Source organism: Vallitalea okinawensis (genome assembly GCF_002964605.1).
GTDB classification, from domain to species: Bacteria; Bacillota; Clostridia; order Lachnospirales; family PQDH01; genus Vallitalea_A; species Vallitalea_A okinawensis.
Window position 1 is genome coordinate 1 of the sequence record NZ_PQDH01000006.1, and the last position, 230,686, is coordinate 230,686.

The 230,686-nt window shown below is 33.9% G+C and carries 204 protein-coding genes and 2 other annotated features (1 of these 206 cut by a window edge); of the genes, 46 read left to right on the top strand and 158 right to left on the bottom strand.

Annotation, left to right across the window (positions count from 1 at the left end; all coding sequences use genetic code 11):
* Positions 1-165 precede the first annotated feature (165 nt).
* The 8 genes from C1Y58_RS16010 to C1Y58_RS16045 form a co-directional block, all read right to left on the bottom strand.
* Positions 166-1,410, bottom strand: a complete 1,245-nt coding sequence (locus C1Y58_RS16010; RefSeq protein ID WP_105617100.1) for an efflux RND transporter periplasmic adaptor subunit — start codon at positions 1,408-1,410, stop codon at positions 166-168.
* Entirely contained in the window at positions 1,407-4,739 is a 3,333-nt protein-coding gene (locus C1Y58_RS16015) for an efflux RND transporter permease subunit (protein ID WP_105617101.1), read from the bottom strand. The genes C1Y58_RS16010 and C1Y58_RS16015 overlap by 4 nt, the downstream gene beginning before the upstream one ends.
* 304 nt (positions 4,740-5,043) lie before the next feature.
* Positions 5,044-6,009, bottom strand: a complete 966-nt coding sequence (locus C1Y58_RS16020; protein WP_105617102.1) for a permease prefix domain 1-containing protein — start codon at positions 6,007-6,009, stop codon at positions 5,044-5,046.
* Complete coding sequence (locus C1Y58_RS16025; protein ID WP_105617103.1) at positions 5,993-6,340, bottom strand: PadR family transcriptional regulator; 348 nt, start codon at positions 6,338-6,340, stop codon at positions 5,993-5,995. The genes C1Y58_RS16020 and C1Y58_RS16025 overlap by 17 nt, the downstream gene beginning before the upstream one ends.
* A 395-nt stretch (positions 6,341-6,735) precedes the next feature.
* Positions 6,736-8,172: a proline--tRNA ligase gene (proS, locus tag C1Y58_RS16030; protein WP_105617104.1), complete on the bottom strand. Its 1,437-nt coding sequence runs from the start codon at positions 8,170-8,172 to the stop codon at positions 6,736-6,738.
* Between the two features lie 86 nt (positions 8,173-8,258).
* Positions 8,259-8,472 (bottom strand) — a binding site (T-box leader).
* A gap of 60 nt (positions 8,473-8,532) precedes the next feature.
* On the bottom strand, positions 8,533-9,315 hold the full coding sequence (locus C1Y58_RS16035) for a metal ABC transporter permease (protein ID WP_242985412.1): 783 nt from the start codon (positions 9,313-9,315) through the stop codon (positions 8,533-8,535).
* Between the two features lie 41 nt (positions 9,316-9,356).
* Positions 9,357-9,992, bottom strand: a complete 636-nt coding sequence (locus C1Y58_RS16040; protein ID WP_105617106.1) for a metal ABC transporter ATP-binding protein — start codon at positions 9,990-9,992, stop codon at positions 9,357-9,359.
* Between the two features lie 47 nt (positions 9,993-10,039).
* Entirely contained in the window at positions 10,040-11,047 is a 1,008-nt protein-coding gene (locus tag C1Y58_RS16045) for a metal ABC transporter solute-binding protein, Zn/Mn family (RefSeq protein ID WP_105617107.1), read from the bottom strand.
* Positions 11,048-11,313: 266 nt separating this feature from the next.
* Here C1Y58_RS16045 and C1Y58_RS16050 point away from each other — a divergent pair, with 266 nt between their 5' ends.
* The 3 genes from C1Y58_RS16050 (at position 11,314) to C1Y58_RS16060 (ending at position 14,346) form a co-directional block, all read left to right on the top strand.
* Positions 11,314-11,748, top strand: a complete 435-nt coding sequence (locus C1Y58_RS16050; RefSeq protein WP_157950147.1) for a Fur family transcriptional regulator — start codon at positions 11,314-11,316, stop codon at positions 11,746-11,748.
* 162 nt (positions 11,749-11,910) lie between these two features.
* The gene (locus C1Y58_RS16055; protein ID WP_105617109.1) at positions 11,911-12,999 is read left to right on the top strand and encodes an HD-GYP domain-containing protein; all 1,089 of its coding nucleotides are present in this window, start codon (positions 11,911-11,913) and stop codon (positions 12,997-12,999) included.
* 171 nt (positions 13,000-13,170) lie between these two features.
* Positions 13,171-14,346 (top strand): glycoside hydrolase family 172 protein, encoded by a 1,176-nt coding sequence (locus tag C1Y58_RS16060; RefSeq protein WP_157950148.1) that lies wholly within the window; start codon positions 13,171-13,173, stop codon positions 14,344-14,346.
* A 58-nt stretch (positions 14,347-14,404) separates the two neighbouring features.
* Here C1Y58_RS16060 and hcp read toward each other — a convergent pair whose 3' ends face one another.
* From hcp to C1Y58_RS16085, 5 genes are all read right to left on the bottom strand, one after another.
* Complete coding sequence (gene hcp / locus C1Y58_RS16065; protein ID WP_242985413.1) at positions 14,405-16,060, bottom strand: hydroxylamine reductase; 1,656 nt, start codon at positions 16,058-16,060, stop codon at positions 14,405-14,407.
* A gap of 365 nt (positions 16,061-16,425) precedes the next feature.
* Complete coding sequence (locus C1Y58_RS16070) at positions 16,426-16,668, bottom strand: hypothetical protein (RefSeq protein WP_105617111.1); 243 nt, start codon at positions 16,666-16,668, stop codon at positions 16,426-16,428.
* A gap of 126 nt (positions 16,669-16,794) precedes the next feature.
* On the bottom strand, positions 16,795-17,802 hold the full coding sequence (locus C1Y58_RS16075; RefSeq protein ID WP_105617112.1) for an ATP-binding cassette domain-containing protein: 1,008 nt from the start codon (positions 17,800-17,802) through the stop codon (positions 16,795-16,797).
* The gene (locus tag C1Y58_RS16080; protein WP_105617113.1) at positions 17,786-18,496 is read right to left on the bottom strand and encodes a GTP-binding protein; all 711 of its coding nucleotides are present in this window, start codon (positions 18,494-18,496) and stop codon (positions 17,786-17,788) included. Before C1Y58_RS16080 ends, C1Y58_RS16075 begins: the two co-directional genes overlap by 17 nt.
* 26 nt (positions 18,497-18,522) lie before the next feature.
* Positions 18,523-19,701 (bottom strand): ABC transporter substrate-binding protein, encoded by a 1,179-nt coding sequence (locus C1Y58_RS16085; RefSeq protein ID WP_105617114.1) that lies wholly within the window; start codon positions 19,699-19,701, stop codon positions 18,523-18,525.
* Positions 19,702-19,923: 222 nt separating this feature from the next.
* Here C1Y58_RS16085 and C1Y58_RS16090 point away from each other — a divergent pair, with 222 nt between their 5' ends.
* The gene (locus C1Y58_RS16090) at positions 19,924-20,436 is read left to right on the top strand and encodes a hypothetical protein (protein WP_105617115.1); all 513 of its coding nucleotides are present in this window, start codon (positions 19,924-19,926) and stop codon (positions 20,434-20,436) included.
* A 438-nt stretch (positions 20,437-20,874) separates the two neighbouring features.
* Here C1Y58_RS16090 and C1Y58_RS26500 read toward each other — a convergent pair whose 3' ends face one another.
* Positions 20,875-21,015 (bottom strand): hypothetical protein, encoded by a 141-nt coding sequence (locus C1Y58_RS26500; protein WP_157950149.1) that lies wholly within the window; start codon positions 21,013-21,015, stop codon positions 20,875-20,877.
* Between the two features lie 107 nt (positions 21,016-21,122).
* Here C1Y58_RS26500 and C1Y58_RS16095 point away from each other — a divergent pair, with 107 nt between their 5' ends.
* Positions 21,123-22,031, top strand: a complete 909-nt coding sequence (locus C1Y58_RS16095) for a helix-turn-helix domain-containing protein (protein WP_105617116.1) — start codon at positions 21,123-21,125, stop codon at positions 22,029-22,031.
* Between the two features lie 33 nt (positions 22,032-22,064).
* Here C1Y58_RS16095 and C1Y58_RS16100 read toward each other — a convergent pair whose 3' ends face one another.
* The 3 genes from C1Y58_RS16100 to C1Y58_RS16110 all read right to left on the bottom strand — a co-directional run bounded on the left by C1Y58_RS16100 (position 22,065) and on the right by C1Y58_RS16110 (position 25,203).
* On the bottom strand, positions 22,065-22,922 hold the full coding sequence (locus tag C1Y58_RS16100) for an alpha/beta hydrolase (protein ID WP_105617117.1): 858 nt from the start codon (positions 22,920-22,922) through the stop codon (positions 22,065-22,067).
* A 119-nt stretch (positions 22,923-23,041) separates the two neighbouring features.
* Positions 23,042-24,856 (bottom strand): YcaO-like family protein, encoded by a 1,815-nt coding sequence (locus C1Y58_RS16105; RefSeq protein WP_105617118.1) that lies wholly within the window; start codon positions 24,854-24,856, stop codon positions 23,042-23,044.
* Positions 24,857-24,867: 11 nt separating this feature from the next.
* The gene (locus tag C1Y58_RS16110; RefSeq protein WP_157950150.1) at positions 24,868-25,203 is read right to left on the bottom strand and encodes a YlbF/YmcA family competence regulator; all 336 of its coding nucleotides are present in this window, start codon (positions 25,201-25,203) and stop codon (positions 24,868-24,870) included.
* 129 nt (positions 25,204-25,332) lie between these two features.
* Here C1Y58_RS16110 and C1Y58_RS16115 point away from each other — a divergent pair, with 129 nt between their 5' ends.
* Positions 25,333-26,019, top strand: a complete 687-nt coding sequence (locus tag C1Y58_RS16115) for an SOS response-associated peptidase (RefSeq protein ID WP_105617120.1) — start codon at positions 25,333-25,335, stop codon at positions 26,017-26,019.
* A 60-nt stretch (positions 26,020-26,079) separates the two neighbouring features.
* On the opposite strand, the gene C1Y58_RS16120 is transcribed toward C1Y58_RS16115, so the two are convergent.
* Entirely contained in the window at positions 26,080-27,873 is a 1,794-nt protein-coding gene (locus C1Y58_RS16120) for a methyl-accepting chemotaxis protein (RefSeq protein WP_105617121.1), read from the bottom strand.
* A gap of 250 nt (positions 27,874-28,123) precedes the next feature.
* Between C1Y58_RS16120 and C1Y58_RS16125 the strand changes: the two genes are divergently transcribed.
* Positions 28,124-28,987, top strand: coding sequence for a patatin-like phospholipase family protein (locus C1Y58_RS16125; RefSeq protein ID WP_105617122.1), 864 nt, complete (start codon positions 28,124-28,126; stop codon positions 28,985-28,987).
* 132 nt (positions 28,988-29,119) lie between these two features.
* Here the strand turns inward: C1Y58_RS16125 and C1Y58_RS16130 are convergent, their stop codons facing one another.
* The 10 genes from C1Y58_RS16130 to C1Y58_RS16175 form a co-directional block, all read right to left on the bottom strand.
* Complete coding sequence (locus C1Y58_RS16130; protein ID WP_105617123.1) at positions 29,120-30,445, bottom strand: pyrimidine-nucleoside phosphorylase; 1,326 nt, start codon at positions 30,443-30,445, stop codon at positions 29,120-29,122.
* A complete protein-coding gene (cdd, locus tag C1Y58_RS16135; RefSeq protein ID WP_105617124.1) occupies positions 30,442-30,852 on the bottom strand; it encodes a cytidine deaminase in 411 nt (136 codons plus the stop codon). The genes C1Y58_RS16130 and cdd overlap by 4 nt, the downstream gene beginning before the upstream one ends.
* Positions 30,853-30,901: 49 nt before the next feature.
* Positions 30,902-31,567, bottom strand: coding sequence for a deoxyribose-phosphate aldolase (deoC, locus tag C1Y58_RS16140; RefSeq protein WP_105617125.1), 666 nt, complete (start codon positions 31,565-31,567; stop codon positions 30,902-30,904).
* Positions 31,568-31,740: 173 nt separating this feature from the next.
* Positions 31,741-32,757 carry a LacI family DNA-binding transcriptional regulator gene (locus C1Y58_RS16145; protein ID WP_105617126.1) on the bottom strand — a complete coding sequence of 339 codons (1,017 nt, stop codon included), beginning with the start codon at positions 32,755-32,757 and terminating at the stop codon, positions 31,741-31,743.
* A gap of 172 nt (positions 32,758-32,929) precedes the next feature.
* Complete coding sequence (locus tag C1Y58_RS16150; RefSeq protein ID WP_105617127.1) at positions 32,930-33,721, bottom strand: MBL fold metallo-hydrolase; 792 nt, start codon at positions 33,719-33,721, stop codon at positions 32,930-32,932.
* Between the two features lie 250 nt (positions 33,722-33,971).
* Positions 33,972-37,553, bottom strand: coding sequence for a DUF4832 domain-containing protein (locus C1Y58_RS16155; protein ID WP_105617128.1), 3,582 nt, complete (start codon positions 37,551-37,553; stop codon positions 33,972-33,974).
* 171 nt (positions 37,554-37,724) lie between these two features.
* Entirely contained in the window at positions 37,725-39,362 is a 1,638-nt protein-coding gene (locus C1Y58_RS16160) for a DUF4091 domain-containing protein (RefSeq protein WP_105617129.1), read from the bottom strand.
* Positions 39,363-39,403: 41 nt separating this feature from the next.
* Positions 39,404-40,288, bottom strand: a complete 885-nt coding sequence (locus tag C1Y58_RS16165) for a carbohydrate ABC transporter permease (protein WP_105617130.1) — start codon at positions 40,286-40,288, stop codon at positions 39,404-39,406.
* Positions 40,273-41,175 carry a carbohydrate ABC transporter permease gene (locus C1Y58_RS16170; protein ID WP_157950151.1) on the bottom strand — a complete coding sequence of 301 codons (903 nt, stop codon included), beginning with the start codon at positions 41,173-41,175 and terminating at the stop codon, positions 40,273-40,275. The genes C1Y58_RS16165 and C1Y58_RS16170 overlap by 16 nt, the downstream gene beginning before the upstream one ends.
* A 75-nt stretch (positions 41,176-41,250) precedes the next feature.
* Positions 41,251-42,621, bottom strand: a complete 1,371-nt coding sequence (locus C1Y58_RS16175; RefSeq protein WP_105617132.1) for an ABC transporter substrate-binding protein — start codon at positions 42,619-42,621, stop codon at positions 41,251-41,253.
* A 205-nt stretch (positions 42,622-42,826) separates the two neighbouring features.
* On the opposite strand from C1Y58_RS16175, the gene C1Y58_RS16180 reads away from it, so the two are divergent.
* A complete protein-coding gene (locus C1Y58_RS16180) occupies positions 42,827-44,434 on the top strand; it encodes a response regulator (RefSeq protein ID WP_105617133.1) in 1,608 nt (535 codons plus the stop codon).
* A gap of 9 nt (positions 44,435-44,443) precedes the next feature.
* Positions 44,444-47,287, top strand: a complete 2,844-nt coding sequence (locus tag C1Y58_RS16185) for a cache domain-containing sensor histidine kinase (protein WP_105617134.1) — start codon at positions 44,444-44,446, stop codon at positions 47,285-47,287.
* Positions 47,288-47,337: 50 nt separating this feature from the next.
* Here C1Y58_RS16185 and C1Y58_RS16190 read toward each other — a convergent pair whose 3' ends face one another.
* From C1Y58_RS16190 to C1Y58_RS16200, 3 genes are read right to left on the bottom strand one after another with little or no spacing between them, the layout of a single operon-like run.
* A complete protein-coding gene (locus C1Y58_RS16190; RefSeq protein WP_105617135.1) occupies positions 47,338-48,363 on the bottom strand; it encodes a Gfo/Idh/MocA family protein in 1,026 nt (341 codons plus the stop codon).
* Positions 48,364-48,376: 13 nt separating this feature from the next.
* Complete coding sequence (locus C1Y58_RS16195) at positions 48,377-49,387, bottom strand: Gfo/Idh/MocA family protein (RefSeq protein ID WP_105617136.1); 1,011 nt, start codon at positions 49,385-49,387, stop codon at positions 48,377-48,379.
* A 31-nt stretch (positions 49,388-49,418) separates the two neighbouring features.
* Positions 49,419-50,237, bottom strand: coding sequence for a sugar phosphate isomerase/epimerase family protein (locus C1Y58_RS16200; RefSeq protein WP_105617137.1), 819 nt, complete (start codon positions 50,235-50,237; stop codon positions 49,419-49,421).
* Positions 50,238-50,461: 224 nt separating this feature from the next.
* Here C1Y58_RS16200 and C1Y58_RS16205 point away from each other — a divergent pair, with 224 nt between their 5' ends.
* The gene (locus tag C1Y58_RS16205; protein WP_170311619.1) at positions 50,462-51,199 is read left to right on the top strand and encodes an RsiV family protein; all 738 of its coding nucleotides are present in this window, start codon (positions 50,462-50,464) and stop codon (positions 51,197-51,199) included.
* A 50-nt stretch (positions 51,200-51,249) separates the two neighbouring features.
* A complete protein-coding gene (locus C1Y58_RS16210; protein ID WP_105617139.1) occupies positions 51,250-52,416 on the top strand; it encodes an iron-containing alcohol dehydrogenase in 1,167 nt (388 codons plus the stop codon).
* A gap of 60 nt (positions 52,417-52,476) precedes the next feature.
* Here C1Y58_RS16210 and C1Y58_RS16215 read toward each other — a convergent pair whose 3' ends face one another.
* The 13 genes from C1Y58_RS16215 to C1Y58_RS16275 form a co-directional block, all read right to left on the bottom strand.
* On the bottom strand, positions 52,477-53,571 hold the full coding sequence (locus C1Y58_RS16215; RefSeq protein ID WP_105617140.1) for a metallophosphoesterase: 1,095 nt from the start codon (positions 53,569-53,571) through the stop codon (positions 52,477-52,479).
* Positions 53,572-53,595: 24 nt separating this feature from the next.
* Positions 53,596-54,237 carry a pyroglutamyl-peptidase I gene (gene pcp / locus C1Y58_RS16220; protein ID WP_105617141.1) on the bottom strand — a complete coding sequence of 214 codons (642 nt, stop codon included), beginning with the start codon at positions 54,235-54,237 and terminating at the stop codon, positions 53,596-53,598.
* Between the two features lie 133 nt (positions 54,238-54,370).
* On the bottom strand, positions 54,371-54,853 hold the full coding sequence (locus C1Y58_RS16225; protein ID WP_157950152.1) for a MarR family winged helix-turn-helix transcriptional regulator: 483 nt from the start codon (positions 54,851-54,853) through the stop codon (positions 54,371-54,373).
* A 240-nt stretch (positions 54,854-55,093) separates the two neighbouring features.
* Positions 55,094-55,456, bottom strand: a complete 363-nt coding sequence (locus C1Y58_RS16230; protein ID WP_105617143.1) for an MmcQ/YjbR family DNA-binding protein — start codon at positions 55,454-55,456, stop codon at positions 55,094-55,096.
* A 14-nt stretch (positions 55,457-55,470) separates the two neighbouring features.
* On the bottom strand, positions 55,471-55,962 hold the full coding sequence (locus C1Y58_RS16235; protein WP_105617144.1) for a hypothetical protein: 492 nt from the start codon (positions 55,960-55,962) through the stop codon (positions 55,471-55,473).
* 61 nt (positions 55,963-56,023) lie between these two features.
* Positions 56,024-56,485, bottom strand: a complete 462-nt coding sequence (locus tag C1Y58_RS16240; protein ID WP_105617145.1) for a MarR family winged helix-turn-helix transcriptional regulator — start codon at positions 56,483-56,485, stop codon at positions 56,024-56,026.
* A 51-nt stretch (positions 56,486-56,536) separates the two neighbouring features.
* Positions 56,537-56,998 carry a glutathione peroxidase gene (locus C1Y58_RS16245; protein WP_105617146.1) on the bottom strand — a complete coding sequence of 154 codons (462 nt, stop codon included), beginning with the start codon at positions 56,996-56,998 and terminating at the stop codon, positions 56,537-56,539.
* A gap of 106 nt (positions 56,999-57,104) precedes the next feature.
* A complete protein-coding gene (locus tag C1Y58_RS16250) occupies positions 57,105-57,563 on the bottom strand; it encodes a DUF3052 domain-containing protein (RefSeq protein ID WP_105617147.1) in 459 nt (152 codons plus the stop codon).
* A 38-nt stretch (positions 57,564-57,601) separates the two neighbouring features.
* Entirely contained in the window at positions 57,602-58,501 is a 900-nt protein-coding gene (locus C1Y58_RS16255) for a helix-turn-helix transcriptional regulator (RefSeq protein WP_105617148.1), read from the bottom strand.
* Between the two features lie 24 nt (positions 58,502-58,525).
* Positions 58,526-59,149 (bottom strand): LysE family translocator, encoded by a 624-nt coding sequence (locus tag C1Y58_RS16260; RefSeq protein WP_105617149.1) that lies wholly within the window; start codon positions 59,147-59,149, stop codon positions 58,526-58,528.
* 53 nt (positions 59,150-59,202) lie between these two features.
* Entirely contained in the window at positions 59,203-60,048 is an 846-nt protein-coding gene (locus tag C1Y58_RS16265; protein WP_105617150.1) for a MerR family transcriptional regulator, read from the bottom strand.
* A gap of 102 nt (positions 60,049-60,150) precedes the next feature.
* Entirely contained in the window at positions 60,151-60,423 is a 273-nt protein-coding gene (locus tag C1Y58_RS16270; protein ID WP_105617151.1) for a hypothetical protein, read from the bottom strand.
* A 208-nt stretch (positions 60,424-60,631) separates the two neighbouring features.
* Positions 60,632-61,069 carry a hypothetical protein gene (locus C1Y58_RS16275; protein WP_105617152.1) on the bottom strand — a complete coding sequence of 146 codons (438 nt, stop codon included), beginning with the start codon at positions 61,067-61,069 and terminating at the stop codon, positions 60,632-60,634.
* A 216-nt stretch (positions 61,070-61,285) separates the two neighbouring features.
* Here C1Y58_RS16275 and C1Y58_RS16280 point away from each other — a divergent pair, with 216 nt between their 5' ends.
* Together C1Y58_RS16280 and C1Y58_RS16285 are read left to right on the top strand one after the other, a co-directional pair.
* Positions 61,286-61,759 carry a DUF3221 domain-containing protein gene (locus tag C1Y58_RS16280; protein WP_105617153.1) on the top strand — a complete coding sequence of 158 codons (474 nt, stop codon included), beginning with the start codon at positions 61,286-61,288 and terminating at the stop codon, positions 61,757-61,759.
* Positions 61,760-61,944: 185 nt separating this feature from the next.
* Positions 61,945-62,844: a CPBP family intramembrane glutamic endopeptidase gene (locus C1Y58_RS16285; protein WP_105617154.1), complete on the top strand. Its 900-nt coding sequence runs from the start codon at positions 61,945-61,947 to the stop codon at positions 62,842-62,844.
* 223 nt (positions 62,845-63,067) lie between these two features.
* Here the strand turns inward: C1Y58_RS16285 and C1Y58_RS16290 are convergent, their stop codons facing one another.
* The 4 genes from C1Y58_RS16290 to C1Y58_RS16305 form a co-directional block, all read right to left on the bottom strand.
* Positions 63,068-64,015, bottom strand: a complete 948-nt coding sequence (locus tag C1Y58_RS16290) for an alpha/beta hydrolase (protein ID WP_105617155.1) — start codon at positions 64,013-64,015, stop codon at positions 63,068-63,070.
* A gap of 146 nt (positions 64,016-64,161) precedes the next feature.
* A complete protein-coding gene (gene rsgA, locus C1Y58_RS16295; protein WP_105617156.1) occupies positions 64,162-65,217 on the bottom strand; it encodes a ribosome small subunit-dependent GTPase A in 1,056 nt (351 codons plus the stop codon).
* A gap of 493 nt (positions 65,218-65,710) precedes the next feature.
* Positions 65,711-67,393: a glycoside hydrolase family 13 protein gene (locus C1Y58_RS16300; RefSeq protein WP_105617157.1), complete on the bottom strand. Its 1,683-nt coding sequence runs from the start codon at positions 67,391-67,393 to the stop codon at positions 65,711-65,713.
* Positions 67,394-67,555: 162 nt separating this feature from the next.
* Positions 67,556-69,991: a glycoside hydrolase family 31 protein gene (locus tag C1Y58_RS16305; RefSeq protein WP_105617158.1), complete on the bottom strand. Its 2,436-nt coding sequence runs from the start codon at positions 69,989-69,991 to the stop codon at positions 67,556-67,558.
* Between the two features lie 201 nt (positions 69,992-70,192).
* Between C1Y58_RS16305 and C1Y58_RS16310 the strand changes: the two genes are divergently transcribed.
* Both C1Y58_RS16310 and C1Y58_RS16315 read left to right on the top strand, forming a co-directional pair.
* The gene (locus C1Y58_RS16310; RefSeq protein ID WP_105617159.1) at positions 70,193-71,041 is read left to right on the top strand and encodes an AraC family transcriptional regulator; all 849 of its coding nucleotides are present in this window, start codon (positions 70,193-70,195) and stop codon (positions 71,039-71,041) included.
* Between the two features lie 313 nt (positions 71,042-71,354).
* On the top strand, positions 71,355-71,621 hold the full coding sequence (locus C1Y58_RS16315; RefSeq protein WP_105617160.1) for a CD3324 family protein: 267 nt from the start codon (positions 71,355-71,357) through the stop codon (positions 71,619-71,621).
* A 202-nt stretch (positions 71,622-71,823) separates the two neighbouring features.
* Here the strand turns inward: C1Y58_RS16315 and C1Y58_RS16320 are convergent, their stop codons facing one another.
* The 4 genes from C1Y58_RS16320 to brnQ form a co-directional block, all read right to left on the bottom strand.
* Positions 71,824-72,387, bottom strand: coding sequence for an HD domain-containing protein (locus C1Y58_RS16320; protein ID WP_105617161.1), 564 nt, complete (start codon positions 72,385-72,387; stop codon positions 71,824-71,826).
* Between the two features lie 17 nt (positions 72,388-72,404).
* Positions 72,405-72,995 carry an HD domain-containing protein gene (locus C1Y58_RS16325; RefSeq protein ID WP_157950155.1) on the bottom strand — a complete coding sequence of 197 codons (591 nt, stop codon included), beginning with the start codon at positions 72,993-72,995 and terminating at the stop codon, positions 72,405-72,407.
* Positions 72,996-73,084: 89 nt separating this feature from the next.
* Positions 73,085-73,747, bottom strand: a complete 663-nt coding sequence (locus C1Y58_RS16330; RefSeq protein ID WP_105617389.1) for an SDR family NAD(P)-dependent oxidoreductase — start codon at positions 73,745-73,747, stop codon at positions 73,085-73,087.
* Between the two features lie 242 nt (positions 73,748-73,989).
* The gene (gene brnQ / locus C1Y58_RS16335) at positions 73,990-75,279 is read right to left on the bottom strand and encodes a branched-chain amino acid transport system II carrier protein (protein ID WP_105617163.1); all 1,290 of its coding nucleotides are present in this window, start codon (positions 75,277-75,279) and stop codon (positions 73,990-73,992) included.
* A gap of 282 nt (positions 75,280-75,561) precedes the next feature.
* On the opposite strand from brnQ, the gene C1Y58_RS16340 reads away from it, so the two are divergent.
* Together C1Y58_RS16340 and C1Y58_RS16345 are read left to right on the top strand one after the other, a co-directional pair.
* The gene (locus C1Y58_RS16340; RefSeq protein WP_105617164.1) at positions 75,562-76,116 is read left to right on the top strand and encodes a rubrerythrin family protein; all 555 of its coding nucleotides are present in this window, start codon (positions 75,562-75,564) and stop codon (positions 76,114-76,116) included.
* Between the two features lie 178 nt (positions 76,117-76,294).
* Positions 76,295-78,115, top strand: a complete 1,821-nt coding sequence (locus tag C1Y58_RS16345; RefSeq protein WP_105617165.1) for a glycerophosphodiester phosphodiesterase — start codon at positions 76,295-76,297, stop codon at positions 78,113-78,115.
* 47 nt (positions 78,116-78,162) lie between these two features.
* Here C1Y58_RS16345 and C1Y58_RS16350 read toward each other — a convergent pair whose 3' ends face one another.
* From C1Y58_RS16350 to hutH, 6 genes are all read right to left on the bottom strand, one after another.
* A complete protein-coding gene (locus C1Y58_RS16350; RefSeq protein ID WP_105617166.1) occupies positions 78,163-78,327 on the bottom strand; it encodes a XapX domain-containing protein in 165 nt (54 codons plus the stop codon).
* Between the two features lie 530 nt (positions 78,328-78,857).
* Complete coding sequence (locus C1Y58_RS16355) at positions 78,858-79,475, bottom strand: cyclodeaminase/cyclohydrolase family protein (protein WP_105617167.1); 618 nt, start codon at positions 79,473-79,475, stop codon at positions 78,858-78,860.
* Positions 79,476-79,491: 16 nt separating this feature from the next.
* Positions 79,492-80,742, bottom strand: a complete 1,251-nt coding sequence (gene hutI / locus C1Y58_RS16360; protein ID WP_105617168.1) for an imidazolonepropionase — start codon at positions 80,740-80,742, stop codon at positions 79,492-79,494.
* 7 nt (positions 80,743-80,749) lie between these two features.
* Complete coding sequence (gene ftcD / locus C1Y58_RS16365; protein WP_105617169.1) at positions 80,750-81,655, bottom strand: glutamate formimidoyltransferase; 906 nt, start codon at positions 81,653-81,655, stop codon at positions 80,750-80,752.
* Positions 81,656-81,688: 33 nt separating this feature from the next.
* Positions 81,689-83,716 (bottom strand): urocanate hydratase, encoded by a 2,028-nt coding sequence (locus C1Y58_RS16370; protein WP_105617170.1) that lies wholly within the window; start codon positions 83,714-83,716, stop codon positions 81,689-81,691.
* A 34-nt stretch (positions 83,717-83,750) separates the two neighbouring features.
* Positions 83,751-85,283 (bottom strand): histidine ammonia-lyase, encoded by a 1,533-nt coding sequence (hutH, locus tag C1Y58_RS16375; protein ID WP_408646598.1) that lies wholly within the window; start codon positions 85,281-85,283, stop codon positions 83,751-83,753.
* Between the two features lie 325 nt (positions 85,284-85,608).
* Here hutH and C1Y58_RS16380 point away from each other — a divergent pair, with 325 nt between their 5' ends.
* Positions 85,609-86,847, top strand: a complete 1,239-nt coding sequence (locus tag C1Y58_RS16380; protein WP_157950156.1) for a MerR family transcriptional regulator — start codon at positions 85,609-85,611, stop codon at positions 86,845-86,847.
* A 164-nt stretch (positions 86,848-87,011) separates the two neighbouring features.
* Here the strand turns inward: C1Y58_RS16380 and C1Y58_RS16385 are convergent, their stop codons facing one another.
* From C1Y58_RS16385 to C1Y58_RS16410, 6 genes are all read right to left on the bottom strand, one after another.
* Positions 87,012-88,331: an FAD-dependent oxidoreductase gene (locus C1Y58_RS16385; RefSeq protein ID WP_157950157.1), complete on the bottom strand. Its 1,320-nt coding sequence runs from the start codon at positions 88,329-88,331 to the stop codon at positions 87,012-87,014.
* A 23-nt stretch (positions 88,332-88,354) separates the two neighbouring features.
* On the bottom strand, positions 88,355-89,524 hold the full coding sequence (locus tag C1Y58_RS16390; protein ID WP_105617174.1) for a mandelate racemase/muconate lactonizing enzyme family protein: 1,170 nt from the start codon (positions 89,522-89,524) through the stop codon (positions 88,355-88,357).
* 68 nt (positions 89,525-89,592) lie between these two features.
* Complete coding sequence (locus tag C1Y58_RS16395; protein WP_105617175.1) at positions 89,593-91,095, bottom strand: BCCT family transporter; 1,503 nt, start codon at positions 91,093-91,095, stop codon at positions 89,593-89,595.
* Between the two features lie 42 nt (positions 91,096-91,137).
* Positions 91,138-92,262, bottom strand: coding sequence for a mandelate racemase/muconate lactonizing enzyme family protein (locus C1Y58_RS16400; RefSeq protein ID WP_105617176.1), 1,125 nt, complete (start codon positions 92,260-92,262; stop codon positions 91,138-91,140).
* A gap of 316 nt (positions 92,263-92,578) precedes the next feature.
* Entirely contained in the window at positions 92,579-93,268 is a 690-nt protein-coding gene (locus C1Y58_RS16405) for a GntR family transcriptional regulator (RefSeq protein WP_105617177.1), read from the bottom strand.
* A 162-nt stretch (positions 93,269-93,430) separates the two neighbouring features.
* Positions 93,431-93,982, bottom strand: a complete 552-nt coding sequence (locus tag C1Y58_RS16410) for a DUF1836 domain-containing protein (RefSeq protein ID WP_157950158.1) — start codon at positions 93,980-93,982, stop codon at positions 93,431-93,433.
* A 175-nt stretch (positions 93,983-94,157) separates the two neighbouring features.
* On the opposite strand from C1Y58_RS16410, the gene trhA reads away from it, so the two are divergent.
* Positions 94,158-94,802: a PAQR family membrane homeostasis protein TrhA gene (gene trhA, locus C1Y58_RS16415; protein WP_170311620.1), complete on the top strand. Its 645-nt coding sequence runs from the start codon at positions 94,158-94,160 to the stop codon at positions 94,800-94,802.
* Positions 94,803-94,833: 31 nt separating this feature from the next.
* Positions 94,834-95,706, top strand: a complete 873-nt coding sequence (locus C1Y58_RS16420; protein WP_105617179.1) for a DegV family protein — start codon at positions 94,834-94,836, stop codon at positions 95,704-95,706.
* A 55-nt stretch (positions 95,707-95,761) separates the two neighbouring features.
* On the opposite strand, the gene C1Y58_RS26740 is transcribed toward C1Y58_RS16420, so the two are convergent.
* From C1Y58_RS26740 to C1Y58_RS16445, 6 genes are all read right to left on the bottom strand, one after another.
* On the bottom strand, positions 95,762-95,920 hold the full coding sequence (locus tag C1Y58_RS26740; RefSeq protein WP_170311621.1) for a hypothetical protein: 159 nt from the start codon (positions 95,918-95,920) through the stop codon (positions 95,762-95,764).
* Positions 95,921-96,232: 312 nt separating this feature from the next.
* The gene (locus tag C1Y58_RS16425) at positions 96,233-96,553 is read right to left on the bottom strand and encodes an MGMT family protein (RefSeq protein WP_105617180.1); all 321 of its coding nucleotides are present in this window, start codon (positions 96,551-96,553) and stop codon (positions 96,233-96,235) included.
* Between the two features lie 9 nt (positions 96,554-96,562).
* Complete coding sequence (locus C1Y58_RS16430; protein ID WP_105617181.1) at positions 96,563-97,270, bottom strand: YaaA family protein; 708 nt, start codon at positions 97,268-97,270, stop codon at positions 96,563-96,565.
* A gap of 9 nt (positions 97,271-97,279) precedes the next feature.
* Positions 97,280-99,463, bottom strand: coding sequence for a DNA topoisomerase III (locus C1Y58_RS16435; RefSeq protein ID WP_105617182.1), 2,184 nt, complete (start codon positions 99,461-99,463; stop codon positions 97,280-97,282).
* A 281-nt stretch (positions 99,464-99,744) separates the two neighbouring features.
* Complete coding sequence (locus tag C1Y58_RS16440; protein ID WP_105617183.1) at positions 99,745-100,980, bottom strand: MFS transporter; 1,236 nt, start codon at positions 100,978-100,980, stop codon at positions 99,745-99,747.
* Between the two features lie 168 nt (positions 100,981-101,148).
* Positions 101,149-103,335: an alpha-galactosidase gene (locus C1Y58_RS16445; RefSeq protein ID WP_105617184.1), complete on the bottom strand. Its 2,187-nt coding sequence runs from the start codon at positions 103,333-103,335 to the stop codon at positions 101,149-101,151.
* A gap of 274 nt (positions 103,336-103,609) precedes the next feature.
* Between C1Y58_RS16445 and C1Y58_RS16450 the strand changes: the two genes are divergently transcribed.
* On the top strand, positions 103,610-105,169 hold the full coding sequence (locus C1Y58_RS16450; RefSeq protein ID WP_105617185.1) for an ABC-F family ATP-binding cassette domain-containing protein: 1,560 nt from the start codon (positions 103,610-103,612) through the stop codon (positions 105,167-105,169).
* 56 nt (positions 105,170-105,225) lie between these two features.
* Here C1Y58_RS16450 and C1Y58_RS16455 read toward each other — a convergent pair whose 3' ends face one another.
* From C1Y58_RS16455 to C1Y58_RS16465, 4 genes are all read right to left on the bottom strand, one after another.
* Positions 105,226-106,842 carry an ABC-F family ATP-binding cassette domain-containing protein gene (locus C1Y58_RS16455; RefSeq protein WP_105617186.1) on the bottom strand — a complete coding sequence of 539 codons (1,617 nt, stop codon included), beginning with the start codon at positions 106,840-106,842 and terminating at the stop codon, positions 105,226-105,228.
* A 296-nt stretch (positions 106,843-107,138) separates the two neighbouring features.
* A complete protein-coding gene (locus C1Y58_RS26780; RefSeq protein WP_207655768.1) occupies positions 107,139-107,624 on the bottom strand; it encodes an HD domain-containing protein in 486 nt (161 codons plus the stop codon).
* A 9-nt stretch (positions 107,625-107,633) separates the two neighbouring features.
* Positions 107,634-108,179 (bottom strand): putative ABC transporter permease, encoded by a 546-nt coding sequence (locus tag C1Y58_RS26785; protein WP_207655769.1) that lies wholly within the window; start codon positions 108,177-108,179, stop codon positions 107,634-107,636.
* Positions 108,180-108,244: 65 nt separating this feature from the next.
* Positions 108,245-108,817, bottom strand: a complete 573-nt coding sequence (locus tag C1Y58_RS16465) for a TetR/AcrR family transcriptional regulator (protein WP_105617187.1) — start codon at positions 108,815-108,817, stop codon at positions 108,245-108,247.
* A 183-nt stretch (positions 108,818-109,000) separates the two neighbouring features.
* Here C1Y58_RS16465 and C1Y58_RS16470 point away from each other — a divergent pair, with 183 nt between their 5' ends.
* Complete coding sequence (locus C1Y58_RS16470; protein ID WP_105617188.1) at positions 109,001-110,752, top strand: glycoside hydrolase family 2 protein; 1,752 nt, start codon at positions 109,001-109,003, stop codon at positions 110,750-110,752.
* A 162-nt stretch (positions 110,753-110,914) separates the two neighbouring features.
* Here the strand turns inward: C1Y58_RS16470 and serS are convergent, their stop codons facing one another.
* Complete coding sequence (gene serS / locus C1Y58_RS16475) at positions 110,915-112,201, bottom strand: serine--tRNA ligase (RefSeq protein ID WP_105617189.1); 1,287 nt, start codon at positions 112,199-112,201, stop codon at positions 110,915-110,917.
* A gap of 90 nt (positions 112,202-112,291) precedes the next feature.
* Positions 112,292-112,496 (bottom strand) — a binding site (T-box leader).
* A 466-nt stretch (positions 112,497-112,962) separates the two neighbouring features.
* Here serS and C1Y58_RS16480 point away from each other — a divergent pair.
* On the top strand, positions 112,963-114,189 hold the full coding sequence (locus C1Y58_RS16480) for an aminopeptidase (protein ID WP_105617190.1): 1,227 nt from the start codon (positions 112,963-112,965) through the stop codon (positions 114,187-114,189).
* A 419-nt stretch (positions 114,190-114,608) separates the two neighbouring features.
* Entirely contained in the window at positions 114,609-115,115 is a 507-nt protein-coding gene (locus C1Y58_RS16485; RefSeq protein WP_105617191.1) for a hypothetical protein, read from the top strand.
* Positions 115,116-115,163: 48 nt separating this feature from the next.
* Here the strand turns inward: C1Y58_RS16485 and C1Y58_RS16490 are convergent, their stop codons facing one another.
* The 11 genes from C1Y58_RS16490 to C1Y58_RS16540 all read right to left on the bottom strand — a co-directional run bounded on the left by C1Y58_RS16490 (position 115,164) and on the right by C1Y58_RS16540 (position 124,477).
* Positions 115,164-116,003 (bottom strand): DUF2785 domain-containing protein, encoded by an 840-nt coding sequence (locus C1Y58_RS16490; RefSeq protein WP_105617192.1) that lies wholly within the window; start codon positions 116,001-116,003, stop codon positions 115,164-115,166.
* Between the two features lie 137 nt (positions 116,004-116,140).
* Entirely contained in the window at positions 116,141-116,881 is a 741-nt protein-coding gene (locus tag C1Y58_RS16495; RefSeq protein WP_105617193.1) for a type II toxin-antitoxin system prevent-host-death family antitoxin, read from the bottom strand.
* Positions 116,882-117,110: 229 nt separating this feature from the next.
* Complete coding sequence (locus C1Y58_RS16500; RefSeq protein WP_242985417.1) at positions 117,111-117,467, bottom strand: YbaN family protein; 357 nt, start codon at positions 117,465-117,467, stop codon at positions 117,111-117,113.
* 89 nt (positions 117,468-117,556) lie between these two features.
* Positions 117,557-118,492 (bottom strand): helix-turn-helix transcriptional regulator, encoded by a 936-nt coding sequence (locus tag C1Y58_RS16505; RefSeq protein WP_242985418.1) that lies wholly within the window; start codon positions 118,490-118,492, stop codon positions 117,557-117,559.
* Positions 118,493-118,579: 87 nt separating this feature from the next.
* Complete coding sequence (locus tag C1Y58_RS16510; RefSeq protein WP_105617196.1) at positions 118,580-119,830, bottom strand: MFS transporter; 1,251 nt, start codon at positions 119,828-119,830, stop codon at positions 118,580-118,582.
* A 152-nt stretch (positions 119,831-119,982) separates the two neighbouring features.
* A complete protein-coding gene (locus C1Y58_RS16515; RefSeq protein ID WP_157950159.1) occupies positions 119,983-120,351 on the bottom strand; it encodes a VOC family protein in 369 nt (122 codons plus the stop codon).
* Between the two features lie 16 nt (positions 120,352-120,367).
* Positions 120,368-121,324, bottom strand: coding sequence for an aldo/keto reductase (locus C1Y58_RS16520; RefSeq protein WP_207655771.1), 957 nt, complete (start codon positions 121,322-121,324; stop codon positions 120,368-120,370).
* 87 nt (positions 121,325-121,411) lie between these two features.
* Positions 121,412-122,134: an amino acid ABC transporter ATP-binding protein gene (locus C1Y58_RS16525; RefSeq protein ID WP_105617199.1), complete on the bottom strand. Its 723-nt coding sequence runs from the start codon at positions 122,132-122,134 to the stop codon at positions 121,412-121,414.
* Positions 122,131-122,871 carry an amino acid ABC transporter permease gene (locus C1Y58_RS16530; protein WP_105617200.1) on the bottom strand — a complete coding sequence of 247 codons (741 nt, stop codon included), beginning with the start codon at positions 122,869-122,871 and terminating at the stop codon, positions 122,131-122,133. Before C1Y58_RS16530 ends, C1Y58_RS16525 begins: the two co-directional genes overlap by 4 nt.
* 138 nt (positions 122,872-123,009) lie before the next feature.
* Complete coding sequence (locus C1Y58_RS16535) at positions 123,010-123,816, bottom strand: transporter substrate-binding domain-containing protein (protein ID WP_105617201.1); 807 nt, start codon at positions 123,814-123,816, stop codon at positions 123,010-123,012.
* Between the two features lie 214 nt (positions 123,817-124,030).
* Positions 124,031-124,477: a MarR family winged helix-turn-helix transcriptional regulator gene (locus C1Y58_RS16540; RefSeq protein WP_242985414.1), complete on the bottom strand. Its 447-nt coding sequence runs from the start codon at positions 124,475-124,477 to the stop codon at positions 124,031-124,033.
* A gap of 132 nt (positions 124,478-124,609) precedes the next feature.
* On the opposite strand from C1Y58_RS16540, the gene C1Y58_RS16545 reads away from it, so the two are divergent.
* On the top strand, positions 124,610-125,059 hold the full coding sequence (locus C1Y58_RS16545; protein ID WP_105617202.1) for a hypothetical protein: 450 nt from the start codon (positions 124,610-124,612) through the stop codon (positions 125,057-125,059).
* A gap of 45 nt (positions 125,060-125,104) precedes the next feature.
* On the opposite strand, the gene C1Y58_RS16550 is transcribed toward C1Y58_RS16545, so the two are convergent.
* Entirely contained in the window at positions 125,105-126,574 is a 1,470-nt protein-coding gene (locus C1Y58_RS16550) for a sulfatase family protein (protein WP_105617203.1), read from the bottom strand.
* 125 nt (positions 126,575-126,699) lie between these two features.
* Between C1Y58_RS16550 and C1Y58_RS16555 the strand changes: the two genes are divergently transcribed.
* Positions 126,700-127,506: a helix-turn-helix transcriptional regulator gene (locus C1Y58_RS16555; protein WP_105617204.1), complete on the top strand. Its 807-nt coding sequence runs from the start codon at positions 126,700-126,702 to the stop codon at positions 127,504-127,506.
* 102 nt (positions 127,507-127,608) lie between these two features.
* Here C1Y58_RS16555 and C1Y58_RS16560 read toward each other — a convergent pair whose 3' ends face one another.
* The 3 genes from C1Y58_RS16560 to C1Y58_RS16570 form a co-directional block, all read right to left on the bottom strand.
* Complete coding sequence (locus C1Y58_RS16560) at positions 127,609-129,144, bottom strand: glycosyl hydrolase family 18 protein (protein WP_105617205.1); 1,536 nt, start codon at positions 129,142-129,144, stop codon at positions 127,609-127,611.
* A 138-nt stretch (positions 129,145-129,282) separates the two neighbouring features.
* Entirely contained in the window at positions 129,283-130,788 is a 1,506-nt protein-coding gene (locus C1Y58_RS16565) for a response regulator transcription factor (RefSeq protein ID WP_105617206.1), read from the bottom strand.
* On the bottom strand, positions 130,785-132,590 hold the full coding sequence (locus tag C1Y58_RS16570) for a sensor histidine kinase (RefSeq protein WP_105617207.1): 1,806 nt from the start codon (positions 132,588-132,590) through the stop codon (positions 130,785-130,787). Before C1Y58_RS16570 ends, C1Y58_RS16565 begins: the two co-directional genes overlap by 4 nt.
* Positions 132,591-132,779: 189 nt before the next feature.
* Between C1Y58_RS16570 and C1Y58_RS16575 the strand changes: the two genes are divergently transcribed.
* The 4 genes from C1Y58_RS16575 to C1Y58_RS16590 all read left to right on the top strand — a co-directional run bounded on the left by C1Y58_RS16575 (position 132,780) and on the right by C1Y58_RS16590 (position 137,766).
* Positions 132,780-134,450, top strand: coding sequence for a type 2 periplasmic-binding domain-containing protein (locus C1Y58_RS16575; protein ID WP_105617208.1), 1,671 nt, complete (start codon positions 132,780-132,782; stop codon positions 134,448-134,450).
* Positions 134,451-134,562: 112 nt separating this feature from the next.
* The gene (locus C1Y58_RS16580) at positions 134,563-135,519 is read left to right on the top strand and encodes an ABC transporter permease (protein WP_105617209.1); all 957 of its coding nucleotides are present in this window, start codon (positions 134,563-134,565) and stop codon (positions 135,517-135,519) included.
* An 18-nt stretch (positions 135,520-135,537) separates the two neighbouring features.
* Positions 135,538-136,434 carry a carbohydrate ABC transporter permease gene (locus C1Y58_RS16585; RefSeq protein WP_105617210.1) on the top strand — a complete coding sequence of 299 codons (897 nt, stop codon included), beginning with the start codon at positions 135,538-135,540 and terminating at the stop codon, positions 136,432-136,434.
* A gap of 12 nt (positions 136,435-136,446) precedes the next feature.
* Positions 136,447-137,766 (top strand): glucosidase family protein, encoded by a 1,320-nt coding sequence (locus tag C1Y58_RS16590; protein ID WP_105617211.1) that lies wholly within the window; start codon positions 136,447-136,449, stop codon positions 137,764-137,766.
* Between the two features lie 22 nt (positions 137,767-137,788).
* On the opposite strand, the gene C1Y58_RS16595 is transcribed toward C1Y58_RS16590, so the two are convergent.
* Positions 137,789-139,204 (bottom strand): phosphoglucomutase/phosphomannomutase family protein, encoded by a 1,416-nt coding sequence (locus C1Y58_RS16595; protein WP_105617212.1) that lies wholly within the window; start codon positions 139,202-139,204, stop codon positions 137,789-137,791.
* Positions 139,205-139,279: 75 nt separating this feature from the next.
* Between C1Y58_RS16595 and C1Y58_RS27075 the strand changes: the two genes are divergently transcribed.
* On the top strand, positions 139,280-139,408 hold the full coding sequence (locus C1Y58_RS27075) for a hypothetical protein (RefSeq protein ID WP_278286130.1): 129 nt from the start codon (positions 139,280-139,282) through the stop codon (positions 139,406-139,408).
* Here C1Y58_RS27075 and C1Y58_RS16600 read toward each other — a convergent pair.
* From C1Y58_RS16600 to C1Y58_RS16630, 7 genes are all read right to left on the bottom strand, one after another.
* The gene (locus C1Y58_RS16600) at positions 139,405-141,861 is read right to left on the bottom strand and encodes a phosphodiester glycosidase family protein (protein WP_157950160.1); all 2,457 of its coding nucleotides are present in this window, start codon (positions 141,859-141,861) and stop codon (positions 139,405-139,407) included. The two genes, C1Y58_RS27075 and C1Y58_RS16600, sit on opposite strands and share 4 nt — an antisense overlap.
* A 40-nt stretch (positions 141,862-141,901) precedes the next feature.
* A complete protein-coding gene (locus C1Y58_RS16605) occupies positions 141,902-143,047 on the bottom strand; it encodes an ROK family transcriptional regulator (protein ID WP_105617214.1) in 1,146 nt (381 codons plus the stop codon).
* A gap of 12 nt (positions 143,048-143,059) precedes the next feature.
* Positions 143,060-144,364: an ABC transporter substrate-binding protein gene (locus C1Y58_RS16610; protein WP_105617215.1), complete on the bottom strand. Its 1,305-nt coding sequence runs from the start codon at positions 144,362-144,364 to the stop codon at positions 143,060-143,062.
* A 28-nt stretch (positions 144,365-144,392) separates the two neighbouring features.
* Positions 144,393-145,217 (bottom strand): carbohydrate ABC transporter permease, encoded by an 825-nt coding sequence (locus C1Y58_RS16615; RefSeq protein WP_105617216.1) that lies wholly within the window; start codon positions 145,215-145,217, stop codon positions 144,393-144,395.
* A gap of 10 nt (positions 145,218-145,227) precedes the next feature.
* Positions 145,228-146,091, bottom strand: a complete 864-nt coding sequence (locus tag C1Y58_RS16620; protein WP_105617217.1) for a carbohydrate ABC transporter permease — start codon at positions 146,089-146,091, stop codon at positions 145,228-145,230.
* A gap of 213 nt (positions 146,092-146,304) precedes the next feature.
* Positions 146,305-147,120, bottom strand: coding sequence for a sugar-phosphatase (gene yidA / locus C1Y58_RS16625; RefSeq protein WP_105617218.1), 816 nt, complete (start codon positions 147,118-147,120; stop codon positions 146,305-146,307).
* Between the two features lie 125 nt (positions 147,121-147,245).
* Positions 147,246-148,205 carry a helix-turn-helix transcriptional regulator gene (locus C1Y58_RS16630; protein ID WP_105617219.1) on the bottom strand — a complete coding sequence of 320 codons (960 nt, stop codon included), beginning with the start codon at positions 148,203-148,205 and terminating at the stop codon, positions 147,246-147,248.
* A 210-nt stretch (positions 148,206-148,415) separates the two neighbouring features.
* Here C1Y58_RS16630 and C1Y58_RS26505 point away from each other — a divergent pair, with 210 nt between their 5' ends.
* The 7 genes from C1Y58_RS26505 to C1Y58_RS16660 all read left to right on the top strand — a co-directional run bounded on the left by C1Y58_RS26505 (position 148,416) and on the right by C1Y58_RS16660 (position 154,790).
* A complete protein-coding gene (locus tag C1Y58_RS26505) occupies positions 148,416-148,589 on the top strand; it encodes a hypothetical protein (protein ID WP_157950161.1) in 174 nt (57 codons plus the stop codon).
* 31 nt (positions 148,590-148,620) lie between these two features.
* Complete coding sequence (locus C1Y58_RS16635; protein ID WP_105617220.1) at positions 148,621-149,553, top strand: Gfo/Idh/MocA family protein; 933 nt, start codon at positions 148,621-148,623, stop codon at positions 149,551-149,553.
* A gap of 89 nt (positions 149,554-149,642) precedes the next feature.
* Positions 149,643-150,050, top strand: a complete 408-nt coding sequence (locus C1Y58_RS16640) for a VOC family protein (protein WP_105617221.1) — start codon at positions 149,643-149,645, stop codon at positions 150,048-150,050.
* A gap of 235 nt (positions 150,051-150,285) precedes the next feature.
* Entirely contained in the window at positions 150,286-150,957 is a 672-nt protein-coding gene (locus C1Y58_RS16645; protein ID WP_105617222.1) for a response regulator transcription factor, read from the top strand.
* A gap of 1 nt (position 150,958) precedes the next feature.
* Positions 150,959-151,972 carry a sensor histidine kinase gene (locus C1Y58_RS16650; RefSeq protein WP_105617223.1) on the top strand — a complete coding sequence of 338 codons (1,014 nt, stop codon included), beginning with the start codon at positions 150,959-150,961 and terminating at the stop codon, positions 151,970-151,972.
* A gap of 120 nt (positions 151,973-152,092) precedes the next feature.
* On the top strand, positions 152,093-152,860 hold the full coding sequence (locus tag C1Y58_RS16655; protein WP_105617224.1) for an ABC transporter ATP-binding protein: 768 nt from the start codon (positions 152,093-152,095) through the stop codon (positions 152,858-152,860).
* A complete protein-coding gene (locus C1Y58_RS16660) occupies positions 152,853-154,790 on the top strand; it encodes an FtsX-like permease family protein (RefSeq protein WP_105617225.1) in 1,938 nt (645 codons plus the stop codon). Before C1Y58_RS16655 ends, C1Y58_RS16660 begins: the two co-directional genes overlap by 8 nt.
* 95 nt (positions 154,791-154,885) lie before the next feature.
* On the opposite strand, the gene C1Y58_RS16665 is transcribed toward C1Y58_RS16660, so the two are convergent.
* From C1Y58_RS16665 to C1Y58_RS16800, 28 genes are all read right to left on the bottom strand, one after another.
* Positions 154,886-156,820, bottom strand: coding sequence for an FAD-dependent oxidoreductase (locus C1Y58_RS16665; protein WP_105617226.1), 1,935 nt, complete (start codon positions 156,818-156,820; stop codon positions 154,886-154,888).
* Positions 156,821-156,834: 14 nt separating this feature from the next.
* Complete coding sequence (locus tag C1Y58_RS16670) at positions 156,835-157,896, bottom strand: 4Fe-4S dicluster domain-containing protein (protein ID WP_105617227.1); 1,062 nt, start codon at positions 157,894-157,896, stop codon at positions 156,835-156,837.
* Positions 157,897-158,014: 118 nt separating this feature from the next.
* Complete coding sequence (locus tag C1Y58_RS16675) at positions 158,015-158,629, bottom strand: TetR/AcrR family transcriptional regulator (protein ID WP_105617228.1); 615 nt, start codon at positions 158,627-158,629, stop codon at positions 158,015-158,017.
* A 183-nt stretch (positions 158,630-158,812) separates the two neighbouring features.
* The gene (gene asrC / locus C1Y58_RS16680; protein WP_105617229.1) at positions 158,813-159,769 is read right to left on the bottom strand and encodes a sulfite reductase subunit C; all 957 of its coding nucleotides are present in this window, start codon (positions 159,767-159,769) and stop codon (positions 158,813-158,815) included.
* Positions 159,770-159,780: 11 nt separating this feature from the next.
* A complete protein-coding gene (gene asrB, locus C1Y58_RS16685; protein WP_105617230.1) occupies positions 159,781-160,572 on the bottom strand; it encodes an anaerobic sulfite reductase subunit AsrB in 792 nt (263 codons plus the stop codon).
* Positions 160,572-161,570 (bottom strand): anaerobic sulfite reductase subunit AsrA, encoded by a 999-nt coding sequence (gene asrA, locus C1Y58_RS16690; RefSeq protein ID WP_105617231.1) that lies wholly within the window; start codon positions 161,568-161,570, stop codon positions 160,572-160,574. Before asrA ends, asrB begins: the two co-directional genes overlap by 1 nt.
* A gap of 18 nt (positions 161,571-161,588) precedes the next feature.
* Positions 161,589-162,356 (bottom strand): formate/nitrite transporter family protein, encoded by a 768-nt coding sequence (locus tag C1Y58_RS16695; protein WP_105617232.1) that lies wholly within the window; start codon positions 162,354-162,356, stop codon positions 161,589-161,591.
* Between the two features lie 198 nt (positions 162,357-162,554).
* Complete coding sequence (locus tag C1Y58_RS16700; RefSeq protein WP_170311622.1) at positions 162,555-163,253, bottom strand: Crp/Fnr family transcriptional regulator; 699 nt, start codon at positions 163,251-163,253, stop codon at positions 162,555-162,557.
* Positions 163,254-163,436: 183 nt separating this feature from the next.
* Entirely contained in the window at positions 163,437-164,792 is a 1,356-nt protein-coding gene (melB, locus tag C1Y58_RS16705; protein ID WP_105617233.1) for a melibiose:sodium transporter MelB, read from the bottom strand.
* Between the two features lie 20 nt (positions 164,793-164,812).
* Positions 164,813-167,926 (bottom strand): beta-galactosidase, LacZ type, encoded by a 3,114-nt coding sequence (locus C1Y58_RS16710; protein WP_105617234.1) that lies wholly within the window; start codon positions 167,924-167,926, stop codon positions 164,813-164,815.
* 206 nt (positions 167,927-168,132) lie between these two features.
* Entirely contained in the window at positions 168,133-168,792 is a 660-nt protein-coding gene (locus tag C1Y58_RS16715; protein ID WP_157950162.1) for a TetR/AcrR family transcriptional regulator, read from the bottom strand.
* A 30-nt stretch (positions 168,793-168,822) separates the two neighbouring features.
* Positions 168,823-169,626 (bottom strand): pyrroline-5-carboxylate reductase, encoded by an 804-nt coding sequence (gene proC, locus C1Y58_RS16720; protein ID WP_105617236.1) that lies wholly within the window; start codon positions 169,624-169,626, stop codon positions 168,823-168,825.
* Positions 169,627-169,770: 144 nt separating this feature from the next.
* Positions 169,771-172,131 (bottom strand): trans-4-hydroxy-L-proline dehydratase, encoded by a 2,361-nt coding sequence (gene hypD, locus C1Y58_RS16725; protein ID WP_330404446.1) that lies wholly within the window; start codon positions 172,129-172,131, stop codon positions 169,771-169,773.
* Between the two features lie 9 nt (positions 172,132-172,140).
* Positions 172,141-173,043 carry a trans-4-hydroxy-L-proline dehydratase activase gene (locus C1Y58_RS16730; protein ID WP_105617238.1) on the bottom strand — a complete coding sequence of 301 codons (903 nt, stop codon included), beginning with the start codon at positions 173,041-173,043 and terminating at the stop codon, positions 172,141-172,143.
* Positions 173,044-173,069: 26 nt separating this feature from the next.
* The gene (locus tag C1Y58_RS16735) at positions 173,070-173,639 is read right to left on the bottom strand and encodes a helix-turn-helix domain-containing protein (RefSeq protein WP_105617239.1); all 570 of its coding nucleotides are present in this window, start codon (positions 173,637-173,639) and stop codon (positions 173,070-173,072) included.
* 363 nt (positions 173,640-174,002) lie between these two features.
* A complete protein-coding gene (locus tag C1Y58_RS16740) occupies positions 174,003-175,301 on the bottom strand; it encodes a DUF4179 domain-containing protein (protein ID WP_105617240.1) in 1,299 nt (432 codons plus the stop codon).
* Positions 175,294-175,818 carry an RNA polymerase sigma factor gene (locus C1Y58_RS16745; protein ID WP_330404439.1) on the bottom strand — a complete coding sequence of 175 codons (525 nt, stop codon included), beginning with the start codon at positions 175,816-175,818 and terminating at the stop codon, positions 175,294-175,296. The genes C1Y58_RS16740 and C1Y58_RS16745 overlap by 8 nt, the downstream gene beginning before the upstream one ends.
* Before the next feature lie 89 nt (positions 175,819-175,907).
* Positions 175,908-176,252 carry a DUF192 domain-containing protein gene (locus C1Y58_RS16750; protein ID WP_242985415.1) on the bottom strand — a complete coding sequence of 115 codons (345 nt, stop codon included), beginning with the start codon at positions 176,250-176,252 and terminating at the stop codon, positions 175,908-175,910.
* Between the two features lie 13 nt (positions 176,253-176,265).
* A complete protein-coding gene (locus tag C1Y58_RS16755; protein WP_105617242.1) occupies positions 176,266-177,177 on the bottom strand; it encodes a type II secretion system F family protein in 912 nt (303 codons plus the stop codon).
* An 18-nt stretch (positions 177,178-177,195) separates the two neighbouring features.
* The gene (locus tag C1Y58_RS16760) at positions 177,196-178,155 is read right to left on the bottom strand and encodes a type II secretion system F family protein (RefSeq protein ID WP_105617243.1); all 960 of its coding nucleotides are present in this window, start codon (positions 178,153-178,155) and stop codon (positions 177,196-177,198) included.
* 37 nt (positions 178,156-178,192) lie between these two features.
* The gene (locus tag C1Y58_RS16765; RefSeq protein WP_105617244.1) at positions 178,193-179,521 is read right to left on the bottom strand and encodes a TadA family conjugal transfer-associated ATPase; all 1,329 of its coding nucleotides are present in this window, start codon (positions 179,519-179,521) and stop codon (positions 178,193-178,195) included.
* Entirely contained in the window at positions 179,512-180,669 is a 1,158-nt protein-coding gene (locus C1Y58_RS16770; protein ID WP_105617245.1) for a CpaE/TadZ family protein, read from the bottom strand. Before C1Y58_RS16770 ends, C1Y58_RS16765 begins: the two co-directional genes overlap by 10 nt.
* 10 nt (positions 180,670-180,679) lie before the next feature.
* Positions 180,680-181,663 (bottom strand): Flp pilus assembly protein CpaB, encoded by a 984-nt coding sequence (gene cpaB, locus C1Y58_RS16775; RefSeq protein WP_105617246.1) that lies wholly within the window; start codon positions 181,661-181,663, stop codon positions 180,680-180,682.
* Between the two features lie 34 nt (positions 181,664-181,697).
* Entirely contained in the window at positions 181,698-182,597 is a 900-nt protein-coding gene (locus C1Y58_RS16780; RefSeq protein WP_105617247.1) for a pilus assembly protein TadG-related protein, read from the bottom strand.
* Between the two features lie 12 nt (positions 182,598-182,609).
* Positions 182,610-183,008 carry a TadE/TadG family type IV pilus assembly protein gene (locus tag C1Y58_RS16785; RefSeq protein WP_105617248.1) on the bottom strand — a complete coding sequence of 133 codons (399 nt, stop codon included), beginning with the start codon at positions 183,006-183,008 and terminating at the stop codon, positions 182,610-182,612.
* Positions 183,009-183,129: 121 nt separating this feature from the next.
* Entirely contained in the window at positions 183,130-183,315 is a 186-nt protein-coding gene (locus C1Y58_RS16790) for a Flp family type IVb pilin (RefSeq protein ID WP_105617249.1), read from the bottom strand.
* 134 nt (positions 183,316-183,449) lie between these two features.
* Positions 183,450-184,124, bottom strand: a complete 675-nt coding sequence (locus tag C1Y58_RS16795; RefSeq protein WP_105617250.1) for a response regulator — start codon at positions 184,122-184,124, stop codon at positions 183,450-183,452.
* Positions 184,105-185,289 carry a sensor histidine kinase gene (locus tag C1Y58_RS16800; protein ID WP_105617251.1) on the bottom strand — a complete coding sequence of 395 codons (1,185 nt, stop codon included), beginning with the start codon at positions 185,287-185,289 and terminating at the stop codon, positions 184,105-184,107. The genes C1Y58_RS16795 and C1Y58_RS16800 overlap by 20 nt, the downstream gene beginning before the upstream one ends.
* Before the next feature lie 386 nt (positions 185,290-185,675).
* Between C1Y58_RS16800 and C1Y58_RS16805 the strand changes: the two genes are divergently transcribed.
* Positions 185,676-185,840, top strand: coding sequence for a (2Fe-2S)-binding protein (locus tag C1Y58_RS16805; RefSeq protein ID WP_242985416.1), 165 nt, complete (start codon positions 185,676-185,678; stop codon positions 185,838-185,840).
* Between the two features lie 88 nt (positions 185,841-185,928).
* Here the strand turns inward: C1Y58_RS16805 and C1Y58_RS16810 are convergent, their stop codons facing one another.
* The 7 genes from C1Y58_RS16810 to C1Y58_RS16840 form a co-directional block, all read right to left on the bottom strand.
* Positions 185,929-187,692, bottom strand: coding sequence for a BlaR1 family beta-lactam sensor/signal transducer (locus C1Y58_RS16810; protein WP_105617253.1), 1,764 nt, complete (start codon positions 187,690-187,692; stop codon positions 185,929-185,931).
* 17 nt (positions 187,693-187,709) lie between these two features.
* Positions 187,710-188,084: a BlaI/MecI/CopY family transcriptional regulator gene (locus C1Y58_RS16815; RefSeq protein ID WP_105617254.1), complete on the bottom strand. Its 375-nt coding sequence runs from the start codon at positions 188,082-188,084 to the stop codon at positions 187,710-187,712.
* A gap of 77 nt (positions 188,085-188,161) precedes the next feature.
* Complete coding sequence (gene blaOXA, locus C1Y58_RS16820) at positions 188,162-189,745, bottom strand: class D beta-lactamase (protein ID WP_105617255.1); 1,584 nt, start codon at positions 189,743-189,745, stop codon at positions 188,162-188,164.
* Between the two features lie 210 nt (positions 189,746-189,955).
* Entirely contained in the window at positions 189,956-190,708 is a 753-nt protein-coding gene (locus C1Y58_RS16825; protein WP_105617256.1) for an exodeoxyribonuclease III, read from the bottom strand.
* A gap of 105 nt (positions 190,709-190,813) precedes the next feature.
* The gene (locus C1Y58_RS16830; protein ID WP_105617257.1) at positions 190,814-191,674 is read right to left on the bottom strand and encodes an acetoacetate decarboxylase family protein; all 861 of its coding nucleotides are present in this window, start codon (positions 191,672-191,674) and stop codon (positions 190,814-190,816) included.
* Positions 191,675-191,689: 15 nt separating this feature from the next.
* Positions 191,690-192,721, bottom strand: a complete 1,032-nt coding sequence (locus C1Y58_RS16835) for a ketopantoate reductase family protein (RefSeq protein WP_105617258.1) — start codon at positions 192,719-192,721, stop codon at positions 191,690-191,692.
* Between the two features lie 218 nt (positions 192,722-192,939).
* On the bottom strand, positions 192,940-193,494 hold the full coding sequence (locus tag C1Y58_RS16840) for a TetR/AcrR family transcriptional regulator (RefSeq protein ID WP_105617259.1): 555 nt from the start codon (positions 193,492-193,494) through the stop codon (positions 192,940-192,942).
* A 256-nt stretch (positions 193,495-193,750) separates the two neighbouring features.
* On the opposite strand from C1Y58_RS16840, the gene C1Y58_RS16845 reads away from it, so the two are divergent.
* The 3 genes from C1Y58_RS16845 to C1Y58_RS16855 are packed head-to-tail and all read left to right on the top strand — an operon-like array spanning position 193,751 to position 196,291.
* Positions 193,751-194,527: an ABC transporter permease gene (locus C1Y58_RS16845; RefSeq protein ID WP_170311623.1), complete on the top strand. Its 777-nt coding sequence runs from the start codon at positions 193,751-193,753 to the stop codon at positions 194,525-194,527.
* 3 nt (positions 194,528-194,530) lie between these two features.
* A complete protein-coding gene (locus C1Y58_RS16850) occupies positions 194,531-195,307 on the top strand; it encodes an ABC transporter permease (protein ID WP_105617261.1) in 777 nt (258 codons plus the stop codon).
* Positions 195,308-195,331: 24 nt separating this feature from the next.
* The gene (locus C1Y58_RS16855; RefSeq protein WP_207655772.1) at positions 195,332-196,291 is read left to right on the top strand and encodes an ABC transporter ATP-binding protein; all 960 of its coding nucleotides are present in this window, start codon (positions 195,332-195,334) and stop codon (positions 196,289-196,291) included.
* Positions 196,292-196,333: 42 nt separating this feature from the next.
* Here C1Y58_RS16855 and C1Y58_RS16860 read toward each other — a convergent pair whose 3' ends face one another.
* The 12 genes from C1Y58_RS16860 to C1Y58_RS16915 form a co-directional block, all read right to left on the bottom strand.
* Entirely contained in the window at positions 196,334-197,152 is an 819-nt protein-coding gene (locus C1Y58_RS16860; RefSeq protein ID WP_105617262.1) for a flagellin, read from the bottom strand.
* A 77-nt stretch (positions 197,153-197,229) separates the two neighbouring features.
* A complete protein-coding gene (locus C1Y58_RS16865; protein WP_105617263.1) occupies positions 197,230-197,541 on the bottom strand; it encodes a hypothetical protein in 312 nt (103 codons plus the stop codon).
* A 94-nt stretch (positions 197,542-197,635) separates the two neighbouring features.
* Positions 197,636-198,472 (bottom strand): hypothetical protein, encoded by an 837-nt coding sequence (locus C1Y58_RS16870; protein ID WP_105617264.1) that lies wholly within the window; start codon positions 198,470-198,472, stop codon positions 197,636-197,638.
* A gap of 122 nt (positions 198,473-198,594) precedes the next feature.
* Entirely contained in the window at positions 198,595-200,001 is a 1,407-nt protein-coding gene (locus C1Y58_RS16875; RefSeq protein ID WP_105617265.1) for a glycosyltransferase family 2 protein, read from the bottom strand.
* Between the two features lies 1 nt (position 200,002).
* Positions 200,003-201,133: a HEAT repeat domain-containing protein gene (locus tag C1Y58_RS16880; RefSeq protein ID WP_105617266.1), complete on the bottom strand. Its 1,131-nt coding sequence runs from the start codon at positions 201,131-201,133 to the stop codon at positions 200,003-200,005.
* Between the two features lie 19 nt (positions 201,134-201,152).
* Positions 201,153-203,261: a hypothetical protein gene (locus C1Y58_RS16885; protein WP_105617267.1), complete on the bottom strand. Its 2,109-nt coding sequence runs from the start codon at positions 203,259-203,261 to the stop codon at positions 201,153-201,155.
* A 12-nt stretch (positions 203,262-203,273) separates the two neighbouring features.
* Complete coding sequence (locus C1Y58_RS16890) at positions 203,274-204,707, bottom strand: CotH kinase family protein (protein WP_105617268.1); 1,434 nt, start codon at positions 204,705-204,707, stop codon at positions 203,274-203,276.
* Between the two features lie 7 nt (positions 204,708-204,714).
* Positions 204,715-205,383, bottom strand: coding sequence for a DUF4956 domain-containing protein (locus C1Y58_RS16895; RefSeq protein WP_105617269.1), 669 nt, complete (start codon positions 205,381-205,383; stop codon positions 204,715-204,717).
* A 34-nt stretch (positions 205,384-205,417) separates the two neighbouring features.
* Positions 205,418-206,110, bottom strand: a complete 693-nt coding sequence (locus C1Y58_RS16900) for a polyphosphate polymerase domain-containing protein (RefSeq protein WP_105617270.1) — start codon at positions 206,108-206,110, stop codon at positions 205,418-205,420.
* A 419-nt stretch (positions 206,111-206,529) separates the two neighbouring features.
* Complete coding sequence (locus C1Y58_RS16905) at positions 206,530-206,985, bottom strand: pyridoxamine 5'-phosphate oxidase family protein (protein WP_105617271.1); 456 nt, start codon at positions 206,983-206,985, stop codon at positions 206,530-206,532.
* A gap of 206 nt (positions 206,986-207,191) precedes the next feature.
* The gene (locus C1Y58_RS16910; RefSeq protein WP_207655774.1) at positions 207,192-209,138 is read right to left on the bottom strand and encodes an alkyl/aryl-sulfatase; all 1,947 of its coding nucleotides are present in this window, start codon (positions 209,136-209,138) and stop codon (positions 207,192-207,194) included.
* A 183-nt stretch (positions 209,139-209,321) separates the two neighbouring features.
* Complete coding sequence (locus C1Y58_RS16915; RefSeq protein WP_105617272.1) at positions 209,322-211,274, bottom strand: ABC transporter ATP-binding protein/permease; 1,953 nt, start codon at positions 211,272-211,274, stop codon at positions 209,322-209,324.
* Positions 211,275-211,453: 179 nt separating this feature from the next.
* Between C1Y58_RS16915 and C1Y58_RS16920 the strand changes: the two genes are divergently transcribed.
* Positions 211,454-212,422 carry a family 2A encapsulin nanocompartment shell protein gene (locus tag C1Y58_RS16920; RefSeq protein ID WP_105617273.1) on the top strand — a complete coding sequence of 323 codons (969 nt, stop codon included), beginning with the start codon at positions 211,454-211,456 and terminating at the stop codon, positions 212,420-212,422.
* Positions 212,409-214,028, top strand: a complete 1,620-nt coding sequence (locus C1Y58_RS16925; protein WP_105617274.1) for a SufS family cysteine desulfurase — start codon at positions 212,409-212,411, stop codon at positions 214,026-214,028. The genes C1Y58_RS16920 and C1Y58_RS16925 overlap by 14 nt, the downstream gene beginning before the upstream one ends.
* Before the next feature lie 69 nt (positions 214,029-214,097).
* Here C1Y58_RS16925 and C1Y58_RS16930 read toward each other — a convergent pair whose 3' ends face one another.
* The 8 genes from C1Y58_RS16930 to C1Y58_RS16960 all read right to left on the bottom strand — a co-directional run bounded on the left by C1Y58_RS16930 (position 214,098) and on the right by C1Y58_RS16960 (position 221,567).
* Positions 214,098-215,672, bottom strand: a complete 1,575-nt coding sequence (locus tag C1Y58_RS16930) for an extracellular solute-binding protein (RefSeq protein ID WP_105617275.1) — start codon at positions 215,670-215,672, stop codon at positions 214,098-214,100.
* 53 nt (positions 215,673-215,725) lie between these two features.
* Positions 215,726-216,625, bottom strand: a complete 900-nt coding sequence (locus C1Y58_RS16935; protein ID WP_105617276.1) for a carbohydrate ABC transporter permease — start codon at positions 216,623-216,625, stop codon at positions 215,726-215,728.
* 20 nt (positions 216,626-216,645) lie between these two features.
* Complete coding sequence (locus tag C1Y58_RS16940; RefSeq protein ID WP_105617277.1) at positions 216,646-217,596, bottom strand: ABC transporter permease; 951 nt, start codon at positions 217,594-217,596, stop codon at positions 216,646-216,648.
* A 253-nt stretch (positions 217,597-217,849) separates the two neighbouring features.
* Entirely contained in the window at positions 217,850-219,568 is a 1,719-nt protein-coding gene (locus C1Y58_RS16945; protein WP_105617278.1) for a sensor histidine kinase, read from the bottom strand.
* Positions 219,569-219,574: 6 nt separating this feature from the next.
* Positions 219,575-220,354, bottom strand: coding sequence for a response regulator transcription factor (locus C1Y58_RS16950; protein ID WP_105617279.1), 780 nt, complete (start codon positions 220,352-220,354; stop codon positions 219,575-219,577).
* Positions 220,355-220,456: 102 nt separating this feature from the next.
* The gene (locus tag C1Y58_RS16955) at positions 220,457-220,927 is read right to left on the bottom strand and encodes a YdeI/OmpD-associated family protein (protein WP_105617280.1); all 471 of its coding nucleotides are present in this window, start codon (positions 220,925-220,927) and stop codon (positions 220,457-220,459) included.
* Positions 220,928-221,008: 81 nt separating this feature from the next.
* Positions 221,009-221,182, bottom strand: coding sequence for a hypothetical protein (locus C1Y58_RS26510; protein ID WP_157950164.1), 174 nt, complete (start codon positions 221,180-221,182; stop codon positions 221,009-221,011).
* Positions 221,183-221,285: 103 nt separating this feature from the next.
* The gene (locus C1Y58_RS16960; protein WP_105617281.1) at positions 221,286-221,567 is read right to left on the bottom strand and encodes a hypothetical protein; all 282 of its coding nucleotides are present in this window, start codon (positions 221,565-221,567) and stop codon (positions 221,286-221,288) included.
* Between the two features lie 282 nt (positions 221,568-221,849).
* On the opposite strand from C1Y58_RS16960, the gene C1Y58_RS16965 reads away from it, so the two are divergent.
* Both C1Y58_RS16965 and C1Y58_RS16970 read left to right on the top strand, forming a co-directional pair.
* Entirely contained in the window at positions 221,850-222,629 is a 780-nt protein-coding gene (locus tag C1Y58_RS16965) for a hypothetical protein (RefSeq protein WP_105617282.1), read from the top strand.
* Between the two features lie 189 nt (positions 222,630-222,818).
* Entirely contained in the window at positions 222,819-224,882 is a 2,064-nt protein-coding gene (locus C1Y58_RS16970; RefSeq protein ID WP_105617283.1) for a histidine kinase N-terminal 7TM domain-containing protein, read from the top strand.
* A 144-nt stretch (positions 224,883-225,026) separates the two neighbouring features.
* On the opposite strand, the gene C1Y58_RS16975 is transcribed toward C1Y58_RS16970, so the two are convergent.
* The 5 genes from C1Y58_RS16975 to C1Y58_RS16995 form a co-directional block, all read right to left on the bottom strand.
* Complete coding sequence (locus C1Y58_RS16975; protein WP_105617284.1) at positions 225,027-225,866, bottom strand: DUF6544 family protein; 840 nt, start codon at positions 225,864-225,866, stop codon at positions 225,027-225,029.
* On the bottom strand, positions 225,853-226,323 hold the full coding sequence (locus C1Y58_RS16980; RefSeq protein ID WP_105617285.1) for a MarR family winged helix-turn-helix transcriptional regulator: 471 nt from the start codon (positions 226,321-226,323) through the stop codon (positions 225,853-225,855). Before C1Y58_RS16980 ends, C1Y58_RS16975 begins: the two co-directional genes overlap by 14 nt.
* A 73-nt stretch (positions 226,324-226,396) precedes the next feature.
* Positions 226,397-227,161, bottom strand: a complete 765-nt coding sequence (locus tag C1Y58_RS16985) for a dienelactone hydrolase family protein (protein ID WP_105617286.1) — start codon at positions 227,159-227,161, stop codon at positions 226,397-226,399.
* 27 nt (positions 227,162-227,188) lie between these two features.
* Entirely contained in the window at positions 227,189-228,235 is a 1,047-nt protein-coding gene (locus C1Y58_RS16990) for an ArsR/SmtB family transcription factor (RefSeq protein WP_105617287.1), read from the bottom strand.
* A gap of 221 nt (positions 228,236-228,456) precedes the next feature.
* Positions 228,457-230,686, bottom strand: the final stretch of a protein-coding gene (locus C1Y58_RS16995; protein WP_105617288.1) for a leucine-rich repeat protein. Its footprint extends 3,602 nt past the window's final position; 2,230 of the gene's 5,832 nt are visible here — the last part of the coding sequence; its start codon lies beyond the right edge, outside the window — the gene reads right to left on this strand; its stop codon occupies positions 228,457-228,459.

The window sequence follows — 230,686 nt, forward strand, 5'->3', positions numbered from 1 at the left end:
AAGTGTAGTATACGCATATTTAAGAAAAATATGGGTAATTTATAAATATGGAAGAAAAATCCAACTAACTATACATAACCAGATTGGATTTTTACACAATTAATGTTACACTCCCTTCTAGCGCATTATCATTCTGCTTATTATTTTTTAACTACTCTACTTTATTTACTCCCCTATAACGATTGGTTGACCATCAACAACATAGTCTTGGCCAATCACTATAACCTCGTCTCCGACCTCAAGATCACCACTAATCTCAACCCTATCATCATCTTTAATCCCAAGTTCTACATTTACCTTTTTAGCTTTTTGTTTTTCATGATCAATGATGTAAACATAACTGTTATTGTTTATATCTGTAAGGACTGTTGTTTTATCCACGACATACACATTTTCTTTTGTATTAATCTGTATATACCCTTCAACATACATCCCAGAAGATAAGGTCTTATCTTGATTGTCGATAGTGATTTCCACAGGATAAAATCCTGAGTTTGCTGTCATTGAAATACCTGTAACCTCTCCTTTAACAACCTCATCCATATACTCAAAAACTAATCGTACTTTCTGACCTTCCATGATAGTCGGTTTATACTTTTCCATGATTTTTACTTTTAAGATCATATTAGATGAATCAATGATTGTAACACCCAAATTACCGGTATTCATGACTCCTGTCTGAACTGTTATGTCTGTAACCAAACCACTGATTGGAGCAACTATTGCAATATCATCGCGTCGCTCTGCAAAATCTTTCTGCGCAAATTCATAGTTCTTTAATGCATCATCGTATGAAGCTTTAGCCAAATTATAATTAGATTCAGTTGTTTCATAACTTAAAATGGCCTGTTCATAATTTATTTGAGCTTGTTCATAATTTCTTAAGGTTGCATCCAGCTCAGCCTTTGATACAAACCTGCTTTCAAATAAACTTAATGTATTTTCATAATCTTCTTTTGCTGAATTTAGGCTTAACTCTCTAGATTCAAGATCACCTTTTCTTTGTTTAAGACTTAACTCCTGGTTTACTAAAGTATTCTTAGCATTTGTCACTGAACTTTCTTGCTGCAACATATCTCTGTCATTAGATAATTCTAAATCATTGGCTTCAAGTTGGTATAGTAAGTCGCCTTCAGAAACAACATCGCCAATAGAGACAGCAATTTCCTCCACAATTCCTGTACTAAAAGGTGTTACAAAATATGAATCGTTTGGCTCTAAATAACCAAATGTATACACTTCTTCATTAATGGATTCCTTTGTTAACTTTATTGCTTCGACAGGAATAGTTTCCATTGCCTGTTTCATATCAACTTCTATAATTTCATTGTTCAACTGTCCTTCGCCTACACAAGCTGTTATTATTGCCATCATTAAGGCTAATACCAATATCACTACTATTCTCTTCATATTAAGTCCTCGCTATCTTCATTATCATCATGCTCTATAAAAATACCTAATTTTGATTTAATCCACGTTACCATCGTATCCATAGCTGAATAGACAACTGGAATAACTAAAAGGGTTAAAAAAGTAGATGCAACTAGTCCAAAAATCAATGCAATACCTAGCTGCCCGTATGTTGCATTAAATACTGCCAATGGTAAAACCCCACCAATGGTTGTTATTGATGTTGCAAATACTGGAGTAAATCTGGTTTTTACACCTTCAAGAATCGCTTCGTTTTTCTCTATCCCTTGACCTCTTAGATAGTTCATATAATCTATCAAAACTATGGCATCATTTACAGCAATACCTACTAATGCTACAATTCCCATCATGGCATAAAATCCTAGATTGTTCCCTGTAATGAGCAAACCAAACATAACACCTGTTATTGCCAAAGGTACGCTAAATAGTATAGTCAATGGCTGATGAAGTGAATTAAACTGAATAGAAAGGATTATATAAACTAACATAATTGCGGCTGCCAAGCCAAGCATCATACTATTCATAGTATCTGTCATATCACCAAATCCACCACCTGTCACTTCTTCAACTCCACTAGGCAAGGTAATATGCTCTGTTTTATCATTGAAATCATTTACAACACTGTTTAGGTCATAGGCAGGGTCAACATCTGCAGATATAGTAACTACATTTTGACCATCTTGATGACTTATTGTCCTAATAGCATCAGCCACCTCAATAGCAGCCACGTCATAAAAGTAAAATATCTCTCCTTTTTGACTAGTGAAATAGAGTTTTTCAAAATCTTTTACTGAAGTTATCTGATCTTTGTCAACATAAACCGTCACATCAACCTCTTTATCGTTTTCTGTATAATTAATCGTTTTAATGCCATCAATCCGATTTCTTATTTCTTGTGAAAGTGTCGCAGCATTAAATCCGTAGCTTGCGGCTTTTATCTCATCAATGCTAATTATCAGTTCTTTAGCACCGCTAGTACTTGAAAAGTTCGGATTGACAACACCATCTGTACTTAACAGCTGTTCATAAAAGGCATATCCAACTTGTTCAATTTCATCAGGATCATCACCTTTAAATGATACACTAATATCTTCACTTGCCATACCAGCACTCAAATTAGCATCTACGATAATATCTCCACCTGCTACAGTTGATACATCTTCACGTATCAATGACATTAGCTCAATTCCACTCATCCCGCGATCTTCTTTTAAATCTATTTCTATCTCCGCTTCATTACTTGAACTAAGGGCTGAGTCCCTCATGCTTCCACCTTCTCCAGCACCCATACTGGAGTTAAAGGATTTAATATCATCATATTTAAACAGCTTTTCTTCTATTTTATATACAACTTCTCTTGTATCATCCAACAGAGATCCTTCTGGCGTGGTCACAGATATTGTAATAACATCTGGATCTTCCATTGGAAATAATTCAATGGATACTCTACTGGTCAAAAGAACAGATAAACTCCCAAAAAACAATAAAATACTTAATATAATAACACTTATTTTCCTTTTATTATTATTCATTATTTTTGCTAAAAATCTTTTATATCTTTGTGCTAATGACTTACTTTCTTCTTTCTTATTGTATGTAAACTTAAGCTTCTTAACTAACATTAGTCCACTGACCAACAGGGCAAAAGGAATAGACCATAGCCCAAAATCTCTGAAGGCTATTAAGGTCAATAGTGCCACAAAAATACTTGAACCATATATAGCCATCCATTTGAACTGTTTGGAAACATTCTCCTTATGACCACCTTTATATTTGGATAGGAATCTTGAACTAAGGGCTGGTGTTATTACAATAGAAACCAGGAAAGAGGCAATTATACTGATGACAATCGTCATCGGCAATGATCTAATCATTTCTCCAACAGTACCATTCATAAGCAATAATGGCAGAAAAGCCACAATAGTCGTCATTGATGCAGCCAATATTGCTGGAGCTACTTGATTAGTACCATGACTACTGGCACTTAACCGATCAGTACCTAGATCTCGTAATCTATCAATATTTTCAAGAATAACAATAGCGTTATCCACAAGCAAACCTAACGCAATTATAAAACCTGTTAATGTAAGTGTATTAAATGTCATATTGTTTAAGTCCAGAAGAATGACTGCTATGAATAAGGATAGTGGAATTACCGATGCTACGATCAACGCCTCATTTAAACCAATAAATAAAAATAAGACGACAATAACCACTAAAAACCCTGAAATAGCACTATCAAGTACTGTATTCAATTCATTAGAGACACTCAAACTTTCATCTTGAGTGATAATGACGTTAATATTTTCTGGCAAGAATTTATCACGTTCATTTACCACTAAATTAGTAATATCCTGGGCTGGCTTGACCATATCATAATTATCATCTCTAAACACTTGTAAATAAATAGCCGCTTCTGAATCTTTAACCTCATCTTCGTTATTGATGTAATAATATGAATACTCCGATGGTATCTTAAAACCATCACTAATTACTGCAACATCCTTTAGTAATATGTAACTGTTTTCATCTGCACGTACAACAATATTAGCTATGTCATCAAGGGACGAAACTGATTCATCGATTCGAAGATTGTAGTTTTCACCTTCAAGATCCATATTACTTAAAGGAAGGGATACATTACTACTATTAATACTGTTGGTTATAGCGCTAATAGTTAAATCATATCGAGCTAGCTCCGATTGCTTCACAAGAATTTGAATTTCTCTTGTATAGCCACCACTCAATTCTACATTATTAACACCTGTGACACTTTCAATTTGCTCTTGAATCACTTCACCATAATACTTTAACTCTGTCATACTTACATCGCCTGTTACAGTCAAACGCATGATTGGCATCTCAGAGCTCTTAAGTTCTAAAATCTTTGGAGGCATAGCTCCTTCTGGCAACGATACATCTGATACCTTATCCCTAACATCAGTCATAGCATCATCCATATCTGTGCCTTCATTAAAACTTAACATAATTGTGGAATTACCTGTTCTAGATGTAGATGATATAGTATCCAGATCATCTACATTTTCAAGCACGTTTTCTAAAGGATCTGTCACCAATGACTCAATATCCTTTGCTGAAACACCTTGATAACTAACGCTAATGTTAATCCTATTAGCACTTATTTCTGGCATTGATTCCCTCGGCATTCCTTGATATATCAAGTACCCCATAACAACTAATCCAATAATAATCAAATAGACTACTCTAAACCGCTTAATAAAAATGTCTGAAATTCTACCCAAAAAGTTCTTATCTTGGTTCAGTTCTGAAAGTTCATTATTCTTCACCCGATACTCTCCTTTACATTATCTCACTTTTATTGTATAAATCGATACGTCCATTCTATCCAAGAACTTCTAAAGCTAAATAAACTATTTCTAAAGTTTTTCTAAAATTTTCTAAAGTTTTTCTAAAATTTATTCAGATATACTTTTCTCCTAAAACTATATTTACGTAAATAAAAAACTCCCCTTTTGGGGAGTTAACCATATTGCATGTCTTCATATCAATATATTGCGACCATCTGGGATGCTGGGTATAGGTTTAAAGTATAAGTTAATCCCCCTTTATTTTAAAGGGGGATTATATGTTTTAATCTTTTTCATTTAATGCATTATATGCACCACTGAACATTGCAAATAACAGACCAGTAATGGGGAATACAATCCAATTGATATGCCATTGATGATAGACCATACCACTTATTAAAAAGATAGCAACTGCGAGAGGCCATATAACTGCAGCAACTGCATTAATCACTTTGTTATTCTCTTTGTTTACCCTTGCATATTCATCAATCTTCAATAATTTTTTGTAGCCTGTGTAAATAGATCCAAAGTAAATGAAGATGTAAACAGCTATTGAAACGATTAATAATAAAATAACTACTCCTAAAAGTATTGAATAATTATTAAAGGCTACAGCCATAAAGAGTGCAATTGGTGATAAAATACATAACACAACACCTAATATTGTGGATAAAGTATACGTTGGGTGAAAAGCTTCCATCTTATTTTCAATAGACTTTTTTAGATAAGTTGGTAATTCGAAGTCATCCTCAATATACTTAAATCTTTCCATAGTCGTACCAGAATAAATCATTAATCCAACACCTAATGCAACAAGTACTAATAATGGAACTAGACCTATTATAGCACCAGCATCTCCAGTTAACCCTGTTAATAATCCATCTTCACTTAATTGGATCATTAAGATTAATACCGCTGCTCCAATGATACATAAAAATACGCCTATTCCAATGACTTTACTCATCTTTTTATTTGCTTCAAGATACTTATTAACTTGATCATCAGTGAGCATTGGAAGCTGCTCCTTTTTCTCTTCTAGTTTAATACCAAACTCCTTAACTAGCTCATCGATATTACCGAATTCAGAAATAACGATACCAATGGCTTCATTTTCTGTTTTACCATTTCTTTTTAGCTCATTATATTTATCTTCCATATTAGCTAATAAATCTTCTTTCAAACTGTTCATTTGCTTTGTTTTTGGTAAAGTTGCAAACATATTTTCTAAATAATTAATGATTGTTTCCATTGATCAATTCCTCCCTCACAAATCGATTGATGACTTCCTTCGTCAACTCCCATTCAGTGCATTTTTCTCTATAATAGTCTATGCCTGCTTGGGTTATTCTATAATACTTACGTCGTTTCCCATGGGTTTCTTCCTTAAAAAATGATTCAATATAGCCATTTTTCATCAGACGATTAAAGGCTGAATATAGTGTTGTTTCTTTGATGATATACTTTTCGTCTGAAAGTTCTTTGATGTTCTTTGATATCTCATATCCGTAAGAAGCTTCGTTTAATAATAAATACAGAATAATCGTATCATTATATCCTCGTATGACATCGCTGCTTATCAATTAATTACTCCTTCCTATCATTATTTGCATTATATAAACTAATCATTTTAGTTACATTACTTCACTTATCGTACTACGTTTGTCGTACTTCATCTGTCGTAGTAACTAAAGTATACCATAATTACTACGACAGGTAAAGTATTTTTTTTATTTTTTTAAGTATTATTAAACCACCGTGCATATAATTCTCTACACGGTGGTTCTTTGTAATCAAAAGTATTTTATTCTCATCTGTGGGTTTTAGTGTTCCATTTCCATAAGATATTTCGTAAGTTAAATTAATATCACTTTAAAATGATCACTATAAATTAGTTTCTCACTTTATTTAATTGCAAATATAGATTTATTTCCAACTATATTTAACAAATACACACCTCTTAATACTTATGATTCTTTTAATAAGCCTTACCCCAAATAACCATGTTCTCTGCCTCTTTACCGCAGCATACACATTTATCACTGAGGCGTTCTTGAACAAATGGCATACATCGTGAAGTAGCTCCTGTTTTCTCTTTGATCATGTCTTCACAGGCTTGATCGCCGCACCACATCGCTTTGATGAATCCTGGTGTTTCGTTGATCGTCTTTTCGAATTCTTCCATGCTAGTAGCCATATAGGTGTGTTCATCTCTATGAACACGGGCTTTGTCAAGAAGTTCATGTTGTAATTGATCAAGAAGCTCAGCTACTTTAGTTTCTAATTCATCAAGAGAAACAAATATCTTCTCACGGTTATCTCTTCTCACAAGAACAGCTTGATTCTTTTCAATGTCTTTTGGACCGATTTCTAATCTTACAGGAATACCTTTCATTTCACATTCAGAGAACTTCCATCCTGGACTCTTATCACTATCATCTATGTCAACACGAGCAATTTTACTTAAACGTTCTTTAAGGGCATTTGCTTTGTCAAGAACACCTTCTTTATGTTGAGCTATAGGTATTATTCTTAATTGTGTTGGGGCTATAGCAGGTGGTAATACTAATCCACTATCATCACCATGTACCATTATAATAGCGCCAATAAGGCGTGTTGTAACACCCCATGATGTTTGATGTACATGACTTAACTTATTATCTTTATCTGTGTATTGAATACCGAAGGCTTTAGCAAATCCGTCACCAAAATTATGGGATGTTCCAGATTGTAATGCTTTACCATCATGCATCAAACTTTCAATGGTATAAGTTCTTTCTGCACCTGCAAATTTCTCTTTGTCTGTCTTTTGACCTTTAATCATTGGAATAGCTAGGATGTTTTCACAGAATTCAGCATACAGGTTAAGAATATTTATTGTTTCTTCCTGTGCTTCTTCTGCAGTAGCATGAGCTGTATGTCCTTCTTGCCATAGGAATTCTAATGTTCTAAGAAATGGACGTGTTGTCTTCTCCCATCGTACAACAGAACACCATTGGTTATAAAGCTTAGGTAAATCTCTATATGATTCAATTTCGTTGGCATAATGCTCACAGAATAATGTTTCAGATGTTGGACGTACACATAATCTTTCTGTTAACTTCTCAGATCCACCGTGAGTTACCCATGCCACCTCTGGTGCAAAACCTTCCACGTGGTCTTTCTCCTTTTGTAATAACCCTTCTGGAATGAACATAGGCATATAGACATTTTGGTGTCCTGTAGCTTTTAGACGTTGGTCTAGTTGTTGTTGAAGGAGTTCCCAAATTGCATAACCATAGGGCTTTAGTACCATACACCCTCTTACACTTGAATAATCAACTAATTCTGCTTTCTTAACGACATCTGTATACCATTTTGCAAAATCTTCATCCATTGAAGTGATTGCTTCTACTAACTTCTTGTTTTTTCCCATAATTTTTTTAGCTCCTCTCATTAATATTACTAGGTTTAAATGATCTCACTAGGTTAAAAAAGGTATCAAAAAAACCTCCATCCCCACAAAGGGACCGAGGTATCCGGCGTTACCACCCTAATTGATACGTATTTTTCCATACATATCCTCTTAAGCACCTTTTAACGCAAGGTTAAACGCTGTATTCATCACACAGAACTCTGAGATGGGTTCAATAAACTCTTTATAGAAACCTTACAGCCTTGGGTCTCTTCTCTGTGATAAAAAGTCTTATTTACTACTTCTCTTCAACGTTTCTATTCGTATTTAAAATTATCTTACAATAAGGCATACTAATTGTCAAGATATAGTTGATACTTTCTACTTGACAAAATAATGCAGTATATATAATAGGCTTCCTGTCAAAATAATCGTTGCTCCAGATGGAATTTCAATATAGTAGGATATGTATAATCCTGCTACACAAATAATAATACTAATTAATATAGATAAGAACATTAAATTCCTTAAGTTACGACTATACATCTTTGCGATAGAAGTAGGTATGGTTAATAATGCAATGATCAGCACAATTCCAACAACCTTTACCACTATAATAATTGCAATGGAAATCAATACATACAGGATATACTCAAATGTCTTAACATTAAAGCCCTTCACCTTCAAATATTCCTCATCAAATAAATAGGCTTGCCAATATACAAATAAAGAGGCAATAACGAAGATAATAATAACTGTTAAAAAGGCTGTTATATAGATATCACTGGTGGAGACTGCTAAGATATCTCCAAATAAATAGGAAGTCATATCCGGTGGATATCCCGGTGTCAGAGCTATAAATAAAATACCAAGTGCCATTCCCACGGACCAAAACATGGCAATAAGTGTATCAGCTTTTGTACCGATGACATCTTTTATCTTAACAACACCTAACGCTGATAGGATAGCAAACAGAAGACCACCCATTATAGGCTCTATACCTAATAGAAATCCTAAACCAATTCCCCCGAAAGATGCATGTGCTATACCACCACTCATCATCACTAGTTTTTTCTCAACGATAATCGTTCCGATTATACCACATATGATGCTGGTTAAGATGGCAGCAACAAATGCATTTTGTATAAAAGTATATTGAAACATCATCATTCCCCATTCATCTTAGAAAATTAAATCGTAATTTCCTATTTAATTCTTCTTATACATGTGTCTTTAACTTCATAGATTTTATCTGGATAAGTACGTACTCTTTTTTGATCATGGCTGACGATGAGAACGGTTATATCTTTTGCTATGTTTTTTAATAGAGCAAATATCTCATCTGTTGTTGAATCATCAATACTGGCTGTTGGTTCATCAAGTATCAGTAAATTTGGTTTAGTTACCAATGCTCTTCCGATCAATACTTTTTGCAACTGTCCACCTGATAAAGTATTCAGAGTTCTTTTTCTTAGTTCATAAATATGCAAGTCTTTCATGATACCCTTACAATATTTCTTGTCTTTGTGGGTATATGTATAGAAAAGCTTTAATTCTTTCCTAAGACATCCACTTAATATGACTTGCTCAACACTAATAGGAAAGTCCTTATCAAATTTTGTTAATTGAGGTACATACCCTACATTTAAATTGCCATTAGTGAAAACACTTCCATTAGTAGGTTTTGTTAATCCAGTAATCACCTTGATTAAAGTGGTTTTACCTGAACCATTATCCCCTGTAATAGCTATCATTTCTTTCTCATCTATGGTTAAATCCACATTATCTAGAACACAGTTTTCACCATAAGCTACGCTTACATCATTGACTTGAAGGATCACTTCTTTCAACTCCTATTTTCTTTCCTTTATTATACACCTTTTTTCTTTTAGTTACTATTCTTGGCTATGGTATCAGTAATATTCTTCATATTATTGATATAATCTTCTGATAGGATATCAATTTGCATGACGCTACCACCAATCTCTTTGGCAATGATTTCTGCTTGCTTACTACTAAACTCAGCCTGATAGAAAATCACTTTGATACCTTCTTGCTTAGCATAATCAATAATAGATTCCATTTCTTTAGCCGTTGCTTCTTTTCCTGATACTTCTATTGCAGTCATATTAAGACCATAATCATCTGCAAAATACCCTAGAGAAGGATGATACATGATAAAAGAGGCTCCTGATTTTACATTATTTTGAATATACGTATCTAGCTCTTGCAATTCTTTGATGTAATTATCTGCATTTTCCTTATAAACATCTGCACGACTTGGATCAATTTCACTTAATGAATCTGCTATGCTTTGAACCATTACTTGTACTCGTGCTGGAGATAACCAGATATGTGGATCGCTTCCTGTATGATCATGATCATTTTGGATATCTTCTCCATCAACGTGTTCATCATTGTCATCATGCTCATCTACATCATCGTTATGATCTTCATTCTCATCATGGGTATCTAACTCTTCATCATGTTCATCATGTTCATCATGTTCATCTTCAAAATTTCTAACTGGATAAATTTCTTCTACTTCTTCAAATAAATCTACAATCTTAATATCTTTGTTAAAATCTTTTATTTTAGGTTGGATAAAAGCAACTTCTGCTGGTACTTCAATTGTATAGTAAATAGCTGCTTCACTTAAGCCCTGCATCTGTTTTGCTGTCGGCTGATAATTTGCTGGACTACTTCCAGGAGGAATCATTGTTACTACATCCACATGACCTTCTGATATGGCTTCAACGAATGCTTTTTGTGGAGGTATGGATACTGCCACAGTCATCTGATCATTATATAGTTTTGTTTCTTGACCTTCAGTTGTACAACCTGCTAGCAAAAATATCATTATTAATAAGTTAATACTTATCTTCTTAATACGCATGGTTTCACCTCATTACTTTATGAAATTATCACTTTATTACCTATTGTTACCAAAATGATAGAACATTTAATCAGTAAGTTAATATAAGTTTTGCAACTGAGTTGCATTTTCATGTAATATTATATCAGAATCCTACATAGAGTTCAAGCAAAATTAGGCTGAATTAAAGGGAAATAATATAGAGGTATGTTGGATTTTCAGGTCATATTATGGTATAATTTATATATAAATAAGTAGACAAATTTAAAATTATATGGAGCATGCTAATGGAGTTAGAAAATATATTAAATGAAATGAACCATAAAGGATATAAAACCACTGAGAAAAGAAGAAATATTCTTCAGGTTTTAATTAATCATCAATCTAGTTTTTTAAGTGCAGATACTATTCTATGCCAAGCAAAGAAAATAAACACACATATCAATATGTCCACAGTTTATAGAAATCTTTTATTATTGGAAGAACTCCATTTGGTTCATAAGATTTTATCTGAAGATGGTATTGCTAACTATAAATTGGTACAGGTTCATACTCACCACCATCATATCATTTGTCGGTCTTGCGGCAAGACAGATATTATTGATTATTGTCCAATAAAAGAACTCAATACCTTAGTTGAGGAGAAGCATTTTAAACTGACTGAGCACAAATTAGAACTATATGGTTATTGTGAAAATTGTATAAAGAACAAAAATAATTGAGTAAAACACCATCCAATTAATTTCTATTTTTTACAGTTTACTTAAGATAGTGATATTTTTTTCTTAATTTAGCCAATATACTGCATTTTATGTATTGACACTAAATCGAATTCCATATAATATTATTATAGATAAACAATTTCCGCCTTTAGGAGGGGTTTTATGAATTCAGTTATTTCCTTCCCCGTTAACGCTTTGAAAGCTAATGAACATTTTTTAGCTCAAGATATTTACAACACATCTGGCGTTATGATCGCTCGAAAAGATTCCATGATTACCAAAAAAATCATTGTGAAACTCAATTTACATAACGTTGAAACTGTAATGGTTAAAAAGTTTAGTACTTCTGATATTCCTACAGTTGACCCAGTGGATTTTGAGATAGAATTTGATCCAAAGAACCAGTACGAAAATATTAGAGAGTTCGAAGAAAACTATAACGAAGTTGCTGATCAAATCAAGAATAACTTCAAAGAGATTGAAGAGGGAAAAGAAATTCAACCAGGAGAAATAAAGAAAATTGGAGAAGACATCATAAATCATTTATCACATTCATCCAATATTTTTAGTTATTTATCCTTTATGAAGTCTCAGGATTCAATTACTTTTAACCACTGTTTGAATGTAAGTATAATCAGTCAAATCTTTGGTAAGTTCTTGGATATGGACGATGAAGAGATCGAGTTACTAGCAACATGTGCACTTTTACATGATATTGGTAAGACAAAAATAGAGCCTGAACTTATCTATAAACCAGGACCTTTATCTAATGATGAAGTCAATACGTTGCAAAATCACGTGTTACATAGTTATAAAATGATTGAGAATCATGACTTACCTCAATCTGTTAAATTAGGTGTTTTAATGCATCATGAGCGTGTAGACGGAAGCGGTTACATTATGCATTACAAGGGAGATCAAATACATAAGTTTGCTAAGATTATATCCATCATAGATATTTATGAAGCAATGACTCAGGAGAGACCTTATCGCAAAAAAATAGTTCCTTTAGATGCTCTTCAGTACATTAAGTCTATTTCCGTATCTAAACTTGATTATTCTTTAGCCAATAAATTTATTACCATGACAGCTAATAGTTATAAGGATACAAAAGTTAAGTTAAATACTGGTCATATCGGTGAGATTGTTTTCATTAATCCTAAGGCTGTTAATAAGCCTCTTGTTAAGGTAGATGGAACTATCATTGATTTAACACAAGAAGTTGACGTAAAGATAACTGAAGCTTATTAAAATTAATAATAAAGCATATGACAATGACCTTTTGAAGTTCATTATCATATGCTTTTTTTGTTGGTCATACAGCAATATTGGTTAAATAAAGAACAATTCTTGCTAAATACAAGACTTTCATGATTGTTCTATAATGAGGATATAATAGACTTTGATGAAAGGATGTTAGACATGAATTTAATGGATCTAACTAAAATTAGGAATAGAAAAACGCTACGTTCATCTTCTTACGACCAAGAGGGAAGAAACAAAGATGCTTGGGTACTTAAACCTCATGAAACTGTGGTCTTAGCTGATATAAAAGGCCCCGGAATCATCAAGCATATTTGGATGACACAAGGTCGTGATTATCGTAACTGTCTAATCAAAATTACTTGGGACAATGCTGATCATCCAAGTGTTCTCTGTCCGCTAGGTGATTTTTTTGGATTAGGACATGGTATTGTTAACTCTTATCAGTCTTTACTCTTTACTGCATCAGCCAACCCGGATTGTGAAAATAAATTCGAAAAGGGATGTGCACTTAATTGCTATGTTCCCATGCCTTTCAAAGAACGTGCAGTTATTGAGCTCATTAACGAAAGTGATAAGAGCCATTATCAATATTTTTATATCGATTATGAAATTGTATCAGAAGAAGTAGTGAAAGATTCTGGTTATTTTCATGCAGAGTTTCGTCGTAACTGTCCATTTCCAGGATGGGGTCATGACCTATTGCTCAATTCAAAAAGTGCTAATATCCCCAATAAAGAGAGAGATGCATGGGATAACAACTATGTTATTCTTGAGACAGAGGGTAAAGGTCATTACATTGGTTGTAATATAAGTGTAACTCTTCTCAAAAGCCACTCTTGGTGGGGTGAAGGCGATGATATGATTTGGGTAGATGGATATAAATGGCCACCTGATCTGCATGGTACTGGTGCAGAAGATTATTTAAATCAGGCTTGGGGCATGCAACCAAACGCATTTATGCGTAATGGCTCTAGTATCTTTGTAGCAGATACTAAGCACTATCAAACCAGTTATGTCCATCATCTTGAAAACCCTGTTTACTTCCAAAAAGAGATCAAAGTGACCATTGAAAATGGACATGCCAATCGTTTAGCCAATGAGATCTCAAGTGTAGCTTATTGGTACGCAGAAAAGCCTAGTAAAGCTATAGATGTACCTAATGCTAAACAAAGAGAAGCTATCCCTGAGCTTGGTGGCAGTCTTGTTATTAAGGATAGTCAAGTGTATACCCCTCATCAACTTCGTGTAACAGAAGATATGAGAAATTCATTGAAGCTATGGCCTGAAGAAATAAAAGAATATCAAAAAGGATATGAAAACAATTTATTATAAACAAAAAGACCTAGCTTCGATTCAAAATCGAAATTAGGTCTTTATACTTTTCTTAATCTTAACCGATCATTTTAGCAATATCTTCATCAACACTTGTGATTCCGCCAATACCAAAGTTCTCAACTAATACGTTTGCAACGTTTGGTGATAAGAACGCTGGTAATGTTGGTCCTAAGTGAATATTTTTAACACCTAAGTGAAGTAAAGCTAATAATACGATAACAGCTTTTTGCTCATACCAAGCAATATTATAAGCGATTGGTAAATCATTAATATCTTCTAATTCAAACACTTCTTTAAGTTTTAAGGCGATTACTGCTAATGAGTAGGAGTCGTTACATTGACCTGCATCAAGTACACGAGGAATACCTCCGATATCACCTAAATCTAATTTATTATATCTATATTTTGCACAACCAGCAGTTAATATGATTGTATCCTTTGGTAACTTATCTGCAAATTCTGCATAGTAGTCTCTTGATTTCATACGACCGTCACAACCAGCCATAACAACGAATTTTCTAACTGCACCTGTTTTAACAGCTTCAACTACTTTATCAGCTAATGCAAATACTTGTGCATGAGCAAAACCACCTACGATTTTACCTGTTTCAATTTCAGTTGGCGCTGCACATTTTTTAGCATGCTCAATGATCGCTGAGAAGTCTTTAGTACCACCTTCAACACGATCAGCAATGTGTGTTACACCATCAAAACCAGCTTGACCAGTTGTGTACACGCGATCTTTATAAGAAGCTTTTGGTGGAACTAAGCAGTTTGTAGTAAATAATACTGGTCCGTTGAACTTCTCAAATTCTTCAGTTTGCTTCCACCACGCATTACCATAGTTACCTACAAAATGGTCATATTTTTTGAATGCTGGATAGTAGTGAGCTGGTAACATTTCAGAATGTGTATAAACATCAACACCAGTTCCTTCTGTTTGAGCTAATAATTCTTCAATATCTTTTAAGTCATGACCTGAAATTAAGATACCAGGTTTATCACCAACACCAATATTAACTTCTGAGATCTCTGGATTACCGTATGCTTCTGTATTAGCAGCATCTAATAATGCCATTACGTCTACACCGTATTTACCAGTTTCAAGTGTTAATGCAACTAAATCATCAGCACTTAATGTATCATCTAATGTACCTGCTAAAGCTTTTTCCATATGCTTAAATACATCTTCATTTATTTTACCTAAGTTATATGCATGCTCAGCATAAGCTGCCATACCTTTAACACCATAAATGATTAATTCTCTTAATGATCTTACATCTTCGTTTTCTGTAGCTAGAATGCTTACGCCAACGCTGTCAGCTTTTGCTTTAATCGCTGCATCACTTTCAGAATACCAAACTGCTGCATCTGGTAAGTTTGTAAGATCAACACCTTTTGCACTTAATGCTTCTTCAAGCTCTTTTCTAACTGCTAATGCTGTTTTAACTTTATCAATGATTTTAGCTTCATCAAAGTTGGCATTTGTAATAGTCATGAATAAACCTTCCATTACAACTTTATGGGCTTTATCTAAGTTGATTCCAGCTTCTGCACCTTTAACTGCTAATAAAGACACACCTTTTAAAGTATAGATTAATAAGTCTTGCACTCCTGCAACTTCTGGAGTCTTACCACATACACCTTTGATTGTACACCCAGTACCTTTTGCAGCCTCTTGACATTGAAAACAAAACATGTTATTTGACATATGATCTCTCCTCTCGCTCTCTGGCGCTACCTGCTTATTTCTTTTTAGATAGTTTTGAATAAATGACTTAACCTTTTTCATATCACACTCAGCCTCTACTTTGTTGTCATATTTATTAGAGCTATCTGCTCTTAATATTTATTTTCTTTCTTACTTGTTTCCCTTGATTACATATATAATTGTATAGTATTTAACAAAAAAAATCCGTAACCTAGGTTACGGAATGAGAAATAATGATTATTTGTATACTTCAAAAAAAACCGTAACCTAAGGTTACGGAATAATAAAATATATCTATATGAAAAAACCCTATCTCAGCGGTTTAAGGGGTACATTGGGATTTTAACTGAGATAGGATCTTTTTCTTAATAGTCTTTTCCGGCCGCCATTACATTGTCTGGGTCAAATGCGTGGCAAGGTGTTACACCATATACCATATCACATTTTGGGCATTTCCCTTCGAACTTTTCCATTTCAAAGTCATCACCACAATCAACACAAGTAATATTAAGTGGTACTGGCATGTACTGTGCTGAAAAGCCCATCATTCTAATCTTATCTACAACTTGTTTACCATTATCAAATGATCCTGAACATCCTTCATGCATCTTAAATTCCTCCAGATAATTTATTTTGTTACTGTTACTCATATACTTTATTAATTTTAAAATTACTATTGCTTATATAATCACTGATATATGTTATAAGGTTAATAACATCAAGCGAGTTTTAATTTAAATCAATGAATTACCATATCGTAAATCTTGTCTCAACCCACTGATATAACGATCCATCTCATCAAGCTTCGTTAAAATTTGCTTCTCTTCGTCTGTTGTCTCAATAACTTTATAAATACCACCATTCTGAATAACAATTCGTCGATCCCCCATTAAAGCCAGGGATGGATCATGTGTTGCCATAATAACAATCTTTTCTTCTCCAACTAACAATTCAAGTGCTTTTTTACGATCAATCCCTGCATTTTCAATCTCATCAATAAGAACGATTGGTGATGAACTTAAGATAGCTGTATCAGCAATCATAAGAGCACGTGATTGACCACCACTTAAACGGGTGATTGGTGTCTCTAAGTCAAACTTTTCCCCTGCAAGGTTATTAGCAGCTTCAATGATTTTCTGAATAATACTTTCTTTATTTTCAACCAAGCGGCTGTCTGCATGTAACTCTAGAAACTCACCAACACTTAAATCCATAACGAAATTCATGTTTTGTGATAGTTGGGCAACTAACTTATTACTTGAAGAAAAACGCCATTTCATATCAGGTTTCTCTCCATTGATAAAGATCTTTCTACTAGTAGGCGTATCACCTTGTGCTGTCCATTCGATATCCGCTAAGAGGCGACTCTTACCAGAACCTGTTGGTCCTACAATAGATATAATCTCACTTTTACGGATAGTTAATTCATCAAATCCTTCTGCATTCCCAGATTTATCTGTTCCTGCTATGATGGTTAAAGAATCTACGATGTCTTCTTCTTCAATTCCTAGCATATCAATCATCTGGTTAATATATGCAATAAGATCCTTCTCTAGTTTACTTGTATCAATTGCCCATTCCTCAATATCTTCTTCAGTAAAATGATTAAGATAATCTATAAATGTCTGATTTTTAAAGGTATCAATATCAAGTTTATTATCTTCAAAATAAATCTCCACGAATGGATAGTTATCAATTAATTCTTGAATGGTTAATTGCTTTAACTTATTTGTTGTTATCATTTTCATCACCTAATTTCATTTTTCTCACGTTACCAAGCTGATAATCATCACCAATACGTGTCTCTCCTAAACAATAGGAGCACATGGCAGAAGGCATTGAGAAACGAAGTTTTTTACCTTTTACTGTATCAATGTTATCTTCTTCCGTATAAAGCAATGTACTTAATTCATAAGCACCTTGACCTGTCAATCCATTGATGTGCATAACCACAGCATTCGAATTAACTGAATTAACTTTTGAGGCAAATACTTCTCGTTCTGCTTGAGATACAATATCACCTTTTGTAATGGTAACAATATCTGCTGATTTGAGCATCGGTCCAATCTTTTTAGGTGTATTAATACCACTTAAATTATCAATGACGCAGATTGCCTTAATATCTTTGATGTATGGTGAACATCTATTACAAAGACCTGCACTCTCTGTAATTAAGAGATCTAATTCTCTCTCTAACCCCCACTGAACTACTTCTTCGATATTACTTACGAAGTAATGGTCAGGGCACAGTGAGCCAGAAAGTCCTTTCTTAACAGGTATTCCTGCTTTTTCATAAAGTTCATCATCGTCTGTATATAAACAATCAAACTTAACAACACCCACTGATAAATTTCTTTCTTTCATTGCTTCTATAGTCTTTAAGATCACCGCTGTTTTACCAGATGACGGTGGTCCTGATATCGTTACTAGATTCATGTCAAGTCCTCCTTCACTAACACTTTCTATTGTCTACCCTCATCAAAGAGTTTTTCACAAGTTTTAATGATCTGGTTAATATCATTTTCTTTAATGAAATCCCAACCAATCCACATATACTTTTGATCTGGTGATAACATGTTATCAAAACCTGGACGAGTACTTGGAAACTTACCATTATAAGATAAGATTTCAGCTAATTCTTGTGATGCAAAGAAATCCACAAGAGGCTTAACTTCTTCTGATTTTGATGCTTTACTTAATAAGAATATTGGGCTAATGATAGCACCATCGGCTGGCCAAACAGCTTCCATTGGTCCACCATTCTTTGTCATCTTCGTAAAGAAATACGGCATAATGGTTACAGCAGGACGCTGTGGTTTACGATGTGATTTCACCATCTCGGCTGGATGCATATCCATCATCATACATTTACCAAGTTTTCTAACCCCTTCTTCTCCATATTTTTTATAGATATTAATTAATATAGCATTGAATAGATCAAAATCACCTACTGGTAAACTTACACTGTTCTCAAATTCAGGTTTTAATAAGTCTTCCCATGTTCTTGGTGCAGTACGTCCATTTAACTCATCAGTATTAACCAAGAATACAGCTGGAACGACAGCTATAATGGAGTAATGTCCATCAGGATCTTTTAAGCTCATTTCTTCATTATCAAAATCTTTATTAAAGCGATCGAATCCTGTAATATCCTTAAAAACACCTTTGTCTTTGAACTTACCTATAAGATTTTTGTCAAAGAACAAGTCAAATCCTGCTGAGATAAAGACATCTGCAATAGCATCATCATTATCTTTTCCGTCGATAGCATCTACAAGCCAATCCAATCCCATTGAAGCTGCTTGTAACTCATAATCAACTTTGTCATTCATATCATTCTCTTCAGCCCAAGCACTATACGCTTCAAGTAATGGAATCTTTACAGGACAAGGTAACACCCCTTGTAATCTTAATTTTTCTTGATTTTCTGTTCCTTCTTCTAAAGCACTTCTTAGCTTTTCTTCAAAAACTTCGGCAGTAACCTTTTTCATCGCTAAAGCCATTTTTAAAGTAATTTTTTTACTCATCGCCAAATTGGCCTCATCTAATTTAAAGCCGATCTCTTCGAAAATTCTCTTTGATTGTGGTATAGCATTTATTATATCGTAAACGGTTTGATCCATATGAAATAATTTCTTCATTTTTGGTCCCTCCAATAGTATTTACATTTATGATCTTGTCTTTATTATACGTAAATACAAAAAAAAATTCCGTAACCAATGTTACATTTATAATAGAATTTTTTGTTATACATACCATTAGATCCTTGAAATCAAAAAACACCTCTCTACTTGACACTCAGAACGTGTCCACCTTCATATAGTATTATTACCATGATATTTTGAAGGGAGTAATTAATTTTTATGGAAAAAGATTATGGTTATAAGAAGGGTATGTGTGGCTGTCATCAAGACAAACATGATAAGTATGATAAATATGATTATCCTATGATGCAGTCTATGGATATGATGGAAATGCCTATGTATTCTATGATGCCTATGTACGCTATGATGCCTTATCCAATGTATCCAATGATGGCTATGGAGGATATGGAGGGCATGATGGATATGGATTATGAGATGGATTATATGATGCCTATGGATTCCATGATGCCTATGGATTCCATGATGCCTATGGATTCTATGCAAGCTATGCAGTCTATGTATAGCATGCAACCTATGTACCCAATGATGCCTATGCAAGCTATGTACAGCATGATGCCTATGTATTCTATGATGCCTATGCAGTCTATGTATAGCATGCAACCTATGCATTCTATGCCTATGCAACACCAGATGCCTATGCAACCAAAAAAAGAAAGCTATTACGAAAAAGATAAAAAGAAAACCATGAAACCTAGAAGTAAAGTAGACTAAATTTATTTTTATAAAGCTGACTCAATTGAGCCAGCTTTTTGCATTAAGTACCTCTAAATTCTTTCGGAGAAGTTTCTCGGCTTGTACATATAAATATTGCAAAAAAATAAGTCCATCTCTTACTAAAGAAATGAACTCGAAGTAAATTTTTATTAGAAGTAGGGGGGGAGTGCTCCCCTAAAACTATCATGTTAATAAAAAGGTGTTAAATAAGTTGTAGCGGAACTTATTTAACACCTTAATTTCTAAGGACTTGACAATATTGGCTAAAATAAATGCTAAAGCATTTACAATGATGGGTATAACATTCCTTTTATATCGGGGTTAATATTAATTAGGAAAACTGCCTTTAACTTAATCGAATACTAAATTTCCTTTTAAGTAGCGAATTTAAATTTATATAGTCAAGCCCCCATAGGCTAAATAATTGTTAAAATATTACCATGCTCCGCCAGGACCATCTTCAACTGCCATAATAATTATTGGGTCATCATCTATGTTATCAATAGGTTTTATTGGATTCCACAATGTTGTAATCATCATTAATACCATTACTAATGCAACTAAATTTTTTCTCATTTTATATTCCCCCATAACAAATGTTCTTTTTAACTTGTACTTATTATAGCATCTATATGTTATAATGAAAATAGACTTATACTTCTCATTTATAAGGAGTGTGATGTATGGATAAAGAAAAATTTGGGAATATAGTTAAAGAATTAAGGCAGAAGAAGGGCTTAACTCAATCCCAACTTGCCGAAGGTATCTGCACAAGAGAATACATATATCGTGTAGAAAAAGGTCAATATGTCCCCTCATCATTGATCCTTGAATCCTTGTCCAATAAATTAAGTGAGGACTTGAGTCAATACTTATTACTATCAAATTATGAAAGCCCTTTAGATACTCAACGTGTAAAGAAAGAATTAGAAAATAATTTATCTCACAGAAATTTTAAAGCCCTAAAAAGAACTTTAAAAAAAGCCTCTTCAATAAATGATTTTGAGTTAGTTGATAATAAACAATTACTGTTATGGTATAAAGGTATAATAGCTTTTGAGGAAACTAATGATATTGAACAAAGTCTCTTGCTCTTTGAAGAAGCTCTTTCTCTTACAAAAGATTTTATTTCTGTGGACGAGCTTTTTGGAGTATATTGTTCATTGCAAGAAATGCGAATACTCAATAGTGTTCTCAATCTATATTTAAATAGTGACCGATTTCGTGAAGCTGTTCGACTAGGTAGCCGACTTATAAAGACATTTAAAAGTTGCTATACTGCTAGAAATGAATCCTTTTATGTACGTCTCAATTATAATCTTTCATATTCGCTATTATATATTAGAGAATATGAGGAAGCTCTCTATTTTGCTGATGAAGGTATAAGAGCTTGCAATGAATCAGTATCTCCTCCTCTACTAATGCTTGCTGATTTACAATATCAAAAAGGACGTGTTCTCTATAAAATGAAAGAGTCTGAGAGCGCTAATAAGTGTTTTAGATATGCTATGACAATATATGAAATGACAAATAATAAGAATTTCAAGAAATATAAGCAACTTCTTAAGGAATACTATAATTATAGTTACTAATTCTAATAAACCCAGCTAAGCGCTGGGTTTATTCTATATATCCTTTATAATCTGCTCAACAGCTTTTCTTGCTTCTGGGACGAAGGGCAGTAGCATAAAGTTATGCATCATGTCTTCCCATACACGATAGGTTACATCTACTCCCTCTTTGTCTGCTTTTACCCGGAATAAAAAACAGTCTGGATAAAGTATATCATCGGTCCCAACATGAAATACAATAGGAGGAAGTCCTTTATAATCACCATACATAGGTGAAATATAAGGATTCTTTCTATTCTCATCACCTGCGTAATTGGTTGCACATTCGTCTAAATAATCCAATGATAAGAAGTTGTCTTCTTTCTGCACATCTTCTATGTGAGGGTTTGTCATGGTGATATCTAACCAAGGGGATAATAAAATAATTTTAGATGGTAGAGGTTCTCCATCATCCTTTAATTTAAGGACTGTACCTAAAGCTAGTCCACCGCCTGCCGAGTCCCCCATAAAGTATATATTTGATGGATAATCTGTCTGAATAATATACTTATAAACCGCTATTACTTCTTCCATGGGTTTGGGAAATTGTTGATAAGGTGCGAGACTATAATCAACCATATAAATTTTCATCCCTTTTTCACGACAAATCCTGGAGCAAAAACGAAAATGATTTTGGTCCAAGGGTCCTACATACCCACCACCATGAGTATAGATTAAGGTACGTTCTAATTTATACTTCTCGGGATAAAAGACAAAACATCTGACACCTTCTATTAAATACATTTTTATTTCACAACCATGTTCATATCGTTGATATGAAAACTCATTGTATTCTTCTTTGAGTTTTTTCATATCCTCAGCATCGACGACTTTATTCATCACTTTTACCACTTTACTTAGTAGGCTTTCCATATAATCACCCTCTAACCATTCGATCTATATAAATCAATATTCTAAACAAATCATTATTATATAATACTATTATATTGATTATCAATGAAAAATACAAGTATAGGTGTAAACACAATTGTTTACACCCTTAATCCACTAAAAACTTCTTTTTGATTAATTTCATTCTCTCCATAGGTTTCTTTTAATTCAGAATAGACTTCTCTGGTATCCACATAACTACAATGTCGATTTACTGGGCACCCTTCACAATTAAAGCAATTAAAAATTTTTGGATGTTTATTCAAGATGTTTGATGGTTCAAAATCTAAGATAACATGATCAATGAGCACTATATCATAAAAATCTTTTAAAGTTTCATAGATATAGCCATCGGGACGATTATCTATTTTCATTTCAAGATATTGCATTAAGCATTGATAATAACTAGGCGTTTTATGTCTATTCCCTCCATCAAAACTACTAACATACGTTAATAATGCTCTATAAGCACCTGTATAGTCTTCAAGCTTAACATAGAGGGCAACTTCCAATAACGCAATACTATTAACATACCATGGTAATGATTGTTCATCTAGTTTCAGGTTTAATAACCCTTGAACCGGATTAAGTGGATGCATTTCCTCTTCTCTTAAGAGATTCAATAGCTGTCTTGTATCCAAATCACTTAAGGTATGCAAGTGACGAAGGTATTTTTTTATCTTAATATAGCGGGTATATTTTTTTAATGAGGTTACGTCTGTTAGTTCCTCAACTTCACTAAAATTAGGAATGATAACATGATAACTTGGAAATCCCAAAAAAGAAACGTCTCTTGCATAGACCTCATAACCTATATCCTTGATAAATCCTAAAACTTGAAGAAGTAGTCCATGACTATCCACTGCATCAAAATACGACCAAGGTTGCCATTTATAGTCTTCACTAGCTTCAAAAAACTCTTTAGGATATTCACCAACACCATTAACTAGTATACCTATCAAATTCTCGTGATCACCTTTGGTTGTTTTGTAATTAATGGCTGTTAATCCCTTCATTTTATGTAGGTCTTGACCTTGCAATAATTCTGTTAACGTTCTTTCAACAGCTATTTCAAATTTTGGAAAACTTCCAAATTTGACAAAATAGCTATGGGTCTTTTGATCGATAAAGATAACACCAATAACCGGATAACCCTTACCTAAAGAACAGTCTTTAACGATAACTTTATATGACCCTTTACTCTCTATCTCCTCAATCATATTAGCTAGTCTATCGTATTTATAAAGATAGCTTCTAGGTATTGTTGGAGCTGTAATCTTATTGGCTATTATGACTTTATTAACAAACCGCTCAAAGACTTCACATATTCCTTGAATTAGTGCCTCTTCCCTAGTATTTCCTGCACACATTCCATTTGACATATACATTTTGTTAAGCATTTTAATCGGTATATAAGATATGTTATTGGTCATAAGATTCATGAAAGGTATACCTATAAAATCTCCATCAATTTCTTCATAGGAAATTCCCTTCCATAACTCCGTGAGTGTATCTATTCTACCATTTAACAAATGTCTTTGAGCCTTAAACCATTCATCTGGATCATCAACTAAGTCTTTGACATCTATTTGCTTTTCATCTGGAGCATATTTAAAGCCACCAACTTCATTGGTTTTATTATCAAAATCCATTCCTAAACGAAAAGGGGCAAAATTCTGCAAGCGTTCCATCAGCTCGCCATAAGCACTTGCCAAAGCATATAGATAAGTAGTCCCTTTACCGTTACACTTCAAAGTTGTTTTTGGTATTGCCAATGTAACTGAATAAAAATCTTCAGCAGAATTATTCCAGAATTTCTCCATAGGAACTATTCCATGTTGATTAAGGATACCTCTAATCTTATGGATCGTATCTTTTGGTAATTCATCCTTATATTTATTTGTTTGCCAAACCATTGGTCTCCCTCCTATAAGGTCAAATCCTCCTCAAGACTTTCATATATTTTCTCAACGATGTTATAGATTTTTTCATTTAAACGTCCCATGGATTGCATGTATTGTCTTGTTTCATTATACTTATTCAATTTATCAAAATCCTCTTGTAGTACTTTCATCTTTTTATCCATATCTTCTTTACTTAATCGTTGACGGCTTAATTTTCTTTGATCATTTTGGTAGGTTTTTAGCTGATTAGCTAATCGAGGTTTCCTATTAATCAAAGTCTTAGCCCTTTGAACTTCTTTATACTCTCTTGTCTGTCGTACCATTTCAGCTAATTCATGGGCTTTTTTCTCAAAACTCAAACTATCATCTCCTAAGAATACCATGTTTTCAGTTTTCTCTAATATATATTCAATGATAGTTTGGCATATTCAAAGTTTACCTTTTCTAATAATGATGATTTGGGTACAATAGAAAGAGAGGTGATTTTTATGTGCGGTCGGTTTTTATTAACACTAGACTTTGATGATCTGTATCGTTTATTGGAATATCGATTTAATATCGATGAAGTTTTTGATGTTCATTATTCCCCAAGATACAACATCGCTCCAAGTCAACCTGTTCTTTCTGTCATACATGATGGGAATAATTATAGAGCAGGCTATTTACGATGGGGCTTTATCCCTCATTGGGCTAAGGACGAAAAAATAGGCTATAAAATGATTAATGCAAGAGCTGAGACCATTGATGAAAAAGCATCCTATAAGCACTCCTTTATTCATAAGCGGTGTCTTATTCTTTCAAATGGTTTTTATGAGTGGAAGAAGACTGATGAAGGAAAAGAACCTCGTTTAATACGATTCAAGAATAATGAAGTTTACTCCATGGCTGGTCTTTATAGTATTTATCGTAATCCACAAGGTGAGAAAATAAGTAGCTGTACCATCATTACTACAGAACCCAATGATATGATGCAACCCATTCATAATCGCATGCCTGTTTTATTAGGTAGGGAGCAAGAAAAAATATGGCTTGACCCAACAGTGAAAGATCCTGAACAATTAAAAGGTCTCTTAAAGCCATATCCCTCTGAAGAGATGTATAATTTTGCTGTTTCTTCTCTCGTCAATTCACCTAAAAATGATTCACCAAAATGTATAGAAGCAGTAAGTGCCTAATTGATACAAAGAAAAGCACATGATTTATGAGAGCATTCTCAATAATCATGTGCTTATGTTTTAGATCTTATATTTTCTTAAGTCAGCTTTAAAGCTTTCAGTTATCTCTTTAAACTCATCAACATTCTGAATAAGCTTCTTAATTTCATTTGTATAGCTTGTCACATTAGCACTTACTTCTTCTGAAGAAGCTGAATTCTCTTCAGCAATAGCTGCTAATGATTCAATGGTTTCATAGATACTCGCTAATGCTTCCGCTTCTTTCTCTAATTCACTTATTGTGTTAATAGTTGAAGCAGATACTTCTCTAATAGACATTGTAGCTTCATAATTTTTATCTCGAACGCCTTCCAATGTACTTGTTTCTTTTTGAAGTACCTCGTAACGCTCATCAATACTAACAACAAGGTTACGAATTTCAAGAGAAAACTCGTTTAATTTATTATTGATCTCTTCTACTGCTTTTTTCGTTTGATCAGATAAATGACGAACTTCTTCTGCTACTACAACGAATCCTCTACCATGCTCGCCTGCACGAGCTGCTTCTATAGAAGCATTTAATGCTAATAAATTGGTCTGCTCAGATATCTGTGAAACTAATGATACAATGTTGGTTATATCTTTTGCCTTTACTTCTAGCTCTGTACTCTCAACTTGAACTTTTTTGAAATCATTAAGTGTTTCAAGAATATTGGAACTAGCAGTTTCAATGCTTTGATGACTTACATTGATCTTATCTAGAGCCACTTCTAATTCTGCTTTATTACTATTCTCACTATCAACTAATGTATTTAATGCTTGAATATTTTCATTTAATACATAAACTGCACTCTCTGTATTCTCCGCTTGATTGACCGCTCCTTCAGCAACTTGTTCAACTACATCTGTTATATCATCAGAGGTACGGTCCATGTTGTGAGATATGACACTTAAGGATTCAGCAAAGGTATTCATTTCATCCGTAACACCTTTAAATCCTACGAAGTCAGCCATAATTGTTTCTTTATATGTATTAAGGGCTTGGTAAAGACCTTCTAACTCATCTTTCGTCTGTATAGAGCTGTCTTCAAAGTACTCTCTCGCTTGAAGCTTGCCAATAACCTCTTGGATACTTTTCATAGGTTTTAATAACATTTTACTCCCTACCCAAGTTATTACCCCAGTAATGGCTGTCATGATTAAACCATTGACTAGATTGGTGCTTAATAAAAGATTGGGTATTAAAGTAATGATGGTAACAAATACTGCTATTTTAGCTGCAAGGGATTTAAGAAAACCTAGCGAAAGGATTTTATTTATTAGATAGCGTTTTTGATAATAAATTCCTTCTTCAAATGTAAGTTTTAATTTAAGAACTTCACTTTCTTTTGACATAACGTCAATTTTAATCTTCTCATTATAGAACTCGCATGCTCCATCAAGGAGTCCCATGAAGTAATCGAACATTTTTCTCGAAGATTGATATGTAAATATAGCTTCCGTGTTGCTTATAGCTTTAATTGTAACAAGGGGCGGCTTGGCACCGGGGAATTTTTTAGTCATAACAATATGTACATCATACATAGACTTTAAAAAAGAATATAAATTCTCATGTTCAAAAAATGCTGGAAAATCATTGTGGAAGGACTGTATATTACTCTTACCAATCATTCTCCATAGTTCATTTATAGAAATATTTGCGCTCTTAGCAACATGAGCAATAACCTTTGCTATCTGGTCATCATCAACATTCTCATTTGGTGTAAATAGTCTACTACTATCCCAACCAACTTGTTGCATAGCTTGGTTGACAACCTCATCATTATAGAGTCGACGGCAAGTCTTTAACCAAGTAGATACTGCTGTACCTTTCAAATATTCCACCTCCAGTATATTTTATATTTATATATGTTTTACCACTAAATGACTTGTTATGTCACCTTTATCATCTAATTATAACTTATTTAGTTGCTATCTTCAACAAAAAGACAAATACTTGAAAATTATCTTACATATTTCACCAACATCCTAAGCGAGGCTTTATTGTCATTACCTGAGTGATGGTATATAATCAATATATAGATAGAGATTTTATATATGAACAAGAAATATTGGGGGGAATACGATGGATTTAAATCATCAAAAAGTCGGACTAGTCCTTGAAGGTGGAGGTACAAGGGGTATTTTTGCAGCTGGTGTACTGGACTACTTTTTAGAACGAGAAATTCATCTACCATATATCATTGGTGTTTCAATGGGAGCTTTCATCGGTCAATCCTACGTATCTAAGCAAAAAGGAAGAGCACGCGATATCTGTACAAAGTATGTTAATGACCCAAGGTATATGAGTATACGTAATTTTATCAAAGAAAAAAGTTTATTTGGTTTTGATTTTCTATTAAACGATATACAAAATCAACTCATTCCATTAGATTATGGGAGTTTCAGTGATTCTGATCAACAATTTCAAGTTGTTGCTTTAGATTGCTTATCAGGAGAACCTGTTTATTTAGATAAGTCTAATTGTCCAGATTTTAATATAGCATTGCGAGCTTCTTGTAGTCTCCCCATCGTCACACCAACTGTAAATTATAGGAATCATACACTGTTAGATGGTGGCATTATCGAATCTATTCCTTTTAAGAAAGCTCTTGATGATGGAATGGATAAGCTGGTTGTAATCGTTACTCGTGATAAAAATTTCAGAAAAAAACCTATTAAACATGGTTTTATTGCTAAAGGTATCTATAGAAAATACCCTTCATTGGTTCAGAAACTCTATAACTGGCACAGTAATTATAATAATATGGTTGAAAAACTTAATCAATTGGAATTAGAAGGTAAAGCATTTGTTATCCGACCTGAAGAACCTCCTAAGGTCAAAAGATTAGACATGAATAAGGAAAAGTTAGCTGAACTTTATCAATGGGGTTATAATATGGCTATCAAACAAGAAAAATCACTGTTAGAATTTTTGTCCAAGCAGTAACTTTATTAGACAAGTTTTCATATAATAATACTACATAGGCAGATTTAATATAAAAACGATGGATCACATAACTCCCAAATCATGGTTGATCCATCGTCCTTTTTATTGGTTTAGAATTTTCTTATACCAATACTAATATTTTTCTATTCCGTTCTTAGTTACAACACCTCTAATTAATGTAGGCTTGATAACTTCTCTATCCCTAAAACTATAAGCTCCTAATAATTTCTCTCTAGATGTTTCTACTTTTGATGTATCATTGGCATAGATTCTTGCAATGACATCACCTTTTTTAACTTGGTCGCCAACCTTTTTCTCTAGCATGATACCAACACCAAGGTCAATATCACTTTCTTTCGTTTCACGACCTGCGCCTAAGATTAATGCAGCTATACCTATATCATCAGCTTTAATACCTTCAACAAAACCATCAACAGGTGCTTTAACATCTTCAATAAATGATGCACCTGGAAGTAAGCTCACATCATCGATGAAGTCAGGATTTCCTCCTTGAGCTTTTACTAATTCTTTAAGCTTCCTAACACCACTTCCGTCTTCGATGATTCCTTGTAGGATTTTTCTAGCTTCCTCAGCAGTATCTGCTTTACCGCCAAGTACTAGCATGTGGGAACCAAGTGTTAAACAAAGATCTGTTAAATCGTCAGGACCATTACCTTTTAATGTTTCTATAGCCTCAATAACTTCTAATGCGTTACCTATAGCTAAGCCTAATGGTTGATCCATGTTTGTAATAACACCTATTGTTTGACGTCCAACATGTGTTCCGATATCTACCATTTCTTGAGCTAAAGCAAATGAATCATCTTCCTCTTTCATGAATGCACCGCTACCTGTCTTAACATCAAGAACAATAGCATCTGCTCCAGAAGCAATCTTCTTACTCATGATACTACTTGCAATTAAAGACATGTTATCCACTGTAGCTGTAACATCTCTTAATGCATATAGCTTCTTATCTGCTGGTGCTAAATTAGCCGTTTGACCACCAATAGCAATTCCGATACCGTTCACATTGTTGATAAATTCCTTGATGGATACTTCTACTGAGAAGCCATCAAAAGACTCTAGTTTATCAATCGTACCACCTGTATGGCCTAACCCTCTACCTGAGAATTTTGCGACAGGAACCCCTGCTGCCGCAACCATAGGTCCTAAAATTAATGTCGTTGTATCTCCAACTCCTCCAGTACTATGCTTATCAACTTTGATACCGTTAATTGATGATAAATCAACTACTTCACCACTGTCAACTATGGCAGTCGTTAAGTCAGCTGTTTCTCTTTTGTTCATCTTATTGAAATAAATAGCCATCATAAGTGCAGATACCTGATAATCAGGTATTTCACCCTTTGTATAACCATCTACAAAGAAGTTAATTTCCTCTGTAGTCAGTTCCCCACCATTTCTCTTTTTCATGATTAAATCGTACATTCTCATGCTTTCTCACCATCCATTATCAAGTCTTCTGGTCCAAAACTATGAGGTAGTAAGTCTTTTAAATTAAATTCTTTATACTCATCCTCTGATTTCACCACGTAAATAGTCATTTCTTTGCCAAATTCTCTTAACATTTGTCTACAAACACCACAAGGAAATGTCCATTCAGAATCTCCTACTACAGCGATTGCTTCAAACTCATGTACCCCTTCTGATACAGCCTTTACTATTGCAGTTCTTTCAGCACAAATTGTAGGTGTATAAGATGCACTTTCAACATTACATCCTGTATAAACTTGGCCGTCTTTTGTTAATAATGCAGCTCCTACTTTAAAGCCCGAATATGGCACATAGGCCATTTTCTGTGCTTCTAATGCAGCTTTAACCAGGTCTTTTATTTTTTCCATTTCTCACACACCCTTTTTCTAAATTTAGATCTGTCTAATCCTTCTCTTCTTAATAATCTGAATTAGATTTTTTACCTTCAACGATAGCGATAGATGCACTAGCACCAATTCTTGATGCTCCAGCTTCGATCATTTTTTCAGCATCTTCTTTTGAACGTACACCACCAGAAGCTTTAACACCCATGTCTTTGCCAACAGTTTTTCTCATTAAAGCAATATCTTCTGCTGTAGCGCCACCTGTAGAGAAACCGGTACTTGTTTTGACAAAGTCTGCACCTACTTCTTTACACATTTCACAAACTTTCACTTTTTCTTCATCAGTTAAAAGACAAGTTTCAAGAATCACTTTAACAACAGCCTTTCCAGCTGCTGCATCTACAACTGCTTTGATATCTTCTTTCACTTCATCGTGCATGCCTGACTTTAAGTAGCCCACGTTGATAACCATGTCGACTTCATCTGCACCATCTTCGATAGCTTGCTTAGTTTCAAAAGCTTTTGTTTCTTTAGTAGTAGCTCCTAAAGGGAAACCTACAACTACACAAGTTTTTACGTCGCTGCCTTCTAATTCACCGCTAACTAATTTAGTGTAACCAGTATTGACGCAAACTGAAGCAAATCCATACTCTTTTGCTTCTGAACAAAGTTTTTTTACCTGCTCTACAGAACTCTCAGGTTTTAAAATAGTGTGATCAATGTACTTCGCTAAATTCATAATATTCTTCCTTCCTTTACTTAGGAATAAGTAAATTTCCTATTCCCTAAATCTATATTATATTCTTTTGTTATTTTATGACTTAATTTATATTTTAAACATCAGTTTAGAATGTGAACGGTTCCACAATGAACAAAGAAAGTTCCTTTTCTTTATCAGAAAAGGATAAAAACTTATTTTTCAGATCCTTTAAGTATCAATTGCGGCATTAAGATATCATTTAAATTATTGTAGATACCATTTTTGCGACGTTCAATGACTTCATTAAGCATCTGCATACCTTTGATCCCCATTTCAAATGAAGGTCCGTACACGTAGCTTACATTCATACCAATGACATTTAACATATCAACGTTATCGAAACCAATTATAGCTAAATCATCTGGCGCCTTTTTGCCAAGTTCATTTAAAGCTTTTATACAACCAAGAATCATCATATTACTTGTGACAAAGACTGCTGTTGGAGGATTCTCCATACTGAGTATATGCTTAGTAATCTCATAGGATTCTTTCCACTGATAATGGGCATTGAATTCATAATCTTCATTATGTTGGATACCATACTTCTCCAATGCAGCTAAAAACCCAGAGTGGCGATCCCTTGCTGGTCTGGTTTCCATTACACCATTAATAATAGCGATTTTTCTATGGCCTGCCTTAATTAATGTCTCCGTAGCATTAAAACCACCATTAACTTGGTCAATAAATACACCACTAAAGTCATTATATTTAACAAAACCATCCAGTATGACAACTGGTACATCTGTACGGTCGATAGTCTTTAAATACTTCTGATTAGAAGTTCCTTCCGTATAACTTGGGGTAATTAATATACCTTGAATGCGTTGCTCTTTTAAGAGTTGTAGTGCTTTAAGTTCCTTATGTTCCTTATTATCTGTATTATAGAGTATGATATTGAGACCCGCTTTATCAGCCTCTTGGCTTATACCACTTACGATTTCACCAAAGAAAGGATTGTTGATTTCAGGAACAACAACACCGATGGTGTTCGTTTTACTGGTAGATAAACTTCTTGCAATAGCATTAGGAGAATAATTTAATTTATTAATGGCTTCTTCAACCTTTTGCCTTGTTTCCTCTTTTACATACCCTGAATCATTAAGCACTCTTGAAACGGTTGTTCTTGAAACACCTGCTTCCCTCGCAATGTCTCTAATTGTTATTGCCACGTCTCTCGCCCCATTTCAAAGCTTTATGTTACCGGTTCCATAGCTAAAGTATACAATAGTTTTGAAACCAATTCAAGTATTTTTAGATAGTATTTCATATATTTTTTGCAATTATACTCGTTTTGTTCGATAAATAATTGGTAATAGCGGTACTTTGTACCGCCACCATACTTTATAGATTAAACACTTTAGAAGGTTGATCACGGTAAGTCATCTCTAAAAAAGCCTCTTCTCCGACTGCAATACCGTTATCAAGTACAATTTCATGAACAGTCGTCAATGCTGTTTCTGGTGTATTATTCTCTTTACTTAAATGAGCAAGCAGATAAATACATCCCTCTTCATGAATGTCACAAATAAGTTTTCCACAACTATCATTGGATAAATGACCTATATCACTTAAAATACGTTTCTTTAGATGCCAAGGGTAGCCACCATTTTTAAGCATGTCCACATCGTGATTGGATTCAATCAGCATTAATAAAGATCCTTGGACTTTTTCTCTTATACGGGAACAAACTGATCCAGTATCCGTCAATAAACTGATTTTCTTACCAGCTTTTTCGAATACATATCCAACAGGTTCTTCAGCATCATGGTAAGTTGCAAAAGCCGTAACTTGTAAATCCTCTAACACAAAAGATTCTTCTGTATTTATGATTTTGATGTTTTCCTCAGCAATTTTTCCAAGTTTGTTTCTCATAGCACGCCACGTATTCTGATTAGCATAGACAGGAATGTTAAATCGCCTTGATAAAATGCCAACCCCTTGGGTATGATCACTATGTTCATGGGTAACCAGTATCCCATTAATACTACTTGGTTCAACATCTATAGATAACAGTGCATTCTGAATTCTTTTTCCACTTAGTCCTGCATCAACAAGTAAACGTATATGGTCTGTTTCTACAAATTGACAGTTACCACTACTTCCACTGGCTAATGAGCAAAAATTCAATGTCATGTTGTTCCTCCACAAGAAAAGTGACTAACATCTACTTTTCCCCACTAAAATACTGTAAAATTTTCACGACTCTATTATAGCACTATTTGATAGAACTTAAAAGTATCTTTTAAATAATTTCTTATGGCAATTATTTAAAATAAAATAGAACTAACAATAAAAGCACCACCAAATAATATTCAGCATTTTTCTCAGCTATTATTACAAGGTGATGCCATCTCATATGTTATGCTTTATCCATTTGTTGATGTTAGTCCATTATTAGATTATCGTTAATTATGTACCATCCACCATACCACGTTGTAGGATCTTCTGTGTTACTTTGTAAATCTATCCTATTCATTTTTGTAGCAAGATTGATACCAGGATAGTTATGGTTCTGTGTATCTACAATTGCTACAGCCAATTTGTATTGACCACTTACCAAGGAATCAGGTATCTGCAATTGACTGGTTAGTAGTTGGCTCCCATCTTCTTTGATCCATGATGGGTCAATGGCTTGATCCGTATATTGATATACCGCATTATTATTATCATCTAATAAAGCAAAAGCAATTTTATACTTATCTTTTAACTGGTTGTTTGCAGTGGGTAGAAATCCTAATGCTGTATTTTTCCACTCATGTATAATAGGAACTACTTCTCCCCTTGATATGACTTCAGGGTATTCAAAAGCCACAGGAACTATACGATAGCCATTTTCAAGAGCAAACTTCTCTAATAAATCTTGTCCATAAGAAGTCCATTCTTCCCAATCACTTGGCACGCGAACATCTAATGTATTAGCACGTAATGTTTGTGCTTGCTGAATACTGAGCTCAAAACAGCTTCTCACATCAGTTGCATAATCCCCTGTATACTCCAATAAGTAATCATTAGGGAAATGCTTGGCTATATATTCTTCACTAAAGTGCCAATAGCAATTTTCGGCATAACTTGGAATCTTATTGGGAAAAAAATCGTTTAAATACATGTTGGTGAAATCAGTGGTTATCCACCGTGATCCATAACCGTCCCGTCGGACCATGTGTTGATATTCGGGTACAATGATATCTTTATTAACAGTTTCTGCTCCTCCACCGAATGTAGCACCTAGCAAGATATTATGAAAATAACTTGTCCATATCTGAGCGTGCTTGATAATGGTATCATCTTTACTTAGTTCCTTTGTTCGGATATCGTGCATTTCTCCCCACATACCCAAACCTTGGGCATCTGCATATGCTACTAAGTTAGGATTATCAAAGTCTTGAGCTAGCTCTTTAATCAGTTGTTCATAATACTCTAGATAAGTCGCGTTATCATAGTAAGGTGTTCTACTTCCTTCATTGTTAATATAAAACTGAAATCCAGGTTCTTCAAACATCCAAGCTGGTACTGTAGACATGTTATCATGATACTCATCACTGACTAAAACTCTAAAAGCAATTTGCATTTCACGAGCTTTGGCTTCTTCAATGAATTTACTGATATTACTATCTGGATCACGCCAAGAATATTGACCTTTTGTTGGCTCAAGCCATGACCACCCCATACGCATATATAAAATATCAGCTTTTAATCCTTTTGCTATTTCCTCATCTAGCTTCTCAAAATAGGCTATTGGGTCATCTACATCCACACAATGTGTATGATTTTTTTCATCATGTATGGAGCATGCATATTCTACATAGGCTACCCAGCCCATAGCTGGATTTTTGATAACAGATTCTGTATCTTCTTCAGGTACTAAACGAAGATACCCATCAGGTGTTTTCATAGGAATGATTGCAGTTAGGGTATCTGTTAAAGCTATCATTCCTGTAGATTGTTGCGTCACTTTAAGTACTAGATCTACCTGCATCTCCGTACTAGGTGGCACTATATTGCCATGTAAATCAACAACACCTAGTTCACTGGATGATGCAATCTCTATAACAAAGTCATCCCCCAATCCTTCCATGTATTCAGGAAATTCAGGCATTATTAACATTGTAGCATTGCGCTCTTGTTTTGGCATTTGAGTAAGGGTAGCTGCCGCTGATTCACTAGTCATAGAACGTTGACCATTAATGAGAACTTCTTGAATAGCAGGTGTCCATGTGTCATTGACGGAGCCTATAATGAACTTCACTTTGTTAGTAGTGATTTCTTCAAAATGAAAACCATTAACTTCTCTTGTTTGATCATTGGTTTTCCAATCAAAGGTTTTCATGTCGGAGAGGTCTATCCATTGACTGCCATCCCAATACGCTAGACGACCACTTGCTATAGATTGACTCTGGGGAAAGTTCATTGTAAAATAAAAACTTTCTAATGTATACACATAAGGAGAAAAATCAAAAACTAGTTCATCACCACTATTAATTCCTCCAAGTGCTGTATTCAAATGCGTATCGTAAACTTGTTCGCCGCTTAATATCGTATCGTTTTTATAGACAGTTGCATATTCACTTAGGTCACTTACGAATCTTTGACCTACCACTTTTACTTCGGCAAGTTCTAATTGTCCTTGACCACTAAATCTTAATTTATACTTATGAGAAGCTGTGTCAACAGGCATTAAAATTTCTGCTTTTTGGTACCCTTCTTCCATCACCCATTGAAGCACATGGTTACTCAAAATTGTTTCATAGTATGCATCACTGTTTGCTAATTGATCCACACTGGCTGTAACAGTGCTTGGTACATCTCCAACAGCATATAATATGATCTTATCGTTCTTAAAGTTATTAAACTTATTTGTTTCTGTATTTTTTGTGTATAGTTCAATCATCCCATCATTAGCAATAGACGCTTTCCATGTGGTTGATGTTTCATTATCTACAATATTTCCAATTTCTCCACTTATGGTCACCATATCACTTGAAGCATTTATACCATCAACATAGTCTTCTGGATTATTCTCAACGGTAATTAGATGACCATCAATGAAAATTTCTTGAATAAGTGTTTCTCCCCAAGTACTCTTACATTCTTTTACTGTAAAACGTAATTGCGATGTCTCAATACTATCAAATGTAAATCCCCCTACAGCTCTTGCTTGAGAGTTTTTCTTTTCAAAGTCAAAGACCTTATCTGCTTCAATTGATTCCCAACTGGATCCATCCCAATACTCTAATGTGCCTGATGCAACAGATTGTTGCTCAGGAAAGTTTGAAACAAAAGCAAATTCTGATACACTCACCTTATATGGGGAAAAATCAAAAACTAGTTCATCCCCAGAGATAAATAAATCTTTTGTATCAATGTTATGGTCAAACAACAAGTTTGGATTTTGTGAAGAGCCGTTTTTTATATAGCCCACAACTTGATCAAGGGTATTGTTATAGGTTGTACCTTTTACTACAGTTTCTAAAATTTCAACAGTGTCACTGCCGGATAACTCTATCCAAAACTGTCGACATACAACAGCTGGAATATTAATCTCTGCTTTCTTCAGACCATTTTCTTCAACCCATGCTAGAATTTGATTATCAACAATCGTTTCTTCATAACCTCTATCATTGGCATTGATTTTGACTGTTATACCTGTTACATTGTTGGCACTTTCATTACTGGCATAGAGAACAATACTATCCATGTTAAGGAATAAGGGATTACCATTTTGATTATTGACAACAACATCGATTGGATTGGATGCAAGTAAATCCACAGTGAAAGCTGTTTCTGTATTTTGGTCAATGAGGGATGATACATGATTACTCTGCGTTGATTCATTGCTTGTTAATGTTAAGTCTCTTATCTCATTGGTTGTATCTACCGTATGTAATGATTGAATGATCTTTGCATCTGAAAGAGTACTTTGTAATATCATGATACAAACTATCATGATCATAAGTAATTTTTTCATTTTTCACTACCTCCTCCTCTTTTGTTTAAGTATCAAGCATGATACATCTTACTATAATTACCTTACCTCCCTTCTTTTTATTATTCATTAATGAAAGACAATAGATCACAATGTTATTCAACTATATCACTGTCACTAATGTCTTCAATAAAATCCTTTTAGGTAATGATACTAGACTCTCATTCCATTAGATTTCTCTAATTCCTTAAGAAGCTTTATTCTCATTTGCTCAAAATTATCTATATCTGCATGGTATTGACTAAAGCTAGTTATGGTGCTACCAATTATTTCATCATATGCTTCCTTATTTTTTTCTTTCAGTACTTTCAATAATTCGTAATCCTCAGCACCCCTTCGTTGTGCTTCGAAACGCATCCCCATTAGTATTTGATCATTATAGGGATAAACCATAAAAGCATCCCCGGATGGAAATATTCCATTAAATGCCTCATTGGGTGTATTGGAGTTTTCAAACACATTAAAGCCTCTTCTTGGTTGTTGATTAAGCCCCCAATGTAAATAGCCTTCTATAGTAAATTTAGATATCCCCCAAAAGAGTAATCTTGACTTGACTAAATCAATATCTAAAAATCTGTTTAGGTGATAACCTGTTGGAACACAGCATACATAGCACCAAACCTCATCACCTAATGATTGCATTTTATTAAAGGATTCTCTAAACTCTTCATAAGTACTAGTCAGTGGTACCCATATATCAATTGCTGATTTGAATTCTGTTGATTTCACAGCTTCTACTATTTTACATGATGGAATCGCCTTTTTTAGTAGATTAGCAACTTTAAAATAATCTTCTTTTCTCTTAGCCAATACATGATCATTTTCTACATGAACATCTGGTTCATCACATATATGAAAAATCGTATTCTTTACCCAGTTGTTTTTCTCCAAAAAGTGCTTCACCTCCTGAATGAAGTCTACCATTTGGTAGAAGCCTTCATCGGATGAAATACATAATCTTTTATCAAATGAACACTTAAGTTCTTCTGTAAAAAGAGTTGGAGTCTTTTCAAGAAAAGGTCCCAATTCCATTGTCTCAAAACCCTCTTGAAAAAATATCTCTATGATAGGTTTATAGTAGGTAAAATCGAAGGTACCTTTTTCATTGAATACTTTTCTTGGGTCGAGCATGATATAAAAGTGAGTTTGCCGTAATCGTCTCATGACCTTTGCATATGCTCTTAGCTGATCATAATAAGCTTTACTCTCCAATGGCAAATCTCCGTGATATGTAGATATATTATCTAAATTAAACCAATTTGTTATTTTTAAAGTCTCATGAGGTATTTGTACATCATAGACATTAACTTCTATATGGAGACACTCTTCTTTATGAGGTGGTGTTTTATCTTTAATAATTAGCTTAATTTCACTTACCCCTGGAGTTACGTGCTCTTTTGGTTGAATCGTTATACAGATTGGAGCTATATTTTTTTTAATATACATTATATCCTTAATAGGCTTTAAGGCTTCATAGACTCTGAAAGGTGCTTTTCGCGTGCAATATTCAGGTTTTTCATACTCTTTTTCCGTAATTACAAATTGGCCATCTTGAACTTCTTTTTCTATCTCATTATAGCCAACGTAAACGTCCAACATTTCAAAGATCTCTACTTCGAAATTCGAATGCTCGTCAACTGTCACATTAATGGACTCTGCATTTGACTTCAGTAAAAGCTTAACAGACTCACACCCATTCTTTGCAGTATGGATAGCTATTTTGTTATCCAATTCCTTCATAGGCATATCTGGATATAACCACTCTTCTTTATTGGATATATAGCCAAACATGGAATCACCTAACTTTCATAATAATAATTCTGTTTTGTACACTATCCTTTTATACCACTGCCACTAATACCTTCAATAAAGTATTTCTGAGTTATGATAAACAAGATGACTGTTGGGATAATAGCTAACGAGGCCCCTGCCATCTGTAGTGAATAGTTAGCCCCAGCTTCACCTTGGAAGTACTGTAAGCCAACTGTAAGTACTTGAGTTTTCATAGTGGTAATAAATATATATGGGTTAATATAATCATTCCACGTCCATATGAATGTAAATAATATCATAGTTACTAGACCTGGTTTAGCTAATGGCATAATTATTTTATAATATATCTTGAAATGAGAGCATCCATCAATTATAGCCGCCTCTGATAAATCATTAGGTATTTTCATAAAGAATTGTCTTAGTAAGAACAAGAAAAACACATCAAAAGCTGAAGGTATAATGATGACTGCCAAAGAGTCAATCAACCCAATTGAATTATAAATGAGATAACGGGGTATAATGGTCATATCACCAGTAATCATCATCGTTGATATCAGTATAAAAAATAAGAGTTCCTTGCCTCTAAACTTCAATCGCGCAAAACTATAGGCAGCTGTGGATACAATAAAGGTTCTTAACAAGATTGTTAAGGTTACTGTAATAATACTGTTTAAATACCATATAAAATAAGTTTTGTGATGTAATAAATATTGGAAATTACCCCAATAGAGTTCATCTGGTATGATCTTTAATGGCTCAGTAAATACTTCACCTGTGTGTTTAAATGCTGCTGAAACCATAAATATAAAGGGTATGATCATCATTAGACCTATAAAAAACATTAATACAGAAAACAGAATTTTCAATATCTTCTGTAAATAAGTACTATCACTATATGCAATGTTTATTTTATCTTTCTTCAAACTACTTAATAATGTACCCATTTTTTCTGCCCCTTCCACTGAACAATTGTTATAAAAAGTATGATAACAAATAATATCATTGCCTGAGCAGATGAATAGCTGAACTTGCTATATACAAAAGCTTCATCATACATATTTTTTGCTATTACTCGAGTTGCAATACCTGGTCCACCTTGTGTTAACGCACTGATAATTGCATAGTTTTGAAAAGAGCCGATAATACTGGTTATGATTAAAAAGAAAGTGGTAGGTGAAATCATAGGTAGTGTAACATTTAAGAACCTATTCCATGCACTCGCTCCATCGATAGATGCAGATTCATACAATTCTTTTGGCACTTCTTGTAAAGCAGCTAAGAACACAATGGTTTGAAAGGCTAAATTGAGCCAAACATTGATCAGAGCAACTGTTGGAAGCGCTGTCTTTACCCCTCCTAACCACATAGGTAAATTTTCAACTCCAGCTAGGCCTAGTAGTGTATTAACAGGTCCATCATAAGGATCAAGTATAATACTCCATATCATTGCAACAGCAATAACATTGGCTACATAAGGCAAATAAATCATCGTACGTGTTAATGTTCGAAGATAAAATTTTCGATTGAGCAATAAAGCCATTATTAAAGATGAACTTATGATTCCTGTTACATAAATAATAGTAAAATAAAAACTTTTAACATAGGCGCTTAAAGCAATTTTATCCTGAAATATCTTTATATAATTTTCTAAACCAACAAACTCTAAGTTATTCATAGCGCCTAAACTATTAAAATCAAGAAAGCTTATAACAACTCCATAAATCAGTGGTAATAGATTAAATATAAAAAATCCCATGATAAATGGCATGATAAAAAGCCAACCTAAGCGCTCTTCTTGTTTATCTAGCTTATTCATTTTTCTTGACGACATAAGCATATTGTCACCTTCCTGTATTCATTTAATGGGCTTCATATAGAAGCCCATATCATTACTCTACTAATTGGTTTAATTTGCACTTTCAATAGCTGCATCAACTCTAGTCTTAATGTTATTCACTGTATCTTCTATACTTTGTTCTCCAATAAGATATAATTCACCTTCCTGTAGAACTATTTCAGAATACTCTGCTGAGGCAGTCCCTATAAATTTCTCATCTACAAAACCTAATCCATTATTAATTAGTGCATTTGTAAGATCATTTCCTGTAATAGAATCACTTGATTGTGAAGCAATATTTTCAAAATGTGCATTCAACTCATCTTCTGTCAAATCAACCCTTGCTGGAACTGCACTCTTTCTAGTATACTCTGTTTCAGCAAGATATTTAACGAGTTCAAAAGCTTCTTCTGGATGCTTAGCGTTCTTATTAATTGCATAATAATTCATGTTTCCAAAATTATTCTTTCCATCTTCATTGGCAGGAATAGCTGCAATACCATAATCCCAATCCCTTGGATAATCCCCAGGATTATTAAGTAAGTCAATATACCAACTACCTATAAAGTGCATACCAAATTGACCATTCATAAATTGATCCCAAGAATACTTCTTTGTTTTGAATTCCACCCAACTCGGTTGAATCTTATGTACATTTCCAAGATCTCCAAAGAATTGCAGCGCTTCTGCAAAAGCTGGGTCATCATAGTTACTTGCTCCATCTTCTTTATAACCACTAACTTCTTTTTGTCTAGCTAGATAGTATAAATAGCAATCATAGTCTAGCATATATGAACCATAGATACCCTTGTCTGGATTAGTTAATTTTTTTGCTGTTTCTATATATTCATCCCAAGTCCAAGAACCATCAGGATACGGTACCCCTGCTTCATCAAAAATTTTCTTATTATAAAACACTGCCCATATTGACATTTGACCTGGTAGTGAGTAAACTACATCATCATATTTAGCTAGATTTTGCCCAAAAACAGTTTCCATATCATAGCTATTTTCTTTAGCTAAATCATTTAGGGGCATTAAGAAATCTGATTGAACGTACTTATCATGGATAATCGCATTTGATAACCCAATAACATCTGTTTGGTCACCAGACATCATTGAAATATCAATTTTTTTATATATTTCATAGCCATTAGCTGGTATCACTGTATGCTCTATTTTAATACCAGTTGCCTTTTCAAAATTAGCCATTAACTCCTTAGTTTCTTCTTTTTCTGCAGCATTAGAATCTATAAATAGTGTAACAACTCTATCTTCAGCCATCTCTTCCTTCTTACTACTTTCTACAGTTTGCTGAACATCTTTTTCATCTGAAGAAGGTTGCGTATTAATCTCCTGATTACTACCACATGCAACGCAAATGCCCATCAATAATATCATTACTAGAATAAATGAAATACTTTTTTTAGTCCCTCTCATTATGACTCCTCCTCTTTTCACTTTTTATTATATCAGATAACAACTTAATACTACCAAAAAGCCAAATCACAAAGTAGGGGATATTTTTTAGATTTATCCAGATATATTAGTTTATTTGTTCAATAAGGTACATTAAGTTGGTAATATGAATCCGCCCATGTTAAAATATATACTACATTAAATTCGTTAAATAGGAGTGTTTTATATGGAAAAAAATCTATATAAATTACTTATAGTAGATGATGAATTGTTTATCCGTGATGGCTTAATGTCTTATACATGGGAGTCTTTAGGTTTTAAAGCTTTATACTCAGCGAATAATGGACAGAAAGCTCTGGATATTATTCAGAATAACCCTGTAGATGTGATCATTGCCGATATTAAAATGCCCATAATGGATGGGCTTCAATTAAGTGCAGTTATTCAGCAAGACTACCCCGATACAAAAGTTATTATTTTATCAGGTTATAAAGACTTTGAATATGCCAAAAAAGCTATAAGTACCGGAGTATATGATTACTTACTGAAACCTGTTGATTTTAACAGGCTGGAGAATATTTTCTGTTCTTTAAGAGAAGTTCTCCATGAAGAACGAAACAAAAAAAGACTTTTAACTTCATACAAAGAAAATGTAGATAATAACTTAGCTTTATTGCTTAAAGATATAATTGAAAGAGAAATCACCGATATAGATGAAATTGAAGAAAGATTGGATTTATTAGAAATAACCATGGACTATACATATTACGCTTCCATGGTTATTCAATCAATACATCTGGACTCATCAATAAAAGAAGCTTTGCAACATTATCTGCAATCCAATAGTTTAGGATTTTGTTTTAATAACTCATTTAATGGAATCATTGTTACCTTAAATTTTGATTTACCTCAGAATGTTATTTCATCCTTTAAATTCGTTATGAGCATTGCTCATGATGTAAAAAGAATAATAACTCAGCATGTGCAATCCGATACATCCACTCTAGCAATGGGAGTAGGTAATGTCTATGAAAATATATTATCACTACATGATTCCTATGAACAGGCTAGAGAAGCCATTAAGGCAAAATTTTTTAATGAAAGTGAAGAATTTTTCTTTGCTTGGAATCAGAAGTCTATGAAAAAATCAATTATTAACTATCCCTATGAGATAGAAAACGCCCTCATAAAAGCTATACTCAATGGTGACAAAGCATCGAGTAGGAACTACTTCAACGACTTTTGGAAGGATATAAATAAATACTCCCAATATATCGATTCTGAATATATTAAAAATTCATGCCTGCAGTTTATTAGTATGCTGGAAAGAAAACTCAATAAACATGGCATGACACTTAAAGATATACTTTCTCTATCACCACCATTTACTGATTTTATTAATGAAATTCATATATCATCACAACTAAAAACAAAACTTGAGAAAATGATATTAAAAATCAACCAATACATTATTGAAATGAACCAATTAGAAAAAGTCACAGTAGATCCTTCTATCCAAAAAATAAAACAATATATCTATGACCATTATAGCGATTATATTACACTTAATGAGGTTGCAGAAAAAGTTTATTTAAATCCTAACTATTTAAGTGTCTTATTTAAAAAAGAAACAGGCAAAAATTTTATAGAATTCCTGAAAGATTATCGTATCCAGAAGGCTAAAGAGTTATTGCAACAATCCAATCTTAAAATTTATGAGATAGGTAAATCAGTAGGTTATCAAAATCCTAAATACTTTACTGATACTTTTAAGAAATATACCAAACTAACACCCAACGAATACCGAAAAAAATTCAGCTCAAATGAACTGTGAGGTAAGATTATGATGAAAGAAAAAAAATTATTCAGTTTTAGTATTCATAAAAAACTTTTTTTAATTTCTACTGTTCTTACTCTATCTGTCATAATATCTTTTCATTTTCTGTCACATAAAATAGTATCTAATTCACTTATTCAGGATCATGCATCCTATGAATTGAATTCATTTACTCAAGCAGGTGAATATATACAATCAGTATTCGAAATGACTGAAGGTTACTTACAGCAGGTTTATAAAAACAAAATAATTTATCAGTATACCACTGAAAAAGATGCATATTCTGATCTTCTAGATATCAGTAAACAAATATCTATACTGGATCATGAACTCAATAATATCTTTATTCAACAAAATTATATTGATAATATTATACTTATTAATAAAAACAACTTTAGTTATTCCTATAATTGGGGCACATCAGGTCAATACCTTGGAGAAAATTTAGATTTTGATAACTTTCTGAAGCATTCTGAGTTATTAACTTCTACTAATAGAGAAGGTACACCCATCCACTATAAAAGTAAGTTGCCCAATAATTTAACTGAAAATAAGATTTATAGCCTAATTGATGATAAGATTATCTATACAAGAAGCCTAAGAGATCACGAAGGTACTCGGGTTGGACTTGTTATTGTTATTTTTAATACACATTTTATGAATGATTTTTTTTCAGATTTGCCCGACTATCAGGCTGTTGCCCTCTATGATAATAGTAATGAATTGATCTGGTCAAAGACTAATAATAATATTACTCTAGATTTTGACCAATTCAAGAGAAATACCTATTACATTGACTCTACTCAAGATAATACCTATCTATATGTTTCTCAAAAGATATGGCCCTATAATTTTACTTTAGTGAGTCAGGCCCCTTTAGAGTCAGTTTTAACCAAACAGAACGAAGTCAACACCTATACTATCCTTTATGGCTTATTATTCATTTTGTTTGTTACTGTATTTTCATACTTATACTCAAAGCGTATCTCAGCACCTTTATATAAGTTAGCCTCTAATTTTTCACAGGATTTATCTTATACATTAGCACATTTTAATGATGGTGAAGAGGATTTACATGGTCCTAGGCTTATCCCTAAACAAAATACCATTAAATATAAACTCATTACCTATTTTATTTTGAGTGTTATCATACCCAATATCCTTTACACTTCTATCATCTTTTTTACATACTATGACTATTACAAAGATCAAACCATTTTACGAACTCAAGATACCATAGAACTAGTTAAGCAAAACATCGAACATAATTTCAATAAGTATGATAGTGTTACCAGTCAAATGTGCTATTCAGATGTGATCCAAGATTATTATGATACATCAGCATCTGATCATATAGCCATTGATCAAGTGTTTACTCAAACTCAGATGATTAAACAGGACATTTTAGCACTGAATCTCTATGACGTTAAAGGTAATAACATTTATTCAAGTAATTATTACAGTCCATATTCAATCGGAATTACCTCAGAAGACTTTAAATTATTAACTTCAAAAAGTACTGGTAAGTTAGAATTAATGAATACCACCAATAATTATTTCACAACACCTGTTCTAACATTCGCTCGTACCGTCCGCAGTAAGCAAAAACATAACTTTACTGATGTCATTGGATATGGTGTATTTTATATGGATCAGACATTATTAAACAATCTATATAGCCAGAATCTTGATAATAACTCGGAATATTTTTTCATGATGGATCAAGAAGTTAATATTTTTGACCACGCCAAAAAGGCACTTACTGCTGATTTATTGAGTTCAAATGATATTTTTGAGAATAACAACCTACAAGACCCTAGGGGATTTATTACTCTACAGGATGACAATGAAGATTATCTACTTATTTATGATACAACAGATATGTTTGAATTTAAAATTATGGGCGTAATCCCTTATCATACCATCAGCAGCAAATTAGAACCAGTAGTTAATTACATTGTCATCTATATGGTCACCTTCTTTATCATCATTATTATCATATCTTCATTAATTGCCTTTAATATTACAAAACGCCTTAAATTACTTCAAGGAGCTATGAAGGATGTTGCCAAGTATGGTGATTTTACCATTCAATTGAATATAACAGGGCAAGATGAAATTTCAATTTTATCTAACCAATTTAATCATATGATCAGTAGACTTAATGAATTGATTAAAGAGAATTATCAATCTAAGATAAGAGAACAGGAGTTATTGGTTTTAGAAAAAGAAGCTCAGCTTAATGCACTGCAACAACAGATCAACCCTCATTTCTTATATAATACTCTTGAATCTATCAAATGGATGGCTTATAAGAAAGGTAATATGGATATCTGTAATATGATTAATGCACTTGGTAATTTCTTTAGAGGAAGTATTGCGAAATCCAATAATCTCATTCTATTCTCTGAAGAAATTGAACATCTTGAGAACTATTTATACATTCAAAGATTAAGGTACAGGGAAAAACTTAGTATATCATGTCATATTGAAGAAGAAGTAAAGATATGTAAAACAATAAAATTGATTTTGCAGCCACTCGTAGAGAATGCTATTAACCACGGAATTGATTCAATGGAATCTGGTGGATTAATTACAATTAATGGGTCTATTCAAGGAAATGAAGTACATATATTCATTCAAGATAATGGTACAGGTATGTCCTCTGAACGATTAAAAGAAGTGAATGATGCCTTAAAGATTGGCAAACAAGATGGCTACACTAGCATTGGACTCAAAAACGTCTATAATCGTCTTAAGTATAATTTTAATGATAATGCTAATCTCATCATTGAAAGTTCGATGGGTCATGGTACAACTGTGAAGATTATTCTACCTGCTGTGAAATAAGTATATATGTATTTGAGCTGACTTATAGATGAAGTCAGCTCTTTTATTAATTATAGATATATCTTTTTATTCTTTTTGCCACTTTCATAGATAGCACATACAATCTTTTGAATGGTTAAAGCCTCATGTCCATCAATAGTAGGCTTTCTATTTTCTCTAATGGCTTCATAGAAATCTCTAATCTGTTTATTATGACTTTGCCCCCAATAATTCTTTACATCACCATAGTGAAAGTAATCCGATGGATTGTTATTAACTACTAGCTGTCTACCATCGTTGTATTCAATAACTGCCTGATCTGCTTTCATGTGAACTATACCTTTTTCACAATGTAATTCAATGGATACATCCGAATCGTAGGTATAGTAGTTAACCGTATGAAAAGCTAAGACCGTACCATCTTTGTATTTGATAACACCTTCGGCGGCATCCTCAACTTCAATATAATCATGAGCCCTATTACTGATATGTGCATCAATGTAATCTACCGTTTTGTTAATAAACCAATTTGCTAAATCCAAGGTGTGAATAGCCTGGTCAATGATGACACCACCGCCTTCTTTATCCCAGGTACCTTTCCAATCACTCTTCTTATAGTAATCATCTGAACGATCCCATGCAAGATATAAGCGCCCAGCCTTTACGCCACCAAGCTTTCCAGAATTAAGAGCATCTTTGATAGCTTGAGATGCTGCATTATAACGTGTTTGAAAAATAACCCCTAAAGCCTTATTGTTAATTTCTGCTCTATTTAACATCTCTTTTGCATCAGATAGCTGAATTGCCATTGGCTTCTCTGTTAAAACATGTATGCCACAATCTAAAGCTTCATTGGTTATGATAGGATGGAGGTAGTGGGGTGTACAAATGTGTACGGCATCCAAAGCTTCGTGTTTAAACATTTCTTTGTAATTGGTATACCACTTACACCCAAACTCTTCAACTTTTTTCATGACTCGATCTTTCTTAATATCACAGACCGCTACCAAAGTAGTATGTTCATTTTGCATTACAGGCAGAATGTGCATAGGCGAAATATTACCACATCCAATAATACCAACCTTATATTTTGTCATTTCTCTTCCTCCATTAGCATGATAGCATTTTACCTTTTTGCTCAAGTGATTGTTTTTCCAATTCAATGAGCTCAATGGTACTCATCGTACTTTCAGTTGTAGCTATCTCACTTACCTTATCATTCAATATACAGTTAACAAATTCTTTAATTTCATTATAATAACCATCGCCATCAGATAACTCAATTTCACTTACATCCTGCTCAGTCTTCACCATAACTATGCCATCAACGAGTTCTATAGTAGCCTTTTCGAATACAACAGAGTAACCCATTGTGAACCCTTGGCTATAGATCCAACTGGCATCTGCATGAATAACAGTATTATCATAAAGAAAGTGTGCTGATATATGATTGCATCCCGCACCTTCATACTTGTTAACTCCAACCGCTGAAAGTTGATCAGGTTTACCAAAGATATGTTGGATAATGTCAACATCGTGAACATGTAAGTCCATGGCTACACCACCACTACGTTTCTCATCCATCATCCAATCATCTGACGACCATAGGGGTGGTGTGCTTCGTCGATAGAAATGTGCAGCTAAAACATTACCATATTCTTTGGAAACAACTTTTTCCTTTAGAACTTGGTACATCGGCCAAAATCTTAAGCACTGAGCTATCATCAGCTTTTTTCCAGTCATTTTGCCTGTTTTTATCATCTCTTGACAATCAGACCGTGACAAAGCCATAGGCTTTTCACTTAAAACATGTAACCCCTTCTCCATGGCTTTGATGGCTACTTCTTTATGTAAATCTGATGGTAAACATATATCAACATAATCCAAATCTTTGTGATTTAAGAGTTCCTCAATATCTTGATATAATGTATAACTGCTTAAGTCTTTCTTATTAGCATCGGATTCAAGATTACCTCGAACTGTTTTCCCTTGGAGAACCTCTTCATTTTTATCGCAAATTGCTACTAGTTTAACAGAGTAGCCTTCCTTTTCTAATTTAAGATAGTTACTATAGTGACAACTCCCCATCATACCTAATCCAATTAAGCCAACTTTAATCATTGCTATCCCTCCATTAATCTCATTGAACTAACTAAATCAATGTTTCTAGTAATTGTTTAGCATGGATAATATCCTTGATCTGCTTATCACCTTCAATTTCTCTCTCAATTGTAAGGGCACCATCATACCCAACTTCTTTCAAAGCCTCGATAAAAGCTGGGAAATTTACCTCTCCTTCTCCTAATGGTTTTTCTTCACCTAATTCTCGGCTGTTTGTTGGGTAATCACCATCTTTAGCATGAACTCCTTTAATCAACGCGCCGAAAATTCTAACGGCATCAACTGCATTAGCTTTTCCGTATAAAAGTAGATTGGCTGGATCTAAATTAATTCCCAGATTACCTGTACCTATATCATCAATGACGCGTACTAAAGTGGTTGGTGTTTCTTGCCCCGTTTCAAATAAAAATTCCTGCCCATTGGACTTACAATAATCTGCTACAGTTCGTAAAGCAGATATAACCTCTGTATAGATAGGATCATTAGGGTTTTCTGGCATAAATCCAGCATGGGTAACAATCTGATTAACACCTAGCTTTTTAGCAAAATCTGAACCATCCATAAGATTCTGCATTCTGACAAAGCGATAGGCTGTTGGAACTAGCCCTAAGGTAACTGGTCCTTCGATGAAATTCCATACTTTTGGTCCTTGCCACCCACACCAGAAAGCTGTGATGGATACCCCTGTAGTTTTCATGGCTTCCTTAACTTCTTCTGCTATTTCGTCAGTAAACATTTCAGGATCCCAACAATCTAATTGGCAATTATCCATATTGAATTCTCTCACTTTTTCGAATTCTTTCTTTACATCATTATTTTTTCTAAGGTTCACTCGTACACCTATTTTCATTCTTCTGACCTCCTTGAACATCACATTATTTATCTGATAAGTTTATTATAAACATCCACTGCACCTAAAATCTCGGCTTTTATTGCTTAATATTAGCATAATATTGCTAAGTTCTTGGGCAATGAATAATGCAAAAGAAATCAATGAAATTCACTAGTAATATATACCTTAATTATATATAATGTAATTAGAAAGAAAAAACTATCTACTTTAGGAGGATTATGTTGAATAAAACGTTCATATCCATTTTGTTTTACATAATTATCATATTTATTGCAGGACTTGCACTGAACTATTCAGATATTCAAGGTAGCACGACACAAATAATCAGCTACATTGAATCATCGATTAATTATGAAACAGAAACAGTCATAGTTGATGCCAGTTTCCCCCAATTCACTGGTTTTGACAACCCTTCTTATGAAGAAGACCTCAATAGCTCTATCAAAGGGTATATTGAACATTTGATTAGAAATTATAAACTATCAGCTGAATCATCAAAAGAAGACTTTTCCACTAAAGGTTGGGATTATACGCCTTATTCTTTAACAACGACTTTTCAGGTGTATAACACAATAGACATTTTATCCTTAGGTTTGGATATCTTATATGTTGAAAGTGGCACTCCCAAACTAGGCAGCATTTTCTTTAATATCCATCTTGATGATACACCTGAAGACCTACAAATCAATCAACTTTTTAAGGCAGAATATGATTATGCATCTATCATTAATAAAGAAATAAAGAGAAAAATGGCTGAGCAAATGGAAGATGACCAGACTATCTATTATTTTGAAGAAGATAAGCATGGATTTATAGGAATAACTGATTATCAAAAGTATTATATTAAAGATAACAGCTTATATATTGTCTTTGATAAAAATACGATTGCTCCAGGAAGTATGGGTGAAATTCAGTTTGAAATTCCATTGTCATACTTTAAAAATCAACTAGCCTTTTAATTAAAAATTTGAAAACTATTATAATGATACTTTTGAAGGAGGTCAATCATTTGAGAAATTTTGATTATGTTAACCCAACCAAAGTTATTTTCGGTAAAGAAACGATTAACCGAATTGGCAGCGAGCTTAAGCATGATGGTATCAAAAAAGTACTTATGCTATATGGTAAAAGCTCTATTTTTAATAATGGTGTTTATGATACAGTAGTTACTTCTTTTAAGGACAACAATATTGAATATATTGAATTAGGTGGTGTAAAACCTAACCCTGTTCTCAGTTTAGTAGAGGAAGCTATTGAAAAATGCAGAACTCATAATATTGAAGCTATCATTCCTGTTGGTGGTGGTAGTGTGTATGATAGCGCGAAAGCTATTGCTGCTGGTGCCATCTATGATGGACCTGTCTGGGATTTCTTTGATGGAAAAGCCCGTGTAAAAAAAGCTTTACCTATCTATGGCGTTCTTACTTTATCCGCTACAGGTTCTGAAATGAATGGAAATAGCGTTGTAACGAAAAGAGATGAAGACAAAAAATGGGCTATTTCAGGAAAAGCTCTATATCCTGCCCTATCCATCATAGATCCAACTGTACAGTTTTCATTACCTAGATCTCAAACAATCAATGGTGCAGTGGATACCATCACTCATGTTATGGAATTGTACTGTGATAAAACTCCAGCAGTGGACATTATGAAAGAGTACTCTGAAGGTATTATTCGTACCACAATGAAGCATACAGAAGTATTAATCGATCAACCAGATAATTATGATTCAAGAGCAGAATTTGCATGGTGTGCTACTCTTGCCCTTAATGGCTCAAATGGCACTGGACGAAGTGGCGGTGACTGGTCTTCTCATGTTATTGAACATGCATTAAGTGCTCTATATGATATTGCACATGGCGCAGGATTATCTATTGTTTTCCCCGCTTGGGCAAAGTACGTCTATAAAGAAGACGTGGCTACATTTGCTCGTTTTGCTGAGAAAGTATTTGCTATAACAGATGGTAGTGAAGAAGAAAAAGCATTAGCTGGTATTGAAGCTCTTAAGGACTGGTACAAGAAAATTGGAAGTCCTGTTTCTCTCAAAGAAGCTAACATACCTTATGAAGCTATTGATGCTTTAGCAGATAATGCTGCTATGAATGGACCTTTTGGCGCTATGAAAGAACTTCATCGCCAAGATATCGTAGAGATTCTAAAATTAGCAGCTAAATAAATTCAGCTTTACAAATCTATTTATAAAAATACCGTCTCTTAATTGTAGAGGCGGTATTTATTATTCATTGATCTGAGATGCCATAACCCAACCAAAATTCTCTTCAAATTTCACAAGTGCAGCTTCTCCGTATGTCTGACATAAAGCAACCTCTGTACCCAAATCTAGATTATAGAAGTTATTAACATAGGTAGTAGCTAGATGGTATTTACCATCCTTTTCTTTAAGTAAACAGCTAAAGATGGTTAATTCTTTACCGCTGCTAATGTGTCTACAACGTGTCATGATATCGCCAACCTCTATAATCTCCACATCCCAATCTGTGTAGTTTAGTAATAATGTTTCTTCAACTGGAAACTTATATTCGTTAGTAATAACCTTCTTCTCAAAGTCATTGTACTGAATATAATCATAGGAAATCTTTCCTTGACGCTTTTCTATGATAAATGCATTGAGTTCACCTGCTGATTTTACTCCTAATCCACCATCAATTGATATAATATTTTTATCATCATTAAATACAGGTACATTAGTGTAACACGTATTTCTAAGATTAGAAACTGGCCAATGACCGACAATTATTTTCTTTTCTTGCACTGGACTCCGTTCTATGAAATGGTCGTATTTTAGAAACTTAATCTCGTCCTGAATTGGATGAAATCTTAAATCGTAACCTCCATGAACAAAAATAAAATCATCAAAATGTACTATGATAGGGAGATTCTTTAAGTATGTAAAAACATCTTCATGATGATATAGCATAAAGTCATGAAGTTCATTACCAGATACAAAATCATGAACTGACTTTTGGTGACGTTTTAGTAATGATGTAATAATGGTCTCATACCTATCTAATTTCAGCCACCTAAGAAAATCGTCAGTTATTTCTGTGTTTAGTAGATGATTGGTTATAAAAGCCTCGTGATTTCCCTTAAGAATTATAGTATTAGGACACTTTTCTAATTCTCTTATGTAAGTATAGGTCTTATAACTATCTGGCCCTCTGTTAATAAAATCTCCTAATATAATAAGGTAGTCCTCATCACTTAGTTTTAACTTTTGGACCATAGCTTTAAGGTGTTTATGATGGCCATGTACATCACTCATAACAACAACTTTATAGTTATCCCTTTTATGAATTATTCTCTCATTCATGATCCCTTCCTCCTACTTCTTTTCCTAATGTGTTTCACCAACTGGCAATATAATATCTTCTTTATTGTCTATGGTTATCTTTACTGCTATCTCTAATCCTTTAACAATCATATCAAGGGACATGAAAGGCGTATTGCGTTTCATTAAGGTTTGTTCTGGTAGGAAAGGTACATGAATAAACCCTCCTCGTATATGGGTATATTTCTTCTGTATCATGTACATAAGACCATATAAGACATGGTTACATACATAGGTTCCTGCGGTATAAGATAAAGATGCAGGTATATTATTCTCAGTCAGTTCTTTCAAAATAGCCTTATTAGGTAAGTTAGAAAAATAGGCGTTTTCACCATCTTCCTTTATAGGCTCTCCCATTGGTTGTTGCCCTGCATTGTCAGGTATACGAGCTTCATTTAAATTTATACCTACTCTCTCAAGAGATAAGCCAAAACGCCCACCTGCCTGACCAACACAAATAACAATATCAGGTTGTTCTTTTTCTATGGCTTCCTCCAACACTTCTAAGGATTGATTAAATACTGTTGGTAATTCCTGCTTAACCACTTGGCAACTACCAATTTCATCTTTCATTACATTAACAGCTTCAAAGGCTGGATTAATAGCTTCTCCACCAAATGGCTCAAATCCTGTAACTAAAGCTTTCATGAAGTATCCTCCTCTCCTGAGTCTCTATGTTAACTATTCTTATCTCCTCTGTCTATCAACAAAAAATCTCTAATTTAAGTATAATAAATTATACTTAAATTAGAGATTTTTATCAACTTTAAAATTTAAAACTTTAATCTCTCTCATCCATCTTTGTTGGACATCCTTTATTACAGTGGTTACTTAAGATAGAATCTAAGATCGTTAAAGACTCCAATAGATGTTCTTTTTGAATGTTTTCTAACTCATCAAAGTACTTACCAACTTCCTGCTCAACACGATGATGGAATTGAGCATGAGCGATATAAGCATCCTCACCTTCGTCTGTTAGTTTTAAAAGCACTTCTTTTTTATTATTGGCATCTTTATACTTCTCAACAAGCCCTTTTCTTACTAACTTATTAATAATTTTAGATATAGCGCCTTTCGTTACACCCATCACATTGGCAAGTTCCGTTATGTTGAGCCCCTCTTTTTCTTCAATAGCTTTAATTGTATGAATTTCAGATGCATATAGGGTTATTCCTGTCCCATAATCTCTCGGCTGTTGATTAAGCATAGACATTCTCGTAGTAATCTTTGATAATTTATTTATTATATCAATACTCTTAACCAAACTCATCCCCCCTATTATCTATCCTTTTATTCTATTTTAATGGTTAATTTAAAGAGTTTCAAGAAAAACGTCGTAAAAAGGGTGAGACTCTTCTTTTCGAGGAGAATTGATGTGTGCTTTAAAATTGTAATTTGAATTACTCTATGTGATAGATTTAGAAAAAGAAAAACAATAAAGAAGAGATCACCCATTAATAACATGCGGGTAATCTCTCTATTTTATACATAGTAAACAACTCTTTTATTCTGCCTCATTTAATTGCTTTTGTGCTTTTTTTGTTAATGATTGAAATACAAGATTATAAGATATATCAATTAATTCTTTAATAAAATTATCGTCTAAATCACCATCTAAATAGACTGTATTCCAATGATCCTTAGCCATATGATAACCTGGTTGCACCTCTTTAAATAAAGACCGAATCTCTCCCATCTTTTCTTTAGGGTATTTCAGATTAATACTTTGCCTATCCTCTTCATGTATATTCATTAATCCAAACATCTTCCCGCCCACCTTAAACACTGGTACAGGCTCTCTAAAAGGTGTCTCAACTGTAGCACCTCTTTTAGCAAGGAAATATGTTCTTACATCTTCTTTTGTCATGATATTATTCCTCCCTAATCCATTTTATGAATATAGTTATAGAGAGTCTCGTTATTTTCTAAACACTGGGGTCCCATAATGCTCCCCTTCAAGCCGTTTAACTTCATCATACTAAAAGCTAGAGGTCCATCTTGATTTTTATCATATTGCTCTAGTCTCTTCAATAACATAAAGTTCTTCTTTGGGGATTTTCCTTCAGTCTTTATATACTTATTAGCTTGGTCCATTACTCTTTCTAGTGGCACATTGATTTCTTCCGCCTGACACTTAAACATAATTTGCTTAAAGGGTTGACCAAGATACATATATACCGTGTCTCCAACTTCAACCTTACTCGTCATAGGCCATGCTATCAAATCTTCTGTTGTAAAAGCCTCTACTACATCGTAGTACTTTACATTTGCAGGATATAGCCAATGCTTCATATCACATTTCTCCTTTGTATTAATAATCTTGGTAATAAAACGATTAACATCTATCTCCATTATACCATACTTATCTTTCACTTAAACAACTCTTGATAATGAAATAGATAATAATTAAACAACTAAATGGTTACTCATCCACTTAGCTGTTTAAACTATTGATATCTTTTATTAACTTTTTTAGATCCTCTCTTAAATGACCTAACTCCTCTGCTGTACAGCTTAGATTAAGTCCTTCCATCAGTTGTTTAGGAATATCCATTTCTTTTGTCTTTTCTTTCAGTTCTCTTCCTTGCTCTGTTAGTGTAACCATAAGAATACGTTCATCCTCTTTACTTCTGGATCGATGAAGAACTCCCAATTTCTCTAAGCGCTTTAATAGTGGTGTCAAGGTTCCTGAATCTAAGTAAAGCAACTTACCTAATTCTTTTACTGAAATTACCCCATGTTCCCAAAGCAATAACATCACTAAATATTGGGGATAGGTTAAATCTAGCTTGTTTAGAAGTGGTCTATAGGCTTTGGTAACTAGTCGTGAAGCTGCGTAAACTTGAAAGCAAAACTGGTTCTCTAATAGTAACATATCATCCCTTTTTGAGCTCATTCTCTATATCATCCCTTTTTTTGACTGAATTCTCTAATTTCTCTCTTACTATTATACCAACTTTTTAATGCTCTTTTCAAGTCGTTGTGGTGGAGTAATTGGTAAATAACGCTTAATCAAGTTACCATCTCGGTTAAATAAGAACTTTGTAAAATTCCAAGGTATTTCTTTTCCTGTCTCTTTTTCTAAATATTTAAATAGCTCATGGGCATTTTCACCTTTTACATCCACTTTCTCAAACATAGGGAACTCAACACCAAAATTTAATCTACAGAAAGATTGCACATCTTCATTTGAACCAGGCTCTTGATTTTTAAATTGATTACATGGAAAGCCTAGTATAACAAAATCCTGATCTTTATACTTCTCATAAAGCTTTTGTAATCCATCATATTGCTTAGTGAACCCACATTTACTAGCTGTATTCACAACTAATATTACTTTTCCTTTATATTTACTTAGTTGAACTTCATCACCACTTATGTCTTTAGCCTTCATATCATAGATATTCATGAAAAACACCCCTTTAAATTTTATTCAATTTAATTTTACACAATTTAATTTCTTACTATCATTATAGCGAATAAGAAGATCTTTGTCAATACAAAGACCTTCAGGCTTATTTATCAGATTTTATTTTCATCTTTCCTTCTTTAGTAGCTGCCTTTGAACGTGTCATCGTTTTAATATGATCTACATGCCTAAAGCGCATTGCAGACCAATCAGCATCTATAGCTACCATTCTAACCGCTTCAAAACCCTGATCACCTAAAATATTAGCTAGTTCATCTCTGTTACAATCACAACCTTTGTATTTTTTAGATGATTTTTTGGGATAACAAAGCCAGAATAAGCCATCTTCTCTTAAGCAAGTTACAGCATTGATACTGTCTCGTTTGAGCTGTTCTGTTGTTTTACCAAATATCTGTATAAAACCATAGGTTTCATTTTCTAGTCCTTGATGAACAGCAGCTTCAAAAGCAAGTAATGTGTCCTTATATTCTTCAGGAGAATTTAGAATAAGAACAGGTTCACTTTGATCCTTTAATTGTAACTTCTTTATAACAGCATTAGACATGTTCTATCAGCCTCTTTTCTAAATGTACTCTAATACTTTTAATCATATTTAGATAATATTTGTTTGGCTCGTTTTTGTATTTCTTGACGGACATGGTCAGGTTCTAATACTTCAACCTGATCGCCAAAACTCAGTAATGTGCTATAGATCCATTCATCCAATGGGTAAGTCACTGTGATATCAATCAAATCATCTTTTATCTTCATATCATCCAGTTCAAAATAGTCATCTAAACGATTCAAGGCTGATTTTTCGAACCTTAACTTGAGTTCTACAATCGGTCTGCTATCATAGTGAAAGGTATAGGGCTTATACACTCTATCTGAATCGCAGATTTCATCTTGAACCTCAAGATGGCGAATCCGAGATATCTTAAATAACCGAAAGTCATCTCTCAGCTTACAAAACCCGTATAAATACCATGTATTAATCTTTAACAACATGGAACCTGGTTCTACTGTTCTGATTGATGTTTCACCATTAGCATTGATATACTCAAATCTTAAAACTCTTTTAGAAGAAAGGGCATTACGGATATCCTCTAATCTTTGTTTTTGTTCTTTAGATATACCCCAAGGACTAAAATCCATCTCTACATGCCAATTCCCTTCATTCTCCTGTAAAGTCATGATCTTTTCCATAATCATTTTTAAGTTAGGGTCATCATAGGCTTTTGTAACACCTTTTAAAGAAGCTAAAAGAACTTGTATTTCATCATAGGTAAAAAAGCTTTTATCAACTTTATAAGTATCAATGATTCCATATCCACCTTGTTGACCACGCTGAGCAACAATAGGTATTCCCGCCATGCAAATGGCATCAATATCTCTTTGAATGGTTCGAATGGACACTTCAAAACGCTCTGAAAGTTCTTGGGCTGTGATCCTTTCTTTATTGAGTAATAACATCACTATAGCTAATAAACGATCTAATTTCATTATCAAAACCTACTTCTATCAAATTTAATCTAACAAAGCAATTTTCAATCCAATAATAGCAAAAATTAATGCCTTTGCCTTATTCATAATCCATGCGAACTTTTTGCTCTTACTTAATTTTTCTCCAAAATAACCTGCTAATACTGCTACTAAACTAAAAACACAAATGGCTTGAATCATAAATATTAGTCCAAGTAGTAGCATCTGCATCGTGGTATTCCCTGCTTCAGCTGTAACAAATTGGGGTAACAGCGCCAGAAAGAAAAGGGCTACTTTTGGATTAAGGATATTCATAAAGATACCTCTCTTATATAAGGCTATACTGCTTAATTTCACTGTAGCAGAATCCACTTCTAGAGAGTGTTCACCTTCTCTTAAGGCTTTATAGGCTAAATATAACAAGTAAATAGCTCCAGCATATTTAATGATATTGAATGCTAAGGCTGACGTTCTAAGAATTGCGGATATACCTAACGCTGCAGCTGTAGTATGAAGAATCAGTCCTGTACATAAACCTAAGGCTGTAGCTATTCCTGCTTTGCGTCCATTAGACATTGATTGTGTCAGTACAAAAATCAAATCTGGACCAGGTGTTATAGTTAATAATACAGCAGCGAATAAAAATCCAATGATATTACTGATTTCCATTAAATCTCTCCTTTCAATAATACTCTATTATAAAACCTCCAGTAACAGGAGAGTCAACTGTTTCTATTGATTATCTTTCTTACCGGTAATTGAATTTCTGTTAAATGCTCCCCCGAGTCTACAGAAATATATTGATCGATGATGACACGTTCCATGGCATCTCCAATTACTTCATACCCCTGCTCCTTGATATAAGTCAGTAACATTTCGTAATACCTGGGTGAATCCATATGGTCCATACCCCGGTAGTAAATCAAAGCATATTCGCCTTCTGGGAAGCTATTGATGATTTTCGTATTAACATCTTCATCTGGAATGATAAAAACAGAATTATAAGCATGACATTTTCCATCCAAAACATCTTCTAATGCTACAGTAACACCTACTTTACCAATGATAGCCACTGTAGACGACATATATTCATTTTCAATATTTCTAATAGCTAACTCTAATTGATGTATACCTTGAATATTCTTTTTAAGGCGAATAACCTGACGTTCTGGATACATGCGAATAAAGGGTTCGTCAACTCTTTCAAATTTCTTATAAAAAGTCAATTCTTCAAGTCTTTCATTAAATCTATTCATGATCATCTCTAATTCAGTCATTTTTCTACTAGTCAGTTCTTGCTGTTCTTCTAATAACTTCATGAATCTGTCTATACTTGAGTCTTCTAAGTGCTCCTTGATATCTTTTAGCGGAACCCCTAAGCTTTTTAGATAATTAATCGTATTTAATCGCTCAAATTGTTCAATGGTATAATATCGATAACGGGACTGTTCATTGACCATCGATGGCTTAAATAACCCAATCTCATCATAATAGCGTAATGTCTTTATGGACATCTTATGCAATTTTGACATTTCACCTATACTAAATACATTTGCACCAATAGACATTTTAATCACCCATTATCACTTTGCTTTTATTTAAGATTATAACATAAAAAGAACTTATAAGAGTATGGTATTGAATCAATAATCATAATGCAAGCATGTTCGTTAAGATTGATGATCAATCACAGAATCAATTGCAAAAGGTCGACTGTATCTTTCTTCAAAGGCATTATTACCTTTTAATAACTTATTCCAAGAGACATCCATTACCCCAATCTTTTTAATTAATTTCATAATTTTTAGTTTCACCCCTGCTATTTTATAAGGTTGTTTCATTTCTTTTATAATTTTCTCATCATATGTATGCGTCTTTTTATATATTTTTCCAAGTACCTCTAATTTATTGAATAGTTTTTTGGTAATAAAATTTGGCATCATATAAATATCAGCTGCACTCTCAAAATAAAATCTAAGTATCCTCCACTTAAGTACTGCGATATGTAATATTTGTTATTTTCTTTACTATCCTTTACTTAATTATACCATATATTGTGAACTACTTTTATGAAGCCTTTACAACTTGCAAGATGGAACAACTCACCTAAGTTGTTCCATCTTGCAAACAAATTTTAATATGCTTTTATATTTAGACACACACTTGTTTGTGGGAATCCACTACTTTCATTATCATACCACCATCAGGATTAAATACCTCAAGTACTAAATCAGAAACGGTTGTAACAAGACTAGCTTCAGGAGTAATAACTTCAATTCTAAATTCATGACAATCGGTAGCTATAATACTAATCTCAGCAGGAAACACTCCTTCTGTATCAAATTTAAGAGTAGATATTTTGTACTTAACTCCTTTAACAAGAGAAGTGATTCTTAGTTCATTAAAACTAATTTCATCATTTTTCTCAATATCAGCTAAATCTATTTCTGGTAAAAAAATTATCAGTTCGTTAAGACAAATTCTTTTAATTTTTGCAGGCTCTGCAATAGTATCAACTCTTTTAAAAACTATAACTTGAGAATTTTCTTCATCATTTGATTGATTGTGAAAGGTTAAGGATATTGACATTAGCAAATCACCTCCTTATCATCACTAGACTTATTCTAAACTATTGATATTACTTGTCTCATTACATTATATGGTTAGATTAATTTTGTGCTACTTTTAAACTTCAGATTTTACTTTATGAATCTTTTAAGACTAAATCGCTTAAAATATTAGTGGAACAGAATCACCCTCTTATTCGTCTAATAATTAATTGAATATACTCTTGGAGATGATTATATGAAAAAATATATGACTATACTATTCGTTTTAGCATTGTCACTTTTAATGATCGGTTGTGATACAACAGTTGAAGAACCACAAAATACTGATGATCCACAGGCTATTGAAGATATGCAAAATACCAACGATCAATCTAACGCTAAAGTATCTTCTGAAGAACCTGCAGGAGATTTAGCATTACAAGCAACCAATGAAGTCATGGCAGAAGGCGAGATCAAAGAAATTTATACTGCTGATACAGATATTACTGGGTTTTTCATAGCTGATGGAAAGACTGAAGGTATTGTGAACAAATACAACACTGCATATGTCAATATTACTGAAGAAACAAAAATCTTTAACCAAGAATCAAATGAAATTACCGTTGAAGAATTAGAAGTGGGTATGTATGTTGAGATTGTATTTTATGGTTCAATTGCTGAAAGCTATCCACCTCAAGGTAGTGCCGGTATTATTAATATTATTAAGTAAACTTATTTATATAGCGCATATGTGATAGATTTATACTATCATCTATGTGCTATTTTAATGTCCCTTTAAGAATTTCATTAAGATGTAAACTAAGAAGATGAAGAAAGTGGTATAATGATAATAATTGCATTATTATTATATTTCATTTCCTACATGGTGATAATCCAAAAAAGGAGGTATTGTCTATGTTCTATCGTGGAAAGCTTTTTGAAGAAGCAAAAAAAGCAAGGTATGTAACCAATATTTTTCTTGCCTATCTATTAGTTTTTGTTTTTATGTTTGGTAGTCAAATTCTCACTATACCTTTCTTCATAATTATTACTATACTACCAACTCAAGTTACTTCTTCGGGTATATTAGAGTTGTTTATAATGCTTATTATATCGTTCTCAATTGTGCTATTTCTTTTATTTCTCTGGGTCAAGTTAGTAGAACGTCGTCCTTTTCGGTCTATTGGCTTTAAAACTAGGAACTGGTTTCTTAAATTTTTACAGGGCTTTGGTTTAGGCTTTTTGCTCATTACTTTAGTAGTACTTTGCTTATTTCTCTTTGGTATGGTTACTATTGATACAACTATATCAGCTCCTTCATTTGACTGGTCAAGCCTAACAATTATACTACTTCTAATACCTGCTTGGTCTTTACAAAGTAGCACAGAAGAGGCTGTAGCTAGAGGTTGGCTTATGCATATTCTAGGAGCTCGTTATAAGCCTGTATTTGGTTTATTAGCATCCGCCTTAGCTTTTGGAGTACTCCACCTTTTTAATGCCCACATTAACTTTCTAGCTATTTTAAATATCATTATAGTAGGTCTATTTTTAGGTCTATTGGTTATAAAACAAGAGCATATTTGGACGGTATGTGGTATTCATGCTGCTTGGAATTGGGCTCAGGGTAACATCTATGGTTTTCAAGTCAGCGGGAATGAAGTCACCAATAGCCTCTTACATTTTAAGAGTACAGGTCCAGAATGGATTACTGGTGGCGCTTTTGGTCCTGAAGCTGGAATTGTAACCACTATTCTTTTTGTTGTAGCATCATATCTTATTTATAGGCAACTTCATACCTTCCGAGCTAGCTTATAACTTGTAAACCGCTCTTTAAAAGGCGCATAATAAATGGGGGAAGTCCATTGGGGTGGACAGCCTAAGCATATGACTGAAAAACATAATTCACTCTTTACTATATAACGAAAAAAAGGACATCTCTTTTTTATAAGATTTGTCCTTTTTTAAATTGGGCTATTTCTATTATCCGTCAGCCCCACCTTTAATAAAGATAATTATTTCAGTTTAGTGATAAACTTATTTATTCCGAGACGCTATTATTTTCTAATAATATATTAAATTGCATATCTAATAAATCTTCTAAATTATTCGGAAACCAATGTCCTAGATTATCAATAATAGTAAATTTGTGTTCAACATCGGCTTTTTCAAGCTTTTCGACAAAAATCTTCTGTTTTTCGAGAACTTCATCCTTTTCTCCAGTGATGATCGTGACATGCTTAAGTCTAGAAGATAACAGATCGACTTCACAATCGGCATGCTCATCACCTAAATCAGGGCATAGGGTTACTACTCCCTTTATAGGTAAATTAGTTTTGAAGCAAAGATCAATTGAGACTTGACCTCCCTGTGAAAATCCTCCTGTAAAAATATTCTCTGGTAAAAACCCTAGAGTTTCTTTCACAATATCTAAAACTCTGTTGATATCCTCTAAGGCCTTTTCAAAGTTATCCCAACAATATCCACTGTATGAACCTACCTGGCTAGATTGAATAAATAGATGGTGAAACTTATCTTTTATAATTTTTGAATTCCATCTTTCTTTGAAGAAAAACATATCTTCTCCCCAGCCATGTAAAGATATTAGAAGAGGCGTATCCTTCGTATAAGACTTTGGAGAATCTAAAGAATATTCTACTTGGGCAGAGTTTTGCTTTTTAAGCTTTAATACTTCAATTGTCGTTAGTAAATTCTTAAAGCGTTTTTCATATGATGGTTTATTAAACAAAGAATCATTAGGGAAAATCGGATAAAAATAACCTTTCTTTGTACCATCTTCCAATGTATTATATGCATTCTCTAAATCCCCAACGGAAGCATAACAAAGAGAAGTCCCCCAGGTTATATCATAGTTGTCTTCTGGGAAAACATTCATGTATTCCTTAAACAACTCTATAATTTCATTAAATTTATCTTGATGCCATAGATCTGTAATATGATCATCAAATTCTTTATATGTCTTAAACATATATGCATCACTCCAGTACTTTAAATTTTACAACCACTCAACTGTAGAAAAATATCTTTTTTAAGATTTCGTATCCGTTTGATGTTAGATTCTTAGCTTTAAAATAATTTTATTAATCATGATAAAGGCTCCACTTGTTATATGTCTTAGTATTTAACTTTTTTATGACTTTTGAAATGGCGGCCTCTTTCTTTACTTTCACGTCTTAAAGCTGCTTTGTTTAATTTTTTCTCCATGTAAGCTGCTTCTTTCTTAAGTTTGACATAATTATTATAACGCTCCGAACTCAACTCTCCATTCGCAATAGCTGCTTTAATAGCACAACCCGGTTCGCTATTATGACTACAATCACTAAATCTACATAGATTACCAATCTCAACTATATCTTTAAATGTATCATCTAATTGCTTATCGTTATTTAGTAGGCCTACGGACTTCATACCAGGTGTATCAACAATAATACCTCCCTGATCAAGGAGCATTAACTTACGATATGTTGTTGTATGTTTCCCTCGATCATCTGCCATGATATCGGTAGTCTCTTGCTCCTCATTACCAAGGATCTTATTGATCAATGTAGATTTCCCAACCCCTGATGAACCTAGTAATGCAATAGTCTTACCGTATTCCATCCTGTTCATAACCAGATCTAATCCTATATCTTCCACTGAGCTAACTACAATCATATCAATACCAAATATTGTTTGGTTGATTTCTTCTAATGCTTCATCTATATCTTCACATAAATCCGCTTTTGTTAATATGATTACAGGCGTTGCTCCACTATCCCAGGCTAAGGTGGTATAGCGATCCAACCTTTTTAAGTTAAAATCTTTGTTCAATGCCATGCATATCCATAATTCATCCATGTTGGTTACAACAACTTGTTCCTCAAATTGGCTTCCTGCAATTTTTCTTGAGAACTTACTTTTTCGTGGTAATATCTCTGTGATAAGAGCCTTATCCCCTGAATGATGTTCAAGAAGAACATAATCCCCTACTGATGGATAATCTCCATTCCCATCTGTTTCGTATTGCAATTTACCAGCTACCTTACCGATAATATATCCGATTTCTGTAATCACTTTATATAAATTTTTGTGCTCTTCAACAACTCTACCAATCTTTTGGTGGTCTGCTCTCTCTTCATATTGATCATAAATTTCCTGAGTTAGGCCCCAATCTTTTAAATTAATATTCATTCTAATTCCTCCATCCAATTATAGTAGAAAAGAGTAATTTATTTACTTTTCTACATTAACAAGAAAAGTAACTATCGTCACTTTTCAAGTATGTGGAAGAAAGTATGGTTCTTTGCTTGATCATTTCATGTAATGAAATGTATCAAAAGTAATGGGGTTCGATACCTCATTGCTTTTATAAGCAAAACGCAGTACTTTCTTACACTAAAAAAATCCTTAGTTCAGATAAACATACCTGCTCCAAGGATCTTAGTCACTTCTATGGATAACATTTTAAAATTAGAATGAGATATCCTCAGGAGCAAGCAGTACGATGTTTATTAAATTCTCGTTCACAACACTTAATACAGTTAACATCATATTACAACACTCCTTTCAATCAAGAACACCTATTATTTCTACAAATTTTTTTGTTTGCAATAACGCAAACCTTTATTACAAGTACTTTTCTATTATATGCTTTCATCTACATTTAGGATAGGTATAAAACAGTTTAAACTATTCTATACACTCTTACCTCATAAGGGCGTAATTCTATTTCATTTCTATCATTATCTTTACAACTGTAGTTACTAATTATTAATTCTAAATCAGATTTAGCAAGTCCTGATGGTAAATTGAATACTGGTTTCTTATCGTAGAAATTAATGATAACAAGTACTTCCTTATCTTCTAAGCTTCTCATATAAACATAGAGCTCCTCATCATCATGATTAATCTCTTTAAAATCACCATATACAAGTACAGGATTATCATTTCTAACTTGTATCATCTCTTTATAATAATTCAATATAGAATTAGGATCTTTCATTTGGGCTTCTACATTAATTTCTTTGTAGTTCTTGTTTACTTTAATCCAAGGCTCATCACTGGAAAAGCCAGCATACTGACTATCATTCCATTGCATCGGTGTTCTTGAATTATCTCTCGAAGTCAAATGAAGGCCTTTTAAATAGTCTTCTGCAGATACTAACCCTGATTCAACAAAGTCTTTATATTTAGTAAAAACTGCTACATCACGATAATCTTCTAATCCATATTCGTAGGCATTGGTCATACCAATTTCATCTCCGTTATAGATAAAAGGTGTTCCTCTACCAGTCAATTGAAGAGTCGCCAGCATTTTAGCAGATTCTTTAAGATACTTTTTATCATCACCTAAGCGAGATACCGTACGAGTTGTATCATGATTGGAATAAAATATGGGGCACCAACCATCTTCCTCTTCTCTACTCTGCCATCCAGTGAATTTATCTTTAATTTCATCTATTAAGCGAATAGGTCTTCTTTCCCAATCCTTCTTTCCTTTACCTACACTATGCATATCAAAATGGAAGGTCATATCTAATTCGCCACGATCAATCCCTGTATAAATAAATGCATTATCATAACTCACTCCCCCTGTCTCACCAATTAAAACAAGGTCCTCTCGCTTACTTAATGCATAATTTCGAATATCCTTTAAGTAACCATGGACTTCAGGTAGGTTCTGTACATACTTAATAAAGTTACCATAGACTTGTCCTTCATGGACTTTACCATCTGGAAAGCTATGATCTTTTTCAAGATGATTGATGGCATCCATTCTAAATCCATCTACCCCTTTATCTATCCAGTAGCCCATCATGTCTTTCATTTCATTTTGCAAGCGTTCATTTCTCCAATTAAAGTCCGGTTGTTTCTTAGAGAACAGGTGCAGATAATATTCTCCAGTAGCTTCATCCAATTGCCATGCACTACCACCAAAGAAAGATCCCCAGTTGTTTGGTTCTCTACCGTCTTTACCTGGATGCCAAATGTAATAATCTCTATAAGGGTTATCTTTGCCTTTTCTGCTTTCAATAAACCAAGGATGTTCGTCAGAACTATGATTAATAACTAAATCAAGAACAAGACGTTGACCATTTTCATGAATAGCTTTGAGTAATTGGTCAAAATCCTCTAAGGTACCAAATTCATCCATGATATCTCTAAAATCACTGATATCATAGCCATTATCATCATTAGGCGACTTATTGATAGGATTGAGATAAATGATATCAATCCCTAACTCCTTTAAATAATCTAGCTTCTCAATGATACCTTGTAAATCACCGATACCATCACCATTTGCATCCTTGAAACTTCTTACATATATCTGATAGGCTATGCCTTCTTTCCACCATGCTCTTGTCATCTTAAATGCCTCCTTCGTCGATTTATGCAACCGATTGCCTTAATGTTATAATTATAGCATATATTCTTTCTTAAGAGAACCTAAAAAAATAATATATGCACTTCCTATAACTAGCAAAGCACATGATAAGTCCTATACTTATCATGCGCCTTTGATTTTCAACTATTGCATCATATAAATTGGCTTATCATTAATACATTCCATAAGTGCTAATAAACTCTTAGTAGTAATTTTCTTAGTTGAATATCTAGAACCCAGGCTTTCTGTTGATTCCATAAGTTCATAACGACTACACCAGAGTTTTTCCTTGATCTGTGTGTCAAGATTACAGTTAATAATAAGTTTTTCTAATTGCTTCATTGGTTGACGCTCTTTTATAGCTAATTCGTCTTCACCTCGAACCTTGATTTCAAAGGTATCCTCTGACCTTACTTGAAGGGCTTCAGTATAAAGAACTCCCTCTTCATAATTCCACTTCACATCAATCTCTTGGCCATTGATTGTGAAAAGAACATTTGTTGGTTCATTAATACCTTTTAGTTGAAGACGGTAACTGCGGTTCTCTGGAATTAGATTTCCATTGCCTTTCACTGGACATACTTTGATTGTTGTTTGTTTACCTTCATAGACTTGAGTAAATTCAGTTAATGCATGATCTTCGTTATAGCGTTGTGATTGTCCATCATCTTCAAAAAGTGTATAGCTGCCATCAGCACCTGGAAATGCTACTAATTCTAATTCATCAGGATTATCAATACCACCCCATGTTACCTCTTTACCTAATGGTACAATAGCTCCTGCTTTTGCGAATACTGGCATATCACTAAGCTCTCCGTATAAAGCATAATGCTCGTCACCTTTAAAGTATTCTCCATCAAAAAAGCCGTACCAATCACCTTCTGGAAGCCATAAAGTCTGGCGAGATAATTTTATATCTTCATCGGCAGGTTCAATATATGGAGAAACGATAAGCTGCTCTCCAAAGTAATATTCGTTACCATGTTGATAAGCTTCTTCAACATATGGGTGTTCGTAATAAAGTGGTAAGAAGCCTGGTATGCCTGTCTTATAGTTATCCCAAGAGATGGTATAGATATATGGAATTAAACGGTGACGTAATCGCATGTAATCACCAGCAACCTTAAGTACCTCTTCTGAATACCCCCAAGGATGACGATCAGCAAACCTTTGCTTTGTGCTGTGTAAACGCATGATTGGACTGAAGACGCCATACTGTACCCATCTTGTATACAACTCTCCATCTTGAATACCATTATGATGTCCACCAATATCATGACTCCACCAGCCATAACCAACATTGGCAGCTGTAGCTGTTAAGTAAGGTTGAAAAGCTAAACTTGCCCAAGATGATGTTGTATCACCAGAGAATCCAATAGGGTAACGATGGTTACCTAATCCTCCCCAACGTGAGAATATGAATGGTCGTTTATCATCTTCTTTAGCCGCATCCATAAAGTGAAGGTGGTTGAGCAAGAACAGTGGATCAAGATGGGACCCTTTTGCCTTCTTTCCTTGTTGCCAATCCATCCACCAGAAATCTACACCATCATTTTCATGTGGCTGATGCATGATATCAAAGTAACCTTCTGCAAATTTCTTATCTGTTATATTGAAGTGAATAGCATCACCTTTTTCAGGATCCATTCCCATGAAATCGGCCATCTCTTCATACATCTCTTCATGAGGTAATAAGCCATCTGCTGGATGTAGATTAAGAGCTGTTCTTAATCCTCTGTTATGAAGTTCTTCCATGAACCCTTGTGGGTCTGGGAATAATTTTTTCTCCCATGTATAACCCGTCCAACCGGCACTCCATCCACCAGATCCTCCACCACTTACATCCGTAATATGCCAATCCATATCTACGATACATACCGATAACGGAATATCTTCATTTTGGAATCGACTCATTAAACCTAATAATTCATCTTGGCTATACTCCCAATAACGACTCCACCAGTTACCTAGTGTCCATCTTGGTAACATAGGTACATCACCAGCAATACGGGTAAAATCTCTTAAACAAGCTTTGTAGTCTCTTCCATAACCAAAGAAATAGATATCTTCATAGCTTCCTGCTGGGTAATAAACTTCCTCAAACCAATTATCATCAGTTAATATAAAACTCTCAGTGTCATCAATTACTGCATAACCATCTTTAGACATTAAACCTTCTTCTAAAGGGGCTGAACCATCTACTTGGTCTAATGTACGTAGAGTCCCTTTTAAGTTAGATGCAGATAAACCATAAAACCAGGTATTATCAGTTTCTTTCACATATATTTTGAAGGTATCTCTAGTAAAACCTAAAATATTAGGGTTGTAGGTTAACTCTATATGTTCAGTCTTTATGACCATTCTATCTGTATCTTTAATAACTTCAAAAGAAGGTACAGGTAACTCCCTATTTAATATTGTCTTTGTTGCTACATCTCTGAAGCAATCATCTTTACTATACTCAATTCGAATCAATCGTGATGTTAATACCGTAAAACGAACTTGAGGTCCTAATACAATAGCTCCCTCATTAGCTTTAGGCACTGTACTCAATTCTAGTCTCTCAGCAAATGATTTCATATTTCTCTCCTCTCAGTAATCATAATCCAGATATTATTCAAGATAAAAACTATACTTTGATTGTAACAAGCCATCTTTTAATATTCTTCAACGATTTTTATCAAAATATAAACGATTTTTACATAAGGTTCTAAAGTAAGCCTTGAACAAATCATAGTTTCAACGCTATACTAGTAGTATCCCTATAAAAGGAGGTTGGTTATGGTTCAAAGAATATCTTTTCAAGATAAATTCTATATTGAATATGACGATTTTTTGCTGCAACCTTGGCTTGATCAAAGTTCAGGACACACCCATCATCATCTTGAGATTTCCTTTATCAAAAAAGGAGAGGGCATCTATTATATTGATGGTCAGGAATTTCCAGCTAAAGAAGGGGATATTTATATTTTTAATAATTTAGAACAACATGGTATTAAAGTGACAAGCCATTCCCCTATGATTAACGCAGTTATTCATTTTGAGCCATGGCTGATTTGGAATACACCCAATGACTTTTTTAATGAAAAATACCTTAAAATATTTTTTCAGCGACCAAGTCACTTCACAAACCGTCTAGAAGGTAACTGTGAAGTATCCAGTAGAATTAAAGAGTTATTTGATGAGATACAGAATGAATTTGAAAATCAACAACAAGACTATGACCTCATGATTAAGGTAAAACTCTTAAATATTTTGGTGATTCTAAGTCGACATTATCAATGTAAAGATGATCCTCAGAGCTCAGGTCATAAAAAAGATTTACAGTCTATTAATAAAGTCATGCACTATATGGATATCCATTATAAGGATCAGATAAAATTAAAGGATTTAGCAGAACTTGTTTATATGAATCCTTCTTACTTCTCAAGATTTTTCAAAAAATTTAATGGATTATCACCAATGGATTATCTTGCACATGTTCGTATAAAAAAAGCTATTGATTTATTAAGTAATACAGATCATGCTATCATTGATATTGCTGGTATGTGTGGTTTCAATAGTACAGCAAATTTTAATAAGACTTTTAAGCGGATAGAGGGAAAACCTCCATCTAGTTTTAGAAAATAAATTCTTCATGATTAACTCCCTTATATTCACTAATTTAGTTTTTTTCTGTTACAACCATGTTAAGTTTATGAATTTATATTGATTTTTTTATAGTTATGGAATAAAATAGTACTATAAGTACAAAAGTGACTCGCATCTCTTTTATACTTAAACAGGAAAGTAAGGCACTTTTAATCAAGTGTAGACTTTTCTAATTCTATAAAATAATATGAACTCGTTGGAGTTAAATATACAAAGAAAGGTGGGAAATCAATGATTAGCTTTGTAAAGAAGTTAAAAATGATTAGTAATTTAAAACAGGAGGTAATGCTTAGTGGCTTACAAGAATGCTGCCGAAGTGTTACCAGCTCACCTTTTGAATCAAATTCAGAATTACATTGATGGGGGATTAATTTACATCCCTAAGTGTAGTCAAAAGGTGGCATGGGGACACCTAAGCGGAGCAAGAAAAAATATTGATCAAAGAAATTATGAAATTATCGAATTATACGAAAACGGATATAACATTGATGAATTATCAGAAAGATATTATTTGAGTCCGGATACGATTAAAAAGATCGTTTATACTAAAAATAATTAAAACTGTTCTCTTCCTATACCATAAGGATGATTTAGGCTATACTATAATCAACCGGTTAATCTTCACAGGAAGGGAGATGATAACGTTGAAAATTAAAGGGTGGTTTATTCACTAAAAGAAAGGGTGACTTCAGTCACCCTTTTTAATTACTCATACTTTATGCCACACAATCACAGGATTATTTCCTAACATCGTTTTGTTACTATACAAGACTTTCGCCATGAGTATTTAGTTCTTCTTCCCATTGATAAAGAGCATCTGATATAAGGTTTATATGATCCGTTAAATCAACCCCCAATTGCTCAGCTCCTAATTTCACAAGTTCTCTATCCACACCTCTAGCAAACGCTTTATCTTTAAGTTTCTTCTTAATGGATTTAGTTTTGATACCTTCAAAACTTTTATCAGGCCGAACAAGAACGTATGCTACGATAAAGCTGGCTAATTCATCAACGGCAAATAATGCTTTCGCTAACTGAGTTTCTCTTAAGGCATCAGGCTTACCATGCCCTTCTACTGCATCAACTAATTCCATAGGATAATCTGCCTCTTTCAAAATACGTACACCTATCATAGGGTGTTCATCAGGATGCTTTTCATAATCTAGATCATGCAAAAGTCCTGTTAATCCCCATAGTTCCACATCTTCGTCGTATTTTTTTGCATATCCTCTCATAGCAGCTTCAACAGCATAGGCATGTTTAATAAGACTTTCAGAGCTGGTATGTTCTTTAAGTAACCCTAACGCCTCTTCTCTTGTGTACATGACAATCTCTCCTTTATCTAATTTACTAATAATCCTTTAATATATTCTAACTCAAAGGTTAATTTATTATAGAATTTAGGCTGAAACTCCTTAGCTAAAGGTACATAATAGACTTCCGTTTCTTCAATATATCGTTGGACCTTATTTGGATTTGTATTCAGTATATATTTTAAGCTTCTAACATTGTGTAAACGATCTGCTAGTTTTACTTCAATGATGAATCGACTATCTTCATGGTCTCTCATACGCTGTATATAATCATCCGTAGATTGTCCCTCATCTTTTGTGAGTATAGACACATAATCTGATACCATCTCACAAAACATTTCTCTTAAATCTTCACATGTTAAATCAGAATCTTCTAGTACATCATGGAGAGTGGCTATGATCCATTTACCCAGATTATAGTCTTGTAATTCATTTTGAAGAATGTCAATAACCCCATCTATATGTGTAATATAGGGACTGCCTTCATCTCGTGTTTGTCCACTGTGAACAGTACAAGCAAGATGATACGCTTTTTTAAAAAGATTATAACAGCATTCTTCATCATTTTCTTCCCAATGTTCGCAATCAAAGTCAAATTCTAATTTCTTATCAAATGCCATTTTTATCATCCCTTAAATATATAATAAGATTGTTCTCCTTCTACTATTACTATATTATACCATATAATAAAGACGTGCTAAAGAAAAGCCTAACAATCAATAAAAATTTCTTGAGTATCATCAGATGCTTCAACGATTTTTTTGGCTACAGTTAATGGATTCTTTAGAAGACCTTTATCTTTTATATGGTCTGAATGATTCCAGAAAGGTGTTGCCATCCCTCCCATATAAACAGCAGTTATGATAAGATCTTGATCTTCATATTCTTTTTGCAAGCTTTCTGTAAATCCCCTTATTGCAAACTTGCTTGCAACATAGACTGCTTCATTCACTTTACCTCTTAAACCTGCTGTAGATATAATGTTTAACACCCGCTGATCAATTATATCAATAAAAGCTTGTGTCATTGCAATCGTACCCATTATATTAACATCAATCATTTGACGTAGTTCTTCCGAAGTTAGTTTTTCAAATGGTCCAAAAAATCCAATACCAGCATTATTCACCAAAATATCAATGGTTCCAAATTCCTTTTCAACTCTTGTCCGCAAATCTGAAACACTCTTTTGATTGGAAATATCACATGAGATGGCTACTCCAGTACCACCCTTTGCTACTATGTCTTTAACTACATCCAGTAAAGCTTCTAATCTTCTTCCTATGAGTATTAACTGATGACCTTGAATAGCGTAGCTTAAAGCCAATGCTTTCCCTAATCCTGTACCTGCTCCAGTTATAAGTATTTTCTTCATGATCACACTCGCCTTTCCTAACTCAAATGACTTTTTAAAGTTCTACATATTTTTTAGTACCGACTATCCTTATAATCTCAGTATACTACAACTAGCCTATATCTACTATAGTACAAAAATGGTGAAATCAGTATAAAAGTGGCTAACGCCACGTTAAAACTGAAATAGAAAAGTACGGTACCTTGCGAGAAAACTTGAACTTTCCTATTCCATAAAAAAGCGACCCCTTAGGATCGCTGACTTTAATAGTTATTCTTCTTAGGTCCTACTCGTGTTATGAATAACATAATGATAAATACCATTATCGTAGGAAATATCCATGCAAAACCCACTGAACTTAAAGGTAACATTTTCATAAACTCAAAGATGGACTGGGTACTATCAATTTCTGATAAAGTTGTAAGTATGCTGCATGTAAATGCTGTATAAACACTGGCTTTTACAACTATGCTGCCTATTTTATCAGCAATAAACGAGGTAAAAACTATCACCATAATGGTTGGATAGAGAATACCTAATATTGGAGCTGCTATAGTAACAATTTTATCCACACCCATAGCCGCAAAGAATATACTAACACCAGTCATTGCAACAACAATAGCATTGTAGTGAAATATACCTTTAAATAACTCTGTAAAAAATTCGGCAATTGTAGTCATTAACGCTATGGAGGTTGTTAAACATGCTAAACTAACAGCTAGCCCTAAAGCTAAAATACCTACTTTTCCTAGGGTAGCTTGAGCAATTTCAATTACCAAAGCAGTTCTGCTAATATCACTACTGATTAATCCAGAAGTTTGAGAACCCAAAACTGTTAAACCACCATATATAAATGCTAAGCCTGTTATGGAGACCATTCCAGCCTTTAGTGTAATTTTCATAATATCTCTTTTTTCTGTATATCCTTTATTTCTTATGGATTCCATGAGGATTGCTGCTATAATAACAGATCCTAGAGCATCCATTGTCTGATACCCTTCTAATAAAGCATGAGTGAATACACTATCAATGCTCGGTTGGCTGGGAACTCCAATAGGGTTGATTAATCCTGCTATAATAATCGTACTGAGTAGAATAAGTAACGATGGGGTTAAATATTTGCCAATAATATCCACAACTTTTGAAGGTTTTAATACAAATAGTATATTAATAATGAAATAGATGACAACAGATAACATGATATCTATTTCACCAAACATAGGCGCTACACCTAATTCATAAGTTGTCGCTGCAGTTCGTGGAATAGTCAGTACTGGACCTAAAATCAACATAACACTAATCGTTATAAATAACGAGAATTTTGATCCAGCATACTTTGACATTTCTCTAAAACTCCCGTTATAACGAGCACAAGCTAGTATGCCAACTAAAGGAAGTCCGACTCCTGTCAGTATAAATCCCAACATAGCCATCATATATTCTAAGCCTGCTAAGTTCCCCAAATATGGTGGGAAGATTAGATTCCCAGCACCAAAAAACATTGCAAACATAGCAAAACCAATAACTAAAAATTCAAATCTCTTTTGCTTCATTTTTTCTCACCCTGTCCCATTTCTTAAACGTATACTTTGCTGTACAACGATGGATATTCCACACTTTTGCACACATATAAAGTCTGCACTTGATAGTATACATGTTAGATGATTATTTGACAATCAAAAAACAAAAAATACGACAAATTCCTTTAAAACCTTTACTTATTTCTATTCTTCCACAAATTTTCAGAAATATTTTAGTGCATTCCTTATATTTAATGGATAAGAGGATATAATATAGAAGATATATCCAGTATATTTTTTAAAGGAGGAACTTATATGCCTGTAAAGAATGCCATGACTGCTGATTTTTTACGATCTGCCTATGGTGGAGAGAGTGCCGCTCATATGCGTTATTTGATCTGGGCTAATGAAGCCGATAAGGAAAATCTACCTAATATTGGTAAACTCTTTAGAGCCATTGCTTTTGCTGAGTATGCCCATGCAGATAATCATTTCAAGGTACTTGGTGAAGAAAAAGGGGATGCTACAGTTACTGCGGGAGCTGTATTTGGTATTGGTAAAACCACTGAAAATCTTCAAGGTGCAATTGATGGAGAACTGCATGAAGTGCATCAAATGTATCCCGTTTATCTAGAAACAGCTAAATTTCAAGATGAAAAAGATGCAGGTAGGGCTTTTCACTTTGCATTAGAAGCTGAAAAAATCCATGCCGATCTCTTTTCACAAGCACGAAAAAGTGCAGAACAAAGTAAAGATTATGCTATCAATGCTGTTTACGTTTGCCCAATCTGTGGTCATACGGTGACAGATGAAGCACCAGATCAATGTCCAATCTGTGGTGCTAAAAAAGAAATGTATAAAGAGTTTTAGACTCGTCTAGCACATGATAAGTATGAACCAATCATGTGCTTCTTTCTATATATCTTAGAAAAACTACTAATCAATTGATTGAAAATTATCTAAAAGCATTTGATTTACTTAATAAAGCTTTATTTAATAATAAGTTACATATATACTAGTATGAGAAGAGAATTTGAGGAGGATCTTAATGATTCAAAAACATTCTATCATTCAAGAGTATCGTATGTTATTAAAAGAGTTTTTTATTGGTTTAAAACCCTTTTTAATTTATCAGTTGTTTACGGCGGCTTTAATCTATATACTTATATTGCCCAGCTTCCAGTTATTATTAACATCTGTAATGAAAAGCAGTCCTTATCAGGTATTAACTAATGGCGTTATTACTAAATACCTGCTATCTCCCCAAGGATTCTTAACTATTCTACTTGCTATGGTTCTTTCCATTATTGTATTATTGATTGAAATTGGTGGGCTTATTGTTATTAGTAATCAGATCTATACCAGACATGCACCGCCTACTTTTAAGTCTATAATGGTATATTGTTTGAGTAATATAAAAAAATTGATAAGTATCGGTGGATTGTTTATTATTTTATACTTTTTTGTCATGATGCCTTTTATCAATATAGCATTTCGTACCAGCTTGGTTTCTAACTTTTCTTTACCTAGTTTTATATTAGATTATGTTAACCAGGTACCGGTATTGGATTTATTATTGACTTTCATTAGTATAGTCCTTATATTTCTTTCAATCCACTGGATTTTTGCTTTACATATCACTATTATTAAAGATATTTCAGCTAGAAGTGCCATTAGAGAAAGCTATCGCCTGGTAAAGCATCATTACTTTAACTTTTTCAAATATAGTTTGGGTATTCTTTTGGTCAACATTATAGTCATCTTTATATCCAGTATAGTATCTTTGTTACCGATCTTCCTAATAGAAGAATGGGTTAATTTATCCACATTATCGGGGACCATTATTGTATCTATACTAATGACCATTTACTTACTGATATTATTTATTATAAGCACATTTGTTTTCCCCATAAATGTACATTTAATAACTAGGCTGTACTATCAATTGAGTGGTGAACCAAAGCATCATCTTCGCCTTGGTTCCTCCCAAGCCAGGTGGTTAACTTCTATGAAGAAGCGTACTTTTAATTGGCTCCTATTTTTGACTTTCTTTATCGCGACACTTATCACAATCGTGATGGTAGAGGATATAAAGAATACCAAATATGATGTTGATATAACTGCACATCGGGGTGCATCGGTACAAGCTCCAGAGAATACTTTAGCCGCTCTTCAATCTGCAATAGACCAAGGAGCTGATTATGCTGAAATAGACGTTCAATTAACAAAAGATGGTCATGCCATATTGCTTCATGATAAGAAATTAAGCCGCACTACAGGTGTGGATCAGAAACCATCAGATCTGACTTTAAAAGAAATTAAAACTTTGGATGCAGGTAGTTGGTTCAGTTCTGAATATCATGGTGAACCTATCCCTACTTTAGAAGAAGCCATTCTATTCAGTAAAGATCGACTAAAATTGAATATTGAATTAAAGGGAGGCTATAATGACGAGCAACTTGTCAATGAAGTCATTCGGTTAATAAAAGAGTATCACTTCAACTATCAGGCAGTAGTTACCTCACTTGACTATAATCTGATTGAAGCTATTGAAGACTCTGCACCTTATATAACTACAGGTTATGTTATGTATATGGCCTTTGGAGATTTAAGCACATTGAATACTGATTTTTATAGTATGGAAGCCAGTACAATAACTGAGCAATTCGTTTATAATGCTCATATTCTAGGCAGGGATGTACATGCGTGGACGGTGAATGATATCGATCTAGTAACAGAACTGGTGGATGATGGTGTTGATAATATCATAACAGATGATATTAGGCTCATTAAGAATCATATTACGTATTTGAATAGTGAGATGAGTTTTGAAAGAATTCTAGAAAACCTTCTTGAAATTATTGAATAGATACTAAAAGAGGCTACCTTCATGATAGCCTCTTTCATTTCTACTTATTATACCATTTGCATGATAAACTCTGCTAACTTGGCACCGGCGAAAATACCAAAAATACCAGCGATTCCTGCTACAGTAGGTGGTGCAGGTAATGGTAATTTAAACAATGTAAATATACCCCCTGCAATGACACCAGTAATTAATGCTAATAATACTAGTTTCATTAATTTCCCTCCTCTTCTTCAAGTCTTCACGCTGTCAAACCATGAAGTCTTATGTTACAAACCAAATTTAAAACTGTAAACCTATGCATCTATACCTGAAAGTGACTATGCCTCACTCTCAAGTGGAACGAGCAAGTTACATGCCTGACATAACATGTATCCACCCATTCCATTAAGTAAAGTCTTTTACCATGTCATCACCTCTGGCGAAAGGTCATGAAATGTTAAAGCACCTTACGATTAAACAAATAAACATAAAAAATCCCTAGGATAAATTTATCCTAGGGACGATTATATATCGTGTTATCACCCATTAAATGATTTCTGTTAAAAATCACATAATAAACTCTTATTTAATTCATACTTATATTATCAAAATTCCAATGTCATGTCAATAGAAACATATTGGTTAACTCTAGTGTTTTTTATAAAAGACGTCTATCCGCTGGCGTAATAGATCCCCTTATGTGCTTGACTCTTCATCTTAACTTTTTATATTAACTCTTTACTATTTCAAGTCATTTAGGCTTTTATAAAACAACACTCTTCAAAATCTCTTTTTCCTGGCTCTTAGCCTTTGCTTCCAACTTCTCAACTTCTTTCGTCACTTGGGCAACATAAGCTTCGTCTTTAATAGAACCTAAGTTTATCTTAACATTGTATAAAGCTGATAATACCGCTGTTCTTGCTAACATAGCTGCAACAGCACCGTCAGTAACAGCATTCTTATTACCTTTTTTTACTACAAATTCTGCTAAATCCATCACTTCATAAGCCTTTTTAGCAACTTCTAAGGGTACATTAGCTGCTTCTTTTGTTGCTTCTTGAATAGCTTCCCTACGTACTGCCTTTTCTTCATCTGTTTCTTTAGCCATTTTAAAAGCCTTCATTACTTCATCAAAAGCCTTAGCATCACGATCAATATCCTCTAGAAGTGTTTCACGGAATTTCTTTGCTAATTTGGCCGCTACCTTCATCTCTTCTTCTACTTCAACATACTTCTTTTTACCTATTGTTAAATTAGCTACCATCTCTACTAAGGCTGCAGCTGTAGCTCCACTCTCTGCTGCAATACTTCCCCCACCTGGTACTGGATTATTGGAAGCTGTTTCATCAAGAAATTCTTTTACTGTCTTGTCTGCTAACATGGGACATTCTCCTCCTCTATTTTGTGTAAACAACTTTTCCTTCTTTAATGACTGTTTCCACCGTACTTACCCCTATATGATAAGGAATGAATTTATAGGATGGGAATTCATGAATAACAATATCCCCTTTTTTCCCTACATCTAAACTACCAATTTCATCTGCTCTATCAATAGCTGCTGCACTGTTAATGGTTAAGGCCGTAATAGTTTCTTCTGGCGTCATACCCATGTAGATGGTTGCTAATGCTATGACCAAAGGTATTGATTCAGTGTGACAGCTACCTGGGTTATAATCCGTTGCTAAAGCAACAGCACATCCTTCGTCGATCATATACCTTGCTCTCGCATATACTTCTTTTAAGCTAAAAGCTGTGCAAGGTAACATGGTAGCTACCACGTTCTCTTCTGCCATTCTTTTAATACCTTCATCAGAAGCTTGCAGTAAATGATCTGCTGAGATAGCTCCTAATTCAGCTGCTAATTCAGCTCCACCTAAAGGAATGATTTCATCTGCATGAATTTTCAACTTCAAACCCTTTTCTTTAGCGGCTGAAAGCATCTTTCTGGATTCCTCTATGGAGAAAACACCTTTTTCACAGAAAATATCACAGAATTCCGCTAAATCATCCTCTATCACCTTAGGCAAAACTTCATCAATCATATAATCAATGAATTCACCTGAACGCCCTTTATATTCAGGAGGGATAGCGTGAGCTCCTAAGAAAGTGGTGGCGATATCAAGAGGGTGTTGCTTTTTCAATGCTTGCATTACTTCTAATTGTTTCAGCTCCGTATCAAGATCTAATCCATAGCCGCTTTTTCCCTCAACTGTGGTGACACCAAAACCCATCATGGAATCCATTCGTTTAAGTCCTACCTGAATCAGCTCATCTTTACTAGCCTCATTTGTCCCACGAACACTGTTGATGATACCTCCTCCACGCTTCATGATATCCATGTAGCTATCACCTCTTAAACGCCACGAATACTCTTCCTCACGATAACCACCAAAGACAAAATGGGTATGAGGATCAACAAAACCCGGTAACACGGCCTTTCCTTTAGCATCAATAACATGATAATCCTCTTCATTGAATAGTTTTAAGAGATCATCAGTAGGTCCAAGGGCTTTAATGATGCCATCTTCAACAACTATGGCTCCATCCTGAATGATCTTTAGTTCATTCATTTCTAGACCTTTTTTAGCTTGAAAGCCACTGCAAGTAACTAATTCACTTGCATTTTTTATAATTAACTTGTTTTCCATACTATCACTACTCCATTAAATTTGTTTCGATGACTTTATCCATGGAGAAACCATAAAGACCTAAGTAGTATGCTGCTGAATCAATAAGCGCTTCCATTGGCACCAATCCAACGACTTCACTACCTAATACATTGACACCATAACGTTTAGCTTCCATTTTCACTGTCTCAAATACACGATACATGGATGTTCTCGTATAATCTGTGATATTCATGGTTACTTGAGTGATACCTCTTTCTTCAATCTTAACTCCACCTGCTTTAATGAAGCGGAAACCGCCACCTGAATGACGAATACATTTCGCAATCTTGTTAGCAATTTCAACATTATCTGTATCTAAATCAATATTGTAAGCTACCAATGGCATTCTCGCTCCTACAGCTGTTACACCAGCAGTTGGGTGAATTTTAGCTTCACCAAAATCTGGTGCCCACTCAGGGTCTTGTAGTTTTTCAGCCATACCTTCAAATTGACCTTTTCTAATCTTCGCAAGGTTTTCACGAATAGGTTTACAAGCCGCTTTTTCATAAAGAAAAACAGGAATATTATAACGTTTAGAAATCTCTTCACCAACTTCATTAGCTAGTTCTACACATTCTTCTGTCGTCATATTTTTTATAGGTATAAATGGTACCACATCTGTAGCACCCATTCTTGAATGTTGGCCTTCGTGTACATTTAAGTCAATAAGTTCTGTTGCTACACCAATAGCTTCGATAACTGCATTCTTAACCGCTTCAGGTTCACCCATAACCGTTACAACTACACGATTATAATCTTTATCAGCTTCATAGTTCAGTAACTTAACGCCTTCTTTACCTCTTAGAGGTGTAACAATCTTCTCAATCTTATCTAAATCTCTACCTTCACTAAAATTAGGTACACACTCTACAATCTTTCTTACCTCTGCCATTTGTAACTCCTCCTTGATTATCTATAGGTTTATTTAAAATTTTTCTTCTACCAGTTTCCTAACTAAATCATCTTTTGGAATATAAGGTAACGTGATGTGATCTTGCCCTTTCATTAATTCATTATACTCAACACAAGTAGACACGGCATTTTCATTACGCGCCCATGCTCTTCTTGCTACACCAGCCATAACATCCCATGGCATTGAGTTCTTAAGAATTTCATCCACACGTTTACTTCCATCGAGAACCATACCAAAACCACCATTGATGGCTTTACCAATACCAACTCCACCACCATTATGAAGGGCTACTAAACTCATACCTCTAGCGGCATTACCAGCGAAAATATGAGTAGCTGTATCAGCCATGATGTTACTTCCATCTTTAATATTGGATGTTTCTCTAAAGGGTGAATCCGTACCACCAGTATCATGATGATCACGACCTAGCATAATAGGTCCAACCTCACCACGTCTAACCATTTCATTAAATTTCAGCGCTATACGTAAGCGACCTAAAGCATCTTGATATAAAATTCTTGCTTGTGTACCAACAACTAATTTATTTTTATCTGCATCCTTGATCCAAATATAATTGTCTCTATCTTGATAACGACGATCTGGATCGATACAGGACATAGCTGCTTTATCTGTCTTAAGTAGGTCATCGTGCTTACCACTTAAACAAACCCATCTAAATGGTCCATAACCAAAGTCAAAAAGTTGAGGTCCTAAGATATCTTCTACATAAGAAGGCCAAATGAAACCATCTTTATCATTACGTCCATTTTTGGAGATTTCTTTTATTCCTGAATCATAGATAGCCTTCATAAAAGAATTACCATAATCAAAGAAATAAGTGCCTTTCTTTGAAAGGGACATGATCACATTATAATGGGCTTTTAAAGTTTGATTGACTAACTCTTTAAACTTCTTCTTATCATTAGCTAATAATTCTGTACGCTCTTCAAAGGTTATTCCTTGTGGACAGTAACCACCATTGTAAACTTCGTGACAAGAAGTTTGGTCTGATAGTAAATCAATGTGAATATCTTTTTCATCTGCATATTCAAGTAAATCTACAATATTACCATGGAAAGCGATAGCACATGGTTTTTCCTTTTCCATGTATTCAGTGGCTACGCGAAAAGCTTCTTCTGCAGTTTTAGCTACCTCACTTACCCAACCTTGTTCATAGCGAGTTTGGATTCTTGAGTAGTCAACTTCCGCAATAATCCCTACACCATTTGCTATTTCAACAGCTTTACCTTGAGCACCACTCATGCCACCAAGACCTGATGTAACAAAGAGTCTGCCTCTTAAATCACTATCTTCTGGTATGCCTAATTTTAAGCGGCCTGCGTTCAGAATGGTACTGTATGTACCATGTACAATCCCCTGAGGTCCAATGTACATCCAACCACCTGCAGTCATTTGACCATAGTTAGCTACACCTAACGCAGCTGCTCGATTAAAGTTTTCATAGTCATCGAACATACCTACCATTAATCCATTTGTAATCATTACACGAGGTGACCCAGGACTTGAATGAAATAATCCAAGTGGATGTCCTGATGCAATCACTAATGTTTGATCTGTAGTTAACTGTTCAAGGTATTTTTTAATTAAACAATATTGCATCCAGTTTTGACATACACGACCTGTTTCTCCATAAGTAACGAGTTCATAAGGATATAATGCAATATCAAAATCCAAGTTATTGTCAATCATGACTTGAAAAGCTTTCCCTTCAATACAGTACCCTTTATAGGCATCGATTGGTTGACCTTTTAGTTGACCTTTTGGACGAAAACGGTAGCCATATATACGTCCTTTAGTTAGTAATTCTTCTAAAAATTCAGGAGCTAATTCTTCATGGTATTCTTCTGGAATATATCTCAAAGCATTCTTAAGTGCTAATTCTGTCTCGTCCTTCGTTAATGTAAACTCTCGCTTTGGAGCACGACGGCATCCTTCTTTAAACTCTGGGTATGCAGGTAAACCCTCCGGAAACTCAAGTTTAATGGACATACCTCCACCAATCTCTAGATTATTTAACATATCAACACTCCCTTAAATTAAATGAGGTTATTTATTATACTAATTCACCAATCTTCTCTTCTACTGCTTTGACGATTGTATTCTGATCAACAAGCTCTGCGCATTTATTGATATCCACATACATGATTCTGTCTTCTTCTAGTTTAGCAACTTCTTGTCGTACTAATTCATAGGCAACCTTAGTTCCTTCTCCTAAATTAGTTGGATCACTAAATTCAAGAGCTTGAGCTGATGCCATTAACTCGATAGCTATTACCCTTGAAGTATTATAAAGTATATCTTTAGCTTTTCTTGCAGCAATAGTACCCATACTTACATGATCCTCTTGATTCGCAGAGGAGGGTATAGAATCAACACTGGCTGGATGAGCGAGTACTTTATTTTCGGATACTAAAGATGCTGCTGAGTATTGAGCAATCATAAAGCCGGAGTTTAGTCCACCTTTTTCTGTTAAGAAAGCTGGCAAACCACTGAGTGCCGGATTAACAAGTCGTTCGATGCGTCTTTCACAAGAGTTAGCTAACTCAGCAATGGCTATGCCTAGGAAATCAAATGCTAGCGCCATTGGCTGACCGTGGAAGTTACCACCAGAGATGACCTGATCATCATCACTAAAAATAAGGGGATTATCTGTTACTGCATTGATTTCAATACTTACTTTATCACGTACATAGTTAATGGCATCTTTACTGGCACCATGTATCTGTGGTAAACATCTTAATGTATAAGCATCTTGAACACGTATATCACCTTGATGTGTTGTTAAGTGGCTACCTTCCAAGATTTGAAGAAGGTTCTTGGCACAATTGATTTGCCCAACATGACCTCTAGCTTCATGAACCTTATGATCTAATGCGTCAGTAATACCATTGAGAGCTTCAAATGAAAGAGCTGATGAAATATCAGCAAGTTTAGCTAGGTTAATGGCATCATAGGTTGTTAATGCACCTACTGCCGTTAATACTTGAGTACCATTAATAAGGGCTAGACCTTCTTTAGCCATTAATTCAATGGTCTGAATACCAGCTTTCTCCATAGCCTCTTTACCAGACATAAGCTGTCCTTCATAATAAGCTTCACCTTCTCCAAACATAACAAGTACCATATGTGATAGAGGAGCTAAGTCACCACTAGCACCTAATGATCCTTTTTCAGGAATAGCTGGATGCACACCTTTGTTTAACATACTAATCAAGGTTTTTAATGTCTCTAAGCGAATACCTGAATTACCCTTAGCTAAGGTATTTGCTCGTAATAACATGACAGCTCTAACAACCTCTTCCCCAAAATGTTGCCCCACTCCACATGCATGACTCTTGATTAAGCTCACCTGTAATTGTTTTACTTCATCTTTGGAGATGACCACGTTAGCGAACTTACCAAAACCTGTAGTAATACCATATACAACTCGTTCTTCTTCAACTATTTTGTCTACATATTCTCTTGCTTTGTTAACCTTTTGAATGGCTTCATCCGTTAAATCTACTTGAATACCATTACGAGCAACCTTGATGACATCTTCTAAGGTTAAGCTGTTCCCATCCATATAAATTGTTTTCAAGTTCATACACCTCGTATTTAAAATTTTAGTTTTTTTAGTTACTTTATCTTGTTAAATTGTCACAACATTAATTATTCTCTTATTATACACAATAGAGTGTAATTAATATCAATGGGTAATTTATCATGTTGGTTATAAAAACCTTAAGTGCACTTCAGGTTTTAGATGTACTTTTGCACAGTATCTGATATAATAATGATAGAAACCTCATATACTTTTGGTACTTATACAACAAATACAGTAAATTTCTATAATTGATTCGATAGATATTAATACATAAAATCCAGTAACATAGGATTAAAGATTTTTGTTAAATGTGGAGGTGGATTATTTGAAAATAGGGCAACTATCAAAAACATACACCATTTCGGTGGATAACATCCGTTACTATATTAATTTAGGATTATTAGTACCCGAAAAAAAGAATACACAATATATCTTCAATGATAAAGATGAAGAGGATCTCCAGGTTATACTTCATCTAAAAAAGCTTCGTTTTACACTTAAAGAGATCCATCAGATTCTGTCTATCAGAAGAGTATCTAACTTAGTAGATCCAAAAGATATACATGATCTTATCCACCTATATGAGGACAAAAAGGAACAAATACTAACTGAAAAAAGTGTTTTAGAACGAATTATTAACGATATTGATGAAGATATCCATTCTCTATCTATGATTCATACCAGTAAAGAAGCTAACAAAACCGGTGTACCACTTCAGAGTTTATCCTACCTCTGTTGTCCTACTTGCATGGTCCCATTAAAGTTTAAGAATGTAGAGATGAACCATCAATATATTTTTGAAGGTGATCTCTTTTGTGATTGTGGCTACAGTGCAACCATTCAAGATGGTATCGTATTAACACAAAATAAGAACACGAGCCTTTACGATCAGCCTGACTTGGAAAGAGAGTTTTACCTGGATATCCCCCCTTCATTGGTCAGCCTATTTCAAAAATCCTACAACTGGATGATGGATAAATTTGATATGACCACTATGAAAAATAAAGTTATTTTAGAGACACATATCAATGCCTATTTCTTTATGCATAAGCACATCATGGACATGGATAAAGATGCTTTATATATTGTTATAGATAAATTCCCCGAGATGATATCCATGTATAAGAAGCGGATTGAGTACTTAAACTTGGACTTAAACATTCTCTACATCGCTGATAACAGTGTACAGTACCCAATTAAAGAGCATAGCATTGACTTATTCATCGATTATTTCAGTACGAATGAACATTGCTTTTATAATAATACTTATTTAGTGCCATCCATCAGACGCTATTTTCATAACCATACTGAAGTCATTGGTACTTACTTTTATTTTGACCCTTTTTCTAAATCCATAACCAACCTTTGCGATAAGTACCCTGAAGCATACGTGAATAACTTTAATAAAGAGTATTTTAAGGGTTCAACTGAAGATGCTGGGTTTCATATTCAGGATTATAATGAAATTGGGTTTATTACGAAATCTGGTGATAACCGTGCTTTTAGTTTTCATGAGGACGGGGAGAGGATGCATATGTTCTCTTATCATAGTGTGAAGAAATAGCAAAATATAGGATTAAGCATACAAAGGACTCTACCCAAATGTACAGGGAATTATACAGAGGATTTTATATATGGGTAGTTTTTACTTGGATCATCTTCTTTTCAGGTAGTTAAATGGCGAAATTAATGGTGTAGATTTGCATCTACACCATTCTTGGGTAGCAATTATAATCGGCTACCCTTTTCAATCATGAACTTACGTACTTTTTGAACATTAACTTCTCTTGGAGTAATTTTATTCTTAACACAAAGATGTGCTGCGTATCCTGCTGCAAAACCTTCCTCGAAACACTGTGCTACAACTCTTGCAGATGCCAATGCTTCATGCTCAGCAGATATACAACGTCCAACGACTAAGAGATTATCAACCTTTTTAGGAAGCATCACTTCGAAAGGTATTTCATAATAATCATCATCTAAATTCACTACTTTTACACCAGCGCTACCACCATGAACTTCAATTGGCCACGCACTTCTTGCAATAGCTGTATCAAACTTCTTAGCGTTAACCACATCATCATTTAATAATGTATAATCACATTCAATGGATCTACCCTGCCTGATACCAATTTGTGCTGCTGTATCAATGACATAAGCATCTTCAAACCCTTCTACATAATCCTTAACAAATCTTTCATACTCTCTTATTTGTACTCTACCATTGAACTCAGCATAAGTAAGATCCTCAGTTACAGTTGGGTATAGAACTCTACCGTCTCCAGCAATTATGGCTGTACAATTCATAATTGCTTGATTGCCTAGTGGTGCTGGAAATATAAAAGGATGTTTTCTAGGTAAGTTATACTTTCCTGTCTTATCAGCTTCCTCCACCAGTTCCCAAACTTTTTCTAAGGATAAATTTCTTGCCTTTGCCCAATTCACATTAGCCAAACGAAATACCATGGTCATGGCTTGAACCACACCTTCTTTTCCGTAAACGAAAGGCGCTCCCGCTCTAGCAGCCAAGTCACCATCACCAGAAGCATCGATAAAATAGTCTGCCAATATGGCTGATCTACCGTCTTTGTTTTCAATAATGACACCTTTTATTTTGTTATTTTCCATAATGGGACTAACAAATAAGGTATGGAATAATACCTTAGCTCCTGAGTTCTTTATTAATTGATCAGCAACTTCTTTCCACATTAACGGATCATGGGGTGATAATGCTGTATGACCAAAAGGAACTTTATCTAGAATGCCACCTTTCTCTCTCAATAAATCGGCAAACTTACCTGCAAATCCATATACAATTTGCTCAAGCTCATTATTTTCAGAAGAAGAATATAATCCCCCTATAGTTCCTGAATAACCCGCCACATTTGAACCGCCAAAAAAACCATTTTTTTCAATAATAATTGTGTCTATACCCAATTCTGAAGCAGTTGTGGCTGCTGCTACGCCGGCTGGTCCGCCTCCAACAATGACAAGATCAACTTGTTTTATAACTGGAACATCTTTTAAGTATTCTTTAATATAATCCATCATTGCCCTCCCTAAACTATCTATTATTTTCTTCCAATTTCATCGAAATCTCTATCCGTTAATTCATAAAAGAACTCTCTATTAATATCTATACCATAACCGGGATCATTATTTATTTCTATTGATCCATCAATAATAGGTGGTTCATTGGTGACTAACTTCATTAGCTTTCCGCTCCAAAAATCAGAATGTAAATACTCAACATACTTAGAATTTCTATTAGAAATAGCAAAATGTCTACACGCTGCCCCTGTAATACCAGTTTTCCAATTATGGGGCATCAGTTGAACATTGTAAAGATCACAAAGCTCTCCTATTCTTATCAATTCTGTTATACCTCCACAACGATTATAATCAGATTGAACAACGGATATACCAGCGTCTTTTATCCATTGTAAAGCTTCAAATCTTGTGGTTGACATTTCTGCACCACAAAGTCTTGTTTGAATAGACCTTGCAAGTTTTTTATGACCTTCTAAATCATCATGTTGCAAACATGCTTCAGCAAAATAAAGATCAATATCTTCTAGTTGTCTTAAAGTCCATCTTGCATCTTGCCAATCTGTCCATCTATAAAGAAAATCAACCATCATATCTGTTTCAAAACCGATTATATCTCTTAACTTCCTAAGGTAATCTACAACCTCTTTATCTGAAACCTTTTTATTGGGCATAACGCATACTTTAAGAGCCTTACATCTTCTCTCTTTTGCTTTCTCTAAAATTGGGACATATGCTTTTATAATTTCGTCTAAAGGGGCATCAGCCTCTACAGAAGGATATAAAGTAAAATAGGGGGTTACTTTAACTTTTTGAGCACCACCCATTAGCTTATAGGCAGGTAACCCTAATTGTTTTCCAGCTAAATCATATAAGGCCATATCAATACCGGATATAGCAAATAGACCTAATCCCCTCATCCCTATCCATCTAGAAGAATCGTACATTTCGTCCCAAATTGCTCTAAATTCTATTGGATCTTTCCCAATAACTAGATTACTAATATTTTTTAGCCATTTATGCTCATCTTCTATTTCAGAAAAGGCTTTCATACATTCTGGGGGGCCATCCGCTTCGCCAAGGCCATAACGCCCTTCACTGTCTGTTACTTTGACAATAACCGTGCATTCACTCCAGTTTGTAGCCGCAACCTTAACCGGGATAAAGTCAACACTTACTATTTCTCTACTCATACTTCACCTCTATTAAAGTTCATGGATTGCGTACGCAATCCATGACTACTTAATTTTAACTCACTATACTAAACTCTTTTGTCTTCCTTCGCCATTTTAATAAAGGAGATTGCTGTGATGATAACAATGACAGACACTGGTAACGCAGCAACAATAGAAGCTGTCTGGAGTACACTTAATGGACTACCCATTAACATAAATCCAATTGGAACTAATGCTAAGCTGAATGCCCATAAAAGTCGTAACCATCTTTGTGGGTCTTCATTTTGCTTCAATTCATATTGTGATACAGCCGCTAATACATAGGATGCTGAATCAAAAGTTGTAGCCATAAAAACGATAGAGATTACTGCAATTATAAGAATAACAAATGTACTTCCAGGTAAATTCTCAAAGATTTGAATAACCGTTTCAGGTCCACCTAACTCAGCAAGAGAAGCTACAACATCCATCTCACCTTTTAACTGTAGGTCTAACCCATAGTTACCTAATACGGAGAAGAACATAACACAACCAGCTGTTCCGAATCCGATAGCTCCCAGTAACATATTTTTGATGGTTCTGCCTTTAGAAATCTTAGCTATAAACATACCCATAAAAGGCGCATATGCACCCCACCAAGCCCAATAGAAAACTGTCCACCATTGTGGGAACATGGATTCACCAGCAGGGTCTAGCCACGTCATCATTTGAGGGAATTGTTGCATAACTCTACCAACAGCAGTTGATCCCATATTTAACATGAAAACTGTATTTCCAGCAACAAATACAAAAATAACTAAAACAAACGTCAACCAAACATTGATGTCGCTAAGCACTTTGATACCTTTCTTAAGTCCTAAGAATGCACTTGTTGCAAATATACCAGTAATAATTGCAATAATCAAAAGTTCAAATGGTAGCGTTACTTCTATACCTAATACTCTTGCTAGTCCTGACGTGGCGAGAGGTGCTCCTATTCCTAGGCTTGTTGCAGTTGCTCCTAATAAACCAAACATAAAAGCTATATCAATTATCTTTCCTAATATACCATCTACACTATTGCCAAGTACCGCTCTACAAGCTTCACTAATTTTCAATACAGGTGTCTTTCTAACATAATAAAGATAACCTACAGCACATGCTGCAACTGAGTAAATTGCCCATGCAGCTGGTCCCCAGTGGAAAATACCATAAGCTGCTGCTGTTTCAGCTGCTTGCCAAGAGCCCACTTCCGCACCTAGTGGTGGTGTTTGATAATAGTAAACCCATTCAATGGCTCCCCAATAGATAACACCAGCACCAATACCAGCGCAAAACAACATAGCTGCCCAACTAAAAGTCTTAAACTCTGGTTTATCATCTTGATCGCCAAGTTTTATTTTTCCGTATTTAGAAAATGCAATAAATCCAACAAAAATAAAAGCAAAAATCCCATACCAAGAATATAAGAAACCTAACTTGGTTATTAGAAATGTTTGAATAATACTAATAGCTTTTTCACTGCCCTCTGGATTGATAATAATTGGTAAACTAACTAATAAAAGAACTAAATAAGCTGGTATAAAAACTTTTTTATCAACTTTATTCATGAATACCCCTCCGTAATTTAAACTTGAGATAATGAAATTATCTTACCTATACTCATATTTCATAAGTGTAATTTTCTCAACTGCTTCCCAGTCCATTCTTACCCCTAATCCTGGACCCTCTGGTGCGTGAACATATCCTTCTTTATCCGTTCGAATAACATCGATTGAACCAATTTCAAATCTTTCGTAGGGATAAGCTTGTTCAAAATAAGTGCAGTTGTTACAAGATAACATAACATGCAAATTAGCTGCTTGTGTTAAAGTCATACCCCAAGATTGTACTTCAACACGCATATTATTGGCTTGCCCTAATGCGATGATTTTTCTCATAGGCGTAATGCCACCGACAACAGTTGCATCTGCACGAATGTCACTCCAACATTTCATATTAATACATTGTTGTATTTGAGGTAAAGAAATAATGGAATTTCCACCGCATGAAATAGGTATTTCTGTCTTAGCCACTAAATCTCTATACCCTTCAAAATCTGTGTCTGGTAATGGCGCTTCAAACCAAACCCAATCATATTCTTCAAGTAACCTAGCCATTTTATAAGATTCTTCTCTATTATATTGACGATCAGTATCCAACATAAAACGTATACCGCTATCTTTAAAGTGTTCTTGCACAGCTTTAACAAGTTCCACATCTTTTTCGTAGGAGCAATAACAATGTAACTTTATTGCTTTGAATCCATGCTCGATACAGTCTTCAATATAATCGTAATACTCATTTAAATCGTAAAATGTTGGCGTACTAGCATAGGATAATATTTTTTCTCGATATGCACCTAAGAATTGATAAAGAGGCATTTTTGCATATTTAGCTGCTAAGTCCCATAGAGCAATATCTATAATGGATACTGCTAATGAAGGCAACCAGTTAGGACGACTCATCATCCAATCCCAAATTCTTTCTCGATCTAAAGCAGACTGGCCTATCAACTCAGGTAAAATAGGTCTAACTGCTTCTGCAATTGTCTTATCAAAGTCATTTTCTGTATAAGCAATTGTAGCTCCTAAACCTTCATAGCCATCTTTTGTCGTTATTCTGCATATAATATTTGTGGTGTAGATTTCCCCCATATAATCTGCCCATCTTAGTCTTTCAGCATCATAGTCACCTGTCACATAAATCTGAATCTTCTCGATTTCTAAAGGTTTCATGACAACCTCCTCCTCATTGATTGATAACATATTGGTTGGAGATATATCACTGATATATCAGTAATATATTAATATTATATAATAAAATTTTAAGGTTTACAAGTTTTTTGTCAAAATTTTATGAAACGTGGTTGTAAATATGCACCCTTATGGAATATTATATAAAATCTATGACTATTCAATTCACTTTTTGTATAATTAAAATATAAAACAAAATAAAAGAAAAGTGACAAGTGACATGCCACACACAGTACTTTCATATACTAAAAAAACACATGAACAATTTCATGTGTTTTGCAATCTATTAAAATTACTTTTATGGTTTAAAAATAAAATTTCTCGCTTTCTCCATATATAATTTTTCAACACAATCTAACAAGTAATCTGAGCATTCTGCAGCTTTATCTTCATTTCCATTTGCTACTGCTTTCATCAAATCAATATGGGCATAATTGATTTTGTTAACCATTTCTGGTTGTACTTTATATTGTGTATAATATAATCTTCTAGCTGATGCGTGTAAAGGCGCTAAAGCACTTGTGGCATAAGAATTCTTTGAGGCTTTTGCAATTAATGTATTGAATTGATCATCAACATCTACCGCTTTTTCACTATCCTTTCGTATCGTTGCTTCTTCATAATCTTTAGCTAATGTACGTAACTTCGCCCTTTGCTCCTCTGTAGCATACCTTGAAGCTCTTCTAGCAATAAGATTCTCTAATAGACGTCTTACTTCCATTTGCAAAAGCATATCTTCTATGCGTATTTCATTAATAATAATTCCTCTTCTAGGCATAATCGTTACAAGATGAGCTGTTTCTAACTTTTTAATAGCTTCTCTGACAGGCATACGACCTATTCCTGCTAATTCACTTAATTCTTTTTCTGACCAAACACTACCAGGTTCTATATCCAATTTCACAATTTGATTTTCTAATATTTTATATGCGCGGTCTGCCAGTGTTTCACTGCCACCAGCACCAGACTGCTTATCTTTTCTAACCATATTTATCACTTCCGACTTTATATATTTATTTGCCGGCTCCCAATGATTATCTGCTCAAAACTTAGCAAGTTTTATGTTAAGTTAACTCTTTGAAGATGACAGATAAGGATAGCATGCATTTATAAGAATATATTACTATAAAATAGTTGGAAAATCTATTCTTTATTTTTTATCATTTTTCTTTTTATCCTTATCATTCTCAACAACATAAGCTAATAACATCTCTGCTAAACGCTTCTTAATATTAGCTTCAACAACTAAATCCAAAATATAGCCTAAGATTTCTTTATCTGTTGGCTCATTATCATTTATTCTTTCAACTTCTTTTTTTAGATAAGTAAATTCCTTTTCTTCAATCTTATTAAATTCATCATAAACCGATTCAATATCCTTTGGTATGCCATTTGTCTTATAAAAATCTAAGAACGCTTTCAAATCATTAATTGACAGGATATTTTTCATTTGAAAAATAAGGTTTAAAAGCATCATTTGCTCTTTATCATATTTTTTCTTTTCAGGAGAATTGAGTACTCCGGCCTTTACATAGTTATTAACCATTGTCTTCGTTAATAGCTTGTCTTCATCATGTATCTTCAGTACACTGAAGTAATCATCAAAAAAACCCAAAAGCTGATCCATATATAAAGGTATAGTTGGTATGTCTTCCTTCGGTATCCCTTTATAATTCAAGAACTCTTCTATTTTATTTTTCATGAATAACTTTCTCCTCATCATCTAATAGGTATAATTATTATGATTATACCACATAATATAATTTAAATAAATAGCACATAGTTTTTAAAACTATGTTATTTACAAATACTATAAGTAATGATATACTATACGCATAATGTAGTTTTATATACTATATAATTTAGAGGTGAATATTATGACACGTATTAAAGAACCAATTAACGCTTTGAGCCATTTATTAGGAGTATGCTTATCATGCTTAGGTCTTATACTAATGATCTTTCAATCCTATATTAATAATAGTTTGCTGCAATTTATCGGATCTCTTATATTTGGGTTGAGCTTAATTGCTTTATATACAGCCTCTACAGTTTATCACTGGATCAAGGGAACTGATCACGTTGAACGTTTTTTACGGAAACTTGACCATACTATGATTTATGTCTTAATTGCTGGAACCTATACACCTATTTGTTTAATTACTTTAAATGGACCAATTGGTTGGGGTTTATTAGCTCTTGTATGGGGTTTAGCTCTATTAGGGATTGTCACTAAACTTCTTTGGTTGAATGCCCCAAGATGGCTATACACAGGTTTTTATGTCGCTCTTGGTTGGGTTGCAGTGTTCTTCTTAATGCCTCTTTATGATGCCTTGCCTTCAGAAGGATTTTTCTGGCTCTTAGCAGGTGGTATACTCTATACCGTTGGTGCACTGATCTATGCTACAAAACCAAAATGGATTACGTTAGGTTCCTTTGGCTTCCACGAAATTTTTCATGTATTTATTATTCTTGGTAGCTTGAGTCACTTTGTATTAGTCAGCAGTTATGTTCTTACTTAGATTTAATATTACTTAAGAGAGAGGTGCTTTGATGTCTATAAAAATTATTACGGATAGTACTTGTTATATCCCAGAGCATTTAGTTGAGAAATATAACATTGATATAATTTCGCTAAATCTTTTTTGGGATGATAAGACGATTAAAGAGACCGAAATGGATAATAATGCTTTTTATAATCTATTAGCTACAAAGGATGTCTTCCCAAAGTCATCCCAGCCAGCTATCCAAGATGTGATTGATACTTTTGAAAAAAATATTATTGAAGGTGATGAAATTATTGGTATATTTCTATCTTCAAAGATGAGTGGCACTTATCAATCTACTCATATGGTAAAGGAGCAGCTATTAGTGAAATATCCAGAAGCTAAAATCCACTTGATTGATTCATTATCCAATTCTATGGAATTAGGGTATGTTGCATTAAAAGCTGCAGAATTAGCTTCACTTGGTCAATCCGCTAACGATATTATAAACGCTTCTAAAGACATAATTATGAAAAGTAAATTTATTTTTATGCCAGGTACTCTGGAATACTTACGAAGAGGTGGTCGGATTGGTAGAGCTAATGCTTTAGTCGGTTCTTTACTAAGAATTACACCTCTTTTAACAGTTGAAGATGGCGTAACTTCTGTTTTATCGAAAGTGCGAACCAAGAAAAAAGCTATAGACACCATGACTACATATGTAGAGGAGCAAATTAACACCTTTGGTTTAGGTGACATCATCGTCCATCATATTCAGAATGAATGTGAGGCTAAAACTTTAGCTAAACGTTTAGAAAAGATAGTAGGTCAACCTGTTGATATATGCTCTATTGGACCAGTTATCGGCGCCCATGTAGGTCCCGGCGCCATTGGTATCGTTTATTACACAAAGGAATTACCCGCTACACAACGCAACTAAGTACAAAAAAATAAGCACATGGCTATCATGTGCTTATTGCAATGTGTTCTAAGACTTAATTCTTCTTATCACATATTTTACAAACTTTGATTTCTTTTCCCTCGGAATCAGTAGAGGTCCATAGAAGCTTTACGCCTGTCCTGTTACAGATTGGACAAGTACCTCTCCAACCTTTTTCTAATTTCATTCGTCTTCCTCTAAAGTTTTTTGCCATAAAAACCACTCCCTCATATGCTTGTCTAACATATATATATGCGCCTATTTACCTAATAGAACTGAAATTATTGTAAGACTCACATCCGGGCTTCACCGTAGCTGATACATTGATAAAACAACTTTATTCAATTTCAACATACAGAAAGCATGTAAGGTGTTCTATGGAGCCGCGATCCACGGATGACGAGTTCGGCTGTCTAAGACATGGACGTCTTTCCAGCCGACGCAATAGAATTCCTTGCATGCTTGACTATGTGAAGCTTATTAAAGCAATGATACTCTATGTTTTCATGGGATTTTTTATATATCTTTAGAATAAATCATCAATAACAAAGGGATCATATTGATATTTCTTTAAATCAACTTTATCCTTCTCTACTCGGACCCCTTCTAACTCAAGAAGTTTTTTCTGTTCCTCAAACCCATCTCCCTTAAGAGATATCTTACCTTGACTATTGATTACACGATGCCAAGGTAAATGATGTTTCTTACTCATTGAATGCAATGCACGGGATACTTGACGTGCCCCTCTAGGGTTACCCGCCACCGCAGCGATTTGCCCATAGGTCATAACCATCCCTGCCGGAATATCTTTTATAACCTCAATGATCTTTTTTGTATAAGGTGTCATCTAACTCCCCTACCTCGTGAATATAAATTCTTGATCAGTAGATAATTCTTTATTAAACTTATAACCTTCACCTTGAAAACCCTTTATATCTTCTAGCTCCTTAATATTCTCACTGATCATGTAATGAAGTATTTTGCCCCTGGCTATTTTTGCGTAAGTGCCTATCAATTTATATTGACCATCTCTTAACTCTTTAAAATTAATCGTCACCATGGGTTGCTTAATCAACCTGCTGAATTCGTTAGAAGCCAAGTTGATAATTACTTCTTCGTCCTTAAGTACTTTATCTAGTTCATTCTTCCAAAACTCATATAAAGTCTCGTTCAATATCCGATGCCCCATATCTAATCGATAAGGTTCTATCCAATCAAAAGGTTTTAATATACCGTATAACGCTGATAAGATGAACAAGTGATCCTTTAGATAATCATATGCCATCCCTCTATAGCTATCTACCTGAAGTTGCTGAAAAACTGCCCCTGTGTAGACTTCTATAGCTGCACCTTTCTTTTCATCATTACTATGATAAGCCTCATAAACTTGGTCTAATAATTTGCTTTTAATTTTTAGTATGTGACCTAATTCCTCTTTTGTATAACCACATAAGATATTTCTTAGTTCATCTGATTGTTTTTTTAAAAGAGGTGTTGTTAAAACCTTATTAACTTTTGATTCATCAAAGCTTTGTGTCTTACTTGGTGAAATTATTATTTTCATGCCAGTTACCTATAGCTTTAAATTGGAGAATGCATCACCAAAAGCAGAATTAAATGGTTCATCATCTTTTTTCTTTTGATTCTTAAGGTATTTATTCACATCTCGTTTATTACCTGAATCATTTTGCTTATTTTTACGTTCTTTGAAATTTTTCATCTTTTCTCGATAACCACATACACACACAAAGATTTGACCTTCCCCTTCACCCTTTAGTTCTAACTTCTTATGACAATTAGGGCAGCGAGCATTTGTTAGCTTAGAAATAGGCTTACGGTAGCCGCATTCTCTATCTTGACATACTAGCATCTTTCCTTTTTTCCCATTGACCTCTAACATAAATTTACCACAATCTGGACATCGATTCATGGTGACATTATCATGCTTGAAAGTTTCTGTGCTGTTCTTAACTTCTTTGATAACAACTTTGGTATACCCCTTCATCTCATCGATGAAATTCTTCTTCTGAAGTTGCCCCTTTGAAATAGCAATAAGCTTTTGCTCCCACTTGGCTGTTAAGGCAGGTGATCTAAGTTCTTCCGGGACTAACTCTAATAACTGTTTACCCTTAGACGTTATATAAATGGACTTACCTTTTTTCTCTAATAGGAAGTTATTAAAGAGTTTTTCAATGATATCTGCCCTTGTTGCTACAGTACCGATACCACCAGTTTCACCAATCACTTTAACTAGATCTTTCTTTTCTCCACTCATGTATTTAGCAGGATTCTCCATCGCTGCTAAAAGAGTACCTTCATTGAGTGGTGATGGTGGCTTTGTTTCACCTGAAGTTAACTTCACTTGATTTATAGCCAACTTCTCTCCTACTTTAAACTCAGGAAGTGATTGCTCATCATCTTCTTCATTCTCTTCATCTAGCTCTATATCGTAAACTTTTTTCCAACCTTGATTCGTAATTTTCTTCCCTTTAACTACAAATATTTCCTTACCCATTTCCATGGTTACAGTCATCTGGTCAAACTCACATGGTGGGTATAATACAGCAATGAAACGCTTTACAACTAGATCATAGATTTTACGTTCCTTATCAGATAATTTACTTAACATAACAGATTCTTCTGTGGGAACAATGGCATGGTGATCTGATACTTTTTTGTTATCAACAAAAGACTTATTCCCTCTTATTGTAGTCTTCAAAAGCGGCGCTGCTGCTGTTCTATATGGTCCAACACAGCATGCTCTAACACGGTCCTTCAAACTATCAACCATATCATCTGTTAAATACCTAGAATCTGTTCGAGGATAAGTAAGGACTTTATGGCTCTCATATAAACGTTGCATAATGGATAGGGTTTCCTTTGCTGAAAAACTGAATAAACGGTTAGCATCCCTTTGTAGATCTGTTAAATCATAAAGTCTTGGTGCAAAACTCTTTTTAGTCGCTTTCTTAACATCAACAACCTTGGCATCTTTACTATTGCTAAGAGATTTATATAACCCATCTATACGCTCTTTATTGAAGGAGCGACTACTTTTATTTTTTTGATCTTGCCATGCAAATCCTACCCCTTTAGTATATGCTTTTAATCCATAATAACTTTTAGGTTGAAAATTCTTAATCTCTTCTTCTCTTGAAGCTACCATAGCTAAGGTTGGGGTTTGAACACGTCCACAAGATAGTTGGGCATTATATTTACATGTTAATGCTCTCGTAGCATTGATTCCTACAAACCAGTCTGCTTCAGCTCTTGCCACAGCAGAATGATAAAGATTATTATATTGACGTCCATCTTTTAAACTATTGAAACCATCTTTTATCGCTTTATCGGTCACCGAAGATATCCATAAACGCTTGATTGGTTTTTTACAACCTGATTTATCAAGAATCCATCTTGCTACTAATTCACCTTCTCGCCCTGCATCCGTTGCGATGATAACTTCATTCACATCTTTTCTAAATAGTTGACTCTTAACGCTCTCATATTGTTTACGAGTCTTCTTTATAACGATTAACTTTAAACGATCAGGTAGCATTGGTAAATCTTCCATACGCCAAGAGGCATATTGCTTGTTATAAGCCTCTGGATCCGCTAAAGTCACTAGATGACCTAAAGCCCATGTTACAATATATTGATTACCCTCGATGAAGCCGTTACCTTTCTTAGTACATTTTAGTACTCTGGCTATTTCACGACCAACAGAAGGTTTTTCTGCTAATACTAGTTTCTTTACCATTGGACACAATCCTTTCATTAATTAAGCCTATTCTTCAATAAGCTCTCAAATCTCTTCTATCTACATTAAACAAGAGTCACTCCTTCACATTTGCGAAGCAACTTGTTTCGTTAGGAAAGGTCTTGAGGAATGAATATGCCTTTACTTCATTCTTTCGTTCAAAGAACTTTCCTAGAGAAGAATATATATACCTATTATAATAGAAAACATCTCTTCTTACCAGCGAAAGAGTGTTGATGTTACCATCCAGTAAGTGGTTCTAGAATCATAAACTTCGAATACTATTTAATTTTTTTTATTGGCTTAGGAGAGAGAATTGATAATAAGGCTGCTAATACCGGTGCCAATACCATAACAAGAATCACAGTAGAATAACTTCCAAAATAATCATATCCTATACCTATAATAAGTGGTCCCAATGATGATCCAATGACCAATGCTGTCATGGTCAGACCACTGATTGAACTCAAGTGCTTCTTTCCATAATACTCTGGCCATACCAAACGTCTGCATACATTTTGGAACCCTGTTATGATTCCAAAAATAAAGGCAAATACTATTGCTATTGCTTGGTTATCTACAAATAGCAGTAAAAGTGTACCTAATGCTTGAAAGACAAAAGTTATGAAATAAACGTAGTGTACTTTAACTCTATCCAATACATAACCAGCAATAAAAGTAGCAGGAAATGAAAATAACCCAATAGCACTTAAAGTCATAGCTGCTATTGCAGATGATAACCCCTTCTGCTCCATAATAGAATACATGTGAAAGTAAAGTCCTGTATTAACAAAAGCAGGTACAGACTGACTATACACCATAAACCAAAAAGCCTTCGTTCTTAATGCTTCACCAAGTGTCCAACTGATTTCTTCCTGCTCTTTCTTATCCACGCCTTCTTCTTTATGTATACTATTAGGTTCATTATAAAGAAATAGAGCCACAATAGGAACAAAAAATACAAGTAGAAGTCCTCCCCAGAACATCCATATAATTCGCCAACTGAAATAATAGAGTGCCCATGTATTAATCGGTGGAATGACGACAGAACCAATAACTCCACCTAATGTTACTAAACTCAGTGCCATTGCACGTCTTTTTGTGAACCAGTTAGGTATCAAAGTAGATGGCAATAACACCATGGATCCTTGTCCTAATAAACGAAGTAAGAAGAATACGGCAATCAGCAAAATGGCTGAAGGTACATTACCGCAAAGTATACAGGTGATACCTAGCAGACTGGCTATAATCATCGTCATCCTGCGATGTCCATAGCGATCGATAAAACGCCCAACAAAGATTAGGAGTATTCCTGCAATAAATGTTGCCGTAGAGTAATAACTTGAAATTTCAGTACGACTAATATCAAATTCCTTAATAAAAGAATCTATAAAACCTGATATAAAGTAGGTTTGCCCAGGACCAGAAAAAAATACTGTCATGACTGACAGTGCAACTATGATCCAACAGTAATTTGTATTCCTTTCATACATGCTTCTAATTTTATTTGTTAGCATAATGTCTCCTTAATGTCTTTTTACGTCTTAAATATCCTCAACTATTATAACAGAAAGCATCATGCTATACCACCTGTATAATACTTAATTCAAAGTACTAAAATAAGAAATTACCCTGAGCTATTACTAACGCAGGGCAACTTCTTATTTCTTTATTAAACCTTTTTACTATTCAGCTTTAAAGTGAATAATCTTGCTTCCAAAATCCTTTAAGTTAGGGATACGTACTCCCAAGTTCATTAATTGATCACCGTAGTATTTGGAGCCTGTTTCATAATCCATATATACCATATCATCTGCCAAACCTGCTAGCTTAATGTCTTTTGATGCAGAATTAGCCTGACTGAGTTTTTGATAGTAATAGACAAGGCACTCTTTCTTATCCTGTGAAACAATCATCCAAGCGGCATCCTCCCCCTCAAATGGACTAACTAAACGGTAGAAATCACCGTATTGAATGAGGCTGCGTTGTTTTTTATACCATTCAACTTGTTCTTTTACTTCTGCTTTTTCTATATCTGTCATCTTAGTGGCATCTAATTCATAACCAAAGTTTGCAGACATTGCCACATCTGCTCTAGTTTTCAATGGCGTTGTACGCTCCACTTGATGATTCGGACATTCGGAGACATGTGCTCCCATTGTGCTCTGAGGATAAACCATACTTGTACCGTATTGAATATATAGTCTTTCAATAGCATCTGTATTATCACTTGTCCAGAACTGTGGCATGTAGTAGAGAATACCTGGGTCCATACGCCCTCCTCCTGATGCACAACCCTCAAAAAGAATATGTGGGAACTTCTTAGTTAAAGTATCCATAACTCTGTATAATCCTAATATATAACGATGCGGAACCTCTCTCTGACGATCTGGCGGCAACAAGGCTGACCCTATTTCAGTCATAAAACGGTTCATATCCCACTTCACATAACCTATATTCCCTGAAGAGAAAACATCTGTAAGGATGTTAATGAGGTAGTCACAAACATCTTCTCTTGATAAATCTAGTATTAACTGATGACGTCCCTCTGTACGGCTACGGCCTTCTAAATGAATACACCAATCTGGATGTTCTCTGTACAGCTCACTATCTGGATTCACCATTTCAGGCTCCACCCATAAGCCAAATTGCATACCTAGTTCATTAATAGCATCTGCAACTCCTTGAATACCTCCAGGCAGCTTATTTCTATTGACAAACCAATCACCTAATGCTCGATGATCATCGTTACGGTTACCAAACCAACCATCATCTAAAACGAACAATTCAATGCCAAGCTTAGATGCTTCTGTAGCGATATCCACTAGTTTATTATGATCAAAATCAAAATAAGTAGCTTCCCAGTTATTGATAAGGATTGGTCTTTCTGCATCTCTAAACTGTCCTCTACATAAACGTTCACGATAGATCTTATGGAAACACTTCGACATACCATTTAGACCTTCAGAAGAATAAACCATTACAGCTTCTGGAGTAGTAAAAGCTTCTCCTGCTTCTAATAACCAGCTAAAGTCAAAAGGATTAATCCCCATGGTTACGCGCATAGAACCAAACTGCTCAACTTCTGTACCCGCTATAAAATTACCGCTGTACACTAGGTTAAAGCCGTATACATCACCTTTAAATTCATCAGTAGTTGGACGCATAACAGCAATAAAAGGGTTATACACATGTCCACTTCCACCCAGTTTACTATCAATCATGTGAATATTACGGTTGACTTTTTCACGTACAACATGGCGCTCACGACCCCAAGATCCATTTAAATATAGCATTTCGTAGTCATTATCTGAAAAATCTACTTGTGTACTTAAAGCTCTTAACACCTTTACTTCATCATCACCCTCATTATGCAACACTGCCCAGCGAGTAATGACATCATAATCTTCATAGACTGCATAATACAAACTTACCTTGAAAGATTTCAATTCGTCCTTTAATATGATCTCTAATGTCTCAACTTTATCCCCAGTTTCCACATAGGTGCTGGGCATATCTTTAATTTCAGGTTTCCCCTGATGTATCTTATAGCCCTCAACCCTTACATCACATATGGTACTACCATCTTTATGTTGAACTTGAAAAGCTGGATAACGATAATCTGATGTACCGTATGCACTGTATTCCTGAGCTAAGCTTGCCAATGTGTATGTCTTATCTTCTAGATCCGGACGTGGTACTGATCCATTGCCAGCATATTGAAAAGCTAGATTATCTCCCTCAGGTGAGTGTATTTTCTTTCCCCAATAAACATGACTTAAATAACTTTTTTTATATATCTGCATAATATAACTTGTATTTTTCGTTTGTAAGTGAAATAATTTATTATTTTCATTAATAATAATCGCCATTAGTCTACCTCCTGCATGAGCTTATAATTTTTCTATATATAAAACATAAACTAATTCATCACCAAAAACCATGTCCAAATGTTATATAAACATGTCCTGATGTTAGGTATACTCAACACAACAAGCTAATAAAACCCATTGAAAAGATGATAGTTCTCCTTTATAATCTAATAGGTGAAAGTTTTAATAAATGACGAAGAGATTAATATAAGAACTAAATAATGAAAAGTCTATATACATTCAATTAATATATTGATAAGAAAGGACATTTTAGATGAGTATATTAACTGTAAAAAATTTAAGTCATGACTTTGGGGGTAGAACCATCTTTACGGATATCTCCTTTCGACTTCTAAAAGGTGAGCACGTTGGTTTGATCGGTGCCAATGGAGAAGGGAAATCCACGTTTATGAAGATTATTACCGATAAGCTTCAGCCAGATGAAGGAACCATTGAGTGGGCTAAGAACGTACGTGTTGGTTACTTGGATCAGCATACAGCTTTAGAGCAAGGTCAATCCATTCGGGACGTATTGAAAAGTGCTTTTGCTTATCTTTTTGAACTCGAGACACGTATGAATAAAATCTGCGAAGACATGACGACAGCGGATCCTGATGCGATGGAAGTCATGCTTGATGAATTAGGAACTATCCAAGATTTATTAACAAATAATGATTTCTACATTATTGATTCTAAAGTAGAAGAAATCGGACGAGCACTAGGCTTATCTGATATTGGTTTAGACCATGATGTTCATGACCTAAGTGGTGGTCAAAGAACGAAGGTATTGCTTGGAAAATTATTATTAGAGAAACCTGATATTCTACTACTTGATGAGCCTACTAACTATCTTGATGAACAGCATATTGAATGGTTAAAGCGGTATTTACAAGAATATGAGAATGCATTTGTTCTTATATCCCATGATATCCCGTTCTTAAATAGTGTTATTAACTTGATCTATCATGTAGAAAATTATGAATTAAACCGTTATGTTGGCGATTATGACAACTTCTTAAAAGTTAGAGAAGCGAAACAAAAGCAAGTAGAAGCTGCCTATAAGAAACAACAACAGGAAATTGCTCAATTAGAAGATTTTGTAGCCCGTAATAAAGCAAGAGTATCCACCCGTAATATGGCTATGTCTCGACAAAAGAAATTGGATAAGATGGACCGCATCGAGTTATCTAGAGAAAAACCTAAGCCAACCTTTAGTTTCAAACCAGCCAGAGCTTCCGGCCGTTATCTCTTTGAAGCAAAAGATTTGGTTATTGGTTACGATTCTCCTCTGACCAAGGCACTTAATATTAGTATGGAGCGTGGACAAAAGATTGCTTTAACCGGTGCTAATGGTTTAGGTAAGACTACACTTTTGCGTAGCATATTAGGTGAAATTAAATCTCTATCCGGTTCAGTAACCTTAGGTGATTATTTGCATATAGGATACTTTGAACAAGAAATGAAAGAAGATAATACTAACACATGTATTGATGAAGTGTGGGAAGAATTCCCTTCCTATACCCAGTATGAAGTTCGTTCTGCCTTAGCAAAATGTGGTTTAACAACAGATCATATTGAAAGTAAGGTCATGGTACTCAGTGGTGGTGAACAAGCTAAAGTCCGTTTATGTAAATTAATTAATAATGAGACTAACTTCTTGGTTCTTGATGAGCCTACTAACCACCTTGATGCAGATGCTAAAGAAGAACTAAAAAGAGCGTTACAAGCCTATAAAGGTAGCATCTTACTCATTTGCCATGAACCAGAATTCTATCGTGACGTGGTTACAGATGTATGGAACTGTGAATCTTGGACAACTAAAAGCGTGTTTTAATGCATATAAATAGAATCGCCATTGGATGAGTATCCTCTGGCGATTTTCTATTAACATTATTGATACATCTTATCTACTGTCGCTTGAATATCTTCACTTTCAAGATATTCATCAAATGTACAACGACGGTCATAAATTCCTACCGGTGTAAGTTCGATAACTCGATCTGCAATTGTTTGAATGAACTTATGATCATGAGATGTGAAGAGCATCGTACCTTTAAACGCAATTAGTCCATTATTAACTGCTTGAATAGACTCTAAGTCAAGATGGTTAGTCGGCTCATCTAATAATAGAACATTAGCTTCTGAAAGCATCATTTTAGAGAACATACAACGTACTTTTTCTCCTCCAGATAGTACAGTTGATTTTTTTAATGGTTCTTCTCCTGAGAAAAGCATTTTGCCTAGGAAACCACGGATAAATGTCTCTGATTTTTCTTTCGGTGAATACTGTCTCAACCAGTCAACTAAAGTTAGCTCTTTCTTGAAATACTCTGCGTTATCTTTTGGTAAATATGCTCTTGATGTGGTAACACCCCATTTAAATGTACCTTCATCTGGCTCCATCTCACCCATCAGAATTTTAAATAGACAGGTTCTCGCTAATTCATTTCGAGCCATAAATGTTATTTTATCCCCTTTTGTAACAGTGAAAGATACATTATTCAGTACTTTTACACCATTTATAGTCTTAGATAAGCCTTCCACTGTCAGGATATCTTTTCCTGCTTCTCTTTCAGGAGTAAAACCAACAAAGGGGTAACGACGACTTGATGGATGGATATCTTCTATACTGATTTTGTCTAATAGTTTTTTACGAGAAGTAGCTTGTTTTGCTTTAGAAGCATTAGAACTAAATCGCGCAATAAAGTTTTGTAGTTCTTTGATTTTTTCTTCTTTTTTCTTGTTTTGATCCTTCATAAGTTGAAGAGCTAATTGACTGGATTCATACCAGAAATCATAGTTACCAATGTATAATTTAGCTTTACCAAAATCAATATCTAACATATGTGTACAAACTTTATTCAAGAAATGACGGTCATGGGATACAACAATCACTGTATTTTCGTAATCCATTAAGAATTCCTCAAGCCAATTAATTGCTCTAAAATCCAAGTGGTTCGTAGGCTCATCTAATAAAAGTATGTCTGGGTTACCAAATAATGCTTGAGCAAGTAATACTTTGACTTTCTCACTACCTTTAAGTTCACTCATTGGAGTATAGTGCAGTTCTTTCTTAATGCCTAAACCCATAAGTAATTTTTCAGCGTTGACTTCTGCATCCCATCCATCTAGTTCTGCGAACTCTGCTTCTAACTCAGATGCGCGATGACCATCTTCTTCTGAAAAATCTTCTTTCATGTAGATAGCATCTTTTTCTTTCATAATGTCATAAAGTCTTTTATGGCCCATAATAACTGTATCTAAAACCATGTATTCATCAAATTCGAAGTGGTCCTGTTTTAGAACAGCTAAACGCTCTCCAGGAGTAATACTTATGTCCCCCTCATTAGGCTCAATGTCACCAGATAATATCTTTAAAAATGTTGACTTACCAGCTCCATTAGCTCCAATTACACCATAGCAATTACCTGGTGTAAATTTCACATTAACATCCTCAAACAGCTTTTTATCGCCAAATCTAAGGCTAACACCGTTAACAGTAATCAATTGTCAAACTCCTCTCAAATCACATTATATATCATTATATTTTTTAACCTCTAAGGCAATGTATAACCACATAGGCAAAGTGACTTACACCACTTACCTAGGAAAAAATACCATAAGTAGCAGGTTACAACGTCAGATTTCGCTCAAAGAATGCTCACGTACATTATTAGTACGCTCCGCTACTTTGCCTCATCTTCCTTTCGGCATACGACTTCTGACAATTTTTCATTATGCTTTGTGTAACAAAATTACTTGCTTGTTTCCTACATAAAAAAATTGCACCTCACTGTGCAATTTTATTCTTTATCAATTATACATGTTTTTTCTTGGAATTGGAATGGTTTTTTTAAACATCTTACATATTCTACTGTTGCACAATATTTATCTACCATACAGATAATCATGGATTCTTTATATTTGGGAGGTAAAATGGTTAATGGAAACATGTGCTTAAGAATAATATCTTTCTCCAATATACTTATCTCAAAGTATTTTTCAGCATTTTGAAATGCTATTTGAGGATGATAAAAACCATGTAAACCAAGTTCACATTTTTCTGTCTTCCATTCATACAGGAAGAAATCATGCAATAATCCACCTCTAGCTGCAGCACGATAATCAAGATTTAGTGATTTACATAGCATGTAACTTAAAAAGGAAACACGTAAGCTATGTTCAAGACAACTTAAATCTTTATGGTGCTTATACTTTTTCATCATTCGTACTTTAGGATGTTGGCATAAATCTTCTATGCAACTCCAGTATAGGGTATCTATTATCATACTTAATCCTCACTTGATAATCATGAATTTCTTAATGTTATTCTTTCTTAAACTGTTTATTAAGTCAATGGTAAAACAGAGAGTAGCCATAACTACAAAAGATTCTTTATACAGGCTAGATGCCTCAAGGATTGCTTGACTCGTTAATGGATGTATGATCTGGATAAATCCCAATGCAAGAATTCCCCATATCAAAGAGAATCTAAGACAAATATGCCCCTTCACATTGAATTTTTCCTGACTATAATCCCACCATCTTTTATTGAATACTCTTTGCATGATATCACCTGTTATGAGCTCTAATAAACTCGTCACTAAGACAGCTATGACAAGTTGAATCAGTATACTTAAAGGTCCATAACCTAAATATTGACTCGAAGATACATGTATTAAACTGATCAATAAACCACCAGCACCATAAATGGGACATAAAGGACCTGTTAAAAAACCACTATTAACTAGCTCTTTCTCTTGCCATGTTTTATAGGCACTTTCTAATAACCATCCTAAGAAAGAATAAGTAAAGAAAAAAATCATGATATTAATTAAAATCATCAAATCGATCACCTCTTTAGGCTAATTCGGACGTCTGTCCGATTTGGGTTAAAAAAATACTCCCGCTATTGAAGTATTAATTCTGTTGCTTCTAACATCTTAATCATATCTGATTCTTTATCGTCTGTAAGAATAACTTGAATGCTCATACCTATCATCGAACTTAATATAAGCCGTGCTACAGTCTTAGCATCATACTCCGCATCTTCTTCCTGACTATCCAAAACTTGTTCCTCAATCATTGTACTTAATTGATTGAACAACTCTGATAAAAGTTGACTAAAGGTATCTGACCAAAGAGCTAACCCAGTTAGGTCATAAAGCAACCTTAATAGATGAGGACTTTCAATAATCATGCTTTTAAAATGTTCTATAAGGGCATTCAATGATTCTTTTGGTGTATTCCCCTTTTTTAGATGTGTTTCAAACTCCACCAGATATTTATTAGTCATTTTACGGGTAATAGCACTGAATAAATCCTTCTTACTCCCAAAATAGTAATGTAATTGACTTAAAGCTACCCCGGCCTCTTTAGCTATCTGACGCATGGATATATTTGCATATCCTTTATTGGAAATGCAATTATAGGCTGCATCTAGAATCCTATCAGCTTGATTTAGTCTTATTGTACCTTCCATGCTCCACCTCCTAAAGATCAATTCGGACAGTTGACCTAATTTCATTATACACATATTAAAGTTCAATTGTCAACGCCCAAGAATACATCTTAATAAAAAATAAATAAGTTTCCTCTTGTATAATGAACTTTTAAGTTGTATAATAAACTTATAAGTTAAAATGTTAATTAGGAGGTTTTATTTATGATTACAAACATTCCACGTCATGAGCATCCTAATCCTCAATTCATGAGACAAAACTGGATGAATTTAAATGGTGAATGGCAATTTGAAATGGATTTTAACCAATCAGGTGAAGAGAAGAAACTCTATAAAAAAGATTTAAAAGACAAAATTACAGTACCTTTTTGTCCAGAAAGTGATCTATCAAGTATTGGTTATAAAGATTTTATCCCTGCTGTATGGTATAAAAAGGTGGTACATCTTTCAGGACAGTGGACAAAGAATAGAGTACTTTTGCATTTTGGCGCTGTAGATTACGAAACAAAGGTATGGGTAAATGATCACTATATTGGTACCCATCGTGGAGGATATAGTTCATTCCATTTTGATATATCAGATGCATTAACGACTGGTGATAATACAATTGTTGTTTATGCTAAAGATGATTTACGTCAGTACAACCAGCCAGGTGGAAAACAATCTCAGAAGTACTATTCTCACGGTTGTATGTATACACGAACGACAGGGATCTGGCAAACTGTTTGGTTAGAATCAGTACCTCACACTTTTATTAGTAGTACCAAATACTATACTAATATAGAAGAAGGAGTCATCACTCTTACCGGTACAGTTATTGGAGATGTCTCTAACAAACGTCTTAAATGCCAGGCATCATATAAAGGTAAACCAATGGATTCAGCTATTGTGTCACTTGATGCTCAGACTTTTAATACTCAGTTAAAATTATCAGAAATTCATCTATGGGAAGTAGGTAAAGGTCGTCTTTATGATTTAGAGCTTATCTTGGTAGAGAATGACAAGAATATTGACGTGGTTAACAGCTACTTTGGTCTACGCAGCCTTAAATTAGCAGGCCAAAAGTTTCTGATTAATAATCAATCTATCTTTCAAAGGCTCATACTTGATCAAGGTTTTTATCCTGATGGTATTTATACTGCTCCAACTGACGAAGCTTTAAAAGCTGACATTCAATATTCCTTAGATATGGGCTTTAATGGTGCAAGACTTCATGAGAAAGTCTTTGAGAAACGTTTCCTCTATCATGCTGACCAGATGGGTTATTTAGTCTGGGGAGAATATCCTAACTGGGGATTAGAATTAAGTGAAGATGCACTGAATATTGCACTACCTGAATGGTTAGAAGTTGTCGAGAGAGATTTCAATCATCCATCCATTATCGGTTGGTGCCCTCTTAATGAGACAAGTAAAGAACAGACAAATAGTGTTGTAGAGAGCATATATAGCATTACAAAAATGATGGATACAACTCGTCCAGTTATTGATACCAGCGGTTATGTCCATGTAGCTACTGATATCTATGATGTGCACAACTATGAGCAAGATCCTACTATTTTTAAAGCTACTTATGATGTTCTCAAAAAAGGTGAGGTTCCAAACGACTTCAACCGCGATCCTTATTTACCATACGACTGCAAAATCCCTTACTTCGTAAGTGAGTATGGAGGCATCAAGTGGCATGTCGATTCAAAGGATAAGTACACTTATTTGATTGAAGATGGTACCGAGTGGGGATATGGTAATGCACCAAAAACAGAGGAGGAGTTCATCGATCGCTATAAAGGATTAACAGATGCCTTACTTGATAATCCTCATATGTTTGCTTTCTGCTATACACAGCTTTGTGATGTAGAACAAGAAGTGAATGGTCTTTATACCTATGACCGTCGACCAAAGTTTGATCCTGAAACTATCAAAACCATAAATTCTAGAAAAGCTGCTATTGAAGATTAATTGCTGCTAAAGTTAAAAAATATTTATTAAGGGCTATCGTATAATTATGAAATAACGAATTATATGATAGCCCCTTGCTTATTCTGAAATTAAAATAGGTTGAGATAAGTCCCTTTTTTCTAGAAGTCCAACCTATTATTTTGTGCTTCGTTTTGTTGTTAACTATTTTACTGGTTCAATAACGCTTTTGTTCCCCATATATGGTTGTAAAGCAACAGGTATATTTACGGAACCATCTGCATTTAAATTATTTTCTAGGAAAGCAATAAGCATTCTAGGAGGTGCAACTACTGTATTGTTTAACGTATGTGCAAATCCTTTACCACTTTCTCCTACATAACGAATCTTTAAACGACGTGCTTGTGCATCACCTAAGTTTGAACAGCTTCCTACTTCAAAATATTTTTTCTGTCTTGGCGACCAAGCTTCGATATCAACAGATTTTACTTTTAAATCTGCAAGATCTCCAGAGCAACATTCTAAAGTCCGCACTGGAATATCCATTGATTCAAATAAATCTACAGTGTGTTGCCATAACTTATCATACCACGTCATACTCTCTTCTGGCATACATACAACAACCATCTCTTGCTTTTCAAATTGGTGAATTCGATAAACCCCTCTTTCTTCTAAACCGTGAGCTCCTTTTTCTTTTCTAAAACATGGAGAATAGCTTGTTAAAGCATGAGGTAATGAATCTTCTTGCACAATCGTATCAATATATTTACCAATCATAGAGTGTTCACTAGTACCAATCAAATAGAGGTCTTCTCCTTCTATTTTGTACATCATAGCTTCCATTTCTGCAAAACTCATAACACCTTTTACCACATCACTACGAATCATATAAGGTGGAATACAATAAGTAAAACCACGATCAATCATAAAATCTCTTGCATAAGAGATTACGGCTGAATGCAATCTAGCAATCTCTCCCATTAAATAGTAAAAACCATTTCCTGAAACTTTTGCTGCACTTTCCAAATCTACACCATTAAATCTTTTCATAATGTCTGTATGGTATGGTACCTCAAACTCTGGGACAACAGGCTCTCCATAACGCTGCACTTCAACATTTTCACTATCATCTTTACCAATCGGTACACTTTGATCAATGATGTTAGGAATTACCATCATAATTTCATTAACTTGCTCTGCTATTTCATTTTCAAGTTTTTCTAACTCTGTTAAACGTCCTGCGTTCTCAGCTACTAATTTTTTTACGTCTTCTGCTTCTTCTTTTTTCTTTTGTGCCATTAATGAACCAATCTGCTTAGAAAGGGTCTTTCTGTTGGCTCTTAAATTGTCCGCTTCTTGCTGAGTCTCTCTCCTCTTCTTATCGAGTTCGATTACTTGATCTACTAATTCTAACTTATCATCCTGAAACTTGTTTTTGATATTTTGTTTAACAATATCAGGATTCTCTCTTACAAATCTTATATCTAGCATATTTTTCACTCCTTTTAAAATAACAAGAAAAGTCACTATCGTAATAACCCATTACTTTCTTACATAAAAAAAATTCCTCCCCCCCTACATAAAAGGGACGAAAGAACTCCGCGTTGCCACCCAAATTGTCGAATCACACTGTAATCGACCACTTTGTAATACGATAAAGGGTATTAACCTTTCAACTCATCGTTGACAGCTCCAAAAGTGGAAAAATTTATCCTTTCACCGATTCACACCAACCACCGGCTCTCTGAAGAAATTCATAAATCGTAGCTTTTATCATCACTGTTTTTTGATATACTTTTCATGTATTATATCTCTTTTTGAATATTTTTTCAAGTAGTTTTCAAAAAGAACTACTTTCTTTGGTATATATGTCATGTCTTGAGGAGGTATTTTAAGCTTATTTTCAGTTTATAATAGTTTACGTAATCAGGTATATTATATTCATTTTTTCTTTATATGTACTAAGCAAACAAGAAACACTTTCCATTCTATCAACCACTTTATATATTTTTTTAACTTAATTCAAATTATATCATTAATACTTTGCTTTTAATACGTTTTGCTAGATATTCTTCCCATGATATTGTATAATAATGGATATCATGATGTTTTACTGAGTCACTAAAAGGATAAACATCTTAGGGTAATGGATTTCAGAATGAAGGTAAGTATATTATCTTTCATTATAAAATCAGTTTGTTATTTAAGTTTCATATATATGATTTAAATTTTAAATAAGCGAGGAGAAGAATATGTTAAAAAAAAACTTAGAAAAGTACGCAGATTTAGCCGTTAAAATCGGGGCTAACGTAAAAAAGGATCAAACTGTGGTCATTAATGCAGCTGTTACAACTTATGACTTAACAAGAATTATTGCAAAAAAATGTTATGAAGCAGGAGCTAAAGAGGTCGTTGTTCGTTACCGTGATGAGGAAATACAACATCAGTTGCTTTTACATTCCCCAACAGAAGTATTAGAACACATACCTGAGTGGTTAATCAATAGTATATTGGACTATGTTAAGGAAGGTGCAGCCATTATTAATGTGGCATCTGAAGATCCTGGCTTACTCGCTGATGTAGACCCAGAACGTTTTAAGCTTCATAATTTAGCATTACGTAAGTCAAGTAAAGAATATATGGAATATATCATGAAAGGCATAACCTGCTGGACAGTTGTCACATATCCTAATGAAGCATGGGCTAAAAAAGTTTTTCCTGATCTTTCAGTTGATGAAGCTATCGAAAAACTTTGGGATAATATCTTTTCTGCTACTCGTACATCAGAGGAAAACCCTATTGAAGCTTGGAATAATCATATGGGTAACTTAGAAAGACGTATCGATTTTCTTAATGAAAAAGCCTTTGATAAACTTATCTATAAAGCACCAGGTACAGACTTGGAAGTTAAGTTACCAGAAGGTCACCTATGGATTGGTGGTGGTCAAAAGTCTGAAGATGGTCATCAGTTCTTACCTAATATACCTACTGAGGAAGTCTTTACTACTCCACATAAATATGGTGTTAATGGCACACTTCGTAGTACGATGCCATTAAGCTATAACGGGAACCTTATTGAAGGATTCAGCTTCACTTTTAAAGATGGTAAAGTTGTAGACTTTCATGCTGAAAAAGGTTATGATGTTTTAAAGGATATGATCAATACAGATGAAGGTGCTTCTTACTTAGGCGAAGTTGCATTGGTACCACATGACTCACCAATTAGTAATACAGGTCTAATTTTCTACAATACTTTATATGATGAAAATGCTTCTTGCCACTTTGCTGTAGGATCTGCTTACTTACTGAGTGTTAAGGGTGGTCCCGATATGAGCGAAGAAGAGAAAGATACTAATGGTATCAATCATAGTCTAACACATGTAGACTTTATGGTTGGTAGTCCAGATCTTGATATTATCGGTATAACAACTTCTGGTGAAGAAGTTCAGATCTTTAAAGATGGTAACTGGGCATTTTAAACATAATCCATAGGCTGAGCCACCCCATATAATGGGGTGGTTTTATTGTCTCAATATTATTTTGTAACTATTAAATTAATAGCATCCCTTTCTTGTGATATAACCAAGTTTTTATTGATTACTTGTTGCATTCATTGAACATAAGAGCCTACTTGTTTATTCAATAAGATAAGCCTATTGGGTTATTGAACTTATCCTTAATACATCATATTTCTTTTATATAGATATTGTTCGAAAATACTACATTATTCTCAGTTTTATATTTGAAAATAATTGAAAAAGTACATTTTATTGAAGCACTTTAAATCAAATGTTGTAGATGTTAATCACCACAATAAGATTGCTTGAATATAATGTTATAGAAAGATTAAATTATTTAACCAAGAAAGCTACTTCTTGAAGAAAGAGAGGAATTTATTGTGGATGTTAGCGGATTTACTTACAAACTTAGAACACAATTCAGCTTTATTGCCGATGATAGTACTCTTAGTTGTATCATTAATAGCATCGCTGGTCAGGGTATCAGTATTACAGGTTATTTACAAACAAAACTTCTAAAAGATAGATATCATAATAATCACAACATTGTCCGACTTGTAGTTGGTAGTCCTGAGGCAGAAGATATTAGTGATTTACTTGGCGTAAGAGATGTACTTGAGTCTTTCAATATTAACTTTAAAGAAAAATCTGTTATTCAAGTATTTCAAATTATATCTGGCATTCCAGGGATCATTGCTACTTTATATGGGGCATTATGGTGTAAAGTAATCGTTGATGCATTCTATATTGGGGAAGATAATCGATTCTTTATCGATGTATCCGATGTTTGCAAAGCTTTTGAAATATTAAATGAAACGCCTATCAAGCAATGTCCTGAGAAATGTTCAAATTGTCAAGAACAATCCATGAAACGTGATTTTGATTGACATATGAAAACCCCCATCATTTGATGGGGGTTAATTTATTCAACTCAGTTATCTATTATAGGGATTTATGGTCAATATAATTTCTTCTAATCTTTTTATCAAGACCTCTGATTCCTTAGCATAGACCAATCTAAAATAAAGACTTCTTAAGAAATTCTTTCTATTGGTACGTATATTATAGCGCTCTAGAAAATTCTCTGGTAGCTTCATGGTTTCAAAACTATTGATCCAGTCCTGCAATTCATTTTCTTCAATCGTATTTCTATTAATAATATTCATAACGATTGTGGTGAAGCGTTCGTCTTCATCTTGACAATATGCGATATCATTGTTACAGACTAAATTTTGTACCAATGATAATGTTTGTCTTTGCATTTCTACATTTACTGCAGAGCATTCTACCAATTCAGCAAATGTTAACGCCCAATGACCAATAGCATCTGCCCAGCCCTTTACCTCAACATATTCTCGTTTATCCTTTTCATTTTCTACGTATTTAACTAGCTGCTTAAAGACTTCTTTAACTTGAGGCTCACTAAGTAATTTTTCATCGTTTTCATTGTGAAATTCTATGATACCTGCAATAATTAGCACCGTAAAGGCTCGATTAAAGACGCCATCACCTTCAGCGTTGCCTAAATCGTAGAAAAGGTGCTTTTCACTCAAACATAGATTAAGCAGTTCTTTTAATTGTAAATGACTTAAATCACCACTATCGATAATCGTCCATAAACACTCTAATATAAGATGATCTCTTAATTCAGGATCTGTAGAACCGATATGCAGCATCATCTCAATTGTCAACTCATAAGGGTCATCCCCGCTTAATAAAGCCCATTCGTTCTCTTTCATCTGTTGTAACTTTTCTTTTAATTGCTTTTCGTTCATTGCTCTTCCCCCTTGTCAAACTTAATACACATATTTCCATTATACTAAAAGAACTCTGACATATACTTGTCAGAGTTCTTCTATAGAATCTGTTAATATTTAGTTAGGGTTACTGCTATATCTTACTAAATAAAACCTTAGAATATACTGCTAAAAATTTCTTTAACGTTAACACATAAGCCCTCAAATTCAAAAGATTTAGCTATTTGTTCTTTGTTGTAGATCTCTAAGTTTTCTATCTCAAAGTTATTGAATATATAAACAATAATCTTTTCTTGCTTAGGATCCACAATCCAATATTCTTTAACCCCTGATGTCATGTAGGTACTTAACTTATCTACCATGTCTTTACTTCTTGTACTTTGTGATAAAATTTCTAAGACAAGTGTAGGAGTACCTATATAGCGGTCTTTTTCATTAACATTGCCTTCCAAATCACAAGCCACAAGTAAATCTGGCTGCATAACATCGGGATCCTTTATGTCTTTCTTTCTAAAATGCACATCAAAAGGTGCAATGAACGGTCTACATTTCTTCCCCTTAAATCTTTCTAAAAATATGACATACAGTCTCCCAAGAATATCTTGATGGGATACATTAGGTGAGTCAAGCAAATAAATCTCTCCGTTAATAAATTCCATTCGAGTCGAACTTTTTTCATTAATAATCATAAACTCTTCATAAGATACTTTTTTTCCGCCATACCGATAATCTAAAGCACTCTCTCTTACAGTAAAATAACGTTCAACATCCGTAACATAAGGTGTCAGCCTGGCAACCTTTTTACCATTCTTCGTAATGACAACATCTTCATCATTCATCACAGCATTCAGGTATTTACCAAAATTATTTTTAACCTCCGTAGCTGTAGTTAGCATAGAGATCCACCTCCTATTCTCTATTATAAACTTCTGCCCTATAATAGTCAATATTCTTAACTAAACACAGTATGGATTTTAGCTAATTTATATAAATAATTAGCTATTATTTGTTGCATAGAGTACAATAACTACTTAAGTTGAACTCGTAACTGTCTTAATCCCTTCTACATTAATCAGTTACTTTTTAAAAAGGCCCATTATTCAAACCAGTACATCGTTTTTTATATCAAGCACTATCTATTGTCTTCAATGTTAATAGATGAAAGGTAACTACACTACCAATTATGATCAATAGAACTTTAAGTATAAGAGGCTCTACCGTACCTATCGAAATCCCTAATGATAGCCATAGAACTGTTATAGCTACTATCTTTGTCTTTTTCTTTATAGCTCTATATTGGGTGTAATTCACAATATATTCACCCAATATTTTATGATGAATGAGCCAATGATGCATTTTTTTTGAGCTTCTTGCCAAACAATAGGCAGCAAGCAATAAAAATGGTGTTGTAGGTAAGAGAGGTAAAAAGACACCCAATATACCTAAGATCAAAGCAACAAGTCCAACAATGAAGAAAACCATTCTTTTCACACTTACCATTCCTCCATCTATATTAAAATAAAGCACTAAGCTAGGTCCATTATAGACCTAGCTAATAAAAAAAATTAACATCAAGTTTTAGAATAATTTTCATATGCTCTCATACACATATCCTTCAATTCTTCTTTAAGACTTTTAGGTTGTAGAATTTTTACACGACCACTTTCAAAAAAGGCCAGCTCAAGTATATCTTCTTTATATGGTGTATTAAACTTTATGCACATTCTTGAATCATTGCTTAAAATCTCTGTATCCATAAACATCTCATCACTTTGCATTGTTTGAAATAAACCTTTATCAATTTCAAGCTCAATACCACAGATTTGCCTTTCATCATAACGATGCTCAATGAATTCTTTATATAAACACTCATCATGCAAGATATCAGTCTTTTCAATATGATGTATACGGTCTAATCGGAAACATCTTTTTGCTTGACGCAAATGGCAATAAGCTTGTAAGTACCAACCTCCACCATCAAATTCTAAAGTATAAGGTGTAATTCTTCTGCTGATCACTTCTTCTCTTTTAGGTATATAATATGACACATTTATATCATTATTTCCCAGGAAACTTTGAATAATGGTATACATGATCGTATTTTCATAGCTATTTGGTGTCAGTCGATTAATATGAAAAATAATTCGGTCTAAGAGCTTTAAATATTCTTCCTTGTCATCATCTAAAATATTAAGTAACTTATACTTAAGGGATTCATAGTCCTGTTTCATATTCGGTACTTTTATGATTTCTCCCATTTTTAAGCAGATAAGTAGATACAATAATTCATTATTATTGAATGTAACACTTGGCAAAAAATAATTGTCATTAATCTGATAGCCTCCACCATTACCTTCTAAAGCAATTATAGGTACATTCAGTTGACTTAGTGCATCGATATCTCGATAAATAGTTCGATGGCTTACCTCAAATAAATCTGCTAAATCTCTAGCTGTAAGCTTATCATGTTCTTTTAAGGCATAGATAATACCTATTAGTCGCTCCATTTTTTTCACAACGTATCCTCCATTAATTCTAACCTAATATACTAGTAAACGATGGGCAATTACTTAATCATAGAGTGTACTAGATTATTAAGCTGTACCTTGGTTTACTAACTTTTCTGTGTAGCGATATCGGATGAAGAAAGTTAATCCACCTATAGCTCTCAATCCTACTACAACCAACAATGCGATAAATACGTTACTTTGATTTAAAATAAAATATCCTACAAATGGTGAGATAAACAAGCTGATGTTAATAAAAGTATTATATAATCCTACATAAAGAATCCTGTCTTCATTAGGTGTCACTTCTAAAAGTAGATTAAGTAATACTGTTACCGTCCCACTTGTGAAGATACCCGAAACTGTGGATAGAACAAGCATAACAGGTAAGTTAGGTGATATTGCCACACATAAAGCATTTAAGGACATGCCAAGAGTGGCCATAAATGCTACTCGGTTATTCCCATAACGTGCAATCCATTTATTCCATAGGCGATAGGTAAAAAGACTTACTATAGAACTTGCACTAAAGAAAAATGCCAGCCAAAGCTCGTCAGCACCTAGTTCTTGAACTTGTTTTATACTGAATAATGGCCATCCCATTTGCCACCCAAAATGAAAGATCAATGAGCAAAGAACAAAAATCCAATAGGCCTTATTTTCTTTTATTTTAAAAATCTTTTTATATGCTTTTATAGATATAGCTTTCTTTTCTTCTTGGCGTTCCATGGTTTTCAACTTCATAAAATTATAAACTTCATATACTCCAACCAAAAATGCAAGCACAAAAAATGCTTGATAAGTCCATAATTCCTGTTCTTGGTTCTTTGGTAAATATGTAAGAATTACTCCTGTTAGAAAAACAACAATAATCTGAATAAACATGGCGTAACTTCGGCTTATTGTTATGGCATGTGTTCTTTTTTGTGGTGTAAAAGCATCAGCTATAAAACTCTGATTACCTGCTACAGATAGTGATTCTGGGAAATGACGAATACCAACGAGTGCTGCAAAGAGTAGAGGTCGTATGTATGTAGGTACAAAAGGAACTACAGCAAAAAACAAAAGAGCTATTCGACTTACTAATGTAAAAATAGCTGTTGCTCTCTGCTTATTACTGGAACCATTCAGAATTAAACTCCCTGGTATAATAGTGAAGATTGCTACTAATCCCGGTAAAGAGTTTAGTAAGGATATATGAAATTCTCCACCACCTAAGGCTTTCAGATAGGTTACCATAAAGGGCTTAAATAGGTTCATCATAATAGTAAAAGCTACTATGTTATAGATGTAATAATGAAGATTTTCATCTTGGTACTTCAATGTTTTGGTATCCATTTTCAGTCCCCCCTCAAATAATCACATTTGTTTATTCTTAACAGTCTAACCCAAACCATTCATCCCGTCAATGGTAAAAACAATATAGAAAAAAAATTATTTTTTCACTGAAAAAGGAGAAGTTACTTTTAACAAGCTCTCCTCCTCAACAACTACAGATTTATACCTTCCATTAATTCAATTTCAATACCATTGGTGTCTTTTATAAAGACAAATTTTTCCCCTGAAGGTAATTCTATAGGTCCCATTTCAATAGAAATGTTCTGTTGCTCTAATACTTCCAATGTCTTTTCCAAGTCATCTATGCTAAATAGTAATGATACGTTGGACTCTTGATGAACAGGTCTTTGTACATCTTCAACGATTTCAATAATACCGCCCTCTTTATCTTTCAAAAACAGTATAGTCACACCCTGTCGAGGTGAGAATCGCTTGACTAAACTTAGTCCTATAAACCCCTCATAAAACTTTAAAGTTTTTTCTAAATTGTGAGTATGAATTGTCGGACATGTAAATACCATGAATACCATCTCCTTTTTAAGGTAAGTTTTTTCCTCTTGAAGTAATGAATAACTCATACCATTCATCTCGGCTTAACTGTACATTGATAGCATCTTTACAAGCCCTAATTCTATCTGGATTCTTACTACCTATAATAGGACTGATATTTCCAGGATGCCTCATAAGCCAAGCTAAAACAATAGCTTCAGGGGTTATTCCTTTATCTGATGCAATTTGATTAACTAATTCTTTGGTTTTAAATACAGGTTCAGGTGTTCCTTCTTCTAATATTCGTCCTGTATAAATACCTTGAGCTAGAGCTCCCCAAGCTTGTATTTCAATATTATTACCCATTGCATATTCAATTGTACCAATCGGGAAATCTGTCATTGGATAATCGCTATGATTAAAGGTTACTGTTGCATCTATCCAATCTAATTTAGAAAGACTCATTTCCAATTGATTAGCCACTAAAGGTCGCTCAATATACATCTCAATGAGTTTCATCTGATGATAACTCATATTGGATACACCTATTTGACGGACCATTTCACTACTGAACAGGTTATCAATAGCTTTTTTTAGTTCTTTACCGTCCATTAAAGGATCTGGTCGATGTAGAATCAAACAATCAAGATAGGTTGTCTGTAGACGATTGAGACTTCCGGTAACCTCATCCATGATATGTTCATAAGAAAAATTATATTGACCTTTTCTTTGCTCCGTAGCTAGTTGTATACCTACCTTTGATTGTATATAAAGTTCTTCTCTTTTATTTTGATGTCGTTTTAAATAGTGACCAAAAACTTCTTCTGATTTACCTAGTTGATAGATATTAGCATGATCAAAACGGTAAATCCCAATTAGAAGAGCGGCTTCAATGGCTTCCTCTGCATCTTTAATGTGCTTCTCTTCAATAGGATTACGATTCCAACCTCCACCTAAACCCATCGCACCATAAATTAATCTATTCGTTTTACTTATTTTACTCATCTTCATGCCTCCTTGCTTAACTTATTATACCATGAAGAAAACTAAAAAACATACTAAAAACTCCCACGTAATGGGAGTTATCAATTCTTATTGCCAACTGAATACTTTAGATAAAAAACCTTTTAGCTCTTTAGTCTTTGGATTATTGATGATGGATACGTCTCCATGCTCAACTATCTTACCATCTTGTAGAAATAAAATATAATCTGCTACTTCTTTAGCAAATCCTATTTCATGGGTTACAATCATAAAATCTTTCTTTTCCTCTTTCAACTTTAGAATAGTCTCCAATACTTCGTATGTTAGAATAGGATCCAATGCACTCGTAGGCTCATCAAAAAGAAGCATATCCGGGTTAATAGCTAGTGAGCGAACGATAGATACTCTCTGAGACTGTCCTCCACTTAACTGATGAGGCTTTTTTCGTAGATGTTCTGCTAAGCCAAATTTGTTTAATAAACCCATGGCCCTTTCACGTGCTTCTTGATTACTCACTCCATGAACTTTTTCCAGTACTATCGTAATGTTGTCTAACACGGATAGATGTAAAAATAGATTATGGGTCTGAAACACAAATCCAGTCTTCTTATGCAACTTCTCGACTTCCTTCTTCACATTTATATCGTTTACTAGGATATCACCAGATGTTATAGGCTCAATTCCAGCAATCATTCTAAGAAGGGTGGACTTCCCTCCACCACTTGGTCCGATGATTCCCAAAACATGCACGTTTTCTAAGTTGAGACTCACCTGATCCACTACCGCTTTATTATCAAATTTTTTCGTTACATTTGTTAATGAGAGTTTCATTCAACCACCTTCAATCTTTTTTCAAGATATTTTATTAATGCTGATAGTGGTACTGTTATAATTAAATAACCCATAGCTAGTACAATATAACCTTCTATATAAGCAAATGTATTAGCATTAACACCCATCATGGTATTAAAGAATTCATCTACTGCCATATAAGATAGTAAGGCTGTACTCTTTATAAGTAAAGCTAATTGCCCTGTCAAAGGTGGCAATATATTACGAAATACTTGGGGTAAGATAATATAACGGTAAGTCTGATATTTTGTAAACCCAAACACTTTTGCAGCCTGCCATTGCCCTTTTGGTATACTTTCTATACCACCACGATAAATCTCAGAGATATAGGATGAGTTATAGCAGGTCAATATAATAATAGCCGCTATAATCTTATTATCAATTCCAAAAGCACTTGCTACAAAATAGTACAGGATAACAACTAATACTAGTAAAGGGGAACCGAACATCACTTCAGTAAATACCCTAGCTATATAGCGAAAAGTATAAAAGGAAGATTGCTTCATAAAGTAAAGTATGAGACCGAAAATAAGACTGAAAAACAATGCTGCTATACTTAAAAAAACTGTTAATATGAAACCTTCAATAATTACAGAACCATAGGCATTCATACTTGACCAGTCATAATTATGTGGAATCATATAATCTACAAAAAGAATAAATCCTACTAAAAAAAGAATGGTTAAAAAGATTCCCAGCAATTTACGAGCATTCATTTCGTCACCTCCTAGAATGAAGTAATCGTAATTTTTTGTCACATTTAAGTTGAACTACTTCAGCCTTGATTATTGTGGCATATCATAGAAAAGGGATCTGTAAGATGAAAAACATCTTATAGATCTCCTTCGTTATACTTAAAAGAAAAAGTCAATACCGTACTGCTCAAACTCTTTCTGCTTCTCTATTAAATGATCTTCTCTGATTTGATCATAAGTACCATCGGTTTTTGCTTCTTTTAAGAAGGCGTCAATCTCAGCTTTCAAACCTTCTTCACCTTTTCTCATGGCTACGCCCCAACCCTTGGTATTAGGTAATGGCTCTAAAATTGCCTTTGTCTGATCAGGGTAGTTTTCATGATGACGAATAATTGATAAAGGATCATAAATAAAAACATCAGCTGTTCCTTGTGCCACCTCTAATACTGCTGTTGCTTCTTCTTCTACGTTTTTAATCTGAGCTTTACTGGCATTAGACTGTGCCCATAATGCTCCTATGGTTCCTGTTTTAGAAGCTATGATTACCTCTTCATTATTAAGGTCTTCATATGATTCGATTGGCGAATCAATATTCACAAGCATCATAAGTTGGCTTGTTGTATAAGGGTCAGAGAAATCTACTTTCTTCTCACGTTCTTCTGTTATAGTCATGGATGAAATGATAATGTCAATTTCTCCTGTATCAAGTGCTGGAATTAAACTTGGATAGGGCGTGTCCACAATTTCAACTTCTTTTCCCAAATACTCACCAAGAGCTTTAGCCAAATCCACACTGGCTCCTACTGGCTCACCTTTTTCATCCTTGTATTCAAAAGGTGGGTACTTGAGCTCCATACCAACCTTGATAACTTCTTTATCTAAAACACTTTTTTCTTCTCGTTGACAACCAACTAAGAAAATACTCAATACTAAAATCAGGACCAAAAATACGCTTATTTTCTTCATAATAACTCCTTTCAACTGCTTTTTTTATAAATAAAAGTCTATTCATTAGTCTATTCATTTACTTTTTTGTTCTTATAAGTCATTATAATATAAATAATAATATTTATCAACTAATAATTATTTATAAATAGTTCACTAAAACTATCTTTGTAATATTGATATTCGTTTCTACTTATATACTTTGACATCCAAGTATTTTGTTGTAAAATATTAGTTAAAGGTTTTTAAAAATCTTATTAAGTATATTTAAGAATAGCTCCCTTTCCTCCTCACTTATTCCAACGTACTCTTTTTCAAAGATTTTCTCTCCAATTTCTCTAAATTGAGGTTCAATATCCCTCCCTTTTTGTGTTAGATAAACTAGATTTGATCGGCTGTCTTTTGGGTTTTTCTTTGTAGCCACAAACCCTAGTTTTGTCAACTTATTAATGAGTGTCGTAACAGTTGACCGATCTCGATGAATTTTGTCAGCAATCTCTGTCATCGTTAATTCTCCATACTGATATAACGTAGCTAAGATATCTCCGTGTGAAGGAACTATACCAGTCAAGCCTAATTGCTCTAATTCACTGGTTATAAAATTATTAGCCCGTTCTCTAATTCTTCCTATTAAATAAATGCTATTGTCTGTTTTCATAACCACATTATACTTGGATATCAAAGTATTGTCAACCTGTAAGATAATTTCAATTTATTAGTAATCATTTTAATGGAACTTATCAATTTCCTCAGACGTCTAATGTACATAGATTGATATCAACTAATAAATGACTCAATATATGGAGGTATAACTATGAAAAAATTATGGACTACATTAATATTCGTATTATTACTTGCAATTGTTTTGGCTGGTTGTATAAATACAGAGGCTACAGATGATATAGATACAGATCAAGTTAATCAAGAAACATTTGAAGAAAACAATGACACAGAGGTAAGTGCTGATTGCGAATATTATGACCCAGATGTTCATGGTAAATTTGTAGGCGGTGCCATCATAGAAGTTGACCGCAACAATGGTACTGTGCTTATAGAAGACTTTGAGAGTACTCTATATACTGTTCAATTAGCTGAAACAACTAATTTTGTATTCACTTCATTGGATGAGCTAGCTGAAGGTCAGTCCGTAACTGTTCGTGCAGAAAACTTTGATGAAGGAATAACTACTATTCAAGCTTTAGAATTACAACTTGAACAAGAAATCGACCCAGATGATATAACTGAAATAAGCGCACTACAATAATAGTAAAGGCATGGTTCTTTTAGGAATCATGCCTTTCACTCATTATTAATCCACACTATCTACCCAAATCATTTGCTCCCAACGCTGGGTACCTGTATTGTGTAGAACAGTACCTTTCGTGCTACGACCTTCCACGATGTATTTCTTCAAAAGAATTTTCAATTCTTCAACAACATCTGGGTGTTGGTCATAAATATTGAATTGCTCTCTTATATCTTCTTCTAAATTATATAACTGAACAGGTGGATAAGCTTCTGGTGTTGTTCCAGGTCTTGGCACACTCCACCCACCAGAATCAGGACACATTTCTAACTTCCACTTTCCTTTTCGGATGGAAAAGGAACCATTAATAGAATGATGTACTAATGCCTCTCTTACAGGTAGTAGCTCTTCTTCCTCACTCCAAATAGGCAAATTACTGACACTATCTTCAGCCACATGATCTTCTAAGGAATCACGAAAGATATCTGCAATAGTCGCAAAGAAGTCCGTTAAACAAACAGGTTCTTGAGACTGTATACCATGTCTGATAACTTGTGGCCACTTAATGATGAGAGGTACGCGGTGACCACCTTCAAAAATATCTGCTTTAGTTCCTCGATAAATATAACTTGGATTATGACCGTATTGAGCTAATTCATTATAATTTGCCATAGGTGAACAACCGTTATCGCTTGTATAGATCACAATGGTATTTTCATCAAGCCCACATTCTCTTAATTTTTTATTTACTCTACCTACGACATCATCACACATTAAGACAAAATCACCGTATTCATTTGTACCTGAACGTCCTTGAAACTCTCTTGTAGGTAAAATAGGTGTATGAGGTGCATTAAGAGGAAAGTAAATAAAGAATGGCTCATCTTTGTATTCATCTATCTTACTTAGAACTCTCTCAGTGAAATTGGGTAATACTTCTTCATGTATGAAATCCTCACCTGTAAGCCCTGTTCTAAAAAATTTCTTATTGAGTTCCTGTGGTATTTTTACATCATTTACCTCAACCCGATTAGGTATTGCTGTTACTTGTTTATTTTCTATATAGACATAGGGTGGCATATCCAAAGAGCCAGCAATCCCATAAAAATAATCAAAGCCATGGTCGATTGGTGTATCTTTGAGTGGCTTAGTATAATCAATACTTTCCTTTTCATTAGCATCTTTCAATGTCCACTCTAAACCTAAATGCCATTTACCAATACAAGCTGTCTTATATCCTTTCTCCTGTAGGTAAGTAGCAACGGTTTGGCGCTTTGTTTCAATAAGTGGTTTATCATAGCCAAAGAGAACACCTTGTTTTAAAGTACTCCTCCAATTGTATCGTCCTGTCAATATACTGTACCTTGATGGTGTACATACTGCAGATGATGCATGTGCATCCGTAAAGGATATTCCTTCTTCACACATCTGATCTAAATGGGGTGTTTTAAAAGCAGCTCGTTCATTGAGATAAGAGACATCGCCATACCCCATATCGTCAGCTAAAATATAGATGATATTTGGTTTGTTCATATGTAACCCTCCACATTAAAAACTTTACATATCTATTTCATAACTATATAATATAGCTATATATAAACCTAATCAATAAATTAAAATGTATAAAAACTAAATTATTCTGCATAGGAGTTAATGCTATGGATAACTTGACACCTCATTTATTATCTGCATTTTATACTCAGCACAAAAGAACTTATAATCGAAATCATGCTTTTCCTAAAAGAAGAACTACCTCCTATGAGCTGGTCTATTTTCTTGATGACAGCTGTTGTAAAATGCTTTTGGATAATAAGGAGTATCAGATTCTAGGGGATACAGTTGTCTTTAGAAGACCTGATCAAGAGAATCAATCTTTTATGTCCTATGAAAGTATTTTGCTATGTTTTTCTTTTGATGAATTGAATGATGGTACAATTGTTGATCATCCTCTTCTACATAACATTCCAACACTTAACCAGAACTTAAATCAAGCTAGTTATAGGAAGATATTTGAAGATATATACAAAGAGTTCTTACTTAATCGTCAGTACGCTAGCTATTACCTCTCATCAAAATTGATGGAAATCTTATATGGTTTATTCCTTGAGCAAAATACTAACATGACAAATCATCTAATGGAAATCACTAACCAAAATTTATTGGACTTACTTAATTACGTACATGCCAACATTGAAAAGAGTTTCACTGTACAAACTATGAGTCATGAGTTATCCATGAGTGAACGTTATGTCTATAAACTTTTTAAAGAATCTCTTCATGTGACGCCAACACAATACATAAATGAATGTAAATTAAATTATGCAAAAAAATTATTAGCTACTTCTAATATACCCGTACACCAAATAGGTAAGATGAGTGGTTATGATAACTCAACCTATTTCATTACATTATTTAAGAGGAAATATGGAACAACTCCTCTTCAATACAGACGTCAGCAGAAATAATCATACTATTTTAATTCAACTGCATAATGAAAATAACGCATAATTCCCCAAAGTGAATTATGCGTTTGATATGGATTAAATTCAATTAATAATATAAATGCTCTAATTAATAGTATCAATTATTGCTTTATATAGGCTGGTATTATCGGATGTATCTTGAGTAATTTCCCAAATCATAATACCACCTGCATCTTCAAGAGCTAACTCCGCCTTCTCTTGAATAGTAGGTATACCATTATAGTAATAGCCATTTGAGTAATCACTATAGACAGCACTTGGGTCTTTCTCTATGATTTCATCGTATCGTTCTGCCTGATCCTTCACATTACGACCATAGAAAGGAACACCTAAGACGATTTTATCTTGGGGTACATTACGTTGATTTTTCCAATAATTTAGAGCTGTAACCGCAAATTCGTATGATGAATGATGATTTGATTGATCACCGTATTGACCATCATAAACCATGATATTTAACCAATCAACAAGGGCTATAGCCTCATCTTTTATACCCCCAGCAGCCCAAGATACATAACCACTAGGTGTTGCACCTGCAATAACAGCCGCAGTTAACCCTTTGTCTTCTTGATCTAATACTGCCTTTAGTTCTTCTAGTAAAAGGACAAAGTTTTCTGGCTCATCATTCTTATCAGGATATTCCCAGTCCATATCTATACCATCAAGATTATATTGATCAACTAGGTCCATCAAACAATTAATGAATATGCTTCGTTTTTGTGGATCACTTGCAATATTTGCAAATGTGGTATCATATCCCCAACCACCAATAGCAAGATATACTTCCACACCTTGACTATGAGCCTCTTCAACGAGTTGTTGTAACTTTTGGGGTTGCTCTACTTTTACACTACCATCTTCGTTAGGGACTGCAAAGGCATAATTAATATGTGTCATCCCATCATAATTGACTTGTGCAGGTGATTCACTAGCCCAAAATGGGTAGTAAGCCACTACTTTAAAATCTTCATCAGCTTCTGGTAGCTCACCTTCAAAAATCTCATCGAATACCCTGGTCAATAGAGCTATAACTTCAGCTCGGGTAATAGGCTTTTGGGGTTGAATTGTATTATCATAATATCCTACTATGTAGCCTTTCTCAACAGCTAGTGCCACTGCTTCCATGCTCCAAGTTGATATCATATTATAGTCATTAAAAGCTTCTATGTTCTTTGTATCTTCAACTACCCCGCCTGTAATTTTAGCAACAATTACTGCGACTTCTTCCCGAGTTATTGGATTCTGAGGTTTTAAAGTTTGATCGCTATAACCTTGAATGTAACCTTCAGTTACACCCTTCGCCATTTCTTCATAATACCAGCTCGTTGTAGAAACATCCGAATAATCAATATCAGTATAGGTTTCTGGTTTAAGAACACGATTTATAATCGTTACAAACTCTGCTCTTGTTATATAATCATTAGGTTGAAAACTTCCATCACTGTATCCACTGATAAAACCATATTTTGTCCAAATACTTATTTCATCTTCAGCCCAGTGTCCTTCAGTATCCACAAAACTTAATCCCTTACTGAACGCTGGGTTTATAGTAAATGACACCAGTAGAATAAATCCCATGATTATGGTAATTATTCTACGCATCTTACCCTTAAATCTCATCTAACATTCCTCGCATCTCTTTAGGTATTTGCTTCCTAAAGTTAATGCCCCATAATAATGATAGTTGAAATTATATTCTGTATCAATGTTACATTACACCAACAACACCAAAAACTACTATACCTCTAAGATCAATGACTACGGCCTATTGTTCATATGTTTTTTTCGATACACAGAAGGGGTAATCCCCTCTGTTTTTCTAAATATCTTGTAAAAATATTTATCATCAGTAAACCCAACCATTTCAGCGATTTTATAGATTTTGTAATTGGATTCGATAAGTAATCTTTTTGATACAGTAATTCTATACTTTTGTAAATAATCAATAAAACTAATACCCATTTCCTTTTTAAACAAATGACTAAAGTAAGTAGCATTAATCTCTAGATACTGACCAATGTTATCAATAGTAATACTTTGGTTATAATGATCTTCAATGTACATTAACGCCCTTTGTATGTGATTATTATAATCACTATCCGGCTCATCAGAAATTTTTAACTGTTTCTGTAAGTATTGTTTTATGGCAAACTTAAGATTTGTAAGAGATGATGCTTCTAAATACATTCTATCAATGACTACTGGCTTATTAGTACATTTTTCAATTAAACACTTCAAAAAGTCCTTTATAACTTCAGGGGTTACATTAGGGTCATCAACTAGTCTACGAAATAAATCATCAAATTCATTACTAAATCGAATGAAATTTTTTTCTTTATAGGTCTGAACTGCACTGTTATACCAAAGACTATTACTTGCGTTAGAGTTCATCTCATGTTTGGTTTCATCAAATAAGATGATAGATTGCTTTGGCTTCAATAACTTGTAATCCAATGCTATTAAACATTGTTTCATTAATTTAGAAAGGTATAGAGCAGATTGAAGACTACTTAACCCCATGGTAATCGGTCTTTCTTGGCTATTGTTTAAGTGTTTAACAACATATTGCATATCATTTACATAATTTATTGTGGAAAAATCTTGAGGTAGTTTATGTAAATAGATCGTCTGAAAATCTTGTGTTTCAAAGGTTGTCAGCAGCTCATACTTTTTACCTAACGCTTGATGCAAATCTTGTCTATGTACAGAAGGGAAAATAGCTCCTGCTATAAACTGCTTTCCTTGCCACTGAATAGAGGTAGTCTTTAATTTTTGTTCTATTTTTTGTGAGGTTAAATTCTTAGCTGATAAAAGTTCTTTAAAAATCATTCGATTATATTCCTGTAACTTGGAATCTTTACTTTCTTTTTCTTGGTGAGCCAGGTTCTCTTTTTTTATGCTTGCTAGTAATGAAGTGAGTAAATTCTTTAAATCCTCTTTGTCAACTGGCTTTTCTAGATAATCTGTTACTTGATATCGAATGGCTCTTTGAGCATAAGAAAAATCACTATAAGCACTTAAGATGATAATTTTTACTGTAGGATTGACAGCTCTGATCTTTTCTATAAAATCCAAACCATCCATCCCAGGCATTCTAATATCCGTCATAATGACATTAGGCTTGTTGGTATGATAGATGTCTAATCCTTGAAAACCATCTGATGCTTCAAAGATATGTGATATATCCAAATTCATTTTATTAATGATTTTGATAAGTCCTTTTCTAATGTGGTTATCATCTTCTACGATTAATAATTGATTCATCGCTTACCTCCCCCTATAACTGTGTCATCTACAACCGGCATATTGACGATAACGGTTATAGTTTCATTGGCACTACTCATAATTTTCACACCATAAGTTTCACCGTAATAGAGCTTTAAACGTTTATTAACATTAACCATTCCAATGTGGCTAATGGATTCTCTTTGATTGGAGTCTATCATCTCAAGTTGATTACAAATCTCTTCTAGTTTTGATTCTTCAATAGGTTTACCATCATTTTTCATGAAGATGGATAATTCATCCTTTCCTTTCTCCCCAGTTATAAAAATATTTAATGGTAGTCCATTAAATCCATGTATAACTGCATTTTCAATAATAGGCTGTAATGTAAAGGTTAAAATATGTAAATCCATCAAATCTATAGGAATATGACAATGTAATTGAATGAGATTATTATGGGTTATATTCTGAACTTTAATATAATGGTTTAAGAAGGATAATTCTTGTTTAATTGTAATGGTATTGGTACCTTTTTTTAAGTTCTGCTTAATGAGTTTAGCTAAAGATATTAGCCCATCTGAAACTTCTTCATCATCATTGATTTCTGCTAACATCCTCAAGCTTTCCAATGTATTATAAATAAAATGAGGACGAATTTGAGCTTGCAATGCTTTTAATTCAGATTGTTTCTTTGAGATTTCATATTTATAAACTTTATTTATTAGTTCATTTATACGAAAAGCCATCCTGTTAAAATCCATAGCCAAGTGATCTAACTCATCTTTACCATTCACTTGAATATGGACATCAAAATCTTCTTCTTCTATTTTTTTCATACTATTTCGGATGACTTTTATTTTTTTGGTTAGAATGCTACTTAGTGTAAATGCCAAAAGTATAAGTAAAGCATAGGTTGTGAACACCATGATAATATATGTGGACATAGGTTGTTTGAGTAATCTGTGTATTTCCCTCTCTGGAAAGACATCGATAAAATAAGTATCTAATTTTGCAATTTTCTTATAATAGGCATAATAGGAGGTATTATTACTGGAATAAGCTAAATAATCCTGGTCACCTTGAAGAATTTCATTGACATCAAATACTTCCACTAATTGAGTAACTATATTATCCTTTTTATTATCTGAAAATATATGGCCCGTGGTATCCATAACGACCAACTGATCTTTATTGTTTGTAGAAGAATAGGTATATAAAGTTGAAGCAAATAGCTCTCTTGTGTTTATTTCTAATTCTAAATAAGCAGTATTGGCTGGATCAAAGGGATTAACAATATACCATAGTGATAAAACTTCCCTTTTCTTATGGTTTATATCAAGATAATCTCTTGCAATGTGACTTGGTTCCCAATAGGGATTCCCCAATGAAACTTGCTCTAAAACGTTGTTTAACCAGGATTGATCTTCGTAATTACTTATATGATGAAACATTGCTACCTCATTAATATTTTCATTATACGTAAATATATTGATATCCTGAATATAAATATTAGTATTTTGAATCCATGTAACCAAAGGTAAAATCTTATTATTATAATTTTGTACGAAATTACTTGGTGAGGTATTTGGTCCTTCTCTTAAGAAAGTAGTTAGTTGAGTGTTAACAGATAAATAATGAGCAATATTTTCAATATCATTTAATTTTAAATTAATTGTTAAGACTTCTTGATTAAGTTTCTCCATTACTGAATCCGTTTCTTGTTTTTTTAGTATGGACCAGAAGTCTTTATAAATGAATATACCAAATAATAATACTGGTAATGTAATCAATAGCATATAGGTTAATACTAATTTACTTTTATAGCTTATACTTCTTTTCATCGAATCACCTTCAAGTCGTATTTTCGAAAAAATGTTGCTATAATTATAACGCACAAATAACCTTTTTAAAAGCTATAATTTTTTAACATCTCAAATATATTACACTAAATCTAAAAGTATTCAACTGACTTATTGCACAAAAAAAGCTATAATTAGCACATGAATTTGATCAATATGAGGAGGAGAGTTATGAAACGTTTTATAAGTCTTACATTAGTTACAGTACTTATTGTAGCATTACTAGCAGGATGTGGATCAAATGACGACAAAACTACTGTCAATGATCCCAAGCCTATTGAAACTGTAGGAGAAAATGAATATGGATGGGAGATGCCCAGTGAAACAATCGAATTTACTTATTTTGCAGGACAAGGAAATCCTGATGATGTTGAAAAAGAATCTAAATTAATCAGTGAATTCTTACTACAAAATTTTAATGTAAAAATTAATAAGATGGTTTATGATACAGATCGTAAAGAAAGATTAAATTTGATGCTTGCATCTAACGATTACCCTGATGTCATAACAGGATTGGACTTAACAGATGTTAACCTCTTAGTAGAACTCGATAAAACCGTAGAGCTTACATCTCTCATCGAAGAATATGGTCCAAACATAACAGAGAGATATGGGGATACAATTGAAAGATATAAAACCGAAAATGGTGAACTCAATTATTTAATGAAAGGTTGGGGATTCTTACCGATTCCTGATAACAGTGCCACAATTCGTTACGATATATGGCAAAACATGGGTGCTCCTGAGATTATAACAACTGATGATTACTACAAAATATTAAAGCAAATGGTTGAGGAAAATCCTGTGAATGCAGATGGTAAAAATGCCTATGCACTTTCCTATTATGGTGGTGAATCAGCAAATATTCTCGAAGACTGGATACAGATTACATTAGGTATGTGGGGTCTTAAAGACGGTTATAAAGAAGACGAAAATTATCAATTAACCCACTGGGCTAATACTGAAGAAGGCTTAGAAATGACCATATGGATGAATCAATTCTTTAGAGATGGTTTATTAGATCCCGATAGTGTTGTAAATACTTTTGACGATTGGAAATCAAAGGTATCCACTGAAAGAGCTTACGGACATATAGGACGCTGGTGGGATACATGGAATGCTGGCCACGAAGTCTGGCAGAAAACTGATGAGAATTGGCAAGATGATAAACGTTTTGTCCATGTAAATGTAAAGAATGAAGATGCAGAACAAGTATATTTATCACCTAAAAATACTAACGGATGGTCTGCAACAGTTATTACAGATAAATGTGAAAATCCTGAAGAAGTTATGAAATGGCTAGATTTTGAGATATCTGATATGGGTACAAGAATTAATGGTTGGGGTGTACCAAACTTGGATACTTCATCATGGGATACAGACGGTAGTTCTTACACCTTCAGAGAAGAAGCAAAACAAGGTGTTATAAATGGAACATACGATTATGAAATTGGATCATTATTAGGTCAATACGAATACTGGTTAGTTATGGGGCAGAAGCCACTTGCCGATGGAACAAATGTATGGTTTGACCAAAACTTTAATAATGAAAGCAAATGGAAAAAAGTCATGAATGATAATTTGGTAGACACAATCTACGACTTCTCAGCTTATAGAAATATAAGTTACGAACCTGATAATCCTCTAACAGTTGTTAAACAGCAGGTACAAGATGTTATCCTTACAGGATGGACCTATGCTATTACAGCTGAAACAGAAGAGCAATGTATTCAAAGATTCGAGGAATTACAAGAAAAAGCTAACGAAGCTGGATTACAAGATTTAGAAGCTTATATTACTGAGCAATACAATAACAACTTGGATGCATGGAAAATGAAATAAATCAAGTTAATATCATATTTAATGAGAAAGAGAAGGAAAGTCAGTATCTTTCCTTCTCTTTTAAATAGTGAGACATTGCTCTCTATAAAATTATAGCTAGGAGGGGATATCGATGTCTAAATTATCCCAGGCAACATCAAGTAAAAAGAAGGAATCTATGTTGAATACTATAAAGCGAACCTTCATAAGAGAGAAACAACTATGGTTCATATGCATTCCCTTAATTATATGGGTATTTATTTTTGCCTATATACCGATGTATGGTGTCCTAATGGCCTTTGTTAAATTTGTTCCAGGTAGAAGTATAATGGAATCTGATTGGATTGGATTGCAATATTTTATTCAATTCTTTAGCTCCCCTGATTTCTTAATGGTAATGCGTAATACTTTAGCCATCAGTGGATTGAATATTTTATTTGGTTTTCCCGCGCCTATTATATTAGCTTTATTATTCAACGAATTGAGACTTAGTAAGTTTAAAAAAACTGTTCAGACCATATCTTATTTACCTCACTTTATTTCCTGGGTTGTAACTGCCAGTTTAATTTTCACTTTGTTAGGTAGTGATGGTTTAATCAATGAATTATTAATAGGATTAGGATGGGTAGAAAATCCCATTGGTTTCTTAAGTGAAGGCGATTATTTTTGGGGACTAATTACAAGTGCTAATATCTGGAAAGGCATTGGCTGGTCTTCTATTATCTACCTTTCAGCAATGGCAGGTATCGATAATGAATTATACCAAGCAGGTGCAGTCGATGGGCTTGATCGATTTGGTATGATGAGGCACATTACTCTTCCCTCTATAAAAACGACTATCGTGTTATTATGGATCCTTGGGATTGGCGGTATATTAAATGCTGGTTTTGAACAGCAATTACTATTAGGTAATGCTCAAACAAGAGAATACTGGGAAGTCATTGATACTTACGCCTATAAATACGGTATACAGTTAGGTAAGTATTCTTATGCAACAGCAATAGGGCTTATGAAGTCCACTATAGGTGTTACTTTGGTATTTTCAACTAATAAGTTAGCTAAGAAATATATGGACGTTTCCATATTGTAATGAAGAGGAGGATTAATTATGAAGGAAAGATATTATAAAAAAAATATATCAAATAAGGTTTTTGATCTCTTCAACATCCTTTTCATGGTGATATTTTCATTTATTATGCTTTATCCTTTTTGGAACCAATTAGTACTTTCATTAAATGATGGCTTAGATGCTATGAAAGGAGGTATTTATTTTTGGCCCAGATTATTTTCAACTGATGCTTATAAAATGTTATTTGAAGATGGTAATCTTATTAAAGGTGCTTTGGTATCTGTCTTACGTGTAGTCTTTGGTACAGGAACATGTTTAATTGCTACAGGTTTATTATCCTATGTTTTGACTGTTAAAAGTTTTTCTGGAAAAAAAATAATAAGAATAATATTTATATTTACGATGTATTTTAGTGGTGGCCTTATACCATTTTATTTACTTATTGTTAAGTTAGGGATGACAGATACCTTTTCCGTTTATTGGCTTCCTGGTTTAGTCAATGTTTATTATATGTTAATCATCTCATCCTATATGCAAAACTTACCTGAGTCTATATCAGAATCCGCTAGAATTGATGGATGTAGTGAGCTTCGTATTTTCTTCCAGATTATCTTTCCAATATCCAAGCCTGTTTTTGCAGCTATAGCTGTTTATCTAGCTGTGGGACATTGGAATGCATGGTTTGATGCATTAATTTACAACCCAAGTGGTAATTGGGATACTTTACAAGTCTATCTAAGAAGGTTACTACTTGAAGCAGAAGCAGTTAATCAAGTTCAAAATGCACAATTAGCTCAAAATGAATATCGTAATTTATCCCCAGAAACTTTGCGAGCAGCTGCAACTATGGTTGTTACACTGCCTATCGTCATGGTATATCCATTTTTTCAAAAGTATTTTGTAAGTGGTATTACATTAGGTTCTGTTAAAGGCTAGGAGGTAAAAAATATGAAGATTCAATCAAAACTTTGCTTACATTCCTCAGATCAAAACTTAGTAGAAGGGTTTCACTGGGCGAAAGAACAAGCTTTGAGTTATGTATCCTTATCTGATCCAGTTGGTCCTTGGTATGAAGCAGCCTTACCAGGTCGACATGCATTTTGTATGAGAGATGTGGCACATCAGACTAATGGTGCTCATGTCCTTGGTTTGGATGAGTGTAACTTTAATATGTTATATCAATTTGCTAGTTACATTAGTGAATCTAGGGATTGGTGTACTTATTGGGAGTTAACCAAAGATGGTGAACCTGCATCCGTTGATTACAAGGATGATGATAATTTCTGGTATAATCTACCTGCAAACTTTGATTTCATAGATTGTTGTTTAAGACAATATCACTGGACTGGAAATAATGAATACATAGAAAATAAAGTACTCAACTATTTCTATGATCGAACTGTTACAGATTATATCGATACATGGGATATCAATAAAGATGGTATTCTGGAACACCTTCCTGAGTATGGTAGAAGAGGATTAGCCTCCTACAGTGAAGGAAACTTCAATATTGTTACAGCCAGTGACTTAATAGCAGCTCAATATGCAGGTTATAAAGCTTATAGCGATATGCAAAAAATAAAAGAAAATCACTCTTTATCCATTGATTATTATGAGAAAGCTCTTGGGTTAAGAGAACATTTTAATAACCAATGGTGGGATGAAGAGAATAATAAATTTTATGGTGCATTACTGCATGACGGTAGCTACTATGATATTAGTAATGCGTTACTCCTCTATTTTGATGGTGTTAACAAAGACAAACAAGAGCATCTATTACAACGTTTATATAATAATCAAGCCATCAATGTTGAAGAGATGTCCTATTATCCAGAAACCCTATATAAGTTTGGTAAGAAGAAAGAGGCCTATAACATACTATGTAACCTCATAAACCCAAACCTAAAAAGAAGAGAGTATCCTGAAGTATCATTCAGCGTCATTGGTACCATCACAACTGGTTTAATGGGCATACAACCTGATGCGACCAAGAGAACTATTACAACAAAATCTGGCTTAACTGAAGATACAGCCTGGTGTCAACTTCAAAATGTTCCTGTTTTTGAAGGATCTATAGACCTTCGACATGATGCAACACATCTCTCTACACTCACCAACAATGGGATTGAAAACTTAACCTGGAGAGCTTACTTTGAAGCTGCAAACGAAGTCCTCATTAACGGGAAAAAGGCATCGTTAAAAGACTCTTTTATAGATTTACAAGTAGAGAAGGGTCAAAAAGTGAGAATAGAGGCTTTTAGGAACTAAAAGGAGTGCTGATGATAAGTCATCAGCACTCTTTAATAAATTGTTCTACTTGTTTGCAAACTTTTTCTGCTTCCTCTATAGTATCCATTTCAGCAAATACACGGAGTAGCGGTTCTGTTCCTGAGAATCGAATGACTACCCAGCCTCCATTTTTGAAATATACTTTAATACCATCGACAGTACTTATTTTATCGATATCATAGCCGAATTCAGGGATCGTCTTATCATGATATAAGATTTCAATTAGTTTCTGACGATCTTCAGCGTTAAAGCTATATCCATACTCCACCATATGATATTCTCCGTATTTATTATAGATGCTATTTAACATCTCTGCGATGGATAGTCCAGTGACAGCCACCATCTCTACCAGGACTGAGGCAGCAAATACACCGTCTTTACCTTTAATGTGACCTGCTATTGTTAAGCCACCACTACTTTCTCCACCAAGTATGGCATCCTTTTCTTCCATCTTTGAGCTGATATGCTTAAAACCTACAGGTACTTCGTAACATTCCTCACCATAATCCTCAGCAATAGCATCCAGTAGGTGAGTTGTAGCGATATTTCTAACAACAGGACCTTTTTGGTGTTTATAATTCAATAAATAATAATAAATTAAGACTAATATTTCATTAGGATGAATGAAGTTACCTTCATTATCTATAACACCTAGTCGGTCTGCATCACCATCTGTACCTAATCCTAAGTCATATCCCTTCTCTACCACTTTCTGTTTGAGAGTATTGAGGGTCTCTGCACTAGGTGAAGGTAATCTTCCACCAAACAAAGTATCATGGCGATCATGTATTAAATCTACTTCACATCTTGAAGAGAGTAAGATGGTTTGAAGTGATGTTTTTGATACACCATACATAGGATCTAATAAAATACGTAGCTGTTTATTTCTAATCGCATCTGTATCGATTTTTTCCATGATTGCATCAATATAATCATTAAATGGATTGATAATCTCAATAACTTCTTCTTTAACGCCATTTTCAAAGGTCTTAGCATCAGTTGACTCAGAAAAGATTTCACTGATGATGTCCTCTAACTCAGATGTCACTTCTTCTGAAGCATCTTTCCCACCTGATGTAAATACTTTAATCCCATTGTATTCAGCAGGGTTATGGCTGGCAGTTATCGCAATGCCATAATGGCAACCTAACTGCTTAACTGTATACATGATCATAGGTGTAGGTGCTATCTTATCAATGAAATATACCTTTACACCATAATGGGCTAAAACTTCAGCCATCCATTTAGCAGCTTCCACTGATAGAAATCGTCGATCAAAACCAATGACTACACCTTGCTCTTTACAATTTTCCTTGGCCATTTTAACACTAAGCCCATGCGCCACTTTAATAATATTACTCTTAATAAAATCTTCACCAATGATTGTCCGCCATCCACCAGTACCAAATTTAATCATGTTTATGCCCCTTTCTTCTCTTCAATAAACTCATTAATCTTAAACTCACGTTACCAAAAGCATAGGAGGAGTTCTATGAAGCAGCGAGCCAAGGAGGGCGAGCCTGGCTGTCTAAGACATGGACGTCTTTCCAGCCAGCGTAATAGTACTCCTCCTATGCTTGACCCTAAATGTTGTGTTTTATTGAAGTTCCTTATGCTTTAAACTTGTATCACTAGCATTGAATTAAGTTGTCTTGCCATTCCTGTACACGTATTATTGGATGCCGCTGGATAACTTAATTCCATCAATTCCTTATCCAATACCATTCCAAGTAATGCCGATGCACCACCATCTAAATTCATCATGAACTTAATACTGCCAATTTCTTTCATAGCTATTTTGGCCATTTCATCATAGTTGACACCAAGAGAAGTTTTAGTTCTCCCTGAGTAAACTAAAATAAATAGTCGATCATCCATGGTTAATCCAATTCCTGTTCTCGGATGTCTTTCCATCTTATGAATTGAAGATTCCTGTGTTTGCTTGGATAAAGGATTCATCCATCCTTCAGCTTCAAGGTATTTATGTGCTCGGCTTTGATCTTCAAAAATGTTAATATTATCTTTAATGATGGTCAATCCACCACCAAAAGCCCAATCTATTGCATTCCATTCCTCCCTGCTAATTGAAATAGGAGGATCTAGATCTAACTGATAAGATAAATGATGACATGTATAGTAGTCATCTTCTAGAGATCTCAATGACAAGGTCTTCAAAAATGTATCTGCAATTTTTCCACTGAGAGATAGTACAACACCTATTGAAGGTAGTGAAACATCTCCTTCTCGTATGGCAATTATCTCTTCATTCACAATAACAATGTTTAAACGGTCTTTCCCAACATCCAAGCTATAATGTAAATGGTCTTCATTACTATAATCATTAGCAAGCTGTGGGGTATAGATGATCACTTCTCTATCATCAAAAACGTTAATATCTTCTTCTTTCCAGTCAATTACTAATTCATCTATTTTTATTTTACCTGCACCTAACTGATAATTTGTAAAACTGAAGGTACCATCTTCCCTCATGTAGATACAAGGTTTATTATAAAGAGGAAATGTTTTTACTCTTCTTCCTTCTTTAATAAAATTTTTAAACCCTAAATGTCCTGTCTCAAAATCTATGTGTTCATGAGGGCGATTCTTCCTAACTCTGTTATAAAGCGCTGATAATTTAGGTGTAAGAAAGAATAAAAAATTAGAGATAAAGTGTAATCCCTTATCTTCAATCTCATCTTCTATAACCATCCTTGGAGATAGGGCTTTTTCCCCATCTGAAAGTATAATCTTTGATTGCTTAGCTTTATTTAGTACAATACCATCTACCAATACATTTTTTTGAAAGGTATCAGGTTCTGGTTGAAATGCAATTGGACTTAAATCAAATAAGTCATAATATTTTGAAATGTATTTCAATTCTGGATTTTTGCTTCTGATAAAATCTCTTATGCATTGTTGTTTATTAATATAATAAGTGTTAAAATCCTCGAATGGGGCTGTTGGCTTCATCAATCGATACATTGCTTTCTGATCTTGATTCGACTGATTGGTGTATATATTAATAAAATAGCCCGGATATTTCTCATATAAATCCGCTATACTTAATTGATAAATGCCTGCACCAAAAGATTTACACAAAGCACTAAGATGGAAATAGGTCAACTTACTTTTTTCCACAATGGGAACAAAGTCATAGATATTAAAATTTGCTGGTACATAAATAATCACCTTAGAATCATCTGTATGGATGTTCGTTACGCATTTGCCATAAAAACTACTAATATTTGCCTCAATAATCGAATTTACATTTAAATCTTTTATTGCTAATAATGTATATTCTCCAAAACCATGAACAAAGACATCATCCTCTTCAATGGCTTTGTATAATTCTCTATTGAAAGATATTTCGTTGAAATGAATTCCATAGTACTTTGAATGATCTATCAATAATTCCATCTGTTTATTGGCTATAGCTTCAGCAACATCTTTATAAGTACCGTGTTCTAAAATACACTGTAAGTCCTGCCTAGTTGCAAGGTCGTAATGATTAAGTTCTTTAAACAGGAGATAGACTTTCTTCTTCATCATTAAGTATTTTCTGATGACATCTAGAACTGAGGGAAGATCTTCATAGCTTTCTGGTATCACCACAATGCTCTGCTTACTATTAAGCATGGTCCTGTATATATCACTTTGATCTATAGTAAAATCTTTTATATCCATTGATTTTTCTTGAATAGCTATCAGTTTTTCTTTAATTTTTCGAATTCGTAATTGCTTCAATGCTTCTATTGATTCCATACTTAAATGGTTTAATCTTAAATAATGGATATATGTATAGACTGTTTCATTATAATCATTTACAAAAGACATCATGTCATCTATCTTCTTATCCAGCTCTACCATATAAACATTATAAGTCTCTTTTGTAATAATACCTTGCTCTAATAAACGTTCCATATAATGATCTCGTATGATACGATTTTGTGTGGTCACATCAATGGTTACATCTCGGTATTCAAACTGATAAAATAAATTATAGCCCCTAAACTTACTTCTTTGATAACTACCAAACTCATAGGATTCATTAGCTACGTATTTATTTGTCCACATAGTCATTATCCTTTTCTATTTGTATTCATGTTAACTTCATCTAATCTATTTGAAATAATAAATCCTCTTCGTTTTCAAAATAATGATCTATTAATAATTTTGCACTTAAAATAGCTAAATTGACATTCTCATGTATATTTAAATCTTTATAAGCAACCCAATCGGTTAAATTCTCTCTAATTTTTTTACTTAATTTTTCAAAAACTATATCTCTAAAATCATTAATAAATTTTCCGGTTAAAACTATTCTATCTAAATCTAACAAGATAACAACATTAGCAAGTGGAGGTGCTACAATGTCGCTTACCTCTTCAATCATACGTGTTACTTCAGTATTCCCTTTTTTTACTTCTTCCTTAATTCTTTCATAATTCATATCTAATCGCTCTTCTAATGCACCTATAGATGCAAGTGTTGTCAGACAACCGTACTTACCACATTTACATTTTCTCACTTCCGGAGCATAGTTAACAGTTATGTGTCCGAACTCTCCTGCAACACTATTGGTACTTCTCATAACATGCCCATCAATAACGATAGAGGAGCCTATACCTTGATCCAACTTAACTACGATAAAATTAGTATCTTCTCTAAGATTGAAGTTTTCTGAATGAGCAATGGTGTTCACATCGTTTCTTATAAGAATTGGAATACCTAAGTATTCCAATTCTTTTTTTAAGTTTATATTAAACCAATTGAGGGGCTTCACTTCAATAATAATGCCCTTCTTCTCGTTAACTACCCCTGTTACACTTATAGCCACAGCTTGTATACGATTAATCCCACTAAAATCTGCTTTTACCTCATCAATGAGTTGCTTGATTACATTAAGGGCATCATCATCTTCAGCTAACTGTTTTTGACATGCTTTAATAAGATCTCCTAGTAAGTTAGTGAGAACTACCTTGATCTCAGTTACTGTGACTTCAACTCCTATAACATAAAAGTCAGTATAGTTAATTCTTAACGACATGGGATTTCTGCCCTGACCCATTTGCCGAACACTTTCTTCTTTGATAATACCTTTATCTAATAGTTCCTTGACAATATTGGTCACCGTTTGAGAAGATAGATTTATTTTTTCAGCTATCTTTTTACGATAAATACCATTGTCTTCATGTATAACTTTTAGAATGCTCTTTATGTTTTTTAGTTTCATCATATCAGGGCTAGTTAACTTATTCATAAAATCACCTTTTTACTTTAGTATATCATTAGTACTTTCAATAATATGATCAATACCCTCTTCTGGAGTCATTTGATCATAAGCAATAGCTTCAATTGTTGTTGAAATGAGATCAGAGATTTGTGGGTATTCTTCAATTGGTGGTCTTGCAACACCATGAGTAAGGGCTTCAGCAGCCACTATCATATGTGGATTTTCTTCACCAAATTGAACATATTTTTCACTTTCTCTTGCTGAGTTAGCAACTGGTAAATAGCCAGAACGAATAGCCCATTCAGCATGATTTTCACCTGTTGTCATCCACTTAACAAAATCGAATGCTGCATCAACTGTAGCTTCTTCACCATTATTAAATAAGAAGTAATGGTTTGAACCAAGACCTGTTGCAAGTTGTTCTTTTCCTGGAAGCATAGCTACTCCTACATTCATTTCATATTTATTGATATAAGCATTAGCTGCACCTTGAGTTCCGATAATGATAGCTACTTGTTCTTCTATAAATGGATCTTGTCCTACAGTGATTGGAGCATAACCATCTTTGATGAACTGGCTATAGTATGCTAGTGCTTCTAAACCATTTTCACGATCAAATCCTACCGCAGTATTGTTATCATTTAATATATCTCCACCATTTTGCCATAAGAAACATTCCCAAGTCCAAGTAGTTCTTTCTCCAACTTCAATAGGTAACCAAATAGCTTGGTGTGTATCTGTTGTTAATTGAGGTGCAATAGCGTATAATTCTTCCCAAGTAGTCGGTACTTCTGTAATACCCGCTTCTTCAAACATATCTTTGTTGTAAATAAAGTATAATGTTCCAGCTTCAATAGGTACTGAATAGATTGTATCATTAAATTTACCTGCATTCAATAATCCTTCTGGAATATCAGCAATATATGCATCGTCCATTAAGCCTTCTACATTCACTAATTTACCAGTACTTTCTAATACCCCAGTCCAAGTAGGGTAACCCCATAAGATATCAGGTTGCTCATCAGCCATAATAGCTGCTTGTACTTTTTGTAGCATTTCTTCCCCTGAAGCCACAAATTTAGCAGTTACATTAACTTCATCATTTTCTGCATTATATTTAGCAACCAGTTCATCTAAAACTTCTGCTTTATCAGTTGAATAGCCATGCCAGAATTCAACTGCTACTGGCTCTGCTTCTTCTTTCTTTACATCATCTTTTTTCTCTTCTGTTTTTGTTGTCTCATTTTTAGTCTCTTCTGTTTTTGGTTCCTCAGTTGTTGAACAACCTACTAAAAGGCTAAAAGCTAAAATAAGTACTAAAATAGTCGTTAAACCTTTTTTCATAATTTTCCTCTCCTTAAATAAATAATATTTATTCTTTACCGCCTGAAAAAGCAATACTTTCGATTACTTTTTTCTGGAACAGTAAAAATACAATAATGACAGGTAGCATGGTTAACGTTGTACCAGCCATTAAAGCTCCCCAATCTGTCTCAATGACATTTTGTTCTTTAAAGTAGGCTAAACCTAACTGTAAAGTATACAACTCTTCTTTATTTACTATTAACAAAGGCCAAAAATACTGATTCCATCCGTAGATAAAAATGAGGATGATGGATGTTGAAATGATAGGCTTTGATATAGGCATAACGATTTTCCCAATGATCTGAAAGACATTACACCCATCAATAGCAGCAGCTTCCTCTATCTCCAGTGGTATCTTTAAGAAAAACTGACGTAGCAAGAATACAATCAATGCACTCCAACTGAATGGAATAATGAGACCTTGTAAAGTATTTAATAATCCTAATTCTTTCAACATGAGTACCATGGGTATCATAATCGTTTGAGCTGGTAACATTAACCCTGATAATAGTAGTAGAAATAACAAATTCTTACCTTTAAACTCCATTCTTGCAAATGCATATGCTGCAAGGATAGATGTTACTAGCTGACCAACTATAATACATAAAGTAACAATAACACTGTTTATAAAGAAATCCACAAAAGGAAAACTTGTAACGGCATTCACATAGTTCTCGAAATAAAACTCACTTGGTATCCAACGAATTGGCACCTCAAAAATCTCATTTGGTGGCTTTAAAGAAGTTGAAATCATCCATAGGAAAGGTAAAATCATGATGACTGCACCTAAGTAGATGATGCTATGTTTTAATAAAGCTGATACTTTCTTCATAATTTCCCTCCTATCTTTCTTCTATAAATTTCTTTTGGATGACAGTTATTAAAGCTGTCATAATGAACAATACAAATGCAATAGCAGAAGCATATCCAATTTGGAATTGTTCAAAGCCCACTTTATAAAGATAAGTTACTAACATTTCCGTTGATCCCACTGGACCTCCTCCAGTTGTAACATTGACGATATCAAAAACTTGAAATAAGGAATAAATTGTTGCTGAAACCATGACAAAGAACATGGTTGGCTTAAGCATTGGTACTGTGATCTTAGTGAAACTTTGCAACTTGGTAGCTCCATCGATTTTTGCCGCTTCATAGAGTGACTCTGGTATGGATAATAAGCCTGCAATAAAGATGACCATGTTATAGCCGATGCTTTTCCAGACACCAATAATAACCAGCGATCCCATGGCTAAATTCGGATCTGCTAACCACTTCTGACTTTCCAATCCAAATACACCTATAATGGCATTGAGTAAACCGCTTGAATTAGGTAGAAAGACCCAACTCCATACCACACCAACTGCAACTAAAGATACAATATGTGGTAAGAAATAAATTCCTTTAATAGTTTGATAACCTTTTATTCCATCTTGAACCACGACACTTAGAACAAGAGAAATAAAGACAGCTAAAATGACAGTTGATCCGGCATAAACAACAGTATTCTTAAGTGCATTTATAAAATCTTGACTCTGGAATAGCATCATGTAATTCTGTAATCCAACAAACTCCATTGTTGGTGAAAATCCATTCCACTCATAGAAGGTTAATTTAAATGAGTATAGTAATGGTATTAAGAAAAATAAAGCAAATAGTATGTATGTTGGCAATATGAGTAAATAACCAATATACTTATTCTTTTTCATGGTAACCCTCCATAATTTTATTTAATCAAGTCATTTGATTAATTAGATTATAACCTCTCAATTAGACAATGTCAACAATTAATCCAATGATTTGATTAATTATTTACATGAAATTAATGTAAGTTAAATTTCTTAACATTAAAATAACCCAAATAAAGTCATTTTAGTTTGACTTTATTTGGGCTATTTTATGCACGCTATAGGTTGTAAACACTAAGCTACTTCTTCATTTAACATGAATTTTTTAATAACATGAGCTACACCATCATGGTCATTTGATCGTGTTACATAGCTGGCTACTTCTTTCACTTCCTCAAAAGCATTTTCCATAGCTACACCTAAACCAGCATATTCGATCATTGCTATATCGTTACCAGCATCACCAATGCAGATGATCTCTTCTGATTTAAAGCCAAGTTCCTTCGCAACTGCTTTAACACCAGCCCCCTTGTTAACAGACTTATGTAAAAACTCAAGGAAATATGGTGCACTTCTTAATATGGTATACTTGTCTGTAATGGCCTTAGGAAGCTTTGAAATAATTTCATCCAATAATTCTGGTTCATCGATAAACATCACTTTAACAATAGTTGTTGCATCATCAATTTCGTCTACTGGCATAATATCAATAGGTATACCATTTATATCTGCTTCCACATGGGTATACTTATTATCTACAGGCGTTGTTACTTTGCTATTGGTTAAAGCATGAATATGAACACCTAAATCCTGACTGACTTCGTACAATTCTTTATAATCTTCTACGGATAATGTTGTCTTTGAGATAATATGACCACTTTTCGTCGTTTGAACTAAAGAACCGTTAAATGCAATGACGTAATCTTCATCAGAAATTAAATCCAGATGTTTAAGATGTCTCTTCACTCCCAGTAGTGGTCGACCCGTTGCAATAACCACTTTCTTACCTTGCTTTTTAGCTTCTTGTATCATATCAAAGTTTGCTTTAGAAATTTCTTTATCTTTATTTAATAAGGTACCATCCATGTCAACAGCTATTAATTTATACATGTCTTATCCTCCTGCTTCTTTTTGTCATCATTTCACGTTTTTCTACCCTTAAGGTATCATATCACGTAAGATTATTCAAGAAAGCAGGTAATTCAGATATTTTGTAAAATTAGCTGAATTATTATTCAATTGTGATAGATGGTATACAGTTTACTTACTTCCTCACTAGCATAGTTTCGCAATTCTACAGGTTGAAGGATTTCTATATGACCAATATGATCAATGACAAATAGACATGCTTCTTCAAATTTGTACATATTAACCGTTGCTACAATACCTCCATGTTCCTGATAAGATTCAAGAACATCTAATTGATCTAAAATATATTTTTTAGATTCACTGACTTTAATTGTCGCAACATAATTCTCTACTTGAATACAACCTTCTTTAAATTTTGTTACACTTCCTTGCCAATATTCAGCTAATGAAAAATCTTCTGGTATAATAAAGTCTTCATCTAAAACGTCTACTCTTGTCATGCGTTCACATTTAAAAGTTCTTATGTCATCACTTTTCTCACAATATGCAATAAGATACCATTCCATTCTTTTAACAACTAAACCGTATGGGTGAATGATTCTACTGGATATCTCGCCACTAAATTTTTGATAGTACACGTACAGTTTACTAGACTGCCAAAGAGCCTTTCTTATAGAATCTAAATAGACAACTTGTTTATATTCACCCCACCATGGCGTCTCATCAAAATAGAATCGTTCTCTAGCCTTCCTAATATCTTCGTTATATTCAGAAGGGAGACTGTCTTCTAACTTTAGGAGAGCATTTTTGAGTTTAATACTGGAATCACTCTGTTTATCAGGCTGTATCCCAATGCCACTTAAAAAAAGATTAACAACCTCTTCATTGTGCAGACGATTCATATCCACGGAATAACCTTCCATAAGATAGATACCACCATTGGGACCTGTTGTAGTCGCGATTGGTAATCCAGCTTCGCATAGAGTATCAATGTCTCTATAGACAGTTCGTACTGATGTCTCAAGAGCATCGGCCAGTTCCTTTGCTTTTATTTTTCTTCTCGATTCCAATAACAATATGGTGGCAATTAATCGATGTAGCCGCATAACACTCTCCCCATTCTTTTTATTAAAATATCATTATCCTATCCCTAAAATAATTCCTATTGTTTTACTCCAATATAGTTTAAGTACTGACTCTATTACATAAGTTAATTTTATTATATTATTGTTGACATAATAGTGTCAACAATACATCTATATACTTAAATAAGTATCATATATCTGTTGCAAAAATTCAGTAGGTGGGTGATAAGAATGAGAAACATACTTAAAAAAGTTAACAAGATTAATGAGGGGACAATGAGAAAAGATGCGAAGAAAGACACAATAATAGTATTTTGCGGTTCACAAATAGTAGAGCCCTGGGACGATAGATCTGATTTATGGATGTCCTTATCCATGTCTTCTCAACGATGGGGCTTCTATTAATCAATATAGTACGAGGAAGGGAGTAATAAATATGAAAGTCGGTATATTAGGAACAGGATTTGGTGCTCATCATGCTGCCATCTATACCCAAACCCTAGGGATTGATACCATTAAAATCTTTGGGAGGAGCAAAAGCAAGCTAGAAAAAATTCAAGCCAACCTTCACATTGAAGTGACAGACACTGTAGAAGATATTCTTGACGATCCATCCATCAGCTTAGTGGATATTTGTTTACCAAGCCACTTACATAAAGAATATATTATTGCATCCTTACAGAAGGGAAAAGATGTCTTTTGTGAAACACCTTTATGCTATACTCAGGAAGATCTTATAGCCATAAAAGAAGCAAGTAGACAATATCCAAACAAAGTATTTGTTAATCAATTTATTAAGTTTTGTCCAGAGTTTCAATTAATCAAAGAAGCAGTTGAGGATAACATATACGGGCAATTAAAAGCTATTCATCTTAAGCGGTCCACAGCACCTTTATGGGGTGATTTAGGTTATGACCGTATCGTTACTAATCTGATGATACATGAAATTGATTTCATCACTTGGCTGCTGGGTAATACAAAACGAATCTCTGCATTTGGAAGCTCCAGCAGACAGGATCAAGCCTATGTTAGTGCTCACCTCACATATGATAATACCTTAGTAGAAATAACAGCCTCCTCCATGATGCCATTAAGCTATCCTTTCACTGTAAGTTATGACGCAATCTTCGAAAATGCCTCTTTAAACTTCTGTGAACAATGCTTTGAAAAGGGTAGTAAGGTAACATTAACAGAGTATACCCACGATGGGTCAAAAGAAATACAGCTCCATATCGTTGACTCTGCTAAAGAATCAATCGACCATGTCCTGGCTTGTCTCAATAATGATGTACAATCCATTATTACTGTTGATGATGCTATTCGTTCTCTAGAAGTAGCTGGCCAGATTAAAGATCATATAATGAAATAGGTATTAACCACCTCTTGCATCCCCTAGTTCTACAAGGTATACTTTAATTATAGGTTATTCGAGTTAATTTGTAGAGAAGAGGTGATCCTATGGGTTTTAAAGGTATACATCATTTTTGTATTCAGACGTCAACTTATAAAGAAACCCTTCATTTTTATACCGAGATTTTGGATTTTGAATTGGTTAAAGAGGATATTTATGTACCCAAACGTGCTTATAAAGCTTGGTTGAAATCTGGTGATCTTTTAATAGAAGTATTGACACCCAAGTGCTCTAAACCCTTTAAAGATTATGATAAATTAAATCATGGTATCACACATTTTAGTTTATTGGTTGACGATGCTCATGAAGAATTAAAAAATTTAAAATCAAAAGGCTTTAGAAATTTTAAACCGAAACACGGAGAGATTATATATAAGATTAAAGGTGGCTATCAGTTTAAGTTATTAGCACCTGAAGGAACCGAAATAGAAGTACGTGATTCTGAAGAAATTTAAGAAATCGCTTTCCTTAAAAGCTCTATACCAATAGTAACGATGTAAAACCTACACATCTTGCTAAAGGATAGGGCTTTTCTATATGAAAAAATGGAAATGATGATAAAAAAATATAAAAATATGTTATACTAAGATAGATTTATACCTTACTTGTATGAAGAAGAACTTTGTCTATGACATGAGCTAATAGGCTGAAATAATTAATAGAAGGTATAATAGATTAAAGGAGTTTGTTATGTACAAAATTTTAATTGTAGAAGATGATGAAGTAATCGCGAAAACATTAAAGGATAGCTTAAGCCAATGGGGATATGGGGCGGAGATGGTCAACGATTTTAAAGAAGTTAAAACACAATTTATAAACTATGGACCAGATTTGGTTTTATTAGATATATCACTACCATTTTTTAATGGTTATCATTGGTGTACTGAGATTAGAAAACTCTCTAAGGTTCCTATTATCTTTATCTCATCCATGTCTGACAATATGAATGTCGTCATGGCAATTAATATGGGCGGAGATGACTTTATAGCAAAACCCTTTGACCTAAACATTGTTATCGCCAAAGTACAAGCATTGATTCGCCGCACCTATTCATTTGGTGGTCAGATGAATATTATTGAACACAAAGACGTTATCTTAAACTTAAGTGATGCATCCTTAGAATATAACGATGAGAGAATTGAGCTTACCAAAAATGAATACAAAATCCTACAAGTCTTATTAGAAAATGTAGGGAAGGTTATAACTAGGGATGTGATCATGACAAAGTTATGGGAGAGCGACAGCTTTATTGATGATAATACACTCACTGTTAATGTAGCTAGACTACGTAAGAAATTAGCTACTTATAGCTTAGAAGACTTTATTAAGACAAAGAAGGGTATCGGGTATATGGTGGAATAATATGAAAAAGGAATCTATATTAAGCGTATTTGGGTTATATCTTAAGAGCAAAGCTCCTGGGCTGTTACGCATTTTTCTATTCATAATGACCTTTATTGTTATACTATTTTTGTATAGACAAGAGATGGAAGCTATTTTATATGCCACTTTTTTGGCTGGGTGTGTTATAGGCATACTAGAGTTACTGAGTTTTGGAAAGTTTTATAAAAAACATGGGCAACTCAGTCAGCTAAACGATCATATAACCATGAGCATAGATGACTTGCCAAAAGCTAAAGATTTATTAGAAGAGGATTATCAGCGACTCATCAACACTTGTCGTAAGTATCAAAAAGAAATCATATCAGAGGGTGATTATAGACAAAGTGAAATGCTGGATTATTACACCATGTGGGCTCATCAGATTAAAACGCCTATTGCTGCCATGGGTTTACTTTTGCAGACTTCTGATAATAAGAATCAAAAGGAATTACAAGAACAACTTTTTAGAATTGAACAATATGTTGAGATGGTTTTAGGTTATCTTCGAATTGATAGTACAACTTCAGATCTATATTTTAAGTACTATTCCTTGGATAGCATCATTAAACAGTGTGTAAGAAAGAAAGCTCAGCTTTTCATAAGAAAAAACATCCGATTAGAACTTGAAGAAATCAATTCTAAGGTTCTAACTGATGAAAAGTGGTTAGTATTTGTTATTGACCAAATATTGTCCAACTCTTTAAAATATACAGAAGAAGGACAAGTAGCGATCTATATGGGTAAACAAGAGCAAATGACATTAGTTATTGAAGACACTGGAATAGGGATAGCTGAAGAGGACTTACCTCGAATATTCGAAAAAGGGTATACTGGCTATAATGGCAGGATGGACAAGAAAGCTTCGGGCATCGGTCTATACTTATGTAAAAAAATATTGAAAAGACTATCCCATACTATTGAAGTTCAATCAGTAGTCGGAAAGGGAACCACAGTAAAAATTGATCTATCCACTCTAGAAACAATAATAGAATAAGATAATCTTACATCATTGTAAGTTTATGAAAAGAAATGTAAGCCAATATTATGGTAGGACATTTCTTTTTTATTTATAATAAGGGTAGTGAAGAGATAACAACAGATAAGGAGAATGAATATGTCTTTATTAGAAATAAATAATTTGAAAAAAGTCTATACAACAAGATTTGGTGGTAATCAAGTACAAGCCTTAAGTAATGTAAGCTTTTCAGTAGAGAAAAGCGAGTATGTAGCTATCATGGGCGAATCAGGATCAGGAAAGACAACATTACTTAACATTTTAGCTTCTTTAGACCAACCTACTAGTGGAGAAGTCCTTCTAAATAAGAGAAACTTTAATACCATCAAAGAAAGAGAAATATCAGCATTTAGAAGAGAAAACCTAGGTTTTGTTTTTCAGGATTTTAATTTACTTGATACCTTCTCTCTTGAAGATAATATCTTATTACCTCTAGTTCTGTCTGGCAATAAGTACAATGAAATGAAATCTAAATTAACTCCTATTGCTAAGAAATTGGGCATACATGATTTATTAGCTAAATATCCATATGAAGTATCTGGTGGTGAAAAACAGAGGGCTGCCGTAGCAAGAGCTCTCATTACAGAACCACATATTATTTTAGCTGATGAACCAACAGGTGCCCTGGATTCAAAGTCAACAGATCATTTACTTCAACTTTTTTCTGATATCAACCAAGAAGGGCAAACAATACTTATGGTCACCCATAGCACCAAGGCTGCAAGTCATGCCGGTAGAGTGCTTTTCATTAAAGATGGTAAGGTATATCATCAACTCTATAAAGGTTCAATGACCAACGAAGAAATGTTTGAAAAAATCTCCCATACACTGACAATAATGACAACGGGAGGTGGCTTAGATGAGTAGGATCTTTTATCCTAAACTGGCTATTACCAATATAAAAAAGAATGGGAAAACCTATTTCCCTTATATCATTACATGTATCTGTACCATTGCAATGTACTATATGATGCATGCCTTATCCCTTAATAAAGGGCTTTATGAGATGAAAGGAGGCGATTCTCTTAAAACCATCCTCTCTCTTGGAGTGATTGTTATCGCTATATTTTCAGGGATTTTTCTCTTTTATACCAATAGCTTTCTCATTAAGAGAAGAAAAAAAGAACTAGGTCTTTATAATGTGCTAGGTCTTGGAAAATCACATATCGCTCGAGTATTATTTTACGAATGCTTGTTTACATCCATGTTAAGTCTTACTGCTGGATTGGCATGTGGTATTATCTTAAATAAAGTGATGTTCTTATTATTACTTAAGATCTTAAGCTTTGATGTTCCCTTAGGCTTCACCTTATCAGCACCTTCAATCACCTCAACTTTAATCCTATTTTGTATCATTTTTGGATCAACATTAATAACTAATTTACTACAGATTAAATTATCAAATCCTATTGAGCTTTTGAAAGGTGGGCAAGTTGGTGAAAAAGAGCCAAAAACCAAGTTAGTCATGACATTTATTGGCCTTTTATGCCTACTAAGCGGCTATGGAATTGCACTTAGTGCACCAGATCCCCTTACAGCCATTGTTAGATTCTTTATTGCTGTATTGCTGGTTATGGCAGGTACATATGCCTTATTTACTGCTGGAAGTATAGCCTTACTTAAATTATTAAAAAAGAATAAGAACTTTTACTATAAGACAAAGCACTTTATTTCAATCTCCAGTATGATGTATCGAATGAAAAGAAATGCTGTTGGTCTTGCTAATATCTGCATATTAAGTACGGCCGTTATTATAACCTTATCCGGAACTATTTCTCTTTTTGCAGGGATGGAAGATATCATGAAAACCCGTTTTGCTAGAGATATCAATATATCAAAAGCAGAAGTATCAGTTGGAGATATAAAAAAAATCGATGAAACTCTTAATGAATTCTTAGATAACTATAAAACAAGTAATTATTTTAGTTACAGACGTTATGATTTTTTAAGCGATGTTGAAGATAATCAGTTTAGTGTTGAGAGCTTTGAGAATTTTGATCCTGCTTTTAGTTATGTTGAAGCAGTACCGATAGAAGACTATAATAGAGCTGAGGGCAAGAATATACAACTTGAAGATGATGAGGTCATCCTTTTCTTTGTATCAGGAACATATGGAAAAGACAGTATTGTAATTGATGGGACCACCTATAAAGTCAAAGAGATAAATGAGCTAGAATTTAGTAATAAATCTGATGGTCTTTGGTTAGATTCTTATTATATATTCATGAACGAACCTCATCAATTTACCCAAAGTACAAATCCATTTTATCAAGTTTCCTTTGATATTGAGGCTACTGATGATGAAATTATTCAAATTAATAATGACATAAAAGTAGACTTATCAGCCACAGATATTGAGGCTCGTGTAGAAAGCCGAGCGGGTAATAAAGAAAGTTTCTTAGCAATATACGGTGGTTTATTCTTTCTAGGTATATTTCTTGGAAGTTTATTCTTAATGGCTACAGTACTAATAATCTACTACAAGCAAATATCAGAAGGCTATGATGATAAAGAAAGATTTGAGATCATGCAAAAAGTAGGTATTGATCAAGTAGAAGTAAAGAAAACAATCCGAACACAGGTGCTTATGGTTTTCTTTTTACCACTTCTTTTTGCAACCTTGCACATCGTTGTGGCATTCCCAATTATCACTAAACTGTTAGCAATACTTAACCTCTTTAATGTACCATTATTTTTAATGATGACTGTTGCCACAGTGTTGGTTTTTGCAATGATCTACGGATTCGTCTTTCTATTAACTGCAAAGACCTATTATAAAATTGTAGATGCTAAATAGACTTATGGCTATGAAGGGAGTCTTGGGATATCTTAATTACATTTTAAGTTATCCCTTTCTTGATATTAAAACAAATCTAATACACTCTTATTCTACTATCGCCTTGAATTCCTATCGCAACGTAAACATCTTTCAGCTTCACAGTAAGCTTCATGAGCCGTGAAAGAACTACTTACTTCATCAAATCCACGACTTCTTTTTTTAACGGCAAGTTCATGTTCTTCTTTTTTACCAACATCCCATAGTCCATGATAAAGCTGCTTCTCAGGAATAATAATCTGCTCACCTTCAAACAATCCTGAGCCATCTAGATCTGAATCAATTGCTATAGCTGCTTTTCTACCTTCAGCAATGGCTTTGATAGCAATTCCAGGTTTCCACATATCCCCTACTGCATACACACGATCTGCACTGGTTTTAAATGTAGTCTTATCTACCTTAATAAAGCCTCTAGCATTAGTATGAATATCTTCATCAAGATAATTAATTTCAGGTTTTTGACCAATAGCTAAAATAATGTGGTCAACATTCACATAAATACAATCTTCTTCTCTATATCGAGGAGAGAAGTTGTATTCATCATCAAATACCCTTATGCATCTTTTTAATGTAATACCTTTTAGTTCATTCCCATGTATATTAAATGCTTTATAGCCAAAACCATTTATGAATTCTATTTTTTCTTCCTCTGCTGCTACTTTTTCTTCTTCACTGGCTGGCATCATTTCATAAGACTCCAAACAGGCTAGATATGCTTTATTAGCACCTAGTCTAACTGCTGTTCTTGCAGTATCAATTGCTACATCTCCACCACCAATAATGAGTACCCTTTCTCCTATTCTAGTTCTTCCATGAACCTTAACATCCTTCAATAAATCAATAGCTGTCTCAATGCTTTTTATATTTGGACCAAATCGGTTAGCAATATGACACCCTGTTGCTAAAAGGACTGCATCGAAGTCCCTTCGAATTTCTTTTAATAGAATATCTTTTCCAACTTTTGTATTCACTAAGATTTTACATCCCATATCCTTAAGAATCTTTACTTCCTTATCTATTGTAGTCTGAGGTAATCGATATGTTGGAATTCCACTTGAAAGCATACCTCCTATCGTATTGGCTGCCTCAAAAATTGTAACTTCATAACCAGACTTTGTTAAGTAGTAAGCTGCTGATAAACCTGATGGCCCAGCTCCTACAATACCTACTTTTTTCCCATTTGACTCCATTTTATTTTCTTGATAAACTTCTACCTTTAATGCCATTTCAGAGGCATATCTTTTTAAAGCTCTCACACCAACTGTTTTTTCTAACTCTCCTCTTTTACAATTTGCTTCACAAGGTCTTGAGCAAATTTTACCACAGACAAAGGAAAAGGGATTTTTTTTCCTCATTAAACGATAGGCATCGATTTCATTTCCATCTTTAATTAATGCAACATATCCTGGAATATAAACTCTGGCAGGACATGCGTTGATACACTTGGCATCAATAAGTTTTCTACAAAAGCCTGTAGCACAATATTGATTTTCAATGTGTTCATAAAATTCTTCCTTAAAATTATCGATTAGAAAAGTAAGCAGTTTCTTTAGCTGTCCTTCAATAAATGTTTTACTCTCTCGCTTACATAGGTTAGTAATTACTTTTAAATCCGCTAAATTGGCTTTTCCATCCACAATCTTATTAATTCTATTCCATAGCTCTTTAATAACATCATCCAATTGATTAAGTTCTCTTTTAACATGCTGTATACTAAAAAGAGCAAAATCAACTACACAGGTCCGTTGACCCATAACCATGATGACATTATCCAACTGTTGATCATCAAAATCTTTTATATTACTGTTAAGTTCAGAGCTTGTAATGCATACGCCTAATGGTCCTCCTATCTGAACGAGTTTAATCTTAGATGAATGATCTAGCCCCTCCCCATATTTCATTATGATTGACTTAATTGTTATGTCTTCAGATATATGAAAGAAGCCACCCTGTTTGATATCACCCATCAACAGTATTTCTCTATTTGTCATAGGTTCTTCCTCCCTTATTGTTTAATTACTTTTTGCTGATTTACATCATATTGATAATATGGTTGAAGTGATTTAATACATGCATCATACCCTTGATTATTAAAAGGACATACCTTTAGGCATACACCACAACCATCATATTTAACAAATTGAGGCCAGCATTTCTTGTCATTGACTCGTCGTTTCATAGCGCCCCGCCAGTAGGAAGCCTCTTTTGGAATCGCTTGCCCAAGACAAGATTTTTGACATAATCGACACCTGCTACAAAACTCCTCTATGTGTAGATTCCTAGGTTGATCAGGTTCAATATCTGCATCCATACAGATCATCGTCCATCTTACCCTTGAACCAAATTCCTTTGTAATAACCAGACCATTTGTACCATAGTTTCCAAGTCCAGCATTGACAGCATGTGGTGGGTACTTGATAGCTCCGTCTGCAGGTACACGTGCAAAGCATTTATATCCTTTAGTTCTGATAAAGTTAGCTACTTTGAAAACTTCTTGCCCTGATTTTTCATAGATCTCAAAATCGAATAACTTTTTACTGTTTTTACCCGGATAAGGAATCTCCATAGTTAAGTCTTTATCCATTTCCATCCCCAGTACAATTACAGTATCATAAGGGATTAAGTCATCATTTGCCTCTGAGATATAGCGTCTATCTATTTTAGTAAAGCCACATATATAACCTCTAGACTTAGCAAATTCTCTTATTTGCTCTTTTAAGAGAACTAAATTCTTCTCTTTATCTTTAGCGATTCTTGGATATGAAGTTTTCAATTGAATACGCATCTTTGCTATACTCAAAACGACTAGAGGCAGGTAGTTGAATGGAGATCCTGTAACATTTATCATTTTATAAATCTCTAGCTTTACAAGTCCTCTCCTATTTTTTTTCATAATATCCGGTACTTGATCAAGGGGTTTGATTTCAGAATAATGATCAAGCTGTTCAATATCTATATCAATATAGGGATTGTTATCCGTTATTTCTTTCCCATTATTCGGTGGTCGACATTTTACTGATAGATTTTTATTATCCCACTTATATCGTGGCTTCTCTTTATCTTCCATTTTAGCTCATCCTCTCATTTCTACACTTCTTATTTCATAGTTATAGAGATCAATCGTTCTCTTTTAAATCAAAAAAATATAAATACAAAGTAGTTATATTTTTTTATTCGGCTTTAAACTAATTTGTTGCTGATTTTAAGCGATTAATAAAGTCGCCAGAAGTAAATTGCAAAAATTCTTTCAAAGCTTTTATTAATTCTTCATGATCATCATATCGATTTAAAATTATTCTAATACCATCAATTAATCCTGAAGCAATAACTTCAAAAATAAATAAATCTCTGGGCAAGACTTCTCCTTTATTAACAAAATATTGCCATTCATTTTTCATTCTATTACTCAAACCCTCTATTAACATAGCATTGAAATTATCATATTTTGATCCTTGACTCCCATTAAACAAAATAAGTATTTCATCCTTATAATTCGCATGCATATCAGCTATAACCGTTAATCTCTTAGAAATAATACTTAAACCCATGTAATCGTCTAATTCTTCTATTGTATCTGGTGTTGTTAGAATTTTTAAAAGTTGTAAATATACTTTATCAACTATATCGGAGAAAAGTAGATCCTTGTTCTTATAATATCGATAGAGATTTCCAATTGGAACATTAGCACTCTTACTGATATTCCTAATAGTTGTATTCTTGTACCCATTTATCTTGAATTCTTCTAATGCAGCAATATAAATACGTTCTTTAACTTCTTCTTTTTTTACTTGTATTGTCATTCACCTCTTTCAAAAGATAACTATCGTTCTCTTATTAAAAATTTTAACATTTTATTTTGTATAAGTCAATAGCTCTTTATAAATCAGTACAAAAGTGACTAATGCCACATTTAAACTGGAGATAGTAAAAGGCTTATTTCCTGTAATTTTGGAAATAAGCCTTTTATTAATAAATGTAAATTCTTAATAATGTATACCGCTCCAATAGATATTATTAGCTACCTTTGCCATTGGGGATAGTTCTACATCTTTGAGTGCCCATTTTTTGTATTCTATAAAACCTGTACGATCAACAATGTAACCGATATGCTCTTTAGGTAAACTTCTATCGATATATTCATTGATATAGTCATAAGTATTTTGTATAATTTTAATGATACTGTCTTCATCTACCCATAAAATAAAGTCTTCAGCTAATCTTGGATTCTTCTTACCTGTTCTTCCCATGATCGCTAGACGATAGAATTTATTTTCACTACGTGTCCATGCATTAGTTGGACAATTAACAACACATTCTCCACAACCAATGCACTTATCATGATCTCTTATAACTTTGTAGTTTTCCATTTTTAATGCACCTGTTGAAAGCTTTTCACATTTTTTCACACAGCGTCCACAACTGATGCATCGTTCTTTTTCATATTCAGGTAATGTCATACCGATGATACCAAAGTCATGCATCCTAGCTTTGATACAATCATTTGGACAGCCTGTTAAGGCGATCTTCACATGAAAGTCATTTGGGAAAATTGCCTTCTCTATTCTTTTGGCAAAGCTACTGGTTTCATATTGGGCTTTTGGACAAACACGGTTTCCAATACAGGCACTGATATTACGTGTACCAGCTGCTGGATAGCCTGTATTAGGACTAACTTGGTTAATCTCAAGACCTTCAATAACGGGTTGGATCAAAGCATTGACTTCATCAACTTTATCGATATCAATCCCAGTAATTTCGAAACCTTGTCTTGTTGTAAGGTGAACATCTCCATCCCCATATTGACTAGCAATTTGATTGAGGATTTCAAAGTACTCAGCCTTGAGGCGTCCACCTGGTACTCTGACTCTTAAAGCTGTTTTATATCTTTCTTTCGTTATACGATATGCATTCTTGGTGACTTTTTTAGTATTGATATCCACAGTAAACCCTCCTAATCATATAAGTGTTTTGCTTTGCTGAAATTAAAGACTGGCCCCTCGATACAAATATAAGTATCATCCATACGACAATGACCACATTTACCGATACCGCAGTGCATTTTTCTTTCATAAGACACCCATATATTCTCCTCGCGAATACCACGTTTCAAAAAAGCTTCCACTGTAAATTTCATCATCATAGGAGGTCCTACAATAACAACAGCAACGTTATCTTTATCATCTACTTCAATATCCTCTACATATTGCGTTACAAGTCCAACATTCCCTTGATAGTCCCCTTCAGCTTGGTCCACTGTTAAGATAACTTTTAAGTCTTTTTCCCAAACCTTAAGTTCTTCTTTGAACAATATATCCTCTGGTGACTTAAAACCAACAAGAAGGTTGAAGTCCTTATACTCTACTTGATTATCGTTAATGATGTCAATGATGCCTTTAACCGGAGCTAAACCACTACCACCTGCTGCTACAATGACTTCTTTACCTTTATAGTCATTCATGTCAAAACCATTACCGTAAGGTCCTCTAATAAAGAAACCATCACCTACTTTAAAATTATGAAGTTCATTGGTCACTTTACCTACTCGGCGAATAGTAAAGTCAATGAAATCTTTACCTATTCCAGAAACTGAAATAGGGCACTCACCATATTTAGGTATGGAAACCTCAAAGAAATGACCTGGTTTAACATCACCTTTATAAGCCATTCTAAAAGTATATTCGATATCTGTATGTTGAATGATTTCTAGAATTTCTGATTTTATTGGTAAGTATCCATTCTTCATTACTTTTCCGCCTCCCCAAGATCATTTAATTTATTGATACATGTGGAGAAGGAGATGTATTGAGGGCATGCATCATCACATCTACCACAGCCAACACACATGTGATAACCAAATCGTTTATTAAAATCATATACTTTATGAAGTGTCTTATAACGCATTCTATCACCGTGTTTCTTTCTAAAGCTGTGACCACCTGCCATATCTGTATAGCCGTCTACATGGCATGAAGCCCAGACACGTCGTCTTTCACCGTTGTTTTCATTATCTTTATAGAAAATATCTTGCATAGCAAAGCAAGTACATGTAGGACAAACAAAATTACATTTTCCACATGCAATACAGCGCTTATCATACTCTCGCCACATATCTGATTTGGCCACGTCCCCTGATAGATTATCAGGCACAGTTACCTTTGTATCATTGGACGTTACATAATCTACTTGGAATTCTTTCTCTTCACCAACAAAATAAACATTTAAGTCCTCATCTTTTATATCTAAGAGAACTTCTTCAGCCGTTAACTTTAATCCTATGCTATAATCCTCTGTTTGATTTGTTCCCATACTTACACAAAAACAATTTCTAAAACTTTCCTCACATCCTATTAAAACAAACTTTACTCTATCTCTAGCATGTTTATAATAGGGGTCTAGCTCACCATTTTTAAGGTACATTTGATCAATACGCTTGACCGCATGGATATCGCAAGCTCTTAAAAAGACAAGCAATTTCTTTTCATCACTAGACGGCTCTTTATACTCATCCTCTGTGAAATAAAAAAGTACTTGAGTTATTGGAAGTAACGTTTCTTTAGGAGAAAAGTGAGATTTACGCTCAAACTCAATTTCCTCTATAGTTGTGATCTCTTTGTAGCGTATAGAATCAGTATCAGAAAAAGTGCCTTTAAAAGCCATGGATACAGGGGCATAGATTCTATACTCTTCTTGCAGTTGTTTAAGACTTCCATTAAAACTCTCTCTACTTAACCCTATTTTCATGTCGTCTCACCCTTCGTCTTATTTTTCTTTGCCTAATAGATAATAACTTCCACCTACTAGTAGTGCTCCACCAATAAAGTTACCGATTGTAACAGGGATTAAATTGTTCAACATCCCCATAACAGAAACTGTTTCTGGATGAGGCATAAATAAAGCGATTGAAAAAATTGTCATATTAGCAATACTGTGCTCAAAACCAGCTGTAATGAAAGCAAATAGACACCACCAAATCATAATCAGTTTCCCAGATTCACTTTGCATTCTTACAGCGCATAAAACAGCTAAACAAACTAAGATATTACATAAGATACCTTTTGCTAGAAGTGGCATAAATGCACCACCCATTTTTGCACTTGCCACATTGATAATGAACTCACCTGTTGCACCATTTGTCAACCCAGCCATGACAAAGAACCCTGCTACAAGTGCTGACCCCAAAAAGTTACCAATATAACTGTAAAACCACACACGTCCAGCATCTTTCCAAGTAATACGTTTATCTAACGCACCTGCTGTCATAATTAAATTGTTACCAGTAAATAGCTCTGAACCCGCCATAATCACTAAACTCAATGCAATACCAAAAGATGCACCCATCACAATCTTTGTTGCTGGTGATCCAGCTCCTGATAAAAGACTACCAATAGTCATAATGAGTAAGATACCTATCCCTACATAGAAACCTGCTAGTCCTGATGCTAATGTATACCTACCTTTAGCATTTTTAGAAAACTTTGATTTTGCCTCTGCTGCATTCCCTAATTTAGTAAGTGTTTCTCCAAACATAGTTGTCATCCTCCCTAATTCCCCGGTTCATCTACCCCCATTGAGTCATTACTGTTAAAAAATAGACAAATCTAACCGGACATTTGATAACTTCATTTTACAAAAATACATAAAAAAAATATGTGACTTTCATCACATATTTTCATATATTTTAATGATTATGTTGGTTAACATACCACTAACATCCTCTTGCACTCATTAATGTCTATAATAATCTAAGAGCTCTTCTACCTTGACTAACAACATTTTATCGTCCCACTTAATGATGCCAGTATCTATTAGAATTTTCATTGCTCTTGATATGGTTTCACGGGAACTACCTAACATATAAGAAAGATAGGTTACTGTTATTTTTAAATCAATCATGGTCCAATCATTTTGCTCAATACCATAATCTCTTGATAACTTCCATAGCTTAGCAGCCAAACGTTTATCCATTTTAATAGGTACTGTATTCTTAAGTTGGCGATAGAGTCTTCTTTGTTTCTTTCCGATGGAATTCATAATGTTTAAGGTGAGAGTAAAGTCCTTTTCCATAATGGCTAAAAAGTCATCCTTTCTAAATTCCAAAATGACTGCATCTTCGAAAATTTCGCACACCACTGAAACAGGCAAATCATCAAATACAACTTCATTAATTAACTCCCCATCTCCTAGAATGAAAAAGATACGCTTTTGTCCCCATCCAGAATACCTTGACATGGTAACTTTCCCTGACAGTATGGCATAGAATCGATTAATCTGATCTTTCTCTAAGAATAAAACTTCTCCCTTTTTGAAGAAAGTAGCCTTAGCAATAGACAGTATTGTTGCAATACTATCATCTTTTATGTTCCTAAATGCCTTAATGCTTTGGATTTCATCTTCAGTTATTTGAAGCTTTCTTTTATCAGACAATTGATTCCCTCCTCTCAGACTTAAACCCTAGTATTAAGATTTATATGCTTTATGATTAGTATACTATTTTAGTATGAATACGTAAATATATTTATAGTCTATTCAATTTCAATAGGATACATCACCTATTATCACCATCTCGTTCAGCTATATGATATAAACCCTTTCTACACTTTATTTTTTTTACACCGCCTCTTTTTCGCCTCTTTCTTTTATTTCCATTACAATTCTTGCATACATCTTTTCATCCAATTTAAAAAACTGAAGATATACGAAGAGACTGATGAGCATTCCTAGAATAGGAACAACGAACATTATAAACCTGAGTCCAACCAGTGTTTCCAGTGTCTGTGGTTGATCTGGTACAAACTTAATCAACGATAGCCCTACTCCAACAATAAACCCACTTATTGCAGATGATAACTTTACAACAAAGGTCTGCATGGAAAAGATTATACTTTCACTTCTGTAATCAAATTTCCATTCACCATACTCTACAGTATCAGCCAACATAACTGTGGTTAATATCGTTGCAAATCCAAATCCTAAAAATATTAAAAATCCTGAACTGAATAATATCGTCATAGAATTAATGCCCATGTTACTTGTAATCAGTAATATCAGATAACCCAAGATGGTAGAGGCTATACCTGTTAGGAATACTTGTTTACGTGTGAATTTATTCGTTAGGAATGGAAATATACCCATAGCTATTACTTGCCCTACACCTGCAATACCAGCAAATATAGAGAATAACATTTCATTGCCTATATCATATTTAAAGAAATATATTCCTAAAGTAGTAGTGATATAGGTAGACACATTGTAAATAACGATAGTAATGATAACCACAAGCAGCTGATCATTTCTTACTAATATCTCAAACATTTTCTTAAAAGTTATTTTGTTATTTGATTGAACGCAACTGACGTCTTTTACATTAGCAACAGTTATGGATATAGTTATGATAAAGACCACTGCTATTATTACAGCAAGTCTAAAAAAACCAACTCTATCACTTCCTTGACCCAGCCATTTAAAAAATGGGATTCCAAGAACTGCAACTGCTGTGAAACCAATACTAGCGAATATCTTTGGGATAGCAGCTATTTGCTCCCGTTCTTTTTGGTCCTGTGTTAAAGCAGGTATCATGGACCAATAGGGTATATCCATAATGGTATAGGTAACGCCCCATAAAATATAAAAGATAGATACATACACGAACAAGGATGTTCCCTCAAGTGATGGACCATAGAATAGACCTACTAATACTACAGCATTCATTAAAGTTCCAATAAAAATCCATGGTCTGAACTTACCAAATCTACTTTTTGTATTATCAACAATCTTCCCCATCATTGGGTCATTAACAGCATCAAAAATCCTTGCTCCTAAAAATAAGGTACCTAATAATAATGGATTGATACCCAATATATCATTGAGATAAAACATGATATAAGTTGCTACTATACTATAAACTAGGTCCTTCCCAAAAGCACCGATACCATAAGATATTTTTTCACGTACAGACAGTTTCATTGTAGTTCCCCCTCCATTATCTACTCACTTATTTCTTCTTGAATAGTAAAACTATAAGAGTACTTCTCTCCCCTTGGTAATTTATATTCTTCTAATAACTTCAACATGGCTGGAATGCTTCCCCCAACCCCTCTTTGCTTATGATCAATGTTGACTGTAATGTAATCCCGCTCCTTTAATTCATGAATATGCGAAGCTTCTTCTAGATCTTCCATGGTATATGGCCATGCACTTGCGTTCAAAAAGTTACATCCATGATGAGAAAACCTTAACCCGCAGTTTGAAGCATTGGTAAAACTAATCCATCTCACATCTGTTCGATTACCATTCTCCTGGGGCTTTAAATAGTCATGGGTCAGTTCCCTTACCTTTCCTGAATACTTCCCTACAGCGGCACCAGATTTTCTATCGCAATAACTTTCATGAGGTCCTCTTCCTAACCATGTCATTTCATCAAAATCATTGGCAAGTCTAAATTGCATACCAAAACGTATCATTTCTCTTTTAGGGGTAGCGGACATGGTGACAGTAATCTCCTTATTGGACTTGATGACATAATGAAGTTCTAAATAGCCCTTCATGTACTTTACTTTGCTTTTAACAGCAACGGATACCTTGGTAGGATCATGTGTTACAAGGACTTGCTTGACCTTCCTATTGCCACCTACCAACCTCCAATATCCACCATATAACCAATAATTCAGCATTTTGGTCTTAATTTCTTTATATATACCTAGACCCTCATTATCGATAGGTGCTCTCCAGAAATTAGGTGTTATAGGTGCCTTTAGCATCTCACCTTTTCCATAATTGATGGATTCCAGTAAGCCTGATACTTTATTAATATTTACTTTCATTCCCTGGCTATTAATACTGATGACATCTTTGTTCTCCGTCACAGTTAAAGGCTTATTTTCCCATAACTTGAATTGTTCCCAAGCAATTTGATAACCTGCTTTTGCCCACGTTGAATCATCTTGAAGAATAAAAGACAGATTTAAGTGGTACTCAGCATTATCTTTTATTGGTCCCTGACTATAAGGAATGGTTTGAATACTTTTTGAAAGAGGTTTTACTTCTAGCTCTTTAATCATACCTTCTTGAATTTTAATGCCATCTTCAAGAACCTGCCAAACTAAGTTAACGAAGGATAGATCCTTAAATCTATACTTATTAAAAATCTCTATTTGCCCCTCAGCTAAGTTTATAGGGGAAACCTCAATTTCTTGGTATACTTTTTTGACCTCGTATAATGCAGGTTGTGGTCTTCGGTCTGCTGTTACTATACCGTTACCAGAAAAGTTGAAATCATTAGGTTCATCACCAAAATCTCCCCCATAGGTCCAAAAGTCTTTACCGTCTTCTGTTTGCATTAATATACTTTGATCTGAAAAATCCCATATGAAGCCTCCAATACATCGGTCATACTCTTCAAAAGCGTTCATATATTCTTTAAAATTACCTAAACTATTGGCCATACAATGGGCATATTCACATATGATGAATGGTTTTTCATGATACTGCTCATGCTTAACTTTCTTACCTAACTTATTCCATCCTTCTCCTATTCCAACTCTTACTTCTTTCCCTTGACCTATTGATTCTGTCTGTTCTACAGTTGCATACATCATGCTAAATACATCGGATGTATCTAAAATATGGTCACCTTCATAATGGATAGGTCGTGTAGCATCTATCCTAAGAGCTGCTTCTTTCATCTTCCGAAAATTATCACCATATCCAGCTTCATTCCCTAATGACCAAAAAATAATGCATGGATGGTTCTTATCTTTTTCAACCATTCTTTCCATTCTATCTATGCATGCATCGGTCCACATGGGATCACTGCCTGGAATCTTCTCTCTTAAACCGTGGGTTTCTAAATCACATTCATCCATGACATAGATGCCATACCGATTGCACAACTCATAGAAAACAGTGCTGTTGGGATAATGACTGGTTCGTATAGCATTAATATTATTAGCTTTAATCAGTTTTATATCAACTTCTGTTACCTCTGGTGGTACAGCATGCCCATACAAAGGATGAAACTCGTGACGATTTACCCCTTTAATTAAGATGGATTGCCCATTAATATATAACCTGCTATCTTTAATCTCAATTTTTCTAAACCCGAATTCAGAACTTCTAATGTCAACTGACTGATCCTCGTTATCAAATAAAGTGATAATAACCTTGTATAAATGGGGTGTTTCTGCACTCCATTTTTTAGGTTCCTTAATATGCCCATTGATTGTTATGGTAGCTTCCATATGACTATCTATATCAACCTCTTCTTGAATGAATGTCTTGATGATACCTTTAGTTTTTATGTCGATTAACTTGGCATGAATTTGATAACCTGATCGAGTGCTTTCACTATGATTCTGCAAGGTAATTTTAAATTGTAAACTTGCATCCTTATAGTTCTCATCAAGATTAGAAGATATATAAAAATCTTTTATTTCAATCTTAGGTCTAGCTACAAGAAAAACCTCTCTAAAAATACCCGATAGTCGCCACATATCTTGATCTTCTAAATAACTCCCATCACTCCAACGATAAACTTCAACAGCAACACTATTTGTACCTTGTCTTATGTAAGATGTTATATTAAATTCAGCTGGTGTCATACTCCCTTGACTATAGCCTACTTTTTGTCCGTTAATCCATAGATAAAAAGCTGACTTAACACCTGCAAAATGAATGTATAGTTCTTTATTATCAAGTTTTTCAGTTATCTCAAAAGTTCTTTTATAAGAACCAACTGGATTATACTCATGATCGATGCTTGGTATATTTTTTGTATTAATGCTATAAGGATAAGTAGTATCTGTGTAGATGGGAATACCATAGCCTTTCATTTGCCAGTTAGATGGCACATCTATGTCATCCCACCTGCTTACATCATAGCTTTCCTTATAGAAATCTATAGGACGGTCCGCTGGTCTTTTGTCCCAATTAAATTTCCAAGTTCCATTCAGCGAAGACTTATAAGCTGATGCTCCCCCTTTAAAAGCCTCTTTTTCATCATCATAAGGCATAGCAACAATATGACCTCTCTCCTTATTTAGATGAATAATGGACGGATCTTCCCATTCCACTTTTTTCTTTAACTCTTTTTGATATCCCATACAACCCTCTCCTTAGATTTGTCACTATAAATATACTCATGTCACACATGTGACACAATTAAATTATAAGGCTCGTAAGATCAGATGTCAAATAAAGTTATCTATCCAAATAAAAAAAGAACTACCAGTGAATTGCTCATTCTTATTGTAAACAGTTTTAAGCTATCTGCTACAATAATGCAATAAATGGTAGTTCTTTACACATCTTATTTATTTTCTAATGAAAACATAAATAGTTTTAATTGTTGGAAAACCATTTCTTTAGGGTTCACATTCTGTTCTTCTATTAAGTGATCTCCTCTTATTATGACTCTTTGAGTAATACTAAGTAAAACGTTATTCATGGTTAACGCTGTAATCCTTGGTTCTATATCATCACGTATGGATCCATCTTTTCTTCCCTCTATTATAAGTTTTACCAATAATTCATCATTAGTTGAGATCATACCTTTAAATTGGTTGGTTAAATCAGAATAAGGATAGTCACCCCTGAAATAGTGATCAAACTCCCCTGAAAATCTTATGATTTGTGAATTGTCATCGATGTAATCAGCTATTTGGGAAAAGAATTCTTTTATTTTCTCTAAGCCATTACCTTCTAGTTGATTAAATATCTCGTCTTGAAAACGGTAGAAATCCTCAAAAAGTATAATCTCAATTTGAAAGGCTAGCTCTTCCTTTGTTTTATAATAACGATATAAAGTTCTTCTACTAATCTTAACACCAGCAGCAATATCTGACATAGTGGTCTCAGTAAGACCTTTTTTAATGAATAGTTCTTGAGCTACTTTAATGATATCTTTACGCCGTTTCTCTTTCAATTGTTGTCTTTCTTCTTCCCTGTATTGACTTGTACTTACAGCCATTTTACCCCATCCTTGATGCATTAATATATTTTATTTTGACATCTCTTTTGATTTATTGGTACATGTTCTCATAGCAGAAATAACAGCAGATCTTAAACCCTTTTCTTCAAGAACGGATACAGCTTCAATAGTTGTACCACCTGGTGAACATACCATATCCTTTAACTGACCAGGATGTATCCCTGTTTCTAACACCATTTTAGCTGCACCGAGCACAGCTTGCGCTGCCATCTTATAGGCTTTATCTCTTGGCAACCCATCTAATACCGCTGCATCAGCCATGGCTTCGATAAACATGTATACATAAGCTGGTGAAGATCCACTGGTAGCTATTACGACATCCATTAATTTTTCATCCACTTGCTCTGCTTTTCCGAAACCTTCTAAAATATTGACAACATCCTGCAATTCATTATCATTAACTAAATTATTTTTGCAAAAAGCAGACATACCTTCACCAACAAGAGCTGGGGTATTGGGCATAACTCTTACTATTTTTAGTTCTCTTCCAAACATATTAATCATATCTTGAATAGCTTTTCCAGCCGCTATTGCAATAACAATAACATTATCTTTAACTAAATCTTTTATTTCATTTATTACAACTGCATATAGATGAGGCTTAACGGCTAACACCAAAATATCGGATTGTCTAGCCACATCATGATTATTGATTGTTGTTTGAATACCATATTGGTGAGAGACATCACTTAGGCTTTCTTGATTTAGATCTGATGCTATTATTTGATTAGCAGGAACAATATTGCCTTTTACAATTCCACCAATCATAGCCTTTGCCATGTTCCCGCAACCTATAAATCCTATTGTCCTCATGAGATTCCTCCTTTGTTCTACTTAGATTTGGTCATTTTTTAAATATAACTGTCTTTATTAAAGACTATTATACGCTATTTTTATTTTCAATCCAAACGAATTATTAATTTCATTTTAATTAACTAATCCAATGCATACCTATACCTATATCAAACTCTGTTCTGTTCTCTCAATAATCTCATCTTGTAAAACTTTATCAAGATTATTGAAGTAATCACTGTATCCTGCCACACGTACAATAAGCTCTTTATAATCTTCAGGATTTTTTTGTGCTTCAAGTAAGGTTTCTTTTTTGATGACATTAAATTGTATATGATGGCCATCTAAGCGAAAATAGGTATTAACCAAGCTTATCATATGATCCAATCCTTTTTCACCTTGTAAAACTGACGGTGTAAATTTTTGATTGAGTAAAGTTCCACCTGTTTTAATGTGATCCATTTTTGAAGCAGATTTAATAACTGCAGTTGGTCCATTTCTATCTGCACCTTTTGATGGAGAAATACCTTCTGAAAGAGGTAAATTTGCTTTTCTTCCATCAGGTGTAGCACCCGTAACTGAGCCAAAATATACATGACAAGTAGTCGGCAACATATTAATCCTGAAATTACCACCCTTTATATTTCTTCTTCCTGTCACCTCATCATAATAGGCATTAAATATTTGCTGCATCACTTTATCAGCATAATCCTCATCATTACCGTACTTTGGTGTCTTATTCTTGACCATGTTCCATAAATAATCATATCCTTCATAATTAACTTTTAATGCTTCCATCATTTCATTCATGGTAAGATTTTTTTTATCAAATATTTGATATTTTATGGCTGACATACTATCAGTTATTGTACCTATACCTACACCTTGTAAGTAGGATGTATTGTATCTAGCTCCTCCAGCATTGTAGTCTTTACCTTCATGAATACAATCATCTATAATCACAGAGAGGAAGGGTACTGGCATTTTGGTAGCATATAGTCTTTCAATAATTCTATTACCTATCATTTTAATATTAATAAAATGCTTCAACTGCTTTTTGAAAGCATCAAATAGTTCATCAAAAGCAGTGAAATCCTTTACTTCTCCTGTTTCTATTCCTATTTTATCACCTGTTTGTGGATCAATACCATTGTATAATGTTATCTCAAATATTTTAGGTAGATTGATATAGCCCGTGAGGATATAAGCTTCTTTACCGAATGCTCCTGTTTCAACACACCCGCTGTTACCACCATTTCTGGCGTCTTCAATAGTCTTCCCAGCTCTTAACATTTCTTGAATAACTGCATCTGTGTTAAACATTGAAGGTTGACCCCAGCCTTTTCTAGCGATCTCACATGCTCTTTTCACAAATCTTCTGGGAGATTTCTTGCTTATTTGCACATTAGAACTCGGTTGCAACAAACGCATTTCATCGATAACATCTAGAACTAAATAGCTCACATCATTAACTCCATCTGAACCATCTTCTTGTAGGCCTCCACTATTGATATTAGAAAAATCTGTATACGTACCACTTTCTTTAAGAGTAACTCCTACTTTAGGTGGTGCAGGTTGGTTATTGAATTTTATCCAAAAGCACTGCAACAATTCTTCGGCATTTTCACGTGTTAAAGTTCCCTCTTTCATCTCTTTTTCATAGAAAAGATTGAGATGCTGATCTAGTCTTCCTGGACAGAAAGAGTCCCAAGGATTGATTTCAGATACCACACATAAATGGACAAACCAGTACATTTGTAAGGCTTCTTCAAAAGTTCTAGGGGCATAGGCTGGAACGTGATTACAGGTATCAGCTATATGTTGTAGTTCCTTTTTTCGCACTTGATTACATTCTTCCTTAGCCATTTGTTCAGCCAACTTTGCATAACGCTTACCAAGAATAATAATAGCATCACAGGCTATACCCATAGCCTCAAGTTGGTTCTTTTTATCGAGAGCTTCATCATCGTTTAAAAAATCCAGTTTGGATATAGAGTGATCTATTTCTTCTTTAAAAGCAATAAAACCTTTTTGATAAATTTTATTATCTGCTACAGTATGCCCTGGTCCTCTTTGCTCCATGAATTCAGTAAAGATCCCAGCTTCATAACACTTTTTCCACTCAGTTGACATACTATTCAATATAACATGCCGCATGGACCGCTTTTCCCAAAAAGGAATTATGACTTCTTTTTGGAGTTGTTTAACATCCTCTGTCACTTTAAAAGATATTTTTTCACGTTGATCCATGAGATCTAAATCCTCTAAAGTATGACAGCATAACTCAGGATAGGTAGGTGTGGCTGCAGGCATCTCACCTCTCTCTCCAACAATCAATTCACCATTGTTAATACAAAGTTCCTTTTGGGTCATTAATTCTTTTAGAACTAGAGCCCTCAATATAGGAGTAGCTACTGTTCCTTCATATTTTTTGTATACCTCATCAATAATTTTTGCTCTTTCCATTGATATGTATGGTTCTGCATTAAGGCTCTGCTCTCTTAGTTTCTTAACCCTTTCTGTCATCACGATTAATTAACCTCCTATTTCAGTTTTTATACCGGATTGGTCAAACATATTTATAATTTCTCTTAGTCTTTCATCTGAAGGTCTTTCCTTCCCAGATAAAAGATATTTCATCTCAAGTCTGCTGTACTTTTCCATTCCCATTTTATGATAAGGCAATAGGTTAACCTTAAGAATTTTTAAAGTTGACAGAAATTGAATACAATCAATAATATGTCCATTGTCATCATTAATTCCTGCAATAATGGGCATTCGGACTGCGATATCAGCTCCATATTCAGATAGCTTTCTTAAATTATCCAGTATGTTTTGATTTGATACACCTGTATATTTTATGTGCTTTTCATCATTCATTAACTTAAGATCATAAAGAAATAGATCCACTTCATCGATAATATGCTTTAAATGTTGCCAATCACCAAATCCACTTGTATCTATTGCTGTATGTATATTTTTTTCCTTACAAGCCATGAGCATTTCTTTTATAAATTCATGTTGAAGTAAAGGTTCTCCGCCTGAAAAAGTGACACCTCCACCAGATTCATCATAGAAAATTTCATCCTTTAGTATATCTTCCATTAGTTCTTCCACAGTCATTGCACGCCCGATATACTCTAGGGCATTTGATGGACAAAGATCAACACATTTCCCACAAAGCATACAATTAGTTTTATCCCTCTGAGGATAACCTTCATCTATTTTTATTGCATTAGTGGTACATCCCGATACACATCTCTCACAATGAGTACACCGTTCCATATAAAACATGATTGTGTTGCTCATGCATTGGCTTTCTGGATTATGACACCACCAACACCTTAAAGGACATCCCTTCAAAAATACAGTTGTTCTAATTCCAGGTCCATCATGGACAGAAAATTTTTGTATCGTCATAATATGTCCCAAGGACACATTAACCATCTCCTTATGCTGAAATTTTAAATTTGTTCTTTAAGACCTGTAGGTGTGTTGACTACTAGTAGTTTAACAGTCTTATTGGTATAATTAGCCCAGTTATGAGCTCTTGTGGAATCGTAATGTGCGCTATCTCCAGGATATAATTGATATTCTTGATCCTTCAAAATCAGTGTAACAATACCTTCTAATACATAAATGAATTCTTCGCCTTCATGCTGATAGGCTTTTACATTCTCTTCAGCTACTGAAGGAAGAATTTCAATCAGTCTTGGCAATAACTCTTTATTATCAAGATTATTGGTTAAATGATAATGAATGATATGTGAGTAATCTATTTGGAATACTTCTCTTTCATAGCTTCTGAGTACAATATTATTATTTTCATTTTGTGTTTTATCGAAAAAGTAAGTTAAGTCAACTTTAAGTACTTTAGCTATCTTATCCAGCGAATCAATTGCTATCGTTGTTAATCCTCTTTCAAATTGTGATAGAAAACCTATAGACAATCCTGTTTCTTCACTTACATCCTTCAATGTCAGATTAAGTTCTGTACGTAACTTTTTTATGTTTTGACCTATATTATCGATCATTAATACTCACCTCTGCTACATCTTATTTTTTTAGTGTAGGAAAATAATGCGTTTTGCTTGCAAGTAAACATACTTTCCTGTACATACTCGAAACGTGACGATAGTTACTTTTCTTATCCTAAACAAATAACTATTTATTATTAGTATTATAATATGTATTCTAGAAAATGTCTAATATTTTTCATGTTTATGAAACTTATTTCACGATATAAAAAAACTACTGTCACATTTCATATTTCTTCAATCATTATCTTGCATACTTGTTCAACTTTTTCCGGTGTACCAAAGGGCATCCATTCTAACACAAAGGGTTAAGTTCACATCAACACTTTATGTGAGCTTAACCCTAGTATCATGAGCAGTTTAATCAATCGGTATATCTAATAATTCATTGTAAACCGTGGTATATGTCATTCTTCGTATGTCTAATATAAGCTCCTCTCCATTACCTGGGAAATGTAACGTTCTCCTATGAAAGATTCCCTCTTTTGTTTTAACAAAATCACCTTCTAAGGTTTCTAACAACTCGATTACTTCATCATCTATAACTAAATAGACTTCTGTAAGAACCGTATTTTCTACTGTTTCAATTGTTACATAAGTATCTCCTTCTTTTTTATAAGCATCCAGAACTTCAATCCTTTGACCATGTATTTCAAAACTGGTCTTTTGCGTGCCTTTATCTAATACTATTTGTTCATTAACATCATGGTCAGCAGTAAAGCTTATCAATTCTAGCTGTAGCTCATCCAGAGGTGTTGGCAATGTATCAAATGAAAAATCAAATTGAATGCCTTTCATATCTGTACTTAGTCCCCTCCCTTGCCAATTCACTTCTTCTCCATTAGCATAGAGTTTGATATCTAAATCGTCTGGTCGAGTTCTTTCACCTTTAAGATGATCTGAAATCAGCTCCAGACTATTTTGGATGGACCCTTTAATGACTGTGCTTGTAGGTGAAACCGTAATAGACTCGAAATGGAATGTATTATCATCTTTAGTAATATCTAAATTGAGATTTTTCTTTAAGCTATGACCCATTGCTTTGTTTCTATCAAGATTAAAAGTAATGTTTCCATTTTCCCATTTGTTATCCTTATAGAATGTATAAGTAAAATCAAGCTTTTTTTCAAAAAAATAAGGCGTTTGAAATTCAGCTACATATTTGATTTCTGTTTTATCATCATTAATGATACCTTGGGAAGATTCAAATTGATGTTCAAAAACCCCTTTAATACATATACTATTTAAATGGTCCATAAACTCCTCTATACCTCTATCATCATGTACTGTGTAGAACACTAATAACTGATTAGCATCTAACATGACGCCATCTAAGGTTATCACAACACCATTATCAAAAGTATAACTCTCACCTATGATTTGTCCTTTCCCTAGGTCATTAAGTTCTCTTAAAGTACCATTCATGACTTGGTCGTAACCTATAAGCTTCTTCCCATAATGAGCTAGTGTATCAAAATTATATCCTATAACAAGCATACTAAGGAGGATAACCGCCAACTTAAGCTTCCATTTAGTGTCCCTGGAATTGGACTGCTGTCTACTTAATGCCTGTCGTAATCTAGTCTCCATTTCCTGAGGTGGATGTACTTGATCTATTTCTATCCCTTTTTGTCTAAGCATCTTCTCTAAATTATTCATGAAAACCACCTCCTAAACTTTCCTTCAACTTCTTGATACCTATGGACATTCGAGATTTTACTGTTCCCAATGGGATGTGAAGTAATTGACTTATTGTTTGGTAATCATAATCAAGGTAATAATGTAACCTAATTACTTCTTGGTGCTTTTTATTAAGCTTCGTAAGATGTTCTTCTATGAGCATCGTTTCTTCTTTCCCTTCTAGCCCACCTAAACAAGCACGTTCTTCTATAAAATCCATTGATACAATTTTTTTCTTATCTTTTAATAGCTTCTTACAACGATTAACCAAGATGGTTTTGCTCCAGCTATAAAAGCTTTTCTCTTTTTTTAGGCTCTGGATCTTCTCATAGATAATAACAATCATATCTTCCAAAGCATCTAAAGCATCATCCTCATTTCTCATGTATGTATAAGCTAATCTATAGTAATCCTGCTCTTGATCCATAATCAATTTCAGTAATGCCTCTTTATCTCCTTGCTTTGCTCTTTTAATCAGCAGCTCAGTTTCCAACACGTCACCCTCTTTTAGTTTACTTATCTTACACCTATAAGAGTATTTTAACATTAAAAAGGTTCATTTTTTTACAAAAAAAAGAATCAATCTTAACTGATTGATTCCAACCATATTCTATCCCCTTGTTGTATATCCTTTAACAACCCTTCTTTTGTTTCGACTACTGTACTGACACCCTTAACTGGCATAATGACCTTGCCAGGGGGTAACCCTTCAATTTTAGAGACAACTGTCATATCATCATCTAAAAATACAACATCAATATTACATCGCATAAAAAATGTATGTATACTGTTACACGGTTTCAGCATGAGTGCCTCATGATGCAATTCTTTTCTAAACATAAATCCACATAATCGCTTAATAAAAGTATCTGCAATGAGTAAATCCTTTGTTATAAACTTTTTATAACTAATCATGGTTTTAATTGTCATTATATCACCTCATCTAAAAAACCTCTGACATACGGATAATAATAGGGCCTAAAATAATAACAAAGATGGCTGGAAAGATGAAAATAACTAAAGGAAATAACATCTTTACAGGTGCTTTCATAGCTTTTTCTCTAGCTGCCTGTTTGATATTCTCTCTTAAGCCTGCTGCTTCGATTCGAAGCACTCTTCCTAAACTTACACCAAGCTCATCGGCTTGAATTAAGGATGTTATCAACATAGAAAGTTCTTTCAAATCACATCTTTGACTCATGTTTTTTAGGGCTATTTTTTTCTCGATTCCCATTCTCATCTCTTTCAGGGTTTTGGCAAACTCACTTGATAGCTCTCCTTCAATTGTATCAACAACTTTTGCTATTGCTCCATCGAAAGAAAGCCCGGCTTCTACACTAACTGTTATTAGATCTAATGTGTAAGGTAAGTCCCTCCTTATAGCATTCTTCTTAAGACTGATTCTTCTAGCTAAATAGAAGCGATAGAGCGTATTGATTAACATGACTACCATCAATGCAATAACTAAAGAAGTGAATATATTGGACTTTAAGTTATAAGTTAACAAACCAAACAATAATGAAAAAACGATGATGAGTAACGTTTTATTGAACATCCACCTCTCAGCAGTATTATTTCTAAGTACCCCAGCTCTCTCTAACTTTTTATTAAGAAGGTCAACTTTATAGCTGGGTGTCCATTTAAAATACACGTTACTTAATGAATTATAAAGGGGTTGGATAACCCTCTCTGAAAGAGATCTTTTCTCCAAATTGTCTATAGGACCTTTATTGATAAACTCAATTTGTTCTAATCTATCTTCTAGGATTAATTTGTCTTTATTTAAAATAGATAGCAGAACATAAAAAATGATAAGTGTAAGAATAAAAATGATAACAGCAGTTAGATATAGCACCAAATCACTCCTTTCTTCTTACATTTCAATAGTAACGATTTTTCTAATAATTACAAGCCCAATAAACTGGTTAACAACTGCCGTCACCAGCATGGTTATTCCCATAGTAGTAGTAAATAAAAGCATAATCAGTTCCCTGTTAAATAAGTATAGAATAACACCTAGAAAAACAGGTATAAGCATAATAATAAGCCCGGATAGCTTACCTTGAGCAGTAAGTGTTTTCAATTCCATTTGAATTTTTTGTCTTTCTCGTATGGTCTCTGCGATATTATCAAGAATTTCTGAAAGCTTTCCGCCAATATCTTTTTGTATTAATATTGCATTAACAATTAACTTCAAATCTTCTGAATCTATTCTCTTCAACATGTTATTAAAGGCATCTTCTGTTGAAGCTCCTAACCGCATTTCTTTTAGTAACCTCTTAAATTCTTTAGATAAGGGATCTTCAGTCTCTTCAACAACAACTGATAAAGCTTGTAAAAATGAATAACCAGCTTTTAATGAATTGGATATAATCATCACAGCTTCATTTATCTGTTCATTGAAGAGTAGTAAGCGTTTATTCTTTCTTCTATTAATGATTATTCTTGGGATCATCCAGATTATAATAAAAATAATCAAACTTAATATACTATCGTAAGTTATACTATACCCAGTAAAAGCTATCAAAAGAGAGATGATGAATCTTAACATTTGTAACTCTTCAACTTTGAGAGGTATATCTGCTTTTATTAGATCCAATTCTAGTTGGTTCCTTCTCCTTTTATTAATGGTTATACGAGGTATTAATTTCGAAAGACTTTTAAGTATCGTTATATTACTCTTATGACCATCCATTTTGTCTATGGCATCAAAATCCTTGTCATAGTACTTTAATGCATCCACTGGTCTTCCTTTCATAGCAATACTAAATAAGATCGCATAACTAAGAGTTAATATACATAGAAAAGTTAATAATAGGGCAATAAGAATCATTTTTATCACATCCATATTTAATGTACCTTAAGGTATATTAGTAAAATATATCTTGTGGTATAGTAACACCTTGTTCTCTTAGCTTTTCAATAAAACTGGGCATTACGCCTGTGAATACATACTCGCCTTTGACTTTATTATTGCTATCAAGACCTCTCTGTTCATATTTAAAAATATCTTGGAGAATGATGACATCGCCTTCCATTCCTTGTACCTCTGTTATATGGGTGATTTTTCGACTACCATCCATGAGTCTTGATTGTTGAATAATGAGATCAATGGCTGAACCAACCTGATCCCGTATAGCCCTTATGGGTAGATTCATTCCTGACATAAGAACCATTGTCTCTAACCTTGAAAGCATGTCTCTTGGTGAGTTAGCATGACCCGTTGTTAAAGATCCATCATGACCTGTATTCATAGCCTGCAACATGTCTAATGTCTCTCCAGATCGCACTTCTCCAACAATTATTCGATCTGGTCGCATTCTCAGGCTGTTTTTTACTAAATCCCTTATGGTGATTTCTCCTTTACCTTCTACATTTGCTGGTCTTGTTTCCAAGCGTATAACATGACTCTGTGAAAGTTGTAATTCCGCTGCATCTTCAATGGTAACTATTCTTTCTGAATCTGGTATAAAGGAAGATAATACATTGAGTGTTGTTGTTTTACCACTTCCTGTCCCTCCTGATACCACAATATTTAAATGACCTTCTACACAATATTTTAGTAACTGAGACATCTTTGAATTAATCGTACCAAAGTTGATTAAATCATCCACCTGAAAAGGATCTTCTGAAAATTTTCTGATGGTAATGGAAGGTCCATCGATGGCTAAAGGGGGGATTATTGCGTTAACTCTTGAACCGTTGGGGAGTCTTGCATCAACCATCGGTGAACTTTCATCAATTCTCCTTCCAATCGGTGCTACAATCTTTTTAATAACATGCATGACATGATTATTGTCTTTGAATTTTGCATCGGTTAACATCAGTTTACCGTTTTTTTCAATATAAATTTGATAAGGTCCATTGACCATAATTTCAGTCACTTGTTCATCTCTCAGTAAGCCTGTTATAGGTCCGAACCCAATAATTTCATTTAATAGCTCTTCATTGATTTTATTCTTTTGGTGATTAGTCATATTAAGAGATTCTTGTTCTATATGCTTTTGGATAATGTACTTTATATCCTCTTTTAATTCTTCATTATCTTCAGATATATCCTTAAAATCTATATCTAATTCACTAATGACTCTGTTTTGTATACTCATTTTTAAGTTCAAATAAGGATCGACTTCTTTTTCAACGAACTTCAAAGACTTCTTATCCGTATTCATCTCTTCCAATCTTTTTTTTAAAGACATCTGACCACCTCTTGACACATGGTTTGAATTGCTTTAACAATCTTTAAAGTTCTATTCTTATTATTATCACATAATGGAAGACCTCTATTTACAGATAATCTAACATTTTTTATATCTTCAGGTATCATTGAGAATAATTGCTCCGCAAAAACATCCTGTACATCTTTTTTACTCAATCCATACTTGCCTGTAACGCTATTAACGACAACTTTTACCTTATTACTGTCATAATTAAGAGTCTCCATAACGCTTAATCCAAGTTTTGTATCTCTTAAAGTTGTCATTTCCATATTAGCTATAAAAAGTACCAAATCCGATGTATCGAGAATATTAAGTGTAGAATCATTAAAGTTTATACCTGTATCTATAACAATAAACTCATAATGTTTTTTAAATATACTAACCATTTTTTCTATTGCATCTTTACTAATGTACTCTGCTTTTTCAGGGTTATATGGCGCAAATAGAATATCGAGTTTTTTATTATGTTCGTATAAATAAGGTCGAATACTAGAGTAAGAAGCCAACTGACCATCATCAATAATATCTAGTATAGTTTTATCATTATGTTGATTAGCTAGCATGGATATATCACCATACTGTAAGTCCAGATCCAATAGTAGGGTTTTCTTTTTAAAGGTTTTACTTAAAGTAATAGCACTATTGATGGAAAGCACGGATTTGCCAACGCCTCCTTTAGAACTATAGAAACTGATTACCTTCCCATTAGATCCTAGCTCTTCATAGGTTTTGCTATATATTGCTCTTTCCTTTTGCTTTTCATATGTAGCCGTTATAGTATCAATTAAATCGTTATAATTAAAGGGTTTTATAATATACTCCTTGGCACCGCAAAACATAGCTTTCTTCAGATACTCACTTTTTGCTTGAACAGACATGATAATAACGATAACAGATGGAAAGGCTTCAGTAATTTTTTCAGTGGCTTCAAGACCGTTCATAATAGGCATATTGATATCCATCAAGACGACATCAGGCTTATATTCAGGTATCAACTTTAAAACCTCTTCACCATTACTAGCTTCTCCTGTAATTTCAAAATTCTCTTTTTCCATGGATAGTATCTTCTTAATAACATTTCTTGTTTCTTCTATATCGTCAGCAATCATTACCTTGATCTTACTCATGATGTCACCTCTATTCACCCTCTAACACTGGGATTTTTATACCTGTTCCAGTAACTATTTCGTCTTCATCTTCAATACGATTAACTTGTTTGATCAGCTCATATTTTTCAGGATTACCGTAAAAATCTTCACTAATTGATCTTAATGTATCACCATACCGAATGGTATAGTAATAATACTTTTCGTATTGGTAATCTCCTTCATTGACTTCTGGACCTTGCACAGGTTTCACCTCATACTGCGGGAACATATCCTTCATCTTATAAAAGTCATCAAGGAGTAATTCTTCCCATATAATCCCTTCAGTACCATGGATAAAATCTCCTTCCAGCGGTCTTAATACTAGTTTAAGGTCTCCGATATCCTCTGCTAAAACTAACTTCTCTACTTCGTAGACAGGAATAGATAAAGTAATAAAATAGTCAGTAGGTATTTCAACTCGCTCCTCTGCATCTCTGAAAAGATTCTTATCTATAGACAGTACTTCTATATTTTGAAGAATCATTTTAGATATATCAGGTCTTATGATTCTCTCACTTTCTTTAATTTGAGGTAATGAAACAATTACATCTACAAAATCTCCGGGCTTAATTAGGTCTGAAACACCGGACTCACCATTTACATTGATAGATACGGCTCTATGATTACCACTAATCTTCAAAGTTAATTCCTCTTCGATATTATTGATAATTTTATCCTTATGAAATCTTTCATCTTTTGATATTGTTTCCTTTGAGTACTCACCAACTATCTTCGATAAGTCATTAATGAAGCTACCATATGCTGCTTCTTCAGGTATCTGTATTTCAGTAATCATTTCTCTTGTTATAATCGTTCTTGGTGGTATCTGTTGAGCTGCTATGAGAATGGTTACTTTCTCTTCTTCTACTACTACTGTATCCAGTGATTTCAAATATATAAATACCGCCCCAGAAGCTAATAAGGCTAAAATTAAGGCAATAAAAAATAATCTTCTAGCGACCTTATTATTCATCCTAATCAATCCTATCTATCTCAATATGTGTACTCTAATACAACTTATCTAGTTTTACTGCATACGTGCCTGTATCCATGGCATTCTTATCAACTTCACCATTAGCTACATATTGCATGAACCTTCCATCAATCTCCATTTTTCCAGATTTCTTCTTAATATCTTCTACAAACACTTGTGCAAATCCTATTACAGTAACTTCTTTCCTCCCATTAACATCAAGACTATCTACAATGGGTACAGTCCATATTCTTCTTGAATCCCTCTCAAAATTCTCAAAAGAATAAGGATCAGCATTGATATAGTTCTGTATGCTTTTTACTGCACCAGACATGTTTCCTGGTTCTGTATCAATTTCATCACCTATGGAAATTGTTCCTTCATAACCATAAAGTGAATTCTTTTTGAAAACACAGGCACCTCGCCCTCCAAGCGCCACTGCACCATAGTTTCCATGGTAGCCTCCTCCGGCGCCTTCCTTCAATGTGACCTCATCGCCATAACTGTATTCAAATAATTCAATGGCAAATGGCCTAATGCCACCGGTTACTGATTTAACAGGACCTACGATAGCCTTTGCTCTTAGGTTAATAGTACTATCTTCAATACCAAGTACAGGCGCAAAAAAATGTTCTACATCTCGTACCGTTGTTATTTCGATGCTCTGATCATCCTCACTGATTACAATGTTAGCTTCAGTAAGACTGACATTATTACTAACAAGATACTGCTCTGCAATATCCATAGCCTTTGCTCGATCTTTAGGTAACTCAAGTGCTGCGGCTAGCACAGCTGAATCAATGGCATTGGATAACTGCATTCTTTCCGAATAGACCATTCCTATATCCATAACATACGCCATAAATCCAAAAAGAACTGCAATAACTATACATAAAATAATGGCTACGTTTCCTTGTTCATCTGAAACTTTCATACAATCATCAACTCACTCTACACGCATTACAGTTTGTGCGGTCAGATCGACTAAGTTACTGATAATATCACCTAGTAAGGGGATTAAGACCTGATAATCATAGCTAGCAGTAACTGTAATGGAATCTCCTCTATCTCTAGCTCCTTCTGATGGAGTAATTGTAACGACTAGTTTGTCGGCATTTAATTGAGGGGTGATGCTTGAAATCAGGGACTCTATCTCCGAATCTGATCCCCCAACCGCCCCTAATCGAGCTCCCTCTCGTGATGCACTGGTAATTGTCAAGTAAGCATTAAACATTATTCCAAATTCAATAATCCCTAGTATAATTATAAGCACCAGGGGAAGGATGATTGCAAATTCTACTAGGGATTGACCTTTTTCATTTTTTAAGGGTGTTATTATTTTCATAGTTATCACCTTATAAAGCAAGCTAATGTATCAAGCTTATTCTTTTTAACATCCATTATTAATTCGATTAGCTTTAGTAAAAAACTCTAATCAGCAGAGCTGATTAGAGCATAATAAGTGATTAAGATGTAGGTATATTGAGTTTATCAATAATTGTTTGGAACTGAGCTGCTATATCCGTTCCTAATGCTGTAACAATTACTATAGATGCAATTGCTAATAATCCAATCAATAATGCATACTCAACCATACCTTGCCCCTCTTCATTATGTAAGAATGATGATAAGAAATTATAAATATTTAACATCGTATCTCCTCCTCTTTATTTATCTCTTGTTCTGTTAATATTATTATACGCTTTAGAGGATATTGATGCTAGATAACCGCAGTCCCTTCTTCTATAGCAAATGGTCATAAAAAAAAAGGGACCAAGGTCCCTATCTATTTTTTGTAATGCTTTTGGTAATAATCATCAATATTATGTTGAAGAGCCAATATTGTAGCATGTACACGATCGCTAACGCCTAGCTTTCTAAATAAATTTGTAGCATAATTTTTAACAGTCTTTTCCGATATAAATAACTTTTCACCTATTTCCTTATTACTTAAACCTCTTGAGATATAAAATAATACATCTACTTCTCGTTCTGTTAATTCATTCAAAATACTATTTTCCTTAGCACTTGGTCTTTGTATGCCTGAAAATAGCAGAGCAACAAGGGACTTATCTATATATTTATCGCCTCTATAAACACTATGAACGGCATCAACTATTTCTTCACCAGCAGAATCTTTTAATACATAGCCATCTGCACCTATATTGATAGCATCATGAATCGTCTTGCTATCGTTTTCCACTGTAAGTACAATCGTTTTCAAGGGACTGTTTTCTTCTTTTAATTTTCTTAACACCCCAAGCCCGTCCATGATTGGCATATTCATATCAAGCAATAAGACATCTGGACGATAGTCCTTTATCATTGAGATTGCCTTTTTACCGTTATTAGCTTCTCCTACTACTATGATATCCTCTTCAAAACTAATAATTCTCTTTAGACCCTCACGAATTAGATCATGATCATCTGTAATCAACACTTTAATTTCCCCATTTTTCATCTTTAATCACCTCTCGGTTTACTGGAAGTTTTACAATGTATTCTGTGCCTAAGCGATTGGATGATTTAATCTTAATCTCTCCTTGAAGCTGGTTAACTCGATCCAGTATTCCCAGCAGTCCGTAAGATTCCCCTCTGGTTTTAACTCTATTTAAAGTCTCATCAACATCAAAACCAATGCCATTATCTGTAACAACTAATCGCAAGTATTTTGAACCATAATCCAATTTTACCTCAACATAATTGGCCTGTGCATGTTTTTTAATATTATTTAATATTTCTTGTACTATCCTATAAACAGCAATTTGTATAATTGACTCAACCTCAGTTTGAATAGACCCTAGGCGAATATCAGTATCGATATAAGCTTCCCTGCTAAAGGTCTTGACATGCTCTTCTATAGTCTTATTCAATCCTAAATCATCTAAAGACATTGGTCGAAGGTCATAGATAATTCCTCTTACTTCTTTTAATGCCACTTTAACAGCACTCTTCAAATCAGCAAGCTCATTTAAACCTTCCTTTACATCATATTGAATCATCCTCTCGCAAATATCTGCTTTCATGATGATGTTTGCAATATGTTGTGCCGGACCATCGTGAATATCCCTAGAAATTCTTTTTCTCTCATTTTCCTGAGCTTCTAGAATCTTCACACCTATAAACATCTCTGAACTTTTATCCATATCATCTATGGCCGTCAAGACTTCTCCCTTCAGAAACCCAGATGCTATACCTATTTGATTAATGACATTTTCAGCACTTTTAATAGTATTTAGAGCTTTTTTTAAAGCAATCTCTAATTGAGTCCTTTTGGATCTTAGAGACTTTTCTTCATTCTGCTTGGTTAAATAAGCAACCTTAAGATCAGAGGCTTTATCATAAGCAGCTTTGATGTCCTCTTCAGTAAAAGTTTTGAAATTTTTAGATACATGGGCTAAACGCTGTCTCATTTTTTTATTCTTAATTTCTAAGACATCAACTTCATCTATAACTTGACTAATTTGCTCTCTGATCGTACTCAGTTCACTTTTTATGAATTCGTATTCAGCTCTAGCATTATCTACGATATTAAGGATTTGTGAGCGACTACTATCAATTTCCTTTATCGTTCTTTTAATAATCCCATTTATTTTATTAATATCTTTTAAATTACTATTGATCATACCATCACCTTTGTTCTAGTTACTAGCTATATTTTTTATCTTTTGTGATGAATTAAGGCTAAAACTTTCTGAATTATATAGAATAAAATATGAAGATTATAATACATGTTGTAGAAAGTTTTAGTTACTGATATGAATATTTATAGATGAAAATGTTTAATTACTTAATGTATATATCGTCCTATTGTAAAATTAGTATAATAGAATTTTGTAATATGACTAAATTAATACTTCAATAATCACCATCCCAAATATACCCCTCTATAAATACTATCGGTGTTTTTGTCACTTTCTGCAGATAAAAATTTAAATTTCTTTAAGTATAATATTCGTCATATTTAGTAAACTATATAGAGTGAACTTAATATTCTATGGAGGTATATGGAATGGAAATAGTATGCGCATGTTTTGATGTAAGTGAAGAAGAAATTCGTGAAGCAGTAAAAAAAGGGGCTACTACTGTAGAAGCAGTTGGTGAAGCTACTAATGCTGGAACAGGCTGTGGAGGTTGTCAATCTAGAATCCAAGAGCTTATTAATGAAGAATCTTAAAAAGGAATGTAGCTATGCTACGTCTTCTTTTTGAAGTTTGTTTCGTTAGGAAAGTAAAAGAGCGATAGGGATGCCCTACCGCTTTTTCTTATAACATTTTATCCCGTAATATTGCCAAGGTAATCTCTCTTGCTTTCGACCCACCTGCATCATTATTTCCCTCTATATTGGTAGCAAAGATATAAGTTGCATCATCCATTTCAACATAGCCGATAAACCAACCACAAGTTTCTTGGTTATTCATCATTAAAGTCCCTGTCTTACCTGACAAAGAGTAACCTTTTTGTTCGGATATTTTAAGTACTTCTTTGACTGCATCAATATTATGCTTCGTAAAGGGTATTTTGTAAGTGTAAAATTCTTTAAGTACCTCTACTTGTTCTAGTGGTGATATGGTTAAAGAAGAGTAATTCCAATAATCTCTAATACCACCAGAGATATCATTATTGCCATAATCAATTTTGTCCATATACAGCGTAATCTTTTCTTTTCCTACTCTTGAAGCTGCTTCTTCGAAATACCAATTAACTGAATAAGTCATAGCAGATGCTAACGTATGATCATTATTCCACTCATTAAAAGGATAAACTGTTCCATCCCACCCCAACAAGGTATCATTTTCTCTCAACACACCTGCTTCAAGACCCATTAAAGCAATTAGATATTTATAGGTGGAATAGGGTGAAATTCTCGTTACGCTCTTTTCTTCATTATAGATATGATACTGATCTTTACCTAGATTAAGCATGATGAAACTGCCATCATAGCCATCAAAATAGACTTCTAAATCTTCCTCGAATACTTCACCTGATAGGTCTGAAACCTTGAGTGCTTTCTTAGGTAGTTCCATTCCTCTGCAAGTTAATAAGGTAAAACAACCAAGTAAAATAAACAAAGAGCTTCTTATTAAGGTAGTTCTTACCTTCACCCTTTTAAAAGTCGCAATCATTATAATCCTTTTCTTCATTTCTTTTTTAGTATTTAAAAAGCTTGCCACACTTGAGAAGTAGTGTGTATTAGAAGTACTCTCCAATAGATTAATGATAGTTGCTCCATAGTCTTTATACTTTTCTGGTTTTAGGTAAGATAGGACCACAGCATCACAAGCGGTTTCTCTATCTAATCTCATCTGGCGGAAACCGTGCCATATAATTGGATTAAACCAATGCAATACCTGTAAACAACTGATGACCCAATTAACAATGAGATCTTTTCGCTTATAGTGTATGAGCTCATGAAGCAGGACATGCTGTAATTGTTCAGTAGATAGACTATTAAGGATATCCTTAGGAATTAATAAATATGGTTTGAATATCCCTACTAGTGCAGGACTGTGTACTTGAGATGTTGTCAAAAGAGATATATCTCTTTTAATATGTAGCCTATCTTGACAGTTTATCAATATCCTTATAATAGACGGATCATCAACGCGCTCTTTCTCCTTTAATAACCTCCAATTTTTAAGATTAAGGCATATAGCATGAAGTATAAATAAAATGGCACCTACTGCCCATAGAGCAAATAAGGGTTGGCTAATAAATTCCAAAGAATTCTCATCGATAGATAAAGCATAATCTCTTGGCATGGTTATTAGATCAAGTACCTCATTGCTTTTAACAAGCTGTTCAAAGGTTTTTTCTTGATATCCTGCACTAGGGAGTATTTGATTAAGCTTACTCTCTAGGCCTATAGGCAGCATCAGCCTTATTAGAAGTAGCATCCAAATGTAGTAATACCATTTAGCTCCCAGTCGATCATTTGATATAAAACGAATTAACAAGATAATTATTGTCAATACACTTCCCATCAGTGATGAATAAAATAACCAAGAAAAAAACTCTGGACTCCCCATACCCAACTACCTCCATCTCATTCTTCTTTACGATTAAGAATTTGCTTCAATTCTTCTAAATCTTTTTTTGATAGCTGCTGTTCTTCTAAGAAATTAGCAAACATTACATTAAATGCTCCACCATAAACCTTCTGTAAAAATGATTGGTTTTCTGCCTTTCTACAATCTTTCTCTGTAATTAACGGATAGTATAAATAACGTCTTCCATCCATTTTGAAATCTAAGGCTTCTTTCTTAACCAATCGACTTAGCAATGTTTTAATGGTTTTTGGTTTCCATGTGCTCTGAACACCTAATCTATCAATTATCTCACTAGCAGAAATAGGAGATTCGGTCCAAATAACTTTCATGACTTTCCATTCTGCTTCTGATATATGTGGAATTTCTTTCATGCAAACACCTCAACAATTTAAGTATGAAGATTACAAGTATAATCTTAATATCATCCTATCCTTAAACCTAACGTTTGTCAATATAACCCTTTATCTTTTAATATTTTTTCAGTTATCTTCTTTGCTTCGCTACTATATGCATCTTTTTCCGCTTCAATGTTACAAGCAAAGTAATAAACATTACTCTCTTCCTCCATATAACCAACAAACCATCCATTGACCACATTTCCATCAACCACACCTGTTCCAGTCTTTCCTGATAGGGTTCTACCATTTTCCTCTGATAAAATGAGGATATCTTTAACAATATTAATATTCTCCTTCTTTACAGGTAATTCGTAGTTATAAAATTGACTTAAGAGATTCACTTGTTCCATGGGTGATATTTTAAGAGATGACTGTAACCAAAATTCTGTTTGTCCCCCTGAAATGTCTTTATTACCATAATTAAACTCTTCCAGATAAGAAGCCATTCTATCCTCACCTATTTCAGTAGCTACCTGCTGAAAATACCATACAACCGAGTTAGCAACTGCTGTTTTCAGAGTATGATCTTGATTCCATGATTCTATAGGCTGCTCTGTACCATCCCACTGGAATACAGTATTTTGATCTTCAAGAACTCCTGTTTCTAAACCAATAAGGGAATGATAGATTTTAAATGTGGAGCATGGTGGAATTTGTTTTTGACTTTTCTCTTCATTATAGACCACATACTCATGACCACTGCTATCATATAATATAAAACAACCTTCGTACCCTTGAAAATATTGGCTTAAATCTTGTTCAATAACTTTAGTGGTATTCTCTTCAATATCGAATAAATTTATGGTATGGGTTATAAGTTCTCTGTTCCCCCACTGTCCATGACCTGGTATGACGACTCCCACATCTGAAAACTCTTCATTTACCTTTTTAACTGATTTTGGCCATTCTTTGATATTGGCATCAGCTGTATTGCCTAGTGTATAATCATCTAAACTTTTCATCATACATCCACCAAATAAGACTTTTTTATCTGGGAAGTATACCACAACAGCATCTAGAGAATGGGATTCACCAGGGTAAAAAATCTCCACTACCTCTTTATCAAAGGTTAATGTCATTCCATCTTGAATATTGAAAACTTCTGTGGGAACAATATATTCTAGTTCCTCATATTTCTTTTTATAGTCCTCATCTTTAGGATCTGAAAGCCAACTTAGCATAAGCTGTCGAGCGGCTTCCCCACGTTCTTCAATCATTTCCTTAATCATACTGGAACCATAAATAGGGATATCATTATTAATTAGTGCTTGATTACCACCTAAATTATCAAAATGAAAATGAGTATTGATAGCTATGGTACTTCTTTCACCAAATTCTTCTTCCATCCATTCTAGCAGCAATTGGGTGGCCTCCGGTGTATAAGGCGTATCTACTAAAACTAACTCTCCATTGTCCATTTCAACAATAAGTGAGTTGGCCGGCCATGGGAATTCATGATTAACCACATAAACTTGTTCTTGAACTTTTTCAATAGTAAGATCATCACTTATTCTATATGGTTCTGAAAAATCTGATATTGTAATAGAATCAGCTTCTTGATCTACATTGTCGCACGCTGATAAGCTAATCATTGTAATAAGTAGTGTGATAAATAGTAAGATAATTTTCTTCATTCATATTCCTCCAATATTTTTAAGTATAACTGTTATTATAAATACATAAGTTAACTGAGTACTCAACAAAGGACTACATGCGTAATCCTTATGTATAAGATTACACATGTAGTCCTTTGTTGTCAATACTTTTTTTCCAAATAATTAAAATCACCCACTGAACTGTAGGTGATTTTAATTATTTAAATCTTATCTTCCACTATCTCTGCTTTATTCAATAACTAGTTCAATAGGACAATGATCAGAACCCAATACTTCTGAGTGAATATGAGCACTTATTATTCTAGGCTTGAGTGACTCAGATACATTGAAGTAATCAAGACGCCACCCCACATTATTAGCTCTTGCGTTGAAACGATATGACCACCATGTATAACTCCCATCTTGATCTGGATAAAAATGACGATATGTATCAATAAATCCTGCTTCTATAAATTCTGTCATCTTTCCCCTTTCCTCATCAGTGAATCCTGCGTTTTTTCTATTGGCTTTTGGGTTTTTGATATCGATTTCTTGATGGGCTACATTAAGGTCACCACACATGATAACAGGCTTATTCTCTTCTAATCCTTTAATATAAGCTCTTAGGTCATCTTCCCACTTCATACGGTACTCTAAGCGCATTAGACCACGTTGTGAGTTAGGAGTATAAATTGTCATCACATAAAAATCCTCATACTCTAAGGTAATAACTCTACCTTCTTGATCATGTTCTTCGATGCCCATGCCATATACAGTACTAAGAGGTTCTTTCTTAGTAAAAATAGCCGTCCCAGAGTACCCCTTCTTCACTGCATAATTCCAGTATTGATGATAGCCTTCTAAGTCTAAATCAATCTGACCTTCTTGTAACTTGCTTTCTTGAATACAAAAGATATCTGCATCTATTTCTTTAAAAAAATCTAGAAAACCTTTTTTGACACATGCTCGAATACCATTAACATTCCACGAGATAAGTTTCATTTAGTTTTCCCCCATTTCATAATATCATTGCTTTTACACTTATTATAGATGCATACAAGAAAAAGGTCAAAAACTAATATTATGTGATGTGGGAGAGTCGCAATATTAAAATTTAAATGGTACTGTGTAATTTGGATTTGGAAGATCGAAACATGCTGTCATATGCTCTGCATACCTAAATTGGAATGGTTTCTCATCAATTTCAAGGTTCTTTAATATTCTTCCTCTTGGTGTATCGTATAGTTTCAACCATGATTCATTGGATGGTATATCTGATGATTTATTAACGTTGAATACTGCTTTAAAGTTTGTCTCTGCCTGTAAAAGTTTATTATCTAATACAGAATATAGGTTAGAGGTAACATCAAAGTCTGTTGGCTTTCCACACTTTGGTACCCTTAATTCAAAGTATTTAGATCCATCATCTTCCATTGCAACAGTAACACAGTTCTTATTATCATCATATATGTCAATATCCTCAACTACTTTTGGTAACCCCCAGATACCTAGTCCTCTTAACTGATTTTCATATGATGTAACAGGCATAGAAAAAACATAATACCCAAACTTCTTAAAAGCCCCATCCATAACCATCGGTAAAATCGGTACATTCACCTTAGGATCAACCATAATCGGTATGGTCATAGCGATTTCATTATAACCGGGTATACCCATAACATTTTTATATTCGTAACAAGAAAATATGACAAGTGCTTTACCTGGCATAAGAATAACCGGCTTCATTTTTGGATGTGGCATCATTTCTTTAGCCTTCTTACTTGAGCAAGTAAAAATACCAATAGCTGTAGTTACATCACCATAGAAAGTAGGAAATTGATAGGTTTTCGTAATATCATCATCCAATTGAAGGTCAAAGGGTCTTAGATTAAATCGAGAATAAAATGGATCTCTAAATAAATGTTCATTCTTTAGCATTTCAGCATCATATTGTCTGGTTGCCTTCATAATCCCAACTCCTTATTATAAATATTTTTGAACTCTTTCCCAGACCTTTTCTATAGGTATGGGGTTAAATACTGGCTTATTAAATTCTTCTCTGCATAACTCATATACAGCTTTATTATAGGGAATGTTCACACCTGCTTTATCCGCCATTTTGATAAGGTGCCCATTTAATGTTTCTAACTCTGTTTCGTGGCCCTTTCGCTGCAGTATATCCTGCCCCATACTACTTAGCACCATTTTTGATACATTCTTTTTAAAAATACCATTCGTCAAGAAGTTAGGTAGATGAGAAGCTGACCAAAGTGTCCCCCATGAAGGCATGCCTCCTAACTTACATTCCTTATACCCAGATGCTTTCACAATTTTCACACCTTCGTAGGTTAGATTGGTTAAAACTTTCTTGAATAACTTCATGGATGTTACTTCCTTATAGCCTAGACCAATTATTGTTGTCAATGAATTAGTAAGATTAATAACCATTTTAGAATAAACAGCATCCTTAAGATGATCAGTTATTACTGTTTCAACACCCTTACTGAAAATACCCTTTAACTCTTCCATCTCTTTTATCAAACTATTATCAGGTGTTCCTAAAATAATAGGTCCTTTCTTCTGATAACCAATGACGCCAGGTTCATCAAACCATGCATTATAACTAATAACACCATAAATGACCTTCCTAAAATATTTTGGTACTATCTGTTGATTATCGATTCCATTTTGAAGTGTAAGTATGATAGGCTCATTTTTAACATTTTCTTTAATAAATTGACATACAACATCTAAGCTATAGGTTTTTACACCAATAACAATGATATCAACAGGCTCACACTCACTAATGTTATCAACGACTTTAACAGATGCATTTACAACTTCATCCTTATGTCCTTGAAGGTATGTTGATATTCCTCTTTTTTTCATCGATTCAGCATTTTTACCTTTATCGAGAAAATAGATATTGTCATAATTTTCAGCTATCCACCCTCCAATAGATCCCCCAATAGCGCCTGCACCAAAAATTAAAACCCTCTTGTCTTGTTCACCCATAAAATCTCTCCTTTTATTATTTTATACAACCTCCACACCTATAACTGTGTACAGTAATTATTCTCTATACTGAACACAGAAAATTGGTGTTAAGTTAAGTATTTAAATTTGATTATCCCATGACCACCGGTCATTAGAGACCAATGACCTTCGGTCATGAGAAGCAAAAAAAAGATCTTCAATCCCAGTGACCACTGGTCATTCAATAACAAAAATTTTTAATTACAACCAAAAAATCTTTTAAATACATCACAAAGTATCTTTTTAGCTTCTTCTTTATCATCGCAACTTCCATCGATAATACCCTGATAACATATTTCCAATATCATAACAATTAAAGCTTGATTGTAGATATCAATATTTTTAACGGTGTATTCTTCATAAAATTTCAAATAATTTACGATAACTTTTGTAAATGCCTTTACTGTTTTTTCGATATAGTCATACTTTTTATAAGTACTCATATGCTTTCTTATTTCTATTAAAAACATTTGATTCTTATTAAAATATTCAATAAGAGAATCTGCAAAATAGGTTACTTTATGAATAGCTTTATTCTTATCGATGACTTCCTGAATAAAATTTTGCCTATACCGATCAAAAACCGATTCTACTAAATCGTCTTTATCCCTAAAGTAAAGATAAAATGTTCCTTTCGCTATACCGCACGTCTTAACTAACTCATTAATAGAAGTAGCATCAACACCCTTTTGATGAAATAATTCTACTGCATGACCTTGAATGACCTCTCTGCTAATGATTTTTTCTTCCACTTTGTACTCCCATTTCTATTCAACTCACTCAAATTCTATAGCTCAACTCTCTTAACTGCTATAATAACTTGAATATCCTAAAATGTAATTTAAAATTTTAATTACTTATTATCATTGTATAATATTATTCACTACTATACAAGGTAAATAGAAATTTTTTCTTGTAATATTTCGCCATCTATGGTATACTACATTTCCGCTCACTGGGAGCTATCTATCCCACAAATCGCATTTCAATCACATATTTATCATGGAGGTGATTGATATCTTACAAGGATTAGCACTTGCAAAAAAATCCTTTGAAAGAGACCAAGTCTATCTACTGAATCATATTGTTAACAACATTGGTAGTCTTGTTTTTGGTTACATCAATGTGAGAATTTGGCTGGCTGTATTAGGTAATACCGTTGAAGGCATGGAAGCAGTAACCTATCTTATGGTTAATCAAGCTGGACTATGGCTTGTCATGTTTTTACCTTATGGCTGTTACATACCCAAGAAAGTACATGATGGTTCTATTGCATACGAAATGCTACGACCATATAGCTTACTTTATGGTAGTTTCTTCGAAGTACTAGGACATATCGTCTACAACTTTCTATTTCGTTCAATGCCAATTTTTCTTTTTAGCGTTATTGCTATGGGGGTTGCACTTCCTAATATTCATCAGATTCTACCTTATTTGATTACTTTAACCAATGGTGTTATTATTGCTTTTTTGATTAACTACTTTATCGGTCTCTGGAGTATTAAATTTCTATCCATCAACGGTGTTCAAATGCTCTACTATTTTGCTGGCACATTGTTTAGTGGCGCCTTTATCCATCTTCAATATTACCCAAGTTATTTTAAAGAACTCGTTATGCACCTCCCCTTCGCATACACTTCTTACGTACCAACTGCGGTGTATCAAGGACAATTTGATTTCACACAGGCTTTTATAAGTCAGTGGGCTTGGATTAGCCTATTATTTATAATTGCTTATTTTCTATCTGGACGCCTAACAAAAAAGATGGCTATACAAGGAGGTTAAACGATGACACTATTTGTTACTCTCTTTAAAGCATCTTTAAAAAGCGATGCCCAATATAAGTTTGATTTTGTTATTAATATCATTGGTAACTTTTTAGGTCTTTTTGCTGACTTTTTAATTGTTGCCTTTATACTGTTAAGATTTCAAAGTATAGATGGATGGGAACTTCATGAAGTTGCATTAATGTACGCTATTGTTGAATTTGGTTTTGGTGTTTATCGCTTTATTGGTGATGGATTCAATAACTTTGAACAACTGATTCTCAGCGGTAAATTTGATACATTACTTATACGCCCGGCTCCGGCTTTGGTACAAGTTATGTTACAGAAAGTGGACTTTAAAAGACTTGGAATGATCTTACAAGCTTTAGCTGTTGGTATATGGGGGCTATCAAATGTGAACTTTATAAGTACCACCTATTATATATACCTTCCCATACTTTTAGTAGCTTCAGTAGCCATGAATTTAGCTATTAGTATTTTATTAGCCGCCATCGCTTTTTGGACAGGAAAGAATGAGGATATTATTATTTTAGGTCATTATTCTACTCGTAAAGCTGCTAGTTATCCGGCAACCATCTATCATTCCATTTTTACCCATGCACTTACTTTTATCATTCCTTTTTTCACCATAAGCTACTATCCATTATTGTATCTAACGGGTAAATCGAAGCAGATTTTATTTTTAATTGCGCCAATTATAGGTGTGTTAGTTATTAGCTTTCTGGCTTATATGGTCTGGAATACAGGTATAAAACGTTACTCAAGCACAGGTACATAATGTAACATAGAGAGGAGGATGATTATGTCATTTATAACTGTTGAAGGTTTAAGAAAAGATTATACAATCTATGAAAAGAAAAGTCTATTTACCAGACATAAAAGAAAGATTGAAGCTCTAAAAGATGTCAATTTCACTGTCAATAAAGGTGAATTCTTAGGGTATATCGGTCCCAATGGAGCTGGTAAATCAACAACCATAAAAATTTTAACTGGTATCATGACTCCGAGCGGTGGAAGCGCTAGGGTAGGTGACTACATTCCATACCAGGACCGAAAAAGGTATGTCAGAAATATCGGTGTTGTCTTTGGTCAAAAGACTCAAATGTGGTGGGACTTACCTGTCATTGATACTTACGAACTGCTTAAAGGTATCCATAAAGTTGATGATCAGACCTATAAAAAACAATTGGACTATCTGATAGATAACTTATTCCTCCAAGATATTCTGAAGCAACCAGTAAGACAGCTAAGCCTTGGACAACGAATGCGAGCTGAGTTAGGAGCGTGCATGATTCATGACCCGGACCTACTCTTCCTAGATGAGCCAACTATAGGATTAGATATAGTCTCTAAGCATAAAGTTATTGACTTTCTTCGTGAAATCAATGAAGGAGGAAAAACCATTTTCCTAACGACTCACGATATGAAGGATATTGAAGTTCTCTGTAATGAGATGCTGGTTCTAAATCATGGCGACATTGTCTATAAGGGTAAGGTAGAACAATTGAAATCTATTATGGACTTACCCATTAAAGTAGTAGCTCAATTGGGTTACCATGATAACAATCCTCTACTCGATTATCTACTTCACCAATTCAACGGCGTCTACGATTCAGATAAAACAGAATTAACCCTTTCATTAAATACTAAAGAAAAAACTTCGGATATTGCAAAAACACTGTTTAATAATTTTAATGTAGAGGATTTTAAGGTGGAGGAACCTAGTATAGAAGAAATAATCAAACTTGTTTATACCCAATAATATCTTTAAGGTTATGGAAAAAGGTGGTCCTCTAAGACCACCTTATATACTTTCAAGAAGTTGCTTTATACGATCTTTTTCCATTTGCATGGCTTGTGCCATGACAGCTTGTGCTGCTTGAATAAGTATTTGATTCTTAGTAAATTCCACTATTGCCTTTGCCATATCCACATCTCTAATACGACTCTCTGCAGCGATCAGATTTTCTTCATAATTGGATAGATTACTTATTGTATGCTCTAAACGGTTCTGCATAGCACCTAATCGTCCTCTTTCTGTTGAAGTGGTTTGAATGGCACCTTTAACCTTCTCCATGGCTTCTTTAGCTCCGTCTTCTGTAGAGATATCTAATCCATCTATATCTAAGGCTGCTTTTGATAAATTACCGATCTTCACCTCGATACTGTTTCCTGAATTAGGACCTACTTGTAAGTGAATGCCATTGGTTTCATGAGATCCATCTATCAGCGTCTTCGTATTAAATTCTGTATCTGATGCTATCTGGTCAATGGCTTCCTTTAATTGCTGAAATTCTTCATTCAATTTTTGTCTATCCTCATCAGTGTTTGTACCATTAGCTGCTTGTACTGATAATTCGTTCATTCTTTGAAGTATACTATGAATTTCATTCATACCACCTTCAGCAGTCTGAATCATAGAAATACCATCTTGGGCGTTTCTCTGAGCCTGTTGTAATCCACGAATCTGAGCTCTCATTCGTTCTGAAATAGCTAATCCAGCCGGATCATCTGCTGCACAATTGATTCTTTTTCCAGTACTTAACTGGAGACTTAATTTGGACTGACGAAGAAATAAATGATTCATGTTATTGACCATCTTAAGAAAAGGGAATTGAATCATAGTTTAACACCTTCTTACATTAATACTATTATTTATATCGTCTTTATTCCTCGGTCAGTTTACTTTTATTTTACTTTTTAACTTTTATTATTCGTTTTATTTCTGTTGATCTTTATATTAAGTAAGTAGACACTCAATACGTTTGTACAAATAATGATAACAAGACTAAGGGCAAAAATTAAAATAGCTTGATACCCCATACCAGACTCTGTTGTTGTATATAACAATCCATAGATGAGATCATAAATTAATAAGGGCAAACTAATATATGTTGGAATGAACTGTATCACCTTTGAGGTTTTTTTTAGCCCTTTAAGGAGTAAAGTGAGTGAAAATGAAATAACTATGGCTACAATGATATAAATGATAACCCAATTAACTAGTTCCAATATATTTGCCTCCTTTTAGCTAACCATAATTAGGATTATCATTATTCTTCCTCTAGGTTCAATTCCTATTCGCTAATGACTTCTTCTTTGTTTTTCATGTAGAAAGATTTTTTTGATCACGTATAAATCTTTTCTCAGATCGTCCAGTATGTAATTGCCATGTGTACCAAAACACATATAGAATAGCGAAAATACCATTTAGAACACCCCAGTAGTTTAACACCCCAGCACTGTACCAGCTTGATGAATTCATTAATATTGGGAATATTCCACCAAAGCAAGCTCTTATGAGAAGGTGAGTAGCTAATGTATAAACCCTTGCCATGATATACAATTCCGGTTGTTTCTTAATAACAGGATACAATTCTGCAGCTAGTAAAATGCATACAGAAGACGCAAAATATATAGGACTCTCTCCAAAAACAAAACACGCATTCCAAGTAGTATATAGTAAATTCCATCCAATTGTTGTATAGACTATTAGATCACCAGGTTTTTCTTTAGACATTTTCCAATAACGATTGGGGAATGGTATAGTCACACATAATAGAAGTCCAGCTAGAGCATTAAGGTTATTACCCATTTGAAAATCTTTAAGCGTTGCTTCCATAATATTTAAAAATAAAACACCGTATAATACCCAAAGAACCCAATCTTTTTGAAGTGACTTCCATGCCTTACCCTTCCTTTGCTCATAGTTCGAGATCCTAGCAAAACCAACAAATATGGTTGGTATAAAGACACTTAAATTTTTAGCCCACCGAAACCATCCTTCTACATTCCCCATTAACCATAATGGAAATGTGAATAAAGCTGCTATCCATAGTACATTTGCAAAGCGATAATGCTTTCTCATAAAAGATACAATTGAAATTAGTGCAGTAAAATAGCTTCCCATTGTTAATAGGTACTGCCAAATGGGTATGTCCATATTCATCCCTCCATTAAAATTGAAATATATGGTTATACTCAATTCTACTGTACTAATGGAATATTTTCAAGTTATATACATTAAGTCATAATTTCAGAATATACAACTACTCACTAGGTCTTTTATGATTCAACCTTATGATGACGTTGTCTATTGATTTTCTCCCATTCATGTTTTCTTTTTCTATACTGAAACAAAGCTGATAAACGGTATAAAGATGATATTTGTCTGTATCCTAGGCTTTCTATCAAACTATAAAAAATGAGTTTTAAGATAACCCTCCAATTTAATATATCCTTAAACACATAGCTTTCCAGTATAATAGCAGCCGCTGAAATAACAAAGCTGTAGCCGATATAAACAACAAAAAATGTAACGAAAAACTGAATATTTATAAATCCCGTATAGTAGGCCAGTATTATGAATGTGACACCTACAATATCTAGTACACAAGATAACATTTCATATATCAGATAATAAAGAAAAGAAAAGGTACCAATCAAACCATAGGTTGTATTTAGAAAAATATATTTATGCTCAAATAAGCTTTGCATTAGGCCTATATGCCAACGACGTCTCTGTTTTTTAAAGTCCGATATTCTTTCCGGCACTTGGGACCAACAGATAGCGTTTGGGGCATATTGAATCCGATAGGATAATTTATTTTTTCGATAGAATGAGTGCATCTTAACAACCAGTGACATATCTTCTCCAATGTGCTGTGTATCGTATCCGCCTACATTGATCACTGCATCCTTTTTAAATAGGCCAAAGGCACCAGATATGATAAGATTTCCATTAAATTGATTGAACCAAACCCGTGTTGTCAAAAATACACGATAGTACTCAATCATCTGCATGATAATCAGCCATTTCTTTGGTGTCAATACTTTTGCAACTTCTCCATTTTGTAAAACTATTTGATTGGAAACCTTTATATTGCCTCCAACTGCAATGGTTCTATCATCTTCCATAAAAGGTATAACTATATTACTTAAAGAATCTTTCTGCAAAATAGAGTCTGCGTCTAAGGATACGAAAAAGGGATATCTTGAGGCATTGATTCCTAAATTTAGTGCGTCTGCTTTCCCCCCATTTTCTTTATTAATCAAAGTGATTTTTATCCGATCTCCGCCTTCATATATACTTCTGTCATTTTTACTATTTACCAATCGTCTAATAGGTCTCATCACTTTATGTAAGTTGAATTCTTCGATAAGTACTTCTTCTGTATTATCTGAGGAACCATCATTAATAATGACTATCTCATATTCAGGGTAATTAAGACTTAATATGGAGCTGATACATTCAACTACAGTTTTCTCTTCATTATAGGCAGGAACTAAAATGGATATAGGGACATAGTTAGCATCATTTTTAACCCTTAAGTTATTCCTGTATTTTTTTCTCTCCATGGACTGGTATAAATTGTTAATAGCGTATATTGTGGAGATAAAAAATATAACGGCGTATACAAAGATATAATACATAAAAAATTGGTTAATATAATCAATTATGTTTTCTACCACATCACCACCGCCTCCTACCATTTGTTTTTTCCATATACTCATCATAAGTTATTTTATTCTTAACAAACATAGCATAAAATAATATATCTCTAGAGTACTTGTCCTTCTTATGTAAAACATCATATATCAACATATTCCCTAAATCGAAATCCAATAATGTCATGGCTGAATTTAAGCGTACATACCAATTGCTATCCATTATACTTATTAGCAGTTTATCAATGGTATCATAGGAGTAATAATTGGATAGTGCTTTTGCAACAAGAGCTCTACATTCCCAGTACGGTGAATCCAAACGTTGTATTAATGCTTCCTTTGCAGGTGGATAATTGATCTGATTAAAATATTTTATAATACTTGTCTCAATCTCTTTATCAACATCTGATCCCTGTAATTTATTGAATAACTCCTCTGCTACTGTATTGTTCTTTTTATTCTGCCAGTGTTCAATGATGATGCATTGGATGTCAATACTTAAATCATCAAGGCACTTCAGTAACTCAATATTAAGTACCTCTAAATTCCCACCAAAATGATCCAGTATATCTATAAAAACCTTTTCATTAATATAACCTTGTGTCTCTGTCAGGTATCTTAATGCTTCGATAAAACAATCTACATTTCCGATCTGCCCAATTGAGTTAAGTGCATTAAATCTTAAATGAAGGGAAGTTGTCTTTAATGACTCCATTAAATACTTATTAATATAATCTTGATCAACTTTAAACTGCCCTAGTAGAAAAACGGTGTATACGTTTTTTATACTGCCTTCATTTCTACCTTTAATCAATTTTTTTATATAGTCATCAAAAAGAGTCATATAATCGGCTACAAGAGCATGGTTCTGTGGCTCTTCATTCAACAAAATAATAGTATTATTAAAGACTCTTTGGTAAGCCTTAAACTTTAATTTTTGTCTCACAGAATTAATGGCATAAAAAGATACTCTCTTATTATGACTTATGGTTAATAATTGGTTATAGATTTCTTCGCTAAATGTTTCAGTGAGCTTTCCCACTTTTTTATTAAATCTCTTCTCCCTTAGGTCTTGTAAGATCATATATATCAAAGAACACGAAATAATATATACAAAGTATATAAGTATTAGATAAATGAATATAATTGACTTCATTCCTTTATTCCCCTCCTACCTAGTGGCTATCTTTAGATAGTTCCTCCTTCATAAGATTGTAGGATAACTTCAATCTTTCATGATAGGTAGGTAGCGTCCACTGCTTCCATTGATAAGGTTTTGCATCCAATCGTAAAATCTTATGATTTTCTTCCTTTACAGTTACACCAGCAAATAAACTATCAATTTTAATAGGTTGTATTTGGAAGGTTTCATAGTAATCATCATGTATTTGCATTGTCGACGGATCCATAAAGTTTAAGAGACTCCATGGAATTCTCACTTCAATATAATCCTTCCCTATATAAAAATCTGAAATAGAGCTATAGGCATCACTATATGGGTTGGAATTACCATGTACAAGCCTTCCTGTTTCAATTGCTTCTCTCTCAAATATCTGGCCTAGTGACTCCACATAGGTTCGTGGTCGTATATACAGCATGATAGGAGAAAATCTATCCATATCAGGTGTATGAACAATCATGTCTGGGCGTATTCGTAAGCTCTTCTCTTGTTCCAAAAAACTATAGGTATTATAGTATTCGTGAACCAATACTTTTGAATTATCTTTATTATTAATTTGTATAATAAAATCTGCTGGCCTATCAAAGATTAGATTATACTCTGTACTGGATGTCCTTCCCGATTGAGGTGTTACATCTAAATCGATGAACACCTCTTGTATGGCAGGATCAAATCCATCTTGTAAACAAATCATGAAATAAAGATATTTTGCATCGGACCTCATGGATAAAGATAGATCTTCACTTTGATTCATTATGTCTTCTTTTGTCCATTCATCATTATTATCATCTGGATAAACAATATTCTCCCCGCTATTCGGTTCAAAAGCCATTAATCCAAATGATTGACTATAGGTTTGGACATCATACCAATAGGCTGATTTATCCAGTATAATTCGATCTTTTGTATTCCATGCTGATCGATGCCAGCTATCACTCCATTCAAAGAGTATGCTTCCAGCACATCCAGCCTCATTAATAGCACGATAGGTAGTGACTAATGCATAAGCCTGCTCTTTTTCACTTATGTACCCTTTATCTGTATTCGTTACAAAGTCTCCCGTAGATCTTGCAGAAGGTATACCGTATTCTGAGATCACAACTGGTATGCTATGATAGTTATTAACCTTACTAAAATACATTCCTTCATTCTCTTCATACTCTACTAATTGACTAAAGGTAGGGTATATATTATATGAGACAAATATGCCTGAATTTAAACGATTTGTCGTTTTTATGTTTTCTACATCAATATACCCCTTTGCAATTGTATCGCTCTCTTTGTCAAGGAGTACTGTTTTTGAGCCATTGGTATACATATTACCATTATTAAGGTGGTATGAAGGTGAGCCAATAATACTTACCAGTCTTTGTTCACCATAGGTAGTTGTTTCATAGTCAACTAGAAAATCAGCTGATTCTGCTAAGTATGATTCAAAGGATGTGGCTTCTTCATTGGTATAGAAGTATTCACCTTTATAGGGTACATCATCATTCATCATCTCTGAATAAATAATGTCTTGCGTGGCCCAATGAATACCTATGGTATAACCTATAACATACTTGGATATATCCGTTGTATATGTTTCAAACAAGTTAATGTTTACATAATTATTGGTGTTTCCGTGTATTATGTTAACGGCTGATTTGATTGTATCTTTAAAGATCTTATTCATAGGTCTTGATTGTGGATCATAGCCGTCCTTTAAATATACTTCATCAAAATAGATCCCTTGTAATAGATATAATGGTTCTTCTCTATTTCTATTGAACTCTTCTAGTGCTTCATAAAATTCTTCTGGCATGATATTCTGAACACGTACACAATTCATGGACATGTCCTTAATATATGAGAACCATCTCAAATATTCTTCTTCTGTCACCAAACTATCTCCAGGAAAAGCTCCTGGTTTTCCTGGATTCATATTAATCCCTGTTAGTTTTATTGTTTGCCAAGAATTGTCCTTATAAATGAATAGTTCTTTACCTTCTGTTTTAGTAAAATAAGTAATCTTATCGTATGTTCCTGGTTTACTTACTAAGCCAGCACTGTATCCAAGCATAAGAAAAAACATCAATGTACTCAATAGTAAAAATCTTTTCATGTACTTTTCCCTCTAATCTGTCCACTTGTATAAACTATCAATATTCTCATCCATCCACTTAATTCTATTGATGATGAATTCTTTCAACAACTCTATTTCTTCTTCATAAGAGCTTGCTTTTCCATCTGTTGGATACAACAAATGGGGATTAGCCTGTAAATAATCTTCCAATAATTTAATATCGTGCTCATAAGGTTGAAAATCATTATAGGGATTTCTAAACATTTCTGGCTGATTACATATATAAAATGGCCAAACATTAAAATTACGCTGTGGTGCTTCATCAAGTGACTCAACTGTTTCATCTATTAAGTTTAATAAAAATTCCTCACTGAAATAAGTCTTTCTTAATTCTTTATAGCGCTTAATAACTTTGCTAACAAATTTTTTATCCCCCATTAACCTTTCAAACCAAGTAGTATTATGCATATAAAAACCTGTATAATCATAGTATTCGTTCAATATATTACTATTACCTAAGGACGCATTGAAATCCCATACAGGTCCTGCGTGTATTTTTTCACCATAATCCTTATAAATATATGTACTTACATAACCTGCATCTGTGTTATTAAAAAATTCATTTATTAAATAATAATCAACAAATGAATCTACTTCTATATATTCATTGTATCCTTCTGATGGAATATCATATTTGTCTGAATATAATACCCTCTCAAATTCACTGATTGTCTTACCTATATAGTTGATCTGGTCATTTGTTATTTCTCTTTTTGGATAAACAGCAATAATATTGTGATCATAAAGGTATATTTCATTACCATAAGTTGGAATAATAATATCTTCATCTTTTTGCTTGTCTTTTGCGACTATAAAACTTGTTTCACCTTGGTCATCTTGTGTTGGGAATATATCTACTTTTTCTTCTCCTCTTTTAATCTTTTCTATCATGAGGTATAGACCCATAAAATGTTCATCTTTTATTTCGTTACTACCATCATCTATAAGGTATACTTCACAAAACCTGGACTTAGGAGCATAAGTCATTATTTCTCCTGCAATTGTATACGCAACATAATTTCTAATAAGTGATTTATCCTCAAATGGTGCATTAAGTACCCAGTCCGAATCTTTAGCCATTCCTAGAATACTTTCATCTTGTTCATTTCCATTTAAGTCTTGTAGTTCTATACTATATTGTTTTTTAGGCATTTTACGGGTAGTATTACCCCTAATTTTTATACCTATTTGTGATATAAAATTATATTCGGTATGATTATATACATCTATACCACCTTCAAATATCTTCATTACCCCAGTTATCTTGTCAGTTTCATTGACACTCTTACCCTTCGTATCAATAATGATTATGGGTAAGTCGCTATCCAACTTATCTTCAATAGTAATCTTTTTGTCGCCGCATGCAACCAATATGAAAGTATTTAAAAGTATTATTACCATAAGTTTTGAAATACTTTTTTTCATACTACACCTACCCTATTGTTTCCCCATTTTGAGCCACTAAATTAACTACAGTAACACCTTCAATATGATAAAGTTCCTTAATGATATTCTTATCCTTATTCTTTTTTAGTTTAATTTGATAAACTAACTCAATATGATCTTGGGTTGAATTTTTAGCTCGTAATTGACTATTCTTAAAAGCATTAAAGACGCATCTCATCATCTCTTCTTCTTTAACCCTATTTCCTCTTATAATAAGAACATACCGATCTTCTTTTCCAAAGCCGCCAATATTGAAAACCATTAAAACGATAAATAAAAATAAGGACCCCATAACAGCTATGGCATAGTTGGTTGTACCTACACATAACCCAACTGCTATTGCCCAAAATATATAAGATGTATCTCTTGGATCTTTAATAGCTGTACGAAAACGTACAATGGATAATGCACCCACCATCCCTAGAGATAAAGCTATATTACTACCAATCACAATCATCACTATGGTCGTCACTATGGTGATCATGACCAAAGAGATATTGAATTTTCTATTATACATCACACCACTGTATGTAAATCTATAGGTAATAAAGATGAGTATGCTTAATGCTAAAGCAACAACTAAAATTTCAATGGATTTGATAATGCTAATGTTACTGCTATTTGATATGAGGTAATCATACAGTATTTCTTTCATATTGTCCTCCTAAATTTAAGTCACATATATGTTATTAAGATATGTAATTATCATAGAATTTTCTTGATGAGCAGTACTTACTAAAGGATTGGTTAACACTTTCTCGATTGCCAAGGATCTGTGATATCCAGCCAAATAATTCTCCGTTATATTTTACTTCTAAGAGAGCATGGTAATGATTAAACATGGGGATTAAGCAAACACTATCTGAAAATAGCTGAAAATTAGTCTCGCTCGTTCTAATATCACTATCTAAAGTTATTCTTATATTATTCTCTGTATGGATATAAGCTCTTCTATCATACTCTACTAATACCACTGGTTGATATTGTCCCAATGACATTATATTATAGGCTGTAGAGGCTACATGATCATCATAACTTAACAATACCTGATAATCTTTTTTGATTAGACGCTTGGCATCATCTTTACTAATTTCAACAGTCTCTTTTATCTGATTAAAATTAATCTTTCGTTTGATTTCCAGTTTAGCTTTTAGGCAGTCTGTATCATATATTCTTAGTCTTATTTTTTTTCTGTCTTCTTCTCCACGAATTTTACTATAATAATCAATATTATTGAGAGAATCGAAATATAGACTTCTAACCTTGTAACCAAATTCTCCATTGTTAGGATCCTGTATTAATAACTTCTTTAATACATTACTTAAGCTATAATAATCGCTGTCACTGATGACATACTTAAGCTCTTTCCTATTAATAAGCACTCTTTTAATCCCCCTCTATACTTATGGTATCTATTTATATAATAATAATCATCAGCATAACTTTTATAATCGTATTATATCATCAATAAAGTTCAATGTCGAACTGTGTCCACCCCAATTTCAGCATATAAAGTAGAAGTTTAAAAATCCCACTATCATATGACAGTGAGACTCTTTTTAAAGCCCTTTCTTTATTAATTAGTAAGGTAAACTTTTTTACTTTATATTAATTACATATGGTATGATATTGGCACTACTTGACCTTCCTAAATCACCTTTACCCCTATTAGATAGTTAGATTATATAAAAGGTTTCAAAAAAATAAGAATTATTAAGATTATAACACCTTATGCACCCAAAAAAGGACTAAATAACTCCTTAAAGTCATTTAGTCCTTCTACTAATTTATTAAAACAGATCTATCTATAAGTAACTTCTTCAGTATGTCCAAACTGTACCGTATTATCTGTTAAATATACTTTTTCAAGCTCAACTCTTACACCAACAAAATCAGACTGCTCACCTGGTAAATCTTTTAAATATGGAAATTTTTCAATGATATGACCAAATGCTTTTTGGATCTTTTCAGGTGTATCGCCAACATAAGCTTTCCCTGCAGCTTTAATGTATCTCAACTCATTTAGTTCTTCCATGGATGTGCAATCATGATCGATGACAACGTATACGTTATGATTATCCTTAATTTCTTGCACTTTAGCAGTCATCTTATGAGTGATAAAGTATAATACTGATTCATCTTCACCCATAGCATAATCCACACCTCTGGATTTTGGCATACCATTTGCATCAACAGTACTGATGTTCATCAAGTTATGGTTCTTAACTACCTCAAAGATTTTTTCCTTATTCGTCATAAAAATATCCTCCTAAAATTTATTAAAAATTAAATCTAATCTCATATCAAGATTTTTCATTTTATATTAGACTGGTCGTCTAGTTAAATATATCATTTTTATATAATGAAGTCAAGACTTATTTTTTATAACTAAAAATCCACTTAAATCTTCTTGAATATCAAGAATTCATCAAATAGATGTGGAGGTTTGGTACTTTCTTAATATTAATTCTTCTTTGGTAATGGGGTAACTATGTTAAAATCTTTATCAACAATATCTTGTGACCACAAAAATAACTCCCATTTCCGCTTATCACCTTCTATTGCTATGGAAGCATTAGTCGGAGGTTTATTGGTCGTTGCTAATTGATACAATGTATCTTTCGCCATTATAATAGTAACAGATGCATCAGGATCTATTTGATCTGATAAATAGCGTAGTATGCCTCTTTTGATTTCAACTACTGCTTCTTCTTTTCTATCAGGTATAATAAAATTCATTCTATAATTAAAATTACCTGCTTTTAATCCATCAATTCTTATACTGAAAAAATAGAGTACTTTATCTAAAGGTAACGCATTCAAAACCTCATCTGTTAATGTAGTACCCGGCATCGGTGTATTGCCAAAACGAAGTTCAAAAGCACCTACTAAATACTCATTTCTCCATGGTCCAGATTCTGCTATATAACCTAACTGTTCTAACGCATCTGCACATAGTAGTCTTGCATCTCTATTTCCTGGGTTAGCATAAATAATATGTTTTGTTACTTCTGCAACCCATTGGTATTCTCCTTGTTCAAAAGACTTCTTAGCTTTTTCTAAAATATTCTCTTCTCCACCCATATATTCTACATATTTTTCTGCTGAGTCTTGAGGTAAAAGCTTATTGAGATCTACGGGGTTTCCATTGTACCACCCCATATATTTTTGATAGACAGCTTTTACATTGTGATTGACTGTACCATAAAAAGGACTGTTGTACCATTCTTTACTGATGCTCTCTGGAAATTTAATCATCCTTCCAACTTCATCGATGGTGTATCCTTGATTAATCAATCGCAACGTTTGATCATTCATGTATTGATACATATCTCTTTGTTTTTCCATATAGTCAATGCAATATTTATTACCTCGCCTTGGCCAATTGTGAACTTCAAATACTGTGGTCAAGTCATCTCCGAATAAATCGATAGCTTGCTGAATATACTTTGCCCAAGCCACCGGATCTCTAACTTCTGCCCCTCTTAATGTATATAAGTTATGAAGTGTTGCTGTACAATTTTCTGCTATACAAAGAGCCTTTTCACTAGGTATGAAAATATTCATCTCCGCTTTGGCTTCCGTATTAGGCGTTAGCTGAAACTGCATAGTTACACCATCAATTACTTTTTCATGGTAGCCTTTATGAGGGTCTTCTTTTATCTCGTTAATATTCTTAACAAGGGATTGGGTACCTCCCGAAACATATTTTCCAATTCCATTATCAACCTGCCCCTTTTTATCCCTTAGCAATAATTCGCCGTACATGAACATACCTCGGCGTGCCATTGCTATACCAGCATAAACATTTTCTTCGATGACAGCTTTTGTAAAGCCTTTTGGGGCATATACTTTGATATCATCCACTGTACCACTTTTGATTACGCCCAATACACCACCATAGTGATCTGCATGGGAGTGGGTGATGATAACAGCACTGATAGGAATGTCTTCATATTGTTTAGCCAGTTGAATTGCAGCTTCCGCCGTTTCCATAGAGGACAAGCAACCAATAATGATCCACCCCGATTGGCCTCTAATAAGAGTCATATTAGCAAGATCAAAACCCCTTATCTGATAAATCTTATCTGTTACTCTGAATAAGCCTCCATTCAAATTCAATTTCCCCTGTTCCCAAAGCTTTGGATGAACCGTATCTGGTATATTTTCTTCCAATAAGAATTCATACATTTTAAGATCCCATATTGGTAAAAATGAATCTTGCCTTTTAATGACTAATGATGGTGTTGCCATGATACAATGTTCTTTAGCTAATTTTTTTTCTATATCTAATCTTTTCCAATCAATATTATTATAGGCTTCAATATTTTTTCTTTTTGTTTGAGGAGTAGCTTTTTTTCTAAAAACATTAAGAATCGGTTTATACCACCTTGTTATTCCTGAATACACTTTTATTCCCCCACTCCATATATTTCGAGCTAGCACTGATACTTTTGTAAAGTAATCCTATATATTCACTTGGACTCTAAATATAAATTATTCCACTATAAATTATTCCCTTCTTCCACATCTTGTGCTTTTACTTAATTAAAGCTCTTTAAGAAATTTCATTCCAAAAGAGCTTAACTACCTTTATTCATGTCTTAATGATTCTATAGGGTCCAGTTTTGCTGCTTTACTTGCTGGACTAAGACCAGCTATGATGCTCACCAAGGTACTTACTAATAGACCAAAGGCCATATAATCTATGCGTACATCAATTAACATGATATCAAATTGTTGCTCCAAGATTCTATTACCCAGATTAGCAAATATTAGAGCACAGATAACGCCAATTAATCCTCCTACTATACCCACTATGGCTGCTTCCGAAAAGAAAATCCTTTTGATATCCTTTCTTCTTGCACCAATAGCTTTGAGTACACCAATTTCTCTTGTCCGTTCAATAACGCTGATATATAATACTACTAATATCATAATCCCTGATACAATTAATGATATCCCAGCTATGCCAGAAAGAATAGCTGTAGCAATACTTAAATATGTCATTAATTGTTCAAGTATAGCCTCTTCCCGAGATCCTTCATAACCCATTTCTATTAGCTGATTTTTTATGTCTTCAACATACTCTTCACTGGATGCATACGCGTACAAAGTCTTAGGACCAAAATCCAATTCATTTTCAATATATAAGTCTTCTAAATCTTCATAATGTATATAGCCAAGTGTGAAATCTCCCATCATCCCTTGACTACCTGTATCTATTAGTCCACTAACTATAAGTTCTCGTTCAATTTGTTGAGGTTGTCTATCTTTTTGCTCGATTATAATAAGTTTCACCACTTGGTTAATCAGTGTTTCTGCTTCTCCCCCTTCTCCAAGTATGTTTTCTGCAATATTCTGCGAAAGAATAATTTGTCCTTCCACTGCCATTTGCCCATGTATAATATCTGCCTCATCAAATGTTTCAGATATGGTTTCCAACATCAATAGATCAACATCTTCTTCAAGATACTCAATCTTTGATTGCATGGAGATGGTTAAACTTTTTTCTATTCTCTCTACATGGTTTATATCTTTAATCTCATTAATCTCATTATCATTAAAAGGTGGTCCTTCTGTTATGGGACCTCTCATTTCTCCTTCACTTGGTTTACTGATTTCAATCATTAGAGGATCAACATTACCTTGTATTTCTCCTTGTATATACGCTTTTACCCCACTACCTAAAGATAGCATAATGATAACACTGGTAATACCTATAGAAGCTCCAAAAGCTATTAAGATATTACGCCATGCATTCAGTTTCATATTATTAACGGCCAACTTGATAGCTGAAATGAAGTTTAAGTTTTGTTCTTGGTTCTTCACAACACTCTTTTCTTCTTCAAAGCTAATTTTATCTTTTATGGATTGGTCTTGAGTAATCACTCCATCAGCAATTGTTACAATCCGAGTCCCAAAGTTAGCAACCTTTGAGGAGTGAGTCACAGCAATAATCAGCTTACCTTTATTTGCTATACTCTGCAGCAATTGGAGTACTTGCCCTGAAGTTTTAGAATCTAAAGCACCGGTTGGTTCATCTGCCAAAATGATGTCAGGATCATTAGCTAACGCTCTTGCAATAGCTACACGTTGTTTTTGACCTCCTGATAATTGATTAGGTCTTTTATTCATATGTTCCTCTATACCAACCTCTTCTAATAATGCTTTAGCTCGTTTGATCCGTTGCTTTTTTGTAGCATTGGATAATGTCATGGCAATGGTTACATTATCTAATACTGATAGATGGGGTATTAAATTAAAGCTTTGAAAGATGAAACCTATATTATTCTTTCTATAGGCATCTAGTTCCTTCTCTTTAAACAGAGTGATGGCTTTACCATTAACAGATATTTCTCCTGTAAAATCAGAATCTAAACCTCCAATTAGATTCATTAGTGTGGATTTTCCACTGCCAGATTCACCTATAATAGATATAAACTCCCCCTTGCTAAAGGTTAAGTTAATATTTTTTAGAACTTGAAAGTTGTTTTTTCCAATCTTATAGTACTTATCTACATTCTTAATACTCAATGTTGACATTCAATCACCTTATACCTTTTTAGGATAGCTTACCTCATTATGTTTTACCTGAAACATTAACTTTATACGATAGTTTGCCAAGTAGTCACCTCCATTATTTTGTCACATATATTATTACTAGGTTAATAAAATAAGGGGAAATCTATCTAACCTTTTAATAATTTTAAGGAGTGTTAATTATGAATTTACCTGATTACTCCATATCACAACGGAGTTTACATCCACATGTAGCACGTAAGTTATCGCACACCACAAAATCTATTCCAATGATGGAAAGTATCACACCTAGATGGCTTCTCAATTTCATGCCATGGGTAGCAGTAGAAGCTGGCGTTTACAGTGTCAATAAGATAAAAAAACATCCTGGTGAAAATGAGGCTAATGATTTTATAGAAAAAGCTATTGAGCTTTGTTCCGACCATTGGGAAGAATATGATCTTCCACAGACATATCCTGATTACGAGGAACGTCCAAGTGAATATATCCTAAGCCTTATTCAAACTATCTTAAAGGTCAATAGTAATGTTACAGATATCTTTAATTCACCCATTAACCAATTACAAGAACAAATGCGACTAACCATTGAATCAATGAAAGAAAGACAAGAATGGGAACTTATTAATAACAAGGACTTTGGTCTCATTAATCAAGTCGCACCTTCTATGAAAGTTCGCCCACGAAAAGGAGCACCTACTCCCGATGATTTGGATGAATTGCTAGCAAAGGTATGGAAAAAACCTGCATACTTTTTGGCACATCCTAAGGCTATCGCAGCTTTTGGCAGAGAGTGCACAAGAAGAGGCGTTCCACCTGCAACTGTTAATCTCTATGGTTCTCCTTTCATCACTTGGAGAGGTGTACCTTTAATTCCTTGTGATAAATTATTAGTGGATGGTAGAAACAACCCTACTAGTAATATTTTATTAATGCGTGTGGGTGAGAAGGAACAAGGTGTTATAGGCTTACATCAGCCCGGTATTCCTGATGAAACGGATATACCTAGTCTATCTGTTAAATTTGGTGGTATAGATAACATGGGAATAACTTCTTATATTATGAGTCTTTATTTCTCCATTGCTGTCTTATCAGATGATGCTCTAGGTATGCTTGAAAACGTTGAGGTAGGAAGTTACTATGACTATGTTTAATTCAGATACCAAGTTATATACACCCTCTCGGCATAAAGATGTTCTAAAAAATCCCTCTTCACAATTGGCTCATATAGATGATGATATGATCAGTCGACTTGCCAATGAAGTTTATAGAGAAGATCTACCTGTTACCATGGATAGATCTTACCATGATGATCCAACTACCATTGATGAACCTCGGCCTGAAGAATTTTTAACAATTGATCAACCTCGGCCTGAGGTATTTCTAACAAACGATCGGCCTCGACCTGACAATCCACATGTAAATGATCCTGAACCATCCCACGTTACAACTGATCCTTATCAACAACATGCAGAAAGTAGTTATTATTTTTTATCCCACCTTCATCCTACAGTTACTCCGATACAACCTATTAATTATCATACTAACCATTTAGATTCTTACTCTTTAAGAAAAGATTTTCCTATATTAAGGAAGAGAGTTAATGGAAGACCATTAGTTTGGCTTGATAATTCTGCAACAACTCAAAAACCTCGAGCCGTTATAGATTCTCTTGATACTTATTATAGTGAAACCAACTCTAATGTACATCGTGGAGCTCACACTTTAGCAAGGCAGGCAACAGATGCCTATGAAGACGCAAGAAAAAAGGTACAGATGTTTATTGGTGCCTCCTCACCAGAAGAAATCATTTTTGTTCGTGGTGCTACAGAAGCTATCAATCTTGTATCTCAAACATACGGCAATGCTAACATAAAGGAAGATGATGAAATATTATTAACCATGATGGAACACCACTCCAATATTGTTCCTTGGCAAAAATTAAGGCAATCCAATGGAGCTATCATAAAACCCATTCCTATCAATGATCATGGTGAAGTTATACTAGAAGAATATGAAAAGCTTTTTACACCTCGTACAAAAATGGTAGCAATCACCCATGTTTCTAACGTGCTTGGGACAGTTAATCCAGTTAGGACTATGATCGAGATAGCACATAAACATGGTGCTATAGTTCTTGTTGATGGTGCTCAGTCAGTACCTCATTTAGGTGTTAACGTCAATCAAATTGACGCGGATTTTTATGTTTTTTCAGGTCATAAGATATATGGTCCTACAGGTATTGGTGTCCTATACGGAAAGAGAATCTTACTTGAAGCAATGCCCCCTTGGCAAAGAGGTGGTGGCATGATTAAAGATGTTAGCTTTGATAAAACAACCTATAATGGTCTACCTAATAAATTTGAGGCAGGAACAGGTAACATTGCAGATGCGGTAGCTCTAGGTACCGCTATTGACTATATACAAAACATCGGAATAGATAGAATTGAAGAACATGAAAGGACACTCACCAAATATGCTATGCACGCACTTAGTGAAATTCCTGGCATTCGTCTTATTGGTACATCACCAAGTAAAACAAGTGTGATCGCCTTTGTGATAGACGGTATCTCATCAGATTCAGTAGCAAGATATCTTAACGGAGAAGGTATTGCTGTTCGCTCAGGACATCATTGTGCACAGCCTGCTTTACGGCGATTCGGATTAGATAGCGCTGTAAGAGCATCTTTGGGTATGTATAATACTAAGGAAGAAATTGATTGTTTAGTTAACGCTGTTCGGAAAATATCCAGATCTTAACAAAAAACATAGAAGAGACCATGAAATCTAAATCATGATCTCTTCTATTCATTGACTAAACTTGCAATACTAGTTTAAAGCTTGATATGCTTCAGTTAATCTCTGCTCTAAATCATCCATACCTAAATTAATTGCTGTTTCAATCATACTATTATAATTAGCAGTTAATTCTTCTTCAGTTTCTGACATGATGATCTTCGCTTCTTCATCTTCAAATAATTTTACTAACTTATCATAAATTATTTTTTCATCTGTATCTGCCTTAGGTTTTATTAAACTTAATCTAGGATTGATATCCACTATTTCTTTGTAATAATTAGAAGACTCCTTAACCATCTCATTAACTTCTGTTGGCTTACTATCAGCTAAAATTCCAAAAGCAACGTTCTCTTCTAAGTGCTTCCCAAAGTAAAAGCCTTTATTCCACTCAGCTTCCCATTTATTAGGATTGTTTAGACGAATATCAATAATTTCATCGCTAAAAACGATGTTACCATTTTCATCTCTATTCCAATCTTCTCCTTCAATACCAAAGCATGTTAACTCCCTACCTTCTTGACTATATATAAAGTCAACAAGACGAGCTGCTGCTTCAGGGTCTTTACAGTTTTTACTTATAAAAACCCCAGCCCAACCAATTTGGTTATTCACTAAAATTGGATCATTCTTTGTTTCAAGACCAGTAATAAGACCTGCTTTACCTTCTGGGAAGTTCTGCTTCAGTTTTGAATCTGTTCCAACTACAGCACCATCGGTCCAAGTCATGGCAAATGCTCTACCACCATTAAACTCACCTATAACGTCAGACTCATTTTTAACTGCGAAATTATCTGCAGTCATTAAGCCTTTCTTGTATAATGTATTGGCATACTTTAAAAAGTCTAAATAATTCTCACTTCGTACACCAAACTCGATTCCTCCATTGTTATCAGAGTAATAAGTATATCTACCATCAGCTTGAACACCATATGCTACTTTGAAAGGTGTAAATTGCCATATTGGATTGAACATGAATGGTCGCATCTCTGGATATTTTTCTTGAACCATTTCTAAAAGAGTAATAAAATCTTCGGTAGTTTTTAACTCCGGACTTCCTAATTCTTCATAAATATCTTGTCTAAAAATAAGACCAGGACCTCCTAATAATGCTGAGGGGCTATTATCCCAATCCTCTTTTGTTCCATAGGCACTTAAAATGGTATAGAAATTATCATCTGAAGAAAAAGATTTTGCATTCATAATACGTTCTTCTCCTTGGTCAAAAAGAGGCATATAGCCTTTGTCAATAAGTTCATTATAAGAGTAGGAAACATCAGGATTAGATAACCTTGATAATTCTTTACTTGTAAATATAATGTCAGGCAACTCCTCTGAAGCAATCATCAAACCTAATTGCTTTTCATCCGCTGCTTTTGTTACATTCAAAGTGACACCTGTTTTTTCAGTGATTTTTTCAGGTATTTTTCCTTTAAATTCTTCATTTGAATACCATGTAAAGTTGATAAATGCATCTAACTCAACTGGTCCTTCTTCATTTGTTTCAGCTGTTGATTTTCTTTCACTCTCTGTTTCCCCACAACCTGCTAGAGTAAAGATAAGAACAACTAGCAAGAAAATTATTGATTTTCTTCCCCATTTTTTCATTTTATAAAACCTCCTTATTTAAATAGGTATCTTACGATACCTGAATTACTTATTTAACCTTTAACCGCCCCGATTGTAACACCTTGAACAAAGTGTTTTTGAACAAAGGGATATAGAATAGCTATTGGAAATACGGCGATTACCATTGCTGTTATTTGTAAGGTAAAGGGTGGTATATTATTGGCCATTGCCATTGCAGACTGAGCTGATACTTGCATAGGTGTTTGACTACTATTAATAAGATCTATCATCATATAGGATAAAGTCTTTAGATCTTTGTCTTGCACAAAGAAAACAACGTCCATCCAGTTATTCCATTGGCCAACTGCTATAAAAAGTCCAAGTGTAGCAAGTAATGGTTTAGAGATTGGTAAAATAATCTTAATGAATATTTTTAAATCCTTTGCTCCATCAATTTTAGCTGATTCGTATAGTGAGAATGGTAAGTCACTAAAAAAGGAAATGGCTATCAGAACAAAAAAACTATTCATTAATGCTGGTATGATATATACCCAGAAGGAATTAATCAGCCCTAATTGCTTAAGGGTAAAAAAGTAAGGAATTAATCCCCCTGAAAAATACATGCTTATGATGATGAGTATCATATAAACTTTCTTAAACATGAGATGCTTAAAGGATAGCGCGTAGGCAACTGCTGCAGTAAACATGACCCCAGTAACCGTTCCTACTACTGTTCTCGCTACAGATATCCATATAGAATTAAGTAATCCCCCATCCTTAAAAAAGTAAATATAATTATCTAGTGTAAAAGCTCTGGGGAAGAAATAAACTCCACCTTTCATTGTGTCCACACTTTCATTAAAAGATAGCACAATGGAATAAAAAAATGGATAAAATGTCATTACTAATACTAATGTTAATGATATATAGATAATCGCCATTAATAATCTATCACCAAAGCTTTCACTATTAAAAGAGCGTTTCTTCTTCATGTCTACCTCCTTAGATAACTTTAGAATATTCCCGTACCAGTTACTCTCTTAGCAATAAGGTTACTTAAAAATACCAGCGTAACAGATATTAAGGATTGTATTAAACCTACTGCTGTCGCATAAGCATAGCGCCCTTGGGATAAACCCATTTCAAAAACATAGGTTTGAATAACCTCTGAAGTATCAATATTGGAAGGATTACCAAGTAAATAGCATTGTTCAAATGTTGATCCTCCAGTTCCTGTACCAATCATTCCTCCTAAAGAAAGGATAAGTACAACAATGATGGTTGGCTTAATACTAGGTAATGTAATATGCCAGATCTTTTGTAACCGATTTGCACCATCTACTTGCGCTGCTTCGTATTGTGCAACATCCACACCTGCAATAGCCGCTAAGAAGATAATAGTCCACCATCCCGTTTCTTTCCAGATGGATAAAAACACAATCAATGGCCAAAATGTCTTGGATGATGCTAAAATATTAACGGGTTCTTCTACAAGTCCATTTTTCATTAATACATCATTAACAAGACCTGTTTGTTCAGAGAAAAAGGTCATGCAGAGTACTGCTACAACTGCCCAAGAAATAAAATAGGGTAAATAACTTGCAGTCTGAACAACTTTTTTGAAAGTTTTATGTCCAACTTCATTTAACATCACCGCTAAAAGAATTGGTACAGGGAAAGTAAAAACTAGCTTCAATATACTAAGAGCAAAGGTATTTCTCATAATTCTGACGAAATTATAGTCAGTAAAAAATTCTATAAAATACTTTGCCCCTACCCAATCACTTGTAAAAATACCTGCAATACCCATAGAAATTTTATAATCTTTAAAACCCATGATTAGCCCAAACATCGGTATGTAAGAAAAAATAAATAAGAACAACATGCCTGCTAAAGCAAAAGCTTGTAAGGTGCATTGCTCTTTAAATCGGACCCAGCTTTTTTTATTACTTATTGCCTCCATATCAAGTTCCCCCTTTTTGTTAAGCTTTTTTGAATAGATAAGTCTGGTCAACTTGACTGTTTTATTCAAAACTACCAATTACTCAAGATGTAATATATTGTGTATTGTATATTTTTAATTATACAGAGCATGAATTTTCTTTTCTACTGGGTATTTTTAAAAAACATGTGTCATTTTCTAAGATTATTTCTAAATTAATGGTTAATATATATAAAAAAAAGTCCCTATAAGGACTTTTTTATCTAGTTTGGCTCTATATTTTATTTAGTAATTTAATAACAATAGTCAGCCCACTACTTTCAGTATTATTTTTCAGATAGATTCCCGAGCCATCTCCGAAAAACATTTTAATTCTATCATTGACATTATCTAAACCTATACTATTACTGGTTTTAAGAACATCGCCAATATTTCCTGACCCTAGATGTTCATTAATCACGTTGATTTTTTCTACTGAGATACCCTCACCATTATCTTTGACCCTAATCAAGACACCCTCATCCACTTCTTCCACTGCCAGAGAAATATGATATCCTCCTACTTTGTTCTTGAAACCATGCATGATGGAGTTCTCAATAATTGGCTGTATAATATGTTTGGGACAAGGTATAGTTGAATCTTTCAAGTTATTATTAATACTATAGTTGAATTCGTTTTTCATTCTATTTTTATATAGACTAAGGTATTCAGAAGCATAGACTAACTCATCTTTTAAAATTGTATCTTCGTCACCTCTGAGGGTGTAACGTAGTATATGGCCTAGTGAATATAAGGAATCCGCCACATTAAAATCACAATTTTCTTCAGCCATCATTCGAATACATTCAAGTGTATTGTACAGGAAATGAGGCTTAATTTGTGCTTCCAATGCGTAGTACATACTTTCTTTTCTTTTAATTTCTTTCTTATAAACCTCGTTGATGAGACCATTAATCCTTTCAGTCATTTGATTAAAAGACATCATAGTATAGCCGATTTCATCCATATCACCAATGTTTTGAATTGGAATTAAGTTATCATTTTCAATAACTGTTAGATGTCTTTTTAAACGATTAATACGTTTAATAAATGTCCTATAAATGATTAAGTAGAAAAATGCTAAAACAATTAGGAGCATAGCAATAAAAACGATCGCTTCAATCAACTCGGTCTTAGGATAAGTTTTTTTAATATGAGATACCATCTCAAAATGATAGTCACCAACTACTAATGTGGATTTGCTTAGGATGTAATCTTCTTGCTGACTATCCATTTGTTCCAAAGCTTTGCCCTTAATTGGACTTATCGAATCACCATCAAATATAATTGTATTCTCTTCTCCATCACTTATTATAATATACGAATAGAGTTCCTTATTAAGTGTTTTTAAGAGCTTTTCTATACTAACATCAATTTTCATAATACCTAGCTCTTGGGAATAATTTGAAGTGTATAATTTACTGTAATAAGTCATCTGTCTACCTGCAGATCTAAGATCCATCTTCCATATCCCCTCCATGACTTTAAGGGATTTCAACTCATTATATGCCGATAATTCATCAGCATTATATATAAAGGGCTCGATGGTAATTAGATTATCATTATTACTATAGACACTAATGTGTTCTACCACATCATTGGTTAAGAGTGATGTATTAAATATTCCATAGATATCTTTGTTATAGGCATAAACTTGATCTGCAGCAGTGATATGATAGCCTTCAAGATAGTTTAGAAAAGTATTATATAATTGAAAAGTTTCATTTATTCTTTGGATATTATCGATGTTCACATTGAGATTATAAAAGCCATCTTCCAAGATAGCATTCTGCTTATTAATATATTCTGTATACAATGAATTATTTACTGTAACAAGGAAATTCCCAGAAAGTCCAACCGTAGGTAAAAAAACCAAAAACACAAAGGTAATCATGTATTTTTTCAATAGTGACATAGCGCCATACCTTGTTTTTATTTTTTTAACTATCCCCATTGTTTATCATTCCTTCTTATGACCGTATTTTCCCCTAAATTGGGTTGGTGTATAGTTAATCTTCTTCTTAAAAACTTTGAAGAACTCTCTAGGATTTTGATACCCTACCTTATGAGCGATATATTTAATAGATGTATTTGGCTCATTAATCAAGCGGTGCATGGCTTGCTTTAATCGAACATATTGAAGATATTTTATAAAACTCGTATTGGTTTCTTTGGAGAATAGGTTAGAGATATAATTTGGATGTTTATTCATCATCTCAGCAATATAAGTAAGTGATATATCTTCTTTGTAACGACTATCAATGTAGTCAATTATATCGTTTATTACTATAGACTGCCCCGTATTCTGAAGTGTAAAACGTAAGAACTCGATATCTTCATAACATTCTTCATCTGGATGAATCTCTTCTTCACCACTTTTCTTAGCTATCTGTTCTACTGCTTCAATCAAATATTTCTTATTCACAGGCTTGAGCATATAGTCTTTCACATGACTTCTGATGGCTTTTTGAGCATATTCAAACTCATTAAATCCTGTCAGAATAAAGCAATTAGAGCACAGATTCCAGCGATAGGCTTGTTCTGCTAACTCTAAGCCTGTCATCCGAGGCATATGAATATCCAAGATAGCAATATCTGGTTTATGTAACTTCATTTTTTCTAAAGCATCTAATCCATCAAAGGCAGTAATTGTATCTATGGCATACCAATTAATGCCTTCAATAATGGCAACTATTCCATCAACGATGGCTCTTTCATCATCTGCTATTAATATACGCATAACCTATCGCCTCCACGTTGTTCATTCTTTTTTAATATAGCACACAACGTTATTTCGGTCAAAAAAAGCCCCCCATATTTCATATTGGGAGACTTCTAGCAATCATTTCATTTTCTCTTTATTAATTAACATTTCAATTGTTTTCTCTAATCTTGTTAGTTTTGTTTCCTCTTTCTTAGCAGATGTAATATGTTTAATGAACTTATTCTTTTGACTATCTGTTAATGTGTTAAAAAAATCCTTTGCTACTGGATTATCATCCAAGGCTTTTTCTAATAGTTCTGGAATTACTTCTAATCTACTTGCGTTGTCTTTTTGAATAGTAACTTCTATTTGATCTCCTGGCTCCTTGCCTATCTTAGCTCTTATAGCCTTTGAAATACCAATAATATGACAATCAGTTCCCATCTTAGCCAGCGCTCCTGTGTATTGATGACCATCAAAGGTAGCAGCTACTTTTATGATTCCATTACTTCCAAAAGCCTCTTTCACATCATATGGAAATTCAACATAGGCTCCATTTACTTTTTCAGTGCCAATAATTTTAGCTTTGAATTCATAGACTTTATCCATACAATCAACTCCTAAGTTCTTTCACATTGTGCATATCTTGATTATATATCTTTTAATCATGCATGTCTATTTTAATGATAACTAGTATACCCTCCACCTTTGAGAAGACATGGATAGAGTCAACCATAATTCAGATCTATCTTCTTTAGGTTCTGTTGATTGCGAACCGTAAAATACAAAAATTGCATTATCCTTACCTTCATTATTCTTCATTCTGTTTTTATTTTTCTCTGCTATCCTTTGTAAATATTTCATTCTTAATGTCCCCCATCCTGTCATTCATTATGTCTTAAGTATGACTTATGCTTTAAGTATACTCACTTCACTAGTGAAATAATATGGATAGAACAATTAAGACTTATTTTGTACACAAAAAAAGCCCTCTTTTTCTGAGGACTTTTTTGAAGACTGAAATAATATAGTTAAAGGTCTCCTTATCCAAAGTATAATGAAAATTGACACGTACCCATCCTGGTTTCATGGCATCGATATTTGCATTTAAAGCTTCTTTAAATCGTTCAACTCGTTTATCGTCAATAGCTAGAAGCTTAATGCCATAGGGTCCAGCACATACGCAGCCTGCTCGAGACTGTATGCCAGATAAATCGTTTAGTAATGTGCTTACAAACCTATGGTGCATGTATCCATCTTTATATCGAATATTAAAAGATAGGAATACTTAATATGTACGTGCATTCAATATTTTATATATGATCCTATTTCATTACGTTTATTAGAACATTATAAGCCAGAAATTATTATTATTTCTCTAATACTATACCTAAAAGAATAATATGTCAAATAACCTAAAATATCACACCTTCATGTTGAGAATTTCTAGTATTCTTGTATTAATATAAAGGGAACTAATTTCTTTTTTCCACGTCTAATAGATTGAATGGCATAAAGGAGGAGATTGAATATGTTAAAAACAAATAAAATAATAATCCTATTACTATTATGTATTAGTATGATCTTTACCATGGCTGGCTGTGGGGTTGATGCGTCTGCTAACGAGGAAGATAAGGATCAAACAGTTAATGTTCCTGATTGTGGCACTGATGAACTGGATTACGAAACAGTTGGAGAAATTATTGCATTTGAAGATAATGGTGTTCATATATTGACTGGAGATATTGCAGAAATATTTAAAATAGACCAAGACAGTATAAAAGACTTCTTTATAGGAGAGACAGTAGGCGTCAAACGCATCGATAACAATGAGTTTGAATTAAAGAAGTATTCTGTTGATGATTTCAGTATGCGTTATACCAGTATGGGTGAACTTATTACATCGGTTGTAGGTACTGTAAAAGAAATTAATTCAAATCAACTTATATTAAGTACAGATAAAGGCGAAATTATATTTGAACTTTATGAAAAACTAGAAGTAGAAAATGGAACTCAGTTGACTATTGATTATATTGTTAGAGATCATTCGAATTATTTATTAAGCTATTATCTTGAGGGATCAAAAATTGATTTAGTTATCAAAGGAATTAGTAGAGCAGAAAATACCGGTATTATGGTATTAGATACAGAAGATGAAAATGGATTATTGTATGAAGTCTATCTATTAGGTGGAACTACCTTAAACTTTAATCATTCTGATTTAAAAGTAAATGATAGTATATCTGTTTATCCTCAAGTTATTAGAGAAAGCTATCCAGCACAAATAGATGCTAAAATGATTACTAAATAAGTACAAAAGTTCTAATACCACGTTAAAACAAAAAAAATAATTAATGAGTCACTAAAATCTCTTTAGTATTGTCTGCCAAAGAGATTTTTTTATTTTGTCCTACATTTTATTTAATTACTTTCATAAATATGACATTTTATGATAAACTGATAGTAAGGATATCATTAGCTTTACCTTAGGGGGACTATCATGAAAGAAATAGCCATTGGTATATTACAAAGTGTTATAGCGATAATGCTATTAGTGATGTTGGCAATATCCTGGAAAAGGAATATTAATATCAAAAATTTAAAAAATATTTATCTATGTTTAGTACTATGTTTAGTTTATTGGTTATTCGCAAATGCCATGCGCAGTTTTAGTGAGATGAGAAATTCTGTTCTGTTTTGGTATGAAGCCAAGTACATAGGGATACTACCATTACCATCATTAATTTTAGCATTCTCACTGATATACACCAAAAAGGATAGTTGGTTAAGTAACAAGAAAGTTAAATACGCCTTAATAATTATCCCTGTAATCTTTCTAATGACCATCGTAACAGACCCTTATTTACACTTATTTAGAGAAAAATTAGTTGTTGTCTATGTTCGACAAATGACAAAAGTTATTCCCCATAACAATTTATTTTTTTGGTTAAATACCTTTTATACCTATTTGATGATTATTATATCCATCATCCTTCTGACTTCTCATTGTTATAAACTACCTAAATACTATAGATTCCAGCCTATTGTCTTAATTATTGCACTCTTACCACCTTTTCTCCTTAATATTACTTATGTTTTCTCTATACTGGACGAGGTATATGATCAAACAACATTAGCCTTTGTTGTCACAGGATTGATATTTCATTGGGCACTTTTCTATTTTAGTACACCTGAAATCATTCCTGTCGCCAGACAATTAATTATTGAGAACATGCAACACTTATTAATCGTGACAGATATAAATGGAAAGGTAGTTGATTTAAATTTAGCTACAAAAGAAATATTAAAGAGCTTTAATATTAATATTATGAATGCCTCCTTTGAGGAAAGTTTTCAAAAGTTTATAGAAAGCACTGACGGGTCTGTTTCATTTTCTCCTAATGGGAAAGAAATGACCTTACATTTTGATGGCGATACACATTTTTATTCTTATAATGAATCACCTATACTAGAAAAAGGAGAGACAATTGGCTACTTAAACATGTTCAATGATATCACAGAAGTAAAGACCATGATGCATCAACTAGAAAATATAGCTACAGTTGACCCTCTTACCAATCTCCGTAATCGTATTTATCTGGATAACAATATGCATACTCTTGATGATAAATCAAAACTACCCATAACAGTTTTTAAAGGTGGTCTTAATGGGCTTAAAATGATTAATGACTCTTTAGGCAATGAAATTGGCGATCAGTTAATTATACGTACAGCAGATATTTTGAGAGAAGTTTTCTCTGACCAGGGCTTAATAGCTAGGGTTAGCGGTGACGAATTCGTGATTATATTACCTCAAACTAATGCCACGGATGCAAAACAATATACTGATAGAATCTTAGAGCTTTGCAACGCAACTCTAATTAATCATGCAAAGTTAAGCTTATGCCTTTCCCATAGCACAATGACAAATAGCGATGAACTTTTAGCTGATCATATGAGACTTGCTAATAATAATATGTATAGAAAAAAATTAACGGAAAGTCAAAGTACAAGAAGTTCAATTATTGAATCTCTAAAAACTGCTTTAGAACAAAGTGATTATGAAACACAGGCTCATGCAGAAAGAACTCAAAAACTTGCATTAGAAGTTGGTCGGAATATAGGACTTAGCGATAGTCAGTTAAATGATCTATCCATGTTATCTGTTTTACATGATATTGGCAAATTATCAATTCCTGATCATATCTTACTAAAGCCAAGTAAACTGACCAAAGAGGAATTTGAGATAATAAAGACCCATACGGAAAAAGGTTATGCTATAGCCATTGCTTCACCTGAATTAGTAAGTATAGCAAAGGGCATCCTCCATCATCACGAGCGCTGGGATGGAAACGGTTACCCAAGTGGTATAGCTAGGGATCAAATTCCCATCGAAGCGAGGGTTATAACCATCGTAGATGCATATGATGTGATGACTAATGATCGCCCCTACCATAAGGCTATATCAAAGGAAGAGGCAATAGAAGAACTTAAAAGGTGTAAAGGCACTCAATTTGATCCTGATTTAGTGGAAGTGTTACTAGAAATACTCAATAATCACTAAATAAGGAGCACTTTTAATATTTAAGAGTTTCAAAGTGATTACTGCCAGTTACAAAAATTTTCTTTAGCATATTGAAAAGGAGATGGATCACCATCTCCTTTTCTACACAAAACCTATGAACCATGAAATCAGTGTTTCAATTTATTATTGATAAGAAATTTCTACTCCATTGCTATTAAAATAGAGTAACTCCCCGTCTTGGTAATGCCAGATTGCTTGTAATTTAGTTGGTGTATTAATACCATTAATCTCTTTATAATCTGTCACAACTGTTGTCCATCTTTCATAGGAATCAGTATCATAAGAATAACGTTTTGCTTCAAACCCTGTTAACTCATTTTTTTCATTAAAATAGAAGATACCGTTAACTTCCAAACCTTGATCAACAATAGTTGCTTTAACACTGTATTCATCTATTGGCTCGTATGATATATTCTCTTGAAGCGCTAAACTAGGATGCATTAAGCATTCTGATAAGTAGGTCACCAATGCTCCTTGGTCCATATCAGTACCCTTCACATCGAATAATGTGATATGTTTAGCAATAATACCTTTCATCGATCCTTTTGCATCTTGATAACTGTCTAACCCTTGAAATGGAATACCATACATTTTCGTATCAATTAAAGCAAATCGAGCAGGTTCATCAACAAAATTATACTCTAGATAATCAATCTTTAACTGAGGTTTATCGACTCCCATAGCAAGATCAGCACCTTTAAAGTCTAGTATGACTACTGATGCACTGTTAATTCCAAGGTACCCATTGCGAGTGAAATACTTCTGTATGACCTCTGGTAAATCCTTTAAGTCATCCTCGTCTATTTGTTTGCCTGATTCCGTAAACTTCTCACTAACTTCATTAACCTTCATCCAAAACTCACTCTTAACAGGTGAATAAGGTAATTTAAAATAAATAATGCAGACTGCAATAATTATTATGAGACTACACACAAACATCTTAGTCTTCCTACTCCCTTTCATCCCATTCTCCTTTACCTTCTAAGTTCAATAGATTCTTTTCAAGCTTCTTCATACCTAAAAACATATGAGCCATTTCCTCATCAGTTATTCCTTCATAGAGCTTTTCCATGAACTCTTCTTCTTTGTCAAGTCTGTTTTCAAAATATGCATAACACTTCTCAGTAATAACTAACCGTAAAACTCGACTATCTTTTAAATCCTTCTGAAACTGAATAAATCCTTTTCCTTCTAAGAGTAGGGCTAACTTTTTAACATTTTGTCTCGTATACCCCATCATGTTTGCTACATCTGTTAGGGTAGGGTTATGTATCCCGCTTTGAATAATCGCTATCAATAGAAGCCATTGTTTCATTGTTATTTCTTTGAACAATCGATTACCTAAGTTTTGTAATTTATTTGAGAATAAAAATATATTACCAAATATATAAGCTTTATGGTGTTCTCTTTGCTCATCCATCTTCTCAACCTCCAAATAGGTAACTAGTTACCTATTATACTAAACAGTTTTTACTACTTTGTCAAGAAGGAGATTAAAGATGTTTAATAAACCACGTAATAGCGGCTTCCAACATACCTATCGTTATACGATGATCGATCTTTGAATACTCTATGAGTTGAATTTTTTCAGGACTCATATAATATTGTGGTAATATTCGATTATAAAATAACCTTTGAGTTTCTATAGATAATGATGTATCATCAATGCCATGTAAAATTGATATAGCTCTGTCAATAAGTTGATTCATATTATTCATGGGATCAAAGTATTCTATTGATTTTTGATGTACAGAACTCATGGGTAAATGATTTCTTTTTATAGCCTCTTGCCAAGCAAAGGTTCCATTAAGACCTATAAGACATTTTACTATCTTGTTTTTCACCAAAACACCTGAAGCCGTAATGGCTCCCATCGAACTACCTATAACGCCAATTCTTGTTGGGTCAGCTCCATGAATCTCAATAATCTCAGAAATAAACTTCTCCGATTCATTTATACTTTGAAAGATTATATCCCATACATATTTTTCAAGATTTTTAGGATTATCATGATCTATAGGATCTCGTTCACCATGATATAAAGCATCAGGGATGATTACTTGATACCCGAAACTTACCATAGACATGGCTTGAAATTTTTCGAACTCTTTACTGGAATGCCACCCATGATAATAGATAATTGTTGGCAGTATACCACTTGAATTCTTAGCCCTAACTTTAAGACAAGGTACACTGTTAATCACTTCCCTTGTAGTTGTTGTAAAATTATTTTCATATTCAAAAATAGCCCATTCCATTGTATTTCCTCCCTCAATTAACTGAATCTATAAACATAGCTCATCTTTAAGAAACCGAATTGTTTCCATTACTCTGTCTTTGTTTAATTGATAAAAGACTTTATTGTCCTGCTTATAAATTTCCACTAAGTTTAATAAAAGTAGATTATTCATATGATATGAAACACTAGCGTTGGAGATATTAAACTTCAATGCGATCTCTTGCCCATAGCGCTTATCATGGAGTATATATTTCATAATGCCAAATCTAGTAGGATCAGATAGATTTTTAAGTACTTTCAGCTGGGATTCTGTCTTATTATTTTGACCTATAACTTCATGATAAAAAGCTCCTACCACTAGATAGCAGTCTTCTGTATTATTCATTAATGTAAAATAGATGAGATAACTATCAAAGTAAGAATTGGTTATATAGACGTTTTTGAATTCATCTAAATTAATAAGGTTATTTGTATAGGCTTTGATGAATTTCATTCCATGTAAGTTAACCTTCTCATGTACTTCCGCATTAACTTCGTTTATGGATTTACTATTCTTTTTTAGAAGCTTTTTATAATGAGGTATATAATCTTTAATGATATTTATAAACTCTAGTCTATATTTCTCCATTTGATCTATAAAACAAAAAACATCCCATTTAGCTCCCTTACTAATATCTAATTCATTAATAAAAGATAGTGTATCTACTTTATTGCGTGATAGCTGCTCTATTCGCTCATTATCATTTTTTAGTTTATCGTCAATCAATGTTTTGACGATTCCTTTTCTTAGATCAGCATGACTTAATTTATCAATGAAAACTATATAGTCATTAATAGATTGACTTTCCCAAATTTTATCGAGTACTAAAAAGGCTTTAAATATCTTAGATTCATGATGAAAGAAGAAATCCATTTTTTCTGCTTTTTTATGATGTGATTTTCTAATCCAGTAATAATCTTCTCTAAGTTCTTCTTTCAGATTGATCCCGAATTTTTCAATATGGCTTTCAAGTAAATCTATATTCCAGCTTACATATAGGCTGGTAAATAAACCATAAATTTCGCCCGCTTTGGGACTAAAAATGATATCCATCGTAAAATCACCCTTTTTTCTCATTGTAGTTTAAGTACAGTTTAAAATACTATTCAAAATTTCATCTAATATACATTGTAATCTATACTCCCTTTCTTGTCAACGTTGAAATAGTTATCAACATTTCAGTAATTATTCATCTAAACAGACTATGTTAGCCATAAAAATCACCCCCTTAAAGTGTTCTATAAGGGGGTGATGATTTCTATAGGATTTTCAGATTATTGTCCAACAGCATTGATAATTGAATCATATGCCCAATGATTATCTGATAAATCGCTAAAAGGATTATTAATAACATGAGTTGTGTCGGTTGTTTTCTTAAATGCATTATTAATCATGGTTACAGCTTCAGCTCTTGTTACTACTTCATTTGGTTTGAAGCTGCCATCATTATAACCATTGACTATACCTGCATCACGTAAAGCTAGAATATATTGTTCTGCCCAATGATCCTTTGTATCTGTAAAACTGGCTTCCTCTATCACAAGGGTAAGCCCTAAGGTTTTTGATAAAATAACCGCAAGTTCTGCTCTCGTTATTTCATGATTTGGTCTAAATGTTCCATCTGAATAGCCATTGATGATTTTAAGATTGGTGAGCTTAGTTATTCCTTCTTCTGCCCACATATCTGCATCAGATAACTGAATAGTTTCTCGTTGGCTATCGCTCACGACAAATTGGCTAAGCATAGCAGCTGCTTCAGCTCTTGTTAAAGATTGATCAGGACGGAAAGTCCCATCGCTATAACCATTTATATAAGCTAAGTTCTTATAGTCATCCATCAACATTGGTTTATTACTAATTGTATAAATGGAACAGTGAGTGATGTTAAATTCTGCTTGACCTTCTTGGTTCACTGAAGTCTCAATAAGCTCTAATTTTTCTGATGTTTCATTATAATAGTAAAGATACACAGATTGATTTTCAACAAAATCATATACATTAAACTTAAGTTTAGCCTTCATTGGCAACTTACCTTCATAGGTAGTTTGGATGATAAAGCCATCATCTTCACTCAAATCTATACCAATGCTATCTGGTTCAATCATTTCTATTACAGGTGTAAAGTCTGTATTCACTTCATTACCATCTGCTGTTTGACCATCAAATTCCCATTGGTACCAATCGCCATTAATGATAAGTTTGGTCCCTTTCTCTTGTAGAGTATCAAATACATTTTCTGAAATCACTTGACTTCCAGCTACAGCAACTTCAACAAAACCATCATCCTCTTGGCTTTCTAGTTGCTCTATTATAAGATCTTCTGTACTCTTATCATCACTGTTGTTGTCATTACTGCCACTCTTGCTACTATTGTTACTATTATTATTACCATTGTTATTTGACTCAGCTCTTGTTACAGTTATAATTGTCTCAGCTTTAGATATACCATCCTCTGCTGTAACAACTATATTTATTTCATTTATTCCTACGCTTAAAGGTACCTGAACTGCTTCTCCATTGGTTACTTGATTTCCTTCTACTGTTACCATTGCACCTGTACTATGGTTAACTGTAGGGGTGATCTCAATACTGTTTGTATTATAGGTTACGCTGACGGAGTAGTTAGTTATTGCGCTATCGAAAACAGGATTTAATGTACCAGGACTTATAGCTAAATCATTTAATATAGCATCACTATTTGCGGCTCTCGTTACCATAAGTATGGTCTGTGTAGTTGTCATTCCATCCTCTGCAGTAACAACTATATTAATCTCGTTTGCTCCTACACTTAATGGTACTTCAGTTGTATTTCCACTTGCTAGCTCAATTCCTTCTACTGTTATAATGGCACCTGTGCTATGGCTGGCTTTTGGGCTAATATTAATACTACTTATGCTATTGTCAACATTAGCAAAATAACTTGTGGTATTACTATCAAAAACAGGATTCAAAGTACCAGGATTTATAACTAAATCACTTAATCCAGCGTCACTACTTCCCGCTCTTGTCACAATTAAAATGGTCTCTAATGTGGAACTACGATCCTCAGAAGTGACTACAATATTAATCACAGTTGTTCCTACACTTAAAGGTACTTCCGTAACCTCTTCATTTGTTACTTCATTGCCTTCCACTGTTACAGTCGCATTAAGATCGCTTGTTGTAGGGGTTATTTCTATACTACTTGTCTCATAAGTTACATCTACAGTATACTCCATTTTATCACTAGAAAAAACAGGACTGAGAGTTCCTGCGCTTAATTCTATACTAGCTAATGTAGCATCATAACTACCTGTTCTAGTTATTATTATCTTGGTTTCAATAGTCGTGCTTCCATCCTCTGCTGTAACAACAATAATAAGCTCATTTACACCTACACTAAGTGGTAACTCTACAGCTTCCCCGCTTATAACTTCATTTCCTTCTACTGCTACTGTTGCATTAGGATTATTTGCCGTCGGGGTTATTTTTATAGCACTTATAGCATAGTTGACTTCTACAGAA

Excerpts from the sequence above, each read along its gene's own strand:
- C1Y58_RS16605 (WP_105617214.1), bottom strand. The coding sequence starts at position 143,047 with ATGAATAAGTTAACTAGCCCTGATATGATGAAACTAAAAAACATAAAG.
- C1Y58_RS16010 (WP_105617100.1), bottom strand. The coding sequence starts at position 1,410 with ATGAAGAGAATAGTAGTGATATTGGTATTAGCCTTAATGATGGCAATA.
- C1Y58_RS16715 (WP_157950162.1), bottom strand. The coding sequence starts at position 168,792 with ATGGCTGTAAGTACAAGTCAATACAGGGAAGAAGAAAGACAACAATTG.
- C1Y58_RS16230 (WP_105617143.1), bottom strand. The coding sequence starts at position 55,456 with ATGACAAAAGAAGATGTAAGAACATATTTCCTTGCTAAAAGAGGTGCT.
- C1Y58_RS27075 (WP_278286130.1), top strand. The coding sequence starts at position 139,280 with ATGAAGCAGCGAGCCAAGGAGGGCGAGCCTGGCTGTCTAAGACATGGA.
- C1Y58_RS16920 (WP_105617273.1), top strand. The coding sequence starts at position 211,454 with ATGAATTTACCTGATTACTCCATATCACAACGGAGTTTACATCCACAT.
- C1Y58_RS16255 (WP_105617148.1), bottom strand. The coding sequence starts at position 58,501 with ATGAAATTAGATCGTTTATTAGCTATAGTGATGTTATTACTCAATAAA.
- C1Y58_RS16600 (WP_157950160.1), bottom strand. The coding sequence starts at position 141,861 with ATGTGGACAAATAAATACGTAGCTAATGAATCCTATGAGTTTGGTAGT.
- C1Y58_RS16480 (WP_105617190.1), top strand. The coding sequence starts at position 112,963 with ATGTTAAAAAAAAACTTAGAAAAGTACGCAGATTTAGCCGTTAAAATC.
- C1Y58_RS16945 (WP_105617278.1), bottom strand. The coding sequence starts at position 219,568 with ATGGGGATAGTTAAAAAAATAAAAACAAGGTATGGCGCTATGTCACTA.
- C1Y58_RS16155 (WP_105617128.1), bottom strand. The coding sequence starts at position 37,553 with ATGAAAAAATTACTTATGATCATGATAGTTTGTATCATGATATTACAA.
- C1Y58_RS16175 (WP_105617132.1), bottom strand. The coding sequence starts at position 42,621 with ATGAGAGGGACTAAAAAAAGTATTTCATTTATTCTAGTAATGATATTA.
- C1Y58_RS16440 (WP_105617183.1), bottom strand. The coding sequence starts at position 100,980 with ATGCTAACAAATAAAATTAGAAGCATGTATGAAAGGAATACAAATTAC.
- C1Y58_RS16370 (WP_105617170.1), bottom strand. The coding sequence starts at position 83,716 with ATGTTAAATAATCTAGAGATTGGTGGAGGTATGTCCATTAAACTTGAG.
- C1Y58_RS16930 (WP_105617275.1), bottom strand. The coding sequence starts at position 215,672 with ATGAAAAAATGGGGAAGAAAATCAATAATTTTCTTGCTAGTTGTTCTT.
- C1Y58_RS16240 (WP_105617145.1), bottom strand. The coding sequence starts at position 56,485 with ATGAGCTCAAAAAGGGATGATATGTTACTATTAGAGAACCAGTTTTGC.
- C1Y58_RS16835 (WP_105617258.1), bottom strand. The coding sequence starts at position 192,721 with ATGGGTGAACAAGACAAGAGGGTTTTAATTTTTGGTGCAGGCGCTATT.
- C1Y58_RS16430 (WP_105617181.1), bottom strand. The coding sequence starts at position 97,270 with ATGAAAATAATAATTTCACCAAGTAAGACACAAAGCTTTGATGAATCA.
- C1Y58_RS16770 (WP_105617245.1), bottom strand. The coding sequence starts at position 180,669 with ATGAGTAAGATCAAGGTAATGATTGCTGACGATATAGAAGAAACAAGA.
- C1Y58_RS16760 (WP_105617243.1), bottom strand. The coding sequence starts at position 178,155 with ATGATTCTTATTGCCCTATTATTAACTTTTCTATGTATATTAACTCTT.
- C1Y58_RS16980 (WP_105617285.1), bottom strand. The coding sequence starts at position 226,323 with ATGGATGAGCAAAGAGAACACCATAAAGCTTATATATTTGGTAATATA.
- C1Y58_RS16950 (WP_105617279.1), bottom strand. The coding sequence starts at position 220,354 with ATGCGTATATTAATAGCAGATGATGAAAGAGCCATCGTTGATGGAATA.
- C1Y58_RS16245 (WP_105617146.1), bottom strand. The coding sequence starts at position 56,998 with ATGAATATCTATGATATGAAGGCTAAAGACATAAGTGGTGATGAAGTT.
- C1Y58_RS16345 (WP_105617165.1), top strand. The coding sequence starts at position 76,295 with ATGATTCAAAAACATTCTATCATTCAAGAGTATCGTATGTTATTAAAA.
- C1Y58_RS16020 (WP_105617102.1), bottom strand. The coding sequence starts at position 6,009 with ATGGAAACAATCATTAATTATTTAGAAAATATGTTTGCAACTTTACCA.
- C1Y58_RS16390 (WP_105617174.1), bottom strand. The coding sequence starts at position 89,524 with ATGAGTAGAGAAATAGTAAGTGTTGACTTTATCCCGGTTAAGGTTGCG.
- C1Y58_RS26740 (WP_170311621.1), bottom strand. The coding sequence starts at position 95,920 with ATGGCAAAAAACTTTAGAGGAAGACGAATGAAATTAGAAAAAGGTTGG.
- C1Y58_RS16970 (WP_105617283.1), top strand. The coding sequence starts at position 222,819 with ATGAAAGAAATAGCCATTGGTATATTACAAAGTGTTATAGCGATAATG.
- C1Y58_RS16400 (WP_105617176.1), bottom strand. The coding sequence starts at position 92,262 with ATGAAACCTTTAGAAATCGAGAAGATTCAGATTTATGTGACAGGTGAC.
- C1Y58_RS16885 (WP_105617267.1), bottom strand. The coding sequence starts at position 203,261 with ATGAAAAGATTTTTACTATTGAGTACATTGATGTTTTTTCTTATGCTT.
- pcp (WP_105617141.1), bottom strand. The coding sequence starts at position 54,237 with ATGAAAGCTTTAGTTACAGGATTTGAGCCATTTGGTGGAGAAGCTATT.
- cpaB (WP_105617246.1), bottom strand. The coding sequence starts at position 181,663 with ATGAATAATAAGGTCGCTAGAAGATTATTTTTTATTGCCTTAATTTTA.
- C1Y58_RS16985 (WP_105617286.1), bottom strand. The coding sequence starts at position 227,161 with ATGGAATGGGCTATTTTTGAATATGAAAATAATTTTACAACAACTACA.
- C1Y58_RS16740 (WP_105617240.1), bottom strand. The coding sequence starts at position 175,301 with ATGAATAATTTAGAGAAGATGCTTAGACAAAAAGGGATAGAAATAGAT.
- C1Y58_RS16080 (WP_105617113.1), bottom strand. The coding sequence starts at position 18,496 with ATGAATCTAGTAACGATATCAGGACCACCGTCATCTGGTAAAACAGCG.
- C1Y58_RS16515 (WP_157950159.1), bottom strand. The coding sequence starts at position 120,351 with ATGGTATTTACATGTCCGACAATTCATACTCACAATTTAGAAAAAACT.
- yidA (WP_105617218.1), bottom strand. The coding sequence starts at position 147,120 with ATGTATAAATTAATAGCTGTTGACATGGATGGTACCTTATTAAATAAA.
- C1Y58_RS16965 (WP_105617282.1), top strand. The coding sequence starts at position 221,850 with ATGTTAAAAACAAATAAAATAATAATCCTATTACTATTATGTATTAGT.
- C1Y58_RS16565 (WP_105617206.1), bottom strand. The coding sequence starts at position 130,788 with ATGAATCAATTATTAATCGTAGAAGATGATAACCACATTAGAAAAGGA.
- C1Y58_RS16050 (WP_157950147.1), top strand. The coding sequence starts at position 11,314 with ATGGAGTTAGAAAATATATTAAATGAAATGAACCATAAAGGATATAAA.
- C1Y58_RS16275 (WP_105617152.1), bottom strand. The coding sequence starts at position 61,069 with ATGTCAATATCCTTAACCTTTCACAATCAATCAAATGATGAAGAAAAT.
- cdd (WP_105617124.1), bottom strand. The coding sequence starts at position 30,852 with ATGGAAAAAATAAAAGACCTGGTTAAAGCTGCATTAGAAGCACAGAAA.
- C1Y58_RS16165 (WP_105617130.1), bottom strand. The coding sequence starts at position 40,288 with ATGGGTACATTATTAAGTAGTTTGAAGAAAGATAAAATAAACATTGCA.
- C1Y58_RS16495 (WP_105617193.1), bottom strand. The coding sequence starts at position 116,881 with ATGCTAACTACAGCTACGGAGGTTAAAAATAATTTTGGTAAATACCTG.
- C1Y58_RS16085 (WP_105617114.1), bottom strand. The coding sequence starts at position 19,701 with ATGAAGAAATTATTTCATATGGATCAAACCGTTTACGATATAATAAAT.
- C1Y58_RS16645 (WP_105617222.1), top strand. The coding sequence starts at position 150,286 with ATGTACAAAATTTTAATTGTAGAAGATGATGAAGTAATCGCGAAAACA.
- C1Y58_RS16890 (WP_105617268.1), bottom strand. The coding sequence starts at position 204,707 with ATGAAAAAAAGTATTTCAAAACTTATGGTAATAATACTTTTAAATACT.
- C1Y58_RS16735 (WP_105617239.1), bottom strand. The coding sequence starts at position 173,639 with ATGATCGATAATATAGGTCAAAACATAAAAAAGTTACGTACAGAACTT.
- C1Y58_RS16615 (WP_105617216.1), bottom strand. The coding sequence starts at position 145,217 with ATGAAGAAAGTATCAGCTTTATTAAAACATAGCATCATCTACTTAGGT.
- C1Y58_RS16305 (WP_105617158.1), bottom strand. The coding sequence starts at position 69,991 with ATGAAATCATTTGCTGAGAGACTAGAATTGAGTACAGTGCCTAAAGCT.
- C1Y58_RS16075 (WP_105617112.1), bottom strand. The coding sequence starts at position 17,802 with ATGATAACAACAAATAAGTTAAAGCAATTAACCATTCAAGAATTAATT.
- C1Y58_RS16180 (WP_105617133.1), top strand. The coding sequence starts at position 42,827 with ATGGAAAAAAATCTATATAAATTACTTATAGTAGATGATGAATTGTTT.
- C1Y58_RS16580 (WP_105617209.1), top strand. The coding sequence starts at position 134,563 with ATGTCTAAATTATCCCAGGCAACATCAAGTAAAAAGAAGGAATCTATG.
- ftcD (WP_105617169.1), bottom strand. The coding sequence starts at position 81,655 with ATGGCAGAGGTAAGAAAGATTGTAGAGTGTGTACCTAATTTTAGTGAA.
- C1Y58_RS16975 (WP_105617284.1), bottom strand. The coding sequence starts at position 225,866 with ATGAAAGGGAGTAGGAAGACTAAGATGTTTGTGTGTAGTCTCATAATA.
- proC (WP_105617236.1), bottom strand. The coding sequence starts at position 169,626 with ATGAGGACAATAGGATTTATAGGTTGCGGGAACATGGCAAAGGCTATG.
- C1Y58_RS16795 (WP_105617250.1), bottom strand. The coding sequence starts at position 184,124 with ATGAAAAATGGGGAAATTAAAGTGTTGATTACAGATGATCATGATCTA.
- C1Y58_RS16830 (WP_105617257.1), bottom strand. The coding sequence starts at position 191,674 with ATGAAGGCAACCAGACAATATGATGCTGAAATGCTAAAGAATGAACAT.
- C1Y58_RS16650 (WP_105617223.1), top strand. The coding sequence starts at position 150,959 with ATGAAAAAGGAATCTATATTAAGCGTATTTGGGTTATATCTTAAGAGC.
- C1Y58_RS16520 (WP_207655771.1), bottom strand. The coding sequence starts at position 121,324 with ATGAGTAAAATAAGTAAAACGAATAGATTAATTTATGGTGCGATGGGT.
- C1Y58_RS16465 (WP_105617187.1), bottom strand. The coding sequence starts at position 108,817 with ATGGAAGGTACAATAAGACTAAATCAAGCTGATAGGATTCTAGATGCA.
- brnQ (WP_105617163.1), bottom strand. The coding sequence starts at position 75,279 with ATGAAGCAAAAGAGATTTGAATTTTTAGTTATTGGTTTTGCTATGTTT.
- C1Y58_RS16630 (WP_105617219.1), bottom strand. The coding sequence starts at position 148,205 with ATGCGGCTACATCGATTAATTGCCACCATATTGTTATTGGAATCGAGA.
- C1Y58_RS16290 (WP_105617155.1), bottom strand. The coding sequence starts at position 64,015 with ATGTTTAAGACATATAAAGAATTTGATGATCATATTACAGATCTATGG.
- C1Y58_RS16870 (WP_105617264.1), bottom strand. The coding sequence starts at position 198,472 with ATGGACATACCCATTTGGCAGTACCTATTAACAATGGGAAGCTATTTT.
- C1Y58_RS16090 (WP_105617115.1), top strand. The coding sequence starts at position 19,924 with ATGGAAAAAGATTATGGTTATAAGAAGGGTATGTGTGGCTGTCATCAA.
- C1Y58_RS16620 (WP_105617217.1), bottom strand. The coding sequence starts at position 146,091 with ATGAAAAAGAATAAGTATATTGGTTATTTACTCATATTGCCAACATAC.
- C1Y58_RS16045 (WP_105617107.1), bottom strand. The coding sequence starts at position 11,047 with ATGCGTATTAAGAAGATAAGTATTAACTTATTAATAATGATATTTTTG.
- C1Y58_RS16855 (WP_207655772.1), top strand. The coding sequence starts at position 195,332 with ATGTCATTTATAACTGTTGAAGGTTTAAGAAAAGATTATACAATCTAT.
- C1Y58_RS16525 (WP_105617199.1), bottom strand. The coding sequence starts at position 122,134 with ATGAAACTCTCATTAACAAATGTAACGAAAAAATTTGATAATAAAGCG.
- C1Y58_RS16640 (WP_105617221.1), top strand. The coding sequence starts at position 149,643 with ATGGGTTTTAAAGGTATACATCATTTTTGTATTCAGACGTCAACTTAT.
- C1Y58_RS16070 (WP_105617111.1), bottom strand. The coding sequence starts at position 16,668 with ATGCATGAAGGATGTTCAGGATCATTTGATAATGGTAAACAAGTTGTA.
- C1Y58_RS16780 (WP_105617247.1), bottom strand. The coding sequence starts at position 182,597 with ATGAAAGTTTCAGATGAACAAGGAAACGTAGCCATTATTTTATGTATA.
- C1Y58_RS16185 (WP_105617134.1), top strand. The coding sequence starts at position 44,444 with ATGATGAAAGAAAAAAAATTATTCAGTTTTAGTATTCATAAAAAACTT.
- C1Y58_RS16200 (WP_105617137.1), bottom strand. The coding sequence starts at position 50,237 with ATGAAAATAGGTGTACGAGTGAACCTTAGAAAAAATAATGATGTAAAG.
- C1Y58_RS16905 (WP_105617271.1), bottom strand. The coding sequence starts at position 206,985 with ATGACGAATAAGGAAAAAATCTTTGAGGTAGTTAAGAACCATAACTTG.
- C1Y58_RS16575 (WP_105617208.1), top strand. The coding sequence starts at position 132,780 with ATGAAACGTTTTATAAGTCTTACATTAGTTACAGTACTTATTGTAGCA.
- C1Y58_RS16160 (WP_105617129.1), bottom strand. The coding sequence starts at position 39,362 with ATGTTTGGCTATATATCCAATAAAGAAGAGTGGTTATATCCAGATATG.
- C1Y58_RS16560 (WP_105617205.1), bottom strand. The coding sequence starts at position 129,144 with ATGAGATTTAAGGGTAAGATGCGTAGAATAATTACCATAATCATGGGA.
- hutI (WP_105617168.1), bottom strand. The coding sequence starts at position 80,742 with ATGGAAAACAAGTTAATTATAAAAAATGCAAGTGAATTAGTTACTTGC.
- C1Y58_RS16170 (WP_157950151.1), bottom strand. The coding sequence starts at position 41,175 with ATGTCGTCAAGAAAAATGAATAAGCTAGATAAACAAGAAGAGCGCTTA.
- deoC (WP_105617125.1), bottom strand. The coding sequence starts at position 31,567 with ATGAATTTAGCGAAGTACATTGATCACACTATTTTAAAACCTGAGAGT.
- C1Y58_RS16660 (WP_105617225.1), top strand. The coding sequence starts at position 152,853 with ATGAGTAGGATCTTTTATCCTAAACTGGCTATTACCAATATAAAAAAG.
- C1Y58_RS16470 (WP_105617188.1), top strand. The coding sequence starts at position 109,001 with ATGATTACAAACATTCCACGTCATGAGCATCCTAATCCTCAATTCATG.
- C1Y58_RS16445 (WP_105617184.1), bottom strand. The coding sequence starts at position 103,335 with ATGGCGATTATTATTAATGAAAATAATAAATTATTTCACTTACAAACG.
- C1Y58_RS16420 (WP_105617179.1), top strand. The coding sequence starts at position 94,834 with ATGTCTATAAAAATTATTACGGATAGTACTTGTTATATCCCAGAGCAT.
- C1Y58_RS16490 (WP_105617192.1), bottom strand. The coding sequence starts at position 116,003 with ATGAACGAAAAGCAATTAAAAGAAAAGTTACAACAGATGAAAGAGAAC.
- C1Y58_RS16925 (WP_105617274.1), top strand. The coding sequence starts at position 212,409 with ATGACTATGTTTAATTCAGATACCAAGTTATATACACCCTCTCGGCAT.
- C1Y58_RS16655 (WP_105617224.1), top strand. The coding sequence starts at position 152,093 with ATGTCTTTATTAGAAATAAATAATTTGAAAAAAGTCTATACAACAAGA.
- C1Y58_RS16260 (WP_105617149.1), bottom strand. The coding sequence starts at position 59,149 with ATGGAAATCAGTAATATCATTGGATTTTTATTCGCTGCTGTATTATTA.
- C1Y58_RS16340 (WP_105617164.1), top strand. The coding sequence starts at position 75,562 with ATGCCTGTAAAGAATGCCATGACTGCTGATTTTTTACGATCTGCCTAT.
- melB (WP_105617233.1), bottom strand. The coding sequence starts at position 164,792 with ATGAAACTGTCTGTACGTGAAAAAATATCTTATGGTATCGGTGCTTTT.
- C1Y58_RS16215 (WP_105617140.1), bottom strand. The coding sequence starts at position 53,571 with ATGAATGAGAGAATAATTCATAAAAGGGATAACTATAAAGTTGTTGTT.
- C1Y58_RS16535 (WP_105617201.1), bottom strand. The coding sequence starts at position 123,816 with ATGAAGAAAATAAGCGTATTTTTGGTCCTGATTTTAGTATTGAGTATT.
- C1Y58_RS16510 (WP_105617196.1), bottom strand. The coding sequence starts at position 119,830 with ATGGATACCAAAACATTGAAGTACCAAGATGAAAATCTTCATTATTAC.
- C1Y58_RS16695 (WP_105617232.1), bottom strand. The coding sequence starts at position 162,356 with ATGTTTGGAGAAACACTTACTAAATTAGGGAATGCAGCAGAGGCAAAA.
- C1Y58_RS16195 (WP_105617136.1), bottom strand. The coding sequence starts at position 49,387 with ATGATTAAAGTTGGCTTAATTGGATTAGGTATGATGGGGAGTTGTCAC.
- C1Y58_RS16555 (WP_105617204.1), top strand. The coding sequence starts at position 126,700 with ATGGATAACTTGACACCTCATTTATTATCTGCATTTTATACTCAGCAC.
- C1Y58_RS16395 (WP_105617175.1), bottom strand. The coding sequence starts at position 91,095 with ATGAATAAAGTTGATAAAAAAGTTTTTATACCAGCTTATTTAGTTCTT.
- C1Y58_RS16115 (WP_105617120.1), top strand. The coding sequence starts at position 25,333 with ATGTGCGGTCGGTTTTTATTAACACTAGACTTTGATGATCTGTATCGT.
- C1Y58_RS16265 (WP_105617150.1), bottom strand. The coding sequence starts at position 60,048 with ATGTCTATTGGTGCAAATGTATTTAGTATAGGTGAAATGTCAAAATTG.
- C1Y58_RS16960 (WP_105617281.1), bottom strand. The coding sequence starts at position 221,567 with ATGCACCATAGGTTTGTAAGCACATTACTAAACGATTTATCTGGCATA.
- C1Y58_RS16105 (WP_105617118.1), bottom strand. The coding sequence starts at position 24,856 with ATGGTTTGGCAAACAAATAAATATAAGGATGAATTACCAAAAGATACG.
- hcp (WP_242985413.1), bottom strand. The coding sequence starts at position 16,060 with ATGTCAAATAACATGTTTTGTTTTCAATGTCAAGAGGCTGCAAAAGGT.
- C1Y58_RS16880 (WP_105617266.1), bottom strand. The coding sequence starts at position 201,133 with ATGAAGTCAATTATATTCATTTATCTAATACTTATATACTTTGTATAT.
- C1Y58_RS16405 (WP_105617177.1), bottom strand. The coding sequence starts at position 93,268 with ATGGTTAGAAAAGATAAGCAGTCTGGTGCTGGTGGCAGTGAAACACTG.
- C1Y58_RS16450 (WP_105617185.1), top strand. The coding sequence starts at position 103,610 with ATGAGTATATTAACTGTAAAAAATTTAAGTCATGACTTTGGGGGTAGA.
- C1Y58_RS16055 (WP_105617109.1), top strand. The coding sequence starts at position 11,911 with ATGAATTCAGTTATTTCCTTCCCCGTTAACGCTTTGAAAGCTAATGAA.
- C1Y58_RS16800 (WP_105617251.1), bottom strand. The coding sequence starts at position 185,289 with ATGATCAATAGTAATTTAAAAGATATTAATAAAATAAATGGGATTATT.
- C1Y58_RS16990 (WP_105617287.1), bottom strand. The coding sequence starts at position 228,235 with ATGGATATCATTTTTAGTCCCAAAGCGGGCGAAATTTATGGTTTATTT.
- C1Y58_RS16915 (WP_105617272.1), bottom strand. The coding sequence starts at position 211,274 with ATGTCAACATTGAGTATTAAGAATGTAGATAAGTACTATAAGATTGGA.
- C1Y58_RS16125 (WP_105617122.1), top strand. The coding sequence starts at position 28,124 with ATGGATTTAAATCATCAAAAAGTCGGACTAGTCCTTGAAGGTGGAGGT.
- C1Y58_RS16310 (WP_105617159.1), top strand. The coding sequence starts at position 70,193 with ATGGTTCAAAGAATATCTTTTCAAGATAAATTCTATATTGAATATGAC.
- C1Y58_RS16095 (WP_105617116.1), top strand. The coding sequence starts at position 21,123 with ATGGATAAAGAAAAATTTGGGAATATAGTTAAAGAATTAAGGCAGAAG.
- asrA (WP_105617231.1), bottom strand. The coding sequence starts at position 161,570 with ATGAAAATAGGGTTAAGTAGAGAGAGTTTTAATGGAAGTCTTAAACAA.
- C1Y58_RS16250 (WP_105617147.1), bottom strand. The coding sequence starts at position 57,563 with ATGTCTAATGCTGTTATAAAGAAGTTACAATTAAAGGATCAAAGTGAA.
- C1Y58_RS16815 (WP_105617254.1), bottom strand. The coding sequence starts at position 188,084 with ATGAAAGAAATTCCACATATATCAGAAGCAGAATGGAAAGTCATGAAA.
- C1Y58_RS16190 (WP_105617135.1), bottom strand. The coding sequence starts at position 48,363 with ATGACAAAATATAAGGTTGGTATTATTGGATGTGGTAATATTTCGCCT.
- C1Y58_RS16860 (WP_105617262.1), bottom strand. The coding sequence starts at position 197,152 with ATGATTCAATTCCCTTTTCTTAAGATGGTCAATAACATGAATCATTTA.
- C1Y58_RS16385 (WP_157950157.1), bottom strand. The coding sequence starts at position 88,331 with ATGGATTATATTAAAGAATACTTAAAAGATGTTCCAGTTATAAAACAA.
- C1Y58_RS16590 (WP_105617211.1), top strand. The coding sequence starts at position 136,447 with ATGAAGATTCAATCAAAACTTTGCTTACATTCCTCAGATCAAAACTTA.
- C1Y58_RS16670 (WP_105617227.1), bottom strand. The coding sequence starts at position 157,896 with ATGGAAGATAAAGAGAAGCCACGATATAAGTGGGATAATAAAAATCTA.
- C1Y58_RS16530 (WP_105617200.1), bottom strand. The coding sequence starts at position 122,871 with ATGAATGCTCGTAAATTGCTGGGAATCTTTTTAACCATTCTTTTTTTA.
- C1Y58_RS16595 (WP_105617212.1), bottom strand. The coding sequence starts at position 139,204 with ATGATTAAATTTGGTACTGGTGGATGGCGGACAATCATTGGTGAAGAT.
- C1Y58_RS16425 (WP_105617180.1), bottom strand. The coding sequence starts at position 96,553 with ATGACACCTTATACAAAAAAGATCATTGAGGTTATAAAAGATATTCCG.
- rsgA (WP_105617156.1), bottom strand. The coding sequence starts at position 65,217 with ATGAATATTAATTTAAAAGATTGGGGCCTAACTCAGGAAATTTATGAT.
- C1Y58_RS16955 (WP_105617280.1), bottom strand. The coding sequence starts at position 220,927 with ATGGATAAAGTCTATGAATTCAAAGCTAAAATTATTGGCACTGAAAAA.
- C1Y58_RS16935 (WP_105617276.1), bottom strand. The coding sequence starts at position 216,625 with ATGAAGAAGAAACGCTCTTTTAATAGTGAAAGCTTTGGTGATAGATTA.
- hypD (WP_330404446.1), bottom strand. The coding sequence starts at position 172,131 with ATGACAGAAAGGGTTAAGAAACTAAGAGAGCAGAGCCTTAATGCAGAA.
- C1Y58_RS16300 (WP_105617157.1), bottom strand. The coding sequence starts at position 67,393 with ATGACAAGAGCATGGTGGAAAGAAGGCATAGCCTATCAGATATATGTA.
- C1Y58_RS16785 (WP_105617248.1), bottom strand. The coding sequence starts at position 183,008 with ATGAAAATAATAACACCCTTAAAAAATGAAAAAGGTCAATCCCTAGTA.
- C1Y58_RS16895 (WP_105617269.1), bottom strand. The coding sequence starts at position 205,383 with ATGAAAGAAATACTGTATGATTACCTCATATCAAATAGCAGTAACATT.
- C1Y58_RS16585 (WP_105617210.1), top strand. The coding sequence starts at position 135,538 with ATGAAGGAAAGATATTATAAAAAAAATATATCAAATAAGGTTTTTGAT.
- C1Y58_RS16825 (WP_105617256.1), bottom strand. The coding sequence starts at position 190,708 with ATGAAACTTATCTCGTGGAATGTTAATGGTATTCGAGCATGTGTCAAA.
- C1Y58_RS16355 (WP_105617167.1), bottom strand. The coding sequence starts at position 79,475 with ATGTTAGCAGACAAGACAGTAAAAGAATTTCTTGATGAAACAGCTTCC.
- C1Y58_RS16410 (WP_157950158.1), bottom strand. The coding sequence starts at position 93,982 with ATGAAAAATAAAATAGAAGAGTTCTTGAATTATAAAGGGATACCGAAG.
- C1Y58_RS16635 (WP_105617220.1), top strand. The coding sequence starts at position 148,621 with ATGAAAGTCGGTATATTAGGAACAGGATTTGGTGCTCATCATGCTGCC.
- C1Y58_RS16850 (WP_105617261.1), top strand. The coding sequence starts at position 194,531 with ATGACACTATTTGTTACTCTCTTTAAAGCATCTTTAAAAAGCGATGCC.
- C1Y58_RS16285 (WP_105617154.1), top strand. The coding sequence starts at position 61,945 with ATGTTCTATCGTGGAAAGCTTTTTGAAGAAGCAAAAAAAGCAAGGTAT.
- C1Y58_RS16330 (WP_105617389.1), bottom strand. The coding sequence starts at position 73,747 with ATGAAGAAAATACTTATAACTGGAGCAGGTACAGGATTAGGGAAAGCA.
- C1Y58_RS16320 (WP_105617161.1), bottom strand. The coding sequence starts at position 72,387 with ATGTACACAAGAGAAGAGGCGTTAGGGTTACTTAAAGAACATACCAGC.
- blaOXA (WP_105617255.1), bottom strand. The coding sequence starts at position 189,745 with ATGAAGAAAATTATCTTACTATTTATCACACTACTTATTACAATGATT.
- C1Y58_RS16100 (WP_105617117.1), bottom strand. The coding sequence starts at position 22,922 with ATGGAAAGCCTACTAAGTAAAGTGGTAAAAGTGATGAATAAAGTCGTC.
- C1Y58_RS16550 (WP_105617203.1), bottom strand. The coding sequence starts at position 126,574 with ATGAACAAACCAAATATCATCTATATTTTAGCTGACGATATGGGGTAT.
- C1Y58_RS16810 (WP_105617253.1), bottom strand. The coding sequence starts at position 187,692 with ATGGGGAGTCCAGAGTTTTTTTCTTGGTTATTTTATTCATCACTGATG.
- C1Y58_RS26510 (WP_157950164.1), bottom strand. The coding sequence starts at position 221,182 with ATGAAATATTTACAAAGGATAGCAGAGAAAAATAAAAACAGAATGAAG.
- C1Y58_RS16035 (WP_242985412.1), bottom strand. The coding sequence starts at position 9,315 with ATGTTTCAATATACTTTTATACAAAATGCATTTGTTGCTGCCATCTTA.
- serS (WP_105617189.1), bottom strand. The coding sequence starts at position 112,201 with ATGCTAGATATAAGATTTGTAAGAGAGAATCCTGATATTGTTAAACAA.
- C1Y58_RS16545 (WP_105617202.1), top strand. The coding sequence starts at position 124,610 with ATGAAAAAATTATGGACTACATTAATATTCGTATTATTACTTGCAATT.
- C1Y58_RS16940 (WP_105617277.1), bottom strand. The coding sequence starts at position 217,596 with ATGGAGGCAATAAGTAATAAAAAAAGCTGGGTCCGATTTAAAGAGCAA.
- hutH (WP_408646598.1), bottom strand. The coding sequence starts at position 85,283 with ATGAACTTGAAAACAATTTATATGGATGGGAACAGCTTAACCTTAGAA.
- C1Y58_RS16060 (WP_157950148.1), top strand. The coding sequence starts at position 13,171 with ATGAATTTAATGGATCTAACTAAAATTAGGAATAGAAAAACGCTACGT.
- C1Y58_RS16500 (WP_242985417.1), bottom strand. The coding sequence starts at position 117,467 with ATGGTTTTCTTCATTGTTGGACTTGTTGCTTTGATCTTAGGTATATTG.
- proS (WP_105617104.1), bottom strand. The coding sequence starts at position 8,172 with ATGGGAAAAAACAAGAAGTTAGTAGAAGCAATCACTTCAATGGATGAA.
- C1Y58_RS16270 (WP_105617151.1), bottom strand. The coding sequence starts at position 60,423 with ATGATGCCAAATTTTATTACCAAAAAACTATTCAATAAATTAGAGGTA.
- C1Y58_RS16750 (WP_242985415.1), bottom strand. The coding sequence starts at position 176,252 with ATGACAATTAAAACCATGATTAGTTATAAAAAGTTTATAACAAAGGAT.
- C1Y58_RS16610 (WP_105617215.1), bottom strand. The coding sequence starts at position 144,364 with ATGAAAAAAGGTTTAACGACTATTTTAGTACTTATTTTAGCTTTTAGC.
- C1Y58_RS26780 (WP_207655768.1), bottom strand. The coding sequence starts at position 107,624 with ATGATAATAGATACCCTATACTGGAGTTGCATAGAAGATTTATGCCAA.
- C1Y58_RS16280 (WP_105617153.1), top strand. The coding sequence starts at position 61,286 with ATGAAAAAATATATGACTATACTATTCGTTTTAGCATTGTCACTTTTA.
- C1Y58_RS16505 (WP_242985418.1), bottom strand. The coding sequence starts at position 118,492 with ATGGAGCGACTAATAGGTATTATCTATGCCTTAAAAGAACATGATAAG.
- C1Y58_RS16130 (WP_105617123.1), bottom strand. The coding sequence starts at position 30,445 with ATGAGAATGTACGATTTAATCATGAAAAAGAGAAATGGTGGGGAACTG.
- C1Y58_RS16350 (WP_105617166.1), bottom strand. The coding sequence starts at position 78,327 with ATGAAACTAGTATTATTAGCATTAATTACTGGTGTCATTGCAGGGGGT.
- C1Y58_RS16325 (WP_157950155.1), bottom strand. The coding sequence starts at position 72,995 with ATGGCATTTGATAAGAAATTAGAATTTGACTTTGATTGCGAACATTGG.
- C1Y58_RS26785 (WP_207655769.1), bottom strand. The coding sequence starts at position 108,179 with ATGATTTTAATTAATATCATGATTTTTTTCTTTACTTATTCTTTCTTA.
- C1Y58_RS16675 (WP_105617228.1), bottom strand. The coding sequence starts at position 158,629 with ATGACAATACAAGTAAAAAAAGAAGAAGTTAAAGAACGTATTTATATT.
- C1Y58_RS16665 (WP_105617226.1), bottom strand. The coding sequence starts at position 156,820 with ATGACAAATAGAGAAATACTGTTGATGGGTGATATCAAACAGGGTGGC.
- C1Y58_RS16570 (WP_105617207.1), bottom strand. The coding sequence starts at position 132,590 with ATGAAAAGAAGTATAAGCTATAAAAGTAAATTAGTATTAACCTATATG.
- C1Y58_RS26500 (WP_157950149.1), bottom strand. The coding sequence starts at position 21,015 with ATGAGAAAAAATTTAGTTGCATTAGTAATGGTATTAATGATGATTACA.
- C1Y58_RS16805 (WP_242985416.1), top strand. The coding sequence starts at position 185,676 with ATGGAAATAGTATGCGCATGTTTTGATGTAAGTGAAGAAGAAATTCGT.
- asrB (WP_105617230.1), bottom strand. The coding sequence starts at position 160,572 with ATGAAGAATGGATACTTACCAATAAAATCAGAAATTCTAGAAATCATT.
- C1Y58_RS16710 (WP_105617234.1), bottom strand. The coding sequence starts at position 167,926 with ATGGGATATCAAAAAGAGTTAAAGAAAAAAGTGGAATGGGAAGATCCG.
- C1Y58_RS16765 (WP_105617244.1), bottom strand. The coding sequence starts at position 179,521 with ATGTCTTTAAAAAAAAGATTGGAAGAGATGAATACGGATAAGAAGTCT.
- C1Y58_RS16790 (WP_105617249.1), bottom strand. The coding sequence starts at position 183,315 with ATGTTAAATATTTATAATTTCTTATCATCATTCTTACATAATGAAGAG.
- C1Y58_RS26505 (WP_157950161.1), top strand. The coding sequence starts at position 148,416 with ATGAGAAACATACTTAAAAAAGTTAACAAGATTAATGAGGGGACAATG.
- C1Y58_RS16435 (WP_105617182.1), bottom strand. The coding sequence starts at position 99,463 with ATGGTAAAGAAACTAGTATTAGCAGAAAAACCTTCTGTTGGTCGTGAA.
- trhA (WP_170311620.1), top strand. The coding sequence starts at position 94,158 with ATGACACGTATTAAAGAACCAATTAACGCTTTGAGCCATTTATTAGGA.
- C1Y58_RS16150 (WP_105617127.1), bottom strand. The coding sequence starts at position 33,721 with ATGACATTGAATTTTTGCTCATTAGCCAGTGGAAGTAGTGGTAACTGT.